Source organism: Seonamhaeicola marinus (genome assembly GCF_008085455.1).
In genome coordinates, this window is the sequence record NZ_VSDQ01000729.1 from 57,672 (window position 1) to 288,357 (window position 230,686).

At 33.5% G+C, this 230,686-nt stretch carries 203 protein-coding genes, 2 tRNA genes and 2 riboswitches (1 of these 207 running past the window's edge); of the genes, 70 read left to right on the top strand and 135 right to left on the bottom strand.

Features of this window, described 5'->3' with window-relative positions:
• A protein-coding gene (locus FUA24_RS21230) for a M3 family metallopeptidase (protein WP_148545088.1) crosses the window boundary here: on the top strand, positions 1 to 647 show its 3' end. The gene continues 1,393 nt to the left of window position 1, outside the view; only the last 647 of its 2,040 coding nucleotides appear in the window; its start codon lies off the left edge, out of view; it ends in the stop codon at positions 645 to 647.
• Positions 648 to 842: 195 nt separating this feature from the next.
• Positions 843 to 1,763: an SRPBCC family protein gene (locus tag FUA24_RS21235; RefSeq protein WP_148545089.1), complete on the top strand. Its 921-nt coding sequence runs from the start codon at positions 843 to 845 to the stop codon at positions 1,761 to 1,763.
• A 28-nt stretch (positions 1,764 to 1,791) separates the two neighbouring features.
• Here FUA24_RS21235 and FUA24_RS21240 read toward each other — a convergent pair whose 3' ends face one another.
• Complete coding sequence (locus tag FUA24_RS21240; RefSeq protein ID WP_148545090.1) at positions 1,792 to 2,724, bottom strand: aldo/keto reductase; 933 nt, start codon at positions 2,722 to 2,724, stop codon at positions 1,792 to 1,794.
• A gap of 47 nt (positions 2,725 to 2,771) precedes the next feature.
• On the opposite strand from FUA24_RS21240, the gene FUA24_RS21245 reads away from it, so the two are divergent.
• Entirely contained in the window at positions 2,772 to 3,551 is a 780-nt protein-coding gene (locus FUA24_RS21245; protein ID WP_148545091.1) for a hypothetical protein, read from the top strand.
• A 3-nt stretch (positions 3,552 to 3,554) separates the two neighbouring features.
• Here the strand turns inward: FUA24_RS21245 and FUA24_RS21250 are convergent, their stop codons facing one another.
• On the bottom strand, positions 3,555 to 4,748 hold the full coding sequence (locus FUA24_RS21250; RefSeq protein ID WP_148545092.1) for a carboxypeptidase-like regulatory domain-containing protein: 1,194 nt from the start codon (positions 4,746 to 4,748) through the stop codon (positions 3,555 to 3,557).
• Positions 4,749 to 4,855: 107 nt separating this feature from the next.
• Between FUA24_RS21250 and FUA24_RS21255 the strand changes: the two genes are divergently transcribed.
• Genes FUA24_RS21255 through FUA24_RS21280 form a run of 6 tightly spaced genes read left to right on the top strand, consistent with a single transcriptional unit; the run spans position 4,856 to position 8,260 of the window.
• Positions 4,856 to 5,359, top strand: a complete 504-nt coding sequence (locus FUA24_RS21255) for a GbsR/MarR family transcriptional regulator (protein ID WP_148545093.1) — start codon at positions 4,856 to 4,858, stop codon at positions 5,357 to 5,359.
• A gap of 52 nt (positions 5,360 to 5,411) precedes the next feature.
• Complete coding sequence (locus FUA24_RS21260) at positions 5,412 to 6,311, top strand: fatty acid desaturase (protein ID WP_148545094.1); 900 nt, start codon at positions 5,412 to 5,414, stop codon at positions 6,309 to 6,311.
• An 11-nt stretch (positions 6,312 to 6,322) separates the two neighbouring features.
• On the top strand, positions 6,323 to 6,664 hold the full coding sequence (locus FUA24_RS21265; RefSeq protein WP_148545095.1) for a hypothetical protein: 342 nt from the start codon (positions 6,323 to 6,325) through the stop codon (positions 6,662 to 6,664).
• A gap of 4 nt (positions 6,665 to 6,668) precedes the next feature.
• Positions 6,669 to 7,376, top strand: coding sequence for a YqjF family protein (locus FUA24_RS21270; protein WP_148545096.1), 708 nt, complete (start codon positions 6,669 to 6,671; stop codon positions 7,374 to 7,376).
• A gap of 60 nt (positions 7,377 to 7,436) precedes the next feature.
• Positions 7,437 to 7,988 carry a sigma-70 family RNA polymerase sigma factor gene (locus FUA24_RS21275; RefSeq protein ID WP_148545097.1) on the top strand — a complete coding sequence of 184 codons (552 nt, stop codon included), beginning with the start codon at positions 7,437 to 7,439 and terminating at the stop codon, positions 7,986 to 7,988.
• A 2-nt stretch (positions 7,989 to 7,990) separates the two neighbouring features.
• Positions 7,991 to 8,260 carry a hypothetical protein gene (locus FUA24_RS21280; protein ID WP_148545098.1) on the top strand — a complete coding sequence of 90 codons (270 nt, stop codon included), beginning with the start codon at positions 7,991 to 7,993 and terminating at the stop codon, positions 8,258 to 8,260.
• Here the strand turns inward: FUA24_RS21280 and FUA24_RS21285 are convergent.
• Positions 8,257 to 9,090 carry a UbiA prenyltransferase family protein gene (locus FUA24_RS21285; RefSeq protein ID WP_148545099.1) on the bottom strand — a complete coding sequence of 278 codons (834 nt, stop codon included), beginning with the start codon at positions 9,088 to 9,090 and terminating at the stop codon, positions 8,257 to 8,259. The genes FUA24_RS21280 and FUA24_RS21285 overlap by 4 nt on opposite strands.
• A gap of 120 nt (positions 9,091 to 9,210) precedes the next feature.
• On the opposite strand from FUA24_RS21285, the gene gcvP reads away from it, so the two are divergent.
• The 3 genes from gcvP (at position 9,211) to FUA24_RS21300 (ending at position 13,775) form a co-directional block, all read left to right on the top strand.
• Complete coding sequence (gcvP, locus tag FUA24_RS21290; RefSeq protein WP_148545100.1) at positions 9,211 to 12,060, top strand: aminomethyl-transferring glycine dehydrogenase; 2,850 nt, start codon at positions 9,211 to 9,213, stop codon at positions 12,058 to 12,060.
• Between the two features lie 100 nt (positions 12,061 to 12,160).
• Positions 12,161 to 13,219 (top strand): 3-oxoacyl-ACP synthase III family protein, encoded by a 1,059-nt coding sequence (locus tag FUA24_RS21295; RefSeq protein ID WP_148545101.1) that lies wholly within the window; start codon positions 12,161 to 12,163, stop codon positions 13,217 to 13,219.
• A 31-nt stretch (positions 13,220 to 13,250) separates the two neighbouring features.
• Positions 13,251 to 13,775, top strand: a complete 525-nt coding sequence (locus tag FUA24_RS21300; RefSeq protein WP_148545102.1) for a class I SAM-dependent methyltransferase — start codon at positions 13,251 to 13,253, stop codon at positions 13,773 to 13,775.
• Between the two features lies 1 nt (position 13,776).
• On the opposite strand, the gene FUA24_RS21305 is transcribed toward FUA24_RS21300, so the two are convergent.
• The 4 genes from FUA24_RS21305 to FUA24_RS21320 all read right to left on the bottom strand — a co-directional run bounded on the left by FUA24_RS21305 (position 13,777) and on the right by FUA24_RS21320 (position 18,733).
• Entirely contained in the window at positions 13,777 to 14,424 is a 648-nt protein-coding gene (locus FUA24_RS21305; RefSeq protein ID WP_187388358.1) for a TylF/MycF/NovP-related O-methyltransferase, read from the bottom strand.
• Between the two features lie 56 nt (positions 14,425 to 14,480).
• Positions 14,481 to 16,271, bottom strand: coding sequence for an HAD-IIIC family phosphatase (locus tag FUA24_RS21310; RefSeq protein WP_148545104.1), 1,791 nt, complete (start codon positions 16,269 to 16,271; stop codon positions 14,481 to 14,483).
• A gap of 24 nt (positions 16,272 to 16,295) precedes the next feature.
• Positions 16,296 to 17,291 carry a polysaccharide deacetylase family protein gene (locus FUA24_RS21315; RefSeq protein WP_148545105.1) on the bottom strand — a complete coding sequence of 332 codons (996 nt, stop codon included), beginning with the start codon at positions 17,289 to 17,291 and terminating at the stop codon, positions 16,296 to 16,298.
• Positions 17,292 to 17,353: 62 nt separating this feature from the next.
• Positions 17,354 to 18,733, bottom strand: coding sequence for a tail fiber domain-containing protein (locus tag FUA24_RS21320; protein WP_187388359.1), 1,380 nt, complete (start codon positions 18,731 to 18,733; stop codon positions 17,354 to 17,356).
• Between the two features lie 117 nt (positions 18,734 to 18,850).
• On the opposite strand from FUA24_RS21320, the gene FUA24_RS21325 reads away from it, so the two are divergent.
• Positions 18,851 to 19,702, top strand: a complete 852-nt coding sequence (locus FUA24_RS21325; protein WP_148545107.1) for a glycosyltransferase — start codon at positions 18,851 to 18,853, stop codon at positions 19,700 to 19,702.
• A gap of 24 nt (positions 19,703 to 19,726) precedes the next feature.
• Here the strand turns inward: FUA24_RS21325 and FUA24_RS21330 are convergent, their stop codons facing one another.
• Together FUA24_RS21330 and pafA are read right to left on the bottom strand one after the other, a co-directional pair.
• Positions 19,727 to 20,533, bottom strand: a complete 807-nt coding sequence (locus tag FUA24_RS21330; protein ID WP_148545108.1) for a DNA/RNA non-specific endonuclease — start codon at positions 20,531 to 20,533, stop codon at positions 19,727 to 19,729.
• Positions 20,534 to 20,536: 3 nt separating this feature from the next.
• Positions 20,537 to 22,168 (bottom strand): alkaline phosphatase PafA, encoded by a 1,632-nt coding sequence (gene pafA, locus FUA24_RS21335; protein ID WP_148545109.1) that lies wholly within the window; start codon positions 22,166 to 22,168, stop codon positions 20,537 to 20,539.
• 108 nt (positions 22,169 to 22,276) lie between these two features.
• On the opposite strand from pafA, the gene FUA24_RS21340 reads away from it, so the two are divergent.
• Together FUA24_RS21340 and FUA24_RS21345 are read left to right on the top strand one after the other, a co-directional pair.
• Positions 22,277 to 23,014: an MlaE family ABC transporter permease gene (locus FUA24_RS21340; protein ID WP_148545110.1), complete on the top strand. Its 738-nt coding sequence runs from the start codon at positions 22,277 to 22,279 to the stop codon at positions 23,012 to 23,014.
• Between the two features lies 1 nt (position 23,015).
• On the top strand, positions 23,016 to 23,783 hold the full coding sequence (locus FUA24_RS21345) for an ABC transporter ATP-binding protein (protein ID WP_148545111.1): 768 nt from the start codon (positions 23,016 to 23,018) through the stop codon (positions 23,781 to 23,783).
• A gap of 79 nt (positions 23,784 to 23,862) precedes the next feature.
• Here the strand turns inward: FUA24_RS21345 and FUA24_RS21350 are convergent, their stop codons facing one another.
• The 3 genes from FUA24_RS21350 to FUA24_RS21360 form a co-directional block, all read right to left on the bottom strand.
• Positions 23,863 to 24,621, bottom strand: coding sequence for a ThuA domain-containing protein (locus FUA24_RS21350; protein ID WP_148545112.1), 759 nt, complete (start codon positions 24,619 to 24,621; stop codon positions 23,863 to 23,865).
• A 55-nt stretch (positions 24,622 to 24,676) separates the two neighbouring features.
• On the bottom strand, positions 24,677 to 25,942 hold the full coding sequence (locus FUA24_RS21355; protein WP_148545113.1) for an NTP/NDP exchange transporter: 1,266 nt from the start codon (positions 25,940 to 25,942) through the stop codon (positions 24,677 to 24,679).
• Between the two features lie 101 nt (positions 25,943 to 26,043).
• Positions 26,044 to 26,799, bottom strand: a complete 756-nt coding sequence (locus FUA24_RS21360; protein ID WP_187388360.1) for an SDR family NAD(P)-dependent oxidoreductase — start codon at positions 26,797 to 26,799, stop codon at positions 26,044 to 26,046.
• A 321-nt stretch (positions 26,800 to 27,120) separates the two neighbouring features.
• On the opposite strand from FUA24_RS21360, the gene FUA24_RS21365 reads away from it, so the two are divergent.
• A complete protein-coding gene (locus FUA24_RS21365) occupies positions 27,121 to 28,710 on the top strand; it encodes a hypothetical protein (RefSeq protein ID WP_148545115.1) in 1,590 nt (529 codons plus the stop codon).
• Between the two features lie 2 nt (positions 28,711 to 28,712).
• On the opposite strand, the gene FUA24_RS21370 is transcribed toward FUA24_RS21365, so the two are convergent.
• Positions 28,713 to 31,121 carry a glycoside hydrolase family 88 protein gene (locus FUA24_RS21370; protein WP_148545116.1) on the bottom strand — a complete coding sequence of 803 codons (2,409 nt, stop codon included), beginning with the start codon at positions 31,119 to 31,121 and terminating at the stop codon, positions 28,713 to 28,715.
• Between the two features lie 149 nt (positions 31,122 to 31,270).
• On the opposite strand from FUA24_RS21370, the gene FUA24_RS21375 reads away from it, so the two are divergent.
• Complete coding sequence (locus tag FUA24_RS21375; RefSeq protein WP_148545117.1) at positions 31,271 to 32,032, top strand: 3-keto-disaccharide hydrolase; 762 nt, start codon at positions 31,271 to 31,273, stop codon at positions 32,030 to 32,032.
• A 7-nt stretch (positions 32,033 to 32,039) separates the two neighbouring features.
• Here the strand turns inward: FUA24_RS21375 and FUA24_RS21380 are convergent, their stop codons facing one another.
• The 3 genes from FUA24_RS21380 to FUA24_RS21390 form a co-directional block, all read right to left on the bottom strand.
• Complete coding sequence (locus FUA24_RS21380) at positions 32,040 to 33,506, bottom strand: DUF389 domain-containing protein (protein WP_148545118.1); 1,467 nt, start codon at positions 33,504 to 33,506, stop codon at positions 32,040 to 32,042.
• A 79-nt stretch (positions 33,507 to 33,585) separates the two neighbouring features.
• Positions 33,586 to 34,659 (bottom strand): mannose-1-phosphate guanylyltransferase, encoded by a 1,074-nt coding sequence (locus FUA24_RS21385; protein ID WP_148545119.1) that lies wholly within the window; start codon positions 34,657 to 34,659, stop codon positions 33,586 to 33,588.
• Positions 34,649 to 35,260, bottom strand: coding sequence for a SprT-like domain-containing protein (locus tag FUA24_RS21390; protein ID WP_148545120.1), 612 nt, complete (start codon positions 35,258 to 35,260; stop codon positions 34,649 to 34,651). Before FUA24_RS21390 ends, FUA24_RS21385 begins: the two co-directional genes overlap by 11 nt.
• A gap of 164 nt (positions 35,261 to 35,424) precedes the next feature.
• On the opposite strand from FUA24_RS21390, the gene FUA24_RS21395 reads away from it, so the two are divergent.
• Positions 35,425 to 36,087 carry a hypothetical protein gene (locus FUA24_RS21395; protein ID WP_148545121.1) on the top strand — a complete coding sequence of 221 codons (663 nt, stop codon included), beginning with the start codon at positions 35,425 to 35,427 and terminating at the stop codon, positions 36,085 to 36,087.
• 139 nt (positions 36,088 to 36,226) lie between these two features.
• Here FUA24_RS21395 and FUA24_RS21400 read toward each other — a convergent pair whose 3' ends face one another.
• From FUA24_RS21400 to rsgA, 10 genes are all read right to left on the bottom strand, one after another.
• Entirely contained in the window at positions 36,227 to 37,204 is a 978-nt protein-coding gene (locus FUA24_RS21400) for a polyprenyl synthetase family protein (RefSeq protein WP_148545686.1), read from the bottom strand.
• Positions 37,205 to 37,262: 58 nt separating this feature from the next.
• Complete coding sequence (locus FUA24_RS21405; RefSeq protein WP_148545122.1) at positions 37,263 to 37,631, bottom strand: gamma-glutamylcyclotransferase family protein; 369 nt, start codon at positions 37,629 to 37,631, stop codon at positions 37,263 to 37,265.
• Between the two features lies 1 nt (position 37,632).
• Entirely contained in the window at positions 37,633 to 38,673 is a 1,041-nt protein-coding gene (rlmN, locus tag FUA24_RS21410) for a 23S rRNA (adenine(2503)-C(2))-methyltransferase RlmN (RefSeq protein WP_148545123.1), read from the bottom strand.
• 154 nt (positions 38,674 to 38,827) lie between these two features.
• Positions 38,828 to 39,877: a tRNA preQ1(34) S-adenosylmethionine ribosyltransferase-isomerase QueA gene (gene queA, locus FUA24_RS21415; RefSeq protein ID WP_148545124.1), complete on the bottom strand. Its 1,050-nt coding sequence runs from the start codon at positions 39,875 to 39,877 to the stop codon at positions 38,828 to 38,830.
• Positions 39,878 to 40,004: 127 nt separating this feature from the next.
• Positions 40,005 to 41,228 carry a 3-phosphoshikimate 1-carboxyvinyltransferase gene (locus FUA24_RS21420; protein WP_148545125.1) on the bottom strand — a complete coding sequence of 408 codons (1,224 nt, stop codon included), beginning with the start codon at positions 41,226 to 41,228 and terminating at the stop codon, positions 40,005 to 40,007.
• Positions 41,229 to 41,348: 120 nt separating this feature from the next.
• Positions 41,349 to 41,675: a nucleotide pyrophosphohydrolase gene (locus FUA24_RS21425; RefSeq protein ID WP_148545126.1), complete on the bottom strand. Its 327-nt coding sequence runs from the start codon at positions 41,673 to 41,675 to the stop codon at positions 41,349 to 41,351.
• Positions 41,675 to 43,633, bottom strand: coding sequence for a DUF3857 domain-containing protein (locus FUA24_RS21430; RefSeq protein WP_246147133.1), 1,959 nt, complete (start codon positions 43,631 to 43,633; stop codon positions 41,675 to 41,677). Before FUA24_RS21430 ends, FUA24_RS21425 begins: the two co-directional genes overlap by 1 nt.
• 65 nt (positions 43,634 to 43,698) lie before the next feature.
• A complete protein-coding gene (locus tag FUA24_RS21435; RefSeq protein ID WP_148545128.1) occupies positions 43,699 to 45,618 on the bottom strand; it encodes a DUF3857 domain-containing protein in 1,920 nt (639 codons plus the stop codon).
• 135 nt (positions 45,619 to 45,753) lie between these two features.
• Positions 45,754 to 46,206, bottom strand: coding sequence for a D-aminoacyl-tRNA deacylase (dtd, locus tag FUA24_RS21440; RefSeq protein ID WP_148545129.1), 453 nt, complete (start codon positions 46,204 to 46,206; stop codon positions 45,754 to 45,756).
• Positions 46,207 to 46,209: 3 nt separating this feature from the next.
• Positions 46,210 to 47,160 carry a ribosome small subunit-dependent GTPase A gene (rsgA, locus tag FUA24_RS21445; protein ID WP_148545130.1) on the bottom strand — a complete coding sequence of 317 codons (951 nt, stop codon included), beginning with the start codon at positions 47,158 to 47,160 and terminating at the stop codon, positions 46,210 to 46,212.
• A gap of 257 nt (positions 47,161 to 47,417) precedes the next feature.
• Between rsgA and FUA24_RS21450 the strand changes: the two genes are divergently transcribed.
• Positions 47,418 to 47,864 carry a hypothetical protein gene (locus FUA24_RS21450; protein WP_148545131.1) on the top strand — a complete coding sequence of 149 codons (447 nt, stop codon included), beginning with the start codon at positions 47,418 to 47,420 and terminating at the stop codon, positions 47,862 to 47,864.
• 69 nt (positions 47,865 to 47,933) lie between these two features.
• Here FUA24_RS21450 and FUA24_RS21455 read toward each other — a convergent pair whose 3' ends face one another.
• The 4 genes from FUA24_RS21455 to FUA24_RS21470 form a co-directional block, all read right to left on the bottom strand.
• Positions 47,934 to 49,016: a bifunctional 3-deoxy-7-phosphoheptulonate synthase/chorismate mutase type II gene (locus FUA24_RS21455; protein WP_148545132.1), complete on the bottom strand. Its 1,083-nt coding sequence runs from the start codon at positions 49,014 to 49,016 to the stop codon at positions 47,934 to 47,936.
• 63 nt (positions 49,017 to 49,079) lie between these two features.
• Positions 49,080 to 49,931 (bottom strand): prephenate dehydrogenase, encoded by an 852-nt coding sequence (locus FUA24_RS21460; RefSeq protein ID WP_148545133.1) that lies wholly within the window; start codon positions 49,929 to 49,931, stop codon positions 49,080 to 49,082.
• Position 49,932: 1 nt separating this feature from the next.
• Positions 49,933 to 51,078 carry a pyridoxal phosphate-dependent aminotransferase gene (locus FUA24_RS21465; RefSeq protein WP_148545134.1) on the bottom strand — a complete coding sequence of 382 codons (1,146 nt, stop codon included), beginning with the start codon at positions 51,076 to 51,078 and terminating at the stop codon, positions 49,933 to 49,935.
• Positions 51,075 to 51,902: a prephenate dehydratase gene (locus FUA24_RS21470; RefSeq protein WP_148545135.1), complete on the bottom strand. Its 828-nt coding sequence runs from the start codon at positions 51,900 to 51,902 to the stop codon at positions 51,075 to 51,077. Before FUA24_RS21470 ends, FUA24_RS21465 begins: the two co-directional genes overlap by 4 nt.
• A 345-nt stretch (positions 51,903 to 52,247) precedes the next feature.
• Between FUA24_RS21470 and gldA the strand changes: the two genes are divergently transcribed.
• The 3 genes from gldA to FUA24_RS21485 all read left to right on the top strand — a co-directional run bounded on the left by gldA (position 52,248) and on the right by FUA24_RS21485 (position 56,628).
• Positions 52,248 to 53,141: a gliding motility-associated ABC transporter ATP-binding subunit GldA gene (gene gldA / locus FUA24_RS21475; protein ID WP_148545136.1), complete on the top strand. Its 894-nt coding sequence runs from the start codon at positions 52,248 to 52,250 to the stop codon at positions 53,139 to 53,141.
• A gap of 190 nt (positions 53,142 to 53,331) precedes the next feature.
• Positions 53,332 to 55,422: a phosphate acetyltransferase gene (pta, locus tag FUA24_RS21480; RefSeq protein ID WP_148545137.1), complete on the top strand. Its 2,091-nt coding sequence runs from the start codon at positions 53,332 to 53,334 to the stop codon at positions 55,420 to 55,422.
• Positions 55,423 to 55,425: 3 nt separating this feature from the next.
• The gene (locus FUA24_RS21485) at positions 55,426 to 56,628 is read left to right on the top strand and encodes an acetate/propionate family kinase (protein ID WP_148545138.1); all 1,203 of its coding nucleotides are present in this window, start codon (positions 55,426 to 55,428) and stop codon (positions 56,626 to 56,628) included.
• On the opposite strand, the gene FUA24_RS21490 is transcribed toward FUA24_RS21485, so the two are convergent.
• The 26 genes from FUA24_RS21490 to FUA24_RS21615 all read right to left on the bottom strand — a co-directional run bounded on the left by FUA24_RS21490 (position 56,599) and on the right by FUA24_RS21615 (position 89,172).
• Positions 56,599 to 57,366 (bottom strand): head GIN domain-containing protein, encoded by a 768-nt coding sequence (locus FUA24_RS21490; protein WP_246147134.1) that lies wholly within the window; start codon positions 57,364 to 57,366, stop codon positions 56,599 to 56,601. The genes FUA24_RS21485 and FUA24_RS21490 overlap by 30 nt on opposite strands.
• Positions 57,338 to 57,763: a VOC family protein gene (locus FUA24_RS21495; RefSeq protein ID WP_148545139.1), complete on the bottom strand. Its 426-nt coding sequence runs from the start codon at positions 57,761 to 57,763 to the stop codon at positions 57,338 to 57,340. Before FUA24_RS21495 ends, FUA24_RS21490 begins: the two co-directional genes overlap by 29 nt.
• 15 nt (positions 57,764 to 57,778) lie before the next feature.
• Positions 57,779 to 58,879, bottom strand: coding sequence for an acyloxyacyl hydrolase (locus FUA24_RS21500; protein WP_148545140.1), 1,101 nt, complete (start codon positions 58,877 to 58,879; stop codon positions 57,779 to 57,781).
• Between the two features lie 51 nt (positions 58,880 to 58,930).
• The gene (locus FUA24_RS21505) at positions 58,931 to 60,997 is read right to left on the bottom strand and encodes an AAA family ATPase (protein WP_148545141.1); all 2,067 of its coding nucleotides are present in this window, start codon (positions 60,995 to 60,997) and stop codon (positions 58,931 to 58,933) included.
• Positions 60,998 to 61,055: 58 nt separating this feature from the next.
• A complete protein-coding gene (locus FUA24_RS21510) occupies positions 61,056 to 62,009 on the bottom strand; it encodes a methylenetetrahydrofolate reductase (protein WP_148545142.1) in 954 nt (317 codons plus the stop codon).
• Between the two features lie 284 nt (positions 62,010 to 62,293).
• Positions 62,294 to 64,966, bottom strand: a complete 2,673-nt coding sequence (gene metH / locus FUA24_RS21515) for a methionine synthase (RefSeq protein WP_148545143.1) — start codon at positions 64,964 to 64,966, stop codon at positions 62,294 to 62,296.
• A 46-nt stretch (positions 64,967 to 65,012) separates the two neighbouring features.
• A complete protein-coding gene (locus FUA24_RS21520; RefSeq protein ID WP_148545144.1) occupies positions 65,013 to 65,294 on the bottom strand; it encodes an antibiotic biosynthesis monooxygenase family protein in 282 nt (93 codons plus the stop codon).
• A gap of 9 nt (positions 65,295 to 65,303) precedes the next feature.
• Positions 65,304 to 66,323: a homocysteine S-methyltransferase family protein gene (locus FUA24_RS21525; protein ID WP_148545145.1), complete on the bottom strand. Its 1,020-nt coding sequence runs from the start codon at positions 66,321 to 66,323 to the stop codon at positions 65,304 to 65,306.
• A 50-nt stretch (positions 66,324 to 66,373) separates the two neighbouring features.
• Positions 66,374 to 66,481: riboswitch (SAM riboswitch) on the bottom strand.
• A gap of 82 nt (positions 66,482 to 66,563) precedes the next feature.
• Positions 66,564 to 67,454: a cysteine synthase CysM gene (gene cysM, locus FUA24_RS21530; protein WP_148545146.1), complete on the bottom strand. Its 891-nt coding sequence runs from the start codon at positions 67,452 to 67,454 to the stop codon at positions 66,564 to 66,566.
• The gene (epsC, locus tag FUA24_RS21535; RefSeq protein ID WP_148545147.1) at positions 67,441 to 68,181 is read right to left on the bottom strand and encodes a serine O-acetyltransferase EpsC; all 741 of its coding nucleotides are present in this window, start codon (positions 68,179 to 68,181) and stop codon (positions 67,441 to 67,443) included. Before epsC ends, cysM begins: the two co-directional genes overlap by 14 nt.
• 151 nt (positions 68,182 to 68,332) lie before the next feature.
• Positions 68,333 to 69,388: an NAD(P)/FAD-dependent oxidoreductase gene (locus tag FUA24_RS21540; protein ID WP_148545148.1), complete on the bottom strand. Its 1,056-nt coding sequence runs from the start codon at positions 69,386 to 69,388 to the stop codon at positions 68,333 to 68,335.
• Positions 69,388 to 69,975, bottom strand: a complete 588-nt coding sequence (locus FUA24_RS21545; protein WP_148545149.1) for a precorrin-2 dehydrogenase/sirohydrochlorin ferrochelatase family protein — start codon at positions 69,973 to 69,975, stop codon at positions 69,388 to 69,390. The genes FUA24_RS21540 and FUA24_RS21545 overlap by 1 nt, the downstream gene beginning before the upstream one ends.
• A gap of 3 nt (positions 69,976 to 69,978) precedes the next feature.
• The gene (gene cobA / locus FUA24_RS21550; RefSeq protein WP_148545150.1) at positions 69,979 to 70,740 is read right to left on the bottom strand and encodes a uroporphyrinogen-III C-methyltransferase; all 762 of its coding nucleotides are present in this window, start codon (positions 70,738 to 70,740) and stop codon (positions 69,979 to 69,981) included.
• Positions 70,741 to 70,751: 11 nt separating this feature from the next.
• Positions 70,752 to 72,845 carry a HEPN domain-containing protein gene (locus FUA24_RS21555; protein ID WP_148545151.1) on the bottom strand — a complete coding sequence of 698 codons (2,094 nt, stop codon included), beginning with the start codon at positions 72,843 to 72,845 and terminating at the stop codon, positions 70,752 to 70,754.
• Between the two features lie 62 nt (positions 72,846 to 72,907).
• On the bottom strand, positions 72,908 to 74,155 hold the full coding sequence (locus tag FUA24_RS21560) for a sulfate adenylyltransferase subunit 1 (protein WP_148545152.1): 1,248 nt from the start codon (positions 74,153 to 74,155) through the stop codon (positions 72,908 to 72,910).
• A 168-nt stretch (positions 74,156 to 74,323) separates the two neighbouring features.
• Positions 74,324 to 75,229, bottom strand: coding sequence for a sulfate adenylyltransferase subunit CysD (gene cysD, locus FUA24_RS21565; protein WP_148545153.1), 906 nt, complete (start codon positions 75,227 to 75,229; stop codon positions 74,324 to 74,326).
• A 12-nt stretch (positions 75,230 to 75,241) separates the two neighbouring features.
• Positions 75,242 to 75,886, bottom strand: coding sequence for a phosphoadenosine phosphosulfate reductase domain-containing protein (locus FUA24_RS21570; protein ID WP_246147135.1), 645 nt, complete (start codon positions 75,884 to 75,886; stop codon positions 75,242 to 75,244).
• Positions 75,874 to 76,131: a DUF2061 domain-containing protein gene (locus tag FUA24_RS21575; protein ID WP_148545155.1), complete on the bottom strand. Its 258-nt coding sequence runs from the start codon at positions 76,129 to 76,131 to the stop codon at positions 75,874 to 75,876. Before FUA24_RS21575 ends, FUA24_RS21570 begins: the two co-directional genes overlap by 13 nt.
• Before the next feature lie 167 nt (positions 76,132 to 76,298).
• Entirely contained in the window at positions 76,299 to 76,712 is a 414-nt protein-coding gene (locus tag FUA24_RS21580; RefSeq protein WP_148545156.1) for an RrF2 family transcriptional regulator, read from the bottom strand.
• 31 nt (positions 76,713 to 76,743) lie between these two features.
• Complete coding sequence (locus FUA24_RS21585; protein ID WP_148545157.1) at positions 76,744 to 78,975, bottom strand: hypothetical protein; 2,232 nt, start codon at positions 78,973 to 78,975, stop codon at positions 76,744 to 76,746.
• Positions 78,976 to 79,136: 161 nt separating this feature from the next.
• Positions 79,137 to 80,435 (bottom strand): BamA/TamA family outer membrane protein, encoded by a 1,299-nt coding sequence (locus tag FUA24_RS21590; RefSeq protein ID WP_148545158.1) that lies wholly within the window; start codon positions 80,433 to 80,435, stop codon positions 79,137 to 79,139.
• Between the two features lie 67 nt (positions 80,436 to 80,502).
• Positions 80,503 to 81,300, bottom strand: coding sequence for a PhzF family phenazine biosynthesis protein (locus FUA24_RS21595; RefSeq protein ID WP_148545159.1), 798 nt, complete (start codon positions 81,298 to 81,300; stop codon positions 80,503 to 80,505).
• Positions 81,301 to 81,304: 4 nt separating this feature from the next.
• The gene (locus FUA24_RS21600) at positions 81,305 to 82,477 is read right to left on the bottom strand and encodes a trans-sulfuration enzyme family protein (protein ID WP_148545160.1); all 1,173 of its coding nucleotides are present in this window, start codon (positions 82,475 to 82,477) and stop codon (positions 81,305 to 81,307) included.
• 86 nt (positions 82,478 to 82,563) lie between these two features.
• A complete protein-coding gene (thrA, locus tag FUA24_RS21605) occupies positions 82,564 to 85,962 on the bottom strand; it encodes a bifunctional aspartate kinase/homoserine dehydrogenase I (RefSeq protein WP_148545161.1) in 3,399 nt (1,132 codons plus the stop codon).
• Between the two features lie 55 nt (positions 85,963 to 86,017).
• Positions 86,018 to 87,295: an O-acetylhomoserine aminocarboxypropyltransferase/cysteine synthase family protein gene (locus FUA24_RS21610; RefSeq protein WP_148545162.1), complete on the bottom strand. Its 1,278-nt coding sequence runs from the start codon at positions 87,293 to 87,295 to the stop codon at positions 86,018 to 86,020.
• A gap of 120 nt (positions 87,296 to 87,415) precedes the next feature.
• Positions 87,416 to 87,542, bottom strand: a riboswitch (SAM riboswitch).
• A gap of 85 nt (positions 87,543 to 87,627) precedes the next feature.
• The gene (locus tag FUA24_RS21615; RefSeq protein ID WP_148545163.1) at positions 87,628 to 89,172 is read right to left on the bottom strand and encodes a hypothetical protein; all 1,545 of its coding nucleotides are present in this window, start codon (positions 89,170 to 89,172) and stop codon (positions 87,628 to 87,630) included.
• 149 nt (positions 89,173 to 89,321) lie between these two features.
• Between FUA24_RS21615 and FUA24_RS21620 the strand changes: the two genes are divergently transcribed.
• From FUA24_RS21620 to FUA24_RS21645, 6 genes are all read left to right on the top strand, one after another.
• Positions 89,322 to 90,497 carry a 2-isopropylmalate synthase gene (locus tag FUA24_RS21620; protein ID WP_148545164.1) on the top strand — a complete coding sequence of 392 codons (1,176 nt, stop codon included), beginning with the start codon at positions 89,322 to 89,324 and terminating at the stop codon, positions 90,495 to 90,497.
• An 18-nt stretch (positions 90,498 to 90,515) separates the two neighbouring features.
• The gene (leuB, locus tag FUA24_RS21625) at positions 90,516 to 91,625 is read left to right on the top strand and encodes a 3-isopropylmalate dehydrogenase (protein WP_148545165.1); all 1,110 of its coding nucleotides are present in this window, start codon (positions 90,516 to 90,518) and stop codon (positions 91,623 to 91,625) included.
• 131 nt (positions 91,626 to 91,756) lie between these two features.
• The gene (locus FUA24_RS21630; protein ID WP_148545166.1) at positions 91,757 to 92,611 is read left to right on the top strand and encodes a helix-turn-helix domain-containing protein; all 855 of its coding nucleotides are present in this window, start codon (positions 91,757 to 91,759) and stop codon (positions 92,609 to 92,611) included.
• Between the two features lie 96 nt (positions 92,612 to 92,707).
• Positions 92,708 to 93,103: a DUF5367 family protein gene (locus tag FUA24_RS21635; RefSeq protein WP_148545167.1), complete on the top strand. Its 396-nt coding sequence runs from the start codon at positions 92,708 to 92,710 to the stop codon at positions 93,101 to 93,103.
• Complete coding sequence (locus tag FUA24_RS21640) at positions 93,087 to 93,590, top strand: anthrone oxygenase family protein (protein WP_148545168.1); 504 nt, start codon at positions 93,087 to 93,089, stop codon at positions 93,588 to 93,590. The genes FUA24_RS21635 and FUA24_RS21640 overlap by 17 nt, the downstream gene beginning before the upstream one ends.
• 21 nt (positions 93,591 to 93,611) lie before the next feature.
• Positions 93,612 to 94,442 carry an NmrA family NAD(P)-binding protein gene (locus tag FUA24_RS21645; RefSeq protein WP_148545169.1) on the top strand — a complete coding sequence of 277 codons (831 nt, stop codon included), beginning with the start codon at positions 93,612 to 93,614 and terminating at the stop codon, positions 94,440 to 94,442.
• Between the two features lie 60 nt (positions 94,443 to 94,502).
• On the opposite strand, the gene FUA24_RS21650 is transcribed toward FUA24_RS21645, so the two are convergent.
• Positions 94,503 to 96,029 carry a carboxypeptidase-like regulatory domain-containing protein gene (locus FUA24_RS21650; protein WP_148545170.1) on the bottom strand — a complete coding sequence of 509 codons (1,527 nt, stop codon included), beginning with the start codon at positions 96,027 to 96,029 and terminating at the stop codon, positions 94,503 to 94,505.
• Between the two features lie 161 nt (positions 96,030 to 96,190).
• Here FUA24_RS21650 and FUA24_RS21655 point away from each other — a divergent pair, with 161 nt between their 5' ends.
• Positions 96,191 to 97,645 (top strand): mannosyltransferase, encoded by a 1,455-nt coding sequence (locus tag FUA24_RS21655; protein ID WP_148545171.1) that lies wholly within the window; start codon positions 96,191 to 96,193, stop codon positions 97,643 to 97,645.
• On the opposite strand, the gene FUA24_RS21660 is transcribed toward FUA24_RS21655, so the two are convergent.
• From FUA24_RS21660 to FUA24_RS21700, 9 genes are all read right to left on the bottom strand, one after another.
• Complete coding sequence (locus FUA24_RS21660) at positions 97,632 to 97,856, bottom strand: hypothetical protein (RefSeq protein ID WP_148545172.1); 225 nt, start codon at positions 97,854 to 97,856, stop codon at positions 97,632 to 97,634. The two genes, FUA24_RS21655 and FUA24_RS21660, sit on opposite strands and share 14 nt — an antisense overlap.
• Positions 97,857 to 97,878: 22 nt before the next feature.
• Entirely contained in the window at positions 97,879 to 98,160 is a 282-nt protein-coding gene (locus FUA24_RS21665; RefSeq protein ID WP_187388361.1) for a hypothetical protein, read from the bottom strand.
• 225 nt (positions 98,161 to 98,385) lie between these two features.
• Entirely contained in the window at positions 98,386 to 99,192 is an 807-nt protein-coding gene (locus tag FUA24_RS21670) for a pseudouridine synthase (RefSeq protein WP_148545173.1), read from the bottom strand.
• A gap of 76 nt (positions 99,193 to 99,268) precedes the next feature.
• Positions 99,269 to 100,171 carry a geranylgeranylglycerol-phosphate geranylgeranyltransferase gene (locus tag FUA24_RS21675; RefSeq protein WP_148545174.1) on the bottom strand — a complete coding sequence of 301 codons (903 nt, stop codon included), beginning with the start codon at positions 100,169 to 100,171 and terminating at the stop codon, positions 99,269 to 99,271.
• A gap of 50 nt (positions 100,172 to 100,221) precedes the next feature.
• Positions 100,222 to 101,151: a mevalonate kinase family protein gene (locus FUA24_RS21680; RefSeq protein WP_148545175.1), complete on the bottom strand. Its 930-nt coding sequence runs from the start codon at positions 101,149 to 101,151 to the stop codon at positions 100,222 to 100,224.
• Between the two features lie 77 nt (positions 101,152 to 101,228).
• Positions 101,229 to 102,329 carry a diphosphomevalonate/mevalonate 3,5-bisphosphate decarboxylase family protein gene (locus FUA24_RS21685; RefSeq protein WP_148545176.1) on the bottom strand — a complete coding sequence of 367 codons (1,101 nt, stop codon included), beginning with the start codon at positions 102,327 to 102,329 and terminating at the stop codon, positions 101,229 to 101,231.
• A 5-nt stretch (positions 102,330 to 102,334) separates the two neighbouring features.
• A complete protein-coding gene (locus FUA24_RS21690; RefSeq protein WP_148545177.1) occupies positions 102,335 to 102,868 on the bottom strand; it encodes a DUF1697 domain-containing protein in 534 nt (177 codons plus the stop codon).
• 187 nt (positions 102,869 to 103,055) lie between these two features.
• Positions 103,056 to 103,532, bottom strand: a complete 477-nt coding sequence (locus tag FUA24_RS21695) for an endonuclease domain-containing protein (protein WP_246147136.1) — start codon at positions 103,530 to 103,532, stop codon at positions 103,056 to 103,058.
• 151 nt (positions 103,533 to 103,683) lie between these two features.
• Complete coding sequence (locus FUA24_RS21700; protein WP_148545179.1) at positions 103,684 to 104,898, bottom strand: BaiN/RdsA family NAD(P)/FAD-dependent oxidoreductase; 1,215 nt, start codon at positions 104,896 to 104,898, stop codon at positions 103,684 to 103,686.
• 121 nt (positions 104,899 to 105,019) lie between these two features.
• Here FUA24_RS21700 and FUA24_RS21705 point away from each other — a divergent pair, with 121 nt between their 5' ends.
• The gene (locus FUA24_RS21705; RefSeq protein WP_262713613.1) at positions 105,020 to 105,610 is read left to right on the top strand and encodes a TIGR02117 family protein; all 591 of its coding nucleotides are present in this window, start codon (positions 105,020 to 105,022) and stop codon (positions 105,608 to 105,610) included.
• A 19-nt stretch (positions 105,611 to 105,629) separates the two neighbouring features.
• Positions 105,630 to 106,484 (top strand): hypothetical protein, encoded by an 855-nt coding sequence (locus tag FUA24_RS21710; RefSeq protein WP_246147137.1) that lies wholly within the window; start codon positions 105,630 to 105,632, stop codon positions 106,482 to 106,484.
• Here FUA24_RS21710 and trxA (FUA24_RS21715) read toward each other — a convergent pair.
• The 8 genes from trxA (FUA24_RS21715) to msrB all read right to left on the bottom strand — a co-directional run bounded on the left by trxA (FUA24_RS21715) (position 106,474) and on the right by msrB (position 115,300).
• The gene (gene trxA / locus FUA24_RS21715) at positions 106,474 to 106,785 is read right to left on the bottom strand and encodes a thioredoxin (RefSeq protein WP_148545181.1); all 312 of its coding nucleotides are present in this window, start codon (positions 106,783 to 106,785) and stop codon (positions 106,474 to 106,476) included. The genes FUA24_RS21710 and trxA (FUA24_RS21715) overlap by 11 nt on opposite strands.
• Before the next feature lie 244 nt (positions 106,786 to 107,029).
• The gene (locus FUA24_RS21720) at positions 107,030 to 110,731 is read right to left on the bottom strand and encodes a metallophosphoesterase (RefSeq protein WP_148545182.1); all 3,702 of its coding nucleotides are present in this window, start codon (positions 110,729 to 110,731) and stop codon (positions 107,030 to 107,032) included.
• A gap of 40 nt (positions 110,732 to 110,771) precedes the next feature.
• A complete protein-coding gene (locus FUA24_RS21725) occupies positions 110,772 to 111,995 on the bottom strand; it encodes a bifunctional alpha/beta hydrolase/OsmC family protein (RefSeq protein ID WP_148545183.1) in 1,224 nt (407 codons plus the stop codon).
• Positions 111,976 to 112,509: a peptide-methionine (S)-S-oxide reductase gene (locus FUA24_RS21730; protein ID WP_148545184.1), complete on the bottom strand. Its 534-nt coding sequence runs from the start codon at positions 112,507 to 112,509 to the stop codon at positions 111,976 to 111,978. The genes FUA24_RS21725 and FUA24_RS21730 overlap by 20 nt, the downstream gene beginning before the upstream one ends.
• A gap of 6 nt (positions 112,510 to 112,515) precedes the next feature.
• On the bottom strand, positions 112,516 to 114,078 hold the full coding sequence (locus tag FUA24_RS21735; RefSeq protein WP_148545185.1) for a protein adenylyltransferase SelO: 1,563 nt from the start codon (positions 114,076 to 114,078) through the stop codon (positions 112,516 to 112,518).
• Positions 114,063 to 114,317 (bottom strand): glutaredoxin family protein, encoded by a 255-nt coding sequence (locus FUA24_RS21740; RefSeq protein ID WP_148545186.1) that lies wholly within the window; start codon positions 114,315 to 114,317, stop codon positions 114,063 to 114,065. The genes FUA24_RS21735 and FUA24_RS21740 overlap by 16 nt, the downstream gene beginning before the upstream one ends.
• Entirely contained in the window at positions 114,317 to 114,853 is a 537-nt protein-coding gene (gene msrA / locus FUA24_RS21745; protein ID WP_148545187.1) for a peptide-methionine (S)-S-oxide reductase MsrA, read from the bottom strand. Before msrA ends, FUA24_RS21740 begins: the two co-directional genes overlap by 1 nt.
• On the bottom strand, positions 114,854 to 115,300 hold the full coding sequence (gene msrB / locus FUA24_RS21750) for a peptide-methionine (R)-S-oxide reductase MsrB (protein WP_148545188.1): 447 nt from the start codon (positions 115,298 to 115,300) through the stop codon (positions 114,854 to 114,856).
• A 176-nt stretch (positions 115,301 to 115,476) separates the two neighbouring features.
• On the opposite strand from msrB, the gene FUA24_RS21755 reads away from it, so the two are divergent.
• The gene (locus FUA24_RS21755; protein ID WP_148545189.1) at positions 115,477 to 116,679 is read left to right on the top strand and encodes a Pycsar system effector family protein; all 1,203 of its coding nucleotides are present in this window, start codon (positions 115,477 to 115,479) and stop codon (positions 116,677 to 116,679) included.
• Position 116,680: 1 nt separating this feature from the next.
• Here FUA24_RS21755 and FUA24_RS21760 read toward each other — a convergent pair whose 3' ends face one another.
• The 10 genes from FUA24_RS21760 to FUA24_RS21805 form a co-directional block, all read right to left on the bottom strand.
• The gene (locus tag FUA24_RS21760) at positions 116,681 to 119,056 is read right to left on the bottom strand and encodes a GAF domain-containing protein (protein ID WP_148545190.1); all 2,376 of its coding nucleotides are present in this window, start codon (positions 119,054 to 119,056) and stop codon (positions 116,681 to 116,683) included.
• A gap of 115 nt (positions 119,057 to 119,171) precedes the next feature.
• Positions 119,172 to 120,836: an alpha-amylase family glycosyl hydrolase gene (locus FUA24_RS21765; RefSeq protein ID WP_148545191.1), complete on the bottom strand. Its 1,665-nt coding sequence runs from the start codon at positions 120,834 to 120,836 to the stop codon at positions 119,172 to 119,174.
• Between the two features lies 1 nt (position 120,837).
• Entirely contained in the window at positions 120,838 to 122,709 is a 1,872-nt protein-coding gene (locus tag FUA24_RS21770) for an alpha-amylase family glycosyl hydrolase (RefSeq protein ID WP_148545192.1), read from the bottom strand.
• Between the two features lie 5 nt (positions 122,710 to 122,714).
• On the bottom strand, positions 122,715 to 125,111 hold the full coding sequence (locus tag FUA24_RS21775) for a TIM-barrel domain-containing protein (RefSeq protein ID WP_148545193.1): 2,397 nt from the start codon (positions 125,109 to 125,111) through the stop codon (positions 122,715 to 122,717).
• A 115-nt stretch (positions 125,112 to 125,226) separates the two neighbouring features.
• Positions 125,227 to 126,198, bottom strand: a complete 972-nt coding sequence (locus FUA24_RS21780; RefSeq protein ID WP_148545194.1) for an alpha/beta hydrolase — start codon at positions 126,196 to 126,198, stop codon at positions 125,227 to 125,229.
• A 5-nt stretch (positions 126,199 to 126,203) separates the two neighbouring features.
• Entirely contained in the window at positions 126,204 to 128,150 is a 1,947-nt protein-coding gene (locus FUA24_RS21785) for a glycoside hydrolase family 13 protein (protein ID WP_148545195.1), read from the bottom strand.
• Between the two features lie 16 nt (positions 128,151 to 128,166).
• On the bottom strand, positions 128,167 to 130,473 hold the full coding sequence (locus tag FUA24_RS21790; protein ID WP_148545196.1) for a glycoside hydrolase family 65 protein: 2,307 nt from the start codon (positions 130,471 to 130,473) through the stop codon (positions 128,167 to 128,169).
• A gap of 12 nt (positions 130,474 to 130,485) precedes the next feature.
• Positions 130,486 to 131,139 (bottom strand): beta-phosphoglucomutase, encoded by a 654-nt coding sequence (gene pgmB, locus FUA24_RS21795; RefSeq protein ID WP_148545197.1) that lies wholly within the window; start codon positions 131,137 to 131,139, stop codon positions 130,486 to 130,488.
• 10 nt (positions 131,140 to 131,149) lie between these two features.
• Positions 131,150 to 132,511, bottom strand: coding sequence for an MFS transporter (locus FUA24_RS21800; protein ID WP_148545198.1), 1,362 nt, complete (start codon positions 132,509 to 132,511; stop codon positions 131,150 to 131,152).
• Positions 132,512 to 132,643: 132 nt separating this feature from the next.
• Positions 132,644 to 133,717 (bottom strand): LacI family DNA-binding transcriptional regulator, encoded by a 1,074-nt coding sequence (locus FUA24_RS21805; protein WP_148545199.1) that lies wholly within the window; start codon positions 133,715 to 133,717, stop codon positions 132,644 to 132,646.
• A gap of 246 nt (positions 133,718 to 133,963) precedes the next feature.
• Here FUA24_RS21805 and FUA24_RS21810 point away from each other — a divergent pair, with 246 nt between their 5' ends.
• From FUA24_RS21810 to FUA24_RS21830, 5 genes are all read left to right on the top strand, one after another.
• Complete coding sequence (locus tag FUA24_RS21810; RefSeq protein WP_148545200.1) at positions 133,964 to 136,909, top strand: SusC/RagA family TonB-linked outer membrane protein; 2,946 nt, start codon at positions 133,964 to 133,966, stop codon at positions 136,907 to 136,909.
• Positions 136,910 to 136,920: 11 nt separating this feature from the next.
• Entirely contained in the window at positions 136,921 to 138,522 is a 1,602-nt protein-coding gene (locus FUA24_RS21815) for a RagB/SusD family nutrient uptake outer membrane protein (RefSeq protein WP_148545201.1), read from the top strand.
• A gap of 20 nt (positions 138,523 to 138,542) precedes the next feature.
• A complete protein-coding gene (locus tag FUA24_RS21820) occupies positions 138,543 to 139,676 on the top strand; it encodes a SusE domain-containing protein (protein WP_246147138.1) in 1,134 nt (377 codons plus the stop codon).
• Between the two features lie 11 nt (positions 139,677 to 139,687).
• Positions 139,688 to 141,919, top strand: a complete 2,232-nt coding sequence (locus FUA24_RS21825) for a SusE domain-containing protein (RefSeq protein WP_148545203.1) — start codon at positions 139,688 to 139,690, stop codon at positions 141,917 to 141,919.
• A 70-nt stretch (positions 141,920 to 141,989) separates the two neighbouring features.
• Positions 141,990 to 144,884: an alpha-amylase family glycosyl hydrolase gene (locus FUA24_RS21830; RefSeq protein WP_148545204.1), complete on the top strand. Its 2,895-nt coding sequence runs from the start codon at positions 141,990 to 141,992 to the stop codon at positions 144,882 to 144,884.
• 83 nt (positions 144,885 to 144,967) lie between these two features.
• Here FUA24_RS21830 and fsa read toward each other — a convergent pair whose 3' ends face one another.
• From fsa to FUA24_RS21875, 9 genes are all read right to left on the bottom strand, one after another.
• The gene (gene fsa / locus FUA24_RS21835) at positions 144,968 to 145,621 is read right to left on the bottom strand and encodes a fructose-6-phosphate aldolase (protein ID WP_148545205.1); all 654 of its coding nucleotides are present in this window, start codon (positions 145,619 to 145,621) and stop codon (positions 144,968 to 144,970) included.
• Positions 145,622 to 145,639: 18 nt separating this feature from the next.
• Positions 145,640 to 147,679: a transketolase family protein gene (locus tag FUA24_RS21840; RefSeq protein WP_148545206.1), complete on the bottom strand. Its 2,040-nt coding sequence runs from the start codon at positions 147,677 to 147,679 to the stop codon at positions 145,640 to 145,642.
• Positions 147,680 to 147,983: 304 nt separating this feature from the next.
• Positions 147,984 to 149,642 carry an apiosidase-like domain-containing protein gene (locus tag FUA24_RS21845; protein ID WP_148545207.1) on the bottom strand — a complete coding sequence of 553 codons (1,659 nt, stop codon included), beginning with the start codon at positions 149,640 to 149,642 and terminating at the stop codon, positions 147,984 to 147,986.
• Positions 149,643 to 149,693: 51 nt separating this feature from the next.
• Complete coding sequence (locus FUA24_RS21850) at positions 149,694 to 151,862, bottom strand: Ig-like domain-containing protein (RefSeq protein ID WP_148545208.1); 2,169 nt, start codon at positions 151,860 to 151,862, stop codon at positions 149,694 to 149,696.
• Between the two features lie 344 nt (positions 151,863 to 152,206).
• Positions 152,207 to 152,938 carry a GNAT family N-acetyltransferase gene (locus tag FUA24_RS21855; protein ID WP_148545209.1) on the bottom strand — a complete coding sequence of 244 codons (732 nt, stop codon included), beginning with the start codon at positions 152,936 to 152,938 and terminating at the stop codon, positions 152,207 to 152,209.
• 7 nt (positions 152,939 to 152,945) lie between these two features.
• A complete protein-coding gene (locus FUA24_RS21860; protein WP_187388362.1) occupies positions 152,946 to 153,365 on the bottom strand; it encodes a nuclear transport factor 2 family protein in 420 nt (139 codons plus the stop codon).
• A 25-nt stretch (positions 153,366 to 153,390) separates the two neighbouring features.
• The gene (locus FUA24_RS21865; RefSeq protein ID WP_148545211.1) at positions 153,391 to 153,693 is read right to left on the bottom strand and encodes a hypothetical protein; all 303 of its coding nucleotides are present in this window, start codon (positions 153,691 to 153,693) and stop codon (positions 153,391 to 153,393) included.
• Between the two features lies 1 nt (position 153,694).
• On the bottom strand, positions 153,695 to 154,042 hold the full coding sequence (locus FUA24_RS21870; RefSeq protein WP_148545212.1) for a DUF983 domain-containing protein: 348 nt from the start codon (positions 154,040 to 154,042) through the stop codon (positions 153,695 to 153,697).
• A complete protein-coding gene (locus FUA24_RS21875; RefSeq protein WP_148545213.1) occupies positions 154,039 to 154,923 on the bottom strand; it encodes an SDR family oxidoreductase in 885 nt (294 codons plus the stop codon). The genes FUA24_RS21870 and FUA24_RS21875 overlap by 4 nt, the downstream gene beginning before the upstream one ends.
• A 160-nt stretch (positions 154,924 to 155,083) precedes the next feature.
• Here FUA24_RS21875 and FUA24_RS21880 point away from each other — a divergent pair, with 160 nt between their 5' ends.
• Positions 155,084 to 156,178, top strand: a complete 1,095-nt coding sequence (locus FUA24_RS21880) for an adenylate/guanylate cyclase domain-containing protein (RefSeq protein ID WP_148545214.1) — start codon at positions 155,084 to 155,086, stop codon at positions 156,176 to 156,178.
• Here the strand turns inward: FUA24_RS21880 and FUA24_RS21885 are convergent.
• The 3 genes from FUA24_RS21885 to FUA24_RS21895 form a co-directional block, all read right to left on the bottom strand.
• Complete coding sequence (locus FUA24_RS21885) at positions 156,175 to 157,944, bottom strand: helix-turn-helix domain-containing protein (RefSeq protein ID WP_148545215.1); 1,770 nt, start codon at positions 157,942 to 157,944, stop codon at positions 156,175 to 156,177. The genes FUA24_RS21880 and FUA24_RS21885 overlap by 4 nt on opposite strands.
• A gap of 116 nt (positions 157,945 to 158,060) precedes the next feature.
• A tRNA-Leu gene (locus FUA24_RS21890) sits at positions 158,061 to 158,145 on the bottom strand.
• A gap of 75 nt (positions 158,146 to 158,220) precedes the next feature.
• Positions 158,221 to 159,528: an NAD(P)/FAD-dependent oxidoreductase gene (locus FUA24_RS21895; protein ID WP_148545216.1), complete on the bottom strand. Its 1,308-nt coding sequence runs from the start codon at positions 159,526 to 159,528 to the stop codon at positions 158,221 to 158,223.
• 218 nt (positions 159,529 to 159,746) lie between these two features.
• On the opposite strand from FUA24_RS21895, the gene FUA24_RS21900 reads away from it, so the two are divergent.
• From FUA24_RS21900 to FUA24_RS21910, 3 genes are all read left to right on the top strand, one after another.
• Positions 159,747 to 161,135 carry a dipeptidase gene (locus tag FUA24_RS21900; RefSeq protein WP_148545217.1) on the top strand — a complete coding sequence of 463 codons (1,389 nt, stop codon included), beginning with the start codon at positions 159,747 to 159,749 and terminating at the stop codon, positions 161,133 to 161,135.
• A gap of 83 nt (positions 161,136 to 161,218) precedes the next feature.
• Positions 161,219 to 162,079 (top strand): DMT family transporter, encoded by an 861-nt coding sequence (locus FUA24_RS21905; protein WP_148545218.1) that lies wholly within the window; start codon positions 161,219 to 161,221, stop codon positions 162,077 to 162,079.
• A 74-nt stretch (positions 162,080 to 162,153) separates the two neighbouring features.
• Entirely contained in the window at positions 162,154 to 163,254 is a 1,101-nt protein-coding gene (locus tag FUA24_RS21910) for a DUF4407 domain-containing protein (RefSeq protein ID WP_148545219.1), read from the top strand.
• 2 nt (positions 163,255 to 163,256) lie between these two features.
• Here the strand turns inward: FUA24_RS21910 and FUA24_RS21915 are convergent, their stop codons facing one another.
• Together FUA24_RS21915 and FUA24_RS21920 are read right to left on the bottom strand one after the other, a co-directional pair.
• Positions 163,257 to 163,535 carry an STAS domain-containing protein gene (locus FUA24_RS21915; protein WP_148545220.1) on the bottom strand — a complete coding sequence of 93 codons (279 nt, stop codon included), beginning with the start codon at positions 163,533 to 163,535 and terminating at the stop codon, positions 163,257 to 163,259.
• A 160-nt stretch (positions 163,536 to 163,695) separates the two neighbouring features.
• On the bottom strand, positions 163,696 to 163,974 hold the full coding sequence (locus tag FUA24_RS21920; protein ID WP_148545221.1) for a hypothetical protein: 279 nt from the start codon (positions 163,972 to 163,974) through the stop codon (positions 163,696 to 163,698).
• A 203-nt stretch (positions 163,975 to 164,177) separates the two neighbouring features.
• Between FUA24_RS21920 and FUA24_RS21925 the strand changes: the two genes are divergently transcribed.
• Together FUA24_RS21925 and FUA24_RS21930 are read left to right on the top strand one after the other, a co-directional pair.
• Complete coding sequence (locus FUA24_RS21925) at positions 164,178 to 164,615, top strand: YybH family protein (protein WP_148545222.1); 438 nt, start codon at positions 164,178 to 164,180, stop codon at positions 164,613 to 164,615.
• Positions 164,616 to 164,619: 4 nt separating this feature from the next.
• Positions 164,620 to 165,090 (top strand): GNAT family N-acetyltransferase, encoded by a 471-nt coding sequence (locus FUA24_RS21930; RefSeq protein ID WP_148545223.1) that lies wholly within the window; start codon positions 164,620 to 164,622, stop codon positions 165,088 to 165,090.
• On the opposite strand, the gene FUA24_RS21935 is transcribed toward FUA24_RS21930, so the two are convergent.
• Genes FUA24_RS21935 through FUA24_RS21975 form a run of 9 tightly spaced genes read right to left on the bottom strand, consistent with a single transcriptional unit; the run spans position 165,087 to position 170,511 of the window.
• Positions 165,087 to 165,665 carry a PhnA domain-containing protein gene (locus FUA24_RS21935; RefSeq protein ID WP_148545224.1) on the bottom strand — a complete coding sequence of 193 codons (579 nt, stop codon included), beginning with the start codon at positions 165,663 to 165,665 and terminating at the stop codon, positions 165,087 to 165,089. The two genes, FUA24_RS21930 and FUA24_RS21935, sit on opposite strands and share 4 nt — an antisense overlap.
• Positions 165,666 to 165,694: 29 nt before the next feature.
• Positions 165,695 to 166,054 carry an MmcQ/YjbR family DNA-binding protein gene (locus FUA24_RS21940; protein WP_148545225.1) on the bottom strand — a complete coding sequence of 120 codons (360 nt, stop codon included), beginning with the start codon at positions 166,052 to 166,054 and terminating at the stop codon, positions 165,695 to 165,697.
• A 9-nt stretch (positions 166,055 to 166,063) separates the two neighbouring features.
• Entirely contained in the window at positions 166,064 to 166,462 is a 399-nt protein-coding gene (locus FUA24_RS21945; protein ID WP_148545226.1) for a GNAT family N-acetyltransferase, read from the bottom strand.
• Positions 166,459 to 167,070, bottom strand: a complete 612-nt coding sequence (locus tag FUA24_RS21950) for a DUF4230 domain-containing protein (protein ID WP_148545227.1) — start codon at positions 167,068 to 167,070, stop codon at positions 166,459 to 166,461. Before FUA24_RS21950 ends, FUA24_RS21945 begins: the two co-directional genes overlap by 4 nt.
• A gap of 1 nt (position 167,071) precedes the next feature.
• Positions 167,072 to 167,821, bottom strand: a complete 750-nt coding sequence (locus FUA24_RS21955; RefSeq protein ID WP_148545228.1) for a cyclase family protein — start codon at positions 167,819 to 167,821, stop codon at positions 167,072 to 167,074.
• 55 nt (positions 167,822 to 167,876) lie between these two features.
• Positions 167,877 to 168,212, bottom strand: coding sequence for a GIY-YIG nuclease family protein (locus tag FUA24_RS21960; protein WP_394344237.1), 336 nt, complete (start codon positions 168,210 to 168,212; stop codon positions 167,877 to 167,879).
• A complete protein-coding gene (hemW, locus tag FUA24_RS21965; protein ID WP_148545230.1) occupies positions 168,194 to 169,351 on the bottom strand; it encodes a radical SAM family heme chaperone HemW in 1,158 nt (385 codons plus the stop codon). The genes FUA24_RS21960 and hemW overlap by 19 nt, the downstream gene beginning before the upstream one ends.
• 6 nt (positions 169,352 to 169,357) lie before the next feature.
• A complete protein-coding gene (gene ruvC, locus FUA24_RS21970; protein WP_148545231.1) occupies positions 169,358 to 169,909 on the bottom strand; it encodes a crossover junction endodeoxyribonuclease RuvC in 552 nt (183 codons plus the stop codon).
• Complete coding sequence (locus FUA24_RS21975) at positions 169,909 to 170,511, bottom strand: outer membrane beta-barrel protein (RefSeq protein WP_148545232.1); 603 nt, start codon at positions 170,509 to 170,511, stop codon at positions 169,909 to 169,911. Before FUA24_RS21975 ends, ruvC begins: the two co-directional genes overlap by 1 nt.
• A 67-nt stretch (positions 170,512 to 170,578) precedes the next feature.
• On the opposite strand from FUA24_RS21975, the gene FUA24_RS21980 reads away from it, so the two are divergent.
• On the top strand, positions 170,579 to 171,547 hold the full coding sequence (locus tag FUA24_RS21980) for a lysylphosphatidylglycerol synthase domain-containing protein (protein ID WP_148545233.1): 969 nt from the start codon (positions 170,579 to 170,581) through the stop codon (positions 171,545 to 171,547).
• Between the two features lie 2 nt (positions 171,548 to 171,549).
• On the top strand, positions 171,550 to 172,692 hold the full coding sequence (locus tag FUA24_RS21985; RefSeq protein ID WP_148545234.1) for a glycosyltransferase family 2 protein: 1,143 nt from the start codon (positions 171,550 to 171,552) through the stop codon (positions 172,690 to 172,692).
• A gap of 10 nt (positions 172,693 to 172,702) precedes the next feature.
• On the opposite strand, the gene FUA24_RS21990 is transcribed toward FUA24_RS21985, so the two are convergent.
• The 4 genes from FUA24_RS21990 to FUA24_RS22005 are packed head-to-tail and all read right to left on the bottom strand — an operon-like array spanning position 172,703 to position 176,320.
• Complete coding sequence (locus FUA24_RS21990) at positions 172,703 to 173,179, bottom strand: hypothetical protein (protein WP_148545235.1); 477 nt, start codon at positions 173,177 to 173,179, stop codon at positions 172,703 to 172,705.
• A 41-nt stretch (positions 173,180 to 173,220) separates the two neighbouring features.
• The gene (locus FUA24_RS21995; RefSeq protein ID WP_246147139.1) at positions 173,221 to 174,351 is read right to left on the bottom strand and encodes a tetratricopeptide repeat protein; all 1,131 of its coding nucleotides are present in this window, start codon (positions 174,349 to 174,351) and stop codon (positions 173,221 to 173,223) included.
• 2 nt (positions 174,352 to 174,353) lie between these two features.
• Positions 174,354 to 175,955 carry a M56 family metallopeptidase gene (locus FUA24_RS22000; RefSeq protein WP_148545236.1) on the bottom strand — a complete coding sequence of 534 codons (1,602 nt, stop codon included), beginning with the start codon at positions 175,953 to 175,955 and terminating at the stop codon, positions 174,354 to 174,356.
• 2 nt (positions 175,956 to 175,957) lie between these two features.
• Positions 175,958 to 176,320: a BlaI/MecI/CopY family transcriptional regulator gene (locus FUA24_RS22005; RefSeq protein WP_148545237.1), complete on the bottom strand. Its 363-nt coding sequence runs from the start codon at positions 176,318 to 176,320 to the stop codon at positions 175,958 to 175,960.
• 142 nt (positions 176,321 to 176,462) lie between these two features.
• Between FUA24_RS22005 and FUA24_RS22010 the strand changes: the two genes are divergently transcribed.
• Entirely contained in the window at positions 176,463 to 176,942 is a 480-nt protein-coding gene (locus tag FUA24_RS22010) for a DUF456 domain-containing protein (RefSeq protein WP_148545238.1), read from the top strand.
• Between the two features lie 277 nt (positions 176,943 to 177,219).
• On the opposite strand, the gene FUA24_RS22015 is transcribed toward FUA24_RS22010, so the two are convergent.
• The 4 genes from FUA24_RS22015 to FUA24_RS22025 all read right to left on the bottom strand — a co-directional run bounded on the left by FUA24_RS22015 (position 177,220) and on the right by FUA24_RS22025 (position 181,368).
• Positions 177,220 to 177,897 (bottom strand): response regulator, encoded by a 678-nt coding sequence (locus FUA24_RS22015; RefSeq protein WP_246147140.1) that lies wholly within the window; start codon positions 177,895 to 177,897, stop codon positions 177,220 to 177,222.
• Positions 177,894 to 179,666, bottom strand: coding sequence for a tetratricopeptide repeat-containing sensor histidine kinase (locus FUA24_RS22020; RefSeq protein WP_148545239.1), 1,773 nt, complete (start codon positions 179,664 to 179,666; stop codon positions 177,894 to 177,896). Before FUA24_RS22020 ends, FUA24_RS22015 begins: the two co-directional genes overlap by 4 nt.
• Positions 179,667 to 179,875: 209 nt before the next feature.
• Positions 179,876 to 180,022, bottom strand: coding sequence for a hypothetical protein (locus FUA24_RS25285; RefSeq protein ID WP_187388363.1), 147 nt, complete (start codon positions 180,020 to 180,022; stop codon positions 179,876 to 179,878).
• 341 nt (positions 180,023 to 180,363) lie between these two features.
• Positions 180,364 to 181,368, bottom strand: coding sequence for a LacI family DNA-binding transcriptional regulator (locus FUA24_RS22025; RefSeq protein WP_148545240.1), 1,005 nt, complete (start codon positions 181,366 to 181,368; stop codon positions 180,364 to 180,366).
• A gap of 224 nt (positions 181,369 to 181,592) precedes the next feature.
• On the opposite strand from FUA24_RS22025, the gene FUA24_RS22030 reads away from it, so the two are divergent.
• Complete coding sequence (locus FUA24_RS22030; RefSeq protein ID WP_148545241.1) at positions 181,593 to 184,208, top strand: TonB-dependent receptor; 2,616 nt, start codon at positions 181,593 to 181,595, stop codon at positions 184,206 to 184,208.
• Positions 184,209 to 184,554: 346 nt separating this feature from the next.
• Positions 184,555 to 184,809: a hypothetical protein gene (locus tag FUA24_RS22035; RefSeq protein ID WP_148545242.1), complete on the top strand. Its 255-nt coding sequence runs from the start codon at positions 184,555 to 184,557 to the stop codon at positions 184,807 to 184,809.
• A gap of 29 nt (positions 184,810 to 184,838) precedes the next feature.
• On the opposite strand, the gene FUA24_RS22040 is transcribed toward FUA24_RS22035, so the two are convergent.
• The 4 genes from FUA24_RS22040 to FUA24_RS22055 are packed head-to-tail and all read right to left on the bottom strand — an operon-like array spanning position 184,839 to position 190,923.
• Positions 184,839 to 186,158, bottom strand: a complete 1,320-nt coding sequence (locus tag FUA24_RS22040; RefSeq protein WP_148545243.1) for a TolC family protein — start codon at positions 186,156 to 186,158, stop codon at positions 184,839 to 184,841.
• Positions 186,145 to 189,327: an efflux RND transporter permease subunit gene (locus tag FUA24_RS22045; RefSeq protein WP_148545244.1), complete on the bottom strand. Its 3,183-nt coding sequence runs from the start codon at positions 189,325 to 189,327 to the stop codon at positions 186,145 to 186,147. The genes FUA24_RS22040 and FUA24_RS22045 overlap by 14 nt, the downstream gene beginning before the upstream one ends.
• A 3-nt stretch (positions 189,328 to 189,330) precedes the next feature.
• A complete protein-coding gene (locus tag FUA24_RS22050) occupies positions 189,331 to 190,446 on the bottom strand; it encodes an efflux RND transporter periplasmic adaptor subunit (RefSeq protein ID WP_148545245.1) in 1,116 nt (371 codons plus the stop codon).
• A 12-nt stretch (positions 190,447 to 190,458) separates the two neighbouring features.
• Positions 190,459 to 190,923, bottom strand: coding sequence for a MarR family winged helix-turn-helix transcriptional regulator (locus FUA24_RS22055; protein WP_148545246.1), 465 nt, complete (start codon positions 190,921 to 190,923; stop codon positions 190,459 to 190,461).
• Between the two features lie 489 nt (positions 190,924 to 191,412).
• Here FUA24_RS22055 and FUA24_RS22060 point away from each other — a divergent pair, with 489 nt between their 5' ends.
• From FUA24_RS22060 to FUA24_RS22075, 4 genes are all read left to right on the top strand, one after another.
• On the top strand, positions 191,413 to 192,723 hold the full coding sequence (locus tag FUA24_RS22060) for a phage integrase SAM-like domain-containing protein (protein WP_148545248.1): 1,311 nt from the start codon (positions 191,413 to 191,415) through the stop codon (positions 192,721 to 192,723).
• 1 nt (position 192,724) lies between these two features.
• Positions 192,725 to 193,558, top strand: a complete 834-nt coding sequence (locus FUA24_RS22065; RefSeq protein WP_148545250.1) for an RteC domain-containing protein — start codon at positions 192,725 to 192,727, stop codon at positions 193,556 to 193,558.
• A gap of 110 nt (positions 193,559 to 193,668) precedes the next feature.
• Entirely contained in the window at positions 193,669 to 193,950 is a 282-nt protein-coding gene (locus FUA24_RS22070; RefSeq protein ID WP_148545252.1) for a helix-turn-helix domain-containing protein, read from the top strand.
• A gap of 4 nt (positions 193,951 to 193,954) precedes the next feature.
• Positions 193,955 to 195,409: a hypothetical protein gene (locus FUA24_RS22075; protein WP_148545254.1), complete on the top strand. Its 1,455-nt coding sequence runs from the start codon at positions 193,955 to 193,957 to the stop codon at positions 195,407 to 195,409.
• A gap of 55 nt (positions 195,410 to 195,464) precedes the next feature.
• Here FUA24_RS22075 and FUA24_RS22080 read toward each other — a convergent pair whose 3' ends face one another.
• The 9 genes from FUA24_RS22080 to FUA24_RS22120 are packed head-to-tail and all read right to left on the bottom strand — an operon-like array spanning position 195,465 to position 208,156.
• Positions 195,465 to 196,784, bottom strand: a complete 1,320-nt coding sequence (locus FUA24_RS22080; RefSeq protein WP_148545255.1) for a tetratricopeptide repeat protein — start codon at positions 196,782 to 196,784, stop codon at positions 195,465 to 195,467.
• The gene (locus FUA24_RS22085; RefSeq protein ID WP_148545258.1) at positions 196,759 to 199,743 is read right to left on the bottom strand and encodes an NERD domain-containing protein; all 2,985 of its coding nucleotides are present in this window, start codon (positions 199,741 to 199,743) and stop codon (positions 196,759 to 196,761) included. Before FUA24_RS22085 ends, FUA24_RS22080 begins: the two co-directional genes overlap by 26 nt.
• 6 nt (positions 199,744 to 199,749) lie before the next feature.
• A complete protein-coding gene (locus FUA24_RS22090) occupies positions 199,750 to 200,004 on the bottom strand; it encodes a hypothetical protein (protein WP_148545260.1) in 255 nt (84 codons plus the stop codon).
• 3 nt (positions 200,005 to 200,007) lie between these two features.
• Complete coding sequence (locus tag FUA24_RS22095; protein WP_148545262.1) at positions 200,008 to 203,019, bottom strand: type I restriction endonuclease subunit R; 3,012 nt, start codon at positions 203,017 to 203,019, stop codon at positions 200,008 to 200,010.
• Between the two features lie 3 nt (positions 203,020 to 203,022).
• Entirely contained in the window at positions 203,023 to 203,547 is a 525-nt protein-coding gene (locus tag FUA24_RS22100; RefSeq protein WP_148545264.1) for a DUF1643 domain-containing protein, read from the bottom strand.
• Positions 203,540 to 204,172 carry a hypothetical protein gene (locus tag FUA24_RS22105; RefSeq protein ID WP_148545266.1) on the bottom strand — a complete coding sequence of 211 codons (633 nt, stop codon included), beginning with the start codon at positions 204,170 to 204,172 and terminating at the stop codon, positions 203,540 to 203,542. The genes FUA24_RS22100 and FUA24_RS22105 overlap by 8 nt, the downstream gene beginning before the upstream one ends.
• A 2-nt stretch (positions 204,173 to 204,174) precedes the next feature.
• Entirely contained in the window at positions 204,175 to 205,476 is a 1,302-nt protein-coding gene (locus FUA24_RS22110; RefSeq protein WP_148545268.1) for a restriction endonuclease subunit S, read from the bottom strand.
• A complete protein-coding gene (locus FUA24_RS22115) occupies positions 205,476 to 206,408 on the bottom strand; it encodes a DUF4268 domain-containing protein (RefSeq protein ID WP_148545270.1) in 933 nt (310 codons plus the stop codon). The genes FUA24_RS22110 and FUA24_RS22115 overlap by 1 nt, the downstream gene beginning before the upstream one ends.
• Positions 206,408 to 208,156: a type I restriction-modification system subunit M gene (locus FUA24_RS22120; RefSeq protein ID WP_148545271.1), complete on the bottom strand. Its 1,749-nt coding sequence runs from the start codon at positions 208,154 to 208,156 to the stop codon at positions 206,408 to 206,410. The genes FUA24_RS22115 and FUA24_RS22120 overlap by 1 nt, the downstream gene beginning before the upstream one ends.
• A 505-nt stretch (positions 208,157 to 208,661) precedes the next feature.
• On the opposite strand from FUA24_RS22120, the gene FUA24_RS22125 reads away from it, so the two are divergent.
• Together FUA24_RS22125 and FUA24_RS25290 are read left to right on the top strand one after the other, a co-directional pair.
• Positions 208,662 to 209,186: a hypothetical protein gene (locus FUA24_RS22125; protein WP_148545273.1), complete on the top strand. Its 525-nt coding sequence runs from the start codon at positions 208,662 to 208,664 to the stop codon at positions 209,184 to 209,186.
• Between the two features lie 9 nt (positions 209,187 to 209,195).
• Positions 209,196 to 209,372: a hypothetical protein gene (locus FUA24_RS25290; RefSeq protein WP_187388364.1), complete on the top strand. Its 177-nt coding sequence runs from the start codon at positions 209,196 to 209,198 to the stop codon at positions 209,370 to 209,372.
• A 500-nt stretch (positions 209,373 to 209,872) separates the two neighbouring features.
• Here the strand turns inward: FUA24_RS25290 and FUA24_RS22130 are convergent.
• The 4 genes from FUA24_RS22130 to trxA (FUA24_RS22145) form a co-directional block, all read right to left on the bottom strand.
• A tRNA-Asp gene (locus FUA24_RS22130) sits at positions 209,873 to 209,946 on the bottom strand.
• Positions 209,947 to 210,077: 131 nt separating this feature from the next.
• On the bottom strand, positions 210,078 to 211,007 hold the full coding sequence (locus tag FUA24_RS22135) for a DUF58 domain-containing protein (RefSeq protein WP_148545275.1): 930 nt from the start codon (positions 211,005 to 211,007) through the stop codon (positions 210,078 to 210,080).
• A 35-nt stretch (positions 211,008 to 211,042) separates the two neighbouring features.
• Positions 211,043 to 211,588, bottom strand: a complete 546-nt coding sequence (locus FUA24_RS22140; protein WP_148545277.1) for a ClpP family protease — start codon at positions 211,586 to 211,588, stop codon at positions 211,043 to 211,045.
• A gap of 93 nt (positions 211,589 to 211,681) precedes the next feature.
• Entirely contained in the window at positions 211,682 to 211,999 is a 318-nt protein-coding gene (gene trxA / locus FUA24_RS22145) for a thioredoxin (RefSeq protein ID WP_148545279.1), read from the bottom strand.
• A 330-nt stretch (positions 212,000 to 212,329) separates the two neighbouring features.
• Here trxA (FUA24_RS22145) and FUA24_RS22150 point away from each other — a divergent pair, with 330 nt between their 5' ends.
• From FUA24_RS22150 to FUA24_RS22180, 7 genes are all read left to right on the top strand, one after another.
• A complete protein-coding gene (locus FUA24_RS22150; protein ID WP_148545281.1) occupies positions 212,330 to 212,755 on the top strand; it encodes an SRPBCC family protein in 426 nt (141 codons plus the stop codon).
• The gene (locus FUA24_RS22155; protein ID WP_148545283.1) at positions 212,745 to 213,071 is read left to right on the top strand and encodes an ArsR/SmtB family transcription factor; all 327 of its coding nucleotides are present in this window, start codon (positions 212,745 to 212,747) and stop codon (positions 213,069 to 213,071) included. Before FUA24_RS22150 ends, FUA24_RS22155 begins: the two co-directional genes overlap by 11 nt.
• Entirely contained in the window at positions 213,071 to 213,481 is a 411-nt protein-coding gene (locus FUA24_RS22160; RefSeq protein WP_148545285.1) for an SRPBCC family protein, read from the top strand. Before FUA24_RS22155 ends, FUA24_RS22160 begins: the two co-directional genes overlap by 1 nt.
• Before the next feature lie 93 nt (positions 213,482 to 213,574).
• Positions 213,575 to 213,808 (top strand): thioredoxin family protein, encoded by a 234-nt coding sequence (locus tag FUA24_RS22165; protein WP_148545287.1) that lies wholly within the window; start codon positions 213,575 to 213,577, stop codon positions 213,806 to 213,808.
• Between the two features lie 39 nt (positions 213,809 to 213,847).
• Positions 213,848 to 214,561, top strand: a complete 714-nt coding sequence (locus FUA24_RS22170) for a hypothetical protein (protein WP_148545288.1) — start codon at positions 213,848 to 213,850, stop codon at positions 214,559 to 214,561.
• 5 nt (positions 214,562 to 214,566) lie between these two features.
• The gene (locus tag FUA24_RS22175) at positions 214,567 to 214,830 is read left to right on the top strand and encodes a DUF2024 family protein (RefSeq protein ID WP_148545290.1); all 264 of its coding nucleotides are present in this window, start codon (positions 214,567 to 214,569) and stop codon (positions 214,828 to 214,830) included.
• Positions 214,831 to 214,880: 50 nt separating this feature from the next.
• Positions 214,881 to 215,483 carry a MarR family winged helix-turn-helix transcriptional regulator gene (locus FUA24_RS22180; RefSeq protein WP_148545291.1) on the top strand — a complete coding sequence of 201 codons (603 nt, stop codon included), beginning with the start codon at positions 214,881 to 214,883 and terminating at the stop codon, positions 215,481 to 215,483.
• 60 nt (positions 215,484 to 215,543) lie between these two features.
• Here FUA24_RS22180 and FUA24_RS22185 read toward each other — a convergent pair whose 3' ends face one another.
• Positions 215,544 to 216,401 carry a hypothetical protein gene (locus tag FUA24_RS22185; RefSeq protein WP_148545293.1) on the bottom strand — a complete coding sequence of 286 codons (858 nt, stop codon included), beginning with the start codon at positions 216,399 to 216,401 and terminating at the stop codon, positions 215,544 to 215,546.
• 151 nt (positions 216,402 to 216,552) lie between these two features.
• Here FUA24_RS22185 and FUA24_RS22190 point away from each other — a divergent pair, with 151 nt between their 5' ends.
• From FUA24_RS22190 to FUA24_RS22200, 3 genes are all read left to right on the top strand, one after another.
• A complete protein-coding gene (locus tag FUA24_RS22190; protein WP_148545295.1) occupies positions 216,553 to 217,695 on the top strand; it encodes a helix-turn-helix domain-containing protein in 1,143 nt (380 codons plus the stop codon).
• A 173-nt stretch (positions 217,696 to 217,868) separates the two neighbouring features.
• Entirely contained in the window at positions 217,869 to 219,053 is a 1,185-nt protein-coding gene (locus tag FUA24_RS22195; RefSeq protein ID WP_187388365.1) for an alpha/beta hydrolase family protein, read from the top strand.
• Between the two features lie 30 nt (positions 219,054 to 219,083).
• Complete coding sequence (locus tag FUA24_RS22200) at positions 219,084 to 220,253, top strand: flavin monoamine oxidase family protein (protein ID WP_148545299.1); 1,170 nt, start codon at positions 219,084 to 219,086, stop codon at positions 220,251 to 220,253.
• A gap of 3 nt (positions 220,254 to 220,256) precedes the next feature.
• On the opposite strand, the gene dnaE is transcribed toward FUA24_RS22200, so the two are convergent.
• On the bottom strand, positions 220,257 to 224,636 hold the full coding sequence (gene dnaE / locus FUA24_RS22205) for a DNA polymerase III subunit alpha (protein ID WP_148545301.1): 4,380 nt from the start codon (positions 224,634 to 224,636) through the stop codon (positions 220,257 to 220,259).
• Between the two features lie 193 nt (positions 224,637 to 224,829).
• Between dnaE and FUA24_RS22210 the strand changes: the two genes are divergently transcribed.
• The 3 genes from FUA24_RS22210 (at position 224,830) to rimM (ending at position 227,220) form a co-directional block, all read left to right on the top strand.
• Positions 224,830 to 225,891, top strand: a complete 1,062-nt coding sequence (locus FUA24_RS22210; protein WP_148545303.1) for a lactonase family protein — start codon at positions 224,830 to 224,832, stop codon at positions 225,889 to 225,891.
• Positions 225,892 to 225,976: 85 nt separating this feature from the next.
• A complete protein-coding gene (locus FUA24_RS22215) occupies positions 225,977 to 226,543 on the top strand; it encodes a 30S ribosomal protein S16 (RefSeq protein ID WP_148545305.1) in 567 nt (188 codons plus the stop codon).
• 152 nt (positions 226,544 to 226,695) lie between these two features.
• Positions 226,696 to 227,220: a ribosome maturation factor RimM gene (rimM, locus tag FUA24_RS22220; RefSeq protein WP_148545307.1), complete on the top strand. Its 525-nt coding sequence runs from the start codon at positions 226,696 to 226,698 to the stop codon at positions 227,218 to 227,220.
• A 14-nt stretch (positions 227,221 to 227,234) separates the two neighbouring features.
• Here rimM and FUA24_RS22225 read toward each other — a convergent pair whose 3' ends face one another.
• On the bottom strand, positions 227,235 to 227,693 hold the full coding sequence (locus FUA24_RS22225) for a ferritin family protein (RefSeq protein WP_148545309.1): 459 nt from the start codon (positions 227,691 to 227,693) through the stop codon (positions 227,235 to 227,237).
• 134 nt (positions 227,694 to 227,827) lie between these two features.
• Between FUA24_RS22225 and FUA24_RS22230 the strand changes: the two genes are divergently transcribed.
• The 3 genes from FUA24_RS22230 to FUA24_RS22240 all read left to right on the top strand — a co-directional run bounded on the left by FUA24_RS22230 (position 227,828) and on the right by FUA24_RS22240 (position 230,660).
• Complete coding sequence (locus tag FUA24_RS22230) at positions 227,828 to 228,544, top strand: tRNA1(Val) (adenine(37)-N6)-methyltransferase (RefSeq protein ID WP_148545311.1); 717 nt, start codon at positions 227,828 to 227,830, stop codon at positions 228,542 to 228,544.
• A gap of 236 nt (positions 228,545 to 228,780) precedes the next feature.
• Positions 228,781 to 229,959 carry an acyl-CoA dehydrogenase family protein gene (locus FUA24_RS22235; RefSeq protein WP_148545313.1) on the top strand — a complete coding sequence of 393 codons (1,179 nt, stop codon included), beginning with the start codon at positions 228,781 to 228,783 and terminating at the stop codon, positions 229,957 to 229,959.
• A gap of 20 nt (positions 229,960 to 229,979) precedes the next feature.
• On the top strand, positions 229,980 to 230,660 hold the full coding sequence (locus tag FUA24_RS22240; protein WP_148545315.1) for a hypothetical protein: 681 nt from the start codon (positions 229,980 to 229,982) through the stop codon (positions 230,658 to 230,660).
• Positions 230,661 to 230,686: the final 26 nt, after the last annotated feature.

A 230,686-nucleotide genomic window follows, 5' to 3' on the forward strand; every position in this document is an offset into this window, starting at 1 on the left:
CTACCTTATTCCATGAATTTGGACATGCACTACATGGGATACTAGCAAATACTACCTACCCTAGCTTATCGGGAACGAGTGTGTTTTGGGATTTTGTAGAACTACCAAGTCAGGTTATGGAAAACTGGTGCTACGAAAAAGAAGCTTTAGAACTATTTGCAACCCATTATGAAACTGGTGAGGTTATCCCAATGGATCTAGTAGAAAAAATTAAAGAGTCCGCAACCTTTCATGAAGGTATGCAAACCTTGCGTCAGTTAAGCTTTGGCTTATTAGATATGAGTTGGCACGGTGGTGATTCCCCAGAATCAATAACATCTGTAAAAGCCCATGAAGCTAAAGCATTTAGTAAAACTAAATTATATCCAGATGTTGAAGACAATTGCATGAGTACGGCATTTGCGCACATCTTTCAAGGAGGTTATTCATCAGGATATTATAGTTATAAATGGGCGGAGGTTTTAGATGCCGATGCTTTTGAATACTTTAAGGAAGAAGGCATATTTAACAAAGGGGTTGCAACCAAGTTTAAAGACCACGTATTAAGTCAAGGAGGTACTGAAAGCCCAATGACACTTTACAAACGCTTTAGAGGTCAGGAGCCAAAACCCGAAGCCCTTCTAAAACGTGCTGGCTTATTAAAATAACCTCGCATATTTAAAATTTATAATCTCTTAAAGAGGAATCTTGTAATGCCACTGTGTATTATGAGATTTCTCTCTATGTTCATAACGAGAACCAGAACATATTAAACTTCAATTAACCTTTTCTTAAACTTGTTTTATTTGCGGCATGTAAGAAAACTTCAAAATTTTTATTAATTTGAAGCAAAATTCAAAGTCATGCCTAAAACATTTGTATCCCGTAGTATTGTTATTAATACCCCTAAAGAGAAAATAAAAGATCTTGTAAGTGACTTACATAACTGGAGACCTTGGTCTCCTTGGTTGGTATGTGAACCAGAAGCTGTTGTAAATGTGCAAGAAGATGGTAAGTTTTACACATGGGAAGGGAAACGTGTTGGTTCTGGAGAATTAAAAGTAGTAAGTGAGTCTGAAAACCTTATTAATTATGATTTAACTTTTCTAAAACCTTGGAAGTCTCATGCTAAGGTTGAATTTAAATTTTCTGAAGTTGATGGTGGCATAAAAACAGAATGGACCATGCATAGTTCTCTACCCTTTTTTATGTTTTGGATGAAAAAGCAAATGGAAGCGTGGATTGGTATGGATTACGAACGTGGTCTAAAAATGTTGAAAGAATATGTAGAAACAGGAAAAATAAATTCCAAATTAGAGTTTGTGGGGCAACATGATTTTGAGGGATGTGACTTTATTGGAATTAAAAGAACAACACTATTTAAGGATATAGGGGAAGCTATGGAAAGTGATTTCACAGCTCTAGGAGAGTTCATTGCAACAAATAATATAGAACCATCTGGTTTACTTTTTTCGCAATACCATAAGTTTGATCTTGTTAGTGGTAAAGTCATTTATACTGCAGGCATTCCAGTATCAAGCATACCTGCAAATCTAGGTGCTAAATTTATCTCAGGTAATTTACCCAAAACTAAACTCAATACCGTTCGTCACCATGGCCCTTATGATCATTTAGGAAATGCATGGAGTACAGCGCAAATGATGATGCGCAACAAGGAGTTTAAACCTGTTAAAAAGTACCATCCTTTAGAGTTCTATCATAACGATCCCGCAGAGACTTCTCCAGAGGATTTAATTACAGATGTAAGTTTTGCGTGCAAGTAACCTATAACAGGATTTAATTTATTCGGTTTTAAAGCAATTTAATATAATCGTACATCTTTTCTCTAGTTTTAGAATCTGGCATTCTACCATAACCTGCCATCATGTTATCTATCATATGGTGTACTTTCGATGTTCCGGGAATGACACAGGTTACTAATGTATTGGACAATATAAACTTTAGGAAAAACTGTCCCCAGCTATGTATATCATATGCTTTTGCCCAAAGCGGAATGTCTTTTCCTTTTGTAGCTCTAAATAACCTTCCAGTTTCAAAAGGCCTATTAATCAAAACTGCCGTGTTGTATTTTTCAATGGTGTTAAACAAGGATTTTTCGGCATTACGAGATATTATAGAATAATTAAACTGCACAAAATCAGGCTTTTCTGCTTTTATAATTTCTTCCAATTTCCCATGCGCCGCATTGGTATAATGCGTTATTCCCCAGTACTTAATCTTACCTTGCTCTTTCCATTGTCTAAGTGTTTTTACATGTACTTTCCAATCTACAAGATTATGAATTTGCATTAAATCCATTTGATTACGCTGCATTAAACGAAACGAGTTTTCCATTTGGCGAATTCCAGCCTCTTTACCTTCAATCCAAACTTTAGTGGCATAAAAAAAATCGTCTTGTAAATTGGCCTTTCTAGTTAATTTTCCAACAACGGCTTCTGAGCTGCCATACATTGGCGAAGAATCAATAACAGAACCTCCAAGTTTATGCATTTCGGTCAATACTTGAACCAGTTTAATCATCTCATCCGCAGAATGTCCAACATCAAAAGTTTGCCATGTCCCTAAGCCTACAACAGGTAATAACTGATTAGATAATGGAATTTTTCGTTGTAGAATATGCTCTTTAAAATCAAAAGATGCTAATAAAGGGTACACCGCCAATCCTAATCCTGCAAACCCAGATAATTTTAAAACCTCTCTCCTACTATAATTCTCTTTAAACATATTCTAAAAGCAATTAAATAAGTACACTAAATTTTCGTTATAAGTTAGTGAAGTTTTTTAAAATCCTAGGTCATTTATTAGTTTTTAGCTTACTAACCATTCTTACTCAAGTTGGAGGTATTATATGGATAATAGCACTTTTGTTTTCGCTAAAAACTAAAGGAAAAATGCGATTTATTTTTCCCTTTCTATATGTTTTTGCTAATCTAATTGTAATTCCTCCTTTAGCTAAATCTCTTGGTAGAGAAGCATTACCTGTTTTTACATCTAATTTAAAACCAAAACATCTTGTTTACCCAATGTTGTTTAGAAATTATGTGAATCCTGATTTATATTTTCTATTAGTTAAATCCTCTCAAGAACTACAACTTAAAAATATTGAATTGACGTACTTGGATGCTAACTTTCCATTTTTTGACAACTTCCCCCTTTTACCTCACCTAAGCCATAATGATGGCAAAAAGGTAGATATTTCCTTTATGTATTTAGATAACGATGGGAATTCAACAACTAAAAAACCTTCTATATCTGGATATGGTTCCTTTGTTAAAGAGCACTCAACAACTTCAGAAACATGCCGAAGTAATGGGAATTGGCAATATAATTTCACCAAGTATTTAACCTTTGGAAAAACAGATGATTTAGTATTTGATGCTGAAGGCACAACACTAATTATAAAACAACTGCTACATTCTCCTAAGACAGAGAAAATATTTTTAGAACCTTACCTAAAGAAAAGTTTAGGACTAAGTTCTGAAGACAGGATACGTTTTCATGGCTGCAAATCAGTAAGACATGATGACCATATTCACCTTCAAATAAAATAACTCCTAATTAGAATACAAAAACTGTTTTTCTAATGGCACACCATAATTCGATTCTAATTCCGATTTTATACCTTTAAAGTAATTGGTATCAGGTGGTGCCACAAAAGTAGACCAAAAATTAGCATTATAAGGCACTTTTAAATCGGCCATATCTGTTTTCATAGCCTCTTCTTGATGTCTAACGCGCATTTTTTTTCTGTTAGTTTCAATATCTAACACAAAAACTTCGTGTTTATACGTGGCAGCAATTTTTGCTTCGGGTTTCCCTAAACGTCGTTGTAATTCTGGGGTAATTTTTTCTTTGGAAGTCCATTGCCTACTATGATATGCTAAATATAATTTTCCGTCTCTATTTTTCTTGTAAACGTAAAGGGAGTTGTTTGCTTCATTTTCAATCTTATATACACTAAACGTATCAACACCAATATAAAGCTTAAAGGGTTGGCCATTAGCCATAAACTTATGTGCTCCCTTTGGTGGTCTTCCTTCTATAATAACAACATCTTCGGTATCATAAGAGGTATCTCCTATTTTTTTCCAGGTCATTTTTTTCATTGGTAAGTATTGCCTAATAGGGTTCCTTATGGTCATTGGAATAACCGAATGTCTAAATTCTTTCTTCTTAAAAAAACGGTAGTCTGCGGACTTCCTTCCTTCTAGAACTTCAATAGATATAATATCTTTTACTGAAGGCCCTTTATCAAGTATTTTCATATAGTGCTCCACGAAAAAACGTGCTTTTCCCTCTTCACTCGAAGCTCTCCTATATAACATGGTTAATTGGTGCGGTTTACCAATTGTTGTAGTCTTCAGATTTTTTAAGGCATTTTGAACGTAATCGCCAGCAGCCAATATCTTTATTTCATCTAACTCAACAATACTTTCTTTAAGCCTAATTATCTTTTCTGACTCATTTAAATAGTCGCTAATTTTAATTTTAGTTGCCTCATAACCCATACAGCTAATCTCCAATGAATCGTTAACTTCGCTCTTTAAAATTTCGAATAAAAAAGCACCATCTTCATTAGTCATGGTACCCTTGTATTTTGTTGTTAGTTTTAAATTGGCATATGGCACAGGATAGTTAGAGTCATCCATAACTATACCATCAATTTCTATGGTGTTTTGAGAAAACCCAAAAGCACTTATAAGTATAGTTAAAATTAAGGTGGTTATAAAATTCGCTTTAGTCTTCATGTTCTATCACTTTTAATCTTTTACACGCTCAAGGTTACGAAAAAAGTGGCGCGACACAAACTTTCAATAATTTTTGAAAGTTTAGAAATTATTTATATATTTGTCATATGAATTACGAGGAAGCAAAGGAAAAGTTCATTAGTACCTGGGGAAGTCTAGGTTCTATGTGGGGTATAAATAAAGCCATGGCACAGATACAAGCGTTGTTATTTATTTCTACGAAACCGCTTTCGATGGAAGACATTATGAGTGAGTTAAAGATCTCTAGAGGCAACACAAGTATGAATTTACGACAACTAATGGACTGGGGTATTGTGTATAAAGAACTTGTTCCCGGTGAAAGAAGAGAATTCTTTACAACCGAAAAAGATGTACAGGAATTAGCTAGACATATTGCCAAAGAACGTAGTAGAAGAGAAATAAAACCAGTTATTAAAACATTAAAAGATGTGAGTTCTATTAAAGATGATGGAACTGCAAAAACAAAGGAACTTATTAAACAGACTAAGGCACTTCATGATTTAACCGAAACTGCTGATAGCATGATTAATAAATTGGTAACGCAGGAGCAAAACTGGGTAACCCAATCTTTACTAAAACTCTTTAAATAAAAAAATTTAAACTTAACTTTCAATATTTTCTGAAAGTTTAAAATTTATAAAAATGAAACAATTACAAACAGATCACGGACATGTAAAAGTATCATGGAAAAAAATTGTATGGTTATACCTTATGCTTTTCCCAGTATTATTTATCGATTTTTCTTCAATAAATTCCGTAGATATTATTCTAAATATAGTACTGCTTTTCTTAACTGTTGGTATTGGTCATTCTGTGGGACTTCATCGTGGAATAATTCATAAATCCTATAAAACAACAGAGCGATTTAGAAGAATAAGCCTATATCTTTTTGTCCTTACCGGATTGGGTAATCCTTTAAACTGGCTAAAGCAGCATTATTACAGAGACTATTGGCAAAACAGAAAAGACTGTCCTAAATATTTTCAATATAAGCACTCCTTAGCAACAGATTATTGGTGGAATTTACATCTTACTTTTATTCCTATATCTAATCTTAGATATAAAATACCTCAACATGAATTAAATGATCCTTTTATTAAGTGGTTGAGCAAAACATGGGCATTTCATTACATCCTGTTTTGCGTACTTCTGTATTTTCTAATTGGATTTAATAGTATGCTCATCGCAACCTCTTTAAGAACTTCATGCATAATTTTGGGGCATTGGTATATTGGATATGCATCTCACAAATACGGTTATGCCAGACATGTAATTAAAGGAGCCGATGAAAGCGGATACAACGATATTTTCTTGGGACTACTTTCCTTTGGAGAAGGATTTCATAACAATCATCATGCATTTCCATCTTCAGCAAAGTTTTCTTCTAAATGGTATGAAATTGATTTTGGATGGTCTATTGTTTGGTTGCTCAAAAAAACCAAAATAATAACTGAAGTTAAAACTCAAAAAAACAACCTAAAGAAAACCGCTATTAAATCTAAAAGGACATATTGGAAACTGCCACAGTTTATTGAATCTTAAAACATTTTGTCATGAAAGCACTAAAAATAATAAATATGGTAATTTTAACTATAACCATTCTTCTTTATATAACCATTTATTATGGTTTATATTCTCAAATCTTATTAGGTATAGTTCAAATAGTAAGCTCATTAATACTTGGCTTAAATTACCGTAAACTTATCCTACTTAATCAAAAAAGATTAAAAAGTTATTGGCTTTTTGTTGCCATTTATTTTTCAGGTTGGTTATTACCATGGGGCAGAGTTCTAGATAATTCTTACGGCATTGTAATAGCGGTTATCGGAGTAATATTTATTCCCATGGCATTAGCTATTTACTTTCAAATAATTCTTATGAGTATTAAAAAATAAAACCATGGATACACGTAACTCTTTTTTATCCGCCAATTGGGAGCACCTAATTTTAGTTAACTATGAAATACATCCAGATGTGTTAAAACCATATGTTCCAGAACATACCGTACTGGATGTATTTGAGAACAGATACTATATAAGCTTGGTTGGTTTTATGTTCAAAAACACAAAAGTTCTTGGAGTTAAACTTCCGCTACATGTAAATTTTGAAGAGGTAAACCTAAGATTTTATGTAAAACACAAAAATACAAGAGGTGTGGTTTTCATAAAAGAAATTGTTCCAAAACCGTTAATAACCTTTGTTGCAAATTCTTTGTATAACGAACATTATGAAACAAGTAAGATGTCACATGTTTGGGATACTAAAAATAATTATATAGAATATAGTTGGGAACAACAAAATAAGCGGCAACATATTAGTGTTACATCAGAGGAATTACCAAAACCTATTACCCCTTATTCAGAAGAAGACTTTATTTTGGAACACTATTATGGCTACACGAAATACAAAAACAAAACCTTTCAATATGAAGTGCAACATCCGCAATGGCTACATTATCCAATAAAAGAGTACACTATAAATGTAGATTTTGAAATGAACTACGGAAAAGAGTTTAGCTTTTTAAATACTCGCAGTCCTAGTTCAGTCATTTTAGCCAAAGGTTCAAAAATACATGTTATGCCTAAAAATACAATAGCTGCCAAATAACAGAAAAATATTCATTTTTTTATCTTATTTTTGGATTTCTAAAATTCAATTGCGTAAAGAATGCCCAACCATCAAATTAATCCAAACAACTGGATCGATTTATATTCCGACTATCTGTATAACTACACCATTACGCGTATTAGTGATAAAGAGATTGCACAAGATTTGGTACAAGATACTTTTTTGGCGGGCCTTAAGTCAATGAAAAATTTTAAGGGAGAAGCCAGTGAACGTACTTGGTTAATTTCTATTCTTAAAAGAAAAATTATTGACCACTATAGAAAAATAAATTCGAACAAAGGTAAAGCCGAGGTAAGGATTAACTATAAAGATGATGAAACAGAAGGCGATTGGTTAGAAGAACGTGTTGCAGATCCTTTTGATAAAACTGCTGAAGACACTATGCAGAACTCTGAATTAGGAGAAGCAATTCATAATTGTTTAGGTAAATTACCCACCAAACAGGCCGATGTATTTAAAATGAAAACAATTCTTGGTTATGAAACCGAAGCTATTTGTAATGAATTAAATATTACCGCGTCTAACCTTTGGGTAATAATTCACAGAGCCCGAACAGCTATGGCTGATTGTCTTGAAAAAAATTGGTTTTAATAATGGAGAAGCAGAAGAAAGGCCTTTTATTTGTAAGTTGTGAAGAAGCACAACATATTTGTGACAAAGCGCAATATGATGAAGCAAGTTTATTTGATAAAATAAAACTCAATATTCGTCTTTCGTGGTGTAAAGTTACGAGAGCTTATTATAAACGAAACGTTAAGTTAACGGAAAAAATTAAAGAAAGTGATGTCGATTGTTTAACTCCTGAGTGTAAAGAAAACATGAAAAAGGAATTAAACAAAGCAATCCAAGAACAGGCAAGTTAGGAAACTGTTAAGAGTGCCAAAGCCCAGAGTATTGGAATGCCTTCTACCCAAAAAGCACTATAATACTTGTCTTGCGTTTTTTCAGCCTTTAATAATAAGACTAAGGTTAACATCATAAATACAGATAATACGGCAAACTCATAGAGAACAAAACGTACCTTAAGTAAGTCTAATAGTATTATAATTACTAATAATACGAAGCCAATAACTTTTGTATTTCTAACGCCAATTCTTTGTGGTATGGTAGAAAGTTTTAGACTATCAAATTTTAAATCTCTAATTTCAAACGGAAACATTAACACGATTATAAAAAGGTATCTTTGAATTCCTAAAATCAAGATATCCGTATGCCAATTTGCGCCTTCGTTTAACAAAGGTAAAAACACGGTTACACCGCTCCAGACTAGAGCTATTAAGTAAATTTTTAAGCCACCAATGCTTCTCAAATTTTGTTTTTTATCAACAAAAATATCCTTTGGTAAAAAAGGGATGGCGTAAAAAAAAGTAATAAGACCAAAGCCAGCAATATACCATAAAGTGCTCTTTTCCAATTTAAATGCATAATAACACATAGCAATAAAACAGAAAAGTGAAAACACCTGAATAGCCTTTAGCCATCTTGCCAAACTTCTATGATGAAACTTGGCTATACCAAAGTACTTCACAAAATTATAACCTGTTACAGAGGCAAAAAAGGTAAAGAGTAAAAGATCTATATTTATATAAAGGTTTAACTCTAAGAAAGAAATTACAGCTAATGCAACTACAGACAATGCTACATGAATACTACTATTTATGTAAAAGTTTAGAAGTTGTTTTAGATAAGCCATTAAACAAAATTAACCAAACGGTTAATAACATCATCAAATAGTTAAAAACTTTCCATTTTCTTCAATAAAAAACTTCAAATATTGCGTATTTTTGCGAATTATTTAACAATTTGAAATTAAATGAACACAAACGCTTTTGCTTTACGTCATATTGGTCCTAATGAGGATGATCAAAAAAAGATGTTAAACACTTTAGGTTTAGAGTCTTTAGATCAATTAATTTATGAAACCATTCCAGATGATATTCGCTTGGAAAACGGTTTAGATTTAGATGAACCTATGACGGAACATGAGTATTTACTACATATTCATGATGTTTCAAAAACAAATAAAGCTTACAAAACATACATTGGCTTAGGCTATCACCCTACTGTTATGCCTGCTGTTATTCAGCGTAACATATTAGAAAACCCAGGATGGTATACAGCCTATACGCCTTACCAGGCTGAAATTGCGCAAGGTCGATTAGAAGCTTTGTTAAACTTCCAAACCATGATAATGGAACTTACAGGTATGGAGTTAGCAAATGCATCTCTTCTTGATGAGAGTACGGCAGCCGCTGAGGCAATGAGTTTATTATTTGCTGTTAGAGAACGTGCTCAAAAGAAAGCTGGGGTTAATAAGTTTTTTGTTTCAGACACTATCTTACCTCAAACACTATCATTACTAGAAACTAGAGCAAACCCAATTGGTATTGAATTAGTTGTTGGTAATGAAACTACTTTTGATTTTTCTTCTGAGTTCTTCGGCGCCATGCTGCAATATCCAGGTAGAGATGGACAAATAACAGATATAAAATCATTCATAGAAAATGCGCAAGCTTCAAATATTAAAGTAGCTGTTGCAGCCGATATATTGAGTTTGGTTAAACTTGAAGCCCCAGGTCATTTCGGAGCTGACGTTGTTGTTGGTACTACCCAGCGCTTTGGAATCCCAATGGGATACGGTGGCCCTCATGCAGCTTATTTTGCTACTAAAGAAGCTTACAAAAGAGATATTCCCGGTAGAATTATAGGTGTTACTAAAGACGTTAATGGCAATAGAGCGTTAAGAATGGCTCTACAAACGCGTGAACAGCATATAAAAAGAGATAGAGCAACTTCAAATATTTGTACAGCTCAAGTTCTATTGGCTGTTATGGCAGGAATGTATGCCGTATTTCACGGACCTAAGGGACTAAAATTTATTGCTAATAAAGTTCACAACAAAACGTCTAAACTTGCTGAGGCACTAGAAACTCTGGGCTTTAATCAAGTAAACACTTCTTTTTTTGATACACTTCAAATTAAAACCAAAGCAAGAAAGATTAAAAAAATAGCTACTAGAAAAAAGGTTAACTTCTGTTACCCTGATAAAAACACAGTAACTATTTCAGTAAATGAAACAACTTCTATAAGAGATATAAATTATTTAATTTCTGTTTTTGCAGAAGCGGCCGGTAAGGATACCATTGTTATTTCTGAAGTAACACCAGCCAATAATATAGACGAACAGATTCAAAGAAAAACCTCGTTTTTAGAACTGGATGTCTTTAATCAGCACCATTCTGAAACGCAATTAATGCGTTATATTAAGTCTTTAGAGCGCAAAGATTTATCGCTTAATCACTCTATGATTTCTCTCGGGTCTTGTACAATGAAACTTAACGCCGCAGCAGAAATGTTACCTTTAAGTTGGTTTAAATGGGGAAATATTCACCCTTTTGCTCCAAAAAAACAAGCAAGAGGTTACAGAAAAGTTTTAAAAGCTCTAGAAAACCAATTAACCGAAATAACTGGTTTTGCGGCCACATCTCTTCAACCAAATTCTGGTGCTCAAGGAGAGTTTGCAGGTTTAATGGTTATAAAAGCTTATCATGAATCTCGTAATGAAGGCCATAGAAATATCTGTCTAATTCCTTCATCTGCTCATGGAACAAATCCTGCTAGTGCAGTTATGGCTGGTATGAAAGTGGTTGTTACCAAATCTACTCCAGAAGGTAATATAGATGTTGATGATTTAAGAGAAAAAGCACTTTTGCATAAAGACAATTTAGCTGCTTTAATGGTTACTTACCCTTCTACACACGGTGTATATGAATCGGCTATCAAAGAAATTACTAAAATTATTCATGACAATGGCGGACAGGTCTATATGGACGGAGCCAATATGAACGCACAGGTTGGACTTACTAATCCTGGAAATATTGGTGCAGATGTTTGTCATTTGAATTTACATAAAACATTTGCAATTCCGCATGGTGGTGGTGGTCCTGGTGTTGGACCAATCTGCGTAGCAGAACAATTAAAGCCATTCTTACCTGGCAATCCTATCTATAAAACCGGAGGAGAAAAGGCTATTACAGCTATTTCTGGAGCACCATTTGGATCTGCCTTAGCCTGCTTAATTTCATATGGGTATATAAAAATGTTAGGAGCTGAAGGCTTAACAGAATCAACTAAAGTGGCTATTTTAAACGCTAATTACATTAAATATAGACTGGACGGCCATTTTAACACATTATATTCAGGTGAACGCGGTAGAGCTGCACATGAAATGATTGTTGACTGTCGTCCGTTCAAAGAAAATGGCATTGAAGTCACCGATATTGCAAAACGCTTAATGGACTATGGATTCCATGCACCTACTGTGTCATTTCCTGTTGCGGGAACCTTAATGATTGAGCCTACTGAAAGTGAAAGTAAAGAGGAAATTGACAGATTCTGTGACGCTATGATTTCAATAAAAAAGGAAATTGACAGTGTTACTAAAGAAGACGCTAACAACGTATTAAAAAATGCACCTCATACGCTTGAAATGATAACTAGTGATGAATGGTATTTTCCTTACTCTCGTGAGGCAGCAGCATTTCCATTAGACTACCTTAGGGGTAATAAATTTTGGCCGAGTGTAAGACGCGTTAACGACGCCTACGGCGATAGGAATTTAATATGTTCTTGTGCTCCCATAGAGGAGTATGCAGAGGTTTAAATAGTATGTTGAACATCGTAATAACTAACCAATGTCATTTGCTTTTTTATTTATGTCTGCTAAATTAGCTCATCACTAATAATAGCGCAAAACAGACTCTATGAATATTAAAATAACTGGCTCTGGAAGTTATATTCCTGACACTATTGAAACAAACGAGAGTTTTCATAATCATGAATTTTTAAATGTAGATGGTTCAACAATAAATTCTCCTAATGAAGTTATAGTAGAAAAGTTTAAAGCTATTACAGGCATTGCCGAAAGGCGCTACGCAAAAACACATCATACAGCTTCTGACTTAGGATTCTTTGCAGCCGAAAAAGCTATCGAAGATGCCAATATTGATCCTGAAACTATAGATTACATTATTGTAGCACACAACTTTGGAGATGTAAAGCATAACACTATTCAGGCAGATATTATACCATCATTAGCCTCTCGAATAAAACATAGTTTACGTATTAAAAACCCAAAGTGTGTAGCCTATGATATTTTATTTGGCTGTCCGGGATGGGTTGAAGGTGTTATACAAGCTAAAGCTTTTATAAAGGCAGGAATGGCAAAACGTTGCTTGGTTATCGGAGCGGAAACCTTATCAAGAGTTATTGATAAACATGATAGAGATTCTATGATTTTTTCAGATGGTGCAGGTGCTACCATTGTTGAAGCTACAGATGATAATGGCGGTATTTTAGCTCATGAAACTGCAACTTACACCTATGATGAGGCCTACTATTTATATTACGGAAATTCTAATAACCAAGACCTTTGCAGAGACACGCGCTATATAAAAATGGAAGGTAGAAAAATCTATGAATTTGCTTTGAATAATGTTCCCAAAGCAATGAAAGCGTGTTTAGATCAAAGTGGTGCAGACATTTCTGAAGTAAAAAAGATTTTCATTCATCAGGCTAATGAGAAAATGGATGAAGCCATCCTAAAACGTTTTTACAGGCTTTATAGAGCTGATATTCCAGAAAACGTGATGCCAATGAGTATTCAAAAGTTGGGAAATAGTTCGGTTGCTACAGTACCTACTTTATTTGATTTAGTTAAAAATAATAAATTAGAAAATCATAGCTTAAACCAAGGTGATGTTGTTATTTTTGCAAGTGTAGGCGCTGGTATGCACATTAATGCTATTGTTTACAAATACTAAAAATTCTGCAACTAACGGATAAGGCATATATATGTACGAAAATAGTTTTCCTAGTAAACGCTTTAAACATACACTAACATTTTTACAAAAACATATCTCAAATTCTGAAACCATCTTAGATTTAGGTGTAGACAATCCTTTTTCTAAAATCATGAAAGAACAGGGGTATACTGTTGAAAACACAAAGGGAGAAGATTTAGATGAAGACCTTTCAACTATTTTAAATTCCAATTCTACCGTTGTTACGGCCTTTGAAATCTTTGAACATTTATTATCTCCTTATACTGTTCTTAAAAATCTAAAAGCGAATAAACTTGTAGTTAGCATTCCTTTAAGGTTATGGTTCTCCCCTGCTTACCGCAGTAAAACTGATAAATGGGACAGGCATTATCATGAGTTCGAAGATTGGCAGTTTGACTGGCTATTGGAAAAAACAGGTTGGAAAATAGTTGATAGTGCAAAATGGACCAATCCGACAAAAAAAATAGGTATTCGTCCTTTGCTCAGATTATTTACAAATAGATACTATATCATTTACGCCGAAAGAGAGGCGTAATCTATTTTAAAACAAATGCCACTTGCCTATAATTATTTACGGCACCAATAAATTCAAAGTTCCACTTTGAATTAATACAACTTTTAAATATTTCTAAAGCTTTAAATTCATGATTAAAGCTAGAAAATTCATCAAATATCAAGATGTCATTTTTCTTTAGTTTCGGCTCAATTTGAAACAAAACATACAAGGTAGAGGAAAACAAATCTGCATCTAAATGGTAAATAGATCTATTGTCAAAATCAAAATTTTGTAATGCTCCATAAACCGTATCTTGGAACCAACCTTTAACAAAAGACACCCTATCATCTTTTATATCGGGAAATTCACCTTGCTGGTTAAAGTGTCCTTGTTGTTTTTCTTCCCAACGCTCTGGAAGCCCTTCAAAAGAATCAAAACCTAAAAAACGCGATTCTTTAATAGAATTTGTTGAACTCCATTTTTTTATCATCTCTCCTGCGGCAACACCAAATTCAATGTAATTAATAGGCTTATCGTGTAGTTCCGATAGAAGCATTTCATGAAGTTGCATTCTATTCTTATAGGTTGCTTTTTTATTATAATAATCGTTTAGTTTCCCTTTACCGTTATTAATACTGATGAACTCAACAAAATCAACATACCTATATACGTTGTTTATAGGTTTCAATAACTTTTTAAGAGGCTTGTATAATTTAGTTCGAGATAAGAAAGGGTGTAATGGCATTACTTTTTTACTACATTTATTATGTTATCATTTGGTATATTCTTTTCCTTACTAAATAGAAGTTCCTTAATACCATTTTCTTCATTTATAGTTTCAAACCCAAAATCATTAAAGACCTGAGCTGAAAATTTATTTTTTTCAGTAAACTTATACTTCACCAGAAAATCACCAAATTTAAGATAATGCTCTAAAATATTAGTCATAAAAGCATGCTCAACACGTTTGCTTTGTATTCTGCAGCTAAACATTAAATCTATAAGCTTGTTTTTAGAAACTTCAATAATACCAAAGCCAATAATTCCATACTCCCCAAACGTATCGCTACACTTTAGCACGTATGCCGCTAAATCGCTATTCTGGTGTATCTTTGCAATATCATCTTTATTGTACCTGTTTCCTGAAAAGTTCATTTGATTTGTTCTTTGAGTAAGTTCATATACCCTATCAAAATGTACGTCTTGTAACTCAACGATTTCTAAATCTATTTTACACGATTTTAGAAAATCAAAGTATTCTCCTTCAAAACTATTAGAAACTGTTTTTCGCTTTTCTTCATTAACGTAAAACGTTTTTCTTTTTTTCCCTTCCTTGGTAACCTCAATTTTCAAGGCTTCTAATCCTAAAAGGTCTTTATAATGAATTGCATCTACCAATCTAACTTGAGGCAACACTGCTTCTACTTCCTTCCTTTCAAATATAGAATCATCTATAAATAAAAGCGAATTAACATTAATATTAAGATCTGTTGCTATCTCTCTAATACTTTTACTTTTTGGTAACCAAGAAATTTTGGGATAAATAAAAAAATCTTTCAACTTAAAATAATCAAGAGCTTCCATAGCCATGTCGTAGTTATTCTTGCTCGAAATAGAGTTAATAACTCCCCTTTCTTCTAATTGCGTTAGAATATCTACAATTCCTTCTTTTAGCTTTAGATTTTCTTTTCCGTTTTCAACTAAAGTCCCTTCCCAAACCGTATTATCTAGATCCCACACAACACATTTTACCTTATCTGCTTTTGTATTTGAAACTGCTCTTGAATTCAATTTTACAAATTCTGTTATACCAAAGTATAAGGGCTTGCTTCTATTGACATTTTCTGGTATTAGATTAATTCTATAGGCTAAATTAGATTTAATTCTTTTGGCTATTTCTGTAAAGGGAACGAGTTCTTTATTGTAACCAGGTTTAAGCTCTAAAGTATATTGAAAAGGAATTTTGCTGTATTTAACATCATCGTTTCTAATAACCAATCCCAGTTTTATGATGTCATCATGAGGATTGAAAATCTCAGCCAAAAATCCATCAGGAGTTTGCGTACCTTTATTCTGATTATCAATTATTGCATTCTTTTTTACACTATATCTCTTTTGAATTAATTTTTTCTTAAGAAATTTTGAAGGCGATAAATGAATGGTTTTTGATAGTTTATAGTCTTTATTCAGCAGGTTTTGCACTTCCCGTTTACTATATAATTCACTATTTGCTTGAGTAGCTAAGACACCCCATTTTTTAAAACTTATTTTTAACAGTGGTTGTTTAACAGTTATTTCGGGAGCTAGTTCTATTTTTTCTATCCCCTCTACAAATCTCTGGCATTTACCATCTACCCTTGGCTGATACAAGTCACAGGTACTAAAACAAGAAGGCATTGAGCATTCTACGCAATGCTCTGTCCAGTGCAAAGAACTCATTAACTTAATATCATCATAAGTTTTAATGAATTCATTTAGAACGTGCTGCGGCAAATCCTCTTTAATTTTATTTATATATACTTCCGTTTCGTACATGAATCACCTAATCAATTACAATGATTAACTTCTGTTAATTTTATACTTACCAATTATTTTGTTGTAATACTTATATAAATTTTCGGTAACAATCTGTTTCTCTACCTGCTTATCAGGTTTTTCTAAATTAAACCTTTGAATAATTCTATCATCAATATCTTGTTTTAACCCAGAATTGCCAAAAATTATAATATTGCTATCATATTCAAACAATGCTTCTATTAACTTTTTTGAAATTGACCTATCTGAAAAAGGAAACGAAAACAAAGAATAGTCAATTCCAAAATGTACTTTTAACCACTCCATAGACGCAATTATTTCATTTTTCTGTTCCTCGAAAGACAACTGATGAAGAGGAGGGTGGCTCATTGTATGCCCTCCAAAATAAAATCCATCATCAATCATTTCTTTAATTTGCGATCTTGTTATATAAGGTTCTTCTTTTTCTAAGTAGTCCTTAATATCTAAATTTAATATCTCAAAAACGGATTGCAGTTTTTCTCTTTCCGAAAATGGTATGCCCTTTAATTCTAATTTAAAACGTTCTAAGGTATTACAGTTAAAGCCAAAAACACTACATACTTTTTCTAGTTGCTCTTTGCTTAAACCTTCTCTATCAATATGCGATAAAATAATGCTTGCATAGTGTTTATAAAGCCCTTCTTTATTATCTACAAACTGCGGATTAATAAAAAATACACCTTTTACTCCTTTCTCCTTTAAAATGGGATAGATATTTGTATAAATCTCTTTAAGCCCATCATCAAACGATAATAAAAAACAATTGTCTCCATAATTCCCGCTTAGCAAATCCTGAGGAGTAATGGGTTTATAATGCTGTTTAAGCACATCAATATCATAAGAAAATTGAGCTTTGTTTTTATAAGAATAAAGGTTTTTAATATGATCTAAAGTGTGGTCTTCAATAATGTGATAGTACGGAAATACATTCTGTTTATTTACTTTTCTTAAAAAGCTCCGTTTAGAAGCTTTGTATAATATGTCTTTTACTAACCCCATATCTATAAATTAAAAAACTCTGATTAAATAATCAGAGTTTTAATTTCAAAAGTAACGATTTATTATTTAAAGACTATTTTTTTAGAATCTAAACTTTTCCCGTTAACTATTAAACTCACAATATATGTTCCTGTACCAAAATTATCCTTATGTAAGTATCTAGTGATATCTAATTTTCTTTCATTAATTGATAAACTGCTTATAATTTTACCATTTAAATCGTAGGTAACCAATCTTGCGTCTTTAACCGATTTTTCAATATTTAATGCTATTTCAATTGCTGAAGATGAAGGGTTAGGAGAAACACTAATAATCTTAGTATTATTAAGATTTATAAGGTCTGTATTTTCTTTTATAAAATTCTCGTTTAGTTGATTTTGCAATTCTACTATTTGGTTTTGTTGTTCTTTTAAAGCTTCAATCAATACTGGAATTAATCCAGTATAATTTATACTGTAATCCCCGTTTTCATCTTTATATGTTAAGGCTGGCATTACCTTTTCTACTTCTTGAGCTATTAACCCATATTGTTCATTTTTACTAAATCCAATATCTTCCTTATTTACCAAATCATCATTCCAAAAGTATTTTTTTGCATTTAAATTAAGAATAGATTCTAGGGCATTATCTACATTTTTAACGTTCTTCTTATATTTTTCATCAGAAAACGTCGTAAGATTTGTACATCTAATTGTTCCATTAACATCCAACTTGTAATAAGGTATTCTTCCTACTCCAACATTCCATCCATTATCATAAATTTGACTACATGTTAATCCGCTTGAACTTTTCTTAGTTAAATAATTGGTTGAGTTGCAATTATTGCTTAAACCTCCTCCAAAAGAGCTTGCTAATTGTCTTCTTACGTTTCCACTAGAATCCGTAGTTAGTACATAGGTATTAGATGAAGTAGTTGCTAAGTTTTGAAATCTTACCGTTCCATTAGTATGTAATCTTGCGGTTGGATTTACTCCTATTCCTAAATTGTTTTGAGCAGAAATAGTCATAATAGATGTACTTGAATTGTACCAAGTAAACAAAGGCCTATTATTAACAGCATATGATAGTCCATCTTGAGCATTTCCCCAAGGATATTGAGCCCCACTAGGCGCATTTGGATATACGGTATCGTCTCTCTCTACCGTAAAACGCATTAAAGGCGTACTCCCATTATCTCGAGAAGAGCTTATACTTGCTGTAAGATCTAAAACAAATCTATTGTCAACGGCGCGTCTAGCGTAAAAACGGGGCACAAACTGACCATTAAAAACAGTTGCATTTGTTAAGCTTAAGAAATCCAAAGAAGTATCAGAAACTCCGAACTTTGTAACATGTTCTGCTTTACCTGAATTTGAAGAAGCCACGTGAGGGAATTTGACCTGACCATTTAATGCTGTAATCATAAAAAATGATCCTAATAAAAAGAAAAATTTTGTTCTCATTTTTAAAGAATTTAAGAAAGTTATTAATATTTTTAGCTTTACATAGATACAAATTAACAACCGTAACCTGATGCGGTTTTCCCACATAAAAAAAAGAAAAAACAACATTCATAGTAAGTGAATTTATATATTGTTATACCAGCCCACAACGAACAAAGCACAATAGGGGCTACGCTAGACTCTTTAGTAAATCAAACTGTTCTTCCAAAGCAGGTTGTAGTTGTAAATGATAACTCAACCGATAAAACCGAAGAAATCGTTGATGGTTATGCTACTCAGCATGATTTTATAAAATTGGTAAATTCTAAATCTTCAAATCAGCATCTACCAGGAGCAAAAATCATTAATGCCTTTTACAAAGGATATGACAAACTTGACAACGATTACGATGTGATATGTAAGTTTGATGCCGACTTAATTTTTCCAAAAAACTATCTTGAAAAACTTGCTTTTCATTTCAATAATTCTGAAAGATTGGGAATGGCTTCAGGGTTTTGTTATATCGAAAAAAATGGCGACTGGATATTAGAAAATCTTACGCGTAAAGACCACATTAGAGGTGCATTAAAAGCTTATAGAAAACAATGTTTTCTGGATATTGGCAAACTAAAATCATCTATGGGATGGGACACGGTAGACGAGCTTCTTGCTAAATACTACAATTGGGATATACTCACAGATGAAAGTCTACATGTGAAACATTTAAAACCTACCGGAATTAGTTATAATAAGGCCTCAAAATATTTACAGGGAGAAGCTATGTATAAGATGCGGTATGGCTTTACAATTACCCTGATTTCAGCGGTAAAACTAGCGCTTAAAAAGCGTAGCTTTAAGTTGTTTTTAGATTATATGGGTGGATACTTTAAGGCAAAAAAGGAAAAACCAAATCAGTTAGTTACCAAAGAACAAGGTAAATTTATAAGAGGGCTTAGGTGGAAAGGAATGCTGGGAAAAATAACTGGATAGTGCTCCGATAATGATTTCTTGTAATTAAAAACTCCATCCCTTATAACTATTTGAGGCTTCGAGATTATGTTCAATAGCATCATCCAACTTCGGAAAGAAGTCTATTCCTGTGAGTGCCTCAACCTCATCAACAGATACTACAAATTCATACAAAGGCTTTTTTGAATCCTTATGAGGCATTAAAAAGGCAATCATCTTTGTTGTTTCGTTATTCCTATTTATCAATACCTTATAAAACTGATTGGGCACCGAGACTCCTTCAACACCAATAGCATCCATATTACCTTTTAATACACCACCCGTTATAACAAAAACGCCGTCATACTTTCTTGCCCAATAGCGCACCTTTTGCTCCAGTCTATTCCATATTCCAGAATTGAAATCATGGTTTTGTGGACTAATATTACTAGTTAAAAACGTTTCATCATGGGCTTCTTTACTAAACCTTCTATCTCCTGCTGGACATAAATGCCCTTTATCATAACCTGAATTTTTAAAGTTACGCCAATGTGCAGCTTCGGTTATGACTGATTTATCTATTTCAAAATACGGCCGCTTATGATTAGTACTAGATAAATGTGATTTCTTTAATTCGTAAGCTACCCATTCCGCCTGCTCATGACGCTCACTATAGGATAATGAATACGTGTTATGATGTACAACTTGGTTGGTTGTTGATGTTGGTAAAAAGAACGCTCTATCACTATCAGTTATAATTGTAGTACCCGTTTCTACAGGAACTAGAGCGCTTTCTATTAAATACCACCTTACACAAAAAATAGCAAATAGTATTAGCCCCGAAATTAAAGCATATTTAGTTTTCCTATTCATTAATTACTTCAATACAAAACCTAAAGGCTCTCCAGTTGCTCCATTAGGGAAACTAGTTCCTAATAATGCTGAAATTGTTGGCGCAATGTCCGGAATGGTAGTTTTTTGTAATGTTTCTCCTTGTTGTATACCACTACCAAAAAATAGTAGAGGTACATGCGTATCATACTTAAAACCTGTACCATGAGAGGTTCCTGTGGCTCTATAAAAAATATGTCCCGGATCAGGAATTATTAGAACATCTCCTGAACGTTTTTGGTTGTACCCGTTTTGTAAAGTCTTTTCAATGCCTTTATCGAATGAAGTTGTACTCATCGTAGTAGCCGAAAACACTTTATATACTTTTTCATAAGTTATTAATTCATTCACCAAAGCCTCCTGTACTTCAGCTAAATCTAACCCTAGATTTTTAATTTTTTCTCTATCAAGAAATATTTGATGGTTACTAATGTTCTTAATCAACCCTTCAGCATTAAATCTATTTTTCAGAAATCCTCTTAGTTTCTTTTTAGTTTCAGCATACGTTACATATCCCGCTGGAATTCTAACAGATTTTAAGAAATTAGGCACATTTACTGCACCGTGGTCTGCTGTTAGAAACACAGTATATTTTCCTTCGCCTACCTGCTTATCCAAAGCTTTTAAAAGGCGTTCTAAGTCTTTATCTAATCTTATGTAGGTATCTTCAATTTCCTTAGAGTTTACACCAAATCTATGACCAACATAATCTGTACTAGAAAAACTTACCGTAAGTACATCTGTATCTTCATCTTTTCCTAAATCTTCTTGTTTTAGTGCTTCGATAGCAAAATCTGCAACTATACTGTTTCCATAAGGTGATTCCTTCAATATATCATACCCCATATTTACTAAAAATAGAGATTTTAGATCATAAGGAAAAGTGGCAGTTTTTTTTCCATTAAACTTACCCTCAAATTCATTTAAATCAGGTCCACTTTCAGTATATGTGTTTATATCATATAACGTATTCCATTCTCGCAAATAAGATTTTACTTTACCCGATTTATTAAAAGCCTTCACCCATTTTGGTAAATCCTTCATGTAATAGGTACTACTTACAAAATTACCTTCTTTTTTCCCTCTAAACCAATATGCAGCATTTGCGGTATGACCAGCTGGTAGAACAGCTCCCCTGTCTTTAACGGAAATACCAATTGTTTTCCCCCTCATTTGCGTAAACAACCTATTCTCATCTGCAAATGTTGTGGTCTTCATTCTATGAGGTGACATACGTTCTTTTTCTGATTTTGTTCCCACAGCCATTACGCTATCATCCTTTGCACAATACACCATTTCATCAATTTCCTTATCATACCAATCATTTGCAATAATACCATGGTGCTTAGGTGTTGTGCCCGTGTAAACAGATGCATGCCCTGGTCCAGTATATGTTGGCACATAATTGTAATGATTATTTTTGCAGTTAAATCCTTCCCTAATAAGCCTTTTAAAACCACCTTCACCATATTTACTTTCAAACCTAGTGAGGTAATCAAAGCGCATTTGATCTACAACTATTCCAACAACAAGTTTTGGTTTATTTCCTTCTTGAGCTTCAGATTTATGAGTAAAATAACTCGTTATTAGTACCAAAAGAACAACTATTCTTTTCATGTATTAAAAATTTAGAACGTCAAAAATACGTCTTTTATAATATCATAATTCAAAATTAAAGTTAAATACCTCTAAGTTTTTTTTACTTTAGCACTAACAATTATTTCTATGACGTATCTTCATAATATTGGTAAATATTTTTTAATGATTGCAGAGATGTTCAGGAAGCCTACAAAATGGCCTGTAATGCGATCATTAATTCTAAAAGATATAGATGATTTGGTCATCAACTCCCTTGGTATTATTGCTTTTATTTCGTTTTTTGTTGGTGGTGTTATAACCATACAAACAGCATTAAACATTGACAATCCATTAATACCAAAGTACCTTGTAGGATTCGCAACAAGACAATCTGTTATTTTAGAATTTGCACCTACTTTCACCTCAATTATTATGGCTGGTAAAGTAGGCTCTTTCATTACTTCTAGTATAGGCACCATGCGGGTAACCGAGCAAATAGACGCACTAGAGGTAATGGGAATAAACTCTATAAACTACTTAATATTCCCTAAAGCAATTGCCTTAATGTTATATCCTTTTGCCATTGCTATTGGTATGTTTTTAGGTATTCTTGGGGGTATGGCTGCAGCAGTTTTTGGAGAATACGCTAGTTTAACAGATTATGTTACGGGTATTCAATATGAATTTGATACGTTCCATGTAACATACGCCTTTATTAAAACCTTTGTTTTTGCCTTTATTTTAGCAACAATACCGGCTTTTTATGGGTATTACATGAAAGGAGGAGCACTAGAGGTAGGAAAAGCAAGTACCACGGCATTCGTTTGGACTTCAGTGGTCATTATACTTGTAAATTATATAATAACAGGAATGCTTTTAGGATAAAATGATAGAAGTTAACAATTTACATAAGTCTTTCGGTGAAGCTAAAATCTTAAAAGGTATTAGTACTTCTTTTGAAAAAGGGAAAACTAATCTTATTATTGGGCAAAGTGGATCTGGTAAAACGGTATTTCTTAAGTGCTTATTAGGGCTTTTTACTTATGAAGAGGGATGTATTTCATATGATGGTAAAATATTTTCTGAGTTAACAGAAGACCAAAAAAGAGATTTACGTGCCGAAATCGGTATGGTATTTCAAGGAAGTGCTCTATTTGATTCCATGACGATTGCAGAAAACGTTATGTTTCCACTGCAGATGTTCACTAAAATGAGTAAAAGTGAAATGGAAGATAGAGCCGATTTTGTTTTAAAACGTGTTAACCTTCCGGATGCTCATAAAAAAATGCCAAGTGAAGCTTCTGGTGGTATGCAAAAGCGTGTGGCCATTGCTCGTGCCATAGTAAACAATCCAAAATATCTTTTCTGTGATGAGCCAAATTCTGGTTTAGATCCTAAGACCGCTATTGTTATTGATAACCTTATACAGGAAATAACTCAAGAATATGAAATTGTTACAGTTATTAACTCTCACGACATGAATTCCGTTATGGAAATTGGAGAAAAAATAGTATTTCTTAGACATGGTTTAAAAGCTTGGGAAGGCTCTAACAAAACCATTTTTAAGACAGATAATGAATCGGTGACCGATTTTGTATACTCTTCGAATTTATTTAAAAAAGTACGTCAGATGTACCTTGAAGAAAACGAATAGAAATAAAAAACCTCTAAATTCAAGATGTAATCTTGTTTTAGAGGCTTTCTTTCAAACATAATTTAACCAATTACTTTAATTACTTACCAACATACGTTAAAGCGTTAGCAACTAATTTCTTATAGGAAGGGTTTCCAAAAGCCTTTTTAGAATACCCCGGAATAATATAAACCACTTTAGAGTTATTGTACTTTTGCGTCCATGCGATAGGAGCCAAATCTTCGTTATCTGAATCTAATAGGACATGAACACCGTCTCTTAAGTAAATATTACCGTAAAACACATCAGTTAATGTAAAATCTTTTAACCCTTTAGTTACGGGGTGCTTTTTGTCGGCTACCTTTATATCTACCTTCCTATCAATAAAGTATGTAGATCTTTTAGACTTTTCTGGAGTAAACTTCCCTAAAAACCATTTACCTCCAATTATTTCATGATACTCATCCCAATTTGGTTGAGAAGACAATGTAAAATGAAGAAAGACCATCCCCACTCCCGCATTGGTAAGATTTACGTATTTTTCTTTTGTACCCTTCGATTCTTCATAGTATTTGTTTTGGTTTAGAAACAATATAGCATCATAACTGTCTTTTATTTTATCTAGTTTCATAGATTTAAAATGAGCGTCCAGAACTAAATCTACTTTTATACCTTCTAGACTTTCGCACATGTTTTCAAAATCTGGAGTATCATATGGGTGCCCTCCTCTTACAACCAAAACATTGGTATCATTTTGAGCAAATGACGACTGAACTGCCACTAGAATTAACAACATTGGTATAAAAAACAATGTCTTTTTTATAGCTAATAAACTTTGATTTGACTTTTTATTATTCATATTCTTAAAATTATTTTTTTTGTAAAATTGAAATATTGTTGTTTTTAAATTCTTATTAATCGGCCTTCTTTTTGTTATAAAGTTTTCCCATCCAGAGTCCAACTATTGCCCATAAGGCAGCGATACCTCCACCAATAACACCAACGGCAGTAAAACCTAAACCTAAGCCTTCTGTTAGCCCTGTAAAGAACCATGCTGTGGTCATATCTCCTCCACGATAAACCACTACGTCTATAACAGGTTTTGCTTTAAACCTAGTTTCCTTATCTACCTCTGTAAATAGCATTTCTCTTGCAGGTTTAGTAACCGCATAATTACCAGCTCTACGAGCCACTTGAAGCGCCAATAACACAACAATTATTGGAGCAAAAGCTAAAATCAAAATACCCGCGCATACAACTATAGGCATTAAGGCCAAGGTGAATCCCATGCCTATCTTTTTTACTAACCTAGATGTAGCAAAGAATGCCACTGCAAATGTTAGCACATTTACGATCCAGTCTATACTCCCTAAAATTTGGGTACGCTTAGCTCTGTCAAATTCAGCCAATAAGTTCTTTTGCTCAAAGTATACAAAGGTGCTAATCATAGTATAAAGTAAAATGAAAATACCAATGGCTAATAAGTAAGGGTTGGTTACGAAGTACTTAAATCCTGCAAAAGGGTTACCACCTATTTTGTACTTACTGGTATCAGTAGTTTCATCAGCATTCTTTAATTCGGTAGACTTAAGCCTCGTTAAAGTAAGAATGATTGGAATTGGTATTAAAAGCAGAATAGAAGCAATTAAAATTAAATTATCCGTTCCCATGCCAGAAAATAGTGTTGGCACCATTGGCCCTAATAAAGCTCCAGCACTTGCCCCTGCGGCTATTGTAGCAAACAAACGCCTTGCCTGATCTTTATTAAAAATGTCTGACATAAAACTCCAAAATACAGACAGATGAAACATGGCAAATACACTTAACCAGACATAAAAGCATTTATCTACAAACGTACTATCCTCAACCGAAGACATATAGGAATAAAAAAGGATGAATGTTATTGCGAAAAAAGCATATACACTTGGTACTAACAGTTTAAATTTTAGTTTAGACACAGCAATACCATAGAGTGCTACTACTCCTGTGCTTATAAAAAAGTTTAATGTCCATAATTGGCTTACCTCACTATCAGACCAATCACTGGCCATAGCATCTCTAACAGGCCTCAAAATGTAGTACGCCAACATAAGGATGAGTACAAATAGGAAAGAAAGCGAGGTTGCTTTTATTTCATTAGCTTCAATTTCAGAAGCTTTTTTTAATAGTTTTTTTATCATTTTTCTAGAATTTAAACCTTGAATAAAGGGTGTATAATTCCTGGATTTTTTATAAAAATCCTTTTTATTGTTGAATTTAAATGATTTAGGTCAGAGACTTGTTACCAAGGCATTACTTTTCCTTTATTGGTAATAAAGGTTCCGCTATTTTCCATGGTAAGATTTGAAACGGTGTTATACATAATTGGGATGGCCTCAGCAACCGATAATTTACCCCAAGGATTCATATCTGTCTTTACACCTCCCGGAGTTATAGATACTACAATTATATTACGATCTTTCCATCTTAAGGACAACTTCTTGGTTAGCATATTTACGCCAGCTTTACTTACGCCATAAGCATCAATTGTTCCAGCTTTTCTATGTGTCCCAATAGCTCCATGTCCAGATGATAATTGCACCAATCTTGCGCCTTCTTTAAGATAAGGCGAAATAGTTTGAGCAAAGAAAGCGGCACCCATTGTATTTACTTTATAGTTAGCTAAGAACGAATTTGAAGTCCATTTGCCAAAGTCCTCTTCTACTGTAACTCCCGCATTACTAATGGCAATATCAATTTTAATGTTGTTCTTTTTTAACATTTCCCCTAGTGCCTTATGATCTTCTTCACTAGTCACATCTAGCTTTTCTATGAATAATCTCTTTTTATATTTTTTCTTCAAAGCATTTAACTCCTCGGCTTTTTCCGGTTTTCTGGCGGTTGCAATAACAGTATAACCTTCATCTAAAAAATGCTTTACCCAACCAAGACCCATACCTCTATTGGATCCAGTTATTATAGCCGTTTTTTCTTCTTTCTTTATTTCTTCTTCAGATAGATTTCTATTAGAATTAGCGAATACCTCAAACGAGTTCATGTTTAATACAAAAACAAGACTAAGAAGCAATGATTTGTAGTTTTTTTTAAGCAGTGCGAACATTACGGTTTTATTTAATTAGTTGATATAAAATTTTATTTAGCAATTAAGCTGAAACAAATGTGCTTATTAATTCCGTGACAAACGAATATTCGATATATCTATACCATAGACAAAATTCTAAACCTTATAGAAATGATATAGACAAAATAAAAAACACACACCATAAACATTTAAATATCAGCAATTTATAAAAAACAACAAATTACACAGCTTTTGATTTCATAACATCTTTATGTATTTTTAAATTTTACCGATGTTATGAAACAATCGCAACTTCTTTTTGGTTTAACGCTTCTATGTACTTTTCTAATAATAGGACAAACAGATAGTCCTTTGATTGACATAACTAATTTAAAAGGTATTAATTCTGATAGTTTAATTGCTAAACACAAGGAAGTCCAACGTGTTAACTTAATAGAAGGCGACACTTTATCTGCTATAAAATCTTTAATTGAGTTATCTTCTATTTACTCTACTACTGGTAATTACCCCAAATCTTATGATGGTTATTGGGAGGCTCTCATATACTCTAATGCCATATCGGACAGCACGTACATAGCCAAAATTTATAGAAAACTAGGTACTTTATACAGTATTTTTAGAAGAGAAAAAAAGGCTGAACATTTCTATCAGTTATCATTAAAAACTACAAGAAAGTTTTTGAAACCCTCTAAAAAACAATACAAAAACCTTAATGACACATATTACATAATTGCCAGTCACAACAGAGAAAATGGGAATTATGGACTATCTGAAAAATATCTGGATAGCTGCAAACAAATGCACGCCAAATTGGATAAAACTGACTTTCCATTTGTTGAGGCAGAACAAGGTTATATCTACTACCATTTAACGCGATATGATGATGCCCTAAAAAAATTATTACCTAATGAATTGTTTTTCAAAGAGAAGTACCCTGAGTACCTCGTTATATTTTACTCTTTTTTAGGTGATATTTACTTTAAAAAGGAAGACTACTCTATTGGTGAATCTTACTATCTAAAGGCTTTAGAATACTCTAAAACTTATCAAAGTCACTCCAACTACGTGCCAGACCTCTATCAAAAATTGGGCGATCTTTATTTCAGTATAAATAAAAAAGATTTGGCCTATGAAAACCTACAACGTTCTAAAGAACTAATGGAAGCACTTTTTGGTGTTAGGAGTCAAAATAACAGTGATATATTAGAAATTAAGGACGCTTTTAGACTTGAAAATGAAAAACAAAAAGCAATATTAGAAACGGAAAAGCTTAACAAGTTAGAACAACAACAACAAACACTATTCTTCAGAAATGTAGCCTTAACCGTATCTATTCTTTCATTACTTCTAATTTCTGGTATAATTGTGTGGTATCTTCACAAAAGACGTACATCCGAAAAAAATGATTTCTTAAGTAGACAGAAACTTAGTAAAGAGAAAAACGCAGAGATTCTCGCATTAAAGAATCGTGAACTAACTAGTTCCGCTCTTCAACTTATACAGAAAGATCAGCTTATTCAGGAAATTAAAGACAGTTTAAAATCACTTAATAAAGACCATAATAAAGATGTAAAAGATATTCTCACCAAAATAAGAATTAATAAAAACTTTGATTGGACACAATTTAATGCGCGTTTTACATCAGTGAATAAGTTTTTTTACAAAACCTTATCTGATAAATTTCCCGAACTAACCAGAAAAGATCATAGATTATGTGCCTTGATAAAACTAAACTTCTCAAGCAAAGAGATTTCTCAACTCTTAGGAATTTCACCAGAAAGTGTAAACACCTCTAGATACAGACTTAGAAAAAAAATGAGACTATTAAAAGATGATGATCTTTATGAAACCATCGGCAAATTGTAACCTTAAGGTTTTTCTAATATAATTCCTTGCACATTGGAATCATAGTCTACAAAATTATACCATGGTCCATTTAACCAAAGTAGTACTTTATAGCCTTCATTAGCTACTACAATAGGCCTAATATTTCTATAATTGGAATTAGAAGTTATCGCTTTCCACTCAATAGTATCAATATTATCCGTTGCATTGATTGTTGCCTCATAAATTTCATGAACACCTCCTAAGTCCTTTCCAGTTGAAGGATCTACATCTGTTGAAATGTATACTTTACTAGGATTTTCAGGATCAAAAGCCATTAATCCAGTATAGCTACTTTCAACTTTGTATAAATATTTACCCGCATAGGCAATCTCCCTATCATTCCATTGTTTCCCATCCCAAGATGCTATTCTATATCTATGATCATCATCACTTAGGTATAAAGAATACCCAATATGAGGGTTGTTTTCAGAATCGGTTGCCATGGCACAAGTCCATGCACTATTGGGGACACTCTCGGTTACAATTGATTTCTGGAACGTATCACTTCCTTGATAAAGTTTTTCACCTTCAGATGTTCTTAAAGGTCCATCTTTTAAATCTTTAATTTTGGTTCCATCGGCTTTGTAAAAGGCTCCATTAGTATATTCAGCATAAAACAAATTGTTACCGTATTGACGTGGATGCCCATCTGTATAAGAAATACCTATTGTATTTTCGTCTACCTGAAAATAACGTGCGTATGGACGTTGATATCCTTTTATATCATTTGCGATAAAATGTGTTGACTCTTCCCAAGTATCGCCATGATTTTTTGATGTTACGAAAGACGGGTTAAACGTTTCTCCACTTCTAAAGAAATTATATAATTTATCTTCATTCTTCAAGTAGTATAAGTTCATGTAAGTTACACCATTTTTATGCGCGTACTCATGTTTCAGCTCCTTTGTTTCACCCCAGTTTAAATAATCATTTGAGGTAGACGTATTGTAGTAATGTATTTTCTCGGTGCCATGTTTAGCCCATACAGCTAAAACACTTTTATCTGGCTTAGCATATAAAGCAGGTACATTATGATCATCTCTTTGAAGTTTTTTATGTAATACCAGAGTACTATCATTTTTTTCAGATTTTAGATCGTAAACTCCCAAACGCACATCACCACTTTGTCCGCTTAAACCACCTATTAGTAATTTACCGTTACTAATAATAGCTCTTGGATCTTGGTACCAGCACCAACCTCCATCTGTCATAAAGGTCTTATATTGCGTATCTCTTGCTAAAGGATGGTATTTATTTAGGTAAGCATACATTTCTGATCCTGCCGCCAAAAAAGCACCAATACCATATACTTCTGTATAATCTTTAAAACTCTCCCCTGGCGCTGCACCAATAGGTTGTACGTATCCAAGCATTCCGTCTTCATTAACACACTTTGCTAGAGCATTCCAAGCTTTAAATAAAATCGGTTCATAAATCTCTCTATCTAGCAAACCATTGTTTATTCCCCAAGCTATTCCAAACGTAAAGAATGAAGTTCCACTAGTTTCAACATTTTCATAAACATCTAAACCTCCTAATAAACCAGCAGACCAAGTGCCATCTTCGCGCTGGGTTTTCACCAAAGTTTCTGCTATTTTTTTAAAAGTATCTTCATAAAATTGCTTTCCTTCCCAGTCTTTGGGTAAATCGGGAATCATTAGAGCTAAACCACCAAAAACCCAACCATTTCCACGTGACCAAAATATCTTGTTTCCATTCTTTTCCCTTTTATCGAAATAGGATTTATCCCTAAAAAATAATTGTTCTTCGGCATCCCAAAGCTCGTCATACGTTTTATGATACTGCATATCCATATATTCTAAATATGTACTATCCTTGGTTACTTTAGCTAGTCTAACCCAAACAGGAGGTGCCATAAATAAAGCATCACACCAATCCCAATGGTAATCATTAGCCTTATCACTCTTCATTATAGAATCAAATTGTTTTTTTAAAGGTTCAATTTTTGCAATTCTTCTTAATCTTGGGTTTGTACGTAAGCTCAAATATAATTGTCCTACTGCATGGTCGTCTGCATGATATAGGCGTTTATATAACTGCCATTTGTTTCTATCCCCTACTTCTATTAACCAATTAATATAATCTGGATAGTTTGAGACTTTCGTTAATTCGAACATACCAGAATATAATGCTGCATTGGTCCAGTCTAATTCATGGTGCTTATTCCTATTATGCCATTTTTTTCTATTTTCTGGACTTGGAAGTGCTCTATACTTTCCCATTTCTTCAAAAGTCTTTATTTGCCAGTTAGCAACTTTTTCGGTGATTTTCAATACATCTTTAGGATTTGGGATTGTAGGCTCTTCAGCTTTCTTTTCGCAATTAAAGAAAAATGCAATAGCTAATAAACCAAGAATAATCTGTTTCATGAAGTCGTTTAGTTTAGTCAATAGTTAAAAATACAATCGATTGTATTTTTCAAAAATAAAAATATAGATTTAAATTTAAAACTTCTTTTAGCTTTAATTCTACTAAAGGTTCTATTTTAGAAGTCTAGTTTTCTAAAATTGTTAGTTCCATGTACAACAATACCAATATTAATTTAATTTCTGTTTTATGCATACTAACCATTTGCACAATTGGTGCCCAGGAAAAACTTCCGTTACTACCAAATGGTTGGCATGTACACGATACCAATAGACCATTACCTAAAAAAATAACACCCGCTGAAACTCATTTGGGTGCACCTTCTGATGCTATAGTTTTATTTAATGGTGAAAATTTCGATCAATGGACAACTAAAAATAGAGATTCCATTACTTGGAAACTTTCAAATGGTTTTATGCAAGTAACACCTAGAAGTGGCAGTATATACACTAAGCAATCCTTTGGAGATATTCAGTTGCATATAGAATGGTTTGTTCCAGAGGAACCCACTAAGCAAAGCCAAAAAAAGGGCATAAGTGGTATTTTCTTAATGGGCATTTATAAACTTCAAGTGATTGATGCTGAAGAAAACCAAGAATATGCCGATGGTACCGTAGGTGCTATCTATGGACAAACCCCTGCTTTAGTTAACGCAGCAAAAGCATCTGGCAAATGGCAAAGCTATGACGTCATATTTACCGCCCCTGTATTTAAAAATGAAACCTTAGTTTCGCCTGCTTATATTACCGTATTTCTTAATGGAGTTTTAATTCAGAATCACACAGAAATCTATGGCCCAGCGGCTTATAAAACCACTATTCCATACAAAGCACACCCAGAAAAATTGCCTTTAATGTTACAAGATCATGGTCAGCCAGTTCGTTTTAGGAATATATGGGTAAGAGCGCTGTAACAACAACTTAATTCACTCTTCTCACTACTAAAGAATCTAAATCAAACTTTTGCTTGAACCATTTTTCAAGCTTATCTCTTTCTAGTTTACGCGTATCCTCTTTTGTTAATGAATCTACCCATTTTACATGAAATACTGAAATGGTATCCATCTTTTTAAAGTTTGAGGAGATAACATTAGAAAACGAAATATTTTCAACAGTTTCATAATTTATCTTCACCTCTTCGGCTAGTTCTTCAAAGGGAATATTATTTTTCTCTAATCTTGAAAGTTGTCTTACTTTATCTTCTAAGAAATTAATTTTTTGTGTTTGTGATAATAAGTCTAACGAATCTCTAGTTCTTAATTCTTCCATATACTCCAAGTTATTTATATGTCGATTTTTAACTTGGTTTATATACAACTTCGTCTCACTTAAAGCGCTATAATTCAATAATCTTTGTTGTAAAATTTCTTTAGTAGATTCCGGTATTTCATCGGTACCGAAAGGAATTAATTCAATGATAGATTCACCATCTGGGTTATAAGTATAAGATGCATTTTTCTCAATGTAATTAGCATTAGGTAGGGTTTGTAATTCTGTTTTAATATAAGCTTTCGCGTCACTTTCAAACCTACTTTCTTTTAACACACTAATAAACGTCCATATTGCAGGTGCCATTACTAAAATTGCCAACAACGACGCTATTCTACCAATACGTTTTCTCTTTTGAGAATTGGCGTATTTAAGCATCGGAAAACGCAATAATTTCAACACTAAAAATGTAGCTAATGCTATAAAAATGGTATTAATGGTGAATAAATACATGGCGCCTAGGAAATAATCCATATTTCCTTTAGCCAATCCGTATCCAGCCGTACATAATGGCGGCATTAAGGCTGTTGCAATAGCTACACCAAAAATAACCGAAGCTATAGTTCCTTTTTTAGTACGCGCAATAATAAGTGCCAAACCACCAAAAAACGCAATCAAAACATCACGAATATCAGGTTGTGTTCTGGCAAAAAGCTCTGAGGTTTCTTCACTTAGCGGAAAAGACCAAAAGAAAAGAAATGCTGTTAATAAACTCAAAACAATCATGGTTGCCAAGTTTATTAATGAACGTCTTAAGGTATCTACATCGTTAATGGCAATAGATAATCCGACGCCTAAAATTGGTCCCATTAGTGGCGAAATTAACATGGCCCCAATTACTACTGCAGTGGAATCGGCATTTAATCCAACCGAAGCTATGAAAATAGAACAAATGAGAATCCATGCTGTGGCACCTTTAAAAGGAATATCTCCTTTTATGGCCTCTATGGTTGCATCTCTATCGGTATCTTCTCTAAAGGCCAGCAATTCACTTAAAAACTGTTTTATACTTTGAAATAAGCCTTGGGCATCTTTCTTAACAGCTTCTTTACTTTGAGCTACGGCCTCGTCCTTTTTGGTAGATTCGTCTTCAGTGAAATTAAACTTACTTTCTTCCATTGATGAATTTTTGGTTAACTAGAGTACACCAATATAGACAATATTTTTATGAAAAAGTTACATTTTACAGCACCAAGAACTAGTTGGCACCATATTTATCTTTAATTCTCTTCTGAAGTTGTTTTATGTCCTGCTCTTTCCCCTTTGGATAAATTAATAAGGTTTTATCATGATCTACAATGATATAATCATTTAAACCATCTATAACCACAAGCTTATCTTTAGGAGCTCTAACAATATTACCTTCTGCATTTTCTGCAAGGCTCTTGGCATTTAAAATGGCATTACTATGAGTATCTTTATCTAGTTTATCATATAAACTTCCCCAGGTACCGAGATCATTCCAATCAAATTCTGCAGCTATTACAAATACATTATTAGACTTTTCCATTAAGGCATAGTCCACAGAAATATTTTCGGCTTTAGGATAATTCTCTTTTATGAAGTCGGCCTCTGTATCGGTATTGTAGGCTTCAATTCCGGATTCAAAAAGTTTGTACAATTCTGGTTGATTATTTTGAAACGCCTTTATTACAGATTTTGTACTCCACATAAAAATACCAGCATTCCAAAGGAAATTACCTTGAGCTAGAAATTCTTTAGCCGTTTCGTAATCTGGCTTTTCCCTAAACTGATTTACGGATTTAATTTCTTCAGAAGCTTCTTTATTGAATTCAATATATCCATAACCTGTATTAGGGAATGTTGGTTGAATACCTAAAGTCATAAGGGCATCATTTTCCTCACAATAATCAAATGCGGATTGTACATTTTTACTAAATGCAGCTTCATCTTCAATCCAGTGATCACTTGGTGCCACTATCATAACTGCGTCAGGATTCTCCTTTTGAATTTTTAAAGACGCATATAAAATACAAGGTGCTGTATTACGCATTGCAGGCTCTAAAACTACCTGACGTTGTTCTACTTCTGGTAATTGTTCTAAAACCAAATCATTATAACGTTCATTGGTTAAAATGAATATATTTTCTTTAGGGATTAAATGTGATAACCTTTGAAATGTTTTTTGAATTAGGGTATCGCCAGTACCTAACATGTCATGAAATTGCTTAGGGAATTCTTGGGTGCTTACTGGCCAAAATCTTGAGCCTACACCTCCTGCCATTAAAATGGCGTAATAATTACTGTTCATGGTTGGTTGTTAAAAGTTCAACTTCTGCGTTGGGGTTAAATAAATACAATTTTCCTGTTTTAAGCTCTATACATTCAAAACGCTTTACTCTCTTTTTGCCTCTTTTAAATATTCTGCCATTGTAAAGCTTAAAATCACTGCCTAAAGGTACATCAAAAATGTAAGTTTTATCGTTTGGTTCATCAAATTGTTTTAATGCTAAAGCTAAATTTACATCGGTATCACTACTTGCTTTAGGGTTTTTAAAGTGTTTTGCTAATAAGGGTAACAAGTCTTTTGGAAATACCTCGGGATTTAAAAATGGTAACATTAAATGCTGAAACGTACGTTTCCACTCTATGCCATGAGGTTTTATAAACTTACCATAAGCTTTGTAAGCTTCAAAATGAGCAATTTCATGTATAAGCGTAATTAAAAAGCGGTACTCGTTTAAGTTGGCATTAACAGTTATTTGATGTTTGCCGTTGGGTAAGCGCATATAATCACCATGACGCGTTTTACGTTCTTTTTTGATCTTTACCACTAAATTATCATGCTGTAAAAGACTTAAAACACGGGCTAAAGCAGACTGAGGGATGTATTCTTTTATTTGGGTTTGCATTGGAGTAAAAATACTAGAAATATTTGAAGAATAGGCACTTGAATTTGTGAGAAAAATTAGCTAACTTCGTTTAACAATCGATAAAGTTCCGTTCAGTGCTGAACGGAACTTTATCTTTGCATTACCTTTAATTTCCAAAACTGCATGGATAAAAAAATAAATTAATGTTCAAACCTGAAAACATTGCTAAATTAATTCCAGTTGGTGGTATCTTTATAATATTATGTAGTTCAATAAAATTAATTATTTACTACAGCATGTTTAACATAAAGATTATAGAATATTTAACGATACAAGAATATGCTTCACTATTTATGGAAGACATAATTTTTTACTTATTAATTATTGGTTTCGGAGTTCTTTATCATCGATTTACTGTTAAATCATTTATAAAAAAAAGTGGGAAATGGCCAATAATCATTGGTATAGCTATAGGAATAACTATTAATTTAATTTTCTTTTTAACTTCAGAAACTATTTATAACCGAATTTCCAACTTAACAGTCGTAATTTATATACTCGTGTTACTAATATTTTATCTTCGACAATTAAAAAACAAGGAATTAAACCCTACCAATTATTTAGTTTCAGTTGCTATAATTTTCTCAATTTCAAATGGCTTCTCATTAGGCTATTCCGTTTTAGAAAGAGACAGTATTGTAGATTACAAATTTCATTTTACAGATTATTCAATTAATACTTCAGAAAAATATCGTTATTTAGGTAAAACTGAAAAGTATTTTTTCTTTTATGACTTATCTAATAAACAAGCTCGTATAGTTAATAATGAAAACTTGTTAGATATTAATGTTCTTGAAAAAAACTAAAGGTAACATTGTATAAAAAAATTGCTATTTTGTGCTTAACCAATAAAGTTGCTTTGTTTGCTAGCTTCTGATTTTCCTTCGGAAAATCCTCGCACACTAACACGCAACATTCCATATACGTAACCGTTAAACGAAACTCTTATTTCTTCCTATCAATCACATAATTAACCATTAACTCCAAAGAACTTTTAAACTCAGAATCTGGATAATCATTAAGAATAGTTAGTGCTTCTTCTTGGAAAGCCTTCATTTTAGTAATGGCATATTCTAATCCGCCGTTGTTTTTCACAAAAGCAATCACTTCTTTTACGCGTTTGGTATCTTTATTATGATTTTTAACAGAGTTAATAAGCCAACGTTTGTCTTTTTTATCCGCATTATTAAGGGCATAAATTAAGGGCAATGTCATTTTTTGCTCCTTGATATCTATACCTGTAGGTTTACCGATGGCTGTATCACCATAGTCAAATAAATCATCTTTAATTTGAAATGCCATACCAATAAGTTCACCAAACTTTCGCATTTTCTCCACATGCTCAGAATCTGGTTTTACAGAAGCCGCACCTAAACTACAACAAGCAGCTATTAAAGTTGCAGTTTTTTGACGAATGATTTCATAATACACCTCCTCAGTAATATCCAGCTTTCTGGCTTTTTCAATTTGCAACAACTCACCTTCACTCATTTCACGTACTGCTACAGAAATGATTTTAAGCAAATCAAAATCATTATTATCAATAGAAAGCAACAGACCTTTTGAAAGTAGAAAATCACCAATTAAAACGGCTATTTTGTTTTTCCAAAGGGCATTTACCGAGAAGAATCCGCGGCGGCGATTACTATCGTCTACAACATCATCGTGCACTAATGTAGCAGTGTGTATCAATTCAATTACAGAAGCACCTCTGTAGGTACGTTCTCTAACCTCTCCTCCAGATACCATTTTAGCTACTAAAAACACAAACATAGGACGCATTTGTTTTCCTTTTCGGTTAACTATATAATGCGTAATTCGGTTTAAAAGCGCTACTTTACTAGACATTGACAATTGGAACTTTTGTTCAAAAAGATCCATTTCAAATGCAATGGGCTGCTTTATTTGCTCAACTACCTTCACCATGTTGTTTTAAGAGATTTCAAAGATAGTACAATTGATTCAGCTAAGCGCATTTACCCTACCATTTTCCCGAACTTATCTCAGAATATTTAGCGATATCTACAACAGAAGTATTCAAGATATAGATATAAACTGGTTTGTTCTCAATTGTTATGAGCTCTTTGTGGTAAAGATTATTTTTTCCATGAGGTTGATACCCCTCAAGCAGGTCTATTTGTCCTTCAACTTCTTGAGAAGAAACTTTATAGATTTCACCATGGATAGCCGTTGTTCCATTTTTAACAACTCCAGGAAACGAACCTAAATCTAACAAGCTATATTCTGGCTTAGTGGTAAAATCTCCAACCTTTAATGAACCTCCTAATAAATGGTGATTACGATGACCATTCTTTAGTGTGCCGTAAACAAAATAGTAGTTGGTATGCATTTTAGCTTTTGTTGGCTAATTGTCCGCAAGCCGCATCAATATCTTTTCCACGGCTTCTTCTAACCGTAACAGTTATGTTATTAGCTTCAAGTACTTTTTGATACATATCTAAAGCCTCTGGATTGGCTTGTTGAAATTCACCATCATCAATAGGATTATATTCTATAAGATTCACCTTGCTCGGAGCAAATTTGCAGAACTTCACTAGGGCGTCAACATCCTTTCGCTTATCATTTATACCGCGCCAAACTACATACTCATATGTAATTCTATTTTTAGTTTTGGCATACCAATATTCTAAAGCTTCTCTTAAATCTTTTAAAGGAAAGTTTTCATTAAAAGGCATTATTGAAGACCTAACCTCGTCTATAGCTGAATGCAAAGACACTGCTAATTTGAATTTTACACCATCGTCTGCCATTTTTTTAATCATTTTTGGCACACCTGATGTAGACACAACAATACGTTTTGGTGACATGGCTAAACCTTCTGGTGAGGTAATTTTATCAATGGCTTTTAAGACATTATTGTAGTTCATTAGCGGTTCTCCCATACCCATAAATACAATATTGCTTAATGGTCTATTATAGTAAAGTTTACTTTCTTTATCTATTGCCACTACTTGGTCATAAATCTCATCTGGATTTAGATTGCGCATACGTTTTAAACGTGCTGTAGCGCAAAATTTACAATCTAAACTACAACCTACCTGACTAGACACACAGGCCGTGGTTCTGGTATCTGTTGGGATTAAAACCGACTCTACTATTAATCCATCATGCAATCGTACTGCGTTTTTAACAGTGCCATCACTACTGCGTTGCATGGTATCTACCTCAACATGGTTGATTACAAAATTATCTTCCAGCATTTGACGTGTGGCCTTAGATATGTTCGTCATATCTTCAAAGGTATGTGCCGACTTTTGCCACAACCATTCATATACCTGATTACCGCGAAATGCTTTATCGCCTTCTTTCACAAAAAAGTCTCTAAGTTGCTCTTTTGATAACGCTCTTATGTCTTTTTTATCTGATGCCATAGATTTTGCAAAAGTAATGAAAGGAAATTCTATTTAAGGTTTTTGATATGCGAATTATGATTCGAATCTAATACTGTTGATTTATAGCTTTGGCTACACTCCTAATAAAAAAGCCCCGACAATCGAGGCTTTAGTTTTATTTTTCTTTAGTGTGTTATATGATCAACATAGCATCACCATAACTGTAGAATTTGTATTTTTCTTTTACAGCTTCTTCATAAGCACGCATAATGAAATCATGACCTGCGAAAGCAGAAACCATCATTAATAATGTTGATTTTGGTGTATGGAAATTAGTAATCATGCAATCGGCTATACTAAAATCGTATGGAGGGAAAATGAACTTATTAGTCCAACCATCCATTTCGTTTAGCAATCCGTTTGAAGATACCGAACTTTCAATAGTTCTCATAGCAGTAGTTCCAACGGCACATACACGTTTCTTGTTTTTGATAGCTGTATTTACAGTATTGGCAGCAGCCTCATCTATCACTATTTCTTCACTATCCATTTTATGTTTAGATAAATCTTCTACCTCAACTGGGTTAAAAGTTCCTAAACCTACATGTAATGTTACCTCGGCGAAATTAACACCTTTAATCTCTAAACGTTTTAATAAGTGTTTTGAGAAGTGAAGTCCTGCTGTTGGAGCAGCTACCGCACCTTCATTCTTCGCATAAATAGTTTGGTAACGGTCTTCGTCTTCTGGCTCAACATCTCTCTTAATGTACTTTGGTAATGGTGTTTCTCCTAATTCCTGTAATTTTCTGCGGAATTCTGAGTAAGACCCATCATATAAAAAACGAAGTGTTCTACCTCTTGAAGTGGTGTTATCTATTACCTCAGCCACTAAGGTATCATCATCACCAAAATACAATTTATTACCGATTCTAATTTTTCTAGCTGGATCTACTAAAACATCCCAAAGACGTTGCTCCTCATTTAATTCTCTTAATAAGAACACTTCAATTCTAGCACCTGTCTTTTCTTTGTTTCCATATAATCTTGCTGGAAATACTTTGGTATTGTTTAGAATTAATACGTCATCTTCATCAAAATAATCTATAATATCTTTAAACAGTTTGTGCTCAATAGTTTGTTCTTTTCTATTCAAAACCATTAAACGTGCTTCATCTCTGTTTTCAGAAGGGTATTCTGCTAAAAGTTCGTTAGGTAAATCAAAACCGAAGTTAGATAATTTCATGTACTCTTGTTTTAGTTAAATAGTAGTTTTTGGTGATACAAGTGCTTAACTAGTTAGCACTTAAATTTTTCACAAGGTTGCAAATATACAATCTGTGAATAGGGGTTGTCAAGTATTTAATGAAATATTATTCAGATATTTTAAAACCAATAGCTTTTAGGTCTTCCCAAAAGGTTGGGTAAGACTTGGAGACTACCATGGCATCTTCAATAACCACAGGAGCTCTTAATGCTATTGGAGCAAAAGCCATAGCCATTCTATGATCATTATAAGTGGCTATAGATACCATTTCATTTATACTATCTGATGGTTTTAAGTATAATGATTTATCTGTAATTTCAACATCGCCACCAAGTTTTTCAATCTCCGTTTTTAAAGCCACTAACCTATCGGTTTCTTTAATCTTTAAAGTATGAAGCCCTGTTAAATCACAGGAAATACCCATAGCAAAACAGGTTACCGCAATGGTTTGGGCAATATCTGGAGCGTTCTTTAAATCTAACTCTAAAGGCGCAACATTTAACCTTACTTTTTTAAGTGTTACTGCGTTTTCACCGAAAGTAACCTCTACTCCGAAATGCTTATAAATATCAACCAAAACAGAATCGCCCTGCAATGATGCTTCTTTGTATGAAGACAGCGTAATTTCTGTTCCTATATGACTTAATGCCACAATACTAAAATAATACGAAGCTGAAGACCAATCTGACTCAACAACCAAAGTTTTTGCTTCTTGAACATTGTTTGATGGTTTCACAGTAATTACATTCTCGTCAAAAGATGTTTCAACACCTATTTGATCTAGTAGACTCAAAGTCATTTTAATATAAGGCACTGAAGTTATTTCTCCTTCTAAAGTTAGTTCTAAACCATTTTCCAGTTTAGAAGCTATTAATAATAGTGCTGATATATACTGACTACTTACATTTGCTGCCAAAGACACTTTATTCTTTGTTAATTTTTTACCTTTAATCTGTAAGGGTGGAAAACCTTCATTTTCAGCATAAGTTATGTCCGCTCCTAGGGCTTGCAAGGCTTCAACCAATATTTTAATTGGACGCTCTTTCATGCGTTTTGAGCCGGTAAGTGTAACTTCACGCCCTTCTTGAGTTGAAAAGAACGCTGTTAAAAAACGCATTGCGGTTCCAGCGTGATGAATATCAACAACATCAGCATCTGTAACCAGTGCATTTGTCATTAAATTACTATCATCTGAATTTGATACGTTTTCTAAATTAAAAACCGGGTATAAAGCTTTTAAAAGAAGTAACCTGTTAGATTCACTTTTAGAACCTGTTATTTTTACTGAAGATGTTTTAAGAACTTCAGATTTTTGAAGCGTAATTTGCATACCTATAGACTGTTGTTATAAACAAGCTGCGAATTTACTCGATAATAAAGAGTAATACTATAAATCTTAATGATTTTTTTAAGCATCAAACTAAATTATATCGGCAATTTTAGAAAAAATTTATTTCAATTTTTCATTATTATGATGTCTATCGTGGTCTCTTTTAGCTTTCTTATCCATTCGTTTATCAAAAGCAGCTTGTAAATCGGTTCCTGTTTGATTTGCCAAACATAATAATACGAATAATACGTCTGCTAGTTCTTCTCCTAAATCTTTGTCTTTATCGCTCTCTTTTTCACTTTGTTCTCCATATCTACGAGCAATAATTCTGGCTACTTCTCCCACCTCTTCGGTAAGTTGTGCCATGTTAGTTAACTCATTAAAATAACGTACTCCGTGTTCTTTTATCCAATTATCTACTTCTAATTGAGCGTTTTTAATATCCATTATGCTTTTGTTAAAACTATTTGTTCTGTTTCTTTCCGGATAAATGTATTAAAATATTCTTTTAACGCCTCATAGTGGGATGGTAAGATTATAGCTTGATTAATATTGGAAACTACAGATAGTTGAATGGTATTGCCCTTACCCATAACTTTAAACTGATAGGATCCCATATTATCTGGCAAACCAAGGGCAATAGATTCTGGGAGACTTTCTATTTTATATCCCTCAGGAATATTGATAATCATTCTATAAGTACTGGTATAAGGATACCCAAAGTCAACAGGAAACTCTCTGTTTTCCAATTTAAACGGGTTTTCGCTAGTTCTCAAATAAAATAAAGGAGAGAAATAAATTTTATCTCCTATAATATCTGCTTGACTCTCCTTAACAAATTTATAGGATTCTATAATTGGTTTTATTAATTCCTTTTGGTTTTTAACATCATAGTCTGAAATTTCAATACCATCATATTTATTTTCTAATTTCTCTAAATAATCATCTTTATCGGCTCCACCGTATCTGCTTCTAAAGGTAAGTGCACTATGGTTTGTTTTTACGCTTCTATAACTTCCGCTTAAACCGCCTTCATCATCTAATTTAGCCATCATGGTAACAGCATTTTTTGATTTGGTCTTAGGATACAAATCAATAAGTCCAGAACCTCCATTTTCTGCCACAATTCTACCCTGCCAATTCAGAGCTCTAAATGGCAACACATTAGGAACAGAATATTTATTAGTTGCATCTAATAACATTTCAGTACCATCTTCTAATCTAACCCAGGTAACAACGTAATTAAAACCTTCTCTGGTAGGAAATAGGGAAATACCATGCCTTCTTGTGCTTACCAATACTGGATTAGCATTTAAGCCAGCATAACGTAACATTGCCGTGAGCATTAGGTTAATATCTCCTACATTACCTACGTGGTCTTTATAGGCTTTTTTAACACCGTCTCCAGAATAAAACCCATAATAATCATTCCATTTAACATTAGATTTAACGTGATTAAATATTAATTCAATTCGTTTTCTTGGATCGGAAATAGCACCAATTAAAGCATCAATATCGCTTTTAAAATAGGCCGTTTTTTTAAGTTCTTCTCCAAAACTTGAACTTTTATATACACGTTTTACTACATCTTCCCAAGTGGTTGAATACGTTTCCATTCCCGAATTAGGAAATTTTGTAAATGATAGTTCATATTTAATGGCGGAACGATAATTATTTATATTATTAACATAAGGTTCGTTTTTTAGCGCAGGAACATTTTCTAAATTGTATCTACTAATGGTATTTGTAAATTCAACTTCTGAAGTACTATATGTTGTTCTTGTTGGGGCTGCATATCCTCCGCCAGATCTAGATTTGTTCGTAAATGTAATAGAACCACGTTTGGTTTCTATTTGTGGAACTACAGACAAAAACCCTTTAGTATTAACCTTAAAATTATAATATTCGGGAACTGAAAAACTTGATTCCAACTTCTTTATTGGTATATCATGTTGAAAAACAAACTCATCAACATTACTTGTGTAAGGCGAAGTGATTAGATATTTATATTCTATAACTGAACCCGGCTTGATATTAGGCATTGTAAACTTAACTTGGTTTGAATACTTATTATCCTTTGATTCAAAAACATCATTCTTTGCTAACTTAACTTCTACTATTTTACCATTTTCAAGATTATAGGTGTACGCCTTAATAGTTCCAACTTTTTCTTCATTACCTCCAGTACTTTTATAAAGCCTTATCTTTTTAGTAGCATAATTAAACCCCTCCTGATTATAAATTTTTATACGTTCATGTATTTCGGTCTTAAGTTCAAATCCACTATTTGTATTATACTCAAAATAGCTTCTTCTGTACTTGTAAAGGTAGGCTGCTGTGGCATTGGAATCAATGGCGCAAACTTTTTCTTCTAGTTCTTCTTTTGATATTTTCCCAAATTTCAAATTTTGGGAAAAGCAATTTAAAGTTATACAATAACAAAGTATTAAAGTTACTATTCTCATTTAGTTTATTTTTTAATTAAGGCTATTTTGGCATTATCTTTTTTTGAAACTTCTTTATAAAAATCTCTGAAAGAGGTATAATCTTCTTTGGGGAAATCACCATCTCTAACAATGAATTCTCTTTTATAAATGATGGTATTTTCATCTTTCGGAGTAATAGTCATCTTATAGCTTCCAAACTTATTTTCTATTACAACATCTTTAGGTTGCGATTCAATTTTGTAATTGGTTGGTAGTTTAATTTCCACTTCATCAACATCCTTAAAACCTCTTTTTATTTGAAGAGGCAAGTGTCTGGTTCTGTATCTGTTTGGAATATCAATATCTCTGTTAAGAACATTTACAGCAACCAGCATTCTTTCTCCTATAAGTTTAGAGTAACTAGATGTGTTAAATTTTAGGCTTTCAACAAATTCAATAGCATCTTTGTTATTAGTAACATCTATTTCATTTAAGCTTAATCCATTAATGTATTTCCATCGCTTCTTATAATGTGTATCAAGATCTCTTTGAGTCTCAGTTTCTAACCAAAACTTATTATCGTACTGAATTCCTTCTGAGACCACCTTAACTTCTGTTTTTAAACCACCGTCATTTCCTATTTCACATGTAGCTGTAATGGTTTGAAGGCTTTCATCTTCCTCATATTTTTTAGTATGAAGAATTTTACCACCCTCTGGAGTTATGACTAGTACATCACGATCATCTGTAAAATCACCTATAAACCCAAAAGGCAATTTTTGACTAGTACACTCTAACCAGATATCTTCTGAATTTTCTTGAGGAATATTAAGTATTACATGATTTGTCTGTCCTCCAAAAGACACAAAATCCTTATCTACATCTAACCTGTTATAAGGTGAAGCATAGAGCCTTGTGTAATACGACTTAACACCAACAACATCTAACAAAGACTTGGTATAATTTGTAAGACCTTTACAATCACCATATTTTACTCTATCTACATTGGATGCCGAAATGGGCTGCATACCTCCCACACCAACTTGTACACTTATATACCTTGTATTATCCTGAACATATTGATATACTTTTCTAGCCTTTTCTAAATCACTATCATCTTCGTTTATTAGGCTTTTTATTTCACTTATTGTTGCGGCAGGAAGCGCCGTTCTTCCTTTTAATAAATTATCATTAAACCATTTCCCCATAGATTCCCAATCATTAACTTTTGCTTTTACACCTTCATAATTAAAATCATTGGATGCAAAAAGCACTCTTGGGATAATACTTCTAAAAGGAGGGCTATAACTTTCTGGCTTAAAAGCTTCTACATTAGACAATGTATAGGTAATATTTCCATCACTATTTTTAGCATCAATATCTAAACCTTTAATACACTGTTCTTTTTTTCTAATTGTAAAGTTTTCAGGATAGCTAATAGTGTACTTACTTTTTTCAATGCTTAAAAAATAATTTTCAACAGGACTAAATGAAGGAATGAATGCGGTATTACTAGTGTTCACTACAGAAGTAAATTCTAAGGTATAAGGATATTTAATTGGTGTGTATTCTAAATAAATATTTCTGGCATCAGAATACAACGTTCCACCACTAACTGCACTGACATCTTTAAAATCGTTTTTCTTAAATTTCTTAATAACAGTGCCAAAATCATTATACATGATGGCTTTTACCTCTTTTACTTTTACGTTATTATCATAGTAAACAGCGGAGTTAACACTTCTATCCCCCTTTTTATTGAACACAGTTATAATCTGTTTATTAGTAATAACCATGTTGTCTATAGACTTTATCTCCACATTGGTTTCACTTAGCCTAACAACTGCATTTGCATTTTGTTTTAAATTATCATCAATAGTTAAACTAGAATAAAAATTGTTTTGAGAGAGGCCAACAAACGAAGTGAATAGAAGTAATAAAACGGCGGTACATGTTTTATGCATAAAAAACGTTTTCTTAAATAATCAAATATAATTTCTTGTTTCCTTAGGGAATATGAGAAAAATCATCTATTGGGTAATTCCCAAAAGCATAAGTGTGGGGTAAATTACGGAAGTAAAAAATAACAGAGTTAGGGATTACCCTTTGTTTTTTGAGTCTATTATTATAGTTACAGGACCATCATTAAGCAAAGACACTTTCATATCTGCACCAAATTGCCCAGTCTGAACTGGTTTACCCAAATCCATTTCTAGCTGCTTTACAAAAGACTCATATAATGGAATAGCTATGTCTGGTTTGGCTGCCTTAATGTAACTAGGCCTATTTCCTTTTTTGGTAAGTGCATGAAGTGTAAATTGACTTACCACAATAATATCGCCATCAACATCGCGTATAGACTTATTCATAACATTATTTTCATCTCCAAAAACCCGAAGATTTACGGCTTTATTAGTAAGCCATTTTATATCTTCATTCCCATCATCATCTGTAATACCGAGAAGAATAAGGAGCCCGCTTTTAATACTGGCTACTTGCTCTCTTTCAATTGTTACACTAGCTTCAGAAACTCTTTGAATTACAATTTTCATTGATTATTCTTTATCCCAGTTATCGGTTCTGTAATGTTCGTCTTCTCCTTCAAGAATCTGTAAATAACTGCGATATCTGGAAAAGGCGATTTCATCATTATCTAAGGCTGCTTTAACGGCACATTTAGGTTCTTGTACGTGCAAACAATTGTTGAATTTACAATCTTGCTTTAAAGCAAAAATTTCAGGAAAATAATCTCCAACTTCTTCTTTATCCATATCTACAACTCCAAACCCCTTAATACCAGGTGTATCAATGATTTTACCACCAAAATCAGTATCATACATCTCTGCAAATGTAGTGGTATGTTGCCCTTGCATATGTAGGTTAGAAATTTCTTTAGTTTTTAAATTTAGGTCTGGTTGGATATAATTCACCAATGTAGATTTGCCCACTCCAGAGTGCCCCGAAAACATACTAACTTTATCCTTCATTAAGGCTTTTACCTTTTCAACATTTTCACCAGTTTTAGCAGAAACGCCTATACATTCATAGCCTATCTTTCTGTAAACATGAGCTAGATATTTTGCTTCTAACATAGTTTCTTCATCATAGGCATCTATCTTATTAAAGATTAAAACAGTTTTTATTGAATAGGCTTCGGCGGTAACTAAAAACCTATCTATAAAACTGGTTAATGTAGGAGGGTTATTTATGGTGATTAATAAAAAAACTTGATCTAAATTAGAAGCTATAATGTGGGTTTGCTTAGATAGATTAACTGATTTACGGACTATATTGTTTTTTCTATCATGAATATTATGAATAATACCAGACTCTACATCGTTTACTTTCTCTAACTCAAAGTCTACCAAATCCCCCACGGCAATTGGGTTAGTACTTTTAATACCCTTAATTCTAAACTTACCTTTAATTCGGCATTGAAAGGTTTCACCTAGCTGTGTTTTAACGGTATACCAACTTCCTGTAGATTTATAAACGAGTCCTGTCATTCACTTAATTGTATTACAAAATAACAATTTTTAAATTGAATATCGCTTATCATTATTTGTGTTTTTTAAGCTATGTTCCACTATTTACAGGTGGTCTATTAATTCGGTTTATTTTTTTCAGTTGTTCATGCAACCCTGTAAAAAATTTATTGTCAATATTAAAACAAAATACATTTGAAGTCGTTAAATTGAAATAATCTTCCCGACAAGACCAATTTTAGTTTAGACTTTCAATCTTATAAACAAAAATGAATCATATGAAAAAATTAATTTTAGTTATTGCCATAGTGGTACTAGGCTTAACAGAAGTAAATGCACAAGTTGAATTTAAAGTTATTACAAGTGTTGAATCTATAGTTCCAAACGGATTGGGGCGCTCTAGAATAATATCTGCAACAGCAGATAGAGATTACGAAGCGTTTACTTCGGAACAAACAGAAGAAGATAATACTCGTAATAAATCTAAACGAAAAGAAATTCGTGTTAAAGATTTTGAGGAAACTAAACTTTTAAATTTTTACAATATTGGAGGTATTAGATTTCAAAACATAGCTTCTAATGATGCTTTGATCTCTTCGAAACTAACAACCATGGTTGCTGAAGGTTGGGAACTTGCTTTTGTTACTAGTGCTGTTGAAAGCGCAGGTCATAATGACCCTAATGGTATCTTTATTACAAGATATATTTTTAAAAGAAGTAAGTAAAACAGCTATTTTCTTAAACAACAAAAGCCTCATAAAAATGAGGCTTTTGTTGTTTATAGTAAACTATTATTAACCGTTAATAATTTTTTCTTGATGGTTAATTGATTCTTGGTGTACAGCTTTGAACATTTTTAAAATGAATTCTTCACTTAATCCATGCTCTTGTCCTTCAAGTACCATTCTTCCTAAAATTTCATTCCAACGTTTACTTTGTAAAACAGCTACGTTTCTTTCTTTTTTAAGTTTTCCAATACCATCAGAAGCTTGCATACGCTTACCTAACATATCAATAATTTGGTTATCGATAATATCAATCTTAGCTCTTAAGTTATCTAATTCACTGTTATACTCAGCTTCAGGATCTGCTTCCTTCTTAACTTTTAAATCTCTCATTATCTGAACTAAAGTAGAAGGTGTAACTTGTTGAGCTGCATCACTCCAAGCGTTGTCTGGATCGTAATGCGTTTCAACCATTAGTCCATCAAAGTTTAAGTCTAGTGCTGTTTGACAAACGTCAAAAACCATATCTCTCTTACCTGTAATATGAGAAGGGTCGTTAATTAATGGAATATCTGGAAATCTATTTTGGAACTCAATAGCCATTTGCCATTCAGGATTGTTTCTATACTTAGATTTTTCATAGGTAGAGAAACCTCTATGAATAGCACCAATATTTTTAACTCCAGACGCATAAATTCTTTCTATACCTCCTAACCATAAAGCTAAGTCTGGGTTTACAGGGTTTTTAATTAAAACTGGTTTGTCTGTACCATCTAAAGCATCTGCAATCTCTTGCATAATAAAAGGACTTACAGTAGAACGTGCTCCAATCCAAAGCATATCAATATCATGCTCTAAAGCTAGTTTTACATGAGTTGCATTTGCAACCTCTGTACAAACTTTCATTCCAGTTTCTTCTTTTACTTTTTGTAACCATTTTAAACCTAAAGCACCAACCCCTTCAAAATTACCAGGTCTTGTTCTAGGTTTCCAGATACCAGCTCTAAAATAGTTTACATCGGTATCTTTAAGCTCGTGCGCAATTTTAAGCACTTGCTCTTCTGTTTCAGCACTACAAGGTCCTGCGATTACTAGTGGATGATCTAATCCTAAATCATCTAACCAACTTCTTAACTCTTTCTTGTTTTCCATAATTTTAATAAAAACTAACCTAATTCTATTTTTTGAATGGGTTGCTTAGTTGTGTATTAGTGTTTAATTTATTCCGTTTAAAATATCTGTAATATGATTTGTGTCTTTCATTTCTTTAAAGATGGCATCAAAATCATCGTCTTCCATTAATTCTTTAAATTGCGTTAGATTTTTGATGTATCCTTCTAAAGTTTCAATAACATTTGCTTTGTTTTGTTTAAAAATAGGGGTCCACATTTCTGGTGAACTTTTGGCTAAACGTACAGTTGATGCAAAACCACTTCCTGCCATATCAAAAATATCGCGTTCATTCTTTTCTTTTTCAATAACCGTTTTTCCTAACATAAAAGAACTTATATGCGATAAATGAGACACATAAGCAATATGTTTATCATGTGCTTCGGGGTTCATATAGCGAATACGCATTCCTAAAGCTCTAAAAATGTCTAAAGCTTTCTCTTGAAGCTTAAAGGCCGTTTTTTCTACCTCACATATTATATTCGTTTTCCCCTTAAACAATCCGCTAATAGCAGCACTTGGACCAGAATACTCTGTTCCTGCAATAGGATGCGCTGCTAGGAAGTTTCTTCTTTTTGGATGATTTTCTACCACTTTGCAAATAGCCTCTTTTGTAGAACCTGCATCAATTACTAATCCGTTATCCGAAATTTTATCTAATATTGAGGGCAATAATTTAACCGTGGCATCTACAGGAATAGAAACTATAACTAAATCTGCATGTTCAATATCATCTAAAGTGGCCTTTTTATCAATTAAGCCAAGTGATAATGCCTGATCTAAAGTTGTTTCTTTTCGGCTTATACCATGAATAATAACCTCAGGATTGTTTGCTTTGATATCTTTAGCAAGACTCCCTCCTATTAAACCAACGCCTATTACATAAATATTCTTCATATTAACTAACTCGTGCTATGCATTCTTGAATATCTTCGGTAGAAGCGCATAAAGAAAATCTAATATACCCTTCTCCTTGGCTACCAAAAATTGTTCCTGGTGTTATAAAAACATTACTCTCTTTTAATACCTTATCTATAAATGCTTCTGACTTTAAGTGTTCTGGTAATTTTGCCCACACAAACATTCCGGTTGCATTCTCATCATAAGTACATCCTAAAGCTTCTGCTAATTTCCAAATTAAATCTCTACGTTCTTTATAGACGCTATTTAAAGTAACGTACCACATTTTAGAACATTTTAAAGCTTCTATAGCCCCTTTTTGAATGCCGTAAAACATCCCAGAATCCATATTACTTTTAACCTTCAAAATGTTCTTTATTTGAGCACTATCTCCCAATACCATACCCACGCGCCAACCAGCCATATTAAAAGTTTTGCTCAAAGAGTTTAGTTCTAAACAAACTTCTTTTGCTCCCTCAATACTCAAAATACTTGTGGGATTATCGTTAAGCACAAAACTATACGGGTTGTCGTTAACTATTAAAATATTGTTTCTTTTTGCAAAAGCAATTAAACTCTTAAAAGCTATAGTAGAAGGTTGTGCTCCTGTTGGCATATGCGGATAATTAACCCACATAAGCTTAACCTTACTTAAATCTAATTTTTGTAATGCATCTATATCTGGCAACCAATTATTCTTAGCGTCTAAATTGTAAAATACAGGTTTTGCTCCTACTAATTTCGTAACCGATTGATATGTTGGATACCCTGGATTAGGAATTAACACCTCATCACCCTCATTCAAATATGCCATTGAAATGTGCATAATACCTTCCTTACTTCCCATTAATGGTAATATCTCATTAACCGGACTTACATTAACACTAAAGTGTTCTTTATAAAATAAGGATATAGCCTCACGCAACTCAGGCAACCCCTGATAACTTTGATATTTATGCGCCGTAGCATCTCCTAAACTATTAGTTATTGCCTCAATTACCTTTTGAGGAGGTTGCAAATCTGGGCTACCTATACCTAAATTAATTACAGGTTTGCCACTGGCAATCATTTCACCAACTTCTCTTAACTTTCTAGAGAAGTAATATTCTTCAACTGTATGCAATCTCTTAGCTACTTCAATCATAACTTTGCATTTTTATATTCACCTAATACTTTAAATCCTTCTCCCATGATTTCAATTATCGATTTTGCTTTTTTGAAATCATTATAGTCTGCAAATGTAACATCTACAAAAAAGGCGTACTTCCAAGGTGTATCAATTATTGGTAAAGATTGTATCTTGGTTAAATTCAATTTACAATCACTCATTACATTTAAAATTGTTGCTAAACTTCCTCTTTTATGATTAGCTTCAAATTTTAAAGACGCTTTGTTAATATCTTCTTCTGCTACTTCAGAATTTGTACGCTTAACAATAGCAAAACGCGTTTCGTTATGTTTTATCGTTTGAATGCTATGCGCCAAAATATCCAACTCAAAAATGTCTGCTGCCAAAACACTTGCTATAGCGCCAACACCTTTTAACTGGTTCTTATTTATTCTATCGGCAACCTCGGCAGTATCTTTATCTTCAACCAACTTAATATGTGGGTGTTTTTTAAAGAACTCTTTACACTGTAATAAAGCCATTGGATGAGAATAAACCTCTTTAATATCTTCAATAGACTGCCCTGGCAAAGCCATTAAATTATGTTGAATATCCAGATAATGTTCCCCAACAACATGTAACCCATAATTATCTATAAGCGCATAATTGGGTATTATAGAACCAGCTATAGAATTTTCTAAAGCCATAATTGCTGCATCACATTCTTTTGTAGTTAAAGCTTCAACTACTCTATCAAATGTTAAACATTCAATTAGATCTATATTCTTATCAAAAAATTGCTCTGACACAATATGATGATAAGACCCTTTTACCCCTTGTATTGCTACTGTTTTTATCATAAAAAAAAGTCCCGATTTTCACCGAGACTTATATTTAAATTTTTATCTTAATTTATACACACAAAGCCTCGGTTCTTTTGCTAAAAAAGAAATAAAAAAAGCTAAAATATGTATAAAACGCTGTTGTTCTCATAATTACACGGCTAAAGTAAATAATATTTTAAAAAATCAAAATTGCACTAATACTTTTTTACAGTTTTAAAACAAGATTTATAGATTTTACAGTAAAAGAGACAATACATTATGTTTTCATTTATTTTTTATCTCTAAAAGACTAATATTTTCATTAAATACTAGCTTCATTCAAATAAAAAAATCATGTACTTTTGAGCAAACGTTTTAATTATGTCTATTTCAGTTGAAAGTATTTCTAAACTTTATGGCGAACAGAAAGCTTTAAATTCCATTTCTTTTAATGTAGATAAACCTGAAATTGTTGGATTTTTAGGGCCAAATGGTGCTGGTAAGTCTACTATGATGAAGATTTTAACAACTTACGTGCAACCAACTCAAGGAACGGCTAAAGTAAACGGACATGATTTAAACGAAAAACAACATATTCAAAAAAGTGTTGGCTATCTCCCTGAACACAATCCTTTATACCTAGAATTATATATTAAAGAGTACCTATCGTTTAACGCTAACATATATAAGGTATCTAAAGAACGTATAAATGAAGTTATTGAACTTACAGGTCTGACTCCCGAAGTTCATAAAAAAATCGGTCAATTATCTAAAGGTTACAGACAGCGTGTGGGGTTGGCCACGGCCCTTCTTCATGATCCAGATGTGCTTATTTTAGATGAACCTACTACAGGTTTAGATCCTAATCAATTAGTAGATATAAGAAACCTTATTAAAACTATTGGCAAGACAAAAACTGTATTTCTTTCTACTCATATTATGCAAGAAGTAGAAGCCATGTGCGATAGGGTTGTTATAATAAATAAAGGCGAAATAGTTGCAGACAAAAAACTATCAGAACTAAGGGATGAACAAGAACAAACTGTAATAGTTGAATTTGATTACCGAGTTGAAGATGCCTTTTTAAAGAAACTGCCCAAAGTAAAAGAAGTAACAAATACATACGACTTTGTTTACGAGATAACCTTCAATTCTTCTGAAGATATGCGCTCTCATGTCTTTGATTTTGCACAAGAAAATCAATTAAAAATTCTCCAACTAAATCAAAAAAATGCCAGTTTAGAAAGTTTATTTAGAGAACTTACGGGTAAATAGCTCCATATTTATGTTTTTAATCAAAATTGGTTAACCAATTTTAAGTTCTTTTTGAAAATCATGACAAATGTCATCTTCAAAAGAAGAATACCATATTAATTTTGTTCTAAATTATTTTTAAATTAAATGCTGAGAGGTACTTAAATAACTTTTGTTAATAGAGTATCTTTACACTACAATAAACAGGTATATGAGCAAAGGTATTTATGTCGCTACTATTGAACCAAATAGCGGCAAATCAGTTGTGGTTTTAGGACTAATGCGCATGCTATTAGGTAAAACCGCTAAAGTGGGCTACTTCAGACCCATAATTGAAGATGTTGAAGCGGGAGAAATGGATAATCACATTAACACAGTGATTTCTCATTTTGACATTGACCTCAACTATAAAAAAACACATGCATTTACCAGAAGTCAAGTTTTAGATTTATACAATCAGGGTAAATCTGGTTATGTAATAGACGAAATTATAAAAAAATATAAACGCCTTGAAGAGCTATTTGACCTAGTTTTAGTTGAAGGCACCGATTTCTCCCATGAAAACTCAAGTCTTGAATTAGATATTAATATGCTAATATCTAAGAACTTGGGCTTACCTGTTATTATTGTTATGAATGGTAATGGTAAAAAGAGAAAGGAAATTGTAGATAGTGTACAATTAGCACACGATACCTTTAAAGAAGAGGTAGATGTACTCTCTATAATGACCAATAAAGTTGAAGAAAATGATATAGCACCATTAAAAGAACAGCTAACCAAGCGTATAAATAATGGTACTGATATCACCGTTATACCTAAGATTGAAAGTTTAGCCAACCCAACTATTAAAGAAATTGTTAAGGCTCTTGATGCTAAAGTTCTTTTTGGAAAGGAGATGTTAAACAACCAAGTTAAAAACTCTGGGGTTGGTGCAATGCAATTAAGAAATTATATCACTAAACTTAAAGATGGTTCTTTAGTTATTACATCGGGTGACAGAGCAGATATTATTCTTGGTGCTTTACAGTCTCACATTTCAAAAAACTATCCGCAAATTTCTGGTATCGTTTTAACTGGTGGTTTAACCCCCGAGGATTCCATTCTACAACTTATTGAAGGGTTATCTAGTGTCGTTCCAATTATTAGTGTTAACGATGGCACTTTTAACTCGGTTAACGCCATTGGCAAGGTAAAATCCAGAATTTACGCTGAGAATACCGAAAAAATTAATACATCTATTTCAACATTCGAAAAACATGTTGATACTGATAAATTAGCAGAGCAGCTCGTTACATTTAAATCTGATATTTTCACACCAAGAATGTTTCAATATAACCTTTTACAGACTGCGCTTAAGGATAAGAAGCATATTGTACTGCCAGAGGGTTATGACGAACGTATATTACGCGCCACTGCAAGGTTAATAAATACGCAAGTTGTAAACATTACATTAATTGGTGAAAAGGAAAAAATTCAAGAACGCCTTGTTAGGTACGACATCCCTTTGGACATCACTAAAGTGAATATTGTTTTCCCAACAGAATCTGAACATTTTGAAGACTACGCCAATACCTTCTATGAATTAAGAAAGCATAAGGGTGTAAATCTAGATATGGCAAAAGACGCCATGTCTGATGTTTCTTATTTTGGAACCATGATGATCTATAAAGGGCATGCCGATGGTATGGTTTCTGGAGCGGTGCACACCACGCAACATACCTTAAGACCTGCGCTTCAATTTATAAAAACTAAACCAGGGTGCAATATTGTATCTTCTGTATTCTTTATGTGTTTAGAAGATAGAGTATCTATATTTGGAGATTGTGCCATTAATCCAAACCCTAACGCAGAACAATTGGCAGAAATAGCTATTTCATCGGCACAAACAGCAAAGAACTTTGGTGTTGAACCAAAAGTAGCTATGCTATCATATTCATCAGGAGCTTCTGGTAAAGGTGAAGATGTGGATAAAGTGAGGAAAGCTACTGAAATTGCCAAATCGCTTGCACCTGATTTAAAAATTGAAGGACCAATACAATATGATGCAGCTGTAGACATGCGTATTGGTAAGAGTAAATTACCAGATTCTGAAGTAGCAGGACAAGCAAGTGTATTAATATTTCCAGATCTAAATACTGGTAATAACACTTATAAAGCTGTTCAACGTGAAACTGGTGCTCTAGCCATAGGACCAATGTTACAGGGTTTAAACAAACCTGTAAACGATTTAAGTAGAGGCTGTACGGCAGACGATATTTACAGCACCGTAATAATAACCGCTATCCAAGCACAAGAACTATAACCTATGCAAGTATTAGTATTAAACTCAGGAAGTTCCTCATTAAAGTTTCAGTTATTTCTAATGCCTGAAGAGCAAATTATCTGTTCAGGTCAGATTGAACGTGTAGGTTTTGAAGATGCTATCTTTAAATTTAAAACTGAAACGAAATCGATTGAGAAAATCACCGCAATAGCAAACCATAAAGAAGGTTTAAAACTGGTGGCTAATCAACTGTTAGATAATGAAACTGGAGTAATTAAATCAACTAATGATATCGATATTGTCGGTCATAGGGTTGTACATGGTGGAAAACATTTTAGCAACACCACAATTATAACACAGGAGGTAAAGGATAAAATTAAAGAACTATCTTCCTTAGCACCTTTACACAATCCTCCTAACCTAGAAGGTATAGAAGTTGCTGAAACGATTTTTAGTAACGCCAGACAAGTAGCGGTTTTTGATACAGCATTTCATCAATCTATACCGGAGCATGCCTACAAATATGCTATTCCCAATGAATATTTAGACAAACATAATATAAGGTTGTATGGTTTCCATGGCACCAGTCATAAATATGTTTCTGAAAAAGCTAACGAGTTCTTAGGTCAGGAAAATTCGAAGATCATAACGATACATTTAGGTAATGGATGTAGCATGACCGCAGTTAAAGATGGAAAAAGTATAGATCATACTTTAGGATTTTCTCCCGTTACAGGTTTAATAATGGGAACACGTTCTGGGGATATAGACCCATCAATTCTCTTCCATTTAGCCAAAAACTTAGATTTTTCTATTGATGACCTTAATACGTTAATCAACAAAAAAAGTGGTATGCGAGGATTAACTGGTTTTAGTGATTTACGTGAAATTCAAAAGGAAGCAGAAAACGGAAACAAAAACTGCATTCTAGCTTTAGAAATGAATGCCTATAGAATTAAAAAATATATTGGAAGCTATGCAGCTATTATGAATGGTTTAGATGCTATAGTTTTTACTGCTGGTATTGGAGAGAACTCTTCTAAAATAAGAGAATTGGTTTGTACCAATTTAGATTACCTTGGCATTACACTAGATTTAGAAAAGAATACACTTCGTTCTGGGGAAATAAGAACTATTAATGCTAAAGATTCCAAAACAAAAGTATTGATTATTCCTACTAATGAAGAATTAGAAATAGCCAAGCAATCGGTTAACTTAATCAAAAATCACGCGACCCTTATATAAGGTCTCAACTTCTATAATTGGTGGTGTTGTTTTTAAAATAACATCACCAGTACTTACTACTTTCCCTTTAATTGATTGTTGAGGATTTATAATCATGTTATTACTACCACGATGAAAAATAGTTGCGTTTTGAACTATTAGATTTTCACCTTCAAACCTTCCATTTCCCGAAGCAAAATTGATATTAACATTAGTTGTTTCACCAGACACAAAACAAGAGGATAAATTATTGAAAGTAATCCCTAAAAAGTTATTATTAATCTGTAATTTAAAGTCCCCTACTGTAAAGGTATCGGGAGCTCCAAAACTCTCAGACAGCAATACTAAGTTGGGATAAGTTAAAACACCATTAGAACTTATATCATACTGTGTAGAGCTCCTAATTTCGGTAATATTTGGAGACGTGACGTATACTTTTGTTATCCCATAATCTCTAACAAAATTACAGGTATTGTTATCGGTTAAAATTAATTGACCATCAACAACCTCAACACTAACATCGTTTCTTAAATTTTGTCCGGTTTCAAGAATTACTTCTTGGGTACCCCCCTGTTTTATTACTAATTCAATATCTCTATTAACCAGTATCTTATTAAATGCTTCAAGAACTACTTCTTCTTTTATAATACTTCCTGTCTTTTGAAAACAGTCTCCTGCATTTTCACTATCACAAGCAAAAATGAATAAAAACAGGCATATGAAATAGTATCTATTCATCAATAGCGTTTCCTTTTTCATCTAGTGGTAAAAATGGGTTAAAAGCAATTTCCCAAAGGTTATCATCCATATCGGCCACATAGCTACTATAACCTCCCCAAAATACTTCTTCTGGTCTTTTAACAATAGTAACACCTTTAGCTTCTAATTCATTTATTACATCATCTACCTCTTGCTTTGTTCTTGTATTATATGCTAATGAAAACTTTTTAAAACCAGAACCTTCGGGATTAACAGTGGCATCTTCGGCCAATTTATCACTTGGATACAACGATAGTAAAATACCATTTAGTTGAAAAAATGAGATACTGTCATTACTAGAGGGCATCTTTTTCCAACCAAATTTTTCTTCGTAAAATTTAGTAGCTGTTTCCAAATCTTTAACCCCCAAACCAATAATTGTTAGTCTTTGTTCCATAGTATTAATATTAAGTTATAATCTAACGCCCACGCCAAACTCAACACCCTCTGCTGCTGCACCATGAGATTTCAATGTTAACGCTGCAAACCATGTATCACCAAAATAACGTTTTAAACCAACTCTTACATATGTTCTTCCTTCGAATTCAAAAGGGTAAACCACATAATAACCTAACTGCGTTAATAGACTAGTTCTATTTACAAATAGCTCGTGCCCTGCAAAAAGTCCAACACGCTTATAATCTTCATCTCCAGAAATATCACCTTCTGGAAACGCAGCTGCTCTATATTTTACATACTCTTTTAAAAACGTAGAAAAAAACACATCTGCACCTAATTGCAATGCACTTTTTCTATTGATTCTTTTATCTGCATATCCTGAAAACACAAACAACGGATAACTGCCACTGCCTATAATATCACTTTCGTTTAAACCTGTTCTAAATACGAGATTGTATTTAATCGGTTCAGAATAATCTTGATCGTCCTCTTTGCTAACTGTATATTGATATTCAGGTTCTATATCATCTAAATTATAGGTAACACCTAAATTAAAGGTGATGGAATTTGTTCCATTATTAGGTGCTTTAAAATTTGCATTAGAATAGTGCAGTAATGAAAACCCTGCTTGTAATCCAAACTTATCAAAAATGCGTTCCTTTTTATAATTGAGCATTATATAAGTACTACTCATAAACTTAGAACCAAAAGCCACATTCTTAAAATTTGTCTCCTTGTTAAATGGATTTGTTGTGTATGCCAACCCTTGTCCAACTCTAAATATCAAATGCCGCTTAAAGAAGTAAAAATTATAATGCGCATAAGCTGAAAAGTTTTTACCTAAAGTTTCATTTTTTAAATCCTGATAGGCAAAGGACACACCATAATCTGGATAGTTATAGCGCTGCTCCCAATCTTTGAAACCGTACGTCTTTTTATTCCAACTTAAAATAATGCCTTCTGGATGCCCTGATATTAAGTGAAGAATATCGTCATTATGTTTTGCTATATTTCCTTTAAAATAGTTAACATCAAAATAAGATGTGTATTGTTTTTCTTGAGAAAACGCAAAACAGCAATAAACACATAAAAAGCAGGTTACTAAATACCTCATTATTTGGGAAAACTATACTGTAAAAGTAAACTTTTTAAACAACTAACTATTTTAATTTTTTATAAAATTGTAAACACTTTCCGTTAGAGAAACCACTGTATTATTAGAAGCTAATTCCTCCCAATTCATTTCATTATTTATGACTTTATCTAAAACAAGTTTACTTAGTTCCGCTTTGTATATAAAAGTTCCCGCCTTTCCTTCATTATCAATTTTCCAAATCTTCTTTAACTCAGAAACATTTAACTCTTTTAAAAATTCACCTATGTAATTTGATTTATATTCTTCGGTTTGCACTTTATTTAAAGAAGCGATTATCTTATTCTGAACTTTTTCTCTGTCCTCAACTTTGTTTCTATTACAAAAGTTTAATAACACTTTTTCCCATACATTTTTACCCAACAAGTTTTCTATTTCTCTGTATGGTTTCGTTGTTGAATAATTAAAATTATCTAATTCATTTGCAATTGATGTCAAATTATTATGCCTTGCTTCTGTGCCACTATCATAATCCGAAAGTAAAAAAACTCGATTATTAAGGGCATAAGAATTAATTAAACCTTTAGCTATATCATACTCTGACTCATTTTTTTTAAAGTTGTAGTGCTGCAAATTAGAACCAGCATATTCAAAAAAAGCATAATCAATATCTTCTCTTGGTTCCTGTAAGTCATTATAACTACAATATGCTTTAAGAAATGCCTTGATGAAATTTCTATCTGATATACCCTCTACCCAAATACTACAATTTGCTAAAAAAACAGAAGAATTATTTACTCCTAAATTTCTTAACGTTTGATTATCTCCTGAATTAACATTTTTAATTAAAAATTTATCCTTATCTAAAGATGAAAATGAATAAATTGAAACATTATCTTTCTCCAAAGTCAAATCTAAAAAATGATTAGAATGAGTAACAATAACATACGTCAAGTTTTTTTTCGTTAATTCAGGATTCGATTTTATTTGTTCTAAAAACAGTCTTTGAAATCCAGGATGTAAATTTAACTCAGGCTCATCAATAAAAATTAAACTGTTCTCTTCAGCTAGAAATATTTTATACATCAATATTATTAATGCCTGAACACCATCACCTAAATTATGAAGTTTTCTACTTTTCCCTCCAATAAACACTTGAATAATATCATCTTCATCGATACCTTTCTCATTATTATGAATATTAAACTTAGCAACGACGTCTATATCTTCTCTATTGAAAAAATTAGTTGACAAAAACTTTTCGAAAGCATGAAATTTCACCCTTTCTTCTTTTATACTATTTCTAACATTAACTATCTCATCATATAGACTTAATCCAGTAAAAATTTCAACTTCTGCTCCTAAATTTTTATAGTTTTTTCTTATAGTGTCTTGAAAAATATTTTTTCTTATTTTAAGTAAGTTATCTGTGGACTCAATTCCTTTTATTCCTTCTCTTTGCTTCATAAACAAAGAATGCGCAGACCTTAAGGTTGGTATATAAATCTTACCTCCTATAAACTCTTTATATTTGTTTGAAATCGATTTAAGTTTCTCTAATAAACCTCTAATTTCTTCAAAGGGTTCTATACTGTTAATAAATGAATAACTATTATTATGAATTCCATTAACATAAAGAGTATTCAGAAACTTTGATCTTTCAATTGAATTTGATTTGTAATAATTAAAAAGGAGAGATAATTTTTCTGAAACTAAAATATTTAATTCTATTTGTTCATTTAACTCTTTGATATATAAATCAATTTCTATCTTGGTAAATTCAATCTCAGAACTTGATTTAACACTTAATTTGTCTAATTTCATAGATGAGAAATAATCCTGAATTAGTAAATTAATAGTATTTTGAGAAACTTTTACTTTTAAGTCTAATTCTTCAACCAAATTATTAAATTCACAAAGCCCATTAACTAAAGATTCGGACTTATGAACTCCAGTTAAATTTGAGATGTTCATTAAACTTCTTAGAAAGCGACTCTTTCCACTATTGTTAGCTCCAATAATTACATTTATTTCATTAAAATTTGGTAGGAATCTTATAGGTTCTTCAAGGCTATTAAATAAATAGTAATCTGAAAACTTATTGTTTTCTCTTGTTTTAAGCTCAATATCCAATATCATCAATATATACCTTTATTTAGATAAAAGTACACATTAAATATTCTGTAAGAAAATATATTTAAAACAAAGCAGAGGCAATAGCTTTTACATTATCGCTTTTCCCCATAGAATAATAATGTAATACAGGCACTCCAGCTTCTTTTAATTCTTTAGATTGGTTAATAGCCCATTCAATACCAACCTGCCTAACAGCTTTATTGTCTTTACAATTATCTACTGCTTCAACGAGTTCTTCTGGTAAATCTATACTAAACACATGAGGCAATAATTGTAAATGACGTTTTACTGCCAAAGGTTTTATACCTGGAATAATAGGAATATCAATTCCATTTTCTCTAGCTAGTTTTACAAACTCAAAATATTTAGAATTGTCAAAAAACATTTGCGTAACCACGTAGTCGGCACCAGCATCAACTTTCGCCTTTAACCGTTTTAAATCTGTTTGTAAAGATGGGGCTTCCATATGTTTTTCTGGATAACCTGCCACACCAATGCAGAAGTCCGTTTTAAACTCGGTTAAGTTTTCTTCGTGCAAAAATTTACCATTATTTAAGTCTGTAATTTGAGTCACCAGTTCCGAAGCATAAGTATGTCCTCCTTTTGTTGGCTCAAAATACTTTTGGTGTTTCATAGCATCACCGCGAAGCGCAACCACATTATCAATCTCTAAATAATGGCAATCTACCAACATGTATTCGGTTTCTTCTTTTGTAAAACCTCCACAAATAATATGCGGTACAGGATCAATATTATACTTATGTTTTAAAGACACCGAAATACCCAAAGTACCAGGACGCTTTCTAATAGTTTTTCTATCTAAAAGACCGTCTTTTTGAACATATACATATTCTTCTCTGGACGTTGTAACATCAATAAATGGCGGATTAAACTCCATTAAAGGATCTATGTTATTGTATAAATCCTGAATATTTTTTCCTTTTACTGGCGTTACAATCTCAAACGAAAACAACGTTTTTCCGTTGGCTTTTTTTATGTGATCTGTTACTTTCATTCCACTAAATCCCCAAAGGGGACTTTTATTTAGTTATACATTTATTTTTTTTTGCGTTACCCTTCGTTCACACCTACAAGGTTAGCAAAACCTTGCAGGATCGCTTCGGGTCGGGCTTTCCGTTCCAAGTCCTCGCACCTCCTATCGTCGGGCTGTGGGCTTTCCTCTGCAATCCCTAACGCGGAGCCTTCCCTACCCCTACTAAGAAGGGGAACTCTTACTCAAACATAACACTCCGTAAAAGTGTAATCCCTCCCCTTTGGGGAGGTTAGGAGGGGCTTCTTCTACTCAGCCAAAGTAGGATGCAACCACTTTCTAGCTTTATCTTTTGTAATACCTTTTCTTTCAGCATAATCTGTGACTTGGTCATCTGTAATTTTACCAAGACCAAAATATTTTGCCTCTGGGCTAGCAAAATAATATCCTGAAACTGCAGCCGCGGGCCACATTGCCAAACTTTCAGTTAAAGTCACTCCTATAATCTTTTCCACATCTAACAACTCCCAAATAGTTTCTTTCTCTAAATGATCTGGACATGCAGGATAACCTGGTGCCGGACGAATACCTTTATAGGTCTCTTTAATCAATTCGTCGTTGGTTAAATCTTCACCTTCTGCATAACCCCAATGCTTGGTTCTTACCTGCTTATGTAAATATTCAGCAAAGGCCTCTGCAAATCTATCGGCTATAGCTTGTGCCATAATAGCACTATAGTCGTCATCCTTTGCTTTATAACTTTCCGCTAGTTCTTGAGCTCCAAATATCCCTACGCAAAATGCACCTATGTAATCGGTCTTACCCGTTGATTCTGGTGCTATAAAATCAGCTAACGCATGATTAGGAACGCCTTCGCGTTTCTTTAATTGCTGGCGTAAGGTTCTAAACACTGCTATTTCTTCACCTTTTTTCTTAACGGAAATATCATCTTCATTAACAGTATTGGCCTCAAATAATCCAAAAACTGCTTTTGGCTTTAATAATTGTTTAGCAATTATTTCCTGAATCATTTCTTGAGCTTCATCATACAACTGACTTGCTTGCTCTCCCACCACATTATCTTTTAAAATATCTGGATACTTACCATGTAAATCCCAACTTCTAAAAAACGGACTCCAATCTATGTATGGCAACAGTTCTTTTAAGCTTAGTTGTTTCAACATCTGAACGCCCATTTCTTTTGGTTTTACAATCTCTGTATTGTCCCAATCTATTTTGAATTTGCGCTCTCTAGCTTCTTCTATAGTTATATATGATTTCTCTTTACCTCGTTTTAAAAACTTGGTTCTAAATTCGTCATAATCTTTTTTCAGTTTAGCGACATATTGATTAGCAGTTTGTTTATTTAACAAATCACCAACTACAGTCACGGCACGTGACGCATCGTTTACATGCACTACTGCATTTTTATATTGGGTATCAATCTTAACGGCTGTATGTGCTTTAGATGTTGTTGCTCCACCAATAAGCAATGGAATATCCATGTTTTCGCGCTCCATCTCTTTGGCTAAATAAACCATTTCATCTAAAGACGGTGTTATTAGACCAGATAAACCTATGGCATCTACATTCTCTTTTTTGGCGGCTTCAATGATCTTTTCAGGTGGTACCATAACCCCTAAATCAACTATTTCATAGTTATTACAACCTAGAACAACACTCACAATATTTTTACCAATATCATGAACATCACCTTTTACCGTAGCCATCAATATTTTACCTAAGGCTTCTTGTTCTTCCCCTTTTTCAGCTTCAATAAATGGGTTCAAATAAGCTACTGCCTTTTTCATTACACGAGCAGATTTTACCACCTGAGGCAGGAACATTTTCCCTTCACCAAACAAGTCTCCCACTACATTCATCCCAATCATTAAGTTACCTTCAATAACTTCTAGCGGTCTATCAGCTTGCTGTCTTGCTTCTTCCACATCTTCCACAATAAAAGTATCTAAACCTTTTACTAAAGCATGTGTAATTCTGTCCTGTAACGGATTCTCCCTCCAAGATAAATCTGCGGCTTTTTCAACTTTAGTACCTTTAACTGTTTCAGCAAATTCTAGTAAACGCTCTGTAGCATCATCTCTTCTATCAAGAATAACATCTTCAACATGTTCTAATAAATCCTTTGGAATATCATCATAAACCTCTAACATGGTTGGATTTACAATACCCATATTCATTCCTGCTTGAATGGCATAGTATAAAAACACCGAGTGCATGGCCTCTCGTACTATATTATTCCCTCTAAACGAAAAAGAGACATTGCTAACCCCTCCACTAACGCTTGCATTCTCTAAATTTTGACGTACCCAACGTGTAGCCTCAATAAAGTCAATGGCATTTTTGCGGTGCTCTTCCATTCCTGTAGCTACAGGAAATACATTTAAATCAAAAATTATATCTTCTGAAGGAAATCCAACTTCATCAACCAAAATGCGGTAGGAACGTTCTGCAATTTCAATTCTACGGTCATAGTTATCTGCTTGTCCAACTTCATCAAATGCCATTACTATCACAGCAGCTCCATAACGCTTAATCTGTTTTGCTTCCCAAATAAATTTGTCTTTTCCTTCTTTCAGCGAAATTGAGTTTACAACTCCTTTACCCTGAATAACCTGAAGACCAGCTTCAATGATTTCCCATTTAGAGCTATCAATCATAATTGGCACTCTGCAAATATCTGGTTCGGCCGCAATCAAGTTTAAGAAACGTACCATGGATTCTTTACCATCAATTAAACCATCGTCCATATTGATATCGATGATTTGCGCACCACCATCTACTTGATGACGTGCTATATCTAAAGCCTCATCAAATTTCTCCTCCTTAATTAAGCGTAAAAATTTACGAGAACCAGCTACATTGGTACGTTCACCAACGTTTATAAAGTTACTGTTCTCATTCAGAATTAGTGGTTCTAATCCTGATAAACGCATGTATTTTGATTGTTTAACTTTCATTAGCCTCCCCAACCCCTCCAAAGGAGGAGCTAACATGGGTTGATATTTATTTATAATGTTCCACTGTTGGAAATGGGTCGTAAAAATGATGCAACAATGCTCTCCATTCTTGATATTCTTCGGATTGTCTAAATCCTATTTCATGATCTTCTATAGTTTCCCAATTTACCAACAGCAAGTATTTATCTTTTGTTTCTATACACTTTTTTAATTCATGAGATATGTAACCTTTCATGGAAGAGATGATACTTTCAGCTTTTTTGAAATTAGTTTCAAAAGCTTCAGACAGTCCTTCTTTTACATGTAATATGGCTAATTCTAGAATCATTTTTTCCGTTTAAAAAGACTCCTCAATGGCGCCCAGAGATACAATTTCTCTAGGGTGATATTTAGCCGCCATATCTGCTATAACTCTAATATGCTCTGGTGTAGTTCCACAACATCCACCTACAATATTTACTAAATTCTTTTTTAAATACTCCTCTATTTGAGCCCCCATTTCTTCTGGAGTTTCATCATATTCTCCAAAAGCATTTGGTAAACCTGCATTAGGATGTGCCGATACTGCAAAATCTGTTTTACTGGCAATTGCCTCTAAATGTGGCTGTAATAAATTTGCCCCTAATGCACAGTTAAACCCTACTGATAATAACGGAATATGAGAAACGGAAATTAAAAAAGCTTCAGCGGTTTGCCCAGACAATGTTCTACCTGAAGCATCGGTAATGGTTCCGCTTAACATAACTGGTATTTCAATATTTCGCTCATCTTTTACTTCTTCAATAGCAAATAGCGCTGCTTTAGCGTTTAAGGTATCAAAAACCGTTTCTACCAATAAAATATCTGCACCACCATCCATTAATGCTTCAACCTGTTGTTTGTAGGCTATTCTTAACTCATCAAACGTTACAGCTCTATACCCAGGATCATTTACATCTGGAGACATACTAGCGGTTCTGTTTGTTGGTCCTATAGAGCCAGCAACGAAACGTGGTTTATGTGGTTCTTTTTTAGAAAACTCCTCTGCTACTTCTTTAGCTATTTTGGCCGATTCATAATTTAACTCGTATACCAAATCTTCCATCTGGTAATCTGCCATAGCAATGGTAGTACCAGAGAAGGTATTAGTTTCTACGATGTCAGCGCCTGCCGCAAAATATTTAGCATGTACTTCTTTTATGGCTTCTGGTTGCGTTATAGACAGCAAATCATTGTTACCTTGTAACGGAATTGGGTAGTCTTTAAAACGCTCTCCTCTAAAGTCTTCTTCGGTAAATTTATAAGCTTGCAACATAGTACCCATAGCACCATCTAGTACTAAAATACGATCTTGTAAAGCTTGTTTTATATTTGACATTTTCGATATTATTTTTCACGTAATGTCATCAAGAAAAGTAAAAATACTATTCGTTATCTGTCCACGCTATAACATGGTAGAATTTAGCACCTTTCCCGACAGATCGGGGGTTGCCAAGGCTTCACAGGGTCCAATCCCTCTACCTTTCTTGATAACACTATTAAGTTTAAGAACTCATACCTAATTTGGAGTACAAAAATACTAACTATATTTTTGTTTTCCTACTTAATTAAACCCCTATTATTCAAACAAATCTGATGATAGATATCTATCTCCTCTGTCGCAAATTATAGCAACAATTACACCTTCTTCAATAGACTCTGCTACTTTTAAAGCACAAAATACAGAACCACCACTACTCATACCTGCAAAAATCCCAGCCTCCTTAGCTAAACGTTGTGTTGTTGCTTTGGCATCCGCTTGGGTTACTTCAATCACTTGATCTACCTTGCTTCTATCAAAAAACTTCGGCACATATGCTTCTGGCCATTTTCTAATTCCAGGTATTCTTGAATGATCATCTGGTTGCGCCCCAACAATAGCCACTTCTTTTGTTTGTTCTTTTAAATATGTTGAAACCCCCATAATAGTTCCTGTGGTTCCCATAGCTGATACAAAATGCGTAATTTCTCCATTAGTATCTCTCCATATTTCTGGACCAGTGGTTTTATAATGACCTTTCCAATTGTCGTTATTTTCAAATTGGTTTAACAACGTATACCCTTTTTCATCTCTTAGTTTAAAAGCTAGATCTCGAGAACCTTCGATACCAACATCTGAAGAAGTTAAAATTACTTCAGCCCCATAAGCTCTCATAGTTTTAACGCGTTCTTCGGTAGAATTCTCGGGCATAATAAGCACCATATTTAATCCTAAAGCTTGAGCAAACAATGCTAAAGCAATACCAGTATTACCACTAGTTGCTTCAACCAATGTGTCTCCTTTTTTAATATCTCCGCGTTTTAACGCTTCATTAATCATATTAAAAGCAGGACGATCTTTAACACTGCCTCCTGGATTGTTACCTTCTAATTTTAAAAGTAATGTTACACCCTTTTTAGACACTAAATGACTAGCATCAACTAAAGGTGTATTCCCTATAAAATCAATAATTGTTTTATTTAATGCCATTCTTTTTTGGTCTGATTTTTATTTCGGTTTGATAGGTTACTAGTGAGTTTTCCGGAACTGATTGGGTAATCCAAACGTTTGCCCCAATAATACTATTTGCCCCAATGACTATGTCACCACCTAAGACCGTTGCATTAGCATAAATGCACACGTTATCTTCAATGGTTGGATGACGTTTTGTTGATGCCAAACTTTTAGCCACCGAAATACCTCCTAAGGTAACCCCTTGATATATTTTTACGTCTTTACCAATAATTGATGTTTCTCCAATAACAATACCTGTACCGTGATCTATATAAAACGACTCATCTATAGTTGCTCCAGGATGTATATCTATACCTGTGATTCCGTGAATATACTCACTCATCATTCTTGGTAAAATAGGCACTTTTAAATTATAAAGGGCATGACTCAATCTGTAAATAGAAATAGCGTGAAACCCTGGATAGGCCAAATAAATCTCTTCTAAACTATGAGATGCAGGATCATTATTTTCAAAAGCTATGGCATCTAAATCCAGCATCCTTCTTATTTCAGGAAGTTCCGATTTAAATGTTTCCCAAAGTTCTTCGGCATTTTCTATTTCTAATACCTTAAGAACTTTAATAAATGTCTTTTCTAAATACGCACCATGCTCTTCTTCTTGTTCACAGTCGAATAACGAATAGAACAATCGTTTTGTAAATGTCTTAACTGTGTCTTTTAAGCATACATTATAACTTTTCATTAGTGTATGTTTTTATATTTCTGAATGTTATAATTATTTTGAAAATTTAAAAATAGAATTTATACTAATATCTCTTATACTTAATTGAAAAAATAAATCCTACTAAGAAACTCTTGGTAGGATTTAAGTTTATATAACTATTAAATTAAGTTTAGTTTATAGCTTGTACTACCGCTTTTGGAGCTTCTTTACGTGAACCATCAAATCCGTCAATTCCACTTACTGTTGTATATTTCAACACAAATTTCTTACCTGGATTAATGATTTTATACGCTGCCTGACACATTAAAGTAGCTTCATGGAAACCACAAAGAATTAACTTTAATTTCCCTGGATAGTAGTTCCCATCACCGATAGCAAAAATACCTGGAATATTAGTTTGATAATCTAATGCATTATTTACCTTAATTGCATTTTTTTCTATATCTAAGCCCCAATTTGCAATCGGTCCTAATTTTGGAGATAGACCAAATAAAGGAATAAAGTGATCTGTTTCAATAGTAACAGGTTCCTCATCTTTCTTAGTAACTTCGATAGCTTCAACTTTACCATCACCAATGATTTTAGTAACCTCGGCTGGTGTAATAAGATTTATTTTACCTTCTCTTTTTAGCTCACCTACTTTCTCTACAGAATCTAAATGACCTCTAAATTCATTACGTCTATGTACAAGAGTTACGCTTTTTGCCACATCGGCTAAAAATATAGACCAGTCTAGAGCAGAGTCTCCTCCACCAGCAATTACCACGTTTTTATCGCGATACATTTCTGGTTCTTTAATCATGTATTCAACACCTTTATCTTCATAGTCTACAAGGTTTTCAAGCTGTGGTTTTCTAGGTTCAAAACTACCTAAACCACTGGCAATAGCAACAACTGGTGCTTGGTGCTGTGTTCCTTTATTGGTTGTAACTATGAATGTACCATCTTTTTGCTTTTCTACAGTTTCAGCACGCTCACCTAATGTGAATCCTGGCTCAAATTGTTTACCTTGCTCTAACAAGTTTTTAGTTAAATCTCCAGCTAAAATTTCTGGAAATCCTGGTATATCATAAATAGGTTTTTTCGGATATAATTCTGAACATTGTCCACCAGGTTGCGGTAGTGCATCAATTAAGTGACACTTTAATTTTAACAAACCTGCTTCAAACACTGTAAATAACCCTGTAGGTCCGGCTCCAATAATTATTATATCTGTTTTGATCATTACTCTGATTCTTTATTTTCTATTATTCCTTTGGTGAATTCGTTCAATTTTTCAACTTTCTCTTCAAAATCACCTTTTATTGTTTTTCTATACTCGTTTAAGTTTTTAACTAAGTCATCAATGTTCTCCGGAATTACCTCCTCAAAAAACTGTCTTAGTCGCTTTGCCATTGTAGGCGATTTACCATTGGTACTAATAGCAACTTTTACATTTCCTTTTGTTACGATTCCACCCATATAAAAATCACACAATGGCGGATTATCAGCTACATTAACTAAAATGCTTTTCTTTCGACAATGTTTATAAACCTTTTCATTCACCTTAGGTTTATCTGTGGTAACTACCACTATGTGTTTGTCTTTTAAAAAGCGTTTTTTATATGTTGACTTTACTAATGTAACATTGCCTTTTTCAGCCAAAGATAACGTACCTTCTCTGAACATTGGTGACACCATTGTTACACAAGCATCTGGACTTGACTTTAATAAGAACGTTAGTTTTTCCTCTGCAACATTTCCACCTCCAACAATGAGCACTTTAAGCTCTTTTACCTTTAGAAATATTGGATATAAATTATTACGTTCCATAATTTAATTTCCAGTTACTTCTTGGTAAACCTGAGTTAATATTGCTCTTTCTTTTACAACATCTCCAATTACAATAATTGCTGGATTGGCTAACTGCTTCTCTTCAACAATTTTCTCAATGGTCTGAATAGTACCAATCCCTACATTTTCATTGTCTCTTGTACCATTTTGGATAATGGCAATTGGTGTATTTTGTTTATTTTCTTTCGAAAATATATTTACTATTTCACCAAGCTTACCCATTCCCATTAATATCACTACAGTAGCAGTTGATTTTGCCGCTAAAGCAACGTCATTTGATAATTTATGTTGCTTTGTAGTTCCAGTAATTACCCAAAAACTCTCTGACGAACCTCTTTTGGTTAATGGAATACCCTGATAAGCTGGTACAGCAACTGATGACGAAATACCAGGTACCACAAAAGTCTCCAACCCAAACTGTCTTACATAATCAATCTCTTCTGCTCCTCTACCAAAAATGAACGGATCTCCTCCTTTTAACCTTACTACATGTCCTTTTTCTTTGGCTTTAGAAACAATGAGTTCATTAATTTGCTCTTGCTGAAATGCATAACACCCCCTACGCTTACCAACAAAAATAAGTTCAGCATCTTCCGAAGCATATTTTAGCAAGCTTTCGTTTATAAGCGCATCATAAAGGATAACATCTGCAGATTCTATAGCTTTAATAGCTTTAAGCGTTATTAAATCTTCGTCTCCTGGTCCAGCGCCTACAACTGTTAATGTTGGGGTTTTTAAACTCATTATTATTTTGATTAAGCTGTTTTAGCTTGCTCTAATTCTCTATATTCTCTTACCGATGCTAAGAACTTTTCAGCGTTAGCTATATAGTTTTCTGCAAATTCTTTAGTCGGTGCATTTTTGTTGATTTGGTAAATGAACTCAGAAAAAGAAGTGCCTAGGTTAATTTTCCCTCCTTCAACAAACAGTTCATCAAATTGAGAAATGATTCCTGCATGTGTATTTGTCTTCTTATTTTCTGCTAACAATAATGCTTTAGCCGAATTTACAAGAGATTGATACGCCAAATAAATTGCTCCAGAATACACTTCGTTTCCAAAAGATTCTTTAGCGTTTTCAATTTTCTCTTCACTTTCAAAGAATAATGTGGCGATTAAATCTATTACTACACCTGCACATTCTCCAACTCCAATAGCTTTAACATACTTGTCTTCTTCACCCCAATCAATAAAATCTAACTCGGTTAAATTGGTAGCATCTTGTAAATCTTGTAAGAAGTCGTAAAAATACTTTTCACCTTTCTCTTTATAATACTCTACAAATTGCTTTCCGTTAGCATTAGCTTCGTAGTCGTTTAAGATTCTACGTAATGCCTCAGGCCCTCTTCTACTTGGTACTTTTACTACTTTATCTGCAAATGTAGCATTTCCATCACCTAAGTTACCTCCTCCTAATAACACTTGTAATGCAGGAGCAACTAATTTTTCAGGTGTACGTACCGTCATTCCTTGGAAACCAATATTAGCCATATTGTGTTGTCCACAGGCATTCATACATCCACTAATTTTAATAACTAAATCTTCGTTTTTTAAATATTGTGGGTACTCAGTTTTTATAACTCTCTCTAACTCTTCGGCAATACCAGTACTACTTGCAATACCCAAGTTACAAGTATCTGTTCCTGGACAAGCTGTAATATCTACTGCTTTATTATAACCAGCTTCTACAAAACCTAATTTTTCAAGTTCTTGATAGAAAAACGGCAGTAATTCTTCCTTAACAAAAGGAATTACAATGTTTTGACGTAATGTTAAACGTACTTCGCCTGCAGCATAATCATCTACAAGTTTTGATAACAAACGTGCTTTATCAGTATAGAAATCACCTAATAGTACCTTAATACCAATAGCAACATAGCCTTCTTGTTTTTGAGGAATTATGTTTGTTGATTTCCATAAATCAAATGCTTCTTGATCTTTTATTTCAACATTAGGCGCTTCTACTTGAACTGGAACAGAAGCTTTATAAGCATCTGCATCAATTGCCACACTTTTAAATTCGATAGCCTTTTGTTCTTGCTCAATTAATTCTTTAAAAGCATCTAATCCTATATCTTTTAATAAGAATTTCATTCTTGCCTTGGCACGACTTTTACGCTCGCCATGACGATCAAAAATTCTTAGTATACCTTCCATTATTGGAATGATTTTATCTGTTTCAACAAAATCATATAACACATCGGCATGACGCGGTTGAGATCCTAATCCACCTGCAACCATTACTTTAAAACCACGAACACCATCCCTTACTTTAGCAATGTATCCTATGTCATGCAAATACGATAATCCTGTGTCTTCATCTGAAGATGAGAAAGACACTTTGAATTTACGTCCCATTTCCTGACAGATAGGATTTCTTAAAAAGAACTTATATAAAGCGTCTGCATACGGAGATACATCAAATGGTTCGTTTACATCTATACCAGCTGTTTCAGAAGCAGTTACATTTCTTACTACATTACCACAAGCTTCACGTACCGTAACTTCATCTTTCTCTAATTCTGCCCAAAGCTCAGGTGTTCTATTTAAATCTACATAGTGAATTTGAATATCCTGACGTGTTGTAATGTGTAAACGTCCTCTTGAATATTCATCAGACACTTCAGAAATTCGTCGCAATTGATTACTCTTTAATTTCCCGTAAGGTATCTTAATACGAATCATTTGAACACCTTCTTGTCTTTGCCCATAAACACCACGAGCTAAACGAAGGCTTCTAAATTTTTCTTCATCAATTTTTCCATTGTGAAATAATTCGATTTTATTGGCTAATTCAATAATATCTTTTTCTACAACAGGATTTTCTATTTCTGTTCTAAAACTTTGCATGTTTCCTTTTTTTCTTTTCTTAAATCTCACTAGTTAATGCCCAGCGAGAAGGCATTCCTTTTTTATTGTATAAAACCAGCACCTACTGTACTGTTAGACTGCGGATCAATAACAATGAACGATCCGTTAGTTCTGTGATCTTTAAACTTATCGTAAAAAATAGGTTTGTTTAATTTGAAACTTACCTTAGCAATATCATTCATACCTAATCCTGTTACATCTTCTTCAATTCCAGAATAATCAGGATTAATTTTATGATGAATGGTATCTACTTTAGCTAATACTTTATTAATACCATGCTGAACAACATACTTTCCTCCAGGTGTTAATTGCTTAGAATCCATCCAACACACGTTAGCAGTAAATTGCTTTTCAATAGTTGGTAAATCATCTTTCTTAACAATCATATCGCCTCTACTTACATTTACATCATCTTCTAAAGTGATTGTAACAGACGAGCGTCTTGATGCAGTTTCAAACGTTTCATCGTAGAAATAAATCTCTTTAATTTTAGATTCTGTTTGAGATGGCAATACCACAACCTCATCACCTACACTTAAATTACCTCCATACACTTTACCAGCGTATCCTCTATAATCGTGGTACTCTTCAGTTTTAGGACGAATCACATATTGCACTGGGAAACGTGGTGTACCCGTATTAAAGATATCTGCTTTATCTAAATTTTCTAAATGTGTTAAAATAGACTCTCCTGTGTACCAAGGCATGTTTTCAGACTTGTTCACTACATTATCACCTTTTAAAGCACTTACAGGTATAAAAGAGATGTTTTGATCTTGGTAATCTCTCTTGCTCATTAGTTCTTCAAAATCTGCTTTAATCTTGTTGTAAACATCTTCAGAATAATCAACCAAATCCATTTTATTAATAGCTACTACCACGTCTTTAATACGTAATAGGTTGTTAATAAAGAAATGGCGGTTTGTTTGCTCAATTACTCCTTTTCTAGCATCAATTAAGATGATTGAAGCTTGTGATGTTGAAGCTCCTGTTACCATGTTTCTTGTATACTCTACATGACCAGGTGTATCTGCTATAATGTAACTTTTATTTTTTGTTGAAAAATAAATATGTGCTACGTCTATAGTAATACCTTGCTCCCTTTCTGCTACCAATCCATCAGTTGCTAAGGAAAAGTCTAAATAATCATAACCACGTTTTTTACTAGTTGCTTCGATAGCCTCTAATTTATCTGTAGTTAATGATTTTGTATCGTAAAGAATTCTACCTATTAATGTGCTCTTTCCGTCATCTACACTTCCTGCTGTTGCAATCTTTAATACTTCCATAAGTTGCCCCTCCTAACCTCCCCTTTGGGGAGGAACTCTTACTCGGGTAAAGTAAGAATATTGTTGTTGTTATTTTTTCATATGTACAAGGTTATCATAACCTTGCTGAATAATTACTCTTTTTTTAATCCGCAAACTTGCTAATTCCCCCTTTGGGGGTTAGGGGGCTTAAAAATACCCTTGTTGTTTACGTTTTTCCATAGCGGCTTCAGAACGTTTATCATCAATTCTGGCACCACGTTCAGATATTGAAGAATCTCTAATCTCTTCCACAACTTTGTTTATAGTTGTTGCATCTGATAACACTGCTGCTGTACAACTCATATCTCCAACAGTTCTAAAACGAACCATTTCTTCAATTACTTCTTCTTCTTCATCTCTATAAACGATACCATCTTCTGCAGACCAAATCATTCCGTCTCTTAAGAATACTTTACGTTTATGAGCAAAATAGATTGAAGGAATCTCTATACTTTCCTTTTCTATATAAGACCAAACATCTAATTCTGTCCAGTTTGAAATTGGGAATACGCGAACGTTTTGTCCTAATTCAATTTCACCATTTAACATATCGAATAACTCAGGCCTTTGATTTTTCTCATCCCATTGACCGAAATCATCACGAACTGAAAAAATACGTTCTTTAGCTCTTGCTTTCTCTTCATCTCTACGCGCACCACCAATACAAGCATCAAATTTAAATTCTTCAATGGCATCTAAAAGCGTGGTAGTTTGCAACATATTTCTACTTGCGTAACGCCCAGACTCCTCTTTTACTTTTCCCTGATCAATTGAATCTTGAACATTTCTAACAATAAGTTCTAGACCTAATTCCTCTACTAATCTGTCTCTAAATTCTATAGTCTCTGGAAAGTTATGTCCTGTATCTATATGCATTAAAGGAAAAGGGATTTTAGCAGGATAGAACGCCTTTTGCGCTAACCTTACTAAAGTGATTGAATCTTTTCCACCAGAAAATAATAATACTGGTTTTTCAAACTGAGCTGCTACTTCTCTCATGATGTAGATAGCTTCGTTCTCTAACGCGTTAATATATGATGTATCTTTCTTCATAATCTTATGTTGTTAAGCATGTAATCCACACTCTCTGTTTGCTAATGCTTTAGTTGGATCGAAATATTTAAATTCGTTTGGTAAATTATTTTCTTCTAGATAAGCATCTAGTTTTTCATCAGACCAATAGTAAAACGGACTCACTTTTAGCACACCATCTGCACTTAAACTGAATATATCAATACTATTTCTAAAAGCGGTTTGCCCTTGACGTAAATTAGTAAACCATACTTTTGGCTTATGCTCTTCCATAGCTCTTCTAAACGGTTCTAATTTTACCTGCTCGGTAAACTCTGCATGTTTTGGATCATCTACACTTGGTATTCCCATTACCACATCTCGGTGAGAAGACGTTTGTTTTGGCACATATAAGAATACATTTAAACTCAAGTCTTTAATAACTTGCTCTGCATGTCTATACGTTTGTGGTGTATTATAACCTGTATCGCACCACACAACAGGAACTTCTTTAACCTCTGTACTCACTGCGTGTAATATTGCCGCCTCGTAAGGTCTAAAGTTTGTTGTTACCACTGCTTCGGTATTAAGCTCAAAAGCTTTTTTTATAATTTCTGAAGGAGAGGCGTCTTTAAATTCCTTGTTTAAACTTTGTATTTGTTCTTCTGTAAACATGTCTTTATATATTATTTCCCCCATTTTATAGCGTTCCACACGCGTTCATGGAAAAAGTATAAAATCAATTTTGTTATAAAATCTACTGATGCTATTGATGCAGCTAATGAAATTTTACCTGTTAAAAAATACGACACCAATAACGTATCTAATGTACCTACAACTCTCCAGCTTAATGCTTTAGCAACACTTCTAATTGGTTTTTCACCCGCACTATCCTCTTTGTAAGTAGATTTTTCTTTGCCTTTTAATAACATTTGCGCTATCATTTGTCGTTTTATTACATTAATCCTATCAATTTAATAGGAATTACAAAAGTAACACTTTTTATTACACTACAAACCATATTAACAACTTTTTAGAATAATGAAACATTTTCCGTAGTATTCAATCAAAAAAAACAATGAATTTTGGAAATTTTAGGAATCTTGCAATATTATATACCCGATAAATCTGCTAATGTTCTGTTTCTAAACACACTTAAGGTACTATCTCTTACTTCTACCATAAGTTTATGCACACTACATTGGTGTTCATCGGGGCAATCATCGCACTTCTCATAAAAATTAAGACTAACACAAGGCACCATTGCTATTGGTCCTTCTAAAACACGCATGACGTCCGTCATTAAAATTTCAGATGGGTTTTTCCTTAAATAATACCCGCCATGTTTTCCTTTTTTTGAAGCAAGCAAGCCTGCTTTTCTGAGGGTAAGTAATATACTTTCTAAAAACTTTTGAGGTATATTTTCACTTTCAGAAATTTCCCCAACCCTTACAGGAGCATCATCTTCGGTTCTGGCAATATAAGTTAGTGCCTTTAATCCGTATTTAGTTTTTTTAGATAGCATGGTGCTAATATAATTATTTTAACAAACAATTTTAATTATGCTTATTAACTCTTATCCTAAAAGCTTCATGACCTAGCCCCCCATCAGCTCCAACTGCTTCTATAACACCAAGAAACTCAGAATTGGTATCGGAACAATAAAACTCTACAATTACTTCTCCGTTTTGATCTGTTACAAGGTTTGGCGCCCACAACAATGTATTTCTTTTATCTGGGAATGGATCATTTACAGTTACCTCATCATAAGTCATATTAAAAAACTGTCGCTTTCCATAAAAACTTTTTATTGCAGTTAAGTTATATAGCTCTAAAAGTTCCTCTTGCGTTAATTGTTTTTTATGACCATCAAAAACATTATTGCTTACAAAACCGAAAGAGGGACAGTGGTTTTTACAATTAACAATTCCATTATGACAGACACATGTTTCAATATTGGGTTCTAGTTTTTGCAGACTATCTAGTTGCCCTAATAACTTATCTCGAAATATGGGAGTTTTTCTCTTCTTTATATAAACTTCTTCCAAATTTTGCGTACCATCATAATATTGAAACGGAGTAACTTCTTTAAATAATGACTTTGGAGCACTTTTAAAAGAGTAGACCAACTGCTTTTGTTTTTTATACTTTGTAATAGTATCCGAATCCACTTCAGATACTAGTATTCTATAATCTTTTGTATCGCCTTCACCAAAAGGTTTCAAGTAAACATAACCCCGTTGCCCTATTTTTAAAAATCTACTACTAACTTTAAAACTTTTATCTTCATTAACCTGTATGAAATTAGTATTATTAGTTTGATTTCCAGAAGAAACCACAACAAAATATGGTTTAGGTTCTTTTTCTTTATAGAGGACTTTAAATTTCCCAATTAATGGATCTTCTATAATAGCATTAGTTTTAGGTTGGAGCTTCTCTAAATTCGACTCGGACCACTGGTAACTCCTCCAACCATTTGTAAGCAATAACAAATCTAAATCTCTCTTCCTTGTCTTATTATTTTTATCGAAATAATACTCTGGGTTATAAATGTTTCCCTTTAACTGAGAGCTCAGATAATAATGTGTGAGAATGTTTTTTGATTCCACTTTATTTCTATAAAACTTATCATAAACACTTAACCCCAAGTGAGTCACAACAGGTTGATCGTTGGCATCCTTTATGCTTAGTTTTAACACAACCTTTTCTCTAGTCTTATAACGTTCTTTGCTTAAGTTGGTCTCAATTTTCAAATTCTTATCTAGACCTATGTAAATTAGTCGCTCCGCAATAGGTTTTAAACTACTATTGAACAAAGTTACCTCCGCAACACCATTGGGTACATCTGTTAAAGGAATTTTAATTAAGCTCTCTTTACTTTCAAGAGTCTTAATTAAGATTTTATAGGTTACTCCTCTAACATGAAGTCTTACAAAAACTTTCTCCCCTATTTGCTCTGTAGTTCTTGCTATCTTAAAATTAGCATATTTTGGAGTCTGTGATATAAGATGCAATAGCTTGCCTTCTTTTAAAACCTCGGGAAATTCATACCATGTATCGTTAACTTTTATTTGGTACTTGTTTTCAGTTTTTAGAAAACACTTAAAAGTTCCCATACCCAAATGAGACGTATTGAATGTGTTGATTATACTGTCATTTTCGTATACATACCCAGTAACATTTTCTGGGTACCCCATTAGATCGGTTGCTTTAAATGCTAACTTATTTTCAAAACCTGCAACTAGATGACCACCTTCTGGAAATACGGAAAACTTAATCTTTGAGCTATTAACTTCCTTAGACTCATCTTTTACGAGTTCTTCTTTATTGACCGAAAATATTTTTATTTTCTTTTGCGCACAGAATTCCTCTGTGTTCTTAAAAAAAGAGTACGAAGTATATGCAACTAAGGTGTAGTTGCCACTTTCTAACTTTTCATCAAGATATACATGACCATCAACAAAACCGTGTTCGATTTCATACTTCTCTTCCCATACCACCTCTTCTGTTTTATCATTTAGTAGCTGAAGATAAAATAAGTTACTTCTCAAAGAAGGCACATGAAATTGAGCATCTAAAACATAACCTTTAAACCATAAGTCTTCTTGAGACATATATATGTCCTTATTGGTCTGAATATAAATTAAGTCTTCTGCTTTTCTTTTAGAAAGCTCATTAATACGATTGGCAATTAAGTCTGTTTGATTATTTCCATTGGTTTGCGAAAATGTAAAAACGACACAACACAGAAAAAAAAGATAAAAACTTACATTTTTTTTAAAGCACATTCTAGATGAATAAAAACCATCTAAAACTAGTTGAATTTGTGAAACATAGCAATTAAAACTTCTTATATTTTTCTTAACAAGAATAAAAAAAATTCAATTTTAATTAAACCATATTCTTCTTCCAACACGGAATTAGAACATAAAAGTACCTGATAAATCCTCTAAAAAAACTGACCAATACCAAACACAACACCGTTACCTCCGTTTCCTGTTATGTTAACACCATAATCAAAACGCAATACAGCATTGAAAATATATTTATGAATAAAACGTAAGCCTAAACCTGTTTGCACTCTTGTGGTATCTGACGAGAATAGTTCTTTTAGATCAGCATTAGGTCTTTGCACACCACTAACGTCTACAAAACTATTGCTTTGCAACACAAACCACTTCTTCTCTATTAAAGTGTATCTGTATTCCGAATTGATTGCAGCTATTGCAACACCTCTATCAATTATATTACCAGCACCCCTTATGTTTAATTGATTATCTATTGTTAAGGGAGCAAAAACACTCTTATTAATCGGATTACTTATCTGCAACTGTAATTGCGTTGCCAAATTACCCTTATCTCCAATTCGTTTAAAATATTGGGTTGTATTATTGAGCATATAATCTGTTTGTAATAAATCATTACTATTTGTAAAAATGCTTGCTTCAAAAAGGTTTCTAAAGCCAGATACATTCTGATACTCAATATCTAAATCTACGTATTCATAAGAGCCTCTATATGCCGTTCTAGAAATTGATGGTTCAGGAATATTAACTATATCTTCATTATTCGTATTTATGAACATATACTCTTCTTTAGAGGCTTTTACCCCAAGTTCAAATCGGTTATGAAAGTTTAGCTCATAAAATAGTGTAACTTCTGGCCCTTTTGTAGTGTAGATAAAGTCATTAGAATTTTCAACGTCATCAGGGTTAAAAAAAATAGGTTGTTGCGAACTATCATCAATATAATTTACTCCTAAACCTAATTTATTTGTTAACAGGTAAGGGTGTTCCAGAAAAACACCAAAGCCATTGAATACTTCTTTTTTATAAAATCCTCCAAAAATGATGTTTCTACCCAAGCCATTAAATTCAAATGCCGAAAATCGATATGAAAAACTATCGTCACTAGCTTGTCCTATTCTAAGCCCGGGAATAATACTAAAATTTTCTTCTATTATGTAAGTTACGTTATAACCTGAGGTTCCATTGGGCTCTACCTTATAATCAGCATAGGCAATTCCATCTAGCCGTTTAAAACGTTCTATATCGGTTATAATAGTTAAGCTATCTGTCTCCAGACCAGGTTTAACTTTAGCTATTCTTGATAAAAAATGTGATTTAGTTTTCTTTAAACCCTCAAAGTTTAAACTCTCAACACTAAACGAATTGGTTTGAGCAAATACCTGAAAAGTAAAAAGAGTTATTAATAAAGCGCATATGCCCTTTATGATTTCTCTTCTCATAATCTTTTTTGCTCATAACAGTCGGTATTACTTCAAAAAAATTACCATTAAGAAGAATTTCATTAAGTTAATGCGTTACCCATTCAATTAAAACCTCACTCATTACAACACAATCCCCTCTTAAAAGCACTCTATCATTTTCAATAACCTTACATTCTACAATCCCTCCTCTTTTTGAAGCTTGGTAACCAATCACTTTATTCTTTTCCAATTTATAGCTCCAATAATCAGCTAAATAACAGTGTGCAGAGCCTGTTACCGGATCTTCATTAATTCCTGCTGCTGGTGCAAAAAAACGCGATACGAAATCGTAATTATTATCGGTCGATTTTGATGTAACAATAAACTTAACTTTATCATGTTCTAATAACTTACTAAAATTAGGTTTTAGATTGCGCACTTGTTCTTCAGTTTCAAACTCCAATAAATACCAATCCTTGTGTTCGGAAATAGCAATTGGTGCTTGCCCCAGCACCTCTTCAATTAAACCATCTTTAGCACTTACGAGTGTCATTTTCCCAATTGGAAAATTCATCTCTAGTAAATCACCTACTTTACGTACTGTTAAAACCCCGCTCTTTGTGTTGAATTCTAAAAGCTCTTTTTTAACTTCATATTTTTCAAATAAAATTTTAGCAGTGGCCAATGTTGCATGACCACAAAGGTCTATCTCAACTTCTGGGGTAAACCATCTTAGTTGATATGCGCCATTTTCTAAATACACAAAGGCTGTTTCAGAAAGATTCATTTCCTGAGCTATATCAATATATTCTTTAACAGAAAGCGGATTATCTAACACACAAACTGCTGCTGGGTTCCCTTTAAAAGGTGTATCTGTAAACGAGTCTACTGTAAAAAGTCTCATTGTATTATTTTAATGCTTGTTCAAAATCGGCTATAATATCATCTATATGTTCCAAACCTAAAGAGCAACGTACCATGCCATCTGTAATCCCCACCGCTGCTTTTACCTCTGGTTCTACTTTGGCGTGAGTTGTACTTGCCGGATGTGTTACAATAGTTCTTGTATCTCCTAAATTAGCAGACAATGAACACATTTTTATGTTATCAAAGAAATTACGACCGCCTTCAATACCTCCTTCAACTTCAAAAGCCACAATATTACCACCTAGTCTCATCTGCTTCTTAGCCACTTCATACTTTGGATGCGATTTTAAAAACGGATATTTCACCCACTTTACTTTAGGGTGCTCTTCTAAGTAAGTTGCCAATTTTAGGGCGTTTTCACAATGCCTCTCTGCTCTTACCGCTAGCGTTTCTAGAGATTTTGACAATACCCAAGCGTTAAACGGACTCATTGATGGTCCTGTTAATCTTGAGAATAAGTAAATCTCTCTTATTAGTTCTTTTTTACCAACAGTAATTCCTCCTAGTACGCGCCCTTGCCCATCCATTAACTTAGTAGCCGAATGGATTACCAAATCGGCGCCATGCTTAATTGGGTTTTGTAAATAGGGTGTAGCAAAGCAATTATCTATTACCAATAATAAATTATGCTTTTTACAGAGCGCGCTTAAAAAGTCTAAATCTAGCACATCGACACCTGGATTTGTTGGTGTTTCAGCATAAATAAACTTTGTATTTGATTGAATTAAGGCCTCTATAGTTTCTGGCTCATTAATATTGAAATACGAACTCGAAATATTCCATTTTGGCAAGTACTTGGTAAATAAACCGTGAGTCGCTCCAAATACAGAACTGCATGACACCACATGATCTCCAGAATCTAATAATGTAGCGAAGGTTGAAAATACAGCTGCCATACCACTCGCAAAGGCAAACCCTGCTTCAGCACCTTCCATTTTGCATACCTTTTCAATAAACTCATTGGTATTTGGATTACTGTAACGGCTGTATAAATCGCGTTCCTTTTCTTCAGCAAAAGATGCGCGCATTTCTTCAGCGTCATCAAACACAAAACCTGAGGTTAAGTATAATGGCACAGAATGCTCCGAAAACTGTGTAGTTTCGGATTGTGTACGTATTGCTTCTGTTTCAAAATGTTTATTTTCTTTGCTCATCTTCTTTTTTCTTGAATCTGGTCTAAATTTAGACCTTCTATGTTTCGAGATCCTAAAACAAGTTCAGGATAGCATTTATTTTTTTATTAATTAACATGTTTAGACAACCTCAAAATATCTCCAAACACACCTCTAGCTGTAACCTCAGCACCCGCCCCTGCGCCTTGAATGACTATGGGTTGTTCGCCGTAACTTTCGGTAAATATTTCAAAAATAGCATCACTACCTTTTACATGACCTAAGGTACTATCTTCTGGTATTGACACTAACTTTACTTCTAAATTCCCTTTATCTTGAGATAAATCTCCCGATAAATCACCTACATATCTTAGTACATGACCTTCTTCCTGATTGTCCTTTATTTGTTGATATTGCTCATCTAAAACCTCTAACTGACTTAAGAACTCTTGCACCGAAATATCTCTGTAAGCTTCTGGAATTAAATTCAGCACTTCTACATCTTCAAATTCATTTTGCAAATCCAACTCTCTAGCTAAAATTAACAACTTTCTAGCAACATCATTACCTGAAAAATCTTCACGTGGGTCTGGTTCAGTAAAACCTTTATCTATTGTTTCCTGAATGATTTCACTAAACGGTTTGTCTTCTACAGAAAAATTATTGAACAAATAACTTAACGTCCCTGAAAACACACCTCTAATTCTTGTAATATTTTCACCCGATTCGTGCAATAATTTAATCGTATCAATTAACGGTAGACCTGCACCAACGGTTGTTTCATATAAATATTCTTTGTTATTTAACTCTAGTTGTTCTCTTAATTCTTTATAAAACGAATGTGAAATGGTATTGGCTATTTTGTTAGAGGATACTAAATCAAATCCGGCTTCAACCAAAGGAATATAATTTTTATAAAACTCTGAGCTTGCGGTATTATCTACAGCAATTAAGTTTTCTAAATGATGGTTCTTGGCATATGTAATGATATCATTAATTGAGCTTTCTAAATTACTTGAAGCAATGGCATTCTCCCAATTGGTATTAGCCCCATTTTTATCAAGTATTAATTTAGTAGAATTAGCGATAGCGAAAACATTTAAATTAATTCCCTTACGCCTTTCAATCTCATCTTTAGACTTTAAAATTTGATTTATTAGGGCACCGCCAACACCTCCGTGACCAAAAATAGCGATGTTTATCTTTTTAGAAATTCCGAAGACTTCACCATGAATTACATTCAACGCTTTATGCAGTTGTGGTTTTTTAACCACTAAACTCACATTCTTACCAGTAACTGTATTATTGAACAATAATGGTGTAATTTGATTTCTTATTAACGCGTTAAACGGTTTGTGAAATGAGCTCAGCTCTATACCTACAATAGAAATTACTGCTACATCGTCATCTACATCAATTTTATTTACGTCTTGAGAATAGAAATCTGTTTCAAACTCACGCTCTAGTGCAATAACAGCTTGAGTAGCTTGATCTGCATCTATAATTAATCCAATTCCTCTTTCAGAAGAGCCTTGAGACACAATACTAACACTAATGCCATAACTACTTAATGCTCCAAAAATCCTTGCATCTACACCTATTTTACCTAATAGTCCGCGACCTTCTAAATTTAAAAGCGCCACATTATCTAGTACAGATAAAGATGTAACTTCTTTAACACTTGGCTTAGCCGTAATTAAAGTACCTTCATCATCGGAATTAAACGTATTTAGAATTCTCAAGTTGATATTCTTTTCAACTAACGGAATAATCGTTTTGGCATGTAAAACTGAGGTACCAAAATTTGCCAACTCATTAGCTTCACTAAAAGACAATTCTCTAATTTGTTTGGCATCTGGAACCAAGTTGGGATCCGCTGTATAAATACCGCTTACATGCGTATAGTTTTGCAACTCTTCAGCATCCAAGTAATTGGCTAAAAGTGCTGCTGTATAGTTGCTACCGTTTCTTCCTAAGGTAGTGGTTTCGTTCTTTAAATTAGAAGCAATAAAACCAGTAACAACATTAACCACATTTTTATTAGAATTGAAGTACTCCTTAATATTTTCCTTAGAAAGTTTGGATAATGGTTGCGCATTACCAAAAGATTCATCGGTTTTTATTAACTCCCTTGAATCAGTGGCTTTCGCTTCAATGCCACGTTCATTTAACAAGTTAGTAATAAGCTTAACCGAAAGTAATTCACCTTGAGCCAAAATAGTATCCTTCGTCTTTTTACTAAAATCCCTTAGCAAACTTACACCCTCAAATAGTTTATCTAGAGTTGAAAACTCTTTAGAAAAATCTATTGTTTTTGAAGGTTCAGATTGATAACTTTTAAAAGCTTCTAATTCCTCTTTATAATCCTCACCTTTGATAGCCTTATCTAAAAGATGCTCCAGCTCGTCTGTTGCAGCCCCCCTTGCAGAAACCACCACCGAAATACGTTCGCCATCATTTATCTTATTCTCTATAATTGAAAGTACTGTTTCTAAGCCTTTTCCGTTAGCTAAAGATTTACCTCCAAATTTCAATATTTTCATTCTTCTCCTTTTAGAATTTGGCACAAAAATGCCTTCAATAATTTTTTCCAGTTGTTCGTATTCCATTAAAAACGCGTCATGACCATGCACTGAGTGAATTTCACTATACGTTACATTTGGATGCGTTAACGCCAACTGTTTATGCGTTTCTCTGTTTTCTTCCGCAGTAAAAAACAAATCTGAATCTACTCCAACTATATGAATATTCGCTTTAATATTATCAAGCACATTAAAATCTTCTTCTCTGCCTTTAGTAACATCTATAGTCTTTAGCAGTTGATTCATGAGTTTATAAGCCGACAATTGAAAACGTTCCTGAAGTTTCTTTCCATGATGCAATAACCAACTTTCCACATTAAAGATTTCTAAATCTTCATTTTTTGTACGTTGAAAACGCTCCTTAAAAGACTCAGGTGTTCTATAACATAGCATGGCATGCATTCTAGCATCGTGCACTGGATTTTTAGAATTTATTAAAAATTGCTCTTGTATTTGGCAGTTGGCAATTAACCAATCTGTAGATTTCCAATCTGTAGCCACTACCACCAAGTTTTCTGCAAAATCTGGTTGCAACACTGCCATTTCCCAAGCAATTCCTCCTCCTAAAGAACCTCCAATACATGCAAAGACTTTACCCGTTTCTAATATCTTAAGACCTTCTAAAAATAGTTTTGCCACATCACGAGCAACAAAATCTTTATAGTTATCTATAACAAAACCATCAAATCCGTTTCCAGGAATATTAAATGCTAGAACAGAATACAACTTGGTATCTATAACTTTGTTATCACCTATTAAATCTTGCCACCAGCCATTTTTTCCTGCTACATTACTATTTCCTGTTAATGCGTGATTAACAAGCACTATTGGTGCTGTACCTAAAGCTTGCCCAAACACCTGATAGCTTAATTGTATTTCAGGATTTGTTACACCGCTTTCTGTAGTGTAATTATTGATTGTTATATGTTGTAAATTCTGTTCCATATTGAGGTCTCCCCTAACCCCTCCAAAGGAGGGGAATTCTACTCTTGTATTTTATTTATTTTATCTTAGCAAATGCCTGTTTTAAATCTGCTTTTAGGTCTTCAACATCTTCTATACCTACAGATAATCTAATTAAATCTGGAGTTACACCCGCAGATGCTTGTTGAGCTTCATCTAGCTGTTGATGTGTTGTACTTGATGGGTGAATAATTAATGATTTTGTATCGCCAATATTCGCTAATAATGAGAATATTGTGGTCTCATCTGCAATAGTTTTAGCTGCTTCAAAACCAGCCTTAGCACCAAAAGTTACAATTCCACTTTGTCCTTTTGGCAAATATTTTTTGGCTAAAGCATTGTATTTACTACTTTCTAAACCTGGATAGTTAACCCAAGCCACTTCTGGTTGTGCTTCTAACCATTTTGCCAATTCTAAGGCATTTTCACTATGTTGTTTAATTCTAACAGGTAAGGTTTCTAAACCTTGCAAAATGTTAAAGGCATTCGTAGGACTTATAGCCCCACCAAAATCACGTAAGCCCTCTAGAATTAATTTGAAAGTATAGGAAGCTGCGCCTAAAGTTTCATGATACTTTAATCCGTGATAACCAGCAGAAGGTTCTGTAAATTCAGGGAATTTTCCATTAGCCCAATCAAATGTTCCTGCATCAATAATTGCTCCTCCAAGAGAAGTTCCTTGTCCGCCAATATATTTTGTTAATGAATGAATAACAATGTTAGCTCCATGTTTAATGGGGTTTAATAATGCAGGTGTGGCTACTGTATTATCAACTATAAAAGGCACTTCTGCTTTTTTAGACGCTTCTGCAATGGCTTCTAAGTCTAATACATCCAATTTTGGATTCCCTAAAGACTCCACAAAGAATGCCCTAGTATTATCTTGAACGGCATTGGTAAAGTTTTCAGGATTAGAAGCATCTACAAAGGTAGTAGTAATTCCTAATCTTGGTAATGTTACATTAAGTAAGTTATAGGTACCACCATATAAACTACTAGATGCCACAATATGGTCTCCAGCTTTTAAAAGTGTTAGCAATCCAGTTGAGATTGCTGCAGTACCCGAAGCAAAAACCACTGCTCCAATACCTCCCTCAACGGCAGCCAATCGCTCTTGCAAAATTTGATTAGTTGGGTTATTTAATCTTGTGTAAATAAATCCTAACTCTTGCAAAGAGAATAAATTGGCAGCATGTTCAGAATCATTGAACACATAAGATGTTGTTTGATAAATTGGAACCGCTCTTGTTCCTCCTGTTGCTGTTACGTCATGCCCTGCATGTAATGCGTTTGTTGCTAATTTTTGATCGCTCATTTTTCTAATTTTTTCTTTGAGTTAATAAACTAAACCAAAAGCCAAAAATGTGTTATTACTAACATACGTATATATAGAAAAATGCTAAAAAGAAATCAAAATTACGGAATGTAATTTGTTACGTTATCTATCCAAACGCCCGATAAATGAATCGATTGTTTAAGTAGAATTTAGCACCTTCTTTAATAAGTTTAAAGGGTTGCTAAGGCTTCACCGGGTCTAATCCCTCCACCTTTCTTGATAACATTTCAATATGTGTATTGAACTTTTGCTCTGCAAATATTCCAACAGAAAAGTGTAAAATCCAAATTTTTAACGAAAAAAATTAAAGTTTAGGTCAGATTCTTTTGAAATTTATCCCTAATAATATCTCCAATTGGTCTGTTTTCAATCTTAGATTCTAACCAAGAAATGATGTCTAAATACAGGAAAGCTCTGCTTTGATAAGGATCATCTTCAAACTCCTTTAATTTTTGATGAAGTTTGGTAAATTCTCTTTTTACCTCGTGCGGATATATATCACCTAAACCACGTAAGAACTTAATAAATTCCTTCTGAACTTCATACAAATCCTCCATTTTAATCAAGAACTTATAGGTACTTTTAATAAGCGTATCTAGGTTGTAATCTAAACCAGCTTCATAGTGCGCTACCAAATTCAAAATTCTAGAGAAACACAATAAATCTTCTCGCATTTGTAAAGATTTATTACTTATAATTTTCTCTAAAAATTGAATACAACCACGATTATCGCCAGCTCCAAAATACATGCTAGCAATTTTGTAATAGAATACCATTACGTGATGCTCATCAATTCTATTATCATAGTTTTTTAATTGTTCTAAAACCTCATCAATGAGCGGCAAACCTTCATTAAAACTACCTTCTATAAAGTGTAAGTTAAACTTGTTAGTATAAATGTAAAGGAAAGCTAAACCTTCAATATTGTCATCAAGCGGAAACCACTTTTCTTGGGTAATGACCTCTAACTTAGATAAAGTTTCTTTGAATTTATCATACTGTCTTAAATAAAAGAGGGCTTCAAGTAAATAATGATTTCCTCTTAAAAAAAACACAGGGTTTAAAACAATCATATCTTTGTTGTCGTAAAATAAATCCACCCACTTCGAAGCAAATTTATAACAAGACAAAAAATCTACTGTTAAAAAACTATACCATAATTTAGCCTTATACAGCCAAAGCTTTTCTCTAAAACCTAGCTTATTAATATCATAATCTGGTAACCTATCCTGATAATACTTTGTAATTATTTGATGCTCATGATCGTTCTTTACATAACCTGTTTTTAAAAAGAGACCATAAAGCTGAAGTGACAAATTAGACAACTTACTGGCAACAACGTTTTGCTGACTTAACTCTTTTGCCTGTACTGTTAGCTCATCTGCTCTATTACTTAAGCTGCGTGTAATGTATTGTGATTCTATTATTTTTTCAAGCTCAACAATTTCGTAAGCAATGTTTTTTTCCTCATTTGCAATGGCCAAATTCTTTGCTTTATCTAAAATTTTTAAGCTCTGTTTATACAAGCCTTTATGATATAGAATTGTAGCAAAATCTAACTGTTCCCTAATTTGAATTCTAATATCTTGGTGAGACGGATTTAACCTAAGACTAATAAGTATTTGTTTATACAAATGCGCCTTTAGATTTGAGAGTTGTTGCTTCTTTACAATTCCCTTTTTTAAAATGGTAGCCTCGTCGTACTTAGGTAGTTTATCGAGAATATTAAATAAGGTTAAAAATTTTGAATCTTCGTTAACACCTAATCGACCTACGTAAAGTTTAAATTGTCTTTTTTCTGACTTAGACAATGACTTTACCAAAACAAACAAATTATCTTTTTGCTCTCTTGTCATAGTTACAAAAACAAATTCAAAATACTGAAATACAGATAATTAACCACAATCAACTGTAGTTAAACATCGTAAAAAAAGTAATTGAAGTAGTTAGTTTTACGAAACCAAAATATACATTCGTAAAAGAATAAGAAAATATATTTGAATAAATGTCTGATAATAAGGTACAAATTTTTGACACTACGCTAAGGGATGGTGAGCAAGTTCCAGGATGCAAATTAAATACTGAACAAAAATTAGTTATTGCAGAACAGCTGGATCAATTAGGCGTGGATATAATTGAAGCTGGGTTTCCTGTTTCCAGTCCTGGGGACTTTAAATCGGTTGAAGCCATTTCGAAAATAGTAAAAAATGCAACTGTATGTGGTTTAACGCGTTCGGTTGAAAACGATATAAAAGTAGCGGCTGAGGCATTGCAATATGCTAAAACGCCAAGAATTCATACAGGAATCGGAACATCTGAATCTCACATTAAGTTCAAATTTAAATCTACTCAAGAAGATATTATTGAACGTGCTGTGAAGGCAGTAAGTTATGCAAAATCTTTTGTGGAGGATGTTGAGTTTTATGCTGAAGATGCTGGTAGAACCGATAACGAGTATTTAGCTCGTGTTTGTGAGGCCGTAATTAAAGCTGGTGCAACAGTATTAAATATTCCTGATACTACAGGATATTGTTTGCCACATGAATATGGTGCTAAAATTAAATACTTAAAAGAAAACGTAAAAGGAATTGACAAAGCCATTTTGTCTTGTCATTGCCATAATGATTTAGGTTTAGCTACAGCTAACTCTATAGAAGGTGTAATTAATGGAGCACGCCAGATAGAATGTACCATTAACGGTATTGGGGAACGGGCTGGAAACACTGCTTTAGAAGAAGTAGTAATGGTTTTAAGACAACATCCGTACTTAAATTTAGACACTGGTATAAATTCTAAAATGCTTTATGGTATTAGTCAATTAGTATCAGATAGCATGGGTATATACACGCAACCTAATAAGGCTATCGTAGGCGCTAATGCTTTTGCTCATAGTTCGGGAATTCACCAAGATGGTGTAATTAAAAATCGTGAAACATACGAGATAATAGACCCGAAAGATGTTGGTGTTACTGAGTCTGCCATTGTTTTAACTGCAAGAAGCGGTAGAGCTGCATTAGCTTACAGAGCAAAAATTGTAGGGTATGAATTAACTAAACTTCAATTAGATGAAGTGTATACCAAGTTCTTAGAATTTGCTGATAAGAAAAAGGAAATTGATGATAATGATATTCATCAAATAGTTGAATCTTCATCTATTTACAACGAAATTAATTCGGCTTAATTCATTATATTTAGAGGGATGAAGTTAAATATAGCTGTTTTACCGGGTGATGGTATAGGACCAGAAGTTACTGCTCAAGCCATAAAGGTTTTGAAAGCTATTGCCATGGAATTTAATCATGTCTTTACTTTTAACACCGCTTTGGTTGGTGCTGCGGCTATTGAAAAAACCGGACTACCTCTACCTGAAGAAACTGTTAGCATTTGCGAAAACGCAGATGCTATTTTATTTGGTGCTATTGGTAACCCAAAATATGATGACCCTACAACGGAAATAAGACCAGAACAAGGACTATTAGGCCTAAGGAAGACCTTTGGTTTACATACCAATATAAGACCTGTAATTGCTTATGAAGATTTACTTAATAAATCTTCTCTAAAAATTAAACAGATAAAAGGCACTGATATTCTTATTTATAGAGAATTAACCAGTGGTATTTATTTTGGCGAGAAACATTTTAGCGATGAAGAAGCTTCGGATGTTTGTACGTATAGAAGAAGTGAAATTGAAAAAATCACGCATCAAGCATTTAAAGCAGCCCAGGGCAGAAAAAAGAAATTAACTTTAGTTGACAAAGCCAATGTTTTAGCAAGTTCTAGACTATGGCGCAAGGTCGTTACGGAAATTGCTGAAGAATACCCAGATGTTTCTTTAGAATGCAGATATATTGATAATGCCGCTATGGAACTTATTATCAATCCGAGACAATTCGATGTTATATTAACTGAGAACATGTTTGGAGATATTCTATCTGAAGAAGCAAGTGTTATTGTTGGTTCTATTGGTTTATTAGCTTCTGCTTCTATTGGAGATACTAAAGCTATGTTTGAACCTATTCATGGCGCCTATACGAAAGCTACCAATAAAGGTATTGCAAATCCAATTGCCTCTATTTTATCTGCTGCTATGTTATTAGATCATTTTGGGTTATATGACGAAGCATCTCTTGTACGAGAAGGTGTAGACAAATCATTAAAGCTTCATATTACAACACCAGATTTAAATACTAAATACGACAATATTAGCACCACTAAAGTTGGAGATTTTATTGAGGATTTTATTCATAATCCTGATGAGACCAATCTAAACTTTACAAACATACATTTAGGACAGTCCACAATTATTTAATTATTTGAGTTAGTCACCAATTTACAATTAAACTACAGACGTCCGTATAAAGAGCACTTTTAGAGTGCTCTTTTTTATACCTGTGGTAACGAAAGGAATTTGTAAATTTATAGTCTAATGTTTTACTAGTTTTGACAAGGGATTATATAGACATAAACGACTTTACCATTTTGGTTGAAGAATCAACCGCAATAGCACCTTTAATTGATGCCTGTTCTTTTGAAGAGCCATCTATTGGCGTTGCTTTTTATGGTGCTGGCAATGTTGAAGTTTCTGTTGAATACCCAGAAAATCAAATACCTTATACTCACACAAAAGGTTTAGCCTTATCTTTTTATGCCGATGAACAGGTAAAATTTGTTCATAAAGTTTCTGCAGACAAACCTTTACAGTGTATAGTTATTGTTACAGCACTTAGAAACCTAGACAAACTCCCAAATGAAGAGGGTGAAATATTTTCAAATCTTTTAAATGAATTAGTAAACCCTCGAGATTCTTATGTAGAAGGCCCTAGGTTTTTTATGTCTCCCGAAATGAATACAATAGTAGAACAGGTCTTTAAAAACAAATATCATGGCAAAACTAAAATGATGTTCTTTAGGAGCCAAATGACTGTATTATTATCTCATTTCTTTGGATATTTAGCCTCCTCCACAACTGAGAAACTAAAAGAACCCGAACAGAACAAATTACACCTTGCCAAGGACATTCTTCTTAAAAACATAGACAACCCTCCTTCCTTATCGGAACTATCAAGATTAATTGGGTTAAATAGTTATACGCTTAAAAAAGACTTTAAAAATTTATTTGGCGTACCCGTTTTTAAATACCTTCAAAATCAAAGATTAGAAGTAGCTAATAACTTAATCCGTAATGAAAATGCCACAGTACAAGAGGCCGCATGGCATGTGGGCTATGATAGCTTAAGTTCTTTTTCTAATGCTTTTGCCAAGAAATTTGGGTATAGGCCAAGCCAAATAAAATAACCACTCCTTTTAGAACAAATCATTCTCCTTTTCGAATTAATGAACCCTTTCATTAGGCTCTAGATTTGCATCATATTAATCATTAAATAATGACATATGAAAACAATCAGAGCTATTATAATTGCTGCAGGAGTTTGGATTTTCGGAGTAACAGCCTTCTCCCTTTCCTATTATCTTCCTGTATTGAATAATTTAGACTTACAAGCTAATATAGTATTAGCCCTTGTCTTAATTCCATTGGCAATTTTTGCTACTAAGCTGTATTATAAAAATCCTACTGATTTTTCATCTTACAAAGTAGCCATAATCATGTTTCTAACACTTGCTTGCTTAGATGCCTTGATAACCGTTCCATACTTGATGCAACCCTTGGGGTTAGGCTATTCAGATTTTTTTCTAAATGCTTCCTTTTGGCTAATTGCTCTTGAGTTTTTAACAGTTTCTATACTTACGGGAAATCTAAAAAAAATTCACCATGCAAATATCAATTAATTTACTCATTCTTATTGTCTGTACCTTTTTAACAGGGCTAACTGCTGGCCTATGTTTTACGTGGGCTAATGCTGTAACACCAGGTATAGGCAACTTGAACGACTTGGAATACCTCAAGGCTTTTCAACAAATGAATAGAGTCATCATTAACCCAACTTTTATAATAGTTTTTATGGGGCCATTCGTTTTACACATGGCTAATATATTTCTATTCAAAAATGACCCTAATTCCATTACTTGGTTAATTATTATTGCCGCAATACTCTACATATTAGGTCTTGTTTCGGTAACTGTTTTAGGGAACATTCCTTTAAACGAAATGATAGACAAAGTCAACCTTGACTCTATGTCTTTAGAAAACGTAAGAGCACTTAGGACTTCATTTGAAAACAAATGGAATAGCTTCCATTTAGCGAGAACCATTAGTTCTTGCCTCTCTTTCATATTGCTTTTAATAAGCATTGTATTATACAGTAAACACATTTAATAAATTATTAAGAAAACAATTATGACAACACACAATTATTTAATCATTGGAGGTACTGGTAAAACAGGACGTAAAGTAGTAAACAACCTAAAAGAATTAGGTTTAAACGTTAAAGTAGGATCAAGAAATGCCTCTCCTAAATTTGATTGGCAAGACTCCAATACTTGGTCAGAAGCTTTAGAAAACATAGATAAAGTATACATAACTTTTCAACCAGATTTGGCCGTACCAGGAGCTTTACAAGCCATAGAAAACCTATCTAAATTAGCTAAAGAAAAAGGTGTTAAAAAGCTGGTCATTCTATCTGGTAAAGGAGAAACCGAAGCCGAAGCCTGTGAACAGGTTGTTATGAACTCAGGCATAGATTACACTATAGTTAGAGCGAGCTGGTTTAACCAAAATTTTAGTGAAAGCTTCTTTTTAGACCCAATCTTAAGCGGGCAAGTTAATCTACCTTGTCCTGAGGCAAAAGTACCTTATGTTGACACCTCTGATATTGCAGATGTAGTTACAGAAGCCTTATTGCATGACGAACATAATGGTAAGATTTATGAAATTACAGGACCAAGACTTTTAACATTCGAAGAAGTGATCTCAGAAATTGCAAAAGTTACAAATAGAGACATTCAATTTAATCCTATAAATTTAGAACAATACATTGGTTTTTTAAAAGACAATGATGTTCCTGCAGACTATGTATGGCTTATAGACTATCTATTTTCTAATGTTCTAACCAACCCTAACAATAGTGTGGTTAGCCATGATGTAGAAAAGGTACTTAAGAGAAAAGCCAAAGACTTCTCTGATTATGTTACCGAAACTGCTGCAACTGGTGTTTGGAACGTTAACTAAAGTCTTTGTTTAGTAGATTAACACGTATACAGCTTCTTTATTTAAGAGGCTGTATATGCTTTAATTAGAAGTATTCAAAGGTGTATTCATCCAATACCTGTCTTTTTCTAAGGATTGGGTTATGTTTCCATCTTTTAAAGACTTAAACTTATCAATAAACAGTGTATTGCTATTGTTTTCGGAAAGCAACTCTTGCACAAACAATTCTCTATACTGTTTGTATTTCAGATAAGACAACGCCCCTAGAACACGTCCTTCTTCATTAGTTATATTAGATATATTTACGCTTACTCTTTCTACACTATCATCGGTTATAATTGGGGGTTGTTCTCCATTAAAATCTAACAAAAGTTTTAACTTTTTGTTGTTTAAAGCATCAGTCAACACCTTTTTCACTGGTACCTTTTGGCCATCTATAAAAATATTATAGTTAGATCTTTTATGTATGTTATCATCTTTATAAGGGTGATTAAATGTAATACTCATGGATTCTTTGTAAGGATTATAGGTAGCTTCTACTATTGAGAAATCCTTAGGATCTGGCGCCTTAAACGTATTATTAAATGAGATGTAGTTGAGATACATATGCCCAAATTGTTCAGCATACTCTACTTTAACATTAAATATCTGCTCTTTAGATTTCTTTTTCTTCTCGTAAAGGGTGTATTCCAGTTTATGAATCGCAAATGTATTTCTATTAATAAACAACTGCCCCGTAACTAGATAATAACTGCTAATAACCGGTTTAAGTTTAAAATCTATAACATATAGATTCTCATTATTTATTTGCGTGATTTTAGTTAGATTAAAATTATGGTGTTTTACAAAATGCTTCTTCATTATATACATAAAAGAATAAGAAGGAAAGTCATAATTTCTAATAGCATCGTGTGCCATTAAAATAGTAAGTTCATTTCCTCCGCTAGGGTCTATTCTTGCTTGTGGAATAAACTTCTTGGACCTGTTATCGTAATCAACTAATAATTCTGGAGTTCTTTTAAAATCGTTATTAGTTCTATAATCATGTAAACTAATTTTGGTAGTTGTTCTATCTCCTGTTCCAAAACCTTCATCATGAATTTGAACTATGGCTTCGTTTAAATTCACATAATCGGCATTATCTTTTTGGTAATCTCGATAATAGGCAACATAGCTATAGGCTGTATCGGAATAGTTCTTCGGGATTTCTTTTATGGCTCTCTTTACAATTTGTTTTGCTGATAATCTTTTCTTTTCTGCCTTTACAACGACTTCATCTAAAGCGGAAATAGCTACTTCTAACTTAATAATATTAACCTCATTTTTCTTTAAAGTTAACATATTCACATACCCTGTTTTATAACCGATACAGGTTATTTCTAACCCTTCATAGGTACTTAATGCCGAAGCAGGAATTACAAAACCTCCATTCTCATCTGCAATAACACCCCGTTTAGAGTCTTTCATTAGTACAGTGGCAAAAGCTATTTCCTTCCCTGTTTTTGAGTCAATTATCTTCCCATACACATTTGAACCATCTTGAGCGCATAATTGAAGACCAACTAACGAAAACAGCAAAACAACAATCACTTTAAAGGAAGCTTTCATGAAATTTAAGGATTAAAATAAGACTAAAGATTACCCTCTAAAATTAGATATTTTTTCTCACAATTTAAAGTAAGTTTTAAGCTAAAACACCTACTGTTAAAAGGTAATTTAAGTTTTCGAATTTCGCAGTATAGATTTCCACAAAATGCTATATTTACTTTATGCAATTAAACCTTTCTTTACTAAAGTTAAACAAAACAGCAGCACTATTAACCCTTTTTAGCTGTTTACTATACGGAGTCTTTGCATACCAACTTGAACGTACTGAATATCTAAAACTTGTTTTACTCTATACTATTCTTTTCGGCTTATTTTATTGGCTGATAAAAAAATACAAGAATAACCTAAAATTATTAACCGCAATTGGGTTTATCTTTAGAACAGTTTTCATACTAGCCATCCCTAATTTATCTCAAGATTTTTATCGCTTTATTTGGGATGGGAGCATGATTTTAGAAGGTCTAAACCCGTATCTATATACTGTACAAAGCTTTATAGATGATGGCAATTTGCCAGTCGCTAACGGACAAGAATTATATAATGGTATGGGGGAATTAAATGCTGGTCATTTCACCAACTACCCTCCAATTAATCAACTATGTTTTGTATTAGCGAATTTGTTTCCAGGAGCAGGTATTTTAAGCTCAGTTATTGGACTGCGATTAATTATTATAGCTGCGGATTTTGGAACGCTTTTCTTTGGTAAAAGACTATTACAAAATTTAAACCTACCAAGCCATAATATCTTTTGGTATTTATTGAATCCATTTATAATTATAGAGCTAACAGGCAATCTTCATTTTGAAGGGGTCATGATTTTCTTTTTAGTATGGAGTTTGTATTTGCTGCAAAAAGGCAAATGGCAATGGAGCGCTGTTGTTTTGGCGTTGTCTGTTTCAACGAAATTGGTACCACTTATTTTTTTGCCTTTGTTTTTTAAGTGGTTTGTAAAAAGAAACGTCATTGCGAAGGCAGCGAAGCCATCTATGTCAGATGTAGAGATTGCCTCTTCAAGAGTTCCTCACAATGACAATAATTGGATTCCTTACGTATCGGGAATAACAAAGTTAATTGGGTTTTATGCCATTGTAGGAGTAATAACTATTCTACTTTTTGCCCCATTTTTTTCAACCCAATTCATATCTAACTATGCTGAAACGGTTGGATTATGGTTTCAAAACTTTGAATTTAATGCGAGTTTATATTACATAGCAAGAGCCATTGGCTATACCTTTAGGGGCTATAATGAAATTGCTATTATTGGAAAAGTAACACCTTTAATTGTAATACTATTTGTTCTATTAATAACCTTTTTTAGGAAAAACAACACTTCAAAACAACTTATTACTGCCATGTTGCTGGTGTTAAGTTTTTACTATTTTACATCTACAACGGTACACCCTTGGTATGTTGCCACTTTATTAATTCTTTCAATTTTTACCAACTATAAATTCCCTTTAGTTTGGAGCTTTACTATTATTTTAAGCTATCTAGCATATATGCAAATAGGAAATGCCAATAAGTCCGAAAATCTATTGGTAATTGCGCTAGAATACCTAGTAGTATATGGCGTTTTCTTCTATGAAGTCTTCAAAAAGAAAACTAAACCAGCGTAAGCGAATCTATCCTGTAAGTTACAGCGTCTAAATCATCTACTATTTCGGAATAGGTTAATTTAAAGGTTTGATCTAAAAAAGAGTCATCTTCTTTAAGGTTATACTTGTAGAGTGCTTTAGGGTGAACCTCCTCAAAGGCCAATTCATCTCCATTGTCAAACCAAAATGTAAAAAGTCCATCTTGGTAAGACTTAAAAGTTGCGGTTTTCATTATGTATGTTAGGAATCAAATATTAATCTAAGTTGTTAAAATCACCTTCTGGAGCTGGTGTTGAAGCATCATCGTCCGCATCACCATCTATTCCAAAGTCAAGCATTGCTTGTACTAAACGCTTTCCTACTTTAACTAAATATACAGTGTCTGGGGTTTTTACTTCAACAGCTTCTATAACTTCATTTTTAGCATTTCTAAAAGAAATTATATGGTCATCGCCGTAACCGTCAGGGAATTTTTCAACAAGAAGATTCAAGATATCTTGATTCAATTTTTGGTAATCTACAATTTTACGTATCATTTTATTTTGGTTTGGGGTTAAAACAAATACTAAAAACTTAGTGTTAAGTTAAAAATAATTTCTGAAAATTAAAATATCTAATATTCAAAATTTTAACTACAGTAATGCTACGTTAAACATTATTACAAATGAAATACAAAAAATTATACGATACTATTATGTAATTGTTAACTTTAATTAAAAGCCAATAACATTATATTAATAGTAAAACAAATAAAAGAAACCTTAAAGCATCTGAAGCGTTTGAAGCTCTTGGATTGAAAGGTGTTTCCAGTGCCCGCGTGGAATATCTTTTTTGGTAAGGTGAGCTATGGCAACACAGTCTATACTCAATAAGTCATAATTGAAATGCTCAAAAATTGTGCGTATAATGGTATTGCCAGTATTTTTAATCTTTAGTCCTACTTCCTTCTTACTTGCGCCATCTATATAGCTTATTTCTTCAACAGTAATTAGTCTTCCTTCTATCTTAAAACCGTTTTGAATCTTCTTTAAGTCTTCCAGTTTTAAGTTTTTATCTAATTCAATGTGAAACAAACGCGGAACGCCATTTTTAGAGTTTTTGAATTTATCCTCTATTTCCTTATCATTAGTAAATAGCAACAAGCCTTTAGAGTTTCTACCTAACCTTCCAATTGGCTTTATTCTAGAAGGTGTGGCGTTAGCCACAAGATCCATTACTGTGCGCCCTTTACCTTCGCTTGTAGTAGTTGCAAAGCCCTTTGGTTTGTTAAGAAGCACATAAGCCTTTTTCTCTGGGTTTACTCTAGCACCGTCATAACGCACTTCATCATCAGGTTTAACTTTATACCCCATTTCTGTAATTACTTTTCCATTTACAGAAACTAAACCTGTTGCAATATGAACATCGGCTTCTCTACGAGAACAAATACCAGAATTGGCTATATATTTATTTAAACGAATTTCACCAGAATTACTTCCTTTCTTTGATGCTTTTGGTTTAGCATTAGTATTAGAGTTACTCTTATTAAAACGTTTACCCTGTGGTTTTCCTCCGCGTTGCCTGTTCATATCTTCTAATTTTTGGCAAAGATAGACTTTAATTTATGATTGCTATTTATATTCTATTCTAAAGTTAAGGTATAAATTATATCCTATTTAAAATAACACTTACGTCTATTAGTAAAATACTAAAAACTCCAGCAAGTAATATGAATTTCAATATATTATGAAGAATAAGATAGTGGATTTTTGTTTTCGATTGCCACAGTATAAAAAGGAAAAGACCTAGTAAGCCTAAACAGGCATAGAAAAAGAAATACATATGGCCAATCTGAAAATGGTATAATAATAAATACGTTGGTATTAAAGTAAGTGCCGACATTATAGACAGCATTATCTTAGATGCTCTTTCTCCGTAAGTAATAGGTATGGTTTTATAGTTCTGAGCTAAGTCTCCCTTAATATTTTCTAGATCCTTGGTGAGTTCGCGCATAGAAATAATTAAAAACAGATAGGTAGCATGCACAAATATTACCGTATCAAAGTTCTTATAGTACATAAAAATGGCGAAAAAGGGCGTTATGGTAAGTACGGCTGAAGTAACATTACCAATAAAGGGTAATTTCTTTAATTTATGTGAGTAAAACCAAATTCCGAATATGTACACCGAAAAAAACAAAACAGCTTTAAAAGACACATAACTAGCCATTATTACTGCTAAGAAATTCAGAACAAAATAGAATGACAATTTCGTATTTTGGCTAACTAACCTATCTAATTTAGATTTTATAGGTCTATTTATGAGGTCTTTTTCAGAATCATAAAAGTTATTTATAATATAACCTCCGGCAATAGTGGCAGCAGAAGCCAAAACCAACATTAATAAACGTAAATCAAAAACTACTTCACTTAAAGGTTTCTCTGGAGCCAATATATATACAGAAGTTAAATATTGCGCAAACACAATAATTAAAATATTGTAACCTCTTACCACAGAAAACAGGCTAAAAAATTTCAGCAATATATATTTCTGTCTTCTTGAAAGCATAAATAAATTGTGACGAGATCCCGAAATAAGTTCAGGATGATATAAAGGTATTAAAAGTTATAAACTACTTCTAATTTATAATCTGAAAGGGCTTGTTTTGCCTTTTGTATATCTTCAGTAAAACCAAGGATATAACCTCCTCCACCAGAACCACAAAGTTTTAGATAATAGTCATTAGTTTCCAACCCTTTTTTCCAAAGTTCATGAAATTGAGAAGGAATCATAGGTTTGAAATGATTTAAAACTACTTTAGAAAGCTGTTTGGTATTACGGAATAAGGATTTCACATCTCCTTTTAAGAAGTCTTCTACACAAGCATCTGTATGCTTAATGAATTGATCTTTTATCATTTTACGGAAACCTTCTTGTTTCATGTTTTCCATAAAAATACTTATCATGGGTGCCGTTTCTCCTATAATGCCACTGTCTAATAAAAAAACTGCGCCTTTTCCGTCTGTTTTCTGAGATGGTATCCCAGTAGCCTCAATATTATCTTTAGAATTGATAAGAATAGGAATACTTAAATAACTGTTTAAAGGATCTAAACCAGAAGATTTACCATGGAAAAAAGATTCCATTGCAGAAAAAATAGCCTTGAGCTTTAATAGTTTTTCTCTAGTAAGATTTTCTAAAACAGTTATTTTATCATTAGCATATTTATCATAAATCGCTGCCACTAAAGCACCACTACTACCCACGCCATATCCTTGCGGGATAGAGGAATCGAAATACATTCCGCTTTCCACATGTTTTTTTAGAGCTGCAATATCGAACGACACCAAGTTTGCATCTATCGTAGCTAAGTAATCTGTAAAACGTCTTAAACTTTCATTTGATTTAACAGCACTTTGGGATGGGTTTTCATCCGTTTTTAATGCGCCATTATAGAAACTATAAGGAATGGAAAGTCCTTTGGAGTCTTTAATAATGCCGTATTCTCCAAAGAGTAATATTTTTGAATAAAAGAGTGGTCCTTTCATAACTTTAATTCAGATTTGGGATTCTAAATTAATTTTGTTTAACTAAAATATAATATTTTTAAACAAAACACAAGGTTTTAGGCTAACTTTTTAGCTCCAAAGCCAATTTGATCACAAATATAATGTCCGTTTTGACAATATGCAACTAATTCATTCTTAATGAATTCTAACACTTGTATCTTTTCATTTTCAGGATACAATAGATGCACGTTAGCTCCTGCATCTAGTGTAAAGCACAGCTTAGAGTTAGTCTCAGTCCTATAGGCCCAAATTTTATTGATAATTTCCAAAGTATTCGGTTTCATTAAAATAAAATAAGGCATACTAGTCATCATCATTGCATGTAATGTTAACGCTTCACTTTCTACTATTTCAATGAATTTTGATACATCGCCCTCTTTAAAGATTTTAATTAAAGACGATAAATTTTCATGCGCCTGTTCAAAACGTTGTTCTGCAAAAGGATGATTATGCATTAATCCATGACCTACAGTACTACTTACCTGTTTTTCACCTTTGTCCACCAACAGAATTGTATCCTGATAGTTTTTAAAGTTATCATGAACTTTAAACGGGTATTTCACTCCAAATAAATCAGAACTTCCTGTAATTTCCTTGTGGGTTCCCCACGCCACCAAATCACCTTCCAGACTTCTACATGCACTACCTGAACCTAAACGCGCTAGAAATGATGCTTTATTAGTGAAATATTTCTGAGATTCTTCGTTTTCGCTATAACCGTCATTGGTTAATTCCATTTCAACACTCATTAAACAAAGAGCCAACGCACTCATTCCTGAAGCCGACGATGCTATTCCCGAACTATGAGGGAATGTATTTTCAGTTTCTATTTTAAAATGAAAATCTCTAACAAAAGGCACATAAACCTCTATGCGTTTAAAAAATGTCTCAATCTTTGGTTTAAAACTATCCTTTTGTTCACCTTCTAAAAAGACCTCAAAAGAAAAATCACTTGTATTTTCTTTTTTTGAATAACTTAAAGTGGTTTTTGTTTTACAACCACTTAGTGTAAAACTTATAGAAGGATTTGCAGGAATTTGGTTTTCCTTTTTACCCCAATACTTAACAAGTGCTATATTGCTTGGCGATTCCCAAGTTACATTACCACGTTCAACTGTTTTTGAATATGATTTTGGAATGAAATCTTGTACTGTCATAATTCTCATTGAGCTGACAAAGATAACAACTTTACCATGGTTTTATAATTTCTAGCCGTTGCCGTTACCTTTAATTTGCGTTCAAAGAAATTATTACTGCATTTAGCCTTACCATAACCTGTTGAACAATAAAAATACACGCTATTATCTGTCACTTTAAATGCTTCATTCGGGTAATTTAATTGAGATACTTCCTTTACCAACTTATTCTCTGGCTTTTCGTAAAGAAACATGAAATAACTTTTTTCTTTTTCATTCTGAGGAAAAGGAGAATTATTAAATATCTCATTTAGTGTTACGGGTTCCAGCACCAAAATAGGTACGCTAAATCCAAAATGATCGTGTATGGCGTCATGAATTTTAGCTTGCAAAACAGTTTTATTTTCTTCTGAAGCTTGAAAAATCACATTCCCACTTTGTATATACGTTTGCACATTGTTTAGTCCAGAATGAGTTAACAATTCACGTAATTCCGCCATTGGAATTTTCTTTTGCCCACTCACATTTATACCTCTTAATAATGCAATGTATGTCTTCATTTTCTTTTTTTAGTTATACACACCCCTTACTCCCCTCTTGTTAGAGGGGACACTCATGCACTTTATTTTTTCACTACAACAGTTTCCCTCCTAACAAGGAGGGATTAAGGGAGGTGTTAAGGCTTATGTTTTTTACCAAAATAACACTCCCCTACTCCCCACTTATTAGCGGGGACAGTCATTACCTTTATTTTTCGGTACTCATAAATAAATTAGGCGGTTTAAAACCATTCTCTTCAAATTTATAAATATAATCTTCTATAGCCCTTAAGACATTATCAATGTCGTTTACTATTTGATAATCTGAAAACCTCAAAACAACAATTTCAAGCTCGTTAAGACGCTTTGTTTTCTTTACATCTTTTTCATAAACTTCTAAAATTTCATGTGAATAGCCATCACATTCTATTGCTAACTGAAGTTTATTACAAAAGAAATCTACTATATATTCATCAATTGGTTTTTGTCTATGAAAATCATAGCCGTGCATTTGATTTCGGCGCAAATATGTCCATAGTTTTATTTCAGACTTTGTTGAATTGTTTCTCAACTGCCTCGCTAATTCTTTAAGTTTTGGATTGTAGTGGATCTTCATTTCTTTCTTTTCTAACACAACTCTGGCGCTCCCCTTAATAGAAGAAACATTCTTGCTCTGTATTTTCAACACCTCATTTTTCCGTTACAATTTCCCTCCTAACAAGGAGGGATTAAGGGAGGTGTTAAGGCTTATGTTTTTAACTAAAATGACACACCCCTACTCCCCTCTTGTTAGAGGGGACACTCATACCCTTTGTTTTAACTATGTTGTTAAAATTCTAGCTACTCTTAATATTCTTAGCAACTATATAGGCACCTGTCCAAGCATTCTGAAAATTAAATCCGCCAGTAATTGCATCTACATTTAAAACTTCACCAGCAAAATATAAGTTTTTGTGCAATTTACTCTCAAAAGTTTTAAAGTTAACCTCTTTTAAATCTATACCTCCTGCGGTCACAAACTCTTCTTTAAACGTACTTTTTCCATCAACATGAAATACAGCTTGCGTAAGTTGAGTTGCTAATCCTTCTAATTGACTTTTGTTTATATCAGCCCAAGTAGTGTTCTCACCAATCTGAGAAGCCAAAATCAAACGTTGCCATAAGCGTCTTGGAATATCGAACTGAGCAAACTTAAAAACTGTTTTTTTAGCCATGTCTTTTTTTAGACCTTTCAGGTTCTCTAAGCATGTATTAAAACTTTGCTTTATAAAGTTAATTTCAATTCTGAATTTATAATCCATTTTAGCCAGTTCCACTGCTCCGAAAGCAGACAGTTTTAAAATGGCTGGAGCACTAAATCCTACATGAGTAATTAATAAAGGCCCTTGAGACTTTAAACTCGTATTTAAAACTTTAACATCTACATCTTGGGCTACCACACCTGGAATACCATGTATTCGTTTGTCTTTCACATTAAAAGTAAATAAGGAAGGTACTGGTTGTATTATTGTATGATTTAGTTGCTCAAGAACTTTCCACATTTTAACACTACTCCCTGTTGCAACAACAAGTTTTTTCGTTTTAAAATCACCTGTACTGGTGTTAAGTTGCCAAAGATCACCAGACTTTTCAATAGACTGTACTCCAGAACTATAAACCAACTTTACATTATGTTTTTTTGCTTCATTTAAAAAGCAATCAATTATAGTTTGTGATGAATTAGTAATTGGGAACATACGTCCATCTTCTTCAATCTTTAGTTCTACACCACGATTTTCGAACCACTCAATGGTATCTCCAGTCATAAATTGATGAAAAGGCCCCAGAAGCTCCTTTTTGCCTCTTGGGTAATTATTTATCAGTTCTTTAGGAATGAATTCGGCGTGGGTAACATTGCATCGTCCGCCACCAGAAATCTTAACCTTTTGCAAACCTTCTTTTGCCTTTTCTAAAATAGCCACGTTTAGATGTGGATGCATTTCGGCAATATTTATGGCTGCAAAAAAGCCGGCTGCTCCACCTCCTATTATAATAACATCAAATTGATTCATAAGTAAAAAAATCGGTGTAAATTTAGCATTTAAAAGTGGGAAGACCGATTGTTAAACAAATTAAATGAACCGCATTAGAAAGCTACTTAAATGGTTTTTAAATCTACTACTATTACCGTTGATGTACCTTATAGTCTCAATGATCCTGACCCTGATAACTGTAGATCGGAAAAGTGCCTCTTCTTTTTCTAACAAATCGATTTTTTTGCATTCTAATGGTGTGCATTTAGATATTGCGATTCCTAAAAATGACCTAACCATTGAACTAAAAAACGGTATTAAACATTTAGAATCTGCAAACTATTTATCATTTGGTTGGGGTGATGAAGATTTCTACCTAAATACTCCAACATGGGGAGACTTAACATTTAAAACAGCATTTAACGCCATGTTTTTGACAAGTTCTACATTAATACATGTTACAAGATACCAACAGATACAAACCGACTGGATCGAAATAAAAGTTAGTGAATCTGAATTTGAACGTCTAAATCTATATTTATCGAATTCATTCAAAAACGACGAAAACGGAATGAAAGTTTTGCTTCAAAACAGAGGCTACACAAATTATGACGACTTTTATAAATCTCATGGTAGCTACTCTTGTTTTAACACATGTAATAGTTGGGTAAATACAGCGTTTAAAGAAAGTGGTTTAAAGGCTTGTTTATGGACTCCTTTTGACTTTGGATTAATGAATAAATACCGATAATTTTAAAGAACGTAAAACTATGCTAAAATACCTTTTTATATTCCTCTTTATAATGACTGCTTCTTGTCAAAAAAAACAAGATGTAAAAACTGGAATTAATTTACCAAGTGCTCTTGAAGAAGTCTCTGGCAATGAAGTTATAGCAGACTCTAATGGTATTTGGATGCATAATGATAGTGGCGATAGCCCTCGTTTATTTTATGTAAACTTAAAAGGTAAACTTATTAAAAAGATTTACTTGGATGCGGATAACGAAGATTGGGAAGATATTACTTCGGATTTAGAAGGGAATTTGTATGTAGGCGATTTTGGCAACAACAGTAATAAAAGAGAGGATTTAGAGATTTTAATTGTACCTCATTCCGCCCTAAAATCTAAAGATGAAATAGAAGTGAAACGCATCAAATTTAATTTTGAAGACCAGAAAAAGTATCCTCCGAAAAAGAAAAAACTGTATTTTGATTGTGAAGCTTTTTTCCACTTTAATGATAATCTATACGTGTTCACTAAAAGCCGTGTAGAAGATGATTATGGTAAAACAAGTGTGTATAAGATACCTGCCAAAGAAGGTAACCATAAAGCAAAAAAAATAGGTTCTTATAACTTAGGAAAGAAACACTATAATTGGGTTACGGGAGCTGACATAAGAGACGATGGTAAACAAGTAGCCCTATTAACACAAAGAGATATTTGGCTTTTTTCTGATTTCGAAAAGGATGATTTTTTTAACGGAAAAGTCTCCAAAATACATTTTAAGCACCTCACCCAAAAAGAAGGTATCTGTTATAAAAACAAAGACACGCTCTTAGTAACCGATGAAGACGATCACGGACGAGGTGGCAACTTATATACGTATATAATTCCTAAACCGTAACGTTAGAATGGGTTTGAATAACATTTAAAATATCATTTTTCTGTAGAACACCAGATTGCCTCCATTTTGGTTTGCCATCTACAAAAAGTATCATAGTAGGTACACTTCTTACCTGATATTTAACTGCTAATTCGTTATTTTTATCAATATCTATTTTTACAATTTTAACGGCATCACCGACGGTATCTTTTACATCTTTTAGAATTGGCATTAGTGCTTGACAAGGTCCACACCAAGTTCCAAAAAAATCAACCAAAACCGTTTTTTCTGAATTTACTATATCTTTAAAACTACTCTTCATTTTTCAATAATTTAACTGCTGGTTTAGACGCAAAATTTTGACTGAAATTACATTGTAATTCAGAAGAAGGGACAACTGAAGAATCTTTTAATAGTTAAAATGAATTAACATTCAACTATATTTATCACTCAGCAAAGAATTAATGGGAAATCTCTTAATAATAAGATTTCTTGTTACTCATACCTCCTTCTGTCGAAAAGACAAACTACTTTATTGGGTTGTTTTTGGATTTTGTGCCTATGCATCAGAACCCAAAACCAACTTTAAAAGCAAAACGCAAACCGTCATCACTATTAAATGCAGAAACATTAAGTGTGGTAATTTGAGCTAAATTGGCAAAGATTCCACCACCAATAGATGTGTTCCAATCATTAGAGTTATGCGCGGGGTTCAACACCATATCATCATCAACCCAAACCTTTCCAATATCAAACCCGCCATAAATTCCAATATTAAGAGGCAACAATCCAGTTTTAAACTTTCTAAGGTTTAGTCTTAAATCTGAAGTTTGAACAAAAGCAGATTTACCTGTAAAGCGTTCATTTCTATAGCCGCGAAGGCCAGAATTTGCACCGATATTGGCTGCTTGATAAAATTCAAAATCATCCCCCAAATTAAAGTGCCCTCTAGATTTTGTTGCCAATACCAATTGGCCGCTATGAATTAGTTTATAATCAAAACTTAGCTCAGGAATGATATATGCAAACCCTTCAGAGGCTTTCAATTTACTTATATAACCCGCACTTAAAGAAAACCTCATACCCATTGTTGGAAATGCTTCATTATCATGATTCTGATAAGCATATGAAACTTCAGCACCAACAAAATCATTTTCAACATCGTCAATATTATTATTTGCAAATTGGTTGATGAACCTTCCTTGTGTTTCTTCTATTTCAACAGATTCGTATTTTAATCCCACCTTGAAGCTTGCTCCTAAATCACCTCTCCAAATTAAAGCTGGAGAAAATCTTAATGTCTGCAATTTTACACGGTTATAGTCTAAATCTACATCTAAACCATCGTTTTCATCGGCTTCAGGGTTGGGCGTACTGTTGCCGTAACCAAAAAAGTTAATAGCGTAATTCGGACTTGTAAATCTTGCATCTAATGCTAAATTCCAACTACCAATTACATTGGCAAATTCACCGTTATAACCCAATTCAAAACCATTAGTTGCAAAATAATAAGCACTAGAAATTGTGTGTTGTGATGTAAACGGATTACGTTCAAAACCATAACCAGTATAAGTATTTACAAAGCCAATTTTAAAACCATCGTCTGGATTAGCTCCTATTGTTGGTACAAACTGATTGGTATTATTCTTTGGTTTAGAATAATCGTAAATGTTAGTTTCATAATCATCGGTTAGCTTCTTACTTCCTTTATTCGTTGTAATCTCGCTCTTCTTAGATTTATAATCATAAAACTTCACTTTTTTTCCATTTTCAATTGTATACACATCTTTGTTTTGCCCTCCAACTAGTCTGATTTTTATCAAATCATTGCCTTCACCAAAAACTTTAAAGACATCTTCATCATCTAAACCATAAATCCAGACTTCTTTCGTAATGTTTTTATTAAAGGTTTTTTCAAAAAAGAGCGTTCCTTTTTCACCTTTCTTAATTCTATAGCCAGAAACTTTTGTATTTCCATTTGGCATACGTTCAATTTCAAACAAATCGTCTTTATCTGTTCCTTTAACAAGCACATTTTTGTTTAAAACTTTAAAGTAGTCATTGGCTATTTTAGGTAAATTTTTCAGTCTTGCTTTTAAAACTCTTTTAATCTCTGCTACCGTTTCTGTCTGAACTTCTTTAGGGAAATCCTCTAAGGCTGCATCAATAACGTCATCTGTTAAGTTGTCTTGAATAAAGGCTACTTGTTCTTCCCACTGTTTTTTAGAGGTTTGATTAAGCAACATCATATCTAGAGAAAACGGGCTAAAATTAAAACCTTTTATATTTCTAATGTCTTCATCAAATCCTTCCATGAGTTTTAAGGGCGGAATTACACGAGTAGCAAACTTCATTAAAGCGCCATCTCCCATTATTGAAAAAGCTTGGTCTCTATCTCTTGGAATAGGTTTATAAATGACCTTTCCTTTTTCTTTAAACTCTGCCCAGCGCCATTGGTCTGTATGTCTATCCCAATCGCCAATAGCCATATCAAATAAACGTGCTCTTAAAAAAGAGGCTTCATCTACACTATATTTTTCGTCTTTTCTAAGTTTTTTCATTAAGTCATCTGTACTTTCAATAGACTTGGTATATCCAAAACTTTTAAGGTTTTTATGACTGTCTGAAACGTGCTCTTCTATCATGTATAATTCACCACCAAAACTAACATTGTATTGTCCTAAAGCATTTTGTTTGGGCACATAATACAACACAGGATTTGTATGGAACAAGTTAACCGCATCTGACAGTTTTCCTGTTACGAAAGGCGCATAGGGGTGAGAACCTGTATAGAAATCTGCCAAAAGTTTTTCGGTAGTTGTACCCTCAAATTGTCCCTCGATGTACTGATCTTTAAATGCCATAGCCTGTAAATAAACTACAGCACTTTTTCTAATAGCGCGCATTACATAGCGTTGCCCTTCATCATTTATTAAATGAAGTGATTTAGACTGGTGACCTCCACCCTTTCTAAATGGTTTTAACCCTCCAAATAAGGTGTCTAAATTTACGGTAGGTGCATTCACTTTTACACCATAATACTTTCTGTAGCGTTCTCCCCAAATTGTTTTGTAAAATCCACTTTTTGAAACTTCATCTTCCGAATATACTGATGCATTAACGGTCTTTGGAACGTCTTTGGGATAACTACCAACATGTTCTTTTTTGTCTTCTGCAAACACTTGGGTTTGAAAAATAACTTTATCATCTTTTGCAGAAAAGAATCTAACATAGGATGATCCGTCATTTAAGATATCTAATCTTGCAAAACCTCCTTCACTTGAAGAAAAGGCATCTTTTACATTTCTTGTTGCTGTAGATTTAGCTCCTGCACCACTAATTATTTGTGCCAAATTATCTTGTTCTATATACTGTAAGTTATGATCGTGCCCCGACACAAAAACTACTTTATCATTTTCTTGAGCAAGGGTAACCAAGCGCTTTTTTAAGGTATGGTATCTTTTGTGCTGTAAATCTGCAGGAGACACACCACTTGTTTCTCTTAGGACATTCTTAAGTGTTCCTAAAATTGGTAACGGTTTCATATGAGCTCCAAAAGAGTACTCACCACCATGTGGTCCATTAGAATACATTGGGTGATGAATAGCTATAACCGTAGTTTTTCCTCTTGCCTTTTTAATTAAACCTTCTAACTCTTCAAAAAACTTGAAACGCGTTTTAATTTCGCAATCATCGTTTATGGTTGGGTGTTTATCCCAATCTGTTACAAACCATTCTGAGTCTATAATAATTAACTCAATATCATCTGCAATCTCGACTTTTTCAATTGGGCATCCGTTCTCTGGCAAAAACGTATTTTTTCCAAGTTTATCTTCTATATACTTTTCTTGTCTTTTTAATCCTTTTAATCCGTTGCTATACCAATCATGATTTCCAGGAATAAAAATGGCATCACCTTTAAAGTCTTTAACAACATCGGTTTGCACATTAAGTTGATGTTCGCCATAAGCTCTACCTTCCTCACTTTTAGATGGCATTCCTTCAGGATATATATTATCTCCTAAAAATAAGGCAGTACTATTTTTTTTAGCTTGTTTTAAACTTTTTTCGAAGGCTGCCAATGCTGGTGATTTAGAACCTAAAGGTGAATTACCAGCATCTCCTATAAGATAGATGGAGTGTATGATGTCATCTTCTTCAAAGTTTCCAGATATGGCTTCTGTATTATATTGGGGTTTATAAGTTGCACAAGCACTTAAAAGTGCAATACTTAGAAGTGCCCATAAACGTTTATAATGAATTTTCATTAGAGAGTTTGGATTAATTAGTATTATAAAAATAAGTAATTTAATCTTTAACCAATACCGTTTGAATAATTACTTGATTGGTGAGTGTCTTATGAACTGGACACCTAGAAGAAATTTCTTTTAGTCTTTCAATTTGAGATTCATCTAAATTCCCAATGAGTTTTATTTTCTTTTCTACAACATCCAAAAATCGTGAGGCATCGGGATTCATATCAAAATCTTGATTGTGTTTTTTTGAATGACTGGTATATACATACACTTCTTTTAGATCCCACTGTTTGCGTTCGGCGTACATTTTTAAGGTCATTGTTGTACATGCAATTAAACTTGCATTTAATAATTCGTAAGGCGAGGGTCCAAAATCATTTCCGCCTATAGATCTTGGTTCATCGGCAATAAGACTATGGTTTTTAGTTTGTATGGTGGTTGTAAAATTATTTTCCTCAATATTTAAGTGTCCGACTACTTGTTCTCCTTTGGTATCAAGCTCTTCGTGTTCCGTTTTTGGAAAATAACGTTTTACCCAGCTCCCAATAATATCACCCACATAGTTACTATCTTCTGAATTTGTTAAAAGATGATCAGCGCCATCTAGACTAATAAAGCTTTTTGGATGATGCGCATAATGATACAATTTTTGAGCATTTTCTATACCTACAATGGTATCAAAAGGAGCGTGCATTATTAAAAGTGGCTTTCTTAAATTCTTAACTATTTCTGGAAGATCTGTTTTATCAAAATCGTCTACAAAATCTTTATCAATACGGAAAGGTCTTCCTCCTATATTAATTTCCACCTCTCCTTTTTCTTCAACTTCATGAATACCGTGTGAAAACAAATGTTTTACATGACTTACAGAGGCTGGAGCCCCAACTGTAGCAATAGCTTTAACACTATCTAACCGTGATCCAGCAACCAAAACTGCAGCGCCTCCCAAAGAATGCCCTACCAATAATGAAGGGGCTTGATAATGCGCTTCTAAAAACTCACTTACGGAAATTAAATCTTGAACGTTTGCAGAGAAATAACTCTCCGCAAATTCGCCTTCGCTTCTTCCTAAGCCTGTAAAATCAAATCTCACGACTCCAAAACCATGTGATGTTAAGGCTCTACTAATATTTTTAACGGCGCTTAAGGAACTAGAACAGGTAAAACAGTGCGCAAATACGGCATAATTCTTAGGTTTTTGATTTGCTGGAAGTTCTAAAAATGCCTGTAGCTTTTGTCCGTTTTTATTTTTTATATCAAGTTTCGTACGCTTCATTTTGGTCTAAATGTTTTAATTTATTCAAGTCTGAATATGTTTTAAATTCACTTAATAGCATTTGTAGCTTTGGATTGATAAAACTTTCACAAAACGGTTTATTTGGATTTTTAAAATAATAGTTTTGAATCTGTTCTCTTGATGGTTTAAAGCTTACAAAAGGTAGTACTTGTGTGATTATTTTATTTTGAAATTTTGATTGTAATACTTCTAATTGTTCCTGTATTTTTTTCTCTTGTGCTTCATCAAAAGTATAAATAGCGGAACGGTACTTAGTTCTCATGGAGTGGTTTGAAGTGCTTTTATATGTAAGCAAATGAATCTCGATTAGTATTTCTAGAGGGATCTTTTCTTTATTAAAGTGAAGTATTACTGCTTCAGAAAAACTACTATTTTCATCTGTTGAAGACACATAGCCTTGTTCTACCTTCTCAACACCTATTAAGGATAGAAAAATGGCTTCGGTGCACCAATGGCATCCCCCGCCCAATGCTATTTTTTGTAAAGACATCATGTTGCATTACGAACTACAAGATAACATAGAACAACCTACTTTGTGTCTAGCCCACTCTGGCCTTTTAGCATACCATTTTTCGAATTTAGGCTGCTCATCATAAGGTTTTTTAAGCATTGTAAACAACTCGTCAATTAACTCGTAATTCCCTTTATTGGCATCATCAATTGCCAATTGCGCCATGTAATTTCTTAACACATATTTAGGGTTGACCTGATTCATTGTATCTTTTCGTTCTTTATCAGAGCGTGTTTCCTGTTGTAATCTTTCAGCATATTTAACAAACCAGTCGTTCCATTTTTTTTCGATATTTCCAACAACTTCATCTGGTTTATAAAACGCTTTATAAATTATTTCTAGACCTTTTGAGGAATCATTTTTTTTGAAATCGGCGAGATTTCTAAAAAAGATCGTCATATCGGTTTCCGTGAGATGTAACACATCTTCCAATTCTAGAATGAATGATGCATCGGTATCAGCCTTAATTTTCAAACCTAATTTAGAACGAATCATATCTAATCGTCCTGTTTCAAAATCAGTTTTATATTGATTTAAAATTGCTTCTAAAGGCTCAGCATCTTCAATTAAAGGATATATAGCATTTGCTAATTGTAGTAAATTCCAAAGTCCTATATTGGGTTGATTACCGTAACGGTACCTTTTATTTTGTCTATCGGTTGTATTGGGAGTCCAACCAAAGTCATAGCCCTCTAACCATCCATATGGGCCATAATCTATAGTAAGCCCGAGGATTGATAAATTATCTGTATTCATAACACCATGCACAAACCCCACACGTTGCCAATGGATAATCATTTCTAAAGTACGGTTGACCACTTCTTTAAAAAACTTAAGATAGACCTCTTTTGAAGGTGCTCCTAAATGGGAAAAGTGCTGTTTTATAGTATAATCTACTAATACCTTAAGGTTTTTAAGATCTTGACGCGCTGCGAAAATTTGATAGTTTCCAAAACGTAAAAAGGATTCTGCAGTTCTACACACTATAGCCCCTTTTTCATAGGCAGGATTTCCATCGTACATCACATCTCTCATTACCTGGTCTCCAGACAGGGCTAAAGACAAAGCTCTTGTAGTGGGTACACCCAAATGAAACATAGCTTCGCTACATAAGTATTCACGAATGGATGAACGCAATACAGCTAAACCATCCGCTCTTCTAGAATAAGGTGTCTCTCCTGCTCCTTTTAACTGTAGCGCCCAATTTTTATGATTATGCTCAACCTCAAACAAGTTAATTGCACGACCATCACCTAATTGACCTGCCCAATTACCAAATTGATGTCCGCCATAGCACATTGCAAATGGTTTTGTATCTGGCAACACTTTGTTTCCTGTAAATACTTTTAAGAATTCTTCGGTTTTAGCATCGTTCTGAGACAACCCCAAATTCTCTATCATTTCTGGTGACACGTGTAATAACTCAGGTTTTGAGGTTTCCTTTGGCGATACATAAGAAAAACAGGCCTCAAATACTTGTCTTCTTGAATTCTCAAGAATAGGATCGGAAGGTAATTCTTTATTAAACGTATCTTTTATATTGAGTTGCATACTAGTTTTTCGATCCACTTTTTTAAGTCTTTGTCAGACGGGTTTCTTAATCTTTTTTCTCCAATTGTAATTGTTGGAAAATTAAGCTTTCTGTTTTCATACAAGTTTCTCAAAGATGCTGCATCCTCTTCGTTAAGCTCAACATCCAGAAACTTATACTTTAGATTTAGATCGTCTAAAAACTTCTTATAATATTGTGTTTTATGACATCTTTCGGCGCCATACAATTTTATTGTCATTACTTTAATTTCTCAGCATATAGTTTTCTAAATTTAGCCAATTTCGGACTAATTACGGCATTACAATAGCCTTGCTCCGTATTATTTCTGTAGTAATCTTGATGATAATCTTCAGCGTCATGAAACACTTCTATTTGTGTTATTTCCGTTACAATTGGATCTTCAAAATATGAAGCTAACCCTTCAATAACTGTCTCTGCAATTTGTTTTTGGGCATCATTGTGATAAAAAATAGCAGATCGGTACTGTGTTCCTACATCGGCTCCTTGTCTGTTCAAGGTTGTGGGGTCATGGGTTGTCATGAATATGGTTAACAACTCCTCATAAGAAATAAGGTTTTCATCAAAGGTTATTTGAACTACTTCGGCGTGTCCCGTTAAACCCGAGCACACTTCTTTATATGTTGGTTTTCCCGGGGCATTACCTCCTGTGTACCCAGACACCACTTTTTCTACACCGTTAAGTTCTCTAAACATTGCTTCTGTACACCAAAAGCAGCCACCACCAAAAGTGGCTAATTGTAATTTATTATCCATTTATTCTTTTTCTAATTTTAATGATTCTGAATTCACACAATAACGTAATCCGCTAGGTTCTGGCCCGTCGGGAAACACATGTCCTAAATGTGCATCACAAGTATTACACATTATTTCTACGCGTATCATACCAAAAGAATCATCTTTTTCATACTTAATAGCATTATCTTTTATGGGTTGTGTAAAACTTGGCCACCCTGTACCAGATTCAAATTTTATCGTAGAATCAAACAACAGCGTATTACAACAAACGCAACTATAAACCCCTTCTTCATAACTTGTACAGAAATCTCCACTATGAGGTCTTTCTGTACCTTTAAGTCTTGTTATTCTGTATTGTTCTGGGGTTAACTGCTCCTTCCATTCATTTTCGGTTTTTTGAATTCTTTTATCGGGAGTAGGATTTCCGTTTACAGAAAAACTAATGATATCTTTCCAAGTTAACATAAAATTCTGTTTAAATATTAAACCTAAATTAAGTCGATTTTCAATCAACTTTCTTACATACAAAATTAAGTTTTATAAATTGAAAAGTATCTTTAAAATTTACGACAAATTATTACGTTTTCATACTGTACTTTTGTTTTCTTAAAGTTTAGTATTTTTACATTAAACCATTTTTTATGAACGACCTGATTATTGCTGTTGAAAAATTTGCTACGCAACTTTTAAATGAGAAGTTAGACACATCTTATGTTTACCACAATCTTACGCATACACAAAGAGTAGCCGGAAAGGCTGTAGAACTTGCTGAATTGTGTGAACTTACTGATACCGAAAAAGAAATTCTATTTATTAGTAGCTGGCTTCATGATACTGGTTACACAAAAGGTGTTGAAAATCATGAAGAATCAAGCATTGGTATTGCAAAGGAGTTCTTGAATTCTCTAAACTACCCTGCGGAAAACATTGAAGCCGTTTGCAAGCTTATAGCAGCAACAAAAGTTGATTTTGTTCCAAACACCAGACTTGAGAAAATTATACGAGATGCAGACTGTTCTCATATTGGTAGCAAAAGTTATTTTGAGGTTTCTGAATTGCTTAGAAAAGAATGGGAAATACTTTGTAATAAGACTTATACCGAAAGTGAGTGGTTAGAAGAGAACATTAAATTTCTTTCCACAGTACATAGATTTCATACGCCCGAAGCTGCTTCAGCTTGGGATAAACGCAAAGGAAAAAACCTTTCGGAGTTATTAAAGTTGAAAAAGAAACTAGACTCGGACAACAAAAAATTAAATCAGAAAAAAGAAGAACTAAGTTTTAAAAAGAATAAAGTTGAAATGCCCGAACGTGGTATTGAAACCATGTTTAGGGTTACACTTAAAAACCATATAACTTTAAGTAATATAGCGGATACAAAAGCGAACATCTTGCTATCTGTAAATGCCATTATTGTGTCTTTAGTTTTGGCTAATTTAATTCCAAAACTTGATAACCCTTCTAATAGTCATCTTATTATCCCAACAGTAATTTTTGTAGTTGTAACTGTTGCTTCTATTATTCTATCAGTATTGGCTACAAGACCTAATGTTACTAGCGGACAATTTACCAAAGCCGATGTTGCCAATAAAAAAGTAAATCTTTTATTCTTTGGAAACTTTCACAAAATGAGTTTACAAGATTTTGAATGGGCAATGGGAGAAATGATGCAAGACAAAGAATACCTTTACTCTTCAATGAAAAAAGACTTGTACTTCTTAGGGCTTGTTCTTAATAAGAAGTATAAGATTCTTCGTTTAACCTATAGCGTTTTTATGATTGGTATAATTGTAAGTGTAATAGCCTTTGCTGTGGCATTTCAGACTTCGGGCGCAGCTGTTTAGACTACGCCTTTATCTCTTTCATTAAATCGTCGTAAGTATAAAACAACTTATCATTTTCATCTTTATGATAAAGCACACTTACACGTATAGCTTTAAGACCTGTTACGGCCTGTAAATCTTGTAATTCCACAATTTCAACATCATCATCTAAATAATGTTTCTCTTGTAAGAACTTAATATAGCGCATATACTCTATCTCATCTTGTTTTTGAGAATACACAATACTAATCTTTCCTTTTTGAGTAACACGTTCGTTGGTTCCTTTAATAAAGGCTTTATCAACGCGTTTTTTCACAATTTCATAACGAGCATTATATGTACCGTCTACGTCAAATTGTTTTTCATCCATTCTAAAACTAATAGATAATGGCTGATTAAAAACTAGTATCATAGAAGCTACATCTAGTGAAATTGGAAACTCAGATTGCATTTGGTAATAGGCATTTTCCATTTCGCACATTACTTGTAACTGCCACAATCTTAAATTGTAAAGATATAACAGATTAAAGCTATCCTCTTTCGTAATAGATTCGCCAATGTACATGTTATGCTCTACACCATCGGTTTTAAAACGTTCAAAGAAATGTGGATACATAGCCTGTGCTTCGGCTTGCTTTTCATCTAATAATGAGGCCATATCTTGATTAATTCTAGCTATGGTTTCATCATAATCTTTTCTATGTTTATAGAGTACTTCAACTTTATCATCAATAGTACCGTAGTACTCTTCTATGAGTTCTTTTACCTCATTTACATTAGATAAATGCTTGAATACTGGCTCTACTTCCGTTTTGAAAAACTCAGAGATTTGCTGCTCACTATCTACCTGAAAATGATCTTTTAGACCTTTAAGATATGCCTTAACTTGGTAAATAAACTGATCATAAATAGGAAGTGGCTCTTGCTCTTTTGCTTTCTTAAAGATATTCTTAACGGCAGTTAACTGTAACGTTAAGTCTTGTGCAGTTGCCTTATTTCTGGCTTCTGAAGATCCTTTAATATCTATTTGACCGAACAAAGGATACACATCATCAAAAACTACTTTTTTAAATCTGGCATTCTCACCATTCATTTCATTTTTAATAAACTCTTTGGCTTCTTTTGCGAAACGCCAATGCACACTTGGATGTATCGAAGTACATTCTTTTTGAATGATAGCCTCTATAAGGTTTTCCTCCTCACTTTTTGAGCGTTCTACGGCCGATATAATATAAGGCATAATATCTGCCAACTTATTAGCATTTATACTATTAAGTACTTGCGATTTATTAGAAACTATTTCTAAAATCCCCATTAAACCGTCTTCATTAGCAATTGGTGCAAAAATGGCACTTTTAATGCCTTGTTCTCGCAATACCTTTATATGAGGAACTTTACCTTCAGTTTTTTCAAAAGCCTTGTCAATATCAGAAACCGAAAAGAACTCATAGTCTTTCAGCATCTTGTCATAAGACCAGTCGCACAACACATTGCAACACGCTTCTTTTTCAGATTTTCCTAAAAGAAAACTATCCATTCCAACGCCATAAACACGTTCAAACGTATTATCTTCTTCATTAAATATAGAGAACCCAACCTTTATATCATTGATACCTAAAAGTGATCTAAAGATATCATGAAAACCATCCATAAAAGCTTCGTCTTTTCTTTTATCTTCTCCTATTAAAGTAGATTTAATATTAGATATAGATTGGTCATCTGTAACGTCAAAAATGTTTGATATTACAAATCCTTTAAACAAGTAACTATTTGGAGGGAATTTTTCTTTCCAAAGTTCTAGATTATCAAAATTATCTAATAATTCTTCGTAATCATCTTGTGTAATTTCTTTTGCAAACTTAGTTGGCAAGATTTCACAGAAATCTGCATTATACATTATTTTATAATAACGCATAATACCATTGGCATCTGGGATTTCGTAATAAAACGGACGTTTAAAATTTAAATCATATCCATAACAGAAATTCAAAATAATTGTACAGGCAATAATATACCTATACTCTTCTGGCATGTTTTTAATTTGAAGTTCAAATCCTTCACCTGCAGTATTTATAATTTTCTTAAATCGTTGTGATTTATTAAAAATTAAGTCATGAAAAGGAACGGATGCCGTTTTAATTTCATTATTGGTTAAAACAGGACTAAACGAATCTTGTAAAATTACGCCTATTTCCTTTTTTCTATCTTTTAATGTTTTTGGTGTTGTAAACCCTTCTCTTAGTTCTGGGTAAGCCTTAGCTACTTCAATTACTCGATTAGCTCTAGCAGCAATGACTTCATCTTCATTATTGGCTAAATCTTCGTAATATTCTATTAGTTTATTGAAACTAACTTTAAGAACAAGAGGAGAGTCTATATTCTCGTTAATATCTTTCATATAAGTAGTCTTGTTTAGCAAATTTACAAATATTTGAGTTAGTCGGTAAATACAAGACTTCTTAACGCTTAAAATGTTACATTTTTTACGTTAAATTTTCAAATAAAAAAACACCTTATTCTTCTAGTAGCACTACATTAAATTCTGAATCTATTTTCACTATACCATTCTCCACGGTACTTGTTTTACCGGAATAAACATCTTTAACAATTATTCCCTCTTTAAACGTGTTCTTAACGGAAATCTCTTTTGCTCCTTCAGGCATATTTAAACCTACAATTACTTTATCTACAAAAGCGTCTTTGGTATAGGTTCTAGAAAACACAAATGGCGCCTCGGAAATCTCAGAATGCGTCCCTGCTCCAACGGCCGGGTGGCTTTTTCTAAATTGTCCTAATTTTTGCCAATGTTCTAAAATATCTTTATTACCCTCTAAAGCATCCCAATTCATAAATGTTCTTAAATGGGCATCTCCAACAGCGCCTTCTTCATGTAATACTCTAGCTGTTTCATCGCCATAATACACTTGTGAGGCTCCTGGAGCTAGTAGTAGTTTATTGGCTGTTTCATATGGTTTTTCTCTATTTGCATCAAAGGGCGTATGATCGTCATGAGAGCTTAAATAATTTAAAACGCTGTACCCTTTTAAATCATGTTGCAAAATACTATCGTACTTTTTGAACATTTCGTTGGCACTAGTTTGTTTGGCATTCCACTTAAATTCAAAATTTATTTGAGCCGTAAACCTGCCGTCATAATAATTCACTTTTTTATCTCCGAAATCATAGAACTTACCACCACTAATTCCGTAGTTATAAACCTCTCCTACCAAATAGAAATCATTAGTATCTAGGACCTTATCTGGATTTGCCTTTTTATACTCTGCAAAAGCATAATCACATTCTGCTTTAAACTCTTGCCAAACAAATTCTTCGGTATGCTTAACAGTATCGCATCTATAACCATCAATTCCAAATTCGGTAATATAGTCTGTTAACCACTTCATGATATAGAATCTAGGTGCTCTTGGGTGTCCTGTTCTTTCAAAAAAGACATCTAATTCCTTTATCTCTTGCTCATATCGGCCTTCTGCTTTCCATTTTTGGACCAATTGAGGCGGCAACTCAACATTTTCATTACTATCTGTTTTAATATCTGGTAAGTTTTCTACCAACACACATTGAATTGTAGAATTATAGTCTTTGTATTTACATGTAGGGTTCATTCTAACCCATCCTTCTGGCCATGCAGGATCTTTTTCTGTAGCAGGACCAGTATGGTTTATTACAGCATCCAACAACACTCTAATACCTTTGTTATGAGCAGCTTCAACCAAAGCCCTTAAGTCTTCTTTTGTACCATAATTAGGATCTATGTTAGTCCAATCTTTTGCCCAGTAACCGTGATAACCATAGGTTACACCTGTGCCTTCATCTGTACTACCATGAATTTGCTCAACCACCGGAGTCATCCAAATTGCGTTAATACCTAAATCTGAAAAATAACCTTCTTCTATTTTCTGAGTAACACCTTTTAAATCCCCTCCTTTAAAACCTCGAAGTATTGCTGTGCTATCCGTTCTATTAAAATTTACATCATTGGAAGGATCGGCATTATTAAACCTATCTGTTAGTAAAAAATAGACATTAGCTGCTTCCCATAAAAAAGGAGCTTCGGTCTTAGTTTCAACTGCATTCATGCGCTTTTCCTTGCAATTTGCACATAGAACTAGTAACACCAGTGGTAAATAAATTGCAGCAAGTATATAATGCTTCTTCATTTTATTCAATCTTTAATATTAGCGATTCTAAAGGTTTAATTTTGATATTTAATTTCCCTTTCATATCAATAACTTCAAGAACAGATTCATAGGTGCCGTATAACGCATCTTTGGCCCTATACGAGCCATTTTTTAACGCCAAGTTTTTTACTAAATCTTCTGGCAGCTTCAACTCAAATTGAAATGTGTTTTCAGCATCAAAATTGGAAATTATAATTAGCTTTTCCTCAAGACTCCATCGCGCAAAAGAAAGTACCTTATCTGAATAATTCTCGGTATGAGCTCTGTTGTACACATGAATATCTTGATAATTTCCTGCTAAAGCAGAACTGCTTATTGTAAAGTTTAGTAAGCGTTTATAAAAGTCCCTTAATTGGGTTTCATCTGCTGTAGATTGGCCGCCGTCAAAAGCTTTATTATTTACCCAACGTTGTAACGTTGGCACACCAACATAATCAAAAATGGATGTTCTAGAAGGTTTACCAAAACCTGCATCTTCGCTTCCATCCTCACCAAATTCTTGAGCAAAGTAAATCATGGTTGGCGATGTGCTAATTGTTGCCGAAACCACCATAGCTGGTTTGCCTTTTTCGGCATTACCTGCAAATTCAGGACTAGCAATTCGTTGCTCATCATGATTTTCTAAAAAGTGCAGCATATGGTGTTCTATATCTTTTAAATCATCTTGAATGGGAGGAATATTATCTGTCTTTCCATGTCCCTGCATTACATGTTTTATGGTATCATATAACTGTACTTTATCATAGAGATAGTCCATTTTCCCTTTTTTAATATAGTCTCTATACAAGGTAGGGTTATAAACTTCGGCTAAGAGAAAAGCTTCGGGGTTTTTAGTTTTTATATTGGAATTCATGTAACTCCAAAATTCAACAGGTACCATTTCGGCCATATCAAATCGAAAACCATCAACTCCTAGCGCTGTCCAGTACAAAGCAATATCTTTAAACTTAACCCATGAACTAGGCACTGTTTTATCTTTCCAAAACTCAAAATGCTTAGAATAATTTTCGTTACCAAACCCATCTGGCAAGCTATCAAAATCCTTTGTTCCATCTGGCCTAACACCATAATTAACCTTTACTGTTTCATACCAATCATACATATTAGGTTGAGACAAACGAGATCCATTCCCTGTCCATTTGGCCGGAGCCTCGTCAAATTCACCATCTTTTAGTGGGTGTTTTTCTTGTCCTAATGGAGAATAATTGTTATCCCAATTCGGCACTTTAAAAGACTCGTCTGGATTGTAATAAAAATTATTATTTACATGATAGGTAACCGTTTTGTCATCTTCCGCCCCAAAATCTGTAACTCCTTCTGGATTTGTTAAGCCTTTATAATTTCTGGCTACGTGATTAGGAACTATATCAATAATAACCTTTAATCCTGCATTATGTGAACGCTTTATAAGTGCTTTAAATTCTTCTAATCTATTTTCAACATTTACCGCTAAATCTGGATTTACATTGTAATAATCTTTTACGGCATATGGCGATCCTGCTCTTCCTTTAACAACATCTGGATCATCATTATCAATACCATAAGCGGTGTAATCTGTAATAACATCATGATGAGGCACACCTGTATACCAAATATGAGTTACGCCTAAATCTTTTATTTCCTTAAGTGCTTTATCAGTAAAATCGTTAAACTTGCCAACACCGTTTTCTTCAATAGTTCCCCAAGGTTTATTCGTTGTATTTGTATTTCCAAATAGCCTTGTAAAAACTTGATACACTACTTGTTTTTTCTTCAATGTTACTTGAGTTTGAGGTTGTATTTCTACGTCTTTTTTACAGCCAATAAAAACTGTTAGCGCCATAACACATGTTAAAACTACTACTTTATTCATTGGATTTATTTTTTGTTTAATTTAATTTTAATTTCTAATTCGTTTGAAGGATGCCAAGCTACTGGTATTGTAAGGCATTTTGTTTTATCATTCCAGTCTACATCTACTTTTTTCTTATCCACTTTTATTCGTTTTGGTTGATTTTGAATGTTATGAATTACAAGGTCGATATGCTTAGTAACGGGTTCAAAATCACTTCCTATTTCAGCTTCAAATTCTACTTCTAAACAACGTTTTTCCAGTTCTGCCTCAAATTCTAAAATTTCATAATTCCCCTTTTCATAAGCTTGTGCTGTTTTGCCATCATCATTATAAAACTCAGATTCAAATTCTTCTTCCGAAGACACAAAATAATAGTGTAACTCCAAGGCTTCTCCATTGTACTCTTTGGTGGATTGCATTGCTTTAGCCATTGGAATAAATGCACCTCCTCTTATAAAAGTTGGGATATGATTTTCTCTAAGCTCCAGCATTTTGGTTTGTCCGCCCTCAATGATGTTATTTGTATAAAAATTAAACCATTTAGCGCCTTTTGGAAAGTATACCTCTTGTTGCTTAGCCCCTTTAGTTAATACAGGTGATACTAAAATATCATTACCCCATAAATATGTCTTTGAATAATTCATTAATTCTGGGTTATCTGGTTCTTCAAAAAGTAAAGGACGCATTAAAGGTTTACCTTCTTGATTATTTTCAAAGACCAAATTGTAATTATATGGCAACAATCTGTATCGTAATTCAATAGCTGCTTTTGCCAAAGCTTTGGCGTTTTCACTTCTAAAAACAGGTTCACTAGGCACATCTTCTTGTGCATGCGGACGATAGACAGGTTGAAAAACACCGTACTGCAACCAACGCACATACAGCTCATCATCTAAATTAGCACCAGCAAACCCTCCTAAATCACTATGCATATAGGCCAACCCCTGCATACCCATTTGTAAAGCTATTTCTGGTTGACTTTGAAGTCCGCCCCAAGTTCTATTTACATCTCCAGACCAGGGCACCATAGCATAACGTTGTGAACCAGAATAACCTGCTCGCATTAGAGTAAATGGTCTCTGATTGGGATTAAACTCTCTATTTGCCTCATAAACTAGGCTTGCCCAATCATGCCCATAAATATTATGCATTTGATTGGCGGTTCCTGCAGCGTGTATTAACCCTTCCGGATGCACTTCTGGCTCTCCTAAATCTCCCCAAAAACCAGTAACTCCCATTTTGGCTAAACGCTTATATACATCCTTAAACCACCTATTTCCTTGAGGATTATAGATATCTACTAAACCTGTATTCCCAAAGTAAAAATCGAATGTAAATGGATTCCCTAGTGTGTCTTTAGCCAAAACATCTTCCTTAACAGCTTCATCCCATCGTTTTGAAGTTGATAGCACAAAAGGTTCTGTAATTAATATGGTTTCCACATTCTTAGCTCTTAGATTTTTAATCATTTGAACTGGATCTGGGAAAGAATCTTTATAAAATTCTAAATTTCCCATAGTGCCTTTCATCTCCTTACCAAACCAATACAAATCAAGAATAATAGCATCAACAGGAATTTCCTCTTCTCTAAACTTTTCAATTGTAGCTTCTGTTTCAGCTTGAGAGTGGTAACCAAACCTACTAGAAAAATTACCTAAAGCCCATCTTGGCAACATAGGTTGTTTCCCTGTTAAGTCAGTATAGTTTTCAAGAACATCATACCAAGAGTCTCCAACAATAATCTGGTATGTTTTTCGTCCGGAAATTGTTTCATAGGTTAAGGTGTTATCCTCTTTACTATCTAAGTCTAAAAAGCCAATAGGCGCATTGTCAAAATGCATCATGTATTTACTAGAAGACAATACGATAGGCATGGTGTAATTCATTAATTCACTATGCGTTTCGTACCCATAATGTGCTCTGTTATACAGCTGTAATCTATGTCCTCTCCTATTCATTCCTAAGGCTCTTGCGCCTCCACCATATAGGACTTCGTCTTTCTTTAAGTTAAACTGAAGCGTTTCTAAACTATCGTTTTTTACGTAGCCTGCTTTTTCTGAAATTAAGAAACTATCCTTGTAGTAATAGGAGATTTTAAACGGTACATGCTGAATTTTAACTGAAACACCATTCATTTTAATTTCAGTAATTCCTTGAGTTTCCAGAATTTCTGGCTTAACCTCTTCTGGTTTTAAAACCACGGCATGCGAACTTGAGATATACTCATTTCCTCTAGGAATAAAGGAGGTTTCAATTATCTCATCTTTATAAGATTGAAAACGATATAAGCCGTCATTGGTGATAACCTCAACATGGTTTTCAAATTTCTTTATTTCCTTAAATTTTCTATTTGGATTTTGTCCATAGAAAATTGTTGCCGAGAAAATGAAAAATAGGGGTATTAGTTTTAATGTTTTCATTTTATATGTGTTTCTCTTTGTCGTTCCGATCGCAGAGGAGGAATCTCAAGATTATAACAATATGTGATTTCTTGTCGCTCGTGCCTCACTCTGTCGAAATGACAAGCGAAAATTTTTACTCCTTCAATAAAAACTCAGCTGGGATTTGATAACGTAAGTTCCAAGAATTCTCAGAATGATCATGACCTTCAAACTTTAAATTTCTTGAATTTGTCTCGTTATAGCCTTTCAATTTTAATATCTCATCTACTCTATGCTGATACGGTAAATAAAATTCATCTAAAGTTTTTGTACCATAATCAAAATAGATTTTATGATCTTTCGGTGAAGGTATGTTCTGCTCTAAATATGTAAAAAACGTCTCTGGAATTGGATTGTTTTCAAATGGTACAAAGCCAATCCAATGCGTAGACAAGCAGGCAGCACCTCCAAAAACTTCTGGATATTCACAAATTGCATACATAGAAATTAATCCGCCCATGCTAGACCCTGAAACAAAAGTATTCTCTGCATTAGTTTTTACAGAAAAATTAGCATCAATAAAGGGTTTTACTTCTTCAACAATAAATTTTAAATAATTGTCTGAATCCATTTTATTACTTGCTAAATATTCGTTTTGTGTTTTTGCAAAGTTTGAAATAGAATCTTTAATAGCTTGAGGAATTAATTCGAATGGTTTCTGCGGATAATAATCTGAATGACGAATATCTGCATGATTAAACATGGCAACAACAATGGTTTTTCTAATTTTATTTTCGGCATGCAGCTGCCCCATTATATCGTCTATTTTCCATTCTTGTTTATTCCAAGTTGTTGTTGAATCAAATAACATTTGCCCATCATGCATGTATAAAACCGCATACTTTTCATTTTCAGAATATCCATTAGGCAACCATACATCTACAGTTCTTGGACGCACATATTTTGATGGAAAACTATCAATTCTCTTAATTGTTCCTGAAGCCAATTCCCCAGGGTATTCCGAAATTCTAATTTCGGGCATTTTTTTCTGAACTTCTTTTTTTGAGTTTTCCTTGCAGGACATTGCTATTATTACCAACAAGAATAGGATTGTTATGTTTTTCATTGTTTTTATAGCTTTGTTGTTAAAATCATGCTTCCTTTTTCAGTTAACGCTAAAGTATCATTCCAAACAATAGTATCTCCTGTTACAATGTTCTTTAATGTTTTTCCTTTTAAACCTATTTCCTCAAAACGAGAAAGGTCTAAATCAAATTTTTCAGAACGCTTGTTTATAATGGTAACCACAGTTTCATCTTTGCCCATTCTAAACATAAGGTATATTCCATTTTCAGGTGCAAAATGCACAGTTTTACCTTCATGAATGGCTTTACTGTTTTTCCTATGGTTTAATATACGTTTTAGGAATGTTTGCATTTCCTTTTGTTCATCGTTTAATCCTTCTCCTGTAAATGCATTCACTTTATCTCCTAACCAACCTCCCGGAAAATCAGTTCTTATAAGCCCGTGGTCTCCAGGTTTTGCAAAGTCATCCATAAAAATCTCAGTCCCATAATATACTTGTGGAATTCTTGGTAATGTTAGTATATAGCTTAGTGCCATTTTAGTATTTACTTTATTACCATTTAATTGGGTATATATACGACTCATATCATGATTATCTGGAAAAATCATAATGTCTTTAGGTGTGGCATAATGAAAATCATTTGCTAAACCTTCATACATTTTTACCAGTCCTTTATCCCATGATTCTTCTTCATTCAGGGCCTCTACTATATTCTTTTGCATGGCAAAATCCATAGATGATTTCAGATTAGAATCGTAACCATCTTTATTATTAGCACCTTCTTGCCAATACCCAATTAACAAAGGGTTATAGCTCCACTCTTCTCCTACAATACTAAAATTAGGATACTCATGCATTATAGCACCTGCCCAGTTACTCATAAAATCTTTATCCGGATACGGATATGTATCTTGGCGAATACCACCTAGATGAGCCATTTCTATCCACCAAATACTATTTTGAATAATGTACTTAGCCATAAAAGGATTGCGCTGATTTAAATCTGGCATTGTTGCAACAAACCAACCATCAGTCATTCCTTCTTTATCATTTTTTGCTGCGTAGATATCCTGATTACTGGTCCTTCTGTGATTAGATGTATTTACAGTTTTCCAATTCCAATGGTCTTTGTTCTTCTCGTAATACTCCTGATCATTCACCCAGTCTTTAAATGGTAAATCCTTCATCCACCAATGTTCCAATCCGCAATGGTTAGCCACTTGATCCATGATAAGTTTCATCCCTTTTTCAGATAATTTAGAGGACAGTTCTAAATAATCATCCAAAGTCCCGAATCGCGGATCTATTTCATAGAAATTGGTCATAGCATATCCGTGATAAGAACCTTCGGACATATCATTGGTTAACAAAGGACATGGCCAAATGGCTGTAAAACCCAAATCAGATATGTAATCTAGATGTTTAGTAATCCCTTCAATATCTCCCCCATGACGCTTATAGCCATCTTTTCTATCAATACTGGTTTCATTCATTGATGCCACAATATCGTTGTCAAGATTTCCATTAGCGAATCTATCTGGAGTTATTAAGTAAATAGCATCTGAACTGTCAAAACCAACAAAATCTTCGGCAGGTTTTAATCTAGACTTCAATTCATAAGTATGTTCTTTAACTTCTCCGTTTTTAAAAGCGAATTGAATATTAAATTTACCCGCCTTGGTGCCATCTGGAATATTTAGGTCTATAAACACATAGTTAGGACTGTCTGCTTTTTGCACCTTTTCTATAGTTACCCCTTCATAGTTAATACTAGGAGTAGCTTCTGAAATATTAGGGTGATGCACTAAGAGCTGAAGTGATTTATTTTTAAACCCAACCCACCAATTTAATGGTTCAACACGATTTATTTCATGTTTTTCTATTACAGGTTCTGATTTACCAATAATTTCATCTGCTTTTTTGTTGCTCGGATTACAAGACAACGACAGCATCAAGACCCCTAAAAGTATAATACTTAATACCCTTTTCATGGCTTTAGTTTTAAAATTACACAGTAACTAAATTATTTGGTGCTATAGTTACCAAGTTATCATTAACAAGAATTTGTAATTCTTTATCTCCCTCTAATTCAAAGTTAGTTTCGGTCTTAGAAACGTTTACTTTAACAATACTATCTCTAAAATTCACTTTAAAAGAATAGGAATCCCATTTTTCTGGTATTTGAGGTGTAAAGGCTAATTTATCTTCTTTAATTCGCATACCACCAAAACCTTCAACAATACTCATCCAAGTTCCTGCCATTGATGTAATATGTAAACCTTCATGAACTTCATGATTGTAATCATCTAAATCTAATCTAGATGTACGCAAATAGAAAGTATACGCTTGCTCCATTCTACCTAACTTAGCAGCCTGAATACTATGCACACATGGCGACAATGAACTTTCATGTACAGTTAATGGCTCATAAAAATCGAAATGATTCGCTAACTCTTCATCAGTAAATTGATCTTCAAAAAAGTAGAATCCTTGAAGGACATCTGCTTGTTTTATGTATGGTGAACGTAATATTCTATCCCAAGACCAGTGTTGGTTAATTGGACGCACAGACTTTGGTAATTCTGAAACTGAAATCAGCTCTTTATCTAAAAAGCCATCTTGTTGTAGAAATACCTTGTGTTTTTCTGAATATGGGAAATACATATTGTCTGCAACAGCCTTCCAAAGGGCTATTTCGGCACTTGTTAACTTTACTTTTTTTGCTATTCTTGCAAAGTCTGATTGATACTCAGCCTCAACTTTTTCAATACTTTCTAAAGCATAGTTAATACACCATTGTGCCAAATAATTAGTATACCAGTTATTATTTATATTGTTTTCGTATTCATTTGGACCTGTTACGCCAAGAATTACATATTTATTTTTGTCTTTTGAAAAGTTTGCACGTTGTTGCCAAAAGCGCGCAATACCAATTAAAACTTCTAATCCTTTTTCTGGAATATAACTATAGTCTCCTGTGTAACGATAATAGTTATAGATAGCGAATGCTATAGCGCCATTTCTGTGAATTTCTTCAAAAGTAATTTCCCATTCATTATGACATTCTTCACCATTCATAGTTACCATTGGATATAATGCTGCTCCATTAGTAAACCCTAATTTCTGAGCATTTTCAATAGCTCTATCTAAATGATTATAACGGTATTCTAGCAACGTTTTAGCAACACTTTGATCTTTTGTTGCCATATAGAATGGTATACAATAAGCTTCGGTATCCCAGTACGTACTACCTCCATATTTTTCTCCTGTAAATCCTTTAGGCCCAATATTTAATCTTGAGTCTGTGCCTAGATAGGTTTGGTTTAATTGAAAAATATTAAATCGAATACCTTGTTGCGCTTTTACATCTCCCTCAATAGTTATATCGGCACGTTCCCAAATACTTGCCCAGGCTTCTTTTTGTTTGTCCAGTAAAGCATCAAATCCAGTATTAACGGCTTCTTTTAAAACCTTTTTCGCAGCCGAAACTAGTTTAGATTTATCATGATTTCTATCTACTGTGTAACCTGCATACTTTGTAATTGTATAGGTATCTTCAGAGTTAACTTCTGTCTTATACTCAAAAGCAACTTTATTATTTTCTGTATATGAGGATGGTTCTAAATTTAAAGTTTTGCCATTAATAGACACTTGAGATTCCATGTATGTACACACATAAAAATCGGTCTTCATAGTTCTAGCTTCAATAAACGCCTGTTCACCAGCGTTACTAACATTTAGGACGTCCCAAAATTTATCATCCCAGTTGGTATCTTTATTTGTAATGCCATTATCTAAATAAGGTGTAAATGTTATTTCAGCATCTCCATTTAAAGGTGTTACATTGTATTGAATAGCTCCAAGTTCGTCTATATCTAAACTTAAAAAGCGCTTCGTCTCAACTTTTAAATCTACACCATTTGGCATCGTAACCCTAAACGTTCTAGACAACCAACCTTCTTGCATGTTAAGTTCTCTTCTAAACCCTTCAATTTTTTTACAAGTGTTTAAATCTAGAGTTACACCATTAACTTGCACATCAATTCCAATCCAGTTTGGCGCATTTAATACTTTGGCGAAGTATTCTGGGTAACCATTCTTCCACCACCCTACACGTGTTTTATCTGGGTAATACACTCCAGCAATATAGCTTCCTTGAAAAGTTTCACCAGTATAAGTTTCTTCAAAATTAGCACGTTGCCCCATAGCCCCATTTCCAATACTAAACAAACTCTCTGAAGATTCAACCCTATCGGCGTCAAATCCTTCCTCTATAATAGACCAGCTATTTGGTTTTATATAATCTTGATTCATTGTTCTCTCAATTTAGTTCATTAACTTATCAAAGAAGTCTTGTGGCAACTCTGTTAAGTCTTTAAAATTGTAATCTGCTTCATTTAATGTGTCTTTATCTCCTATTCCTACGGAAGTCATATTAGCCACATTAGCAGCTTCTATACCTGCAATGGCATCTTCAAAAACCACACATTTATTTGGTTCTAAGCTTAATTTCTCTGCTCCTATTAAAAATACTTCCGGATCTGGTTTAGCTTTAGATACGCTATTACCATCAACAATACCTGCAAACCTATCGAACAAACCTATTTGCCTTAATATTAATGGTGCATTTTTACTTGCAGAACCTAGTACATACTTAATTCCTTCCTTATCTAAAAAGTCTAATAATTCTGAAGCTCCAGGAAGAATTTCATCGGCCTGCATTTTGGTAATAAAGCCTAAATAATCTTCGTTTTTACTAATTAAATACTCTTGTTTTTTCTCTTCAGAAATACTAATTCCGCCAATTTCCAAAAGGATTTCTAATGATCTTACACGACTTACACCTTTTAAAAGTTCGTTATGTTCTTCGGTAAACTCAAAACCTAAGTCATCAGCTAGTTTTTTCCATGCCAAATAATGATACTTCGCAGTATCCACTATAACCCCATCTAAGTCGAATATGACTCCTATCTTACTCATTTTTGTTCTTTTATGATTTTACTATATCGTCTACGTCCTTAACTTTAGAAACTAAAGTAGCTGCAATTAAAAAGCTAATACCACTCATTACTAAAGCAAATATTGCTTGATCTCCATAAACATACTTTACTAGTGGTCCTCCAATTAAGGCATTAATAATTTGAGGAATTACAATGAAGAAATTGAAAATTCCCATATACACACCCATTTTTTTTGGAGAAATTGCACCTGCAAGAATAGCATAAGGCATGGCTAAAATACTGGCCCAGGCTACGCCTACACCAATCATTGAGACTATTAACCAGTTCTTGTCTGGCATAATGTAAATTGATAGCATACCTAAACCTCCAATTACCAAGGATAAAGCGTGTGTCTTTTTTCTACCAACCTTTTTGGCTATTCTTGGTAAAGCAAAGGCATAAAACGCAGATACTAAGTTGTAGACTCCAAACAGAATTCCTACCCAGTCTCCTGCATCTTGATACGCCGCACTACTGCTATCTGTATGAGACAGCCCGTATATATGTTGAGCAATTGCAGGAGTTGCAAAAACCCACATACCAAACAATCCAAACCAAGAGAAAAACTGCACCCAGCTAAGTTGCCTCATTGTTTCTGGCATCTTTTTGAAGTCTTCAAAAATATCCAGCAAACTAGATTTCTCTTCATCGTTAGAAGATGCCATAGCATCAGAATGAGCCTTTTCATCTTCAAATTTTTTCATCTCTTCTGGAGAGTACTCTTTTGTAGTAATAACTGTGACCAGAATTGAACCAATTAGAACAACAGCTCCAATAATGAAGGACAAAATTAAATGAGTAGGCACTTCACCCGTGTTAGCAGTATTAGACACTCCAAACCAATTACTTACAACATATGGCAACCAGGAACCAATTACTGCTCCAAAACCGATTAATGCTGTTTGAACACTAAAACCTAGTGTTCTTTGGTCTGTTCTTAGATTATCACCAACTAAAGCTCTAAACGGCTCCATAGCAATATTAAAAGAAGCATCCATAATCATTAGCATTCCTGCTCCAACCCAAAGTGCTGGCAAAAATGCAATGAACATATCTGCTTGAGGCATCAATATTAAACCAATTGAGGCTAATATTGCTCCAACAAGAAAATACGGTTTACGTCTTCCAAATCGCCCCCAAGTTTTATCGCTGTAATGTCCAATAACAGGTTGAACAATTAGCCCCATTAAGGGTGCAATTATCCAAAACCACGACAATTCATGAACATCGGCTCCGAAAATTTGAAGTATTCTACTTGCGTTGGCATTTTGAAGGGCAAAACCCATTTGGATTCCTAAGAAACCGAAACTCATGTTCCATATTTCCCAGAAACTTAATCTACGCTTTTCCATTAAATAGTATGTTTAAATTAATACTATTTGATAAGCGAATTACTTATCAAAACTTATGTGAGAAGTGAAAATATAAGTTTTGATTTCGATACAAAGATATAGAAAAGATTTTTACACAACCAAATAATTTTTTTATTTAGTAGATTCTCTTTCAATAATTTCTGTCTCAATTACCATTTTAATAAAGTCCTTTTTACGGTCGGTATTTACAATATAAGAATCTGGTTCAGAATCCTCGGCTTCCAGTCTATCTATCAATAAATTAGCGGATTGCTCTCCTATTTTTTGCCCATGTTGACTCACTGTTGTAAGGCTTGGTGTAGCATGTTTTGAGAGCACGCCATCTGTAAAACCAATAACCTGAATATCATCTGGGATACTATACCCTAATTTCCTTGCAACCTTCATGGCTGTAACCGCATAAAGTTCATTTACAGCAAATAAACCATCAATATTCTTGTTCATTCTAAAAAATGTTTCAATCTCATTTTCTAGAAGTTCTAAATGGTTTTCTACATCTAAACTATCGTCAATTTTTAAAATTAGATTAGGATCCGCTTCTATATCGCAATCTTGTAAAGCTTCTAAATAGCCTTGAGTTCTTAATCTACCTACACTTACATAATCCATTGTGGTAATAAGCGCAATGTTTTTACAGTCTTTTTCAACCAACATTTTAACGGCTTTAACAGCTCCTTTTTGATCATCAACAATTACCTTGTCGCACTCAACCTCACTAACAACCCTATCAAACATAACAATAGGCATACCTTGATCTATCGTAGCATTAAAATGATGGTAATCTTGCTTTAACAAGGTTTCCTTAGATATAGACAATACAAATCCATCAATACTACCACCTGCCAACAGCTCCATATTAATAACTTCCTTTGTAAAGGATTCATTAGACAAACCAACAATAACATTATACCCTCGTCTATTCGCAACCCTTTCAATACCTCGTATAACCGTTGAAAAGAAATGATGTACAATTTCAGGAATAAGAATACCTATGGTCTTAGTTTTCCTGTTTTTTAAACTAAGCGCAATATTATTAGGTCTGTAATTGTACAGTTTAGCAAAAGCCTGAATTTTTTGAGTAGTATCTTCACTAATTTCTTTGCTACCGCTTAATGCTTTAGACACCGTTGAAACAGAAACATCTAGTTCTTTTGCTATTTGTTTTAATGTAATTTTTCTCTTCATCTAATTGTAAAAAATCTATGTGAGCTCAGTTCGTAAGGTTAAAGATAAAAACATAATCAAGAATTTCAATGTATTATGCGATTTTATCAGTTTAAGCCTCAAAAAATAAAAAGTTGTCAACACGAAAACGTTTTCGTTGAATATTTCGTAACTTAAGATTATTTGTTAACAATTTCTTTACATAGTTTTATAATCGAGAAGTGAAAATATATTGACTAACTAAGACATTAATTTAAAGATTATTGTATGAAAACAACAATGAAAAGGTTACTGCTTTTCTTATTTTTTGTGCCTATTGGTTTGTTTGCACAAACTGTAGTTAAAGGTAAAGTAACAGAAAAATCAACAGATATACCCTTACCAGGTGTAAATGTTGTAATTAAAGGTACTACAACTGGTACTTCTACTGATTTTGATGGTGAATATCAAATAGAAGCCAACAGCGGAGACATACTTGTGTTTTCTTACGTTGGATATCAGTCGGTAGAAATTCCTTTTACAGGAGGAGCAACTCTTAATGTTGAGTTAGCAGAAGATGCTGCTCAATTAGACGAAATAGTAATTATAGGTTATGGTACCACAACTAAAAAGGACGCTACAGGTTCTGTTGAAGCCATAACATCTGAAGATTTTACAAAGGGTAATATCGTAACTGCTGAAAACCTATTAAATGGTAGGATTGCTGGTGTTAGTATAAATACAAGTGGTGCTCCTGGTTCTGGTTCGCAAATTAGAATTCGTGGCGGTGCTTCTATTAATGGTTCTAATGATCCATTAATTATCATAGATGGTTTACCAATTTCTAATGATGGTGTTACTGGGTCCAGAGGTGTATTAGCTTCTATAAATCCAAACGACATCGATTCTTTTTCAGTTTTAAAAGATGCCTCAGCAACTGCTATTTATGGTTCTAGAGCATCAAATGGTGTTATTATCATTGTAACTAAAAAAGGTAAATCTACATTCAGCGCAACTTATGACACTCAATATAGTTTTGGTGAAGTTACCAATACTATTGATGTTTTTTCTGGTAATGAATATAGAGATCTTGTAAGATCACAGCCTATTAACGGCACAACAATTGACGAAAGTTTACTTGGTGGTGCTAATACTAACTGGCAAGACGAAATTTTCAGAAACACCGTATCATCTCAGCATAATATAACTATGCAAGGTGCATTATTTAAAGTATTACCAGCTAGATTTTCTTTTGGACTGGTTAATCAAGAAGGTGCGCTAAGAACATCGGAGTTCGAAAGACGTAATTTAAGTTTAGCCTTAAACCCAAAATTCTTTGATGATCACTTAAAAGTTAGTTTAAACGCTAATCTTGCTTTTGAGGATAACAGATTTGCAGATGCAGGACAAATTGGTGCAGCTATGCGCTATGATCCTACAAAAACTGTATACGATCCAAACTCTCCATTTGGTGGCTTTTACCAACACAGAGATGGTAATCAAGTTGCTAACGGAACTACAAACCCTGTAGCACAATTGTTACAGCGCACAAATTTAGGAGATGCGAATAGAGTTTACGGAAATCTAAATTTTGATTACAAATTCCATTTCTTACCAGAATTAAGAGCGGTAATTAACCTTGGTTATGATAAAACGGAAGCTACAGGCTTAGATACTAGAGATAGATTACAAGCAACTACAGACCAAGACATTCTGTTTAAAGGTGAGCGCAGAAACAATTCTCAAAAACGTACCAATGAACTTTTTGATGGTTACTTAAACTATAAAAAAGACATTGATAATATTGGTTTAGATTTAACTGCTGGTTACTCTTACCAAAAGTTTACTAATGAAGGTGTTAATGGAAGAAATTTAACAGATCCTTTAAGCGTCGATGATTTCTACACAGATCCAGATGTTGTTTTAATAGGTTTCTTTGGTAGAGCTAATGTAACACTTAACGATAAATATGCTTTAACACTTACGTATAGACGCGATGGAACTTCGCGTTTTAGCAAAGACAACCAATGGGGTGATTTCCCTGCTGCTGCTTTTGCTTGGACTATTAGTGACGAGGATTTCATGAAAGAATCTAAGGTTTTTTCTAATTTAAAACTTCGTTTAGGTTATGGTATTACAGGACAACAATCTATTACAGAAAAAGATATCTTCTTAAACAGATATAGAAGCGGAAGAACAGATTCTCAATTCCAATTTGATAATGAAGTTATTCAATCTCTAATTGCTTCAGAAATAAACCCAGATTTAAAATGGGAAGAAACTGCAACAATAGAAATGGGTATAGATTATGGATTATTTGACAACAAAGTATCTGGTTCTTTAAACTTTTTCCAAAAGAATTCAACAGATTTATTATTTACCGCATCTGTTCCTGATGGTACAAACTTTTCAAACAGTATCATTCAAAATATTGGAGAACTTCAAATTCAAGGTTTAGAATTCTCGGTTAATACCGATGTAATTAATACTGATGACTGGAAAGTAGACTTCAACTTCAACGCAACCTTATTAGACAGAGAAGTAAAAGAACTTGCTCTTGGACAAGATGTTAGAACAGGAGGTATTAGCGGAGGTACTGGAAACAACATCCAAATACACAGAGAGGGTGAAGCTCCGAACTCATTTTACGTATTCAAACAATTATATGACACCAACGGAAATCCAATTGAAGGTGCATATGCAGACTTGAATGGAGACAATGTAATTAATGACAATGATCGTTATGTAAAAGAAAACCCTGGAGCTAATGCTATTTTTGGTTTCCAATCTAATATTATTTATAAAAATTTCGATTTTGCTTTTAACTTAAGAGCTAACCTTGGAAACTACGTTTATAATAATGTTAGATCTTCTAGAGCACAATACGAATTGTTATTAGACAATGCAGTATTAGGTAACATTCCTACCAGCGTTTTAGATACTAATTTCCAAAGAACTTCTGATGTTATTACTTCTGATGTTTATGTAGAAAATGCTTCTTTCTTAAGAATGGATAACATCACCTTAGGATATACATTCAATGATATTTCTAAACTACTTAAAAGCGTAAGAGTTTGGGGAGGTGTACAAAATGTATTTACCATTACTAACTACAGCGGTTTAGACCCTGAGGTTACAGACAATGATTCAGACCTTACTTTAACATTAGGTATAGATAATGTTGTATACCCAAGACCAAGAACGGTATTGGTAGGAGCAAACATTAAATTTTAAAAAAACTAACTATGAATACAAGATTTAAAATGTATAAAACAATTGGTTTAATATGTCTTTTTATCGTAACACTAGTGTCTTGTACCGATGACTTGAATATTACACCAAATGATGATCAAACTGTTCTTAGTGAAGACCTGTTTGAAGATGAAGCCGCTTACAAACAAGTACTAGCCGGTATCTATGCTAATTTAGCTTTAACAGGTACAGATGGAGCAGGTAGCTCTAACTTAAAGAACATAGACGCAGGTACCAGTCAATTTGGACGTGTACTTTTATATACGCAAACGCTAGCTGCAGATCAAATGATTTGGTCTTATGAAAATGACCCAGGAACTAGAGAATTACAACGTAATATTTGGACTGACCAAAACCCGTTGTTATTAGGAATGTTTAGTAGGGCTCATTTATCAATAGCACTAGCTAACAATTTTTTACGCGAAACTACAGATGATAAACTTAACAGTAGAAATGTTTCTGAAAGTACAAGAAGTGAAATAGTTGAATACAGAGCCGAAGCTAGATTAATGAGAGCAATGGCCTATTACTACTTAATGGATCTTTTTGGAAAAGCAAATTTTGCTGACGAAACTACGCCGATAAACGCAATTCCTGAAGTTTATGAAAGAGCTCAGTTATTCAGTTTTATTGAATCTGAATTATTAGCAATTGAATCTGATTTAGTTAATCCAAGACAAAACCAATATGGTCGTGCCGATAAAGCTGTTGGCTATATGGTTTTGGCTAAAATGTATTTAAATGCCGAAGTATATATTGGTGAGAATAGATATAGCGATTGTATAACTCAGTGTGAAAAAATCATCGCTGGAGGTTATGCGCTTGCTAATAATTACTTGCACAATTTTATGGCAGATAATAATACGAACTCTGCTTTAAATGAAATTATTTTCCCAATAGTTTCAGATGGTGTTACAACACAAAACTTTGGTCCAACAACGGTTATGATTAATGGTTCTGTTGGAAGCTTAGAGGTTAATGGAGCTGAAGTTGGTGTTGGTGCTGCTGGATGGGGAGGCGCTTTAAGAGTACGTAAACAATTTGCACAATTATTTGATGGTGCCTTTGCAAACGATGATAGAAATACCCTTATTTCTGCAAACAGACCAATTGATATCGCAGATATTTCAGATAAGGATACAGGGTACATCATTCAAAAATATTCTAATGCAACGTCTACTGGAGGTTTTGGTGTAGACCAAACCTTTGTAGATACAGATTTTCCATTATTTAGGTTAGCAGATGTTTACTTAATGTATGCAGAAGCGCACTTAAGAGGTGGTGGCGGTAGTGCTACAACAGCGTTAGGATACCTTAACGCCCTAAGAACTAGAGCCAATAATCCTGTAGCTTTAACATCTACAGATATGACTTTAGATTTCATTTTAGATGAAAGATCAAGAGAGTTACATTGGGAAGCACATAGAAGACAAGACTTAATTAGATACAACAGATTTACTGGTGGTAACTACAACTGGGCTTGGAAAGGTAACGGAAGTAGCGGGATAGCTTTACCTGCACATATGGCAGTATATCCAATTCCTTCTGCGAGTTTAGCTTCTAATCCAAATTTAACTCAAAACCTAGGATATTAATAATTTAAAAATTAAAGATGATGAAAAATTTAAAACAATTTTCAGCAGTTAGTATCATTGGTTTGGTTATGCTTTTCTTTGCAACATCTTGTGATGATAACTCAGATACATTTACAATATCGGCACCTTCTGCACCAGTTTTAGCAGATTTGAGTTTTTCTCAATTAGAGTTAGACGCTTTAAATACATCTAATCCAGCTGTAACATTAAGTTGGTCTGAATCTGATTACGGACTACAAACAGCTGTTAATTATGCTGTTCAATTTTCAATAGATGAAGGCTTTACGAATCCAGTCAATGCAGCTACTATTGTAGGACAAACTGCATTAACATTATCTGTTGGAGAAATTAACTCCGCAGCAGGTAACGCGGGTTTAAATCCGTTTGAATGGTCTACGCTTTACACAAGAGTTGTGGCTTCAATAGGTACACAACAAGGTGAAAGCATTGCTTCTAACACGCTTAACTTTCAGGTATTTCCATTCTTTAACTATCCGTTTGAAGACTATTACCTAGTTGGTAACGCAACAGCCGCAGATTGGAACAACAATAATAACAACCCTGTTTTATTTAGAAATCCTGATAATGGTAATCATTACTTCTTTACAGCTTATTTCACCAAAGGTGGTGGTGGCGATGGAGATGGAAGATTCAAAGTCCTTGAAACAAGAGGTCTTTGGCAACCACAATGGGGATCTACCCATCCTGATGGAAGCGACCCAATTGAAACCCAAGGAGAAATAGCTGGAAACCCAGGTACACAATCTGACGATCCAGGAAGATTTGGTGTTCAGGCATCAGGTTATTATGAGTTTACGATTGATTTCGGAACTAAAAAGTATACAATGACACCGTATGACGCTTCAGGAGCAGCAGACTTTACTAGTATGACAATAGGAGGCACAGCGGTTAGCGATACAGCAATGAATCAATTAAGTTTTGATACACATTTGTGGTACATAAGCAGTATACGTTTAGTGCCAGGAGACTTACAATTTACCACCAATACTGGAAGTGCTTGGGGCGGAACAACTGAGTTTTCGGGGCAAGCAACCGAAAACGGAGGAAGTATTCCTGTAATTGTAGAAGACGACTATGAAGTTTGGTTTAATGACCTTACTGGTAGGTATATAATGATACCATTAAACTTATAAAAAATAGTACTATGAAAATAAGTATAAAACAAATTAGCAGGTTTTTATTAGGTTTCACGTTGTTCTTTTTGGCGTGTGAAACCGAAGAAACCTTAAATATAACATCACCGGATCCAGTATTTGAACTTAAGGAACCTTCAATTTCAAATATTAATTTAAATCCGGATTTACCAGATAACCCTGCCTTTACCATTGTATGGACAGACCAAATTTCTGGTGAAGGTACAACGTATACTGTAGAGTTATCTAAAGACCCTATAGCATTTGAAAACCCTATGACTTTAGGAACTTCAAATTCTGGAAAATTTAGTATGTCCGTAGCAGAATTTAATGATGCTGTTATTGGCGCTGGTGTACCAGCATTTGAGCCCTTTCCTATTTTTATAAGGGTATCATCGGGCAGTATGATCTCTAATGTGGTGAGCTTTAGTGTATCATCTTATGCAGAGACATCTCCTATTATTACGAGTCCTGATAATACGTTTGAAGTAGTACTATCAGATGTAGCTCCTTCAGATGACGCTTTAACTGTAGAATGGAATGATCCAGATTTTGGAGAAAATGCAACGGTTGATGTTTCTTATGCACTAGAATTTTCTGAGGCTGGAAGTGACTTTGCTACGGTTTTCTTAATTGAACCAGATGAGAATGTTGGAGAAACTACTATGACTCTTAGTCATGAACAATTAAATGAAGCTGTTCTAAATTCTGGACTTACTGCAGAAGTAGCTGGTCCTGTAGAATTCAGAGTAAAAGCATCAATAGCATTACCAGGTGGTGATATGGTACGTTACTCAGATGGCCTAACTATAACAGTAACACCTTATGATGTTGTATTACCTCCTGTATTATATATGGTAGGCGCAGGTGTTCCAGATGCTGGTTGGAGCTGGGATTCTCCAGTAGAATTAACTTTAACAGGAACTAAATATGGTGGAAATGTTAATTTCTCTCCAGATAATGGTGGTAATTTTAGATTCTTTACAGACGCTACGTTAGAATGGGCCTCTCCAAGTCAAAATTTCCCATATTACTCTGATAGAGGATATACCATTGATTCTAACTTCCAGAACGCAAATGATGGTGATTTAAACTTCCAATTTGTTGGAACTGAAGGATTATATTATTTAGAAATTGATACTGAGAATAGAACAATTACTTTAGGTGATGCAAGAACAGGACCTAATTGTGATTTTGATCAGTTATCACTAGTTGGAGCTGGTGTTCCAGACGCTGGTTGGGCTTGGGATACTCCTGTTACAATTGACTGTTCTGGTAATGGCGTATATACGGGTGTTGTTACTTTCCAAAACAATAATGGCGGAGACAACAACTTCAGATTCTTTACAGACAGATCATTAGAATGGGGATCTCCAAGTTTTAACTATCCGCATTACGAAAATGCAGGTTATGCCATAGATAGTAATTTCATTAATGCCAATGACGGAGATAGCAATTTTGCTTTCGTTGGAACTTCAGGAGATTACCTGCTTACAATTAACGATGCACTTAAAACCATAACTTTAGAGCCTATTTCTTGCGAATTTGATGAACTATCATTAGTTGGTGCTGGTGTGCCAGATGCAGGTTGGGCTTGGGATACTCCTGTAGTTATACCATGTTACGGAGACGGTGTTTACTCCGGCGATGTTTATTTCCAAAATAATGGAGGCGCAGACAATAACTTCAGATTCTTTTCTGATAGATCTTTAGAATGGGCATCACCAAGTTTTAATTACCCTTATTACGAAAATGAAGGTTATACTATAGATAGTAATTTCATTAATGCAGGTGATGGCGACAGTAACTTTGCTTTCGTTGGAACCACTGGAACTTATAGGTTAACTATTGATACAATGGCTAAAACCATAAGTTTAATAGCGGTAGCCGTTCCCAATTGTGAGTTTGACCAACTTTGGTTAGTAGGAGCTGGTGTGCCAGATGCAGGATGGGCTTGGACCACGCCGGTTGAATTACCTTGTACAGGAAATGGGGTTTATTCTGGAAATGTAAACCTTCAAAACAACGGAGGTGCAGATAATAATTTCAGATTCTTTACAGATAGAGCTTTAGAATGGGGATCACCAAGTTATAACTTCCCATATTTTGCCAATGACGGTTATACCATAGATAGTGATTTTGCAGATGCAGGAGATGGAGATAACAACTTCGCTTTCACAGGTACTACAGGAACTTATTTACTCACTATCGATACAGTAAATAAGACGATAACACTAGATTAATAACATGAATTTATGCAAAAGAGTCATGATTTCCTCATGGCTCTTTTTGCATAAAACCAAATTAATTGTTATGAAAAAAATAGTATTTCTTTTACTTGTGGTTACGGGGTATGTTCTTAACGCGCAAGTAAGCGTAAACCCAACTTCATTTGAGGTTGATGAACAAATAACAATTACAGTAGACCTTAACAGTGGTGCTACCAACTGTAATGGACTAAGTAGTCCTTCTAAAGTATACATGCATGCTGGCATTGGAGACAATAGTAACGCTTTTGGTTTTAATGTAGTTGGTAATTGGGGACAAGATGATGGTATTGGAGAAATGTCTAATAACGGTGATGGCACATGGAGCATTACACTAACCCCAGAAACATACTTCGGGTTAAATGCAACACAAGCTGCAAATGCAACTCAAATTGGATGCGTTTTTAGAAATGCAGATGGTTCTCAAGAACTTAAAGCAACAGACTGCGAAGACTTTTTTATTTCTGTAGGCATTCTAAATATTAATATTGTTGAGCCATGGGCTAATCCTGTGGTGGTGTCATCTGGAAACGACTTAGATGTACGAACCAATTTAACGTATCAAGGTGGTTTAGCACCGGGATCATTTGAGATTTATTTCAACAACGTACTGCAAGACAGCGGCAACGGTTTTTCTACATTTTTGGGAACTATAAATAACATTACCACCGCTGGTACTGTTAGAGTTGTGGGTTCTCCTCTATCTGCTCCAACAGAAAGCGAGGAAACAACCTTCGAAGTTATTTTGGCACCTTCTGTGGTTTCAGAAAGTATGCCTGTTGGCCTACAAGAAGGAATTAATTACGATAATGCTGATGATACCAAAGCAACTTTGGTGCTTAATGCGCCTTTAAAAGATTATGTATATGTTGTTGGTAGTTTTAACAGTTATACTCCTGGAGCCTCATATTTGATGAAAAAAGACCCTACTTCGGGTAAGTTTTGGCTAGAACTAACGGGGTTAACCTCAGGACAAGTGGAGACATTTCAATATTGGGTTTATGATTCTAACCCAGTAACTGGTTCGCCGTATATTGTAAAAACAGCTGATCCATTTTCAACCTTAGTATTATCTCCTTTTGATGATTCAGGAATAGCTTCAACTACATTCCCCGGTATTGGTACTACTTATCAATACCCAACAGGACAGGAACGTGAAGTAACCGTTTTACAAACTGGTCAAACCGCTTATTCTTGGAATATTGCCAACTTTAATAAGCCTAAAAAAGAAGATTTAATTATCTATGAGGTATTAATTCGAGACTTTGATTCAGACCGAAATTTTCAAGATGTTATTGATAGAATTTCGTATTTCAAAAACTTAGGAATTAACGCCATTGAACTTATGCCAATAATGGAGTTTGAAGGTAACGAGTCTTGGGGCTACAATACGGCATTTCATATGGCATTAGATAAGTTTTACGGCACCTCTGATAAGTTCAAAGAACTTGTTGACACTTGTCACCAAAATGGTATTGCTGTAATACTGGATCTTGCGTTTAACCATGCTTACGGTAGAAACCCAATGGTAAGAATGTGGATGGATGATGCCGATGGTGATGGTTGGGGAAGTCCTAGTTCTGAAAATCCATATTTTAACCAAACAGCTAAACACTCTTATAGTGTTGGCTATGATTTTAATCATTCACAAACCATTACTCAAGACTATGTAAAAAGAGTGATTGAATACTGGATAAATGAGTTTAAAATTGATGGATTTAGATGGGATTTAACAAAAGGATTTACTCAAAATTGTTCTGGAAGTGATGAAACTTGTACGAATAACTATCAAGCAGATCGTGTACAAGTATTAAAAGATTATGCGGACCACTCTTGGACTCAAGACGCTGATCATTATGTAATTTTTGAGCACCTTGGTGGAGATACAGAAGAACAAGAATGGGCTAATTACAGAATTGGCGAAGGCAAAGGTATTATGATGTGGAGTGAAATGTGGCATGACTATACCAACTTGGCTAAAGGTGAAAGCTCAAGTATTAATATTTCTCGAATAGGGCATACTGCTCATGGTTTCACGGGTAAAAGAACTATAGGTTATCCCGAAAGTCATGATAAGGACAGACTTATGTATGAAATGTTCACTTTTGGTCAAACTGGTATTCAGGGTAACTTAAATGCTTCCCTTAATAGAATGTCTGCCCTTGGAGCAGTATTTATAACTGTACCAGGACCTAAAATGATATGGCATTTTGCAGAACTGGGAATGGATGATTCTATTTGGACCTGTTCCAATGGTACAGTGAATTCTGATTACGATGGTAACAATGATGGAGATTGTAAACTTGATACCAAGCCGCAACCGCAATGGACTGAGAATTGGATTAATGATGCTAACAGGTCTCAAATTTATGATGACTGGAGTAAACTTATAAAGCTAAAAATAAATGCTGATGTGTTTGAGGGCGATTATAACATTACGACGAACACCCAAACGCCTAGAATAAGCATTTATACTGGCAATGAAAGTACTTCGGGTGTTACACTTAAAAATGTTATTGTAATTGCGAACTTTTCAACCTCTAGCCAAAATGTAAATCCAAATTTCCCATATGGTGGTACGTGGTATGATTTAATGGATGAAACCGGCAATACCACTATAAGTGGAGGCACTACTTCTGTTAATCTTGCCGCTGGAGCTTTTAAAATTTATGGAAATCAGTCTGCTTCTTTAAGTACTGATGATAAGGTTTTTGAGTCTGGTTTAGTAGTATATCCTAATCCGACACAAAACACTTTCAAATTAAATAAATCGGTTAATGAAGTAACCATTTTCAATCTTACAGGAAAAGCGGTTAAATCATTTAAGGGTGATTTTAATGAAGCACATGCTTTTAATATTTCTAGCCTTCCGCAAGGTATTTATGTTGGAAAAATCAAGAATTTAAATTCGTCTCAAACCTTCAAAATAGTAAAACTGTAGTTTAGTTTTTTATATGTTTAGTTGTGAAAAAAAAGCTTCTCAAAAATTGAGAAGCTTTTTTCTTTCTATTGTGAAACTAATGCCTAGTTTCCTTTTTTATAATCTTCTAAAAATTTGGCTAAACCAATATCTGTTAAAGGGTGCTTTAATAATCCTGTAATAGATTTTAAAGGTCCTGTCATAACATCAGATCCTAATTTAGCACAATCAATTACGTGCATTGTGTGACGAATTGAAGCCGCTAAAATCTGCGTATTAAATTGGTAGTTATCATAAATCTGACGAATTTCTGCAATAAGGTTTAAACCATCTGTAGAGATATCATCTAATCTTCCCAAGAAAGGTGAAACGTATGTAGCTCCTGCCTTAGCAGCTAATAACGCTTGTCCAGCTGAAAACACTAACGTTACATTAGTTCTAATGCCCTTATCTGAGAAATATTTACAAGCTTTAATTCCGTCTGCAATTAATGGTAATTTCACAACGATTTGTGGGTGTAATGCAGCCAAAGCTTCACCTTCTTTTACCATACCTTCAAAATCTGTTGAAATAACCTCAGCACTTACATCTCCATCAACAATTTCACAAATTTTTACGTAGTGGTTTAAGATATTTTCTTCACCTGTAATTCCTTCCTTAGCCATTAATGAAGGATTGGTAGTTACACCATCTAAAATTCCTAAAGCTTGTGCTTCTGCAATCTCATCAAGATTAGCTGTGTCTATAAAAAATTTCATGTTTTTGTATTTTGTTTATTATTGAACAGAGTTTAAGTACTCTAATACGTTTTTGCTTACTTGCGCTCCAGTGAAACCAAATTTTTCATCAAGAACACCTGCTGGCGCAGAATATCCAAAATGATCTAATCCAAATACTTCACCATTAGCACCAACTAAAGCTTCTAAGTTTACAGGTAAACCAGCTGTTAAACCAAATAATGGTTTATTGGTTGGTATTACGCTTTCCTGATATGCTTTAGGTTGATTTCTAAATACACCTTCAGAAATTACAGAAGCAATACTCACTTTTAAGTTATTTTCAGCTTCTAAAATTTCTGCTGCTGCTACTAAGGTAGACACTTCAGAACCGTTAGCTACTAAAACAACATCTGGGTTCTCAACTTCTTTTACTAAATAACCACCTTTTTCAGCAGCTAAAGCATCTCGATATCTTGAAGCTCCATTTGCAGGTACATCTTTAACGCCTTGTCTAGATAAGATTAAACCTGTTGGTGTTCCTGTATTTTCCATAGCCATTTTCCAAGCCACAGAAGTCTCATTAGAATCTGCAGGACGTAAGGCCAAGAAACTCATATTTCCTTTATGGTTTTTAAGCTTCTCTAATAATCTTATTTGTGCTTCTTGCTCTATTGGTTGGTGCGTTGGTCCGTCCTCACCTACTCTAAAGGCATCATGCGTCCACACATATTTAACAGGCAATTCTTGTAAAGCACTTAATCTAATAGCTGGCTTCATATAATCTGAGAATACAAAGAACGTTGCAACCACAGGAATAACTCCTCCATGTAATGCAATACCATTTGCTATACAAGCCATTGATAATTCGGCAACACCAGCTTGTAAGAACGAGCCGCTAAAATCACCTTTTTGTAAAGCAGATGTTTTCTTAAGGAATCCATCGGTCTTATCTGAGTTTGATAAATCTGCTGAAGATACTATCATGTTCTCAACATTTTCAGCTAAATATGCTAATACATTTGAAGAAGCTGCTCTTGTTGCTAACCCTTCTTTATGTGCAATAGATTCAAAATCTAAAGCTGGCAATTCACCTGAAAGGAAAAAATCTAATTTTTCAGCCAAGGCTGTGTTATCATTTTTCCAAGCATTTATTTCTTCTTTTTTCTTAGTTGCTGCAGCTGTTTTAGTAGCTATTACGTCTTTATAATATGCTGCAACATCTCCATAAATATCAAATGGGTTATCTAAATCAGCACCTAAGTTTAATAAGGTTTTTGCGTAATCTGCTCCAGTTGCACCAATTGGCTTACCGTGTAACTCGCAATGACCTTCATACATAGATCCATCTGCGGTTACACAACCTTTACCCATTATTGTTTTACCAATAATTAAAGTTGGTTTTTCAGTTTCATTATTTGCATCAGTTAATGCTTTTCTAATCTCATCATGATTATGAGCATCTATTGTTACAACATTCCATCCCCAAGACTCATACTTCATTGCCGTGTCTTCTGTTGTAACCTCATCTGTAGAAGTTGATAACTGAATATCATTAGAATCAAAGAACATAATGAAGTTACTTAATCCTAAATGACCTGCTATTCTACCAGCTCCTTGAGAGATTTCTTCCTGAATACCTCCATCAGAAATAAATCCGTAGATTTTATGGTTCATCCAGTCTCCAAATCGTGCTTGTAAAAACTTTGCAGCAATTGCAGCTCCAATACCCATAGTATGCCCTTGACCTAAAGGACCAGATGTATTTTCAATTCCTCTTTCAAAATCAACCTCAGGGTGACCAGGTGTTATTGAACCCCATTGTCTAAAGTTAGCAACATCTTCTTTTTTGTAGTTTCCTAAAAGGTAATATTGCGCATACATTAAAGTTGATAAGTGACCAGCATCCATAAAGAATCTATCTCTAAATGGCCATGTCATATCTGTTGGATCGTAGTTAAAAAACTCAGAATACAGAATATGCATAAAATCGGCGCCTCCCATTGGACCTCCCGGGTGACCTGAATTTGCCTTCTCTACCATTGCTACAGCTAGCGCTCTAATATTATCTGCTGACTGCTGATCTATTTGTTTATTCATTTTAATGTTTGGTTAATTTATATTGAATATTAATCTTTTTAAACCTTACTATTTTCTTTGTTTTATGCTGAAAATAATTTTTGCAAATATATAACCTTTAATTAGTTGAGTTACTAAAAAGCTGATATTTTAATTAAAAAGAACGAAAGCCTTTAAGTTCCTTTCTATTGACACAAATAAACTTTAAAATCTAGAGCATTAATTCGCAAAAACATTACAAAATTATAGTTAAAAAGTACCATTATTAAAAAACCAAGCATATAAACAATATGCTTGGTTTTAACTTTTATATTATTACGTTTTACTACTTATTCAAATATTCTAGCCCTCTAATAATAATTACAGCATCTGCTTCATATCTAAACGGACGTGGTTCTTCTTTATTCCATGCAGAAGGTTTACCCTCTTTATAGCTTTTAAGTTCTGTAAACTCGCCTGTCCAGGTATTAAACCACTGAATAGTGGCATTATCTGTATTAAACTTTCGCATGGCTATTCTGGTTGCTGTATAATGACTTTCTTTTGGCACATACATTAAATAAATGCCATCTTTTACGTTAGCCAAACTATAGCCACTAGAATTAAATTGAGGCCATGTTTCGCAATTTTCAAAATTCACAGAATCCATTAGGGTTCTCATGTGCTTGAAATATTCAAACTTAGGTTTTATAAAATCCTCGGGTTGCTCATAAGGGTTATGGATTACTGCATTCCAAGATGTTCCTTGCCAATAGTATGTAGAATAACCACCCCCAAAAACACATTTATAATTTCTTCTAAGACAGGTTTCTGCATTAATATATGCTCCAGGAAACACCCAATACGGCGACTCTTCGTAACCTCCATGTTCTATGTTGAAAATAGGTTTTTTCGGAAACTTTTTCTTGGCGTCGTGCATGATATTGTACAAGGTATAATCCCAGTTTTGCAAAGAAATAAAATCGACACTTTCGGCGTTTCTTTTACAAAAGCCCCAGTCGTGAACCGACACCAATCTTTGATAAGAATCTAATTTTCTTGTACGCTCAACACGTTCTAAAATATACTCTTCTGTAGCTCTACCGTAGCTCAATGCTTCTTTAGACACATCCCACACAATATTTGGAAACGCTTGATATCTTTTAATCACATAATCGTAATACATGTTATCTTCGGGCGTCTGCATTTCTGGCCAACTCACTAATTTATTCCACACATAAATCATAAGGTGGCTCACAATTTCTTTATCATGCATGGTGAGCAAGACCCTATCCAGATGATCAAAGAACTCAAAATTAAGATTACTAAAGTCTGGATTAGTGTTGGAACCTAAAAACGGGAAGATATCTTCCCTGCCACCGTATTCATGCTCTGGGTGATCTTTTAGTTTTGGATCCTTTTGCCATTTAACATCATAAGAATACACATTCATAACCACCTGATTAAATCCGTTAGCTTCAACCAAAGACAGTAAGTGGTTGGTTTTAGGTAAAGCGGCATTGCCATAATCTAAGGCAAACAGCCAATCGCATTCAAAAGCTAAATTGAAGTAATGGGAACCGTCTTCATAAAAGAAATGTTGTGGGTTATCTTCTTTTAATACGATACCTCCATGGCGGTTAATCTTTAAGTTTTGAGTTATGTTTATTTTTCCTTTTTTTCCATCAAGATCCTTAATTTCAGATTCTATTTTAAAAGTTTTATTGCCGACAATAGCACTTGAATAACGAAATACCCACTGCTTATTTCCTTTATAAAACAAAGGAATCTTTTGACTTGTTTCTCCATCATTAACCAAGGCATAAACCTTTTTAGAAAATGGGTCTTTTATCGTTCTTCTAGTCTTATAGATAACATCTCCAATTTCCCATTGCGCTAAGGTAATTACCTTACTAGATTTAGGAGAATTCCAAGTCTTTATTTGACTAATTCCGAGATTAGCAATTAAAACTATGCATAAAGTTATTGCTACTTTTTTTATCATGATTTTAAAATTTTGTTGCATTTACTTTCTTTGAAATGCATTTACATTAACTTATTCTGTTGTATTAGATTTTAGTATTACTTCGTCCGCACAAGATGTAGTTTCCGTTACCTCAGAAGCTTTAAAAGCAGCATTTTCATTACTAATATCGTTTTTATAGAAAACAAGCTTATCAATTTGAAGCAATGTAGATCTACCAACAATTTTAATGGTATATTTTCCTGGAGTATTAAAATTACAATTGAAATTTGCAAAATGATGATGTGCTTCTAATTTTCCGTTCATTGCAAACACCTGTTTACTTCTACCTACAAATTTTCTATAATCGGTAAATTGTTCTTCTCCAAAAAGTCCTGCATTACCCTCCATCTTTATCCAAGCATCATTAGATTTATCTCCCTCCGCTTCATCTGGTTGCCTCATAAACCACCTAACCGAATAATTCCCAGGATTAGTAATATTAAAGGTATAACTTATTTCGTTTTTTAAATTGGGGGTTTTGTAACTATTAGGTCCAGAATACATAATATATTTTCCGCTCGAAGCCAAATTGTTCTCTTTTAAAATCCAATCGCCTTTAAGCTCAAAACGCTCTGCCTCTAGTACTAAGAAACCATCTTTTTCAACTAACTCACATTTTTTAGGACAATGAAATTCAATTGATTTCCATCGCCCTCTTGAAAAGGCATAAGCGTTACCTTCTGGCACCTTCCCATTTGAATGCGTATTCGATTCAATTTGAATTTTTTGCCCCTTTTTTACTAGAACATTTTTAAATGTAAATGTGTGCTTTTTATAGTCCTTATCCGATTCAGGGTTTTGAAATTCCCCAATATAGCTATTTCCTATCTTCAACTTGTATGTACTTTCTCCGTCAGTTTCGGTTAATGAGGTAACCGTTATATCATAACGACGCGTTTCTCCTTTAAAAACTGTTTTTGAAGCTCCAAATTCACCTTGATATTTTGAGGCATCTACCGCCACTACTTTTCGCCATTTATCAATATAGGAAGGCACAAATCCTTTTACTTTTAATTGTTTAAAGTCTTTTCCTGAATCGTAAGTGATTATTTCACACTCAGAATCTCTTTTCACCTCAACATTAACCTTATCTGTAAAATTCCCTATACCCGCGGTTATTGTTATTGTTGCTTTTCCTGGAGACACCCCTACTACTCTTCCATTAGGTGATACATAGGCCACATTTGCATTACTGGTTTTCCAAGAAAAGTAATCATCCCAAGATGCTTTAGGTGTAAAGCTAAAATTTAGTTGATGTGCTTTGTTCTCATACACGGTTATTGATTCTTCTGTAATATCAATAGCTTCGGCAACCTTATCTCCAGGCAACATAATTCCGTACCCAATAAAATCGGTAAATTTACTAGGGCTACCATCTTCATCTCCAGTTAATAGATAATACACCATACCTGCATCTGAAATATCAAATTTACCATGTTTATGATCCAACATTCTTTCCCATAACCATTGAATGTGAGGATCTTTATGATCTCTAATATGTCTCCAATGATATGGCTTTTTCTTAGAGCACCATCCTAAATACAAGACCTCACAATTATTTTGATCTTTAATTTTTTTGTACTTCAATCTATTTCCACTCAGGGCAATTGCTTCTTTCATTGTATGATGATTAGCTCTCCTTAAGTGATTATCATTATAGCCCGAATGTGAAATAATATACACATGTGCCATAGATTCTAAACTGGTACCATCTTCCACAATGGTTTTAATAGTTTGATAAAAGAATTCCGAAGGTCCCATGTTAACAAAGAATAGCGGATCTGAAGCTGTAGATTTAAGAATCTCCTTTTTCAAACTTGTTATAGCCTGCTTTTTATGGGTTCCCACATCAAAGAAAACTTCTGAATTAAATTTTAAACGTTCAGCACCTTGGTCGGTAGCAATTTTCATATAGTTTTTTTTGGTAGTATGCGGTGGCGACGGCATGAAATTGTTATATGAAAAATGTACTAACTTATTCTGCAGTTGTCTTTTAGCAATCATAATAAGTGTTGCTGGTGTAGCGCCCCAATCGTCAGGATCTGCGGTGTTGTACTTACCCGTATAACTTAAATCAGGTTGATTATTACCATCTGCACTTATGGCTATACGGTTATTATTGTACGCGGGAATAGTTTGCGCCTGTATTTGATGTATTAGAAATAGTGACAACACTAAAAAAATCCTTTGTGTTTTCATGGGTTATTTGCCTTAAAATTAATTGTAATTGATAGTCTTTAAATGAATTCTAAAGCTAGCTCTATTAACACAATCAAGATGCAATAAACTAATCTTTTTAAGGTGCTCACAAGTCATGTTTTTTTTAGTTCAAAACACCAATTAATCCTAAACCAAAAGTCCATAGTAAAGCAATTGTAAAGTCTAAAATAGCGCAATTTAATTGATTAAGCAGGAGTTTATAAACTTTACTAAAACTAAAAAAGCCTCCTATAAATAAGAAGCTTTTTAGGCTTAGTATTGCCGCATAAGACTTTACTAACTGCTATTAATCAGATAACAAACAAATGTTAACTTCTAAGATATTATTGTGATTTTTTTAACCTATAAGACACTAAGTTTCCATCTTCCCTAAAGCCCAATTTCTCATAAATTAAGGCGCCGAGCTTTGAGGCTACCAAAAATACATGTTCACTTTGGTCGGCTGAAGCTTTATTCAACAAATACATAGTCATTTGCTTGCCTAAACCTTGACCTCTAAACTTCTTTGGCACGCCAATCATATGTATTCCGGATTGTTTGTTTTCATCTGTATATAGAATACCTGTGCAACAATAAATCCCATTATTTTTTGCTACAAATAGTTGTATTCTATCTTCTTTTAAGCTGCCATGTAATACTTTAGGACTAATATTATATCCAAAAGCATCTGATGCTATTTGCGAGAATACTTCAAGGCCTTTTTTATCCTTAACTTTTTCAATTTGAACATCTTCTACATCAACAACTTGGTAGGCACTTAAGCTTAAACCCATTCCTTTTACGGTTGATGTTTTTTCAAAATTGAATGCACTTAAATGGGTTTCTAAGATTCCATCTTCTTCTAAAGCAATGGCATTTGGCACAAGACCCTGCATGATATAAGAACGCATATTTTCTGCATTAAAACCCTTTGTTAAACCAAAAATTTTTGAAGGCCATAATCCAGACTTAGGATGCAAAACTGAGGCTCCTTCAAGCTGACGAAAATAGCCACCAACATGACCCAAGTATTTCCAAAAACTAAACTGATGTATTATTGCTAAAGATGTTGGCATACTAAAATTATTTTGAAGCTTCAATTAATGCTGCTGAATCTTCATAAAATCTATATTCCTTAATCATTTCATCTTCAATTATACAGAATTGTACCCAATTGCTATTAAATAACTTGCCTGAACTTTTAACCAAATGTGAAAATGTGCCCATCGCAATTACTAAATTATCTTCTGCCTCCACCACTCTTTCTACTATAAACGCTTTAGTATCAAAAAGTGTTACGATATTTTTTAGAAATTGTTTTGCTTCTTCTCTTGTTCTATAAATACCATGTAATTGTTCCTTTGGCCTTTCTTCTTCTTTTACACTTACTATGTAACAATTGGGGTGAAAACTATTTAAAACGCCTTCAACATCTCCTACTTGGAAGTTCTTGAAATAATCTTGAACTACTTGGGCGTTTTGTTTTTTCTTAATTGTTTTCATGTTTTCTATTAACGTTTTCATCATCTTAATGTATTTGTATATAATTCTGTTTACTTACTAAAGGACTAAATGGTGTATGCCGTAAATTGGGCATTTCGTTTTCCAAGAAATGCAGTTCTTTAGAAAACAAATGGTGAGTTTTCAAAAACTGAACTACTGCCGTTTTCGTTAAATTATCGCATTGTAATCTTAACACGCGGTCGCTATCCTCAAGATCAAAATTCCATTGACCTTTTTTAACAATGCGCCTTAAATAATAGGCAACGAATATGAGTTGTTTAGGCTCGTTAACTTTTGTTGCGAAAAGAAAAAATGCTGATGTTTTCATATTAAATCCCCCTTAAAAGATAAATCCAAATAATTCTAGATACTCTTAGGTTGAAGGAGGACATTACCAATAAGACAAGTGAAATAATTCCTAACAATTTTAGATCCAACCCTATATCAAAGAAAAAGTAAGCTACCAAAAAGGTTAGCAGTGCCTCAATAATTCCCAAGGCATAACTCACATACATTGCGCCGTAAAAAAATCCAGGTTCCTTGTCGAAAGTAAAATTACATGTGTCACATCCCTTTTTCATTTTCGGTTTTCTAAAATTGAAGTAGATGTTGGTCTCTTCATAAATCTTTCCCTTTTTACAATTGGGACATGTGTTTGTTAATATACCGTGTATCATGAGCTTTGTCTATTTAGTTTTGCTTCTTCAAAGAAAAAATCCTTTAACCGATGTTTACCATAACGCGTTGCAACATTATCTTCTGCCATAAGTGTTAAAAAGAATTCAATTGGACCATAAATATGCAAAGGCGAAAACTTTCTTAGAGTCCATATGGTAAAGCGTCTTAACCAATCTGGCAATCTTGTTATTTTTGGTAATCTTCCATGAGCATCAAAAGCCATTTCAGCTATTTCATTATAGGTTAAGACATCTGGTCCACCCACACTAAATTCAGTCACAGGTTCATTTATAAGATCAAGACATACCTCAGCCAAATCCTCACCATGGATTGGGTTAAGCAGTTTATCACCATTACCAAAAATGAATACACGTTTCTTTTCTGCCATTTGTAGAAAATCTTTCATATCTGAAAAGAAACCATTAGGCCTTAATATTGTATACTCTATTCCAGATTGTTTTAGTACATCTACAAAAGCCTCTTTTGCTTCTAACATCTTAAGGTGTCTATGCTTATCTGCGTTGATTGCGGACACATAAATAAATTTTCTAACGCCAGATTTTTTAGCTTCCTCTAATAGATTTACATTGGCCTGATAATCGACATCCATATAGGTTAAACCATCTTTTTGACGTGTTATCCCTACAGTTGAAATTACCACATCTACACCGTTGCAGAGGTTAGCTAACGTTTTTGGTTTAGTAACCTCTGCCTCTATTATCTGAACGTTTTTTGATTGATATTTTTCTAATTTTTGCGCCTTACGAGCAATTAAAACCGCTGGTAATTCCTTTTGAACTATTGCTTTGGCTATATAACCTCCAAGATATCCTGTACCTCCCGCCAGAAGAATCTTTGGATTTGTTTTACCTTTCAACATTATACTTTGCTTTTATTCGTTTTTTAATTTGGTACAAAGGTGCCACGAAAGAGAAAGGCAATCGTTCTGAAATGAAACTTAGAATCTTTTATATGAGATTCCGAACTTTTTTCGTCATTCTCCTTCAAAAGATTCATGATAAGTTTATTACTTTGTACTTATGTCTTTATCTGCAAAAACGAAATATAGTATTAAGCGCATATTACCCTTTGGGTTAATTTGGTTATTACTTGCGTGGTTGATTATGTGGAGTGAACATATTGCTATTGGCAACACAACTAACACACCTTCTCCCTCTATAGCTTTGACACCCGAAATATTAGTTTTCTCAAGTTTTAGTGTCTTTTTGTTAGGCTGCTTAGTGGGTATTCTGGAAGTCTTTTATGTAAACAAATTATTTACAAAATTTAGCTTTCCTAAAAAATTAGTATCCAAACTTGTACTTTACGTTATTTTAATGTCTTTTGTAATTTTAGTACTCTTCTGGATAGCCGCAAGTATAGAACTTAAAACGCCTCTTTTTAGTGAAAAAGCTTGGCATAAGTACCAAACCTATTTTTTTAGCATCCATCATTTGAGTACTTGGATTCAGCTTTTCTTTTCATTGTCTGTTTCTTTACTTTATGCCGAAATAAGCGATCATATTGGTCAAAACGTCTTATTGAATTTCTTTACTGGGAAATATCATAAACCAGTAACTGAAGATCGTGTTTTTATGTTTGTTGACATGAAAGATTCTACAACCATAGCGGAATCTTTGGAAAATGAACATTACTTTAGACTTTTAAGAGCCTTTTACGACAGTTTTTCTAATGCCATAATAAACAACCATGGGGAAATCTATCAGTATGTAGGCGATGAAATTGTAATTACTTGGAAACTAAAAAATGGGATTCATAAAAATCACTGTTTGCATTGTTTTTACGATATGAAAGCATCTTTGAAAAAACGCTCAGCTTATTTTGAAAAAAATTATGGCATAGTACCAGATTTTAAGGCGTCTTTACACAGTGGAAAAGTAACTACTGGCGAAATTGGTGCACTTAAAAAAGACATATTTTTTACTGGTGATGTACTAAATACCTGCGCCAGAATTTTAAGTCTTTGCGCTCAATATAAAGCCGATCTTCTCGTATCTAGAACTTTAATAAAGGAACTTAACACAAAAAACGCATTCAAAGTTATAGCATTAGGCGATGTTAATTTAAAAGGTAAAAAGGAAAATGTAGAGATTGTTAGTATAGAAAGACTTTAACTATTAGCTGAAAGCCATTTTCTTGGAGACACCCCTTCAACTTTTTTAAAATAAGTATTAAAAACAGTCTTAGAATTGAATCCGCTGTCATAGGCCAATCCTAGTAGTGTTATATGACTATTTTTAGGGTCTGCTGCAATTTCTTTAAAATGAGCCAATCTATGACTATTCATCAATTCGTTAAAGTTAGTTTGCATAGCGTCATTTACCAATTTAGATAATTTATTAGGATGCATTTTCATTTGTTGCGCCAATGTTCTAAGAGATATTTCAGAATCTAAATACACTTTATCCTCCTGTAAGAAACCTTTAATTTTTTCTCTAAAATCAATAATTTCTGCATCCACAACCACAGTTTTAGATTCTGGCTTTTTTTCAAACTCTAAATTATCGTTTAACAGTTTTATACTACTAAACACTTGCTGCACTAGGTCTTGGTATTTTGAAGTATGGCGAAGCGGCTCTAAAAATGGGTCAAATTGAAAATTAATGACTTGTCCAATTCTTTGGTTTATCAATAGCTCAAAACGCTCTAAGGCTTCTTCTGTTTTTTTACTATGAGCAAGATAATAGAAATCCCAATACACCATTAAATTTAAGTCTTCAGACACGAGTAAATCATCATATTCAATTTCCTTCTGATTATGAATTGACTCATAAATTGCTTCTAGCATAGCCAAATACTTGTCACTTAGAAACTGTTTAGCATAATCCATCATCACCTGTTTCCTTTTTAGAAACAATAAACAAGCTACTTTTAAATGCCTACTAAGCGGAAAACTATTATCAAGTTTTAAAGAGTTTTCAAAACTACCCAATGCCGTTTCATAGGCACCCTGTAAATAGTGTATGTTTCCTTTGGTGTAATGATGATTTGGAGATAACGGATTAATTTTTAAAATTAACTCTGTTTGTTCTAAAGCTTTTCCGAAATAACCGGTTGCGGTAAAAAGTTCGGCAAGAGCCTCCATTCCTTCAGTAAAATGAGGATTTATGTTTAGACAATTTTGAAGGTCTTGAAAACCTTCCTTGAACTGCCAATTGCCCCAAAAGTGTATGGTAGCTTTTGCAAAATATCCGATATAGGAATCGGGATTCATAGCTAATCCTTTGTCCAAATAATAGTTGGCTTTATTAAGCCCCTCTTCTCTATCCATATATCCCCAGCTAGCATTAATAGCATAACACCAACCAATGGCAATTACAGGATCTGCATAAGACGCATCAAATTCTGATGCTTTCTTATAAAAGCCAATGGCTTTCTCTATATTAGGCAAATTCCAAGTAAGTTGATAATATCTTCCTTTTAAATAGAGCTGGTATGCACTTAGATTATGGGTATCTATAGTAGCTAAAGACTCATCTATATCAATATGTCCAAAGTTTTCTCTTATCTTATCTGCAATGAGTAAACTAATTTCATCCTGAAGTTCAAAAACATCATTTAGTTCCCTATCAAACTTCTCCGACCACAATAAAAATCCATTGTCTGTTCGTGTTAATTGCGCCGTAATTCTAATTCTGTTTTTTATAATCCGGATACTTCCTTCAACAGCATTACTAACACCTAGCTCGTTACCAATAATTCTAATATCAGTTGGTTTTCCTTTAAAAGCAAAGGCTGTTGTTCTAGCAATAACTTTTAAACCATCAATTTGAGAAAGAGCGTTTATAATTTCTTCCGTAATACCATCACAGAAATAATCATTAGTGGCATCGCCACTTAGGTTTTTAAATGGTAAAACAACGATGGACTTGTTTAACAAAGAAATATTTTGAGAGGAAAGATCCAAGATTTAAATAATGACATTTGCTCTATCAAAAATATCATATTTTCTATAACAAAAAAAGCTTCTCTGAATAGAGAAGCTTTTAATTAAACTGGTGCGGATGAAGGGAGTCGAACCCCCACGCCTCGCGGCACTAGATCCTAAGTCTAGCGTGTCTACCAATTCCACCACATCCGCTAGGACCAATTATTATCGGGATGCAAATATAATCAATACTTTTAAATTGCAAACTTCTATGTTCAAAAAAAGTAATTATAATTCAGAATTAGTTCTTACGCGCCTTTCTTTTACACTAAATCTTCTAATAATTAATCTAGAGGCTTTGTTGTAATTAGCATAATTGTATACCCAATTTAGGAATACCACCAGTCTATTTCTAAAGCCTACTAAAGCCATTAGATGGATAAACATCCAAATTAACCAAGCCATTAAACCGCTAAATTTAAACTTACCAACATCTGCTACTGCTTTATTACGCCCAATAGTAGCCATAGACCCTTTATCTGTATACTTAAACTTTTTTAGTTCGGATTTCCCTTTTAATATTTTGGTAAAATTATCAGAAAGTGTTTTTGCTTGCTGAATTGCAGGTTGGGCTACCTGAGGGTGTCCGTTAGGGTAATCTTCACATTGCATTAGCGCAATATCTCCTAAAGCAAAAATATCTGTATACCCTTTTATTCTATTATATTCATTAACATAATACCTATTTGTTCTGGCATTATAACTTTCTTCTGGAAAGCCTTCAATTAAATTACCTGTTACTCCAGCAGACCAGATTAATGTTCTGGTTTTAAACTCTTTTCCTTCTTTAGTTTTTACCAAAGCGCCGTCGTAATCTGTAACAATAGTATTCGTATGTATTTGCACCCCTAGATTTTTAAGTGCATCAGCAGATTTTTTGGACGACTTCTCACTCATAGGAGGCAATACCCTATTAGCCCCTTCTAAAATGTGAATCTGCATTAATTCTGGATCTAAATCAGGAAAGTCCATAGGTAAAACACTATGCTTAAACTCTGCTATTGCACCTGCCAACTCTACACCCGTAGGTCCTGCACCTACAATTACAAAGTTTAGTAGAAACTCTTTTTCTTCTTTGGAAACCGCAATGGTACTTTTTTCAAAATTCTGAAGAATTAAACTTCTTAAATTCAATGCCTGTGGAATAGTTTTCATGGGCATTGCATGTTTCTTTATCTGCTCATTTCCGAAGAAATTTGTTTTGGTTCCGGTGTTTATAATTAAATAATCAAACGACAACTCTCCAATGTCTGCAGTTAAAGTTTTCCTTTCTGGATCAACCGAATTTACTTCAGCTAACCTAAAATAAAAGTTCTTTTGCCGTTTTATGAACATTCTTAACGGATACACTATAGAATCAGGCTCAATTCCACTAGTGGACACTTGATATAACAAAGGCTGAAAAGTGTGATAATTATGTTTATTAAGCATTACCAATTGTACAGGTAATTTACGCAGTTTCTTCACCAAGTTTAATCCAGCAAAACCACCTCCAACAACAACAACCCTTGGCAAATCCGTCTTTGGGATATTCATAAAAAATTTTGTGTTTATTTATTGGTAAAGCTACAATAGTGTGCTTTAAAAACATACTAAAAAGCAAGATATTTGCATTATATTTCGGAGACTGTTTTCAAATCTTTATTTAATCTTATTTTTGTAAAATAGAATGCCGCTTTAGACTAAAAAAGTAGGCGTTAAACATACGCTAGACTAAATATTCAACTAACATTAGTAAACTTTACTTTTTATTTATGAATACTATTAAATCTTACATAGCACAAAACAAAGAACGTTTTCTCAATGAGTTATTCGACCTTATTAAAATACCATCAATAAGTGCCGACTCAAGCTATAAAAATGATGTTTTAAAAACAGCTGAAATTATTAAAGAAAGCCTTGAAAAGGCAGGTTGCGATACTGTTGAAGTATGCCAAACCGAAGGTTACCCAATAGTTTACGGCGAAAAAATAATAGACAAAGAGCTACCAACAGTTCTAGTTTACGGACATTATGATGTGCAACCACCAGACCCAATAGATTTATGGACCTCTCCTCCTTTTGAGCCGGTAATCAAAAAGACCGACAAACACCCTGAAGGTGCCATTTTTGCAAGAGGAGCTTGTGATGACAAAGGGCAGCTTTTTATGCATGTTAAGGCCCTTGAGTTTATGACGGCTAATAACCAACTACCGTGTAACGTAAAATTTATGATAGAGGGTGAAGAAGAAGTTGGCAGTAAAAGTCTTGGGACTTTTGTAAAAAACAATCAAGCAAGATTAGCCAATGATGTTATTTTGATTTCTGATACAGGAATGATTGCCAATGACACACCATCTATAACAACAGGCATTAGAGGACTTAGCTATGTAGAAGTTGAAGTAACCGGACCAAACCGAGATTTGCATTCTGGATTATACGGTGGTGCTGTTGCAAACCCCATTAATATTTTAACGAAAATGATTGCGTCTTTGCACGATGAAAACAATCATATTACCATTCCAGGATTTTATGATAAGGTTGAAGAATTATCTAGAGAAGAACGAGATGAAATGGCTAAAGCCCCCTTCTCTTTAGAGGCCTACCAAAATGCATTAGCTATTGAATCTGTATACGGAGAAAAAGGATACACTACAAATGAGCGTAACTCTATAAGGCCTACTTTAGATGTAAATGGTATTTGGGGAGGTTATATTGGCGAAGGTGCAAAAACTGTTATACCAAGTAAAGCATATGCTAAAATTTCTATGCGATTGGTACCAAATCAAGATTGGGCTGAAATCACAACCTTATTTAAGAGTCATTTTGAAAGCATTGCTCCAAAAGGTGTAAAAGTTGAAGTAAAGCCGCATCATGGGGGTAATGGTTATGTTACTCCATTAAACAGTATTGGCTACCAAGCAGCTTCAAAGGCCTACGCAGAAACCTTTGGAAAAACTCCAATACCACAACGTAGTGGTGGAAGTATTCCAATTGTAGCTCTTTTTGAAGAAGAGCTAAAAAGCAAAACCATTCTTATGGGATTTGGTTTAGATAGTGATGCTATTCATTCGCCAAACGAACACTTTGGTGTTTGGAATTATCTAAAGGGCATTGAAACCATTCCGTATTTTTACAAACATTTTACAGAATTATCTAAATAAATTTTAGTGTTCCTAGCTTTTGTACAGCAATAGTTGGGAACACATTTTTTTAATGCCTAAGCACCATTTTCAAAAGCCAAACCATGAAAAGCACACATTTTAAAAATGTTTTAGAACTTAGCTTTGCTACTTTTTTAATTAGTACTGCCGCAGTTTTAGGTAAGTACATCCAAATGCCAGCAGCAGTTATTATTTGGTGGCGTGCTTTTATTGCATTAATTGTACTGTATGTATTCTGTAGATACAAAAAAATAGCATTTAAATTTGACTCATATACCGATAGAGCCGTAATTATCATTAGCGCCATTTTTTTAGGCGCACACTGGGTAACTTATTTCTATTCTGTTAAGATATCTAATGTTTCAATAGGGATGTTATCTCTATATACTTTTCCTGCTATTACTTCGATTTTGGAACCGATTTTTACCGATACTAAATTTGATAAAGCTCATCTACCTTTAGGGCTTATGGTTTTGGTTGGTATTTATATTTTGGCTCCAGAATTTAATATTCAAAACTCGGATTTTCAAGGTATTCTTTGGGGCTTGTTTTCTGCCATTCTTTTTACGCTTAGAAACATCATCTTAAAAAAGAGAGCTCAAAAGTATAATGGCACCATGCTTATGACGTTTCAGTTAATCGTGGTAACCATAACATTATCGCCAGTCCTTTATTTTATGAGTTCGTCTGGTATTGAAAATCAATATCCCTATATTATACTTTTAGCTTTGTTCGCTACGGCTATTGGTCATTCGCTATTTCTTAAAAGCTTAAAGCATTTCTCGGCAAGTACTGCTAGCATAATTTTAAGTACACAACCTATATTTGGTATAATTCTGGCCTTTTTCTTTTTAAACGAGATCCCATCATCTAACACTTATATTGGTGGAGCCTTGATTCTAGCTACTGTTATTGTAGAAAGTATTAGGTCCAGACAAAAATAGTTTTCTGATTTAAAATGTAACAATTTTACAACTTTTACGTTCTAATAGTCAATCAATCAAAAAACTAGTGAGTTATGTTAAAGCAATTTTTTATTATTTGCTCTGGTGCTGATACCGATATTTTAGAAGATTGTTCTAAAGGAGAACAAAATAAATATGCGGGAATTGGCGCCACTGTCTTTTTTACCGCGCTAATGGCTGCTATTGCTGGCAGTTATGCTTTATATACTGTTTTTGATAATCTTTTTACTGCGATATTCTTTGGTTGTATTTGGGGACTTCTAATATTTAACTTAGACAGGTATATCGTTTCTACCATAAAAAAAACTGGAAACATAATTGATGAACTCATACAGGCATCACCAAGAATTGTTTTAGCAGTAATAATTGCTATCGTAATTTCTAAGCCTCTTGAATTAAAGATATTTGAAAAAGAAATTAATCAAGTTCTTTTAGAAGAAAAAAACCAATTGACACTTAACAATAAAGCGCAGATAGCAGAGCAATATACTCCAAATATTGAAGCTCTTAAAAATGATATCACTGCTTTACAAAACGAAGTTGATACTAAAGAAGCTGAAGTTAACCAACTATACGATACCTATATTGCAGAAGCTGAAGGAACTGCCGGTACTAACTTAGTAGGTAAAGGACCTGTATACAAAGAAAAAAGAGAAAAGCACGATGCGCTTCTTGCTGAACTACAAGAATTAAAGGCAGATAACAAAGCTAAAATAAAAGCTGCCGAGTCTGAGATTGCTCAATTACAAACAGACTACGAAACGCAAGTTACAGACACGCAGCCAATAATTAATAGTTTTGATGGTTTAATGGCACGCGTAAACGCCTTAGGGAGATTACCTTGGTTACCATCTTTATTTATCTTTTTGTTGTTTTTGGCTATTGAAACCTCTCCTATCCTAGCAAAACTCTTATCACCAAAAGGAGCTTACGATTTAAAACTAGAAGATCAAGAGGATATGTTAAAAACTAATGTAGCACAAAACAAAAACCAAAGAGCATTACTTCTTAAAACAGATAATACTATCAATGATCGTATTTATACGGATATTGAACAAGAAGAGGAGCTATACAACCATAAACGCAAAGTAGCTAGGGAGCTAATGCAGTTGCAAGCTGATGCTTTCTTCAAGAACCAAAAAAAGATATTGTAAAATTAGGCCGCGGAACTACTTTTAAAGTGATTGTACAAATCTTTACAGCCATAGCCTACAATTGATAAACTTTTACTACTACTTAAAGCAGTTTCGTGAATCTTTGTAATGACTTCAACGCCATAGCGGTCAATACTTTCTACTTCTTCAATACTAAGAATAACCTTGTCAAACCTTTTTAAGCCTTTAATTAACGCCTTTTCTAAATTTGCAGCATTACTATGATTTAGTACGCCAGTTAGCTCATAAAAGTTACTGGAATTATTAATAATTAAACTCATAATACAGTTAATTTAAGTTAAACAATAAACTCGGGGTGTCTAATCAAAAAATTGATCATTTCGTAAATATATACAAAATAAACTTAAATTTCCTACGATAAAAGCCCAAAAATTCAATTTTTAGCAGTTTAAACGCTAAAAAAATCGACGAAATGCAGTATTATGCCGCGGCTGTAGCTTTAAATTCAGCTAATAGATTCTTACACCCATATCCAATAATAGATAACTTCTTATTTCTCATTAAAGCTTCTTCGTGTAGTCTTGTTAGTGCCATAATTCCATGACGATCCATACTATCTACAGCTTCAATGCTCACTTTTAAGTTATCCATTCTGTCAAAAATGTTGTTGAATTCTTCCTCAAAAAGAGAAATACTTTTTTTGTCTAAGATTCCTTTAATCTTAAAAAAATTGTTGCAGTTTGTAATTTTTAATTCCATAATTCAGTTTTTTTATCATTTAAATTTGAGGGAGAACTTTTAATTCGTCATAAATATACATTCATGCAGCTCATTGGCATTATTAATTCGATGAATGCCTTGTAAGATTAGATGAAGACAAAATTGATGTCAAATTAATCGATGAGTTACACAATTAAAATTAGTTTTCACTACTTTTACCCAAGTCATTATTTATTATTCAAATGAAAACTGTTTTATATATATTCATATTTTTAGCCTCTTCGGCTTTAACGCTAAATGCTCAAAACTCTGAAGAAAAAGATAAAAAGGAAATTAATGCTGTCTTAAAAGCGCAAAGAATTGCTTGGTCTAAAGATAACATTGAAAAGTTCATGGAGGGGTATTGGAAAAGTGACTCACTGGCTTTTTACGGTAGTAATGGGGTCGTAAAAGGTTGGGAAAGTACATTAGAGCGTTATAAAAAAGCTTACCCTACTGAGGAGCATACGGGAACTTTAAGTTTTAGAATTAACGAAATTTCTAAAATTACCGATGGTGCTTATTATGTTTTGGGGGAATACCACATAAAAAGAGAGGTAGGTAATGCCGATGGCATCTTTATGTTAGTCTTTAAAAAGATTAATGGAGAATGGAAAATAATAGCCGATACATCTACTTAAATTCATGGCACCATTAGTAAGAATTGCCACTTTAGATGATCTTCCCGTCTTATTAAGTTTTGAACAAGGTATTATAGAAGCTGAACGCCCGTTCGATCCTACAATAAAAGAGGGTAGTATTAATTACTATGATATTGCCGAATTAATAACAAACACGGACTCTGAAGTCTTTGTTGCCGAAATTGAAAATGAAATCGTAGCCTCTGGTTACGTGAAAATTAAACCAGACAGACACTACTTAAAACACATACAACAGGGGTATTTGGGTTTTATGTTTGTTGATAAAACTCATAGAGGGAAACGATTAAACCAGCATATTATAAACGCCCTTTTGAATTGGTGTAGAGCACGACAAATTGATGAAATAAGGTTACATGTGTATCAAGACAACCTGCCTGCTATAAAGGCTTACGAAAAAGCTGGTTTTAAAAAACACATGATAAATATGCGCTTAAACTTAAACGAGATCGATTAAGTTTTCTTTACATAGTCGGTTACTATTACTATAAGTTGTGCACCAACTTTGCCTTCAATGTATTTAGCATTTTCATGATCTAAACGAATGTTCCTTACTGCAGTACCCTGTTTTGCTACCATACTAGATCCTTTTACTTTTAAATCTTTAATTAACACAACAGAATCACCAGCTTTAAGTTGTACACCATTAGAATCTCGGTGAATAATTTTTTCGCTTGGGTCTTTATCTTCACCAGTTGCTCTTGCTAAGGTTAAGGCATCATCGCTCAGATACATCATATCTAATAAATCCTTAGGCCAACCTTCATTTCTTAATCTTTGCAGTAGTCTCCAAGCCATTATTTGCACTGCCACATGCTCACTCCACATACTATCATTTAAACAACGCCAGTGATTAACATCCATTTCTTCTTCTTCATTAATCTGCGACTTGCAAGTGCTACAAACCAATATGTCATTAGCTACATTTTCATTTAGTGATGGAGGAATGGTATATTGACTTAGTTCATGTGTAGCTCCACATAATTCGCACGTATTTCCGCTTCTTTCTATTAAGGTCTGAAGTACACTCATTTTATATTTTTTTGCAATAATACAGCAAATTATAAAGTTTCTCTAAGTTTCTTTGGCATACCTTTAACCACCATATCATAAGAATGATCTATGAGCTCTTTTACCAAACTAGGGGCTAGTCCTCCTTCATTTAAATACAAGGTATTCCAATGCTTTTTACTCATATGGAATCCAGGGCGAATACTATTATATTCTGCACGTAGCTCCTCCGCATAGTCCGGATCACATTTTAAATTGATCCCTGCTTCTCCACTTTCCCATTTTTTTAAAGAAACCAGCGCAAACATTTTACCTAAAACTTTAAACACTAGCGTGTCTTCATCAAAAGGAAAATCTTCTGTTGTACTCTTTTTACTTAAACAGTATGTTCTTATTTGTTCTATGTTCATAATATAAAACTACAGTAAGCGTTCCATTACTTTTTCAGGATGCTTTAATTCAGTGAATCCAAATTGTTTGTATAACCCATGTGCATCCGCGGTTTTTAACATCCAGACTTTGCACGATTTTAGTTCTTCATCTGCAACCACTTTTGCTATTAATTGTTTTGAATAGCCTTGTCCTCTATAATCTTCTAAAATAAACACATCCATTAGATAAGCAAAAACGGTATAATCTGTTGCAATTCTAGCGAACCCAATTTGTTTTTCATTTAAATAAACGCCATAACACAAACAATGTTCAATAGTTCTTTTAACCTCTTCAATAGTTCTTCCTTTTGCCCAGTAAGATGTCTTTAAAAACCCATGAATTATCTCAACTTGAAGTTTACTTTTGTCTTTAGAAATGTCTATCATTCTTTCAACTGTTTTACATCTTTACTTGGTAAAGTTAATGCCGAATAATCTAATTTCCACCCTATAGTTTCAACTATAGATTCTATTAATAAAATGGTTTCTTTCACTTCTGTTTGTGCAATTTGAATGAGTCCGCTATCCGGAATTTTAGCCTCAATATGTTGCTTTGCTTCCTGATGTAAATCTGTTAAATCTGTAGCTTCAAACTTGTTAAACAAGCCATCCGATTTATCGTAATAATTTAAATTAGTCTCAATAGATAGCACTTCAGGTTCTGGAAAATGTTCTAGTTTAATAGTCTTACTTCCTGTATCACTTACTAAATGGATTTTAGACAAATCATAGCCTACATGAGCCTTAGCATTTATGACTACCAGTGCTTTTTTCTTGCTAGAAATAAGTTTTAAAAACTTCTGTTTAACATCTTCATAATGATATATTTCAGCAAAATCGCCTTCAACGGTTATAAACTTACAGACCTTTTTTATCTTGTCTAATAGAATGACCGACTGTGCGTTTACCAACTGCTTTTTCTTAAACGTTTTAAAGACAGTTACTAAGCCTAAAGTAACTAAGGCCGTAATTATAATGGCAAAAAAAGTTTCCATACTATTGAATTATTTGGTACAAAATAGGCTTGCTTGGTGTGGCATCATTTTCAAAAGGTGCAATCATAAGATTTAACAAATACTCGCCATCTTCAACGGTATTTGGCACGTAAATAAATTCCGTTATTGTAGCGTCTAATCTTAACTGTCCTTTGGTATTCCAAAAGGCATTATGTGCTAAGAGTTTGCCTTCGTCTCTTTCTTTATCAACAGATGGTAAATCAATTAACAAATGTTTAATTCCTTTTTCCTTTAAATACTGCGCTGCCTCTTCTAATAAAAATGGAGGATTAGTATTAGAATACCCCTTACTCTTTTTTTCTAACAAATTAGGTAGTGTTCTAATTACAATTGCATCTCTTTTTTTATTCCTTAGTGCCGTTTTTAATTGCTTAGCAGATATAAAAAAATCGTCTCCATCATTCTCCGGAGCTACTGTAACTACTTCCGCAACAAAGAAATAATGCCTTAAGTTTTTATTTACAGAATGAATTTCATTAGTAATGTGCCCTACACATTCTGTATGTGTAATATGTGCATGCGGATTAAAATGAATGTTATTAAAATTTACAACGGCGCCCTCCGAAACCTTTACAATTTCACCTTCAATATTTTCCGGAAAAATCTTGGGGTCATCTACATACCATGCATTTATATTCTTTTTAGACATGTCTATGGCTATAGAAATATCTATAGGTTTAGATACATCTATTTGTATTTTTCTAGAATTGTATTGTATTGTTGCTATCATTTATGCTGAATTTACTTGTGCTGAATTAATTTCAGTATTTCAGTATCTTTTACTTTTATTCCAACAAATCCAAATATAAGTTTTTTAAATCTGGATTCTTAGATTTTATTAAATTCCATTTCCATTCATTTTTCCAATTTTTTATTTGTTTTTCTCTTTTAAAAGCATCTTCATATTTAGCAATCTTTTCAAAATAGACTAAATAATAGGACTTGTATTTTCTTGTAAAAACGGAACCTTTGCCAGAAATGTGTTCTTTAACTCTATTTTTTAAATTACCAGTAGCGCCAACATACAAGACCGTTTTATTTTTATTAGTCAAAATATAAACAAACCCTTCTTTCATGAGTGTTTTGTTAAGAGATTCTGAAACTAGTTCAGAATAAATAATTCCGCAGCAATTCCATCGGCTAAAAACTTGCCTTTTTGAGTTGTTACGAGTTTCCCCATATTATTAAGATTGTCATCGGCAGCTCCAGAAGTAACAGTTAACACACCTTCATCAATGAACTTCTGAGAGGTAGTTTTTAAATGCTTGAGAAATTCGACTCCAAACTCAGTTTCAATCGTATTAAAAGACACGCCCCATATAGTTCTTAAACCTGTCATTATGTACTCGTTAAACATGTCTATTTTTGAAAGTGTTTCTGCAGTACTTGGTAGTTCGTTATTCTGAATTACTTTAATGTACTTTGTATTATTAGACACGTTCCAACTACGTTGGTCACCCAAAAAAGAATGTGCAGACGGCCCAATACCTAAGTACCATTTTCCCTGCCAATAACTTGTATTATGTTTAGAAAAGTAATTAGGTTTACCAAAATTTGAAATCTCGTATTGAATAAATCCTTCTTCTTCTGTTCTTTTGATAAGATGATTAAAATGCTCTAAAGCTAAGGCTTCGTCTAAAGAAGGATACTTCCCTTTCTGAATAAAACTATCTAAAGCCGTTTTTGGTTCAACAGTTAAGGCATAACTAGAAATATGGTTTACTCCAAAACTGAAGGCTATATTCAAATTATCGTTCCATTTTTCTAAAGACATATTGGGGATGCCATAAATTAAATCAATGGTAATATTATCAAAATACTGAGTTGCAAGAGACAAGCACTTTTTGGATTCTTCTGCGCTATGGGCTCGATTCATCATTTTTAAATCGTCTTCAAAAAATGACTGAATACCAATACTTAGTCTATTTACTGGCGATTTTGACAATTCAACAATCTTTTCTAAAGTTAAATCATCTGGATTTGCCTCTAAAGTAATTTCTGGAGTTTCAGTAAGTTCAAAATTAGTGTAGATAACGTCTATCAATAATTGCAATTCATCAATTGTTAATAAGGAAGGGGTGCCTCCCCCAAAATATATGGTTTCAACGGGTTTATGCTGAAGTTCTTCTTTTCGTAATTCAATTTCTTGTATAAGACACTGAATAAGTTCTTCTTTCTTTTTTAAGGATGTTGAAAAATGGAAATCACAATAATGGCAAGCTTGCTTGCAGAAAGGTATGTGAATATATATACCAGCCATTTAAAATTAGCCTATTTTATTGGGGTTTTGTTTCACAAAAGCAGCCCATCCTGAATAACTTTTACCAACCTCTACGCGTCCAGAATTATAAAAGTGGCAAACAGCAGCTGCTAAACCATCGGTAGCATCTAAATTCTTGGGTATGGTTTTTAAGCCTAATAAACTCTGAAGCATTTTAGCTACTTGTTCTTTACTAGCATTTCCATTACCCGTAATAGCCATCTTTATTTTTTTAGGAAGGTACTCTGTAATTGGTATTTGCCTACTTAGTCCTGCGGCCATAGCTACACCCTGAGCTCTTCCTAATTTAAGCATACTCTGCACATTTTTACCAAAAAAAGGCGCTTCAATAGCTATTTCGTCTGGGTGATGGGTGTCTATGAGCTCAATGGTACGCTCAAAAATAAGTTTTAACTTTAGGTAGTGGTCATCGTATTTTTTTAAATCTAATTCATTTAATTGCAAAAACTGCATACGCTTGCCTACAACTTTAATAAGACCAAACCCCATTATAGTTGTACCTGGATCTATTCCTAAAATGATTTTTTCTTCTGCCATTATTGATCACAAAAATAACATCCGCTAAGCGAAATTGAGGTTCCAAAAGTTATAGCTAACACATTACCATTAAACGATCCGAATCCTTCTGATACTGGATTAAAATCTTTCGCAAATCCGTTTACATATGAAACATCTGTAAAGATTGAAAGCGTATCGGATATACCATAATGAAATTGTGCCCCAGCCATTATGTTAAAAAATGAGATTTTGTTTTGGGTATAATTATCTAAAGGCTTTACAAAGGAATAGCCCGGTCCTGCCTGAAAAAACACTCCCATTCTTGGTGGTAAGAAACTAAAAATATCATTAGCATCATATACTAAAAGGGCATTTACTCTAGCATAGTTTACTTTAAACGAAGGCGAATTAGTTTCATTAGAGATTCTATTAAAACTATAATTTAAGCGACCACCAAATTTAGGTTTAAACATATATTGTAATCCTAAATCTACTGTGGGGAAGTTCACGGATTTACCTTTGTAATCCGTAACAAAACCATTTGATGAAGGACTATTAACACCTAAAGCAAATTGTGCTTTAATACGACTAGTTCCATCTTGTGCATTTCCTATTGTAAAACACAGTAAAGCCGTTATCAAACAAAAAAAAGTTTTATTAATTCTAAAACCTGATACCATAACCTAAATATTAACTTTATTTGTAAACATGAATCATCTGCTCCAATACAAAACTAAGCAATTCTTTTTTGTACTTATTAAAGTAAGTATAGTTGTTGGAGCTTTCTATTTTATCTTTAGTAGATTAACGTCAAATACTAATTTAAATTTCTCTGATTTTATTTCTGTTGTAAAACAAAATAATGCGCTTTCCTTAAAAAGCGTGTTTATTTTAACGCTTTTAACCAGCTTTAATTGGGGTTTTGAAATCTTAAAATGGCAATTATTAGTATCCACATTTAAAAAAATCTCTTTTAAAGAGGCTTTAGAGCAAAGTTTAGGATCTTTAACTGCCTCTATTTTTACTCCAAATAGAATTGGCGAGTATGGCGCTAAAGCCATTTACTTTGTTACCGATTACAGAAAAAAAGTTCTTTTGGTTAACTTTTTAGGTAATGTAACACAAATGCTAGTAACAACTGTTTTTGGTCTAATAGGTTTAAGCGTATTACTTATTAATTATGAACTTCCTGTAAACTATTATAACATCTCAATTGTTGCGGTTTCAGTACTAATATTAGCTTTAATAATTATTATTCTAACCAAGAAAACTAACTTTTCAATAAAAGGGTTTTCAATTGAAAAACTTAAACGTTTTGTTATCAATTTTCCCAAAAGAATACTTTCACTAGTTTTAGGGTTATCTATATTGCGATATTTAGTGTTCTCTTTTCAATTTCACCTACTGCTACTCTTTTTTAATATTGAACTTAGTTATTTTACAGCTATGGTTTTTATAACATCAATGTATTTACTATCCTCTATAATTCCATCAATATTTATCTTTGATGTTGTTGTAAAAGGAAGTGTAAGTCTATATTTATTTTCCTTACTACATATTAATGCTTTTACAATTTTAAGTGTTACAACGCTTATGTGGTTTTTCAATTTTGTACTACCAAGTGTTTTTGGCAGCTATTATGTACTTAACTTTAACTTACCTAAAAAAACGGTGTAAAGGTGGTGTTAACAAGCTTTATTATAATTTTAATCTACCTCTTTTTAATAGGAAGTTTTACTATTGGTTTTGATAGGGTAAAAGATTTTACACTAAAAAGTCGTTCTTCGAAAACTACCTTTTCGGTTATAATTCCATTTAGAAATGAAGCTGAACACCTGTCTGAGTTATTAGCATCAATTCTAAAACTTGAGTATCCTAAACATTTGTACGACGTTATTTTTGTTGACGATGCTTCTAATGATGATTCCGTTTCTATAATTGAAAAAACATGTAAGACGCTAAAATCATCTGGATCCGATACATTGAATATTCATATTATTGAAAATAACAGACAAACAAACTCACCAAAAAAGGATGCTATAACTACTGCTGTAAAACATGCCAAAAACGATTGGATAATTACAACTGATGCCGATTGTGTTCTCCCTAAATTCTGGTTAGATAGTTTTGACGAGTACATACAAGAAAATAATGCAACATGCATCGTAGCCCCGGTTACTTATTATAATGTAAACACTTCGTTTAAACGTTTTCAACTTTTAGATATTTTAAGTTTACAAGGTGCTACCATTGGAGGTTTTGGTATTAACAAACCCATTATGTGTAATGGTGCAAATTTTGCCTATGAAAAGGCTCTATTTAATGCTTTAAAGGGTTTTGATGGCAACTCTAATATTGCAAGTGGTGATGATATTTTCTTTCTAGAAAAAGTAAGCAGGAACCACCCAAAGCAACTTCATTATCTTAAATCAGAACATGCTATAGTAACGACAACAACAGAAACATCATGGCGCCATGTTATTGAACAACGTGTCCGTTGGGCATCAAAAGCAAGTCATTATAAAAACTGGTTTAGTAAATTCACTGGACTTGTTGTATTACTAACAAACACGCTGATTATAACCTTAATACTGCTTACGCTTTTGGGTGAATTTCATCCTAAAAGTCTGGTATACGTTTTAGTCATAAAATTTAGTATAGACTTCTTACTTCTTTTTAAAACCGCTAGTTTTTTTAATCAGAAAGAAGCCCTATTAAGTTACCCTTGGGTCTTTATTTTATATCCTTTTTTTAGTGTATATATAGCTTTTTTATCCTTGTTTAAAACCTACAAATGGAAGGATCGAACTTTTAGAAAGTAAAACGGTTAAACTAGTCTACATTAATAACAATAGGTAAGTCAAATTCAGTTTTTACTTGCATCATACGTTTAATAGCCGGATAAATTTTAGGTAAAGAATCTAGACTCCCTATAATTAGCGATTCTAAATTAGGAATTTCTTCTTTCGTTAAGCTGTCCATATCGGCACCCACTAAATCTATAACACCAGTTTCCGAAACTTGAAACTTTAAATTAACGGTATCATTTACATCTTGCGTTACAACAATACCTTCCTCTTCTAATGCGTTAAATATTTGTTTTTTTAAGAAATATTGGAAACAATACATCTTTTCATACTTGCCATCTAAAGAATCGCACATACTAAATGAAGGATAGGTATCTACATCATTCCAGTTAAATGCCTTTAATTCTTCATTTAAGATAGCTTCAGAAGTCGTTTTTTCAACATCAAAATACTTACAAGATGTTAAAGTGATGAAGACAAAAAAAACGAGGGTATACTTCATGAATTAAATACTGTGACTGAAAAGTACGATTTTTTTAACATTTAATCCATCTTCAAAAACTTTTCCTTTTTTAATTCACTTATTCTATGATTTGCCATTTCAACAAAAACGCTTTTAGGGAATTTCTCTGTAAACGTTTCATAAAGTTTAATTCTAGTATCAAAATCTTTGTAATACCTATCTTTGGTAAGTACTAAAAAGAAATGAGCCTGGTCGTTTGAAACATTTTCTTTAACCGCTTTCTTATAAACCTCTAAGGCTTCTTTATGTTTCTTTTGCCTATTTAACACCATCCCTAATTGCATATATTCTTGATCTAAGGGTTCGTCTAAAATTTCTAGAGCTTCGCGAAAGCATTTTTCGGCATTTTCAAAATCTAAATTTCTTTCATAAAGTCTCCCTAGAATAAAAAGATTATTGGTGTTTTTGGGTTGAAATTTTAGAGCTAAAACTTGATGTTCTATAGCCTTTTCATAGGCAATAGTTCTGGCATAGGCATAACTTAATTTCTCATGAATAAACTGTGTAGATTCATTGAGACTAATCAACTTTTCAAACCATACGATTGCCTTCTCATATTGTTTTCTTAAATAATAGTTTTGAGCTTTAAGACTTATGAGCTCCTTATTATTTTCGTAGCTAGACAAACCCACATTTATATATTCGTCTGCTAATGAATTCTTTCCTTTTTTTAAATAGTGTTTTGCTATTCTAAAAATGGCTTTTTGATGTGTATTATCTAGCTCATAGGCATTGAGAAAGCACTTTAGAGCAGTAGAGTCCTTTAGTTGTACCAATGTTACACCCATCTCATATTGGTAATTAGGGTTAGACGTATCTAAGTCAATTAGTTCCTTAAACACTTTAGAAGCTGTATCATACCTTTTCGTCTTATAAAGCAATTTACCATAGTTGTATTTTTCTATGGCGTCTTCTGGTTTATTGGTTAGATGCTTTTCGTAAACAAGTATTGCTGAGTCATAATTACCAATAGCAATATAAGACTTTGCTATTTTGTCATAGACTTTGCTTTGATTGTTGTATTTCATAAAGTGCTCAATGGCTTTAGAGTAGTTACCATGAGCATACAAACTATCAGCAAAATGTAAAACCGAAGACTGAGCTTCGGTTTTAAAATAAATTATACATATTAAAAGAAAAACGTTCTTCATATTTACTTCTTCTTCTTATCGTCATTTACCTGAAAAATAATTGGGCAACTATAAGGCACATTAATCGTTTTACCTTGGTGCTCTCCAGGAATCATTTTTGGTAAACTCTGTATTACTCTTTTAGCCTCTTCAACTAAAGCCGGGTGTGGTGCCCTTGCTCTAACACCAGTGATATTGCCTTCATTGTTTACAATAAAAATCACATTAATTCTTTGTTTACCTTTTAAATTATGTTCGGCAGCAAGCTTGGTATTAAAATTTCTATTGATGTGTTTTGAAACATTTTCTGCAAAACACTGTTTCTGCTCATTTGCACTTAAATCTTCACAGCCTGGAAATGATGGTACCTTGTCTGTTACTCCAAAAGGAATTTTAACATCTTTAAGAATATCAGCAAAAAATGGATCATTTAAACCTTCTTCACTGGTTAAAACCAACAGGTGTTTTAAAGCGGTTTCTTCTTCATTACTAATATTTCCTTGAACTTGTATTTGTTCAAATACAGCTGCTATCTTGTTTTCTAGTTTACTTTTCCATTTAGAGTTTAAGAACTTATTAACCTTATTAATATATTCCTGGTTAAACTCAGAACCTTTTAAGGTCTCTAATAACAAGTTAAGCATGTTTTCTTCATTCTCACTTACATTACCTTGTATCGCAATTTGAGTTTTAACGGCATGTATTTTTTCAAGCAAAGGTGTTTTTTTAGTGTAATTAACTGCAGCTGTATGTTCTAATTCTTTTGAACTTGATGCATAAGCCAACATTCCTATAACCATTGGAATTAATAAGGCATACTTTAATAAATTCGTTTTTTTCGATTTTGATTTTGACAACATAACGATTCGCTTTTTGATTAATGATTGTTTAAAAAATGGATTGATGAATGATATTTTTTGTGTGTTAAAAACCTGTTGTAGGAGGTTTTCGTAATAATCTGCTTTGTTTTGATCTTTAACAGCATGTGCATCGGCAATAAACTCGTGGAGTTCTACCATTCTATTCTGATACATATAAATTAGAGGGTTAAACCAAAGCAGCAATCTTAAAACTTCAAAAAAGAGTAAATCAAAAGAATGGTACTGTTTAACATGAATCATTTCATGTTTAATAATGACGTCCTTTTCTTTGGTATCAATTAACTCTCCTAAAAAGATGTATTTAAAAAATGAAAATGCTGCTGTGCTGTTGCTTAGGCTTACTATCTTATAACCCCTACTTTTTTGTTTAGGATTATTAACTAGTAATTTTAGAATTTTAAAAAACTTAAACAGAAATAGACAAGCAGCTATAACGAAACCTATGTAAAACAGTATCTCAAAAACAGAAGTACTTTTTTCTAGCTCAAATAAGTTAAACTGTATTGGATTTTCAACGGCTTCTTGATTTCCAATAAAGACCTCTGGTAATGTTACAATAAAATCTTTTGAAATGGCATTTTTAAAGCCCTCTATTCTTATAAGAGGAATAAGTAAAGATAGTACTGAAGTTCCCAAAAGATACACTCTATTCCAATTAAAAAAGGTTTCTCTTTTAAGCACAAAATCATATACTAACAAAAAGAATAATTGGAACCCTATGGTTTGAATAATATACTGAAACATGATTACTCTTCTTTTTTATTAATCTCTCTTAATACCGATTCTAGATCTTTTATGTTCATATCGTTTTTCTTAACAAAGAAGGATACCATACTCTTAAAAGAGCCCTGAAAATAATTATCTACAAGCTTATTTATAGATTGATTGCTATAGTCTTGCTTTTCTACAACCGGAAAGTACACATGCCCCTTTCCTTGTTTCTCATAGCCCACAAAACCTTTACTCTCTAAAATTCTTACTATAGTAGACACAGTATTGTATGCTGGTTTAGGGTCTGGGAACAACTCAATTATAGCTTTTACATTAGCTTTTTTTAGTTGCCAAAGTATTTGCATAATATCTTCTTCTGCCTTTGTTAATTGTTTCATTATCGTGCGTTTTTAGTATTCAACTAAGTTCTTAGTTAAGGCAAATATAACTAAAAATTTAGTTTGAACTAATTTTTTAGTTAAAAATGTAACAATTTATCCACTTTAGTGTCTTATTAAAGCAAGCATAACAATTTTTATGATGGATATTTTATTGATAGTAATAGCCGCCTTATTTATGATTCTGGGTATTATTGGTAGTTTTTTGCCAGTACTACCTGGTCCTTTAACCAGTTGGGTAGGTTTATTGATACTACACTTTTCAGATACTGTTCCTATGAACAGATCCTTTTTAATTATAACACTCATTGTAGCCATACTTATTTGGGTATTAGATTACATTATTCCCGCTATGGGCACCAAACGTTTTGGAGGTACAAAGTATGGCATGATAGGTACTACTATAGGTCTTATAGTGGGACTCATTGCTCCAATTCCTTTTGGAATCATAATTGGACCATTTTTAGGAGCTTATATAGGAGAGTTACTAAACAATACCGACTCTAAAACAGCAATAAAAGCTGCTTTTGGCTCTTTTATTGGCTTTATTACTTCAACCTTTATGAAGTTTATAGTTGCGATTATCTACTTGGGTCTATTTGTAGGTATTTTGCTTAAATAAATCACTTAAGTTTATTAAACAGAAGAGCCCTGTGGGTCTCTCACCTCCACAGGGCTGTAAATTGCTATTATCAACAAAAAAAAATTGAGGGATTAATAATTTTTTTTGAAGTGTTGACCTTACAAATATATATATTATAATCAAAATTTAATTGCGGTTTTCCCACAATAAAAGTACGGTTTTTACATACATTACTGTTTATCAACAGGTTATACGAAAAAAAATCTTAAATTTTTTTTAATAAATTTTCGACGAAAAGTAAGAAAAGTAAGTTTTTCTACACAAAACCCTTTTTCCTAGCTTCATTTAAAAGGGTTTCATCTTGACCGTCTTCAACAGAAAAAAGTTCTTTTAATTGCTTCTTTCTTTTCTCTACGGCACTTAGCGAGATGCCAATATGAACTGCTAGGTTCTTGGTTTTAACACCCTGAGATAGCAAATGTAGAATTTTTCTGTTTTTCTCGTCAATAACCATATCACTAGAAATTACTTTTCTAATGTAGCTGTTTACGGTACCGCTATAAAAAGGTGGATTATTTAGCACTGCCTGAAAGGCGCTTGCTAATTCATTAGAAGTTAAATCACTTTTAATTAAAAATCCTTCGGGGTTTATATTCTTAATGATATTGTGAATTCTGTAAGACTCGTTAAACATGGTAAGTACAACAATTTTTGATGTTGGCAATACATCTCTAGCAAATTCTGCCAAATCTTCTCCAGAATTCATTCTACCATCTGATGATGGTGGTAAACTTATGTCTATAAAAAGGACATCATAAGGCGTTTCAGATCTCGATGACTTTCTAATATATTTTAGGGCTTCATCACAATTATTTGCAATGTCAATAAGTAATTCTTGGTTGTCTTTTTTTGTAAATTGTAATGTATTTTGATAACCTTCTATAATCATTGGGTGGTCATCAATCATTAAAATTCTTACTTGGTTGGTGGTCATACGTTTGTTGTTGTTTCTGTAACTGGAACTTCTATTCTTACCTTTGTTCCTACGCCTACTTTAGAGGTAATGTTCAACTCTCCTTTTATTTCTTTTATTCTAGATTTCATGTTTTTTAATCCGATACCAGATCTTGCCCTATTTACCTGAAATCCAGCTCCGTTATCTTTCATTACCAAGCAAATTACATTTTTTTTCAGTTTAAAACTAATATTTACCAAAGAAGCATTGGCATGTTTATAAATATTATTTAAAGTTTCTTGAATGATTCTGTAGATATGAATTTTGTTTTTATTGGGTATTATATCCCAGTTTATAGAATCATCGTGCGTAAACTCAAATTGAAACTTATACGCCGAAGATTGCGTTTCTATTAAAGTTTCTATAATGTCTCTAAATCCTCCACCAGCAACAAAATCTGTGTTTAACTCGTGCGACACTTTTCTAATATCTTCTTCAATAGATTTTAATTCTTCTATGTAGTCGCCACGGGTTTTTACTGCATCTGCACTATTAGCCATATTGAGGCTATCTAAACTTAAACGTGTACCGAAAAGACGCCCTAATACACCATCGTGTAACTCCTCTGAAATACGTCTTTTCTCTAAGGTTCTGGCCTCTTCTATACTATCATTTTGTGATAACATAAGGTTATAAATTTCCTCGTTAGCTTCTTGCTGTTGTTGTACAAATTGTAGTTCTTTATTTTTTATTCGCTGCCTAATCACTAAGTATAATAAAAACGAGGCTATAATTAATACGGTTGAAATAATAAGCAACCACATACGTTCCTTGGCAATTTTTATATTTTCCTTTTCTATTTGATCGGTTTCAAAACGTATTCTGGCAAATTTATTTCTGATTTTTCGCTCTTCATTTTGAATACTATCATTTAATTCTACATATTGTTTTAAATAATCAGTTGCCGTATCTCCTTCTTCAATTTCAGATAACAGTTTAAGTGATTTTAATAAGTCATCATTATAATATTCAGTTGATAAGTCTTTGGCTCTATATGCGTAATACTTAGCTGAATCTTTTACATTAATATAATTATAATATTCCGCCAAGTGTTGATGGATAATTATAGAATTATAATTGTCATTTATACTATCACAAATTTCCAAAGCTCGAATATATAGCCCTGGCAGCTTATCATGTTCTTTGGAAACATAAAGAGTATTAGCATAATTTCCTAAAGCAAGAACAAAAACCTCTGGATAATTAGTTGTTAAATCCGAGTTAGATAAAATCTCTCTATATTTTTCAATTGCAAGTTCATAATTTCCAGCACGTCTATATGCCTTAAGCATATTATTAAGTGTTAACCCTATACTCCTAGTAAAATCACCCTTCAGCCCTCTTTTTAGTCGGAGAGACTTCTCATAGTATTGAATTGCCACATCAAATTGTTCCAATTCATCATAAACAATCCCTAAATTGTTGTATAGAAAAGATTTGTATTTTCTAACATCATTCCTAGAACCCAAAGTTTCGAGCAGTGCTATTGCTTCCACAGAAGTTACTTCACTACCTGTATAGTCCTTTTCATTGCACTGAACCACAGCAATACCATAATAAGTTATTGCTAACTCATACTTTAAACCTTGTTTTTTAAATACTTTTTCAGCTTTATTATAATAGTAAAATGCACTATCGCTCTTTTGGGAATATCTGTAAAACTCTCCAATTTTATAATGCTGATTAGCTATGTTTACGGAATCTACTGGTTTAAGATTTTTTACACTTTTTTTAATAGAGTCAATCATTCTTAAACTTTGTTCATCTTGCCCAGATAAATTATATACTAGGGATAAAAGAAATATAATTAGAAGAACTCGTTTATGTGCCAATCTTGAGAGTTTATATACTTATTTCCAAATTTATTATATTTTTTTTATTGGAATACAATTTCTTTGAAATAAAAAAACCCGTATAAAATACGGGTCTAATATTTATATCTTTAAATATTTAAAGTTTAATCATGTCCATTTCCTCCGGTGAAACGAGTAGTCTGAGCACTTGAATTTGTAAGTACATCATCTTCATTTAAATCTTGCTTAGTACAAGAAGAGAATGTTGCGAATACTACTGCGATAATTAAAGTAATTTTTAGGGCTTTCATATAATTTCGATTTAAGGTTAAACTATTCTATTTTCTTTTTAAAATTTTAATACAACATGTTAACTAAGACTTTGCAAAGCAAAATCCTCGTTGAGGGAAAATGGAATAATTAATTTTTAAAATCAAAATGCACAAAAGCACATAGACTTTAATTTTGAGGGAATGCAACTTTAACAGTTACATTTATAATAAATGGATTAATTAAGTGTTAAAAGACGAGAGGGAAAATGATTTGGGTGTCGCTTAACGGTAGCTAAAATATGTTAAACCGTATTCAAGAGGCAATATAATCGATGAAATGCATTTTTTTAACGACGAAAAACACTTGTGATGTAAATTACTTACAGTGTAGATTTCGTTTTAATTAAACTCGTCTTAACTATCTTAGTCTTAACGTCTTCATTTAAATGCATGTTCTGTAGTCTATGTATTAGCATTTCTGCGGCGTTTGCCCCAATAACCTTAGCATGTTGTCTAATTGTGGTTAATTTTGGAAAGGCATGATACGAATCTCCCTTACTTGCAAACCCAATTACAGACATATCTCTAGGTACTTTTTTACCCAAATTAATTGCAGCATTAATAGCTATAATACCAGAAGAACTGTCTGCAGCTATAACACCATCTATTTCTGGATTCTTTTTTAGGAACGATTTCACCTTCTTTTGGTGGTCATCTTTCTTTTTAATAGATAGGTGTAAGAGCTCCATGTCATGGTTTTCTAAAATAGCTTTAGCATAACCACGTTCTCTAAGCTTACCTACACTAAGCTTGTCTACGTTACTTATAAAGGCAATACGTTTTCGGTTTTCGGCTAACAAGCCTTTTGTAGCTCTATATGTAGCATCAAAATCATCCACAATAACTTTATCGCACATTACATCATGCGCTACTCTATCAAACATTACTATAGGGAGACCTTGGCTAATGGTTCTTCTAAAATGATCTACTTCATTTTTAATCTGAGTTTCTTCGGCAACACATAAAATAAAACCATCTACACTACCATTGGCCAAAATTTGAAGACTCTCCTTTTCTTTTTCTAAAGATTCATTAGAGATACAGGTAATAATATTGTAGCCTAATTTTGTGGCTTCGCGCTCTATACCAAAAAGTACTTTGGCTAAAAAGTGATTTAAAATGTTTGGGATAATTACACCAATAGTCTTTGTCTTATTCTGCTTTAAACTTAGTGCCACTTTATTCGGCTTATAGTTATAAAGCGCTGCCAATTCTTTTACACGTCTTACAGTTTCTTCTCCAATCTCTTCGCTATTATTTAATGCTTTAGAAACCGTTGAAATTGATACGTTTAATTCCTTTGCCAGTTGTTTTAGTGTAACCATACGTTTTAATCCCCAATTAATCTGAAATGCAAGTTACAAAATTCCTTAATGCTATAACCTAATTATACTATTCTTATACTTCATATCTTATTAACAATAAAAATTCTTTTATGATAGAATTTAAACCTTTTACTACCTAAATTGCGCCGTAAAACACAACAAATATCTATTGTAAAGTTTACATTTGTAGGCTTAAAAGAACACCTATTCGGAACAATTTAATAATGGTAACATCAACTCAAAAAACTTCAAATCTTTTAGCATTGCAAAACAAATGGTTTGTAACTGCTTTTTTTCTTTTATTTACAACCATAACTTTTGCTCAAAGAGGTAGTATTACAGGTAAAATTGTAGATAGCGCTACTAATGATGCTATACCCTTTGCAACTGTTGTAATTCTTAACGATTCGGAAGAAACGGTTTCGGGAGCTATTTCTTCAGAAGATGGTTCTTTCGCCATTGGCAATTTAAAGTTTGGCGCGTACAGCGTTAAAGTATCGTTTATAGGTTACCAAACCGTAACAGAAGCTAATGTTATCGTATCTAAAACAGCTTCTAATGTTAATGTTGGTTCTATTTTAATTCAGCCTCAGTTAGAATCTTTAGACGCTGTAACTGTAAAAGCACAAACTAAAACTGCCACAACCAAAATAGATAGAAAAGTATATAATGCTAGTGATTTTGAAACTGCAAAAGGAGGAAATGCCGCAGATGTATTAAACAAACTGCCTTCTATTACTGTAGATCCAACAGGCAACGTCTCTGTAAGAGGTACAAGTGATTTTATGGTCTATTTAAATGGAAAGCCAACAAACATTAAACCTTCGGTTTTGTTAGGCCAAATTCAATCTAACAATATTAGTAAAATAGATGTCATTACCGTACCAACAGCGCGTTATGATGCACAAGGAAAAGGCGGTATTATTAATATCACTACAAAGAAAAATAGTACCCAAGGATTATCTGTTTCTGTTAATGGTCTATTAGGTGGAGCGCCTTGGGCAAACCTAACCGATGTTTATAGTAAACATAAACTAAAAGACGATCGTTATGGTGGCGGATTTAACATTACCTATGGCGCCAAAAACCTTACCGTTTACGGAGGCTTTAACTATAACATGAAAAATGTAAATGGAAAGCGTTCTGGAGAGGCTCGTGTATTTGTAAACGAACCACAGGGCGATTTCTTCCATATGAACGCAAAAAATGGAGAGCGTCCGGAATGGTATGAAAACTACACAGCAAATGCTGGTATTGATTTAGATTTAGCTGATAACAAAAAGCTTTCGTTTTCTTATTTCTACGGCAATAGAAACGAAGGAAGGGCAGCATACTACATTTACAATACCTTTTATGCAGACGCCGACCAATCTAATAAAGACGCCGCTACTGAGCAGTTTATGTACAACCCTAATGTAGATGACAGGTACGGAAAGTACAATACGTTTAACTTAGACTACGCGGTTGAGTTACCAAATAATGCAAGTTTTAAAATGGCCGCGGCCTATGAAACGTCTAAATTAAGTAGAGCTTTAAACAATAAAAATTACTTCTATAACTCAAGAGCCGAGGTGGATAACGATGTGGTAAACGATTATGCCAATGCGTTTCAAGCCGATGATTATTCGTTATCGGACAGTACGCCTTTAAAGGGATTACGTTTTAATACGGATTACGAAAAACAAATTGATGAGAACAGCACCTTTGGAACGGGAGCGCAGATACAATACACCAATATTGAAGGTGCCTTTAAATTCAACAATACCTTAGTAACTAAAGATTTAGACAATACTATTGATTTAACTCGAACTGTTTACGCCGCCTATGCAGACTATACTGCTACTAGAGGAAAGCTAAGCTATATTTTAGGCTTAAGAGCCGAGTATGGTGATCAAACTTTAGAAAACGGCACCACAGATTATGTACCGATTTTTGGAGCAGATTTACAAAAAAAATATACTCAAAATAAATTAGACTTATTCCCTTCGGCACACTTTAGCTATGCTATTAATGATGCTAACAAAATAACACTTGCTGGAAGCAGAAGGATAAACCGTGCTTCTGTAACTAAATTAGCGCCTTTTTTATACCGTAGACATTTTGAGGTTTATGTTGTAGGAGATCCGGAACTAGAATCTGAATATTTAAACAACGCTGAGATAACTTATGAAACTAAAGCAGGTAAAAACACCTTTAGTTTAACAGGATTTTACAGGGGAACGGATAATACGGTGTTTAGAGTAAATACTGTAACAACAACTGTTGAAAACCCAGAGTTAAATGCCATTTTAGGTGAAGATGTATTAATTAGATCGTATACCAATGCAGGAAACTCTACCTCCTTAGGAGCAGAATTAAATATAAATGTTATACCAAGTTCTTGGGCTAAATTCTTTATTGGTGGTTCCTTATACAATTACCAAATTAAAGGTGAAGTATTTGGTTTTGATGTTGACCAAAACAGCACCAACTGGTCCTTAAAAGGCAATGCCAATTTTACAATTTCTGATAAGCTTAGGTTTACCTACGACTTTAGTAGAATTTCTAATACGGTAACATCTCAAGGTCAAAATGATGCCTTTACGGTGTCTAATATTGCCTTAAGTTACCAACCTACCGAGGCTTGGGATATTGCGCTAAGAGGTTTAGATATTTTTGCTCAAAATGACACAGGGTTAGATACGAATGCGTTTAATGCTGCTAACCAGCAAATTTTCTATCAAGAGACGCTTTATGAACGAAACGGACCTGTATTTGAATTAGGTATTACCTACGCCTTAAACATGAAAGGCAAGAAGAAGAAAGCTAAAGATTTCCAAGGAAACAAACACTTTAAGTAAATATAATATCAAACCAAAAGCCCGCAAAAGCGGGCTTTTTTATAACACAGTTAAATGCCTTTAGAGATAAAAATTTAACTGTTAGTTCGCATGATTTCTGAGGCACGAAGAAATTGTATGGAGAACCTCTAAAGCCAAGACTTCTCAATACATTTTTCTCCCATCGGTTAAAAAAAGAGAAGCAGATCTTAAACAATTAGATTTAAACAACTCATTTTCAGCAATATTTTTATCGTACCCAAGTTAATTTACAATAGTAAATTCAAGCTGTTTTTTAAACAACAATTACATAACATTAAATTGATATTTAGTTAACTTTGCAAAGTAACTTAATAAACCCTACGCCTTGCAAAAACCCTTATTAATTATTGATGGTTTTATAAACACCTTAGAAGACTTCAAGGAGTTTTCCTCATTTAAACTTGTGAAATCGGAAAGCTCAAAAAAGTATGGGGTTTTTAAATTCACCTATGTAAACAAGGAGCTCAAAGAAGTTGTACTAAGAATTGAATTAAACATGAAAAACGAAAAGTTGTCATATGGAAAATGGGATGACAACTCTTTGCAAACACTTAAGTTTAAACATTTTTTAAATACTTAGCTACCTCTCTTAATTTCAGTGTATTTAAATTAAAAGGCTACATTTAATATATCACCGGATAACTGCAATACATCAAGCTCCAGCAATTTAGCATCAAAGACCGCATTGTTTAAAGCCGTTTTAGCATTTAAAAGGTTTATCTGCGCTTGACGAAATTCTATTGAGGTTACTTGCCCTAACTTATAACGTTCTTGTGTGCGTTCAAAATTGTTGGTATTAGTCTCCACATTTTTCTTTTGGGCTTCTAAGACAAACAGTGCATTCTTATAAGATTCGTAAGCGTTTTTTAATGTGTTTTCTAAGGTTTCCTCTTGCTGCTGTTTCAATATTTTTTGATTTTCTAAGGCTATTTTAGCATTAGCCACTCTTGTTTTAGTGCTTCCACCATCAAAAAGATTCCAAGACAGATTAATGCCTGCATTTAAACCTGTAGAATTAGATCCTGCCACAAAAGATGTTGCTGGATTAATATTTTTATTCCAACCGTAAGAACTGTTAAGATTTACCTTTGGTAAAAAACTAGACCTGTTAATCTTTATATTAAACTCATTAATAGCAATATTCTTGTCATTTTGATTTAGATTTACATTGCTTTCTAGAGCTTTAACTAACAATGCGTCAAAAGGTTCTAACACGATAAAATCCACTAAGGTTTCAACATTGTAAGCCACGTCTTTATCTACACCTAAAACTATATTTAAATCGCGCTTAGCATTTTGAAAGGATTGTTTCGTAGATATGTAATTTATACTATCGTTATTAACATCCACTTCGGCATTTAATAATTCTAGTTTAGTGGTTTGGCCATATTCGTATTGGTATTTGGCACGTTCTAAACGTTGCTTAGAAACATCTAAAGCTTCTTTTAAATTCGTTGTATTTTCGGAAAGCCTCGCAATTTGAAAATACACTGAAAATAATTGCAAATACATGTTTTCAATAGTTTCTCTGGCTTGTAATTGGGTTAAGTTATAGGTCTGCTTTAATTGTTTGTAATTGTACTTTCTCCCTAAGCCGTCAAATAAGGTATAGTTTAAGTTTAATGACGCATTATAACTCTTAGTTTCAGCGCCGTCTATACTTATTACATTACCGTTTTGCTGCTCAACTTCTTGATTATTTTTACTGTAATTAGCACCCGAACTAGCCGATAATGTTGGTAAATATCCTGTGTTATATAGGCTCGTATTGTTTTTGGCAATTTCAACATTGTTATTAGCAATCTTTACACCGTAGTTGTTTTCTAAGGCTATTTCTAGAGCTTCCTTTTTAGTAAGTACCTCTTGAGCAATAGACTGCTGAATTCCTAATAAAAGGAAAACATATAGTATGGTTTTAGTGCAATTCATCTTCTTCAAATTTTGATTCAATAATAGCGCGTTCCACTTCTTCATTTGTCACTTTCTCTCCTGTTCTCATCCATTTTACAAAGACCTTAACCGAATTTGAGACCGATAGTAATAATGGTAAAAACACAAGTGTTAAAATTGTGGCAATACCTATTCCATACGAAATAGAAACTGCCATTGGCTTTAAAAACTGCGCTTGTCTACTTGTTTCTAAAAGCAAAGGCGCTAGTCCCGCTATGGTAGTTAAAGATGTTAAAAAGATAGCTCTGAATCTAGATTTACCCGCTTGAACCAAAGCTTCATTAAATGGCATTCCTTCGCGCAAATACCCGTTAAATTTTCCAATTAATACAAGTCCGTCATTTACCATAATACCCAACAAGGCTATAATACCTAACCATGATAAAATATTAATCATAAATCCGTGCACAAAATGGCCGAACACAATTCCAATTAAACTAAATGGAATCATTAGCATTAATAGCAGCGGTTGACTATAAGTTCTAAATGTAAATGCGATAACCATATAAATAAGAATGAAGATGATAGGCGCCACAAAATTAACCGAGTTAATTACTTTTGAAGCTTCTCTGTTCTGACCTTCATACATTGCGGACACTGTAGGATATTTAGAGGCAATCTCTGGCATAATTCGATTTTTTATGTCTTCAAGAATATCTGTAGCAGAATCATCTTTAGATTTTAAATCTGCCGTTACTTGTATTTCGCGTTTGCCTTCTAAATGATTTATAGCAACATCGCCACGTTCTATATGATAACTGGCAATTTCAGAGAAGGGCACTCTATTTCCAGAGGGCGTACTGATCCACATATCATCTAAATCTTTAATTGATGAGCGGTTGTCTTTTTTATAGCGCACCCAAACTTTAATTTCATCTTGTCCACGTTGAAAACGCTGTGCTTGGAAACCAAAGAATCCAGAACGTACCTGACTCATAACCGTTTGAAGGTTTAGCCCTAACATATGTGCCTTATCCTTTAACTGGATTTGCACTTCTTTAATTCCTGCTGGATCGTTATCGGAGATATCCTTTAAAATGGAATTCGTAGCTAATTCAGCTTTTAATTCAGTTTTTGCAGCTTTTAGTTCCTCAATATTATTCCCTAATAGGGACACGGCCACAGGGCTTCCTCCAAAGTTTCCGCCAGAGCCAAAGGTTAAACTCTCAACACCATATACTCTTCCAACCTTATTTCTAATCTTATTTGTAACTTCTTGGGATGCCAAATCCCCACGCAACTCCCCTGGTAATAAATTAACCGTTAGTCTTGCATTTGAGGTTCCCGGACCAATACCCTTTATAACATTTTGAACTACAGATTGATTATCAAAATCCTTTTCGTCATATTCACCATTAACCTCCCATACTTTTTCTTCAATTACGGATATTATAGAATCTGTAATCTTTTCATTGGTTCCCTGGGGCATTTTAAGTTCAATAGAAACTCTATCACTGGCTATTCGTGGAAAAAACGAAGTCCCAACAATTCCACCGCCAATAGCACCAATACTAAAAATCATTAAGGCTATTGGTATGGCAAATCCTAAAAACTTATGCTTTAAAAAGAAGCGTAAATAAGGCACATAATATTTGTCTCTAAATCTATTTAAGTATTTGTCGGCACCTTTATTCAGCTTAATAAAGAATGCATTGAGTTTATTAGGTTTTCTATTTTCTCTTTGAAGCGCCTTAGAATGTGCAACGTGAGCTGGAAGAATTACCAAAGCTTCAATCATAGAAACCGATAGGGTTAATATAACTACGGTTGAAACCTCTCCGAAAAACTCTCCTATGCGTCCGTCTAAAAAGAAAAACGTAGAAAAGGCAATCATAGTGGTAAGCAAAGCTGAAACAACCGGAGGCAATACTTCTATTGTACCATCTATAGCGGCCTTGATGGGTGATTTCCCCATTTCGTAATGGTGATAAATGTTTTCGCCAATAACAATACCATCATCAACCAGAATACCAATAACTATAATCATTCCGAAAAGTGATAACACATTAATTGTTACCCCAACTTGAGCTGCTAGTATAAACATTCCAAAGAATGAAATTGGAATACCAAAAGCTACCCAAAATGCTAAGCGCGCATTTAAGAACACCGCCAAAAATAGCAGTACTAATAACACTCCCATTATGGCATTCTCAATTAATAATTGTGTACGTTGGTTTAATGTAATAGATTGATCACTAGAAACATTAAGTTCTACATTATCATACTGCTGATTAAATTTATCTATGTAATTTCTAACATCTGCAGCCGAAACTATTAAATCCTCATTATTGGTATTATTAACCGTAATATTGATGGCCTTTTTGCCATTAAAGAAGATACGCTCTGGTGTTTCAGACCACGTATCCTCTACATCGGCAACATCTTTTAACCTTATAATATTACCGTTGGGTTCTGCTCTTACAATAACGTTGTATAATTCATTGCCATAATAAGATCTGTTTCTTGCTCTAATTAGGTAGTCTTCTTCACTGGTTTTAATATTTCCACCAGTTATTAAGATGTTTGTTCTACTTACCGCATTGGCAACATCTTGAAACGATAAGTTGTATGCTCTTAAATCATTTTCTCTAACCGAAATAGCAATTTCTTCCTCTGGAAATCCGGAGATAGTTACTTGCGAAATTCCAGGAATGCCTCTAATATCATTCTCTATGGTTCTTGCGTATTGTTTTAGTGTTTTTAGAGGTATGTTATCACCACTTAAAGTAAAACTTATGGTAGAACGAATACTTTCAACCTTAGCAATTACTGGCGGCTCCATTCCACTAGGAAATGAAGGCACTCTATCTACAGCATTTTTAACCTCAGCCAAAACAACATCAATGTTCTTTCCTTTTTCAGTTTCGACACTAATTGTAGCTGTATTTTCCTGAGAAATAGACGTTACACGTTCTACCCCCACAATACCTTTTAGATTGTCTTCTATCTTAAGTACAACACCTTCTTCCATCTCTGAGGGTGATGCTCCAGGATAAAACAAATTAATCCTAATTAGCTGGGAATCTACAAGAGGAAAAAAGGAAGAGTTAATAGACTTTGCCCCAATGACTCCAAAAACAATAAATGCAAAAATGAGTACATTAACCGCAACGGGGAATTTTATAAAATATCCTATAAGCTTTTTCATAGTCTATTTTTTACCTTTAAATATTTTCACAGACATACCAGGATATGCCCCTGGGGTTGGTTTGGATAACATAAGCGTTCCATTGTCCACACCTTTAATGACTGCGCTTTCTGCAGAAAAATACACAGGAGTAATTTCTATAAGATCTAGAACAGAATCTTTAACCACATATAGCTGTTTATTATCTACCAATAGTTTTCTTGAAACTTCAATAGCATTATTTTCACTTCTTGCTTGTAAACTAGCTTCTAAATACATGCCTTCTTTTAAGTCTTTGTGAGCAACTTCTATAAAGGCTTTTATGGTTTGTGAAGCGGTATCCACCTTTCCATTTACTCTTACAACTTTGCCCTTGTAAGTTTTGGTTTTTTCAAGATTATGTAAGATCACTTCGTTTCCTTTTTGTAGTAAATCGGCGAACTCTGCATTAACCGATACTTCCATCTCATAAACACTAGGATCAATGAACTCTCCTAATTTTTGTCCGACTCTAACTAAAGATCCTGGTGTTACTAAAGCCTCGGTTAAAACACCCTTAAAAGGCGCTCTTAAATTATATTTACCTAGTTTAACTTCTAAGTTTTTCACATTGTAATAAGCAGTATTAATTCCTCTACCAGAAATAAAATATTTTTCTTTATCGGAATTCATCTTAGGCAATTTAGGCGTAGTACCGTTTAAGTCAAAACTATTGAGGTAATTCTGCCACTTAGCATATTCTTTAGGATAATCTAAGCGAATATCTGGCATTATAGAGGTGATACTATTATAGAAATTACTCTTTTGAGATTGCAAGTTTGCATAAAACTCGTCGCTATTTATTCTAATAATATGCTCGCCTTTGGTGTATACCGATCCTGGTTTAAATTCTTTTGAAGACGGTTTTAATACTCCTTGTACTTCAGCATATAAATCTATTTTGTTTTTAGCTATTAGATTGCCGCTGGTTGTTATTACTATGGGTATTTCTTTATTAACAACCTTATCTACAAAAACCGTTTTAACAACTTTGTTGAATTTTGGCTTTGGCTTCTTTTTATTATCTATCATAGATTTAGCAACAAAAATGGTGCCCGCTATCAACAAAACTCCTAACGCAATTGATATAATTTTCCTCATTTTTTTGATTAGTTATAATGATTCAATACTTGAATTTATATTATGTTGAACTTTTTTTAAAGTTTGAATTATGAGTTGTTTCTCAGATAATGAAACCCCTTGCTCCATATTCTGAATCATATTTTTTATTATCGGTCTTGCCCTTTGCATCATCTCAATACCTTTTGGTGTTAAAAACACTTGATTAACACGTTTATCTGTTTCATCTGGTGTTCTAAAGATGTACATTTTCTTCTCCATCTTAGATAACAAACGTGCTAAGGATGACTTATCTCTAAAGGTTAAACGCGCCAATTCATTTTGGCTCATCCCATTTTTTTCATGTAGTTTTTTAAGGACTACCATCTGCTCTTTTGTAAGGTCTAAACCGTTTTTTTTAAACAGTTCCTGCATATGGTATTCAACCATTTTAACCGTTTTACCAAGCCATGGCCCCAAAGAACTCTCAAAGTCTATAGGGTTCTCTTCTTTTTTCATGATGCAAAACTACGTTTTTGGATAAATTTAGTTGCACGTGCAACTAATAATGTTTTGTTAAAATTTTATGTTACGTGAATTTTAAAATACAGAGGGAGTAAAAACAAAAAAGCATCCCAATTTTCAATAAAGAAAAAAGGAAAGCTTTCCATTGGTTTATTACTGAATTGGTTTCAGTACTTCAACCTTTTTTATCTCAATTGGTATTGAGATAAAACAACACAACTTCTTTTTATTGCCAAAAAAAGCCTTAAGGTTGTTAAGGCTTTTAGCAATTCTTTCGGTCTGGACGGGACTTGAAACCATTTATTTTATTTTACCACATTTACATCCACAAACCCTTTAAACACGAATAACAACGCCAAAAAACCAATGAAATAAGGAGTTTTTGAAAAGTTAAAAAATCAAATAAACAAAAAAGAAAACAAAATTAACCGTACAAATACCGTACAATTTTATTAATTTTGTACTTAAACCAATTCTAATGTCATGGCAACAGTCAACTTTCTTTACCGTTCTACAAAGCTGAAAGCACCTCTTACCCTTAGACTATTATATAGACATAACGACACTGACCATGTCTTTAGTTCTAAGGTTAAGTACGAGGTTGAAAAAGACTATTGGAAAAAACACTTTAAAAACACCAAAGATGCACAACTCAAAAAACAACAGCTTGAGGTTAATACAGAGTTACAGAATATCGAAAACCACATTCTTGGAGCTTTTAAAGAAACAGATATAAATGACATATCAAAAGAATGGTTAACTCACCAAGTTCACTTGTATTACAATCCTTCAACTGAACATAATTTTAGTGAATACACTATAGATGTAATTCAACAAATAATTAACGAAGCACCCACAAGGGAAAATGGTAAAGGAGGGATAGGATTAGGAACATGTCGGATTAATGCATATAAGAGACTCAAAGAATTATTCAATGAATTCCAAGGTAAAAGAAAAATAAAAATTAAGGAACTTAACAGCAATAAGTTTAACGAAATCAAAACTTGGCTTTTAGAAACCAAGAATTACTCTTCAACTTATTCCACCAAAAAATTGTCAGACTTAAAAGGCATCTGCAAATATGCTAAAGGAAAAGGAATAGATGTTGCAATTGACCTTGACAGTATAAAAACAAAACAAGCTTCCGCATACGACGATGACATGGATGTCATTGCATTAACAGCCCAAGAGATTGAAAAAATTGAAAATACAGAACTAACTAGCAAAGCATTAATCAATGCTCGTAAATGGCTTATATTAGGATGCTACACTGGTCAAAGAGGACAGGCTTTGACTACCCGAATTACCGAGGAAAACTTTAAACCTTATGGAGAAGACTTGATAATAAAAATAATTCAGAAAAAAGGAAACATACCTATTAATATTCCAGTATTACCCAAAGTCAGAGAAATTTTCGAAAATGGACTGCCATATACAGTTTCAATTCAAAAATTAAATAAACATTACAAAGAAATTGGAGAGAAAGCAGGCATAGACGATATGATTATGGGAAGAATCCAAGAAAAAGGAAGAAGAGGAGTAAAGAAACTACGACCAAAATATAAATACTTAAGCACTCATGTTGGACGCAGGACTTTTGCCTCTTTACATTACGGGGAAATGCCAACTCCACTTATAATGAAAGTTACAGGTCACAAGAAAGAAAGCACCTTTTTAAATTATATTAATCAAGCTGAAGACACTCATATTGGAGCATTTCTTGAGTATTACAAAACAAAAGGACTCAAAGAACGCAAAGAACCGAAACTAACAGTTATTAAAGAAGCTAATTAAAATGATACCTAAAGAATTTAGAGAGACTCTTAAAGTAGAGAGAGAATACAAAAGCTATTTGGAAGATATTGAGCGAAGCATTGAAATAATAACAAACCCTAAAGGTGATAATTTACCACCAGAGACAAACCATTCTCTGGAAGAGTTAGAAAAAGAAGCAAAAGCATCCCCTGAATATCAGTACGAAGCATCAATATGTAATAAGTTTAAAAGAGAATATGAGGCTCTTAACAAATCCAACACATACTTCTTGGGATGTGAATTCGACACATACGAAAAGACATATCAATCAAGATTAAAAACTTTTCAAATTGAATACAAAGATTCAAAAGAACATGATTTCATTCATGACGAATTGAATAAGCTTATTCACTTCAAGTTACCAAATTATTTGGATATTAAACTAATCAAGTCTATTGGTTATTCTGTTGATAGAGCTAAAGAATATTTAATCGGGATTTTAGAAGACAATGACTTTACCGTCACATTCTCTAAAGAAGACAATGGCACTGAAAAATTATCAATAAAGAATAACTTGAGGGATTTATCAATAAGTAAAATTGATAACTCCAAATTAAAATGGAATGCCAAACCAACCCATTTAGTTGAACTAGCAATGGCACTTATTGAAAGCAAAAGTGTTAATATTGGAAAAGGGGTCGGGGAAATATCCGAAAAGAAATTTTACGACTATTTAGCCAATCTTTTCAATATCGACAAGCTATATCATGAGAAATACAAAGCAGACATTAGGAATCGAGTAAAGGACGAAACCGTATTCATCCCAATGTTAGATAGTTCACTAAGAAAATCAATTCTTGATAGACTTAAATAACGGAGTTTTAGTTAAAACATGTTAAAATTCATAGTTAGTAACTATTTACTAACTAATTGATTTTTAGGTGTTTGTGTAATTTAGCATCGTTTAATGTAAAAACCATTACGATGTCAAATATTATCACACAGCTACACAGCTTAAAGCCAGATGACTTACTAAAGCCTCTGGAATTATTAAAAAAAGAAATTGAAGAACTAAAACAATCTCTTAATCAAACAAAACCTACCGAATATCTTTCGAGAAAAGAAGTTGCCTTACTATTGAAAACAAATCCTCAAACAGTTAGTAACTGGACTAAGGAAGGCAAACTTAAAATCTACGGATTAGGAGGAAGAAGATATTACATAAGAAGGGAAGTTGAACAAGCTCTTATTGAGTTAAACCAATAGAGCTATGAAAACCGTACTAATTCAAAAGCAGCTTTTAGAAGATTTAACTATTGCACTTAAAAAACACAACAGCAACAACCCTAAACCAAAATTAAAACTAGATGTTGCAGTGTTTTTTCTAAGCTTGTTTAACAGCATTCCTACCAATTTTAGGGAAGAAGAGCAAACGGACATAATTTCAATAGACTCTCAAAGACTAAAAAGCTATCACGCTTCATATAACAAGTATCTTGCATTTTTTGTAAAAGAAGATTTCATTAAAAAAGAGAAAGACTATGGAGCAGATATTCATGAATGTAAAAGCTTTGTCCTATCAGCTAGATTTTTGACCTCTCCTCTAGTATCTTATAACATTGAGAGTATAACTCTTTTGAAAAAGTTCGATAGCAGTGGAAGAGATTCAATACAACAAGAAAAAAATAAGTTTTGCCAAGTAAAACGACCACACCTTGTAAAATTCTTTGACGATAGGCTGACAATAAATGCAATAGAGGCTTTTAACGAAATTAACCAAAACACAATCACTGCTAAAGCCAAAAGGAAAAGAAATGCCAGCATGGTACTAATAAAAGAATTTATAAAACAAGAATGGAAGTATTCTATCAAACCAAACTCAGACAACAGACTTCACACTAACCTAACTAGAACACCAAAAGTTATAAGAAAGCATATCAGATATGACGGGCATCCTATTGTTGGAGTAGATTTAAAAACCTCTCAGCCGTTTTTTCTTTGCGTACTGATTGTTGCAATTGTAAAGAAAGACAAACAACTGCTTAAACAAATAAATGCCATTGAAATACTTGACGAAACAACAATAAATAAACTCTTTAATCTAGATTTAGACATTAATGAATTAAGAGAATTTGTACTCACTGTTTTAAATAAAGATTTGTATGACGAATTTGAGAAAAAACTAAATATTAGTTTCGATGAAAAAGGACAACCTTATAGAATGGTCTCTAATTACAAAAGAAACAAAAAGAGAAAAAGTCGGAAGAAAAGAGAAATAGAAAAACGGCACAGAACAAAAAAAGAATATAAAACATCCCGAGACCTCGTTAAAGCTGTATTAATGGAAATATTCTACAGTAAACCAAAAACAACAATAAAAGAAGCAAAAGTATTTAGAGAAACTTATCCTAGTATCCATAAAATTTTCGTTTGCCTTGATGAAAACAAAATTAATTTCTCCTTTCTTTTACAACATATTGAAGCTCACATACTTTTAGATTGTGTAGCAAAGGAGATTCATGTAAAATATCCAGAAATGCCATTATTTAGTATTCATGATGCTTTAGCAACGACTACAAAGTTTGTGTCTCAACTGAAAAAAGAAATGAAATCTATTATCAAGGAACTAACAAGTATTAAACCTAAAATAGAATTAGAAGATTGGAAAGAAATAAAGAATACAGATAATAATAATTTTATTACCCCTAATGTAGCATGTTTTTAATTAAAATTTAAACATGCTACTTTCTGAAAAACAAACCCTTGCATTTAAAACAGATTTAATTCTTCAAAACAATTATCTCACATGCATTCATTTTAATCTCGTTCTTTTTTTTGTCAAACCCTTCTTTTAGAAAAAAACTAACACTCTTTCCCTCTTTAGCAAATCTCCTCCCTTGTTTTATAGATTGAAAACTGAAATAATATGATTCCCGACTATCATTAAGACTTATAAAACCTGCTTTACCATTTGGGAGTATTTTAGATATTATACCATGATTCATTGGTTGACCATCGAACAACAAATCATTCCAAATATCCTCAACAATTTTCTTCTGCTCTCTCAAGCCTATAGAAGAATTCTTGTCCAGTTTAAAAAAGGCAATCAACTTTTCTTGTTTTGAATCTAATTGTGACCCATTATCCTTTTTAATACAGATAACTAATTGGGCATGTTCTTTAGCATATTCAAATTTGTCCTGTTTATAAAATATCCTAGCAAGGTGGGTAAATAAATTAACTTTCATAAAATCATCCCCAAAGTTCTTAGCAGCCTTTAAAGCAAATTCAAGAGACTTATCAAAATTCCCTTGTTCGAAATAAATTTGACTTAACTCATATTCGATAAACCATTTTTCATTTGTTCCTTTATCTAAAGGTTTTAAAATTTCTTCTGCTTTTTCCAGTTCTCCCAACTCAAAATAACTTAAAGCCATTCTTCTTTTAAACCAATTAGCATTGTTATAATGGAAATTAGTAATAGTTTCTAATGCCAATTCTGCACTTTTAATACACTCTTCGAAAGCCCCCTCCCCATATTGTAGAGAAATCAGATAAGAATAATACTTTTCAAAATCTGATGCTAATTTTCTTTCAACGCCATTTTGTTCTATGGATTGCTCTCTTCTTGAAAGCTTTTCAGGAGAAATCTTATCAATCCAGTACCTCGTTTTAAACAAATTAAAATTTGGTCTCCTAAAGTGCTTTAAAACCTTAAATACCCCAATTGTAAATGGACACGGAATATTGTTATTTTCGCTTACCTCCTGCTGACCATTTAATTCATGTATTCGGTTTAAAGCTCTTTCTATTTCAACAATAAAATCAGAGTTAAAGTTTCTTATATATTTATCGAAATACGCCCAAACCAAATTATTTTTTATTAACTCAAAATCTGGAAACCCTTCCACATACCTTTCAGAAAGCTCAATCGACTTATCTAATTGACCACAATTTTTTAACGAATGGACATAACTCCAAATATCCCAATGATTAAAGACAACAGACTCACCTTCATATAATTGCTCATACAAAACAACCGCTTCATCAAATTTTTTTTCTTGCCTTAGTTCTTTAGCTTTCTGTAATTGATTTTCCATTTTTATCTATAAAGTCATAAAAAATAATTTTCAACTCATCATAAAGAGAAGCACTATTGCATTTAATTGGATAAACTGTTGTCAAGAAACCCTCTGAGTTTAAAAAAACGTCTAACATTAACAAATCGTCATCTGACTTAAAAATGAATCTATCCGAGAATTTCCCCTCTTTTACTGATACTAATTCAATATTTTTAGATTCTAAATCTGATTTAATATGGTCATACAGTTTTTCAAATAAAGCATCACTAAAATTGAGTCCTGAATTATAGAGGTTAATAGAATTTGACTTCATCATAGTTAAAAATTCGTCAACCTCTTTTTTAAACTCATCATTAGTGGATGTAACAATTTGATGTCGTTTGAATCTATTTTGACCATCATAGTAAATTATTAGTTTACCTCTGTCTCCTTTAGAATTTTCAATATTGTAGTGCTCAGCATAATTATGATGTAATACAGAATTGACAATCACACCTAATGAAGCTAGTTCTCTTGAAATCCAGCAATAAAAATGATATAACACATCATCTTTGTCTTCAAAAGACTTAGGCTTATCGATTAACCTTACTGGAGTTTCTTCAGTAAAAGGAAAAAAATCAGAATTTTCATTTTTGACCGTACAATTGTGATTATCTCTCCATTCTAATTTTGAATAAGGAGTTATATATGGGGGATTTATCAAGAATAGTCTTTTGACAGCACAACCTATCCCTGAATAAACCCACTTAAAGTATTGCTTATTAGAAGTACCTCGTCCGTCTGGATTTAAGTTAAAAAAAATATTCTTCCATTTATATGACTGTGCTTTGTGGACTGTCAAAGCATAACCGTAATTTAAATTCAAAGCATTTATATACTTATCATGAAATTTAATTTCACGATTAAGTTCAATTCTCCGCTTTTTCCAAAACTGTTTTTCTAGACGATTGATACCAGCCTTGGCTTCTTTTAATTTAGTCTTAACTTGCTCTCCTCGGGCTTCAGCATCCGTGAGCTCTTTCACAGTATTTTCAAATCTCAAATATTTTTGTGATAATTTGAACTCTCTCCAATCCTCAGAAGAATTTTTTTCTTCTTTTATTTGCTCTCCAATCTTCCTACTAATATAAATCCTCTGAGCAATATATTCTTCTTTTGATATATCTTTTGAAACCCAGTAGTTAAGGTTACTAAGAACGGAAACCTCCAAGTTTCTTTCAATTAATTTTAACCTAAGTTCCCTATACTTAATTACAACAGGTTTCCTCCCTTTGAATGGTAGTGTAATGGGCTCAATTTCATCACCAACAGTAATTACCTCTGCAAACTCACCTTTAAAAATTCGTTGAGGAACAGCAAACGGGTTATCGGGAGCAACAACAACGTCATTCTCTATAAGTAGAATATCACCCTTTTCGAGTTCATTATTTTTATTCAATACGTTTTTTCTAACCCAATTATTTGATTGTGAAATATTATCATTAGAGTAAGATAAAATTTTAGTATTGTACAATTCATTTCCGAAGTGCTTTGCCATTGACTCCTTCAAATGACTACCTGACTTTGACACCTTTACCAAATCCGAATCAATTAACTCCAATTGATTATATTGGTCTTTAATTATTTGTCCTCTTATTTTAAATGCTTGCTTAACAATATTATTATTTGTAGGTGGGTAAGGTGGGATTTCCAATTCTTTACAGTCAAGGAAATAATTTGATTTTAGATAGCTCGAACATAAAGCTGATTCTTCATAACTGCCATAACCAAGCCTATAACTATCTCCAACGAAAATAATCTTGCGCTTACTTTCTGCGATATTGGCAAAAGTCAAAAAATCGGACAGAAGATATCCTGTTCCAAACTGGATATTATCACTTATAAAACCTGAGTCTGTTAAATGATGAGCTTCATCAACAATATAGAGATAAGATTCTGGGTCGTTATTTTCCCTAATATTAAAAATCAATTTTGTATCTGTTAACTCTCCTTCTGATTCATCATTTTCTAATTCAATTTCTAACTCTTTGTCATTAACTTCAACCTCTATTTCTTCTGAAAATTTAAACACATAACTGTAAAGGGTATTTACCGATTCCACCTGCTTTCTAACATTTCTCGCAATCCGATTATGGGGAGCAAGAACTTCACAACCTTTAATTGTGTTTTTTGGTATATTGTTGATTATATGATTGATTAAAAATGTCTTACCACATGAAAACGACCCAGACAGAATTAATATCTGTTGTTCATCGTTCTTCAAGAATTTTTCCACCTCAGCAAAAACATTGTTCTGTTCAGCTGTTAAACTATATTTTATTTCACTTTTTAAATCTTGCTCCTCATCTACTTTAAACTTGTCTTCAGGATTCCATAAAGTAGTACTAAATAAGTGAGCCAGTCTTTCTAAATCACCATCACTTAAATTTATTCTTGTAGAAGTAATATCCTCAAGTGTTGGTAGAACTGTATTTTTATCAGTAATGAAAAACCAGTTTTTATCCTCATTAGGTATGCCACCACTTATGCTTACTTCACTAGTAAAACTAACAACACAATCAATAAACCTTGTATGAAATTTTGAGTTTTTACTTAAAAATTTTGCCTTATTAAAGATTATATAATCACCAATTTTTTGTTTGTGCTTTGAAAGTTGTATATATGGATTTTTCTGATTCCCTCCTTTTACCGACTTCCCATTAATTGTCCAATTTTCTACTTGAAAATTCTCTGGTTCGGGTAATTCTAATTCTCCTGAATAATTCTTAAAATCAATTATCACAAAAGAAGATGAGGATATAAATAGGGCATCTGGCGCAACCCTTTGACCATCTTGGTCGGTAATTACAGGGTTTCCAATGAACGCATATTGTCCTTTGCTATATTTATAACGCTCAATTAACTCCAAAGCTAATTTTCTGAAAAATATATTTTCATGAACATGTTCAAACTTATTTCGGTAAACTTTTATTGGCATTTACATTTAAATCTTATATAACATTTGGTCTTGAGCTCTCAAGTAAATACGTCCAACATCTTTTTGACACACCTTAACATTTTCCGTTTTGAATTTCGTTCCTAGTGGATACTTAGCTGTATCCCTAAAAGTTCTGCTACATTCAATTACAAGGTTGGTAGGTACATCTTGATTTGGTAATGGTCTTATTCTTACTCGACCTGTCTCTGGGTCAAGAAAACTTTCACATTCAATGTTTTCTATATAATCTCCAACAATCATTATTTATTGATTTAAACGTTTATAAACCTTCTTCAACATGTAGTTCCTTACAATCTTCCCAAAATCCTTATCATCCATCATTTTAGAAAAGATATCCTGATTTTGTTCCATCCTTCCAATTAGTTTGTCCATAAAAGCATCTTCAAAACCAAACTTGAAATTATCCAATGTGTTGTTTTGGGCTTGTTCCGTTAGCCTATCATCTGCTACCAATTCTTCTTCAATTTGGTCAAAAAAGAGTTTATCAGCTTCAGTAAATTCCGTTCCGAATTTAGTATTGAGCACGCTAATAATTTCAGATAGAGCTTCTTTCTCCTCTTTAGAGACTCTTATACCTGATTCAGTAATAGTATCTAATCCATACTCACCTTGACTTTCTAATACCAAATTTTGCTCAGTTATCTTTTGTAGCCTATAATATTCTAATGAAACCTCATCACCAAGCTTAAATCTATCTCGTTGATTTTTACGTGGTAATTTCTTTAATAAAAACCTAGAATAAGTAAACAACTTCTCCAAATCCACATCGGTAAAAGGCATGATTTGAGTTAAAAAGGAATAGGTTCTAACAAAGGCTTTTAAAGCATGTTTAAAGTCTTCCTGATTGATTATGACATCTAGAGTATCTTCCTTTGTATTCTCCTCAGGAAGCTCTTTAAAACGCTCCACAGCAGGGTCTATATATGCATTCAATTTACTCTGTTGCTTCACGTTTAATGCATTGATAGATTTGAAATAAATATTACAAAAATTATCAACTTCTGATTGCCAAATTATTTGAGCTTTTTCTATCTCATGCTTCAAGTCATAAAGATGATTTGGGTCTGTATTTGATTCTATAGTTGTTAGCTCATAATAAGGTTGGAAGGAACTTATGATGTCTTCAACTTCATTGGTAAAATCTAAGATAAATGTATCTTCCTTCCCTGCATACATTCTGTTCAATCTTGAAAGTGTCTGAACACATTTTACTCCTGATAATTTCTTATCAACATACATAGTATGCAGTAATGGTTGGTCAAACCCAGTTTGATATTTATCAGCAACTAATAACAGTTGATATTCATTTGTGCCAAACTTTTTAGGCAACTCTTTCTCTTTAAAACCATTAAGTTCCACTTCCGTTACTCCTTCTGGATAACCACTGTATACAACTTTACCAGAGAAGGCAACAATTGTTTTAATATCCTTGTAACCTTTATCTTTTATGTACTTATCAAATTCTTCTTTATATCTAACTGAATGCAACCTAGAACTAGTTACAACCATTGCTTTTGCCTTTCCTCCAATTTTTTTGGAAACAACTTGTCTAAAATGCTCAATGATAACTTCTGTTTTTTGAGCAAGGTTATGGGGATGCAAAGAAAGAAAACGACCAATTGCCCTAGATGCTTGTTTCTTGTTTACTTTAGGGTCTTCTTCTATTTCTTTTGAAAGTCTAAAATATGTTTTGTAAGTGGTGTAGTTCTGTAATACGTCTAAGATAAAACCTTCTTCAATAGCTTGCTTCATACTATATACATGGAAAGGTTTAGGCTTACCATCCACGTCAACTTTTCCAAAGACTTCAATTGTTTTGGCTTTTGGAGTAGCTGTAAAGGCAAAGAAACTTAAATTATCTTGCTTGCCTCTTGCTTCCATAGATTTTCTAATGGCATCTTCTGCATCATCGTCTAATCCAGATTCTAATTCAAGCTCTTCAGCTTCTTCTAACGTCTTAGCAGAAAGAACTTCTTTCATTTTCTTTGTAGCCTCGCCACCTTGAGATGAATGTGCTTCATCTATAATCACGGCATATCTTCGTGTTGGTAAATCTCCAATCTTATCAAGAACAAATGGGAATTTCTGAAGTGTAGTAATTATAATATTTGAACCTGCTTCAAGCGCATCAGCTAATTGCTGTGAATTCTTATCAATCTTTTGAACGACACCTTGTTTATGCTCAAATTGATAAATGGTATTTTGTAACTGGCTATCTAAAACTCTGCGGTCTGTGATTACAATTACAGAATCAAAAATACGCTCATTGCCAGCATTGTGTAAACTAGATAATCGATAGGACAACCAAGCAATAGAATTGGATTTACCTGAACCTGCTGAATGCTGAATTAAGTAGTTTTTACCTGCCCCATTATCCCTTGAATTTTGAGTTAAGTTTCTAACAACATCCAATTGATGGTAACGAGGAAAAATCATAGTTTCCTTTTTCCTTGTCACACCATCTAACTCATATTCTTCAACATTTAGATGAAGGAATTTCCCAATAATGTCCATGAAACTATCCTTAGCCCAAACATATTTCCATAGGTAATCAGTTCTATAACCATCTTTGTTAGGCGGGTTTCCTGCTCCATTGTTAAAGCCTAAATTGAACGGTAAATATCTTGTAGCCTTAGCCATTAGTTTTGTGGTCATGTAACATTCATCTGTATCAACCGCAAAATGAACTAAAGCTCTCTTTTTAAATGCAAATATGGGTTCGGTTGGCTCTCTGTCAAAAACATATTGTTTTTTAGCATTATTAACATCTTGACCTGAAAACTGATTCTTAAGCTCTATGGTGGCAATTGGCAATCCATTTAAACTCAGCACCATATCTAAAGAGTTATTGCCATTACGCTCATAATAAAGCTGCCTAGTAACGCTTAAATGATTTTTATTGTATAATATCTTATCATCCTTGTTAAGTGTCGTTTCAGGCTTAAAATAGCCCATTTTAAACTTAACTCCATAATCTGTAAATCCATTTCTAACAACATCAAGAGTGCCTCTCAAATCTAATTCACGAATTAGACGTTGAACAACTTTAGTTTCTACATCCTCCTTATGGATATTACTTAACTTATTCCAAGCTTTAGGCTGAGAGTCTTTCAGGAAGTTAGTTATATAGGATGGAAATAAACCTAGCTGAACATCAAAATCTTGAGACAGTCCTTTTACATAGCCCCCTTCTTCCAATAATGATGCTTCAATTGCTTCTTCAAATGTTAATTCTGTATGGATTCCTTTTGCCATAAATTACTTTTGTTTTAGCTTTTTAATATAATTTTCCACCCCAAAAGGCTTAAACGTATCTGAATAGGACATTCTAGAAGGATGTCTTGGATGTCCATCATTTGTTAAATCACCATAATGCAACCAATTAAAAGAATCATCAAAGTTTTCATAAAGTTCAAAAAGGCAATTCTTTAGATAATCTCTAGAAGTAATCTCAACACCCCATCCTGCCCAAATATCTCTTAATTCGTAATCCCTTAAAATGTTTTTAATAGCCTTGTTATTATCTTGAATAATATCTAGATTGGCTATACTATCAATATTTTCAGGATATGTATCTCTTTGTGGATAAACATTTAACATTATCCAGCCATCATAACCATTAATATCAGCAATACGTTTAACTCTCTTAAGTGTCGTATCTAGTTTTACAGGGGTTGCGGTACTCGGGTTTATCCCAATGCAAATTAGGTTGCTTTCGCCAATTTCACCCAAAGTATATCTCGCAGAATTATCTTTATTAGTTATGTATGTCCATTTAATCATTAGACTCAAGTTTTAAAAAGTAATAATTATTTACCTGAGCCCATTTAAAACTATAATCCAAATCAAGTTTAACGTTAACAGGTTTACCTCCAATAGGTGTGTTTAAATTAATACCGCCCTTAATCTTATGTCCATCAGAAATATCGTAGTCCCAACTTTTCGCCTCTTTACTTTTAGGATAAACAAAATTTCTACTATCAGTCATGGTTAACTGAATTCCAGATGCATAAGAAGCATTTTCATAAGCTTCAAGTAGTTGCAAATCTTCATAAACTCCCAATTTAAAAATATCTTGTGCCCCTCTTAATTTGCCAGTAGATGTTTTCGTTTTATAGCACTTCATTTCAATTGGCAAATACAGTTTAGATTCTTCTTTAGTCATTCGGATAACTATATCACACTCTCTTAAACGTCCATTTACAGGAATACCTGTTTCCAACTCAAGCTCTACAGATTCATCATTGTTGTATACAGCTAAATCAAGACTATTTTTTAAAAGGTATGCAAATTGTAATTGCATAGAAGCTTCTTTATTAATAGAAATAAGACCACAACCAACCTTTGCCGAAAAGCTATTCCAACATATATCAACGATATTTTTTACCCTATGAACTAATTGCTCCATACTTAATTTAAAACTTCTTCTCTGACATCAATTTTACCAGTAACTACATCACTAATTAATGTTGTTTTGTATTCTTTTAAAAAGTTAATTTCTCGTTTGCTTGTATGTAAGATTTCATCAATTTTAGATTCTCTTTGTTCAATATGTTTCACTATTAAATTTTGCTCATCAACAGAAGGTATAGGTATTGTACATCCTTGTAAAGTACCCAAATAAACTCCAGGTTGAGCTGAAAACCCTGCATTTAACCACAGATAGGATTGAAAAATGCTACTTTTCATAAAATAGTATAGAAAAAGATGATTGCATTTTCCTTCCTTAGACCTTATGGTAGCTAGACTTCTTTGGGTAACAAAATTTTCTGGTAAATTTTTAACTACTGCAACCTTGCCTAGAGTTGCACCCACAATCGCTAATTGAATATCATTTTCCTTTATCTTAAATCTTGAAGCAATTTTTAAATATTCTTCTTCTGAAATTTTACTATCATCCTCCCTAAAAACAAATTTGCCATTTACAATATTTCTAACACTCAATAATCGACAACCCTCTTCAACTCTTGTGTGTGTACCATGAGTTCCATCAAGAATGAATTCTGTTGCAAATTTCATTTTTATTGGATTCCAATTTTCAGGGATTTTACCCAACCAATCAATGCCAGAGTCTTTCATTGGTGAATCTGGATTTAAACCTTTTGTTACTGCTTGGTTGATTATAGCAGTTCGCTCTTCTTCTAATAGTTGAATAAGCTTTTCTTTTTTAGCAATTAACTCATCTATTTGGGTTGTTTTGTGGTCAAGGTAATTTGCTATTTTGGTTTGTTCTTCTTGTGTTGGATTAAGAATTTTGGAATTTCTGAAAAAATTGCCGTCAACATGAGGTATTCCCATCCCATTGCAGTTGTCTTTTAAGAGACTTTCAAAGTTTTTGAAATAATACCAAGCAAAATTCGGTTCTATGTTGAATGGTCTAATTATTGCCATAGTTGAGGATAATACTCCTTCTTTTGATTTTAAAAATTCCCCTGCATTAGAACCATCCCATAATAATAATATCTGTCCCTCCTTTGTTTCAACTATTTTATTCTCCGATTTGTCAACATAAAATACTTGTTTAGGGTTTCCTCTCAATACTTCCATAGACATATAGATTTTGGAAAACTCATGAGGTTCATCCAATATAACTTCAGGTTTTTTACCTTTTTGTATTGAGAAAGAATATTTAATTGGACTCATTTTCCAGTCTTCGGGAATCTCACCTAACCATTCAATGCCAGAGTCTTTATATGTTTGGTAACGCTTCATTAATAATATTTAGAAAATTCTTTAGCCATTTTTTCAGCCTTTTCAAGTAGCCAATTAAAATAGGTTTCCCATTCGTCTTCATTATTTAGATTAGCATGTTTTCCAATGGTAATTCTTGAAGCTAATTTGCCTTCCAATTCTTGCCATTCTAGAGAAAAGCCTAAACTTTCTTCTATAGCTTCTTTATTTAGTAAGAATTTTTCAAAAAGTTCAGGAGATTTTGATATATAAATGCTAGAGGCAATTGCGTTATCTCTGGTACTTACCGTTAGTGCAATGTGAGCTTCGGAAGTTCCAAAACTGATGTTGTACCAATGCTGTGCTCTGGCTTTTCTACCGATTCTTAAACTAGTATTATTGGCTTTGGCATAATCCTTAAATTGCTTCCAAAAATCCAATTGACTTAGTTTTGTGTCCGTCAACTCTTTGGTTGAAGTTGCACTTTCTTGTAAAGCTTTTGCCCAGTCATTAGGCTCAACTATAATATGAAATTTAGGAGCAAAAGGAGAATCGCCAATTTGCCACAACTCCATTCGAATTAAGAAGAAACTTAAATCTACGGAAGTATTATTGTTAAGCCACTCCATTGCTTTTTGATGCTCTTCTCTTACTTCTTTAACTATCCAAATAATAATACTGGCATTATAGCCAGAGGCGTAAGTAATGATTTGACCTAGATGTTTATGGTCTGTATATTCTAATTGGTTTTCTATAATGACTTTACGTTCTGAATCCTCATCAGTAGCCACTAAATCTACATTGTATCGTCCTATAGCTTCCTCTGGTCTTACATTGATTAACGAAACGCCTATTTCATCACTTAACAATTGAATATTCTCTTCTTGAGCCAACCATTGTGTAAAGTCGAGGGCTTCATGTGCCCAATACTCTCTTAAATTAACTTTGTTTAGCTTACCTAACTTTTTGTTCATTAGCTTATAACTTCTTTAATTAAACCATCGGTTTGCTCTTCTAACGCCAAAATATCAGCCCTAATCTCTTCTAAAGACCTCAATGGTTTGTACTCATAAAAGTATTTTGTAAAGTTGATTTCATAGCCAACCTTGGTTTTCTTTTCATCCACCCAAGCATCAGGTACATGAGGTAGAACCTCTCTTTTCATATAACTTGTAATGTCTTCTTTTAGAGGGATGTTTTCAGTATCTCTTAAACTGCTATCTGGTTTTGGGTTTCCACTACGGTCAGTAATCACTTTACCTTGTTCCTTAAGAGGTCTTTCAACCGTAACTTTAGAGTAACCAAAATCTTCATTATCAAAAATCTTGCAGTACTTACTCTCTTTAAAACTACCATAAAGCTCCGTTATGTCCTTGATGTGGTCATCACTGAGTTCATTGCGTTTATCGCCTAATGACTTGCTCATTTTCTTATAGAAATCTATAGCATTAATGAGTTGTATTTTACCTTTACGTTCAGAAGGTTTGTGATTACTAATCATCCATATATAAGTGCTTATTCCAGTATTATAAAATAGTTGATTGGGGAGGGCTATTATGGCTTCTAGCAAGTCATTTTCTATTATCCATTGACGAATAGAGCTTTCATTCTTTTTACTGCTAGGCGAACCAGAGAATAATGGAGAGCCATTAAAAACGATAGCCAAACGTGAACCACCCTTCTTAGGGTCTTGCATTTTACTGATGAGGTTCATCAAAAACAGAAATGAACCGTCACTAACAGAAGGTAATCCTGCTCCATAACGACCGCCATGACCAAGTTCGTTATGCTCATCTTTTACTTCCTTTTCAACCTTTTTCCATTTAACACCAAAAGGAGGATTTGTAATTAAGTAGTCAAACTTATGATTTATAAACTGGTCACCTTTTAATTTAGTGTCTGTAATGCGTTTTAAACTGTTTGCATGTTTTATATTAGAAGGGTTTTGACCTTTAATAAGCATATCAGATTTACAAATTGCATAAGATTCGGGGTTTAACTCTTGACCAAACACTTCTAAACGAGCATCTGGATTTAATTCCGCCAAATACTCTTCGGCTACAGATAGCATACCTCCAGTTCCAGCACAACAGTCAAAAATGGTCTTCACAATACCTTTTTGAGTAAGAATCTCTCTGTCGTTCATAAACAAGAGATTAACCATTAAACGAATTACCTCTCTAGGTGTGAAGTGTTCCCCTGCGGTTTCGTTAGAGATTTCAGCAAACTTTCGTATAAGCTCCTCAAACATATAACCCATTTCCATACTGGAAATTCTATTTGGATGTAAATCGACTTCTTGGAATCGCTTTAACACCATGAATATTAGATTAGAATCATCTAACTTGGTAATCTGATTGTCGAATTCGAATTGCTCAATGATTTCTCTGGCATCCTCAGAAAAACCATTAATGTAATTTCTCAAATTGGAAGCAATATTGTTTGGGTCAGCAATAAGCTTGTTAAAGTCGAATGGACTTTTGTTATGGAAATTATAACCAGCTTCTTTATTAAGGATTGGGTCAAGATTTTGAATATTCATGGTCTTAACTTGACTATATTTTTTAAGCACTTTAGCTTTAGTGTTTTCCAGTACGCAATCTAAACGCCTTAAAACAGTTAATGGCAAAATAACTTTACCATAATCGCTTTGCTTATAATCACCTCTTAAAAGGTCTGCTATAGACCATATAAAATTTGCTGACTCTTTAATGTTTGTCATATATTATCTAGTTAATTAAGGGAGAGAGAGAATTAGGGATAAATATAATTAAAGTTAGTTTCAAGACTAAATATTTCAGTAAGAAATTCCCTAAATTGTTTTAAGTTTATAAAGTTTTAACGCTATTAAAATCACCTTTTAGCATTGGCAATCTGTCAAATCAGCCAAAAGAGCTTGGTCAATTGATTAGTTAAACTTAAACGGTGTTACTATTTTAGAACATAAATAGTACATTTACCAAACAAAAGAATTAATAAAAAGTATAAGAATAGAAAATTAGATTCAACATATAAGATTGCATTAGCTGTTATTCATTGAACAAGAAAACTGGTAATTTTTAAAACCCAAGAATAATAGACCTAATGCCTGTGTCTTGGCACGGGCTTGGTTTATTTGGGTTTAGGTATACCAGTACCTCTTGTTCAGTAAGCTATAGTTCCGTGCTTTTCTTTTTAAAAAAATAATAAAATCACTTTCGGAACTGGTGAAATAATAAAACCTCAAGATGAAACTATTTAACCTAATTATCTTAGCTTCCATAACAATTTCAATCAATGCTCAGAACAAGAAAACCAAACAAGAAATTATAGCTCAAATAGAAGAGTTATCAAACTGGTCTGAAGTTGTATTTGGCAATGAAATGAAGTACAAATTAGACATGAAATATAACCCAACAACCAAGAGAATAAACATTGTAAACTTTGCTGATTGGGGAACTCGATTCAACAAAACAGAAATCTCATTTTACTTGTCCGATATTGACAAATCTTCTTTTAGCTACAATTCGAGCAAAATAGACAAAGAACTTTATTCAACATTTGTTACTATTTCTACTAATAACAAGTCAGTTGAATGGAAAAAAACAGAATGGAAAAAGGGTAAGAAGCATCTTGCAATTACCGAAGAATGGTATAATGATAAAATTAACGTTGCTGCAAATTCTAACCTATTGTCAAAATATTTATCACTCAGATATATCTATTTATGGTATGAGCTTACTGAATGCACGCAAAAAAAACAACTTAAGTAACCAATGGACATGACGAGAACGGAAAAAAAAGAAGAGATTTTACATAAGTTAAGCAGTTTACAACTAGACTTGGAAGAATACTTAACTATCTGGAAAAAAACAGGAGGTGGAACAACTGGACATGCCATTGGAAGCGTAATCTCATCAATCAAAGAAAAAGCAGATTTCTTTAAAAGTAATTGTTAAGCACATTGATTTTTTTTCGGAAAATTGGGGAGATTAGGGTCTATATATAAACTACCCCTTACCAAGTCAAAAAGAAAACCCATTTTAAAAGAAGCACCCCCCTTCCAGCAAAAAGATTCTATCTCAAAACTTTTGAACTTTTTTATATTCACTATCACTAATCGAGGCAAAAGGGTACGTCTATAAGGTGTTTATTAAGCTATAGTAATTTGTACATAATAATTGCTAAAAGAGCATCTATGATTCACCCCAACCTCACTATTCAAAAGCATTACCAAAGTTTCCATCAATTGTCACTTCTTTTGCCACAATAATAATCCTGAATGGAAATGACCGTACAAAAACCGTACAAAAACAAAAAAGCTTCACAATTTTCTTTGCAGAAAAAAGGAAAGCTTTCCATTGGTTTAACTACTTAAACCGCCCCATTTTACTGGGAACAACACAACGTCTTTAAACAAAAAAAGCTCTAAATCTATAGAGCCTCTTTTTGAATCTTGCGGTCTGGACGGGACTCGAACCCGCGACCCCCTGCGTGACAGGCAGATATTCTAACCAACTGAACTACCAGACCGTTGCATGATTGCGGATGCAAATATACAAGGCTTTTTCAATATCGCAAATCTTTTTTAGCCTTTTTTTAAAAAAAATAATTCTAAGAACTTTTTTAACTATAAATACCTCTAGACTCCTATTTTTAAAGGTTTAGACAAACTTTTGGCGTTCAACCATATAAGTTGTTAAGATATGATTAAAGCTATCATTTATATCTGCCTCAACGTATTTTATTTTATACTGAGCACATTTTAATTTTAATGCTGTAAAATAGGCCTCTACTTTTTTACTGTAGTTTTCTTTTACTGTATCTGCATACAAATTTATGAACTCCCCAGTTTCAACATCTACAAATCGCTTAGGTGTATTATCAAAATTAAAGGTGAATTCTTTTTCTTTATCAAACACATGAAATAATATTACTTCATGCTTGTTATACTTTAAGTGCCTTAAGGCCTCAAATAGCTTTACATCATCTTCGGCGGTTTGAAACATATCCGTAAACAAAAAAATCATAGAGCGTCTATGTATTTTTTCTGCTATTTCGTGCAAATACGTATAGGTTTCGGTTTGTTTATTTAGGGGTTTAGAGATAACCGTTTCACTTAATTGATTTAACAACATTTGATGGTGGCGTTCACTACCCTTCTCGTGTGCATAAAAATCATAAGCATCACTATAAACACTTAAACCAACTGCATCTCTTTGCTTCTTAAGCATTTCCATTAAAGCTGCTGCTGCCAAGGCTGAAAAGGCTATTTTATTCAGCTTATCAATAGAAAAACCAGACAACTCCGGATAATGCATAGAACTACTGTTATCTACAATTATATGACAACGTAAATTAGTTTCGTCATCATAACGTTTTGTATAGAGTTTATCTGTTTTGGCATACAATTTCCAATCTATATGACGGGTACTTTCGCCTCTATTATAGATTTTGTGTTCGGCAAACTCAGAAGAAAATCCATGAAACGGACTTTTATGCATACCAGCAATAAAACCTTCAACCACTTGTTTGGCAAGTAGTCCAATGTTTTTAAACCCTTCAGCTTTATTTAGTTCTTGGCGTAAATCCATCCCTTCTATAGCTCCCCAATAGGGAGACTAGCATCTTATTTTAGAATATCATCTACGATACCGTATTGTACAGACTCTTCAGCTCCCATCCAATGATCACGATTAAAGTCTTTCATTACTTTATCGAAATCTTGTCCGCAATTATCAGCTAAAATTTTCGCACTTAATTCTTTAGTTAATAAAATTTCTTTTGCTGTAATTTCTATATCACTTGCTTGCCCACGAGCACCACCACTTGGTTGGTGAATCATAACTCTAGCATGCGGTTGAATAAAACGTTTTCCTTTAGCACCTACAGATAAGATAATAGACCCCATAGACGCTGCAAAACCAGTACAAATGGTAGACACATCGCTTTTTAAAGACTTAATGCAATCGTAAATTGCAAAGCCAGAAGTAACATATCCTCCAGGACTATTAATGTATAAGTGAATATCTGCAGTTTCTAGCGCGTCTAAGTACAATAAGCGATCAATGACGTGCTTAGCAGAATCATCATCTACTTGCCCCCATAAAAACACTTTACGTTCTTCAATTAGTTTTGTATCTATAGCATCTTGAACTTTACCTTTTTTGCTCATTTTATTTAATATTTATCTCGTTTAAAACTCATCTAAAATAAAAAAAGGTTTGCCATTACAGCAAACCTTCTCCATTTTCTTTTTCTAAATATTTTATAGTAAAGCGTCAATTGCTTCTGTGTAAGAGTTTTTTGGAGCAACTCCTACTTTTCTATCTATAACCTCACCGTCTTTAAATACTAAGACTGTTGGGATATTTCTAACTCCGTACTTAGCAGCAAACTCTTGGTTGGCATCTACATCTACTTTCCCAACAACCGCTTTACCTTCATAATCACCACTTATTTCTTCAATAATTGGTCCTACCATTCTACAAGGTCCACACCATGCTGCCCAAAAATCTACTAAAACTGGCTTATCGCTTTTTAATACCGTTTCTTCAAACGTTGCATCTGTAATTTCTAATGCCATAATATATTTACTTTAAATTATTCTTAATTATTTAATTACAAAATTAGTCAAAAAAAACTCCGAAGCTTACAAACTAACAATTTGTTTTGCTTATAGCGTTATTATTTAGTCTTATTTCACTTTTAAACAGCTGTTTATGAGACGCCTTAAGTTTTAAAACAACTCATAAGCTGTGCTTTACGCTTTACCAATATTGTGGATTTAATTATTAACGTTGACCTATTTTTTTATTTCTATACACTCAAATAAGCAACCAAATTGTTGCGTATTAAAAATTTTATTGTAATTTAGCAACCATAAAGTTGCATTTTAATCAAAAAACGAACAATTATGAACGATGTTATCACCAAAGAGCACGTATTTAATCATACCATAGACAAAGTATGGAGTGCCATAACAAAAGCCGATGAAATATCTACTTGGTTTTTAGCTGCAGATTTTAAAGCAGAAAAAGGATATCAATACACTTTTAAATCTAAAGATGACCACTGTGAACCTATCTTGGGAGAGGTATTAGAAGCTACTCCGTATACCTTAGTTTATACTTGGGTTGTAGAAGGTACAGAGGCTATCACTAAAGTCACCTGGAATCTAGAGCCCTTTAAAGATGGGACTAGACTAAATTTAGAACACTCTGGTATAGCAAACTATAAGGGCGAAACCGCTGTAACCATGTTTGAAAACTTTAATGGTGGTTGGGACAATTGTTTTAATTTATTATCAAACTATTTACAAGAATTAGTCCATGCAGGATAAAATAACCAAATTGTTTAAAGCCATTGCAGACCCAACAAGGCGTGATATTTTTCACGCCTTAGTTATAGCAACCTCTGCCCTATCCATTACCCAAATTTCTAACCAGTTTGAAATGACCCGACAAGGTGTAACTAAACATATTAAAACTTTGGAAGATGCTGGCTTAGTCCATATACAAACCCAAGGAAGGGAGCGATTTTGTAATGCCAATGCAGAACCGCTTAAGGAAGTTAATACATGGCTAAAATTCTACTCGCAATTCTGGGATACTAAAATTAGTGCTCTTGAAAATTACTTAGACACAAAAAACACATAATGGAACTCTTAAAAGATTATACGCTAGATTTAGAATTGAATACAACCCCAGAACATATTTTTAGGGCGTTGAACGAAGGCATGCAAAATTGGTGGGGTAATTTAAGCAACTTCCATTTTAAAGCAGGAGGAGAATTCACCATTACTTTTGATAATGGCTACTGGTGGACATTCAGAATTATGGAATACACTCCAAACTCCGAACTTATTTGGAAATGTATAGATGGAGAACCTGAATTTAATAAAGAATGGATTGGGCACGTACTGCATTGGACCATTACAAAAAATGGCTCAAGCGCAACTCTAAACTTCCAACAAGTTGGTCTTACCTCCAAGCTACATTGCTACGACACTTGTGCATCTACTTGGAATATGTTTTTAAAGGAAAAACTGAAAGCTTACTTGATATAAGTCATAAACGAATTTCAAAAAAAATTGCTCTAATTTTTTTTAGTTAGGATTCCTTACTATATTTGCAGAAGTAATAACTAAAAAACACATATTATGAGTAAATCAATTTTTTATCACGCGGGTTGTCCAGTATGCGTAAGCGCAGAACATGACTTAATCAATTTAATTGGAAATGACAATGTACAAATTGTACATATAGGTGAAGAAACGTCTAAGATTGCGGAAGCAGAAAATGCAGGAGTAAAATCTGTACCTGCTTTAGTTACACCTAATGGTAATGTGCTTCATATTAATTTTGGAGCGTCTATAGAAGATGTGAAGGGTTAATTTTAACCCAAATAATTAGGATTCCTAATAAAATAAACTATGAGAACAATAACATATATCTCCCTATTAACAATTCTAATAACTTGGAGTTGTAGTACTCAAAATGATTCAAAAAACGATGATTTTTCAATTGTATCTGTAAACGTAAAACATAACCCAGAATTAAGCGTAACTGTTTGGAATATAGAAGTAGCAGGAAAAGCAGGAGCTTCTACTCCAAAACCCATTGGTCAACTAGATGGAGCTTCTGTATTTGGCTATGTTTTTCCAACTACCATTAAACCCGAAAATGTAGGTTTTAATGCCACCGAAGGTATTGTTGCTTTGGCTTTAACTTCGCATCCAGATTTTGATGACACCCCGCTTTGGGATGAAAATGCAGATGCTAACTATAATAATGACGGTGTTATTTGGCATCCTCATTGGGTAATTCTTGTTGAAGATGATAGAGTAAGTGGCGGATTTTCAATAAAACAGTTTGAAGCAGGTGATACTTCTGTAATACTTCCGCCAACAAACCCAGGAATGCCAATGTACATGGATTCTCCAGGTTATCCGGTTACTACAAGAAACGGTCTAATAAGTGTTGTGGTACCAGACTACCGTATAAAAAATGAAACAAGTTTTAATTTTGATGCCGTAGCCGCATACATGAAGGTAAACACAAGTAAACCTAATCTGCCAATGCTTGGTGTATATGAAGTTCATAGTATAGCAAGCGGTGATTTATCCTTACCCTATACAGTAAACTAAAGACTATGAAAATTTCAGTTTGGGACACCTATGTGAAACGCCATGACAACACCATCATGCATTTTGATATTTTGGTTGAAACCACTATCAATCAACCAGAAGTTGTTCTAAAATATGGCAAAGCGTATTTAAGTACTAAGTCCTTTAAGACCTTAGAGCTTTCTACCAATAAATGCAAATTTTGCCATATTGAAGAGGCAACAAAAAGTGTCATTAAAGACATAAATCAAAAAGGTTATTCTATAATAGAAATAGAAAATTGCAATTAATTTAATTAGGATTGCTAACTTTGTCCCGCTAACGCGGGACTTTTTGTGTTATGAGTAAAAGTATATTTAATCCAGAAAACCAAAACAACAATTTATCGGCTAAAATAATAGCAGGTCTTGAACGTATTTCTGAGGCGTTTAAAGTACTGCTTTGGGAAAAGGCCAAAACTTTGGGTTTAAGTCCTATTCAAATTCAAATTCTGATTTTTATTGCTTACCATAAACTTGACCAATGCAATGTGAGTCACCTTGCTAAAGAATTTAATGTGACCAAACCTACTATAAGTGATGCTGTTAGGGTTCTAATAAAAAAAGAGTTAATAGAAAAAGTGATTTCTTCTTCAGATAGCAGAAGTTACGCCATTCAGCTATCTCCAACAGGCAAAAATATGGTTATGGATACCGAGAACTTTGCGGAACCTTTGGAGCATCAACTTCATCAAATAGATAACAAATTACTTGAAGATACATTCGCCGTTTTAAGTCAGTTAATTCATAAACTAAACCGAACAGGTCTATTGTCAGTGCAACGTACGTGTTTTTCATGTAAATTTTACAGTAACAAAGGCAACAGCTCCTATTGTAATCTACTTGAAAGCCCATTATCCAATGCCGATATTCGTTTAGATTGTCCGGAGTTTCAAGGGGTCTAAATACAAAAAGAGCCATCCTAGGGCAAGATGACTCTTTTATATTTGAGGCTTAATTAATTGTTACATCTTTCTCTTTTTTCTTAGCGTTATTTCCTCTGTTGTTCCATCTGGTAAGGTCTTGGTAGCAACATTATCACATGTTCCATCTCCGAAATCAATTGTAGTTATTTCTCCATTTCTATTGTATTCCTTAACACCAGATGCAATATATCTACATTCTGCAGGTTTAACTAAAGGCGTTGTTATTGTAACGCTAAATGTATTTCCTTCAGCATTTGTGTAAGTACAAGATCCAGTAATTGTCTTCTCATCATCAAACCATAAATACGTGTCTCCTCCAGCGGTAATTTCTACCGTTCTGTTTCCAACTTTTGTAACAGTTCCATTTTCAGTTTCAACAGTGATATCAACCGTTCCAGTCATTTCTGGGTTACCATTGTTATTCTCTTCAGTAAAGGTATATTGTTTGGTTCCATTTACTACTCTACCATTAATTGTTACGTCTGTAAATGTTACAGTTTTTGTTCTAGAGGCATCACTAATCTCTCTAACCTTTGTGATAGTTCCAGAAATAACATTTCCATCTTTATCCTCGCACTCTCCGTTAAAAACAATAGTTGTAGTAACTGTTGTTTCGGTTACCTCAACGGTAATATCTGCGCATTCTTTAAAGAATCCTGAGTGTCCATGTTTATCTGGACCTTTTGCTGTTACGCTAGAATAGTTTTTTGAAGTTGAAATTCCATAAGCACTTTCGGTGTAAAGGGCAATATTATCAAGTACCTCTTCAGTTTCTTCTACGCTCACCTCGGCGTCTACTGATAATGCTTCTGTACTATTATTGTCTGAAGTTCCTTCGGTTTCACAAGCAACTACAAATAAGGCCAATAAAAATGTTAAGCTAAAAATCTTTTTCATGGTAAAATGTATTTATTAATTTAATTGTTCATTTATATAACAGGATAGTTTTAATTATTCCTACCTTGAGGAATTAAAAAACATTCAATTTGATTGACTCTACTCATTTTTAGTAAATTGGTCATAGAACATTTTTATTCACTTTAATCTAATGAACGCTGAAGGCTATATTGAAATTGGTTTCTTTTCTGGTATAATTTTAATGGCTTTTTTTCATGGCATTTTATTAGCTTCTATTTTCTTATTTCATAAACGATTAAACGCAAAATCCAATAGGTTTTTAGCGCTTTCTATATTGGGTATTTGTGTAATTCTTGGCTATGAATTTGTCTTTTGGTTAAGTTTAGAAGATTATGTTTCTATCTGGATACAATATCTTCCTATTTATATCCGGACAGTAATTCCTGTTGGCATTTTTTATTTTGTTGTATTTCTTATTCAACCAAAACATAAACTGTCCAAATTTGAGAAATTAGGATTTGTTTTTATTGGAATAGAAATACTATTACATATCATTTATACTCTAGTAAGCTTATTCACTGAAAACCTTGTGATAGAAGAAATTACAGAAACCTATACCATAATGATATCATGGTTTTTAAGTATTGTGTGCGGTTTAATTTTTTTACCAATGGCTTTAAAAAGAGTAAACACGTATCAAAGGTATTTATACAACAACTATTCAACTACTCATAAAAAAAGTTTAGGTTGGTTAAAGACCTTTTTAATTTTACTATTAATCATAGTTTGTATAACAACAGTGAGTTTTATTCAATATTGGTTAGGACATGATGATGAAGGTGATACTACCTTTAGCATTATTACTTTGGCTTTTGTAATATTACTATTCTGGATAAGTTACTTCCTTATTATATATTACAACTGGTTTGAAATTGTTCCTATAGAACATTCTGATGCTGATAAAGCATCCAACCAAAATAAGCTCTCTGCAAATACATCTCATTATTATGGTAAATTATTAACGTTAATGTCTGAGGAAAAAATTTACGAAGATGTTAATCTAACGCTAGATAAAATTTCTGAAAAACTACAGATAAGTAGTGGATATGTTTCGCAGATTATTAAAGAAAACGAACAAAAGAACTTTTTTGAGTTTATCAATTTTTATAGAATTGAAGCTGTAAAGAAAAAGCTGTTAGAAGATGACTACAGCAATTACACTATTATGGGTGTTGCTTTAGAAAGCGGGTTTAACTCTAAGTCTACATTTAATGCGGTATTTAAAAAGTTTACTAACGAAACCCCATCGGCTTTTAAACGTAGACATGCCTAAGTTGAATACTAAGTACAGGTTTCCTAAATACGTCCGACTTTCCATAGTTTGATGTTTCTCGCACTTCTAAAACCACTGGAATACTGATATTTGAACTCAATACATCAATATTTCAAATAATGAGAATACACGCTAGAAAAAGAAAATTACATACTATTATCGCATTATGCTTCATGTCAACCCTACTTGCATGCTCAAATGATGACACTTCAACTATTAGTAATCCAATAATCAATGTAAACCCGTCATCATCTGAAAGAGGTGCATTAATTTCATATCAAGAAAAGGGACATCTCACTACAGGGGAGATTGCCAGTAATGGCGCCAATATTGGAAATGTTTCAACTTTAACCACGCATGATATAAAAGCATACAAAGTAATTTATAATTCCCTGTACGCGGGTGAATTAACAAAAGTTTCTGGACTTGTTTTCGTGCCTCAAAACACATTAGGGGCATTACGTATAATTCAGCATCATCACGGTACTATTATACCTTCAGCAGATTCCAAAGCCGAGGTGCCTTCTAACTATAACGGAAGTTCTACAGATGATGATATAGAGACAAGTTTTATTGGGGCGGTTATGGCTTCAAATGGATATGTGGTCTCTCTTCCAGACTATGTCGGATATGGGGAAACAGCGCATTTAGAGCATCCTTATACAGTGCATCATGAATTAGCTGAAGTATCTGTAGACATGATTAGAGCAACCAAAAACTTATTGAATGCGCTTTCAGTAGATTTCTCTAAGAACGTTTTTCTTACTGGATGGAGCGAAGGCGGTGGTGCTGGTCTAGCTACCCACAAATACCTACAGTTAAACTACCCCAAAGAATTTAACATCAAAGCAAGCTCTCTTTTTGCAGGACCTTATGACTATTTTTTATTCACTTCGGATATTCTGGCTAACAATGATGAAAATTTAGATAATTTGGATATCTATAACTGGAGTATTTATTCTGTAAATAAATTTACACCGTCCTTAAGTCTTACAAAAGAAACCATCTGGTCGTATACGGTTGAAAATCAAACACAGGCACTAAACATCCCATCTTATAAACCTAACAATATTTATCAACCAGAAATTTTGAATCCGTTTCATCCTGAATACATAAGACTAACCAACTTAGCTAGTAACAACTCATTAATAAATGGCTGGACACCAACGGGTAACTTATTTTTTCACTCTGGGACAGATGATGAAATCGTACCGCATTACAACAGCACAAATGCTCATAAGCAGTTTGAATTAGTGGGAGCAAATTCAAAACTTTATGAATACCCTGGGGAAGACCATTATACACCTTTATACAATTATGTAAAAACCACCATTCAAGATTTCAATTCAATACAATAGTTCTATTTTCAATAATAAAAAACCTAAACCATGACTAGAAAAGAATTTGTAAAAATATGTGGTATCCTTGGCATTGGTTTGCCATTGCAATCTACATTTGCTGCTTGTAGTGAAACTAGTGATAGCAGTGAAGCTTCTAATATAAATAAAGTCATTATTGTAGGCGCTGGACCTGCTGGCCTTACATCTGCCTATCTGCTAAATCAACAGGGTATAGAGGTTCAAGTTTTAGAAGCGAATTCTTATTACGGCGGACGTACAAAACGCAATACCAATTTTGCCAATTTTCCAATTCCTTTGGGCGCCGAATGGCTGCATGTAGAGCGCGGTGTTTTTGATGAAATTGTAAACGACGCTAATATTCAGGTGGAGACTAAAACCACGCCATATAATCAATCTACAGATTTTGGTTTATTCGAAGGGATGCAAATTAGGCCTCAAGACATTGGTTTTACCATTGATCAAAAATTCATCAGTTCCTCTTGGTTAGATTTTTTTGAAGAATATATTGTACCATCAATTGAATCGAAAATAGCGTATAACAAGGTGGTACAATCTGTTAACTATTCGGCTAACCAAGTAGAAGTTAAAACAGTCACCGAAATCTACACAGCCGATAAAGTTATTGTTACTGTTCCTGTTAAAATGCTTCAAAATGGAGCTATTACTTTTACACCAGAATTACCAAATGACAAAGTCAATGCTATTAATAACGTTACGGTTTGGGATGGCTGCAAAGCATTTATTGAGTTTAAAGAAAAATTCTACCCTACTTTTATAGGCTATGATATTATGCCAGAATCTGCCGGACAAAAATTGTATTATGACGCCTCTTACGGACAAAACACAACGCAACATATTTTAGGTTTATTTGCTGTTGGTACAGGTACACTGCCTTATGTAAACTTATTGGATACAGACCTAATAGATTTTATATTGAACGAACTAGATGCCATTTTTAATGGTAAAGCTTCAGCAAATTATGTAAAACATACTTTTCAGAACTGGAATAAGGAACCGTACGCTAATGGGGCATACATTAATGACGAGGAGAACTGGAAATTAATACGAACTTTAGGAACATCCGTAAACGGCAAACTATTCTTTGCAGGTGATGCCTACACCAATGGAGAAGATTGGAGTAGTGTTCATGCTGCAGCTCGTTCTGCTAAGAGGGCAGTCCGTGAAATGACTAGGTAAACGCTAATTCAATTTATAATGTATATGTTCCGCCTCTAATTCACTTATAAGTTCCTGACAGACTCTTATTTTTTGGGTTCTACTAGACATATTCAATTTAATTTTTTCCTTGGCATCGTAAACTATAAAATTAAGGGTATGGTTACCAGGGTGAAGGCTTAATAGGTCTTGTATTTTTAAAACCTTATCCTCTTTTAAATCATTTATATCTAATTGCAGCGATAGTTTTTTAGCATACTGTTCCATAACATCTTGTAACAGTTGAAAGTTGTTAAATTGTAACCTAGGATCGCTCTTTTTACCAGTATCCTTATTTACCCAACCTTCACGAACAAATGCTTTTACAAATACAAAGTTGCTTATCATTAAAAAGTGCCTGAATTTTAAGTATTCCTCTCCAAAAATTCTGAACTCATAACTATCTGTATAATCTTCTATGGTGAACATGCCCCATCCCTTTCCTTGCTTACTTACACGATGTTGCACATCGGTAACTACACCTCCAAAAACTAACTCTCTATTTACATAAGGCTCTAAATTATTAAACACACCAACCGTTGCATTACAGAAGGTTTTCATTTCGGTTTTAAAATCATCTAATGGGTGCCCCGAAATATAAATTCCAACGACCTCTCTTTCTTTAGATAATTTTTCCATGGTTCCCCAATCTTCACAAGGCGGAATGGCAGGTTCTGCAATCTGTACTTCACTAGATTCACCAAACAAACTTACCTGAGCAGAATTCTCATTTTCTTTATGTTTTTGGGCATATTTAATGACCATTTCCAAAAAGGTATTATCTGTCTCTCTATGGAAATATTGTGCTCTATGCGTTTCTCCAAAACAATCAAAACCACCGGCATAAGCTAAGTTTTCGAAAGCTTTTTTATTGGCAGCTCTTAAATCTATTCGTTTTGCAAAATCAAATATAGATTTGTAATGCCCCCCTTCTTTTCTATTATCAACAATAGTCATTACAGCGCCATGCCCTACACCTTTAATAGCCCCCATTCCAAAACGCACCGCATTATCTTTGTTTACTGAGAATTTATAATAACTCTCATTAACATCGGGTCCAAGAACATTTAGTTTCATACGTTTACATTCTTCCATAAAGAAGGTAACCGATTTAATATCATTCATGTTATTAGACAGTACTGCCGCCATATATTCTGCTGGGTAGTGTGCCTTTAAATATGCTGTTTGATAAGCTATCCAAGCGTAGCATGTAGAGTGCGATTTGTTAAAGGCGTAACTTGCAAAAGCTTCCCAATCTTTCCAGACTTTTTCTAATACTTTAGCATCATGTCCGTTAGCACTTGCTTGCTCAATGAACTTAGGCTTCATTTTGTCTAGAACAGCAATTTGCTTTTTCCCCATTGCTTTACGGAGAACATCCGCTTCACCTTTAGTAAAATCTGCTAAACTTTGAGACAATAACATTACCTGCTCTTGATATACTGTAATTCCGTAGGTTTCTTTAAGATATTCCTCCATGGCTGGTAAATCATAGGTGATTTCTTCATCACCATGCTTACGCCTAACGAAACTTGGAATATATTCCATCGGTCCTGGACGGTATAAGGCATTCATTGCAATAAGATCCTCAAAGACTGTTGGTTTTAAATCCCTAAGGTGTTTTTGCATACCAGGAGATTCGTATTGGAATACCCCAACAGTTTCTCCCCTTTGGAACAATGCATAGGTTTCTTCGTCATCTAGAGGGAAATTTTCGGGATCTAACTCAATGCCATGTTTTGCCTTTACAATTTTAACGGTGTCCTTAATTAAAGTTAGGGTCTTTAATCCTAAGAAATCCATTTTAAGCAGTCCTGCAGATTCCACCACCGAGTTATCAAACTGGGTAACATACAAATCGGAATCTTTGGCTACAGAAACCGGAACGAATTTGGTAATATCATCTGGAGTAATAATCACACCACAGGCATGAATTCCCGTATTTCTTACTGAACCTTCAAGAGCTCTAGCTGTATTTACAGTTTTGGCTTCTAAATCGGTGCCTTCAGAAATATTTAGTAACTCATTAACTTTTTCTAATTCCTCAGCTCTGAATTTACTAGCCAACCCTTTTTCGTCTAACTTAAAAATCTTATTTAGTTTAGACATATTAGGGATTAACTTTGCTATTCTATCGGCATCAAATAGTGGCAAGTCTAGTACACGCGCAGTATCTCGAATAGACGATTTTGCCGCCATAGTACCATAAGTAATAATTTGCGCTACCTGATTAGCTCCGTATTTTTCGATTACATAGTCCATTACCCTACTTCGGCCTTCATCATCAAAATCAATATCAATATCGGGCATACTAATACGATCCGGATTTAAGAAACGCTCAAAAAGCAGATCGTACTTCATAGGATCTATATTGGTAATCCATAAACAATAGGCAGCCACAGAACCTGCAGCAGAACCACGCCCTGGACCAACCGATACGTCCATATTTCTAGCTTCGCGAATAAAGTCTTCTACAATTAAGAAATAGCCAGGATACCCAGTATTTTCAATTACACTCAGTTCAAAGTCTAAACGCTCAATGACCTCTTCAGATAACGGGTCTCCATAACGTTTTTTGGCGCCTTCATATACCAAATGTTTTAAATACGCATTTTCACCGCGTTTACCACCATCAACTAAGTCTTCTTCGTGTTTAAACTCATCCGGAATGTCAAAAGCAGGTAACAGTACGTCACGCGCTAATTGAAATGCTTCAATTTTATCAGTAAGCTCTTTAGTATTATAAATGGCTTCTGGCAAATCTTTAAAGAGCGCCTTCATTTCATCAGAAGACTTAAAATAATACTCTTGATTTGGTAGTCCGTAACGATACCCACGTCCTCTACCTATAGGTGTTGCTTGTTTTTCACCATCTTTAACACATAATAAAATGTCATGGGCATTAGCATCATCTTGGTTTTGGTAATAGGTATTATTGGTAGCAATAAGCTTTACGTTATGCTTTCTTGCCAATTTTACCAAAGTGGTATTTACACGATTCTCATCTTCTTGATTATGGCGCATAAGTTCCACGTATAAATCATCGCCAAACGCTTCTTTCCACCATATTAACGCTTCTTCAGCTTGGTTCTCACCAATATTTAATACCTTACTCGGAACCTCTCCATAAAGGTTACCCGTTAGTACAATTACATCTTCCTTGTATTGTTGAATGAGTTTTTTATCTATTCTAGGCACGTAGTAAAACCCATTTACAAAGGCATGAGAGGATAATTTTGCCAAGTTGTGATAGCCATTTTTATTTTTAGCCAATAGCACAACTTGATAACCATTATCTTTTCTAGATTTATCTAAATGATCTTCGCAAACAAAAAACTCACAACCTATAATTGGTTTAATTAGCTTTTTATCTGTTGTTTCTCCTTTCTCTTCAGCCTCTTCAATAGCAGCTTTGATTCCTTTATTTTGGTTGTTTACCGCATTAATAAAGTGAAAAGCCCCCATCATGTTTCCGTGATCCGTTAACGCTACCGCAGGCATATTATGAGACGCAGCTGCAGCTACCACATCTGGAATACTCATAGTGGATTGTAATACCGAAAACTGAGAGTGATTATGCATATGCACAAAATCTACATTGGAAACATCTACATCTACCGCACCATCATCAATAGTAACATTAGATTGAAGATTTTCTAAACGCTTGCGAATCTTATCACTTTCTTGCTTAAGATTTACATGTTTTAAACCAATAAGCTGAATGGTATCAGGGTTGGCTTCTTTGTACTTTGCCTGATAATCGTCTTCAACATCTAATTGTTCCTTGGTATATTCACCTAAACGCACCAACTCTAAGAAACAACGTGTTGTTGCCTCTACATCGGCAGTTGCGTTATGCGCTTCAGCAAATGGCACGTTGAATAAAAACTCATGTAACTCCGTTAAGGTTGGTAATTTAAAGCGTCCGCCACGTCCTCCAGGAATTTTACACAAGTTTGCTGTATGTTCTGTACAGGTATCTAAAACTGGTAGTTCTTGCAATTGGTTTGCAATATCACCTCGCACAAATTCCGCGCCCATGATATTTAAATCGAACTTTACATTCTGTCCAACTATAAATTTCGATTTTTCTAAAACCGCATTAAATTTCTCTAAAACTTCAGAAAGCGGCACACCCTGCTCCGCAGCCAATTCAGTAGAAATACCATGGATTTTTTCGGCATCATAGGGAATATTGAATCCTTCTGGTTGTACCAAATAATCTTGATGTTCAATACAATTACCCATGGCATCATGCAATTGCCATGCAATTTGAATACACCTTGGCCAGTTATCTGTATCGGTAATTGGTGCATCCCAACGTTTAGGTAATCCGGTAGTTTCCGTATCAAATATTAAGTACATAAAAAAGTTTAGATATTTGTCGTTAAGCTTCTTAGATCTTTTCGTTCTTAGAAAAACGAAGTGTATAAAAATACACAATCAATATTGATATTCTTAGTCGAAGTTATTACGAGTTTTGAACAAAATCTACCTAACTTTTGCACAGCTTAACTCAATAAAAGTTCTATTTTTGAAAGCATTCAAAATCAACATAATGAAATTAAAACTAGTCATCCTTGTATTTGCATTAAACATCATAAATTTATTTTCTCAAGATGTACCGCTTTACATAGGCACTTTTACAAATGAAGATAGTAAAGGTATTTACCATACAACCTTTAATACAGAAACAGGACAATTGGGCACAATAGAATTAGCTATTGCCATAGATGATCCTTCTTTTTTAGCCTATAGTCCAAATAGAAAACAACTGTACTCTGCTCATAAAAACGGATTCATCTCTTCATATAATGTTGAAGAAAACGGGCAACTATCTTTACTAACTAGAGTGAAAAGCGAAGGAAAAGGCGCTTGCCACATTGCGGTTAATGAAACAGGTGATAAGGCCATAAGCTCAAATTACGGAGGAGGCACCTCTGCCCTATTACCAATAGCCAATGATGGTTCCTTATTACAAGCTTCGCAGGTTTTTAATAAAAATTCAGAAAACAAAAAGTCTAGAGCACATTCTGCATTTTTTTACAAAGACGAACTGTACGTGGCTTATTTAGGTAAAAATGCCGTTTCGCAATACAAACTAGCCCCTAATTCCGACACCTACGAATTGAGTTCAAAAGCTATTGTAGACGTTAGTGGAAATCCAGGACCAAGACATTTTACCTTTACAAAAGATGGTAACTATGTTTACATTATAAATGAATTGGGATGTTCCATAAGTGCAGGTAAAAGAACCTCTAATGGGTTTGATTTAATTGAAACAGTATCTACCTTACCAAAAGATTTTAAAGACAAGAATTCTTGTGCAGATATACATTTATCTGAAGACGAACAATTTTTATATGGCTCTAACCGTGGCGAAAACACTATAGCAGTATTTAAAAGAAATGCCAAAACTGGTTCTATAAAACGAATTCAAAACATGAGTGTACATGGAGATTGGCCTAGAAACTTTACTTTAGATCCTTCCGGAAATTTTTTATTGGTGGCCAATCAAAAAAGTAATAATATTTCTGTTTTTAAGGTAAATACATCTACTGGAAAACTTTCGTTTTTATATGATGTAAAAACCCCTACACCAGTATGTTTATTATTTTAACTAAATGCTTGATAATTAAAAATATTGCAGTACATTTGCACCCTCATTAATAACAGAGGTCGGGAACCTCAAATAATTAATTATTATGCCAGTTAGAATAAGATTACAAAGACACGGTAAAAAAGGAAAACCTTTTTATTGGATTGTTGCCGCAGATTCGCGTGCAAAAAGAGATGGTAGATACCTTGAAAAGTTAGGTGTTTACAATCCAAACACTAACCCTGCAACTGTCGATTTAGATGTTGACGGTGCTGTGAAGTGGTTACAGAATGGTGCTCAACCAAGTGATACTGCAAAAGCATTATTATCTTACAAAGGTGCACTATTAAAAAATCACTTAGCTGGAGGTGTTAAAAAAGGCGCTTTAACTGAAGAACAAGCTGAAGCTAAGTTCAACGCTTGGTTAGATGAGAAAGCTGCTAAAATTCAAGCTAAAGCTGATGGATTATCTGAAGCTGAAGCTAAGGCTAAAGCTGACGCGTTAGCTGCTGAAAAAGCTGTAAACGAAGCAAGAATTGCTGCTGCTGCTCCTGTTGTTGAGGAAGAAGCTGAAGAGGCTGCAGAAGAAGTTGCTGAGGAAGCAACAGCTGAAGCTACTGAAGAAGCTCCTGCTACAGAAGCTGCTCCAGAGCAAAACGAAGAAGAAGCATAAAAATTAAATTTTTATACTTTTAAACTCCGATAGTTACTATCGGAGTTTTTTATTTGATTATTCTAGTGTCATGCTGAACTTGTTTCAGCATCTACCAAATCTCTATTAGAGAGACCCTGAAACGCGTTCAGGGTGACAATAAATAATTTGTCATGAAAAAAGACGACTGTTTTTACTTAGGTAAAATTGTAAAAAAATATAGTTTTAAAGGTGAAGTATTAGTAAAACTAGATACGGATCAGCCAGATCTTTATGAAAACCTAGATGCTATTTTCTTGAACTTTAAAAACAATTTAGTTCCTTTTTTTATTGAAAAATCGCAACTTCATAAATCCGACTTACTCCGAATAAAATTTGAAGATGTAGATACAGAAGCTGATGCCGATGCACTTATAAAAACAGAACTATTTCTCCCTTTAGAACTGTTACCTAAACTAGATGGTAATAAATTTTATTATCACGAGGTAATTGGGTTTACCGTGAAAGATAAAAACTTTGGAGATGTTGGTATCATTACAGCAATAAACGATTCTACTGCCCAAGCTCTTTTTGAAATAGACAGAAATGGTGTTAATATTCTAATACCAATGAATGATGAATTTATAGTAGAAGTAGATCGAGACAACAAGATTATAACTGTAGAAACTCCAGAAGGTCTAATTGACTTATACCTATAAAAAATAAGAGATTTTTAATACGAAGAAGCCATTATAGGCTCACCTCTTTCTATAACATGTAGTCTAGCTTGAATACTATCACGTTGTTTAAGCAGCATTCTACAAAGCGTTAAAGGCAGGTTTATTTGAGATAACAAATCATCATACTTATTTACGCTCAACACTTCCATTTCATAAACCTTTTCTAAGAAATCTAAATCATTACCAATTTTAAAGTACTTTTTGTAATTGGTTCTTATCAAATGGTTACGTCTTTTTAAAGCTAAAGTAGTTTCACCACCTTTATCAATCTTATCAAGTTCTTTTTTTAGAAATTGTACAAATTTACCACGCTCTGCTCCTATCTTTTTTGAGTAAGCAATATTATCAGTAAACTTTAATTTTTCACTAACCTTAACGTAAGTATTCTCTACCTCCTCACTTAAAATTAGCAAATCATTTAGTTTTTCTACAATATGCGTGACGTTCTTCAAAACTTTTACTCTTTAACGTTTTTAAATATACGTAATAACAACTCCTAAAAGATTCTAAAATTATAAAGTTTTTATATTAGTTGTTAACAATTTCTATTTAAATCTTTAACATTGCGAAAATATAAAATATTAGCATGTCACAAAAGCCTTTTAAGTTTAAAGAATTCACAATACATCAAGATCAATGTGCAATGAAAATTGGCACCGATGGTGTATTACTAGGAGCATGGGCCTCTATTAAGAACCATCCGTTTGCCATTTTAGACATTGGCGCTGGCACAGGAATTATAGCTCTTATGATGGCTCAAAGAAGTACTGCCGAGGTAATTGATGCCATAGAAATTGACGATGACGCCTATGAGCAATGTGTTGATAACTTTGAACAATCTCCTTGGGGAGATCGTCTCTTTTGTTACCATGCATCTTTAGAAGAATTTGCAGAGGAAATTGACGATGAGTACGACTTAATCATTTCTAATCCTCCATTCTACTCAGAAGATTACAAAACCGAAAATGCCTCCAGAGATAAAGCTAGGTTTCAAGATGCGCTACCTTTTCATCATTTAATAGAAGGGGTTAGCAAACTACTTTCCAAAACAGGCAGTTTCTGCGTAATAGTACCATTTAAGGAAGAAGCGAATTTCATTGAGTTAGCCTTAGAGCATGGACTTTACCCTAATGATATTCTACATGTAAAAGGGCATTCAACCTCAGAGATAAAACGTAGTTTAATGGCCTTTTCTTTTTCGCAAAGCGACGTTAGCTCCAAGGAATTAATTATAGAAACGGCTAGACATGAGTATACGCCAGAGTATATTGCACTCACTAAAGATTTTTACCTCAAGATGTAGTGATTAAGAAAATTTAAATTTTATCCCATTGTCAGTTCGAGTGATTGCACGATAGGCAATTGTATCGAGAACCTCTTGAGTAGCCTTAAAGTTTCTTTGAGAACTTCTAAGCGGGAACTTACTTATTGCATACCTCATTATATGCACTACTTATAAAATTAAACATTATTTAAAAAACCCATTATATTTTTAATTATTTTCAATAAATTTGACTTACAATTGAATAATATCAAAATATGAAGCCAGATTTATTCGAAGCTCCAGACTATTACAACCTAGATGAGCTCCTTACAGACGAACATAAATTAGTACGTGATGCAGCCCGTGAGTGGGTTAAAAGAGATGTAACTCCCATAATTGAAGATTACGCTCAAAAAGCAGAATTTCCAACACAAATTATTGATGGTTTAGCCGGTATCGGTGCTTTTGGTCCATACATTCCACTGGAATATGGCGGCGCTGGTTTAGATCAAATTAGTTATGGCCTCATAATGCAAGAAATTGAGCGTGGTGACTCAGGTGTTCGCAGTACTGCTTCTGTACAATCCTCTTTGGTCATGTATCCTATTTTTAAATATGGCAACGAAGCGCAACGCAAAAAATATTTACCAAAACTAGCTTCTGGTGAATGGATGGGTTGCTTTGGTTTAACCGAACCTGATTACGGCAGTAACCCAGGGGGTATGGTGACCAATTTTAAGGATATGGGCGATCATTATTTACTCAATGGGGCTAAAATGTGGATTAGTAATGCGCCTTTTGCACAAGTGGCTGTGGTATGGGCAAAAAATGAGGAAGGTAGAATTCATGGGCTTATTGTAGAACGCGGTATGGAAGGCTTTTCTACCCCAGAAACCCATAATAAATGGTCTTTACGTGCCAGTGCAACTGGAGAACTTATTTTTGATAACGTAAAAGTGCCTAAAGAAAACCTATTACCAAATAAATCGGGGTTAGGCGCGCCTCTTGGCTGCCTAGATTCTGCCCGTTATGGTATTGCTTGGGGTGCTATCGGAGCTGCAATGGATTGTTATGATACCGCATTGCGCTACAGCAAAGAACGCATACAGTTTGATAAGCCTATAGGGCAATTTCAGCTTCAACAAAAAAAGCTTGCCGAAATGATTACTGAAATTACCAAAGCCCAACTCCTTGCATGGCGTTTAGGTGTTCTTAGAAATAATGGTACTGCTACCTCAGCACAAATTTCTATGGCGAAACGTAATAATGTAGATATGGCGCTTAAAATTGCTAGAGAAGCACGCCAAATGTTAGGCGGTATGGGTATTTCTGGTGAGTTTTCTATTATGCGCCATATGATGAACCTTGAAAGTGTAATTACTTACGAAGGCACCCATGACATTCATTTATTAATTACTGGATTAGATGTTACAGGTTTAAATGCTTTTAAGTAAATTAGCACAAAACCAACTTCATGAATAAAACTTTTTTTACCCTAGCTTTCGTATGTCTGTTTCAAATGTCTTTTTCTCAAAGAAAAGATTTCAAAGAAGTAAGCATAGATCAACTTATAACTGAAACTCAATTTTCTAGTGATGATACAGATTCTATTGAACTTATCTGGTGGATGCCGACAGAATATTGGGATGTGGTCTTCTCCCAAGACGACACAGTTTCTGCAAGTGAAAAAGAAGCTATTATAAGTCTTTTAAAAGATTATGTTGCCGTAATTGCTGTAAAAGGTAAAATTGGCCTTTTTGGAGGTATTACATATTCACCAAAAGATGCTGTTGAAGATGCTATGAAAGTAAAATTTAAAGATGAAATTCTTGAGCTTGTTAAAGAGGAGGATTATAATCCAGATTTGCTAAACTTCCTATCTGCCATAAAACCAATGTTAAAAAACATGTTAGGTTCTATGGGAGAAAATATGCAGATTCTACTCTATAAAGATCCAGGGTTTAAAAAAATTCTTCCCGTTGATCCTTATGGTTCTGATGCACTGCATTTTATACTTGGTGATTTTAAAGCTAAAGCAGATTTACCATTAGGCTCTCTTTTAAAAGAAAAGGTTTGTAAAAATTGTAGCAAATTACTTTCTGGTAAATGGTCTTACTGCCCATATGATGGAACTGCTTTAAGTGCAGCTGAATAAAATTTAGTTAACATAGACATAAAACT

Coding starts and splice junctions, on each gene's coding strand:
- FUA24_RS21235 (WP_148545089.1), top strand. CDS start 843: ATGCCTAAAACATTTGTATCCCGTAGTATTGTTATTAATACCCCTAAA.
- FUA24_RS21240 (WP_148545090.1), bottom strand. CDS start 2,724: ATGTTTAAAGAGAATTATAGTAGGAGAGAGGTTTTAAAATTATCTGGG.
- FUA24_RS21250 (WP_148545092.1), bottom strand. CDS start 4,748: ATGAAGACTAAAGCGAATTTTATAACCACCTTAATTTTAACTATACTT.
- FUA24_RS21255 (WP_148545093.1), top strand. CDS start 4,856: ATGAATTACGAGGAAGCAAAGGAAAAGTTCATTAGTACCTGGGGAAGT.
- FUA24_RS21260 (WP_148545094.1), top strand. CDS start 5,412: ATGAAACAATTACAAACAGATCACGGACATGTAAAAGTATCATGGAAA.
- FUA24_RS21265 (WP_148545095.1), top strand. CDS start 6,323: ATGAAAGCACTAAAAATAATAAATATGGTAATTTTAACTATAACCATT.
- FUA24_RS21270 (WP_148545096.1), top strand. CDS start 6,669: ATGGATACACGTAACTCTTTTTTATCCGCCAATTGGGAGCACCTAATT.
- FUA24_RS21275 (WP_148545097.1), top strand. CDS start 7,437: ATGCCCAACCATCAAATTAATCCAAACAACTGGATCGATTTATATTCC.
- FUA24_RS21280 (WP_148545098.1), top strand. CDS start 7,991: ATGGAGAAGCAGAAGAAAGGCCTTTTATTTGTAAGTTGTGAAGAAGCA.
- FUA24_RS21285 (WP_148545099.1), bottom strand. CDS start 9,090: ATGGCTTATCTAAAACAACTTCTAAACTTTTACATAAATAGTAGTATT.
- gcvP (WP_148545100.1), top strand. CDS start 9,211: ATGAACACAAACGCTTTTGCTTTACGTCATATTGGTCCTAATGAGGAT.
- FUA24_RS21295 (WP_148545101.1), top strand. CDS start 12,161: ATGAATATTAAAATAACTGGCTCTGGAAGTTATATTCCTGACACTATT.
- FUA24_RS21300 (WP_148545102.1), top strand. CDS start 13,251: ATGTACGAAAATAGTTTTCCTAGTAAACGCTTTAAACATACACTAACA.
- FUA24_RS21310 (WP_148545104.1), bottom strand. CDS start 16,271: ATGTACGAAACGGAAGTATATATAAATAAAATTAAAGAGGATTTGCCG.
- FUA24_RS21315 (WP_148545105.1), bottom strand. CDS start 17,291: ATGGGGTTAGTAAAAGACATATTATACAAAGCTTCTAAACGGAGCTTT.
- FUA24_RS21320 (WP_187388359.1), bottom strand. CDS start 18,733: ATGAGAACAAAATTTTTCTTTTTATTAGGATCATTTTTTATGATTACA.
- FUA24_RS21330 (WP_148545108.1), bottom strand. CDS start 20,533: ATGAATAGGAAAACTAAATATGCTTTAATTTCGGGGCTAATACTATTT.
- pafA (WP_148545109.1), bottom strand. CDS start 22,168: ATGAAAAGAATAGTTGTTCTTTTGGTACTAATAACGAGTTATTTTACT.
- FUA24_RS21340 (WP_148545110.1), top strand. CDS start 22,277: ATGACGTATCTTCATAATATTGGTAAATATTTTTTAATGATTGCAGAG.
- FUA24_RS21345 (WP_148545111.1), top strand. CDS start 23,016: ATGATAGAAGTTAACAATTTACATAAGTCTTTCGGTGAAGCTAAAATC.
- FUA24_RS21350 (WP_148545112.1), bottom strand. CDS start 24,621: ATGAATAATAAAAAGTCAAATCAAAGTTTATTAGCTATAAAAAAGACA.
- FUA24_RS21355 (WP_148545113.1), bottom strand. CDS start 25,942: ATGATAAAAAAACTATTAAAAAAAGCTTCTGAAATTGAAGCTAATGAA.
- FUA24_RS21360 (WP_187388360.1), bottom strand. CDS start 26,799: ATGAACTCGTTTGAGGTATTCGCTAATTCTAATAGAAATCTATCTGAA.
- FUA24_RS21365 (WP_148545115.1), top strand. CDS start 27,121: ATGAAACAATCGCAACTTCTTTTTGGTTTAACGCTTCTATGTACTTTT.
- FUA24_RS21370 (WP_148545116.1), bottom strand. CDS start 31,121: ATGAAACAGATTATTCTTGGTTTATTAGCTATTGCATTTTTCTTTAAT.
- FUA24_RS21375 (WP_148545117.1), top strand. CDS start 31,271: ATGTACAACAATACCAATATTAATTTAATTTCTGTTTTATGCATACTA.
- FUA24_RS21380 (WP_148545118.1), bottom strand. CDS start 33,506: ATGGAAGAAAGTAAGTTTAATTTCACTGAAGACGAATCTACCAAAAAG.
- FUA24_RS21385 (WP_148545119.1), bottom strand. CDS start 34,659: ATGAACAGTAATTATTACGCCATTTTAATGGCAGGAGGTGTAGGCTCA.
- FUA24_RS21390 (WP_148545120.1), bottom strand. CDS start 35,260: ATGCAAACCCAAATAAAAGAATACATCCCTCAGTCTGCTTTAGCCCGT.
- FUA24_RS21395 (WP_148545121.1), top strand. CDS start 35,425: ATGTTCAAACCTGAAAACATTGCTAAATTAATTCCAGTTGGTGGTATC.
- FUA24_RS21405 (WP_148545122.1), bottom strand. CDS start 37,631: ATGCATACCAACTACTATTTTGTTTACGGCACACTAAAGAATGGTCAT.
- rlmN (WP_148545123.1), bottom strand. CDS start 38,673: ATGGCATCAGATAAAAAAGACATAAGAGCGTTATCAAAAGAGCAACTT.
- queA (WP_148545124.1), bottom strand. CDS start 39,877: ATGAAATTATCTAACTTCGGTTTTGATTTACCTAACGAACTTTTAGCA.
- FUA24_RS21420 (WP_148545125.1), bottom strand. CDS start 41,228: ATGCAAATTACGCTTCAAAAATCTGAAGTTCTTAAAACATCTTCAGTA.
- FUA24_RS21425 (WP_148545126.1), bottom strand. CDS start 41,675: ATGGATATTAAAAACGCTCAATTAGAAGTAGATAATTGGATAAAAGAA.
- FUA24_RS21435 (WP_148545128.1), bottom strand. CDS start 45,618: ATGCATAAAACATGTACCGCCGTTTTATTACTTCTATTCACTTCGTTT.
- dtd (WP_148545129.1), bottom strand. CDS start 46,206: ATGAAAATTGTAATTCAAAGAGTTTCTGAAGCTAGTGTAACAATTGAA.
- rsgA (WP_148545130.1), bottom strand. CDS start 47,160: ATGACAGGACTCGTTTATAAATCTACAGGAAGTTGGTATACCGTTAAA.
- FUA24_RS21450 (WP_148545131.1), top strand. CDS start 47,418: ATGAAAAAATTAATTTTAGTTATTGCCATAGTGGTACTAGGCTTAACA.
- FUA24_RS21455 (WP_148545132.1), bottom strand. CDS start 49,016: ATGGAAAACAAGAAAGAGTTAAGAAGTTGGTTAGATGATTTAGGATTA.
- FUA24_RS21460 (WP_148545133.1), bottom strand. CDS start 49,931: ATGAAGAATATTTATGTAATAGGCGTTGGTTTAATAGGAGGGAGTCTT.
- FUA24_RS21465 (WP_148545134.1), bottom strand. CDS start 51,078: ATGATTGAAGTAGCTAAGAGATTGCATACAGTTGAAGAATATTACTTC.
- FUA24_RS21470 (WP_148545135.1), bottom strand. CDS start 51,902: ATGATAAAAACAGTAGCAATACAAGGGGTAAAAGGGTCTTATCATCAT.
- gldA (WP_148545136.1), top strand. CDS start 52,248: ATGTCTATTTCAGTTGAAAGTATTTCTAAACTTTATGGCGAACAGAAA.
- pta (WP_148545137.1), top strand. CDS start 53,332: ATGAGCAAAGGTATTTATGTCGCTACTATTGAACCAAATAGCGGCAAA.
- FUA24_RS21485 (WP_148545138.1), top strand. CDS start 55,426: ATGCAAGTATTAGTATTAAACTCAGGAAGTTCCTCATTAAAGTTTCAG.
- FUA24_RS21490 (WP_246147134.1), bottom strand. CDS start 57,366: ATGAAAAAGGAAACGCTATTGATGAATAGATACTATTTCATATGCCTG.
- FUA24_RS21495 (WP_148545139.1), bottom strand. CDS start 57,763: ATGGAACAAAGACTAACAATTATTGGTTTGGGGGTTAAAGATTTGGAA.
- FUA24_RS21500 (WP_148545140.1), bottom strand. CDS start 58,879: ATGAGGTATTTAGTAACCTGCTTTTTATGTGTTTATTGCTGTTTTGCG.
- FUA24_RS21505 (WP_148545141.1), bottom strand. CDS start 60,997: ATGATATTGGATATTGAGCTTAAAACAAGAGAAAACAATAAGTTTTCA.
- FUA24_RS21510 (WP_148545142.1), bottom strand. CDS start 62,009: ATGAAAGTAACAGATCACATAAAAAAAGCCAACGGAAAAACGTTGTTT.
- metH (WP_148545143.1), bottom strand. CDS start 64,966: ATGAAAGTTAAACAATCAAAATACATGCGTTTATCAGGATTAGAACCA.
- FUA24_RS21520 (WP_148545144.1), bottom strand. CDS start 65,294: ATGATTCTAGAATTAGCCATATTACATGTAAAAGAAGGACTGTCTGAA.
- FUA24_RS21525 (WP_148545145.1), bottom strand. CDS start 66,323: ATGTCAAATATAAAACAAGCTTTACAAGATCGTATTTTAGTACTAGAT.
- cysM (WP_148545146.1), bottom strand. CDS start 67,454: ATGGCATTAAATAAAACAATTATTGATTTTATAGGGAATACACCTTTA.
- epsC (WP_148545147.1), bottom strand. CDS start 68,181: ATGAAAAGTTATAATGTATGCTTAAAAGACACAGTTAAGACATTTACA.
- FUA24_RS21540 (WP_148545148.1), bottom strand. CDS start 69,388: ATGATCAAAACAGATATAATAATTATTGGAGCCGGACCTACAGGGTTA.
- FUA24_RS21545 (WP_148545149.1), bottom strand. CDS start 69,975: ATGGAACGTAATAATTTATATCCAATATTTCTAAAGGTAAAAGAGCTT.
- cobA (WP_148545150.1), bottom strand. CDS start 70,740: ATGAGTTTAAAAACCCCAACATTAACAGTTGTAGGCGCTGGACCAGGA.
- FUA24_RS21555 (WP_148545151.1), bottom strand. CDS start 72,845: ATGCAAAGTTTTAGAACAGAAATAGAAAATCCTGTTGTAGAAAAAGAT.
- FUA24_RS21560 (WP_148545152.1), bottom strand. CDS start 74,155: ATGGAAGTATTAAAGATTGCAACAGCAGGAAGTGTAGATGACGGAAAG.
- cysD (WP_148545153.1), bottom strand. CDS start 75,229: ATGAAGAAAGATACATCATATATTAACGCGTTAGAGAACGAAGCTATC.
- FUA24_RS21570 (WP_246147135.1), bottom strand. CDS start 75,886: ATGGGGGAAATAATATATAAAGACATGTTTACAGAAGAACAAATACAA.
- FUA24_RS21575 (WP_148545155.1), bottom strand. CDS start 76,131: ATGATAGCGCAAATGTTATTAAAAGGCAAAGAAAAATCTACTTACAAA.
- FUA24_RS21580 (WP_148545156.1), bottom strand. CDS start 76,712: ATGCTATCTAAAAAAACTAAATACGGATTAAAGGCACTAACTTATATT.
- FUA24_RS21585 (WP_148545157.1), bottom strand. CDS start 78,975: ATGTGCTTTAAAAAAAATGTAAGTTTTTATCTTTTTTTTCTGTGTTGT.
- FUA24_RS21590 (WP_148545158.1), bottom strand. CDS start 80,435: ATGAGAAGAGAAATCATAAAGGGCATATGCGCTTTATTAATAACTCTT.
- FUA24_RS21595 (WP_148545159.1), bottom strand. CDS start 81,300: ATGAGACTTTTTACAGTAGACTCGTTTACAGATACACCTTTTAAAGGG.
- FUA24_RS21600 (WP_148545160.1), bottom strand. CDS start 82,477: ATGAGCAAAGAAAATAAACATTTTGAAACAGAAGCAATACGTACACAA.
- thrA (WP_148545161.1), bottom strand. CDS start 85,962: ATGGAACAGAATTTACAACATATAACAATCAATAATTACACTACAGAA.
- FUA24_RS21610 (WP_148545162.1), bottom strand. CDS start 87,295: ATGAGCGATCAAAAATTAGCAACAAACGCATTACATGCAGGGCATGAC.
- FUA24_RS21615 (WP_148545163.1), bottom strand. CDS start 89,172: ATGACAAGAGAGCAAAAAGATAATTTGTTTGTTTTGGTAAAGTCATTG.
- FUA24_RS21620 (WP_148545164.1), top strand. CDS start 89,322: ATGTCTGATAATAAGGTACAAATTTTTGACACTACGCTAAGGGATGGT.
- leuB (WP_148545165.1), top strand. CDS start 90,516: ATGAAGTTAAATATAGCTGTTTTACCGGGTGATGGTATAGGACCAGAA.
- FUA24_RS21635 (WP_148545167.1), top strand. CDS start 92,708: ATGAAAACAATCAGAGCTATTATAATTGCTGCAGGAGTTTGGATTTTC.
- FUA24_RS21640 (WP_148545168.1), top strand. CDS start 93,087: ATGCAAATATCAATTAATTTACTCATTCTTATTGTCTGTACCTTTTTA.
- FUA24_RS21645 (WP_148545169.1), top strand. CDS start 93,612: ATGACAACACACAATTATTTAATCATTGGAGGTACTGGTAAAACAGGA.
- FUA24_RS21650 (WP_148545170.1), bottom strand. CDS start 96,029: ATGAAAGCTTCCTTTAAAGTGATTGTTGTTTTGCTGTTTTCGTTAGTT.
- FUA24_RS21655 (WP_148545171.1), top strand. CDS start 96,191: ATGCAATTAAACCTTTCTTTACTAAAGTTAAACAAAACAGCAGCACTA.
- FUA24_RS21660 (WP_148545172.1), bottom strand. CDS start 97,856: ATGAAAACCGCAACTTTTAAGTCTTACCAAGATGGACTTTTTACATTT.
- FUA24_RS21665 (WP_187388361.1), bottom strand. CDS start 98,160: ATGATACGTAAAATTGTAGATTACCAAAAATTGAATCAAGATATCTTG.
- FUA24_RS21670 (WP_148545173.1), bottom strand. CDS start 99,192: ATGAACAGGCAACGCGGAGGAAAACCACAGGGTAAACGTTTTAATAAG.
- FUA24_RS21675 (WP_148545174.1), bottom strand. CDS start 100,171: ATGCTTTCAAGAAGACAGAAATATATATTGCTGAAATTTTTTAGCCTG.
- FUA24_RS21680 (WP_148545175.1), bottom strand. CDS start 101,151: ATGAAAGGACCACTCTTTTATTCAAAAATATTACTCTTTGGAGAATAC.
- FUA24_RS21685 (WP_148545176.1), bottom strand. CDS start 102,329: ATGACAGTACAAGATTTCATTCCAAAATCATATTCAAAAACAGTTGAA.
- FUA24_RS21690 (WP_148545177.1), bottom strand. CDS start 102,868: ATGAAGACATACATTGCATTATTAAGAGGTATAAATGTGAGTGGGCAA.
- FUA24_RS21700 (WP_148545179.1), bottom strand. CDS start 104,898: ATGAATCAATTTGATGTTATTATAATAGGAGGTGGAGCAGCCGGCTTT.
- FUA24_RS21705 (WP_262713613.1), top strand. CDS start 105,020: ATGTACCTTATAGTCTCAATGATCCTGACCCTGATAACTGTAGATCGG.
- FUA24_RS21710 (WP_246147137.1), top strand. CDS start 105,630: ATGCTAAAATACCTTTTTATATTCCTCTTTATAATGACTGCTTCTTGT.
- trxA (WP_148545181.1), bottom strand. CDS start 106,785: ATGAAGAGTAGTTTTAAAGATATAGTAAATTCAGAAAAAACGGTTTTG.
- FUA24_RS21720 (WP_148545182.1), bottom strand. CDS start 110,731: ATGAAAATTCATTATAAACGTTTATGGGCACTTCTAAGTATTGCACTT.
- FUA24_RS21725 (WP_148545183.1), bottom strand. CDS start 111,995: ATGAAGCGTACGAAACTTGATATAAAAAATAAAAACGGACAAAAGCTA.
- FUA24_RS21730 (WP_148545184.1), bottom strand. CDS start 112,509: ATGATGTCTTTACAAAAAATAGCATTGGGCGGGGGATGCCATTGGTGC.
- FUA24_RS21735 (WP_148545185.1), bottom strand. CDS start 114,078: ATGCAACTCAATATAAAAGATACGTTTAATAAAGAATTACCTTCCGAT.
- FUA24_RS21740 (WP_148545186.1), bottom strand. CDS start 114,317: ATGACAATAAAATTGTATGGCGCCGAAAGATGTCATAAAACACAATAT.
- msrA (WP_148545187.1), bottom strand. CDS start 114,853: ATGGATAATAAATTACAATTAGCCACTTTTGGTGGTGGCTGCTTTTGG.
- msrB (WP_148545188.1), bottom strand. CDS start 115,300: ATGTTAACTTGGAAAGATATCATTAGTTTTTCTGTAAACGGAAATCCT.
- FUA24_RS21755 (WP_148545189.1), top strand. CDS start 115,477: ATGAACGACCTGATTATTGCTGTTGAAAAATTTGCTACGCAACTTTTA.
- FUA24_RS21760 (WP_148545190.1), bottom strand. CDS start 119,056: ATGAAAGATATTAACGAGAATATAGACTCTCCTCTTGTTCTTAAAGTT.
- FUA24_RS21765 (WP_148545191.1), bottom strand. CDS start 120,836: ATGAAGAAGCATTATATACTTGCTGCAATTTATTTACCACTGGTGTTA.
- FUA24_RS21770 (WP_148545192.1), bottom strand. CDS start 122,709: ATGAATAAAGTAGTAGTTTTAACATGTGTTATGGCGCTAACAGTTTTT.
- FUA24_RS21775 (WP_148545193.1), bottom strand. CDS start 125,111: ATGAAAACATTAAAACTAATACCCCTATTTTTCATTTTCTCGGCAACA.
- FUA24_RS21780 (WP_148545194.1), bottom strand. CDS start 126,198: ATGAAAAACATAACAATCCTATTCTTGTTGGTAATAATAGCAATGTCC.
- FUA24_RS21785 (WP_148545195.1), bottom strand. CDS start 128,150: ATGAAAAGGGTATTAAGTATTATACTTTTAGGGGTCTTGATGCTGTCG.
- FUA24_RS21790 (WP_148545196.1), bottom strand. CDS start 130,473: ATGAATCAAGATTATATAAAACCAAATAGCTGGTCTATTATAGAGGAA.
- pgmB (WP_148545197.1), bottom strand. CDS start 131,139: ATGAGTAAGATAGGAGTCATATTCGACTTAGATGGGGTTATAGTGGAT.
- FUA24_RS21800 (WP_148545198.1), bottom strand. CDS start 132,511: ATGGAAAAGCGTAGATTAAGTTTCTGGGAAATATGGAACATGAGTTTC.
- FUA24_RS21805 (WP_148545199.1), bottom strand. CDS start 133,717: ATGAAGAGAAAAATTACATTAAAACAAATAGCAAAAGAACTAGATGTT.
- FUA24_RS21810 (WP_148545200.1), top strand. CDS start 133,964: ATGAAAACAACAATGAAAAGGTTACTGCTTTTCTTATTTTTTGTGCCT.
- FUA24_RS21815 (WP_148545201.1), top strand. CDS start 136,921: ATGAATACAAGATTTAAAATGTATAAAACAATTGGTTTAATATGTCTT.
- FUA24_RS21820 (WP_246147138.1), top strand. CDS start 138,543: ATGAAAAATTTAAAACAATTTTCAGCAGTTAGTATCATTGGTTTGGTT.
- FUA24_RS21825 (WP_148545203.1), top strand. CDS start 139,688: ATGAAAATAAGTATAAAACAAATTAGCAGGTTTTTATTAGGTTTCACG.
- FUA24_RS21830 (WP_148545204.1), top strand. CDS start 141,990: ATGAAAAAAATAGTATTTCTTTTACTTGTGGTTACGGGGTATGTTCTT.
- fsa (WP_148545205.1), bottom strand. CDS start 145,621: ATGAAATTTTTTATAGACACAGCTAATCTTGATGAGATTGCAGAAGCA.
- FUA24_RS21840 (WP_148545206.1), bottom strand. CDS start 147,679: ATGAATAAACAAATAGATCAGCAGTCAGCAGATAATATTAGAGCGCTA.
- FUA24_RS21845 (WP_148545207.1), bottom strand. CDS start 149,642: ATGATAAAAAAAGTAGCAATAACTTTATGCATAGTTTTAATTGCTAAT.
- FUA24_RS21850 (WP_148545208.1), bottom strand. CDS start 151,862: ATGAAAACACAAAGGATTTTTTTAGTGTTGTCACTATTTCTAATACAT.
- FUA24_RS21855 (WP_148545209.1), bottom strand. CDS start 152,938: ATGCCAACATCTTTAGCAATAATACATCAGTTTAGTTTTTGGAAATAC.
- FUA24_RS21860 (WP_187388362.1), bottom strand. CDS start 153,365: ATGAAAACAATTAAGAAAAAACAAAACGCCCAAGTAGTTCAAGATTAT.
- FUA24_RS21865 (WP_148545211.1), bottom strand. CDS start 153,693: ATGAAAACATCAGCATTTTTTCTTTTCGCAACAAAAGTTAACGAGCCT.
- FUA24_RS21870 (WP_148545212.1), bottom strand. CDS start 154,042: ATGATACACGGTATATTAACAAACACATGTCCCAATTGTAAAAAGGGA.
- FUA24_RS21875 (WP_148545213.1), bottom strand. CDS start 154,923: ATGTTGAAAGGTAAAACAAATCCAAAGATTCTTCTGGCGGGAGGTACA.
- FUA24_RS21880 (WP_148545214.1), top strand. CDS start 155,084: ATGTCTTTATCTGCAAAAACGAAATATAGTATTAAGCGCATATTACCC.
- FUA24_RS21895 (WP_148545216.1), bottom strand. CDS start 159,528: ATGAATATCCCAAAGACGGATTTGCCAAGGGTTGTTGTTGTTGGAGGT.
- FUA24_RS21900 (WP_148545217.1), top strand. CDS start 159,747: ATGAATACTATTAAATCTTACATAGCACAAAACAAAGAACGTTTTCTC.
- FUA24_RS21905 (WP_148545218.1), top strand. CDS start 161,219: ATGAAAAGCACACATTTTAAAAATGTTTTAGAACTTAGCTTTGCTACT.
- FUA24_RS21910 (WP_148545219.1), top strand. CDS start 162,154: ATGTTAAAGCAATTTTTTATTATTTGCTCTGGTGCTGATACCGATATT.
- FUA24_RS21915 (WP_148545220.1), bottom strand. CDS start 163,535: ATGAGTTTAATTATTAATAATTCCAGTAACTTTTATGAGCTAACTGGC.
- FUA24_RS21920 (WP_148545221.1), bottom strand. CDS start 163,974: ATGGAATTAAAAATTACAAACTGCAACAATTTTTTTAAGATTAAAGGA.
- FUA24_RS21925 (WP_148545222.1), top strand. CDS start 164,178: ATGAAAACTGTTTTATATATATTCATATTTTTAGCCTCTTCGGCTTTA.
- FUA24_RS21930 (WP_148545223.1), top strand. CDS start 164,620: ATGGCACCATTAGTAAGAATTGCCACTTTAGATGATCTTCCCGTCTTA.
- FUA24_RS21935 (WP_148545224.1), bottom strand. CDS start 165,665: ATGAGTGTACTTCAGACCTTAATAGAAAGAAGCGGAAATACGTGCGAA.
- FUA24_RS21940 (WP_148545225.1), bottom strand. CDS start 166,054: ATGAACATAGAACAAATAAGAACATACTGTTTAAGTAAAAAGAGTACA.
- FUA24_RS21945 (WP_148545226.1), bottom strand. CDS start 166,462: ATGATAGACATTTCTAAAGACAAAAGTAAACTTCAAGTTGAGATAATT.
- FUA24_RS21950 (WP_148545227.1), bottom strand. CDS start 167,070: ATGGAAACTTTTTTTGCCATTATAATTACGGCCTTAGTTACTTTAGGC.
- FUA24_RS21955 (WP_148545228.1), bottom strand. CDS start 167,821: ATGATAGCAACAATACAATACAATTCTAGAAAAATACAAATAGATGTA.
- hemW (WP_148545230.1), bottom strand. CDS start 169,351: ATGGCTGGTATATATATTCACATACCTTTCTGCAAGCAAGCTTGCCAT.
- ruvC (WP_148545231.1), bottom strand. CDS start 169,909: ATGGCAGAAGAAAAAATCATTTTAGGAATAGATCCAGGTACAACTATA.
- FUA24_RS21980 (WP_148545233.1), top strand. CDS start 170,579: ATGAATCATCTGCTCCAATACAAAACTAAGCAATTCTTTTTTGTACTT.
- FUA24_RS21990 (WP_148545235.1), bottom strand. CDS start 173,179: ATGAAGTATACCCTCGTTTTTTTTGTCTTCATCACTTTAACATCTTGT.
- FUA24_RS21995 (WP_246147139.1), bottom strand. CDS start 174,351: ATGAAGAACGTTTTTCTTTTAATATGTATAATTTATTTTAAAACCGAA.
- FUA24_RS22000 (WP_148545236.1), bottom strand. CDS start 175,955: ATGTTTCAGTATATTATTCAAACCATAGGGTTCCAATTATTCTTTTTG.
- FUA24_RS22005 (WP_148545237.1), bottom strand. CDS start 176,320: ATGAAACAATTAACAAAGGCAGAAGAAGATATTATGCAAATACTTTGG.
- FUA24_RS22010 (WP_148545238.1), top strand. CDS start 176,463: ATGGATATTTTATTGATAGTAATAGCCGCCTTATTTATGATTCTGGGT.
- FUA24_RS22015 (WP_246147140.1), bottom strand. CDS start 177,897: ATGACCACCAACCAAGTAAGAATTTTAATGATTGATGACCACCCAATG.
- FUA24_RS22020 (WP_148545239.1), bottom strand. CDS start 179,666: ATGATTGACTCTATTAAAAAAAGTGTAAAAAATCTTAAACCAGTAGAT.
- FUA24_RS25285 (WP_187388363.1), bottom strand. CDS start 180,022: ATGAAAGCCCTAAAAATTACTTTAATTATCGCAGTAGTATTCGCAACA.
- FUA24_RS22025 (WP_148545240.1), bottom strand. CDS start 181,368: ATGGTTACACTAAAACAACTGGCAAAGGAATTAAACGTATCAATTTCA.
- FUA24_RS22030 (WP_148545241.1), top strand. CDS start 181,593: ATGGTAACATCAACTCAAAAAACTTCAAATCTTTTAGCATTGCAAAAC.
- FUA24_RS22040 (WP_148545243.1), bottom strand. CDS start 186,158: ATGAATTGCACTAAAACCATACTATATGTTTTCCTTTTATTAGGAATT.
- FUA24_RS22045 (WP_148545244.1), bottom strand. CDS start 189,327: ATGAAAAAGCTTATAGGATATTTTATAAAATTCCCCGTTGCGGTTAAT.
- FUA24_RS22050 (WP_148545245.1), bottom strand. CDS start 190,446: ATGAGGAAAATTATATCAATTGCGTTAGGAGTTTTGTTGATAGCGGGC.
- FUA24_RS22055 (WP_148545246.1), bottom strand. CDS start 190,923: ATGAAAAAAGAAGAGAACCCTATAGACTTTGAGAGTTCTTTGGGGCCA.
- FUA24_RS22060 (WP_148545248.1), top strand. CDS start 191,413: ATGGCAACAGTCAACTTTCTTTACCGTTCTACAAAGCTGAAAGCACCT.
- FUA24_RS22065 (WP_148545250.1), top strand. CDS start 192,725: ATGATACCTAAAGAATTTAGAGAGACTCTTAAAGTAGAGAGAGAATAC.
- FUA24_RS22070 (WP_148545252.1), top strand. CDS start 193,669: ATGTCAAATATTATCACACAGCTACACAGCTTAAAGCCAGATGACTTA.
- FUA24_RS22075 (WP_148545254.1), top strand. CDS start 193,955: ATGAAAACCGTACTAATTCAAAAGCAGCTTTTAGAAGATTTAACTATT.
- FUA24_RS22080 (WP_148545255.1), bottom strand. CDS start 196,784: ATGGAAAATCAATTACAGAAAGCTAAAGAACTAAGGCAAGAAAAAAAA.
- FUA24_RS22085 (WP_148545258.1), bottom strand. CDS start 199,743: ATGCCAATAAAAGTTTACCGAAATAAGTTTGAACATGTTCATGAAAAT.
- FUA24_RS22090 (WP_148545260.1), bottom strand. CDS start 200,004: ATGATTGTTGGAGATTATATAGAAAACATTGAATGTGAAAGTTTTCTT.
- FUA24_RS22095 (WP_148545262.1), bottom strand. CDS start 203,019: ATGGCAAAAGGAATCCATACAGAATTAACATTTGAAGAAGCAATTGAA.
- FUA24_RS22100 (WP_148545264.1), bottom strand. CDS start 203,547: ATGATTAAATGGACATACATAACTAATAAAGATAATTCTGCGAGATAT.
- FUA24_RS22105 (WP_148545266.1), bottom strand. CDS start 204,172: ATGGAGCAATTAGTTCATAGGGTAAAAAATATCGTTGATATATGTTGG.
- FUA24_RS22110 (WP_148545268.1), bottom strand. CDS start 205,476: ATGAAGCGTTACCAAACATATAAAGACTCTGGCATTGAATGGTTAGGT.
- FUA24_RS22115 (WP_148545270.1), bottom strand. CDS start 206,408: ATGAACAAAAAGTTAGGTAAGCTAAACAAAGTTAATTTAAGAGAGTAT.
- FUA24_RS22120 (WP_148545271.1), bottom strand. CDS start 208,156: ATGACAAACATTAAAGAGTCAGCAAATTTTATATGGTCTATAGCAGAC.
- FUA24_RS22125 (WP_148545273.1), top strand. CDS start 208,662: ATGAAACTATTTAACCTAATTATCTTAGCTTCCATAACAATTTCAATC.
- FUA24_RS25290 (WP_187388364.1), top strand. CDS start 209,196: ATGACGAGAACGGAAAAAAAAGAAGAGATTTTACATAAGTTAAGCAGT.
- FUA24_RS22135 (WP_148545275.1), bottom strand. CDS start 211,007: ATGGATTTACGCCAAGAACTAAATAAAGCTGAAGGGTTTAAAAACATT.
- FUA24_RS22140 (WP_148545277.1), bottom strand. CDS start 211,588: ATGAGCAAAAAAGGTAAAGTTCAAGATGCTATAGATACAAAACTAATT.
- trxA (WP_148545279.1), bottom strand. CDS start 211,999: ATGGCATTAGAAATTACAGATGCAACGTTTGAAGAAACGGTATTAAAA.
- FUA24_RS22150 (WP_148545281.1), top strand. CDS start 212,330: ATGAACGATGTTATCACCAAAGAGCACGTATTTAATCATACCATAGAC.
- FUA24_RS22155 (WP_148545283.1), top strand. CDS start 212,745: ATGCAGGATAAAATAACCAAATTGTTTAAAGCCATTGCAGACCCAACA.
- FUA24_RS22160 (WP_148545285.1), top strand. CDS start 213,071: ATGGAACTCTTAAAAGATTATACGCTAGATTTAGAATTGAATACAACC.
- FUA24_RS22165 (WP_148545287.1), top strand. CDS start 213,575: ATGAGTAAATCAATTTTTTATCACGCGGGTTGTCCAGTATGCGTAAGC.
- FUA24_RS22170 (WP_148545288.1), top strand. CDS start 213,848: ATGAGAACAATAACATATATCTCCCTATTAACAATTCTAATAACTTGG.
- FUA24_RS22175 (WP_148545290.1), top strand. CDS start 214,567: ATGAAAATTTCAGTTTGGGACACCTATGTGAAACGCCATGACAACACC.
- FUA24_RS22180 (WP_148545291.1), top strand. CDS start 214,881: ATGAGTAAAAGTATATTTAATCCAGAAAACCAAAACAACAATTTATCG.
- FUA24_RS22185 (WP_148545293.1), bottom strand. CDS start 216,401: ATGAAAAAGATTTTTAGCTTAACATTTTTATTGGCCTTATTTGTAGTT.
- FUA24_RS22190 (WP_148545295.1), top strand. CDS start 216,553: ATGAACGCTGAAGGCTATATTGAAATTGGTTTCTTTTCTGGTATAATT.
- FUA24_RS22195 (WP_187388365.1), top strand. CDS start 217,869: ATGTCAACCCTACTTGCATGCTCAAATGATGACACTTCAACTATTAGT.
- FUA24_RS22200 (WP_148545299.1), top strand. CDS start 219,084: ATGACTAGAAAAGAATTTGTAAAAATATGTGGTATCCTTGGCATTGGT.
- dnaE (WP_148545301.1), bottom strand. CDS start 224,636: ATGTACTTAATATTTGATACGGAAACTACCGGATTACCTAAACGTTGG.
- FUA24_RS22210 (WP_148545303.1), top strand. CDS start 224,830: ATGAAATTAAAACTAGTCATCCTTGTATTTGCATTAAACATCATAAAT.
- FUA24_RS22215 (WP_148545305.1), top strand. CDS start 225,977: ATGCCAGTTAGAATAAGATTACAAAGACACGGTAAAAAAGGAAAACCT.
- rimM (WP_148545307.1), top strand. CDS start 226,696: ATGAAAAAAGACGACTGTTTTTACTTAGGTAAAATTGTAAAAAAATAT.
- FUA24_RS22230 (WP_148545311.1), top strand. CDS start 227,828: ATGTCACAAAAGCCTTTTAAGTTTAAAGAATTCACAATACATCAAGAT.
- FUA24_RS22235 (WP_148545313.1), top strand. CDS start 228,781: ATGAAGCCAGATTTATTCGAAGCTCCAGACTATTACAACCTAGATGAG.
- FUA24_RS22240 (WP_148545315.1), top strand. CDS start 229,980: ATGAATAAAACTTTTTTTACCCTAGCTTTCGTATGTCTGTTTCAAATG.